General features: G+C 48.0%; 205 protein-coding genes (2 of these 205 only partly in view). 101 read left to right on the plus strand and 104 right to left on the minus strand.

What is annotated here, in order from left to right:
• The 3 genes from LLH06_RS13230 to LLH06_RS13240 form a co-directional block, all read right to left on the minus strand.
• Positions 1-1350: the 5' portion of a sensor histidine kinase gene (locus LLH06_RS13230; RefSeq protein WP_228169762.1), read on the minus strand. It extends 432 nt beyond the left edge of the window; 1350 of the gene's 1782 nt are visible here — the first part of the coding sequence; the start codon lies at positions 1348-1350; the stop codon falls past the left edge of the window.
• A gap of 146 nt (positions 1351-1496) precedes the next feature.
• Positions 1497-3281 (minus strand): NPCBM/NEW2 domain-containing protein, encoded by a 1785-nt coding sequence (locus tag LLH06_RS13235; RefSeq protein ID WP_228169763.1) that lies wholly within the window; start codon positions 3279-3281, stop codon positions 1497-1499.
• Between the two features lie 74 nt (positions 3282-3355).
• A complete protein-coding gene (locus tag LLH06_RS13240; protein WP_228169764.1) occupies positions 3356-5431 on the minus strand; it encodes an NPCBM/NEW2 domain-containing protein in 2076 nt (691 codons plus the stop codon).
• 418 nt (positions 5432-5849) lie between these two features.
• Between LLH06_RS13240 and LLH06_RS13245 the strand changes: the two genes are divergently transcribed.
• Positions 5850-7136 (plus strand): paraquat-inducible protein A, encoded by a 1287-nt coding sequence (locus tag LLH06_RS13245; RefSeq protein ID WP_228169765.1) that lies wholly within the window; start codon positions 5850-5852, stop codon positions 7134-7136.
• Positions 7136-8485 carry a paraquat-inducible protein A gene (locus LLH06_RS13250; RefSeq protein ID WP_228169766.1) on the plus strand — a complete coding sequence of 450 codons (1350 nt, stop codon included), beginning with the start codon at positions 7136-7138 and terminating at the stop codon, positions 8483-8485. The genes LLH06_RS13245 and LLH06_RS13250 overlap by 1 nt, the downstream gene beginning before the upstream one ends.
• 49 nt (positions 8486-8534) lie before the next feature.
• Here the strand turns inward: LLH06_RS13250 and LLH06_RS13255 are convergent, their stop codons facing one another.
• The 5 genes from LLH06_RS13255 to LLH06_RS13275 all read right to left on the minus strand — a co-directional run bounded on the left by LLH06_RS13255 (position 8535) and on the right by LLH06_RS13275 (position 16853).
• Complete coding sequence (locus LLH06_RS13255; RefSeq protein WP_228169767.1) at positions 8535-9671, minus strand: efflux RND transporter periplasmic adaptor subunit; 1137 nt, start codon at positions 9669-9671, stop codon at positions 8535-8537.
• Between the two features lie 7 nt (positions 9672-9678).
• Positions 9679-14046: a CusA/CzcA family heavy metal efflux RND transporter gene (locus tag LLH06_RS13260; protein WP_228169768.1), complete on the minus strand. Its 4368-nt coding sequence runs from the start codon at positions 14044-14046 to the stop codon at positions 9679-9681.
• 106 nt (positions 14047-14152) lie between these two features.
• Positions 14153-14530 (minus strand): hypothetical protein, encoded by a 378-nt coding sequence (locus LLH06_RS13265; protein WP_228169769.1) that lies wholly within the window; start codon positions 14528-14530, stop codon positions 14153-14155.
• 69 nt (positions 14531-14599) lie between these two features.
• Positions 14600-15892: a DNA (cytosine-5-)-methyltransferase gene (gene dcm, locus LLH06_RS13270; protein WP_228169770.1), complete on the minus strand. Its 1293-nt coding sequence runs from the start codon at positions 15890-15892 to the stop codon at positions 14600-14602.
• An 82-nt stretch (positions 15893-15974) separates the two neighbouring features.
• Positions 15975-16853, minus strand: a complete 879-nt coding sequence (locus LLH06_RS13275) for a polyphosphate kinase 2 family protein (protein WP_228169771.1) — start codon at positions 16851-16853, stop codon at positions 15975-15977.
• Between the two features lie 108 nt (positions 16854-16961).
• Here LLH06_RS13275 and LLH06_RS13280 point away from each other — a divergent pair, with 108 nt between their 5' ends.
• From LLH06_RS13280 to LLH06_RS13290, 3 genes are all read left to right on the plus strand, one after another.
• Complete coding sequence (locus LLH06_RS13280; protein WP_228169772.1) at positions 16962-19271, plus strand: penicillin-binding protein 1A; 2310 nt, start codon at positions 16962-16964, stop codon at positions 19269-19271.
• 52 nt (positions 19272-19323) lie between these two features.
• Positions 19324-22536: a basic secretory protein-like protein gene (locus tag LLH06_RS13285; RefSeq protein WP_228169773.1), complete on the plus strand. Its 3213-nt coding sequence runs from the start codon at positions 19324-19326 to the stop codon at positions 22534-22536.
• A 101-nt stretch (positions 22537-22637) separates the two neighbouring features.
• Complete coding sequence (locus LLH06_RS13290) at positions 22638-23276, plus strand: fasciclin domain-containing protein (RefSeq protein ID WP_228169774.1); 639 nt, start codon at positions 22638-22640, stop codon at positions 23274-23276.
• A 46-nt stretch (positions 23277-23322) separates the two neighbouring features.
• On the opposite strand, the gene LLH06_RS13295 is transcribed toward LLH06_RS13290, so the two are convergent.
• Complete coding sequence (locus LLH06_RS13295; RefSeq protein WP_228169775.1) at positions 23323-23679, minus strand: GIY-YIG nuclease family protein; 357 nt, start codon at positions 23677-23679, stop codon at positions 23323-23325.
• A gap of 84 nt (positions 23680-23763) precedes the next feature.
• On the opposite strand from LLH06_RS13295, the gene LLH06_RS13300 reads away from it, so the two are divergent.
• The 4 genes from LLH06_RS13300 (at position 23764) to bioD (ending at position 26771) form a co-directional block, all read left to right on the plus strand.
• Positions 23764-24537, plus strand: coding sequence for an XRE family transcriptional regulator (locus LLH06_RS13300; RefSeq protein WP_228169776.1), 774 nt, complete (start codon positions 23764-23766; stop codon positions 24535-24537).
• Positions 24538-24603: 66 nt separating this feature from the next.
• Complete coding sequence (locus tag LLH06_RS13305) at positions 24604-24981, plus strand: hypothetical protein (RefSeq protein WP_228169777.1); 378 nt, start codon at positions 24604-24606, stop codon at positions 24979-24981.
• Positions 24982-25039: 58 nt separating this feature from the next.
• Positions 25040-26164 carry an aminotransferase class I/II-fold pyridoxal phosphate-dependent enzyme gene (locus LLH06_RS13310; RefSeq protein ID WP_228169778.1) on the plus strand — a complete coding sequence of 375 codons (1125 nt, stop codon included), beginning with the start codon at positions 25040-25042 and terminating at the stop codon, positions 26162-26164.
• Positions 26154-26771 (plus strand): dethiobiotin synthase, encoded by a 618-nt coding sequence (gene bioD / locus LLH06_RS13315; RefSeq protein WP_228169779.1) that lies wholly within the window; start codon positions 26154-26156, stop codon positions 26769-26771. Before LLH06_RS13310 ends, bioD begins: the two co-directional genes overlap by 11 nt.
• A gap of 1 nt (position 26772) precedes the next feature.
• On the opposite strand, the gene argS is transcribed toward bioD, so the two are convergent.
• On the minus strand, positions 26773-28536 hold the full coding sequence (gene argS / locus LLH06_RS13320; protein ID WP_228169780.1) for an arginine--tRNA ligase: 1764 nt from the start codon (positions 28534-28536) through the stop codon (positions 26773-26775).
• An 88-nt stretch (positions 28537-28624) separates the two neighbouring features.
• Between argS and LLH06_RS13325 the strand changes: the two genes are divergently transcribed.
• Both LLH06_RS13325 and ctlX read left to right on the plus strand, forming a co-directional pair.
• Entirely contained in the window at positions 28625-30070 is a 1446-nt protein-coding gene (locus tag LLH06_RS13325; RefSeq protein WP_228169781.1) for an arginine deiminase family protein, read from the plus strand.
• Between the two features lie 28 nt (positions 30071-30098).
• The gene (gene ctlX / locus LLH06_RS13330) at positions 30099-31028 is read left to right on the plus strand and encodes a citrulline utilization hydrolase CtlX (protein ID WP_228169782.1); all 930 of its coding nucleotides are present in this window, start codon (positions 30099-30101) and stop codon (positions 31026-31028) included.
• 13 nt (positions 31029-31041) lie between these two features.
• On the opposite strand, the gene LLH06_RS13335 is transcribed toward ctlX, so the two are convergent.
• The 6 genes from LLH06_RS13335 to LLH06_RS13360 form a co-directional block, all read right to left on the minus strand.
• Positions 31042-32733 (minus strand): ArnT family glycosyltransferase, encoded by a 1692-nt coding sequence (locus tag LLH06_RS13335; RefSeq protein WP_228169783.1) that lies wholly within the window; start codon positions 32731-32733, stop codon positions 31042-31044.
• A 192-nt stretch (positions 32734-32925) separates the two neighbouring features.
• A complete protein-coding gene (locus tag LLH06_RS13340) occupies positions 32926-33423 on the minus strand; it encodes a hypothetical protein (protein WP_228169784.1) in 498 nt (165 codons plus the stop codon).
• A gap of 236 nt (positions 33424-33659) precedes the next feature.
• Positions 33660-34403, minus strand: coding sequence for a menaquinone biosynthetic enzyme MqnA/MqnD family protein (locus LLH06_RS13345; protein WP_228169785.1), 744 nt, complete (start codon positions 34401-34403; stop codon positions 33660-33662).
• Positions 34404-34409: 6 nt separating this feature from the next.
• Positions 34410-35030, minus strand: a complete 621-nt coding sequence (locus LLH06_RS13350; protein ID WP_228169786.1) for a histidine phosphatase family protein — start codon at positions 35028-35030, stop codon at positions 34410-34412.
• Between the two features lie 2 nt (positions 35031-35032).
• Positions 35033-36226, minus strand: coding sequence for an aminofutalosine synthase MqnE (mqnE, locus tag LLH06_RS13355; RefSeq protein WP_228169787.1), 1194 nt, complete (start codon positions 36224-36226; stop codon positions 35033-35035).
• 141 nt (positions 36227-36367) lie between these two features.
• Entirely contained in the window at positions 36368-38314 is a 1947-nt protein-coding gene (locus LLH06_RS13360; protein ID WP_228169788.1) for a KUP/HAK/KT family potassium transporter, read from the minus strand.
• A 257-nt stretch (positions 38315-38571) separates the two neighbouring features.
• On the opposite strand from LLH06_RS13360, the gene LLH06_RS13365 reads away from it, so the two are divergent.
• The 8 genes from LLH06_RS13365 (at position 38572) to LLH06_RS13400 (ending at position 47472) form a co-directional block, all read left to right on the plus strand.
• Positions 38572-39012, plus strand: coding sequence for a T9SS type A sorting domain-containing protein (locus LLH06_RS13365; protein WP_228169789.1), 441 nt, complete (start codon positions 38572-38574; stop codon positions 39010-39012).
• A 472-nt stretch (positions 39013-39484) separates the two neighbouring features.
• Positions 39485-40096: a fumarylacetoacetate hydrolase family protein gene (locus tag LLH06_RS13370; RefSeq protein WP_228169790.1), complete on the plus strand. Its 612-nt coding sequence runs from the start codon at positions 39485-39487 to the stop codon at positions 40094-40096.
• 5 nt (positions 40097-40101) lie between these two features.
• On the plus strand, positions 40102-41817 hold the full coding sequence (locus tag LLH06_RS13375) for a M23 family metallopeptidase (protein WP_228169791.1): 1716 nt from the start codon (positions 40102-40104) through the stop codon (positions 41815-41817).
• 30 nt (positions 41818-41847) lie between these two features.
• A complete protein-coding gene (gene bcp / locus LLH06_RS13380; protein ID WP_228169792.1) occupies positions 41848-42312 on the plus strand; it encodes a thioredoxin-dependent thiol peroxidase in 465 nt (154 codons plus the stop codon).
• Between the two features lie 91 nt (positions 42313-42403).
• Positions 42404-42958 (plus strand): RNA polymerase sigma factor, encoded by a 555-nt coding sequence (locus LLH06_RS13385; protein ID WP_228169793.1) that lies wholly within the window; start codon positions 42404-42406, stop codon positions 42956-42958.
• Positions 42959-43006: 48 nt separating this feature from the next.
• A complete protein-coding gene (locus tag LLH06_RS13390; RefSeq protein ID WP_228169794.1) occupies positions 43007-43951 on the plus strand; it encodes a hypothetical protein in 945 nt (314 codons plus the stop codon).
• Between the two features lie 7 nt (positions 43952-43958).
• Complete coding sequence (locus tag LLH06_RS13395) at positions 43959-44402, plus strand: hypothetical protein (protein ID WP_228169795.1); 444 nt, start codon at positions 43959-43961, stop codon at positions 44400-44402.
• A 208-nt stretch (positions 44403-44610) separates the two neighbouring features.
• The gene (locus tag LLH06_RS13400) at positions 44611-47472 is read left to right on the plus strand and encodes a S9 family peptidase (protein WP_228169796.1); all 2862 of its coding nucleotides are present in this window, start codon (positions 44611-44613) and stop codon (positions 47470-47472) included.
• Positions 47473-47625: 153 nt separating this feature from the next.
• Here the strand turns inward: LLH06_RS13400 and gpmA are convergent, their stop codons facing one another.
• Entirely contained in the window at positions 47626-48318 is a 693-nt protein-coding gene (gpmA, locus tag LLH06_RS13405; protein WP_228169797.1) for a 2,3-diphosphoglycerate-dependent phosphoglycerate mutase, read from the minus strand.
• 96 nt (positions 48319-48414) lie between these two features.
• Between gpmA and LLH06_RS13410 the strand changes: the two genes are divergently transcribed.
• Both LLH06_RS13410 and LLH06_RS13415 read left to right on the plus strand, forming a co-directional pair.
• Complete coding sequence (locus LLH06_RS13410) at positions 48415-49014, plus strand: acetate uptake transporter (RefSeq protein WP_228169798.1); 600 nt, start codon at positions 48415-48417, stop codon at positions 49012-49014.
• 16 nt (positions 49015-49030) lie between these two features.
• The gene (locus tag LLH06_RS13415; protein WP_228169799.1) at positions 49031-49414 is read left to right on the plus strand and encodes an SRPBCC domain-containing protein; all 384 of its coding nucleotides are present in this window, start codon (positions 49031-49033) and stop codon (positions 49412-49414) included.
• 70 nt (positions 49415-49484) lie between these two features.
• Here the strand turns inward: LLH06_RS13415 and LLH06_RS13420 are convergent, their stop codons facing one another.
• Entirely contained in the window at positions 49485-49775 is a 291-nt protein-coding gene (locus tag LLH06_RS13420) for a hypothetical protein (protein ID WP_228169800.1), read from the minus strand.
• A 100-nt stretch (positions 49776-49875) separates the two neighbouring features.
• Between LLH06_RS13420 and LLH06_RS13425 the strand changes: the two genes are divergently transcribed.
• Positions 49876-51027, plus strand: coding sequence for a tetratricopeptide repeat protein (locus LLH06_RS13425; protein WP_228169801.1), 1152 nt, complete (start codon positions 49876-49878; stop codon positions 51025-51027).
• 1 nt (position 51028) lies between these two features.
• Here LLH06_RS13425 and LLH06_RS13430 read toward each other — a convergent pair whose 3' ends face one another.
• A complete protein-coding gene (locus tag LLH06_RS13430; RefSeq protein ID WP_228169802.1) occupies positions 51029-51613 on the minus strand; it encodes a riboflavin synthase in 585 nt (194 codons plus the stop codon).
• Positions 51614-51802: 189 nt separating this feature from the next.
• On the opposite strand from LLH06_RS13430, the gene LLH06_RS13435 reads away from it, so the two are divergent.
• The 5 genes from LLH06_RS13435 (at position 51803) to LLH06_RS13455 (ending at position 57871) form a co-directional block, all read left to right on the plus strand.
• Positions 51803-52699, plus strand: a complete 897-nt coding sequence (locus LLH06_RS13435) for a methylated-DNA--[protein]-cysteine S-methyltransferase (RefSeq protein WP_228169803.1) — start codon at positions 51803-51805, stop codon at positions 52697-52699.
• Positions 52700-52710: 11 nt separating this feature from the next.
• Positions 52711-53313, plus strand: a complete 603-nt coding sequence (locus LLH06_RS13440; protein ID WP_228169804.1) for an alpha-ketoglutarate-dependent dioxygenase AlkB family protein — start codon at positions 52711-52713, stop codon at positions 53311-53313.
• 159 nt (positions 53314-53472) lie between these two features.
• The gene (locus tag LLH06_RS13445; RefSeq protein WP_228169805.1) at positions 53473-55809 is read left to right on the plus strand and encodes a TonB-dependent receptor; all 2337 of its coding nucleotides are present in this window, start codon (positions 53473-53475) and stop codon (positions 55807-55809) included.
• 11 nt (positions 55810-55820) lie between these two features.
• The gene (locus LLH06_RS13450) at positions 55821-56636 is read left to right on the plus strand and encodes a DUF4249 domain-containing protein (RefSeq protein WP_228169806.1); all 816 of its coding nucleotides are present in this window, start codon (positions 55821-55823) and stop codon (positions 56634-56636) included.
• 83 nt (positions 56637-56719) lie between these two features.
• On the plus strand, positions 56720-57871 hold the full coding sequence (locus LLH06_RS13455; RefSeq protein ID WP_228169807.1) for an MFS transporter: 1152 nt from the start codon (positions 56720-56722) through the stop codon (positions 57869-57871).
• A gap of 7 nt (positions 57872-57878) precedes the next feature.
• On the opposite strand, the gene LLH06_RS13460 is transcribed toward LLH06_RS13455, so the two are convergent.
• On the minus strand, positions 57879-58154 hold the full coding sequence (locus LLH06_RS13460) for a hypothetical protein (protein WP_228169808.1): 276 nt from the start codon (positions 58152-58154) through the stop codon (positions 57879-57881).
• Between the two features lie 106 nt (positions 58155-58260).
• Here LLH06_RS13460 and nhaA point away from each other — a divergent pair, with 106 nt between their 5' ends.
• Positions 58261-59463, plus strand: coding sequence for a Na+/H+ antiporter NhaA (gene nhaA / locus LLH06_RS13465; protein WP_228169809.1), 1203 nt, complete (start codon positions 58261-58263; stop codon positions 59461-59463).
• Positions 59464-59479: 16 nt separating this feature from the next.
• Here the strand turns inward: nhaA and LLH06_RS13470 are convergent, their stop codons facing one another.
• A complete protein-coding gene (locus tag LLH06_RS13470) occupies positions 59480-60640 on the minus strand; it encodes an aldose epimerase family protein (RefSeq protein ID WP_228169810.1) in 1161 nt (386 codons plus the stop codon).
• 137 nt (positions 60641-60777) lie between these two features.
• Entirely contained in the window at positions 60778-61845 is a 1068-nt protein-coding gene (locus LLH06_RS13475) for a glycoside hydrolase family 26 protein (protein ID WP_228169811.1), read from the minus strand.
• A gap of 187 nt (positions 61846-62032) precedes the next feature.
• Between LLH06_RS13475 and LLH06_RS13480 the strand changes: the two genes are divergently transcribed.
• The 4 genes from LLH06_RS13480 to LLH06_RS13495 all read left to right on the plus strand — a co-directional run bounded on the left by LLH06_RS13480 (position 62033) and on the right by LLH06_RS13495 (position 65510).
• Positions 62033-62842, plus strand: a complete 810-nt coding sequence (locus tag LLH06_RS13480; protein ID WP_228169812.1) for an MlaE family ABC transporter permease — start codon at positions 62033-62035, stop codon at positions 62840-62842.
• A 12-nt stretch (positions 62843-62854) separates the two neighbouring features.
• Complete coding sequence (locus tag LLH06_RS13485; protein ID WP_228169813.1) at positions 62855-63628, plus strand: ABC transporter ATP-binding protein; 774 nt, start codon at positions 62855-62857, stop codon at positions 63626-63628.
• 5 nt (positions 63629-63633) lie between these two features.
• A complete protein-coding gene (locus LLH06_RS13490; protein WP_228169814.1) occupies positions 63634-64620 on the plus strand; it encodes an MlaD family protein in 987 nt (328 codons plus the stop codon).
• A gap of 122 nt (positions 64621-64742) precedes the next feature.
• Positions 64743-65510: an SDR family NAD(P)-dependent oxidoreductase gene (locus LLH06_RS13495; protein WP_228169815.1), complete on the plus strand. Its 768-nt coding sequence runs from the start codon at positions 64743-64745 to the stop codon at positions 65508-65510.
• A 61-nt stretch (positions 65511-65571) separates the two neighbouring features.
• On the opposite strand, the gene LLH06_RS13500 is transcribed toward LLH06_RS13495, so the two are convergent.
• Genes LLH06_RS13500 through LLH06_RS13510 form a run of 3 tightly spaced genes read right to left on the minus strand, consistent with a single transcriptional unit; the run spans position 65572 to position 70920 of the window.
• The gene (locus LLH06_RS13500) at positions 65572-66945 is read right to left on the minus strand and encodes a dihydrolipoamide acetyltransferase family protein (RefSeq protein ID WP_228169816.1); all 1374 of its coding nucleotides are present in this window, start codon (positions 66943-66945) and stop codon (positions 65572-65574) included.
• Positions 66946-66998: 53 nt separating this feature from the next.
• A complete protein-coding gene (locus LLH06_RS13505; RefSeq protein WP_228169817.1) occupies positions 66999-68237 on the minus strand; it encodes a competence/damage-inducible protein A in 1239 nt (412 codons plus the stop codon).
• Position 68238: 1 nt separating this feature from the next.
• On the minus strand, positions 68239-70920 hold the full coding sequence (locus LLH06_RS13510) for a putative LPS assembly protein LptD (RefSeq protein ID WP_228169818.1): 2682 nt from the start codon (positions 70918-70920) through the stop codon (positions 68239-68241).
• A 91-nt stretch (positions 70921-71011) separates the two neighbouring features.
• On the opposite strand from LLH06_RS13510, the gene LLH06_RS13515 reads away from it, so the two are divergent.
• Positions 71012-71872 (plus strand): N-acetylmuramoyl-L-alanine amidase family protein, encoded by an 861-nt coding sequence (locus tag LLH06_RS13515; protein ID WP_228169819.1) that lies wholly within the window; start codon positions 71012-71014, stop codon positions 71870-71872.
• A gap of 30 nt (positions 71873-71902) precedes the next feature.
• On the plus strand, positions 71903-72850 hold the full coding sequence (locus LLH06_RS13520) for an MlaD family protein (protein WP_228169820.1): 948 nt from the start codon (positions 71903-71905) through the stop codon (positions 72848-72850).
• A gap of 77 nt (positions 72851-72927) precedes the next feature.
• On the opposite strand, the gene LLH06_RS13525 is transcribed toward LLH06_RS13520, so the two are convergent.
• The 4 genes from LLH06_RS13525 to LLH06_RS13540 all read right to left on the minus strand — a co-directional run bounded on the left by LLH06_RS13525 (position 72928) and on the right by LLH06_RS13540 (position 76294).
• Entirely contained in the window at positions 72928-73854 is a 927-nt protein-coding gene (locus LLH06_RS13525) for a ribonuclease Z (protein ID WP_228169821.1), read from the minus strand.
• Positions 73855-73876: 22 nt separating this feature from the next.
• Positions 73877-74254 carry an STAS domain-containing protein gene (locus LLH06_RS13530; RefSeq protein WP_228169822.1) on the minus strand — a complete coding sequence of 126 codons (378 nt, stop codon included), beginning with the start codon at positions 74252-74254 and terminating at the stop codon, positions 73877-73879.
• Positions 74255-74306: 52 nt separating this feature from the next.
• Positions 74307-75251, minus strand: coding sequence for a phosphoribosylaminoimidazolesuccinocarboxamide synthase (locus tag LLH06_RS13535; RefSeq protein WP_228169823.1), 945 nt, complete (start codon positions 75249-75251; stop codon positions 74307-74309).
• A gap of 80 nt (positions 75252-75331) precedes the next feature.
• The gene (locus LLH06_RS13540; protein WP_228169824.1) at positions 75332-76294 is read right to left on the minus strand and encodes a PhoH family protein; all 963 of its coding nucleotides are present in this window, start codon (positions 76292-76294) and stop codon (positions 75332-75334) included.
• A 103-nt stretch (positions 76295-76397) separates the two neighbouring features.
• Here LLH06_RS13540 and LLH06_RS13545 point away from each other — a divergent pair, with 103 nt between their 5' ends.
• The 5 genes from LLH06_RS13545 to LLH06_RS13565 all read left to right on the plus strand — a co-directional run bounded on the left by LLH06_RS13545 (position 76398) and on the right by LLH06_RS13565 (position 81739).
• Positions 76398-77174 (plus strand): SAM hydrolase/SAM-dependent halogenase family protein, encoded by a 777-nt coding sequence (locus LLH06_RS13545; protein WP_228169825.1) that lies wholly within the window; start codon positions 76398-76400, stop codon positions 77172-77174.
• Positions 77175-77182: 8 nt separating this feature from the next.
• Positions 77183-77704, plus strand: a complete 522-nt coding sequence (locus LLH06_RS13550) for a hypothetical protein (RefSeq protein ID WP_228169826.1) — start codon at positions 77183-77185, stop codon at positions 77702-77704.
• Positions 77705-77741: 37 nt separating this feature from the next.
• Positions 77742-79571 carry an ABC transporter ATP-binding protein gene (locus tag LLH06_RS13555; RefSeq protein WP_228169827.1) on the plus strand — a complete coding sequence of 610 codons (1830 nt, stop codon included), beginning with the start codon at positions 77742-77744 and terminating at the stop codon, positions 79569-79571.
• Positions 79572-79654: 83 nt separating this feature from the next.
• Positions 79655-81052, plus strand: a complete 1398-nt coding sequence (locus LLH06_RS13560; RefSeq protein WP_228169828.1) for an MBL fold metallo-hydrolase — start codon at positions 79655-79657, stop codon at positions 81050-81052.
• Positions 81053-81151: 99 nt separating this feature from the next.
• Complete coding sequence (locus tag LLH06_RS13565; RefSeq protein ID WP_228169829.1) at positions 81152-81739, plus strand: hypothetical protein; 588 nt, start codon at positions 81152-81154, stop codon at positions 81737-81739.
• 76 nt (positions 81740-81815) lie between these two features.
• Here the strand turns inward: LLH06_RS13565 and LLH06_RS13570 are convergent, their stop codons facing one another.
• The 7 genes from LLH06_RS13570 to LLH06_RS13600 form a co-directional block, all read right to left on the minus strand.
• The gene (locus LLH06_RS13570; RefSeq protein WP_228169830.1) at positions 81816-82772 is read right to left on the minus strand and encodes a D-2-hydroxyacid dehydrogenase; all 957 of its coding nucleotides are present in this window, start codon (positions 82770-82772) and stop codon (positions 81816-81818) included.
• Between the two features lie 91 nt (positions 82773-82863).
• Positions 82864-83931, minus strand: coding sequence for a 3-phosphoserine/phosphohydroxythreonine transaminase (gene serC, locus LLH06_RS13575; RefSeq protein ID WP_228169831.1), 1068 nt, complete (start codon positions 83929-83931; stop codon positions 82864-82866).
• A gap of 131 nt (positions 83932-84062) precedes the next feature.
• Positions 84063-84731, minus strand: coding sequence for a ribulose-phosphate 3-epimerase (gene rpe, locus LLH06_RS13580; RefSeq protein WP_228173294.1), 669 nt, complete (start codon positions 84729-84731; stop codon positions 84063-84065).
• Positions 84732-84801: 70 nt separating this feature from the next.
• Complete coding sequence (locus tag LLH06_RS13585) at positions 84802-85077, minus strand: hypothetical protein (protein ID WP_228169832.1); 276 nt, start codon at positions 85075-85077, stop codon at positions 84802-84804.
• A gap of 178 nt (positions 85078-85255) precedes the next feature.
• The gene (gene pnp, locus LLH06_RS13590; protein WP_228169833.1) at positions 85256-87397 is read right to left on the minus strand and encodes a polyribonucleotide nucleotidyltransferase; all 2142 of its coding nucleotides are present in this window, start codon (positions 87395-87397) and stop codon (positions 85256-85258) included.
• Positions 87398-87517: 120 nt separating this feature from the next.
• A complete protein-coding gene (gene rpsO, locus LLH06_RS13595; protein ID WP_228169834.1) occupies positions 87518-87796 on the minus strand; it encodes a 30S ribosomal protein S15 in 279 nt (92 codons plus the stop codon).
• Positions 87797-87885: 89 nt separating this feature from the next.
• The gene (locus LLH06_RS13600) at positions 87886-88845 is read right to left on the minus strand and encodes an adenylyltransferase/cytidyltransferase family protein (RefSeq protein WP_228169835.1); all 960 of its coding nucleotides are present in this window, start codon (positions 88843-88845) and stop codon (positions 87886-87888) included.
• A gap of 96 nt (positions 88846-88941) precedes the next feature.
• Here LLH06_RS13600 and LLH06_RS13605 point away from each other — a divergent pair, with 96 nt between their 5' ends.
• From LLH06_RS13605 to LLH06_RS13625, 5 genes are all read left to right on the plus strand, one after another.
• Positions 88942-89361, plus strand: coding sequence for an acyl-CoA thioesterase (locus tag LLH06_RS13605; RefSeq protein ID WP_228169836.1), 420 nt, complete (start codon positions 88942-88944; stop codon positions 89359-89361).
• Positions 89362-89507: 146 nt separating this feature from the next.
• Positions 89508-90560 carry an NAD-dependent epimerase gene (locus tag LLH06_RS13610; RefSeq protein WP_228169837.1) on the plus strand — a complete coding sequence of 351 codons (1053 nt, stop codon included), beginning with the start codon at positions 89508-89510 and terminating at the stop codon, positions 90558-90560.
• 41 nt (positions 90561-90601) lie between these two features.
• Complete coding sequence (locus tag LLH06_RS13615; protein ID WP_228169838.1) at positions 90602-91600, plus strand: hypothetical protein; 999 nt, start codon at positions 90602-90604, stop codon at positions 91598-91600.
• A 131-nt stretch (positions 91601-91731) separates the two neighbouring features.
• On the plus strand, positions 91732-92541 hold the full coding sequence (locus tag LLH06_RS13620; protein ID WP_228169839.1) for an alpha/beta hydrolase: 810 nt from the start codon (positions 91732-91734) through the stop codon (positions 92539-92541).
• A 164-nt stretch (positions 92542-92705) separates the two neighbouring features.
• A complete protein-coding gene (locus tag LLH06_RS13625; protein ID WP_228169840.1) occupies positions 92706-93698 on the plus strand; it encodes a fatty acid desaturase in 993 nt (330 codons plus the stop codon).
• Between the two features lie 81 nt (positions 93699-93779).
• Here LLH06_RS13625 and LLH06_RS13630 read toward each other — a convergent pair whose 3' ends face one another.
• Both LLH06_RS13630 and LLH06_RS13635 read right to left on the minus strand, forming a co-directional pair.
• The gene (locus tag LLH06_RS13630; RefSeq protein WP_228169841.1) at positions 93780-94484 is read right to left on the minus strand and encodes a DsbA family oxidoreductase; all 705 of its coding nucleotides are present in this window, start codon (positions 94482-94484) and stop codon (positions 93780-93782) included.
• Positions 94485-94566: 82 nt separating this feature from the next.
• On the minus strand, positions 94567-95481 hold the full coding sequence (locus LLH06_RS13635) for a hypothetical protein (RefSeq protein WP_228169842.1): 915 nt from the start codon (positions 95479-95481) through the stop codon (positions 94567-94569).
• A gap of 200 nt (positions 95482-95681) precedes the next feature.
• On the opposite strand from LLH06_RS13635, the gene LLH06_RS13640 reads away from it, so the two are divergent.
• The gene (locus LLH06_RS13640) at positions 95682-95879 is read left to right on the plus strand and encodes a hypothetical protein (RefSeq protein WP_228169843.1); all 198 of its coding nucleotides are present in this window, start codon (positions 95682-95684) and stop codon (positions 95877-95879) included.
• Between the two features lie 82 nt (positions 95880-95961).
• Complete coding sequence (locus LLH06_RS13645; protein WP_228169844.1) at positions 95962-97086, plus strand: DUF3810 domain-containing protein; 1125 nt, start codon at positions 95962-95964, stop codon at positions 97084-97086.
• Positions 97087-97128: 42 nt separating this feature from the next.
• Here the strand turns inward: LLH06_RS13645 and LLH06_RS13650 are convergent, their stop codons facing one another.
• Positions 97129-97773 (minus strand): DUF47 domain-containing protein, encoded by a 645-nt coding sequence (locus LLH06_RS13650; protein ID WP_228169845.1) that lies wholly within the window; start codon positions 97771-97773, stop codon positions 97129-97131.
• A 102-nt stretch (positions 97774-97875) separates the two neighbouring features.
• Positions 97876-98850: an SDR family oxidoreductase gene (locus LLH06_RS13655; RefSeq protein WP_228169846.1), complete on the minus strand. Its 975-nt coding sequence runs from the start codon at positions 98848-98850 to the stop codon at positions 97876-97878.
• A gap of 147 nt (positions 98851-98997) precedes the next feature.
• Between LLH06_RS13655 and LLH06_RS13660 the strand changes: the two genes are divergently transcribed.
• The 5 genes from LLH06_RS13660 to LLH06_RS13680 all read left to right on the plus strand — a co-directional run bounded on the left by LLH06_RS13660 (position 98998) and on the right by LLH06_RS13680 (position 106252).
• Entirely contained in the window at positions 98998-99534 is a 537-nt protein-coding gene (locus LLH06_RS13660; protein WP_228169847.1) for a hypothetical protein, read from the plus strand.
• A 364-nt stretch (positions 99535-99898) separates the two neighbouring features.
• Positions 99899-100309 (plus strand): hypothetical protein, encoded by a 411-nt coding sequence (locus tag LLH06_RS13665; RefSeq protein ID WP_228169848.1) that lies wholly within the window; start codon positions 99899-99901, stop codon positions 100307-100309.
• 166 nt (positions 100310-100475) lie between these two features.
• On the plus strand, positions 100476-101555 hold the full coding sequence (locus LLH06_RS13670; protein WP_228169849.1) for an efflux RND transporter periplasmic adaptor subunit: 1080 nt from the start codon (positions 100476-100478) through the stop codon (positions 101553-101555).
• Between the two features lie 22 nt (positions 101556-101577).
• The gene (locus tag LLH06_RS13675) at positions 101578-104820 is read left to right on the plus strand and encodes an efflux RND transporter permease subunit (RefSeq protein ID WP_228169850.1); all 3243 of its coding nucleotides are present in this window, start codon (positions 101578-101580) and stop codon (positions 104818-104820) included.
• A complete protein-coding gene (locus LLH06_RS13680; RefSeq protein ID WP_228169851.1) occupies positions 104813-106252 on the plus strand; it encodes a TolC family protein in 1440 nt (479 codons plus the stop codon). The genes LLH06_RS13675 and LLH06_RS13680 overlap by 8 nt, the downstream gene beginning before the upstream one ends.
• 114 nt (positions 106253-106366) lie before the next feature.
• On the opposite strand, the gene LLH06_RS13685 is transcribed toward LLH06_RS13680, so the two are convergent.
• On the minus strand, positions 106367-106738 hold the full coding sequence (locus LLH06_RS13685) for a response regulator (protein ID WP_228169852.1): 372 nt from the start codon (positions 106736-106738) through the stop codon (positions 106367-106369).
• Between the two features lie 113 nt (positions 106739-106851).
• On the opposite strand from LLH06_RS13685, the gene LLH06_RS13690 reads away from it, so the two are divergent.
• Positions 106852-107430, plus strand: a complete 579-nt coding sequence (locus LLH06_RS13690; protein WP_228169853.1) for a Crp/Fnr family transcriptional regulator — start codon at positions 106852-106854, stop codon at positions 107428-107430.
• A 42-nt stretch (positions 107431-107472) separates the two neighbouring features.
• On the opposite strand, the gene LLH06_RS13695 is transcribed toward LLH06_RS13690, so the two are convergent.
• A complete protein-coding gene (locus LLH06_RS13695) occupies positions 107473-108012 on the minus strand; it encodes a GNAT family N-acetyltransferase (RefSeq protein ID WP_228169854.1) in 540 nt (179 codons plus the stop codon).
• Positions 108013-108423: 411 nt separating this feature from the next.
• Here LLH06_RS13695 and LLH06_RS13700 point away from each other — a divergent pair, with 411 nt between their 5' ends.
• From LLH06_RS13700 to LLH06_RS13715, 4 genes are all read left to right on the plus strand, one after another.
• Entirely contained in the window at positions 108424-109818 is a 1395-nt protein-coding gene (locus LLH06_RS13700; protein WP_228169855.1) for an arginine decarboxylase, read from the plus strand.
• Between the two features lie 104 nt (positions 109819-109922).
• Positions 109923-110780 carry a helix-turn-helix domain-containing protein gene (locus tag LLH06_RS13705; protein ID WP_228169856.1) on the plus strand — a complete coding sequence of 286 codons (858 nt, stop codon included), beginning with the start codon at positions 109923-109925 and terminating at the stop codon, positions 110778-110780.
• A 100-nt stretch (positions 110781-110880) separates the two neighbouring features.
• A complete protein-coding gene (locus LLH06_RS13710; protein WP_228169857.1) occupies positions 110881-111594 on the plus strand; it encodes an SIP domain-containing protein in 714 nt (237 codons plus the stop codon).
• A 210-nt stretch (positions 111595-111804) separates the two neighbouring features.
• Positions 111805-112539, plus strand: a complete 735-nt coding sequence (locus tag LLH06_RS13715) for a class I SAM-dependent methyltransferase (protein ID WP_228169858.1) — start codon at positions 111805-111807, stop codon at positions 112537-112539.
• 235 nt (positions 112540-112774) lie between these two features.
• Here the strand turns inward: LLH06_RS13715 and LLH06_RS13720 are convergent, their stop codons facing one another.
• Positions 112775-114031, minus strand: coding sequence for a metallophosphoesterase (locus LLH06_RS13720; protein WP_228169859.1), 1257 nt, complete (start codon positions 114029-114031; stop codon positions 112775-112777).
• 127 nt (positions 114032-114158) lie between these two features.
• Here LLH06_RS13720 and LLH06_RS13725 point away from each other — a divergent pair, with 127 nt between their 5' ends.
• Positions 114159-114815: an HAD family hydrolase gene (locus tag LLH06_RS13725; protein WP_228169860.1), complete on the plus strand. Its 657-nt coding sequence runs from the start codon at positions 114159-114161 to the stop codon at positions 114813-114815.
• Between the two features lie 80 nt (positions 114816-114895).
• Here the strand turns inward: LLH06_RS13725 and LLH06_RS13730 are convergent, their stop codons facing one another.
• The 3 genes from LLH06_RS13730 to ispE all read right to left on the minus strand — a co-directional run bounded on the left by LLH06_RS13730 (position 114896) and on the right by ispE (position 119669).
• On the minus strand, positions 114896-117478 hold the full coding sequence (locus LLH06_RS13730; protein WP_228169861.1) for an alpha-L-arabinofuranosidase C-terminal domain-containing protein: 2583 nt from the start codon (positions 117476-117478) through the stop codon (positions 114896-114898).
• A 12-nt stretch (positions 117479-117490) separates the two neighbouring features.
• On the minus strand, positions 117491-118552 hold the full coding sequence (locus LLH06_RS13735) for a glycoside hydrolase family 43 protein (protein WP_228169862.1): 1062 nt from the start codon (positions 118550-118552) through the stop codon (positions 117491-117493).
• Positions 118553-118862: 310 nt separating this feature from the next.
• A complete protein-coding gene (gene ispE / locus LLH06_RS13740) occupies positions 118863-119669 on the minus strand; it encodes a 4-(cytidine 5'-diphospho)-2-C-methyl-D-erythritol kinase (protein ID WP_228169863.1) in 807 nt (268 codons plus the stop codon).
• 119 nt (positions 119670-119788) lie between these two features.
• Between ispE and LLH06_RS13745 the strand changes: the two genes are divergently transcribed.
• A complete protein-coding gene (locus LLH06_RS13745) occupies positions 119789-120610 on the plus strand; it encodes a thymidylate synthase (RefSeq protein WP_317206678.1) in 822 nt (273 codons plus the stop codon).
• Between the two features lie 9 nt (positions 120611-120619).
• Here the strand turns inward: LLH06_RS13745 and LLH06_RS13750 are convergent, their stop codons facing one another.
• Positions 120620-121381: a C40 family peptidase gene (locus LLH06_RS13750; protein ID WP_228169865.1), complete on the minus strand. Its 762-nt coding sequence runs from the start codon at positions 121379-121381 to the stop codon at positions 120620-120622.
• Between the two features lie 82 nt (positions 121382-121463).
• The gene (locus tag LLH06_RS13755) at positions 121464-121817 is read right to left on the minus strand and encodes a 4Fe-4S dicluster domain-containing protein (protein ID WP_228169866.1); all 354 of its coding nucleotides are present in this window, start codon (positions 121815-121817) and stop codon (positions 121464-121466) included.
• A 111-nt stretch (positions 121818-121928) separates the two neighbouring features.
• Between LLH06_RS13755 and LLH06_RS13760 the strand changes: the two genes are divergently transcribed.
• The 8 genes from LLH06_RS13760 (at position 121929) to LLH06_RS13795 (ending at position 129333) form a co-directional block, all read left to right on the plus strand.
• Entirely contained in the window at positions 121929-122951 is a 1023-nt protein-coding gene (locus LLH06_RS13760; protein ID WP_228169867.1) for an acyl-CoA reductase, read from the plus strand.
• A gap of 21 nt (positions 122952-122972) precedes the next feature.
• Positions 122973-123176 (plus strand): fructose-6-phosphate aldolase, encoded by a 204-nt coding sequence (locus LLH06_RS13765; RefSeq protein WP_228169868.1) that lies wholly within the window; start codon positions 122973-122975, stop codon positions 123174-123176.
• 6 nt (positions 123177-123182) lie between these two features.
• A complete protein-coding gene (locus LLH06_RS13770; protein WP_228169869.1) occupies positions 123183-123866 on the plus strand; it encodes a cell division ATP-binding protein FtsE in 684 nt (227 codons plus the stop codon).
• A 186-nt stretch (positions 123867-124052) separates the two neighbouring features.
• Positions 124053-124643: a nucleotide exchange factor GrpE gene (locus LLH06_RS13775; protein ID WP_228169870.1), complete on the plus strand. Its 591-nt coding sequence runs from the start codon at positions 124053-124055 to the stop codon at positions 124641-124643.
• 97 nt (positions 124644-124740) lie between these two features.
• Positions 124741-125910 (plus strand): molecular chaperone DnaJ, encoded by a 1170-nt coding sequence (gene dnaJ, locus LLH06_RS13780; RefSeq protein ID WP_228169871.1) that lies wholly within the window; start codon positions 124741-124743, stop codon positions 125908-125910.
• A 257-nt stretch (positions 125911-126167) separates the two neighbouring features.
• Positions 126168-127073: an ABC transporter ATP-binding protein gene (locus tag LLH06_RS13785; RefSeq protein ID WP_228169872.1), complete on the plus strand. Its 906-nt coding sequence runs from the start codon at positions 126168-126170 to the stop codon at positions 127071-127073.
• A gap of 2 nt (positions 127074-127075) precedes the next feature.
• Positions 127076-128326: an ABC transporter permease gene (locus tag LLH06_RS13790; protein WP_228169873.1), complete on the plus strand. Its 1251-nt coding sequence runs from the start codon at positions 127076-127078 to the stop codon at positions 128324-128326.
• Positions 128327-128397: 71 nt separating this feature from the next.
• Positions 128398-129333: a Ppx/GppA phosphatase family protein gene (locus tag LLH06_RS13795; protein ID WP_228169874.1), complete on the plus strand. Its 936-nt coding sequence runs from the start codon at positions 128398-128400 to the stop codon at positions 129331-129333.
• A gap of 40 nt (positions 129334-129373) precedes the next feature.
• Here LLH06_RS13795 and LLH06_RS13800 read toward each other — a convergent pair whose 3' ends face one another.
• The 26 genes from LLH06_RS13800 to LLH06_RS13925 all read right to left on the minus strand — a co-directional run bounded on the left by LLH06_RS13800 (position 129374) and on the right by LLH06_RS13925 (position 155077).
• Positions 129374-130048 carry a carboxypeptidase-like regulatory domain-containing protein gene (locus tag LLH06_RS13800; RefSeq protein WP_228169875.1) on the minus strand — a complete coding sequence of 225 codons (675 nt, stop codon included), beginning with the start codon at positions 130046-130048 and terminating at the stop codon, positions 129374-129376.
• Positions 130049-130083: 35 nt separating this feature from the next.
• The gene (locus LLH06_RS13805) at positions 130084-130656 is read right to left on the minus strand and encodes a Maf family protein (RefSeq protein ID WP_228169876.1); all 573 of its coding nucleotides are present in this window, start codon (positions 130654-130656) and stop codon (positions 130084-130086) included.
• Positions 130657-130754: 98 nt separating this feature from the next.
• Positions 130755-131267: a KdsC family phosphatase gene (locus LLH06_RS13810; protein WP_228169877.1), complete on the minus strand. Its 513-nt coding sequence runs from the start codon at positions 131265-131267 to the stop codon at positions 130755-130757.
• 67 nt (positions 131268-131334) lie between these two features.
• Entirely contained in the window at positions 131335-131577 is a 243-nt protein-coding gene (gene iscX / locus LLH06_RS13815) for a Fe-S cluster assembly protein IscX (protein WP_228169878.1), read from the minus strand.
• Positions 131578-131611: 34 nt separating this feature from the next.
• Positions 131612-131944 (minus strand): 2Fe-2S iron-sulfur cluster-binding protein, encoded by a 333-nt coding sequence (locus tag LLH06_RS13820; RefSeq protein ID WP_228169879.1) that lies wholly within the window; start codon positions 131942-131944, stop codon positions 131612-131614.
• 34 nt (positions 131945-131978) lie between these two features.
• Positions 131979-132746 (minus strand): Rossmann-like and DUF2520 domain-containing protein, encoded by a 768-nt coding sequence (locus tag LLH06_RS13825; protein ID WP_228169880.1) that lies wholly within the window; start codon positions 132744-132746, stop codon positions 131979-131981.
• A 70-nt stretch (positions 132747-132816) separates the two neighbouring features.
• Complete coding sequence (gene ccsA / locus LLH06_RS13830) at positions 132817-135276, minus strand: cytochrome c biogenesis protein CcsA (protein ID WP_228169881.1); 2460 nt, start codon at positions 135274-135276, stop codon at positions 132817-132819.
• Positions 135277-135281: 5 nt separating this feature from the next.
• Positions 135282-135692, minus strand: coding sequence for a cytochrome c maturation protein CcmE domain-containing protein (locus tag LLH06_RS13835; RefSeq protein WP_228169882.1), 411 nt, complete (start codon positions 135690-135692; stop codon positions 135282-135284).
• 89 nt (positions 135693-135781) lie between these two features.
• Positions 135782-137464, minus strand: a complete 1683-nt coding sequence (locus LLH06_RS13840; RefSeq protein WP_228169883.1) for a T9SS type B sorting domain-containing protein — start codon at positions 137462-137464, stop codon at positions 135782-135784.
• Between the two features lie 119 nt (positions 137465-137583).
• Positions 137584-139017, minus strand: coding sequence for a Glu/Leu/Phe/Val family dehydrogenase (locus tag LLH06_RS13845; protein WP_228169884.1), 1434 nt, complete (start codon positions 139015-139017; stop codon positions 137584-137586).
• Between the two features lie 84 nt (positions 139018-139101).
• Positions 139102-139308: a CcmD family protein gene (locus tag LLH06_RS13850; protein ID WP_317206679.1), complete on the minus strand. Its 207-nt coding sequence runs from the start codon at positions 139306-139308 to the stop codon at positions 139102-139104.
• A 3-nt stretch (positions 139309-139311) separates the two neighbouring features.
• Complete coding sequence (ccsA, locus tag LLH06_RS13855) at positions 139312-139983, minus strand: cytochrome c biogenesis protein CcsA (protein ID WP_394800282.1); 672 nt, start codon at positions 139981-139983, stop codon at positions 139312-139314.
• Between the two features lie 76 nt (positions 139984-140059).
• Entirely contained in the window at positions 140060-141352 is a 1293-nt protein-coding gene (locus tag LLH06_RS13860) for a carboxypeptidase-like regulatory domain-containing protein (protein WP_228169885.1), read from the minus strand.
• Positions 141353-141354: 2 nt separating this feature from the next.
• A complete protein-coding gene (locus tag LLH06_RS13865; protein WP_228169886.1) occupies positions 141355-142038 on the minus strand; it encodes a heme exporter protein CcmB in 684 nt (227 codons plus the stop codon).
• A 90-nt stretch (positions 142039-142128) separates the two neighbouring features.
• Entirely contained in the window at positions 142129-144069 is a 1941-nt protein-coding gene (locus LLH06_RS13870) for a hybrid sensor histidine kinase/response regulator (protein WP_228169887.1), read from the minus strand.
• A 31-nt stretch (positions 144070-144100) separates the two neighbouring features.
• A complete protein-coding gene (locus LLH06_RS13875) occupies positions 144101-144688 on the minus strand; it encodes a chemotaxis protein CheB (protein WP_228169888.1) in 588 nt (195 codons plus the stop codon).
• Positions 144678-145514 carry a CheR family methyltransferase gene (locus tag LLH06_RS13880; protein ID WP_228169889.1) on the minus strand — a complete coding sequence of 279 codons (837 nt, stop codon included), beginning with the start codon at positions 145512-145514 and terminating at the stop codon, positions 144678-144680. Before LLH06_RS13880 ends, LLH06_RS13875 begins: the two co-directional genes overlap by 11 nt.
• A 4-nt stretch (positions 145515-145518) precedes the next feature.
• Positions 145519-148950 (minus strand): response regulator, encoded by a 3432-nt coding sequence (locus LLH06_RS13885; protein ID WP_228169890.1) that lies wholly within the window; start codon positions 148948-148950, stop codon positions 145519-145521.
• Between the two features lie 199 nt (positions 148951-149149).
• Positions 149150-149584: a hypothetical protein gene (locus tag LLH06_RS13890; protein WP_228169891.1), complete on the minus strand. Its 435-nt coding sequence runs from the start codon at positions 149582-149584 to the stop codon at positions 149150-149152.
• Positions 149585-149693: 109 nt separating this feature from the next.
• Positions 149694-150023: a gliding motility protein GldC gene (gene gldC / locus LLH06_RS13895; protein WP_228169892.1), complete on the minus strand. Its 330-nt coding sequence runs from the start codon at positions 150021-150023 to the stop codon at positions 149694-149696.
• 25 nt (positions 150024-150048) lie between these two features.
• Positions 150049-150318, minus strand: coding sequence for a hypothetical protein (locus LLH06_RS13900; protein ID WP_228169893.1), 270 nt, complete (start codon positions 150316-150318; stop codon positions 150049-150051).
• Complete coding sequence (locus LLH06_RS13905; RefSeq protein ID WP_228169894.1) at positions 150318-151664, minus strand: DEAD/DEAH box helicase; 1347 nt, start codon at positions 151662-151664, stop codon at positions 150318-150320. The genes LLH06_RS13900 and LLH06_RS13905 overlap by 1 nt, the downstream gene beginning before the upstream one ends.
• Positions 151665-151777: 113 nt before the next feature.
• On the minus strand, positions 151778-152389 hold the full coding sequence (locus LLH06_RS13910) for a hypothetical protein (RefSeq protein ID WP_228169895.1): 612 nt from the start codon (positions 152387-152389) through the stop codon (positions 151778-151780).
• Positions 152390-152400: 11 nt separating this feature from the next.
• Positions 152401-153666, minus strand: a complete 1266-nt coding sequence (gene bioA / locus LLH06_RS13915; protein WP_228169896.1) for an adenosylmethionine--8-amino-7-oxononanoate transaminase — start codon at positions 153664-153666, stop codon at positions 152401-152403.
• Complete coding sequence (locus tag LLH06_RS13920) at positions 153663-154100, minus strand: NUDIX domain-containing protein (RefSeq protein ID WP_317206680.1); 438 nt, start codon at positions 154098-154100, stop codon at positions 153663-153665. The genes bioA and LLH06_RS13920 overlap by 4 nt, the downstream gene beginning before the upstream one ends.
• Positions 154100-155077, minus strand: coding sequence for a cation diffusion facilitator family transporter (locus LLH06_RS13925; RefSeq protein ID WP_228169897.1), 978 nt, complete (start codon positions 155075-155077; stop codon positions 154100-154102). Before LLH06_RS13925 ends, LLH06_RS13920 begins: the two co-directional genes overlap by 1 nt.
• Before the next feature lie 93 nt (positions 155078-155170).
• Here LLH06_RS13925 and LLH06_RS13930 point away from each other — a divergent pair, with 93 nt between their 5' ends.
• Positions 155171-156364 (plus strand): pyridoxal phosphate-dependent aminotransferase, encoded by a 1194-nt coding sequence (locus LLH06_RS13930; RefSeq protein ID WP_228169898.1) that lies wholly within the window; start codon positions 155171-155173, stop codon positions 156362-156364.
• 212 nt (positions 156365-156576) lie between these two features.
• Here LLH06_RS13930 and LLH06_RS13935 read toward each other — a convergent pair whose 3' ends face one another.
• Together LLH06_RS13935 and LLH06_RS13940 are read right to left on the minus strand one after the other, a co-directional pair.
• A complete protein-coding gene (locus tag LLH06_RS13935; protein WP_228169899.1) occupies positions 156577-157137 on the minus strand; it encodes a hypothetical protein in 561 nt (186 codons plus the stop codon).
• A gap of 264 nt (positions 157138-157401) precedes the next feature.
• The gene (locus tag LLH06_RS13940; RefSeq protein WP_228169900.1) at positions 157402-157992 is read right to left on the minus strand and encodes a hypothetical protein; all 591 of its coding nucleotides are present in this window, start codon (positions 157990-157992) and stop codon (positions 157402-157404) included.
• A gap of 476 nt (positions 157993-158468) precedes the next feature.
• Between LLH06_RS13940 and LLH06_RS13945 the strand changes: the two genes are divergently transcribed.
• The 3 genes from LLH06_RS13945 (at position 158469) to LLH06_RS13955 (ending at position 160561) form a co-directional block, all read left to right on the plus strand.
• Positions 158469-159596 carry a trans-sulfuration enzyme family protein gene (locus tag LLH06_RS13945; protein ID WP_228169901.1) on the plus strand — a complete coding sequence of 376 codons (1128 nt, stop codon included), beginning with the start codon at positions 158469-158471 and terminating at the stop codon, positions 159594-159596.
• A 174-nt stretch (positions 159597-159770) separates the two neighbouring features.
• A complete protein-coding gene (locus tag LLH06_RS13950; protein ID WP_228169902.1) occupies positions 159771-160307 on the plus strand; it encodes a hypothetical protein in 537 nt (178 codons plus the stop codon).
• Positions 160308-160330: 23 nt separating this feature from the next.
• Positions 160331-160561: a hypothetical protein gene (locus LLH06_RS13955; RefSeq protein WP_228169903.1), complete on the plus strand. Its 231-nt coding sequence runs from the start codon at positions 160331-160333 to the stop codon at positions 160559-160561.
• Positions 160562-160637: 76 nt separating this feature from the next.
• Here the strand turns inward: LLH06_RS13955 and LLH06_RS13960 are convergent, their stop codons facing one another.
• On the minus strand, positions 160638-161717 hold the full coding sequence (locus LLH06_RS13960; RefSeq protein ID WP_228169904.1) for an SGNH/GDSL hydrolase family protein: 1080 nt from the start codon (positions 161715-161717) through the stop codon (positions 160638-160640).
• A gap of 90 nt (positions 161718-161807) precedes the next feature.
• Between LLH06_RS13960 and LLH06_RS13965 the strand changes: the two genes are divergently transcribed.
• From LLH06_RS13965 to LLH06_RS13990, 6 genes are all read left to right on the plus strand, one after another.
• On the plus strand, positions 161808-161957 hold the full coding sequence (locus LLH06_RS13965; RefSeq protein WP_228169905.1) for a hypothetical protein: 150 nt from the start codon (positions 161808-161810) through the stop codon (positions 161955-161957).
• A 364-nt stretch (positions 161958-162321) separates the two neighbouring features.
• Positions 162322-163041 carry a DUF4397 domain-containing protein gene (locus tag LLH06_RS13970; RefSeq protein ID WP_228169906.1) on the plus strand — a complete coding sequence of 240 codons (720 nt, stop codon included), beginning with the start codon at positions 162322-162324 and terminating at the stop codon, positions 163039-163041.
• Between the two features lie 163 nt (positions 163042-163204).
• Entirely contained in the window at positions 163205-164929 is a 1725-nt protein-coding gene (gene lysS / locus LLH06_RS13975) for a lysine--tRNA ligase (protein WP_228169907.1), read from the plus strand.
• Positions 164930-165013: 84 nt separating this feature from the next.
• Positions 165014-165496: a dihydrofolate reductase gene (locus LLH06_RS13980; RefSeq protein ID WP_228169908.1), complete on the plus strand. Its 483-nt coding sequence runs from the start codon at positions 165014-165016 to the stop codon at positions 165494-165496.
• A gap of 113 nt (positions 165497-165609) precedes the next feature.
• Entirely contained in the window at positions 165610-168579 is a 2970-nt protein-coding gene (gene secDF, locus LLH06_RS13985; protein WP_228169909.1) for a protein translocase subunit SecDF, read from the plus strand.
• Positions 168580-168662: 83 nt separating this feature from the next.
• Complete coding sequence (locus tag LLH06_RS13990; protein ID WP_228169910.1) at positions 168663-169982, plus strand: NAD(P)/FAD-dependent oxidoreductase; 1320 nt, start codon at positions 168663-168665, stop codon at positions 169980-169982.
• Positions 169983-170299: 317 nt separating this feature from the next.
• Here the strand turns inward: LLH06_RS13990 and LLH06_RS13995 are convergent, their stop codons facing one another.
• The 3 genes from LLH06_RS13995 to fbaA form a co-directional block, all read right to left on the minus strand.
• On the minus strand, positions 170300-170728 hold the full coding sequence (locus tag LLH06_RS13995; protein ID WP_228169911.1) for a GNAT family N-acetyltransferase: 429 nt from the start codon (positions 170726-170728) through the stop codon (positions 170300-170302).
• Positions 170694-171194, minus strand: a complete 501-nt coding sequence (locus tag LLH06_RS14000; RefSeq protein WP_228169912.1) for a low affinity iron permease family protein — start codon at positions 171192-171194, stop codon at positions 170694-170696. The genes LLH06_RS13995 and LLH06_RS14000 overlap by 35 nt, the downstream gene beginning before the upstream one ends.
• A gap of 86 nt (positions 171195-171280) precedes the next feature.
• Positions 171281-172360 carry a class II fructose-bisphosphate aldolase gene (gene fbaA, locus LLH06_RS14005; RefSeq protein ID WP_228169913.1) on the minus strand — a complete coding sequence of 360 codons (1080 nt, stop codon included), beginning with the start codon at positions 172358-172360 and terminating at the stop codon, positions 171281-171283.
• Positions 172361-172557: 197 nt separating this feature from the next.
• Between fbaA and accD the strand changes: the two genes are divergently transcribed.
• The 3 genes from accD to LLH06_RS14020 all read left to right on the plus strand — a co-directional run bounded on the left by accD (position 172558) and on the right by LLH06_RS14020 (position 176364).
• On the plus strand, positions 172558-173403 hold the full coding sequence (accD, locus tag LLH06_RS14010; protein ID WP_228169914.1) for an acetyl-CoA carboxylase, carboxyltransferase subunit beta: 846 nt from the start codon (positions 172558-172560) through the stop codon (positions 173401-173403).
• Between the two features lie 189 nt (positions 173404-173592).
• Positions 173593-175659 (plus strand): M13 family metallopeptidase, encoded by a 2067-nt coding sequence (locus tag LLH06_RS14015; protein ID WP_228169915.1) that lies wholly within the window; start codon positions 173593-173595, stop codon positions 175657-175659.
• Positions 175660-175725: 66 nt separating this feature from the next.
• Complete coding sequence (locus tag LLH06_RS14020) at positions 175726-176364, plus strand: hypothetical protein (protein WP_228169916.1); 639 nt, start codon at positions 175726-175728, stop codon at positions 176362-176364.
• A gap of 291 nt (positions 176365-176655) precedes the next feature.
• Here the strand turns inward: LLH06_RS14020 and LLH06_RS14025 are convergent, their stop codons facing one another.
• Positions 176656-177168, minus strand: coding sequence for a hypothetical protein (locus tag LLH06_RS14025; RefSeq protein WP_228169917.1), 513 nt, complete (start codon positions 177166-177168; stop codon positions 176656-176658).
• A gap of 198 nt (positions 177169-177366) precedes the next feature.
• On the opposite strand from LLH06_RS14025, the gene LLH06_RS14030 reads away from it, so the two are divergent.
• The 6 genes from LLH06_RS14030 (at position 177367) to LLH06_RS14055 (ending at position 182955) form a co-directional block, all read left to right on the plus strand.
• On the plus strand, positions 177367-178698 hold the full coding sequence (locus LLH06_RS14030; RefSeq protein WP_228169918.1) for an MBL fold metallo-hydrolase: 1332 nt from the start codon (positions 177367-177369) through the stop codon (positions 178696-178698).
• 69 nt (positions 178699-178767) lie between these two features.
• The gene (gene mnmD / locus LLH06_RS14035; protein WP_228169919.1) at positions 178768-179448 is read left to right on the plus strand and encodes a tRNA (5-methylaminomethyl-2-thiouridine)(34)-methyltransferase MnmD; all 681 of its coding nucleotides are present in this window, start codon (positions 178768-178770) and stop codon (positions 179446-179448) included.
• A gap of 85 nt (positions 179449-179533) precedes the next feature.
• The gene (gene mazG, locus LLH06_RS14040; protein ID WP_228169920.1) at positions 179534-180337 is read left to right on the plus strand and encodes a nucleoside triphosphate pyrophosphohydrolase; all 804 of its coding nucleotides are present in this window, start codon (positions 179534-179536) and stop codon (positions 180335-180337) included.
• Positions 180338-180405: 68 nt separating this feature from the next.
• Complete coding sequence (locus tag LLH06_RS14045) at positions 180406-180849, plus strand: hypothetical protein (protein WP_228169921.1); 444 nt, start codon at positions 180406-180408, stop codon at positions 180847-180849.
• A 23-nt stretch (positions 180850-180872) separates the two neighbouring features.
• Complete coding sequence (locus LLH06_RS14050; protein WP_228169922.1) at positions 180873-181427, plus strand: RNA polymerase sigma factor; 555 nt, start codon at positions 180873-180875, stop codon at positions 181425-181427.
• Complete coding sequence (locus LLH06_RS14055; RefSeq protein WP_228169923.1) at positions 181420-182955, plus strand: hypothetical protein; 1536 nt, start codon at positions 181420-181422, stop codon at positions 182953-182955. Before LLH06_RS14050 ends, LLH06_RS14055 begins: the two co-directional genes overlap by 8 nt.
• Positions 182956-182962: 7 nt before the next feature.
• Here the strand turns inward: LLH06_RS14055 and LLH06_RS14060 are convergent, their stop codons facing one another.
• Positions 182963-184183: an ABC transporter permease gene (locus tag LLH06_RS14060; protein ID WP_228169924.1), complete on the minus strand. Its 1221-nt coding sequence runs from the start codon at positions 184181-184183 to the stop codon at positions 182963-182965.
• A gap of 89 nt (positions 184184-184272) precedes the next feature.
• Here LLH06_RS14060 and LLH06_RS14065 point away from each other — a divergent pair, with 89 nt between their 5' ends.
• Together LLH06_RS14065 and fmt are read left to right on the plus strand one after the other, a co-directional pair.
• Positions 184273-185508, plus strand: a complete 1236-nt coding sequence (locus LLH06_RS14065; protein ID WP_228169925.1) for an exo-beta-N-acetylmuramidase NamZ family protein — start codon at positions 184273-184275, stop codon at positions 185506-185508.
• A gap of 112 nt (positions 185509-185620) precedes the next feature.
• Positions 185621-186538, plus strand: coding sequence for a methionyl-tRNA formyltransferase (gene fmt / locus LLH06_RS14070; protein WP_228169926.1), 918 nt, complete (start codon positions 185621-185623; stop codon positions 186536-186538).
• 64 nt (positions 186539-186602) lie between these two features.
• On the opposite strand, the gene LLH06_RS14075 is transcribed toward fmt, so the two are convergent.
• From LLH06_RS14075 to LLH06_RS14090, 4 genes are all read right to left on the minus strand, one after another.
• Positions 186603-186806 carry a helix-turn-helix domain-containing protein gene (locus LLH06_RS14075; RefSeq protein WP_228169927.1) on the minus strand — a complete coding sequence of 68 codons (204 nt, stop codon included), beginning with the start codon at positions 186804-186806 and terminating at the stop codon, positions 186603-186605.
• A gap of 3 nt (positions 186807-186809) precedes the next feature.
• A complete protein-coding gene (locus LLH06_RS14080) occupies positions 186810-187394 on the minus strand; it encodes a DUF2975 domain-containing protein (protein WP_228169928.1) in 585 nt (194 codons plus the stop codon).
• A 127-nt stretch (positions 187395-187521) separates the two neighbouring features.
• Positions 187522-188763 carry a beta-ketoacyl-ACP synthase II gene (gene fabF, locus LLH06_RS14085; protein WP_228169929.1) on the minus strand — a complete coding sequence of 414 codons (1242 nt, stop codon included), beginning with the start codon at positions 188761-188763 and terminating at the stop codon, positions 187522-187524.
• Between the two features lie 124 nt (positions 188764-188887).
• On the minus strand, positions 188888-189838 hold the full coding sequence (locus LLH06_RS14090; RefSeq protein WP_228169930.1) for a Smr/MutS family protein: 951 nt from the start codon (positions 189836-189838) through the stop codon (positions 188888-188890).
• A gap of 139 nt (positions 189839-189977) precedes the next feature.
• Between LLH06_RS14090 and LLH06_RS14095 the strand changes: the two genes are divergently transcribed.
• Positions 189978-190637, plus strand: coding sequence for a sphingomyelin synthase family protein (locus LLH06_RS14095; RefSeq protein WP_228169931.1), 660 nt, complete (start codon positions 189978-189980; stop codon positions 190635-190637).
• Between the two features lie 82 nt (positions 190638-190719).
• On the opposite strand, the gene LLH06_RS14100 is transcribed toward LLH06_RS14095, so the two are convergent.
• Positions 190720-191079 (minus strand): hypothetical protein, encoded by a 360-nt coding sequence (locus tag LLH06_RS14100; protein WP_228169932.1) that lies wholly within the window; start codon positions 191077-191079, stop codon positions 190720-190722.
• A gap of 159 nt (positions 191080-191238) precedes the next feature.
• Here LLH06_RS14100 and mnmE point away from each other — a divergent pair, with 159 nt between their 5' ends.
• Positions 191239-192615: a tRNA uridine-5-carboxymethylaminomethyl(34) synthesis GTPase MnmE gene (gene mnmE / locus LLH06_RS14105; protein ID WP_228169933.1), complete on the plus strand. Its 1377-nt coding sequence runs from the start codon at positions 191239-191241 to the stop codon at positions 192613-192615.
• A 237-nt stretch (positions 192616-192852) separates the two neighbouring features.
• Positions 192853-193362, plus strand: coding sequence for a helix-turn-helix domain-containing protein (locus LLH06_RS14110; RefSeq protein WP_228169934.1), 510 nt, complete (start codon positions 192853-192855; stop codon positions 193360-193362).
• 48 nt (positions 193363-193410) lie between these two features.
• Here LLH06_RS14110 and LLH06_RS14115 read toward each other — a convergent pair whose 3' ends face one another.
• Complete coding sequence (locus LLH06_RS14115; RefSeq protein ID WP_228169935.1) at positions 193411-196269, minus strand: TonB-dependent receptor; 2859 nt, start codon at positions 196267-196269, stop codon at positions 193411-193413.
• 378 nt (positions 196270-196647) lie between these two features.
• Positions 196648-197721 (minus strand): sensor histidine kinase, encoded by a 1074-nt coding sequence (locus LLH06_RS14120; protein WP_228169936.1) that lies wholly within the window; start codon positions 197719-197721, stop codon positions 196648-196650.
• 234 nt (positions 197722-197955) lie between these two features.
• Between LLH06_RS14120 and LLH06_RS14125 the strand changes: the two genes are divergently transcribed.
• The 4 genes from LLH06_RS14125 to LLH06_RS14140 all read left to right on the plus strand — a co-directional run bounded on the left by LLH06_RS14125 (position 197956) and on the right by LLH06_RS14140 (position 202845).
• A complete protein-coding gene (locus LLH06_RS14125; RefSeq protein WP_228169937.1) occupies positions 197956-198378 on the plus strand; it encodes a hypothetical protein in 423 nt (140 codons plus the stop codon).
• A gap of 2 nt (positions 198379-198380) precedes the next feature.
• The gene (locus LLH06_RS14130; protein WP_228169938.1) at positions 198381-199103 is read left to right on the plus strand and encodes a LytR/AlgR family response regulator transcription factor; all 723 of its coding nucleotides are present in this window, start codon (positions 198381-198383) and stop codon (positions 199101-199103) included.
• Between the two features lie 110 nt (positions 199104-199213).
• On the plus strand, positions 199214-202021 hold the full coding sequence (locus LLH06_RS14135; RefSeq protein WP_228169939.1) for a TonB-dependent receptor: 2808 nt from the start codon (positions 199214-199216) through the stop codon (positions 202019-202021).
• Positions 202022-202053: 32 nt separating this feature from the next.
• Positions 202054-202845 (plus strand): DUF4249 domain-containing protein, encoded by a 792-nt coding sequence (locus LLH06_RS14140; RefSeq protein ID WP_228169940.1) that lies wholly within the window; start codon positions 202054-202056, stop codon positions 202843-202845.
• Positions 202846-202957: 112 nt separating this feature from the next.
• Here the strand turns inward: LLH06_RS14140 and LLH06_RS14145 are convergent, their stop codons facing one another.
• The 5 genes from LLH06_RS14145 to LLH06_RS14165 all read right to left on the minus strand — a co-directional run bounded on the left by LLH06_RS14145 (position 202958) and on the right by LLH06_RS14165 (position 206721).
• Entirely contained in the window at positions 202958-203656 is a 699-nt protein-coding gene (locus LLH06_RS14145) for a pirin family protein (protein WP_228169941.1), read from the minus strand.
• A gap of 5 nt (positions 203657-203661) precedes the next feature.
• Positions 203662-204171: a hypothetical protein gene (locus LLH06_RS14150; protein WP_228169942.1), complete on the minus strand. Its 510-nt coding sequence runs from the start codon at positions 204169-204171 to the stop codon at positions 203662-203664.
• An 85-nt stretch (positions 204172-204256) separates the two neighbouring features.
• Positions 204257-204985 carry a dioxygenase family protein gene (locus tag LLH06_RS14155; RefSeq protein WP_228169943.1) on the minus strand — a complete coding sequence of 243 codons (729 nt, stop codon included), beginning with the start codon at positions 204983-204985 and terminating at the stop codon, positions 204257-204259.
• A gap of 102 nt (positions 204986-205087) precedes the next feature.
• Positions 205088-205795, minus strand: coding sequence for a LytR/AlgR family response regulator transcription factor (locus tag LLH06_RS14160; RefSeq protein ID WP_228169944.1), 708 nt, complete (start codon positions 205793-205795; stop codon positions 205088-205090).
• Positions 205796-205812: 17 nt separating this feature from the next.
• Positions 205813-206721 (minus strand): sensor histidine kinase, encoded by a 909-nt coding sequence (locus LLH06_RS14165; RefSeq protein ID WP_228169945.1) that lies wholly within the window; start codon positions 206719-206721, stop codon positions 205813-205815.
• A 900-nt stretch (positions 206722-207621) separates the two neighbouring features.
• Between LLH06_RS14165 and LLH06_RS14170 the strand changes: the two genes are divergently transcribed.
• The 3 genes from LLH06_RS14170 to LLH06_RS14180 all read left to right on the plus strand — a co-directional run bounded on the left by LLH06_RS14170 (position 207622) and on the right by LLH06_RS14180 (position 210448).
• Positions 207622-207984, plus strand: a complete 363-nt coding sequence (locus LLH06_RS14170; protein ID WP_228169946.1) for a tetratricopeptide repeat protein — start codon at positions 207622-207624, stop codon at positions 207982-207984.
• Positions 207985-208268: 284 nt separating this feature from the next.
• Positions 208269-209339, plus strand: coding sequence for a GAF domain-containing protein (locus LLH06_RS14175; protein ID WP_228169947.1), 1071 nt, complete (start codon positions 208269-208271; stop codon positions 209337-209339).
• Positions 209340-209353: 14 nt separating this feature from the next.
• The gene (locus LLH06_RS14180; RefSeq protein ID WP_228169948.1) at positions 209354-210448 is read left to right on the plus strand and encodes a GAF domain-containing protein; all 1095 of its coding nucleotides are present in this window, start codon (positions 209354-209356) and stop codon (positions 210446-210448) included.
• A gap of 71 nt (positions 210449-210519) precedes the next feature.
• On the opposite strand, the gene LLH06_RS14185 is transcribed toward LLH06_RS14180, so the two are convergent.
• From LLH06_RS14185 to LLH06_RS14225, 9 genes are all read right to left on the minus strand, one after another.
• Positions 210520-211605 carry an SGNH/GDSL hydrolase family protein gene (locus LLH06_RS14185; protein WP_228169949.1) on the minus strand — a complete coding sequence of 362 codons (1086 nt, stop codon included), beginning with the start codon at positions 211603-211605 and terminating at the stop codon, positions 210520-210522.
• Positions 211606-211633: 28 nt separating this feature from the next.
• On the minus strand, positions 211634-214363 hold the full coding sequence (locus LLH06_RS14190; RefSeq protein WP_228169950.1) for a glycoside hydrolase family 2 protein: 2730 nt from the start codon (positions 214361-214363) through the stop codon (positions 211634-211636).
• 83 nt (positions 214364-214446) lie between these two features.
• The gene (locus tag LLH06_RS14195; RefSeq protein ID WP_228169951.1) at positions 214447-215214 is read right to left on the minus strand and encodes an SGNH/GDSL hydrolase family protein; all 768 of its coding nucleotides are present in this window, start codon (positions 215212-215214) and stop codon (positions 214447-214449) included.
• Positions 215204-217219 (minus strand): FAD-dependent oxidoreductase, encoded by a 2016-nt coding sequence (locus tag LLH06_RS14200; protein ID WP_228169952.1) that lies wholly within the window; start codon positions 217217-217219, stop codon positions 215204-215206. The genes LLH06_RS14195 and LLH06_RS14200 overlap by 11 nt, the downstream gene beginning before the upstream one ends.
• 1 nt (position 217220) lies before the next feature.
• The gene (locus tag LLH06_RS14205) at positions 217221-217712 is read right to left on the minus strand and encodes a hypothetical protein (protein WP_228169953.1); all 492 of its coding nucleotides are present in this window, start codon (positions 217710-217712) and stop codon (positions 217221-217223) included.
• Between the two features lie 10 nt (positions 217713-217722).
• Positions 217723-219141 (minus strand): RagB/SusD family nutrient uptake outer membrane protein, encoded by a 1419-nt coding sequence (locus LLH06_RS14210; protein WP_228169954.1) that lies wholly within the window; start codon positions 219139-219141, stop codon positions 217723-217725.
• Positions 219142-219151: 10 nt separating this feature from the next.
• The gene (locus tag LLH06_RS14215) at positions 219152-222487 is read right to left on the minus strand and encodes a TonB-dependent receptor (RefSeq protein WP_228169955.1); all 3336 of its coding nucleotides are present in this window, start codon (positions 222485-222487) and stop codon (positions 219152-219154) included.
• A gap of 210 nt (positions 222488-222697) precedes the next feature.
• Complete coding sequence (locus tag LLH06_RS14220) at positions 222698-223837, minus strand: FecR family protein (RefSeq protein ID WP_228169956.1); 1140 nt, start codon at positions 223835-223837, stop codon at positions 222698-222700.
• Between the two features lie 286 nt (positions 223838-224123).
• Complete coding sequence (locus LLH06_RS14225; RefSeq protein WP_228169957.1) at positions 224124-224708, minus strand: sigma-70 family RNA polymerase sigma factor; 585 nt, start codon at positions 224706-224708, stop codon at positions 224124-224126.
• A 338-nt stretch (positions 224709-225046) separates the two neighbouring features.
• Between LLH06_RS14225 and LLH06_RS14230 the strand changes: the two genes are divergently transcribed.
• The 3 genes from LLH06_RS14230 to LLH06_RS14240 all read left to right on the plus strand — a co-directional run bounded on the left by LLH06_RS14230 (position 225047) and on the right by LLH06_RS14240 (position 229098).
• A complete protein-coding gene (locus LLH06_RS14230; protein WP_228169958.1) occupies positions 225047-226666 on the plus strand; it encodes a PAS domain-containing protein in 1620 nt (539 codons plus the stop codon).
• A 190-nt stretch (positions 226667-226856) separates the two neighbouring features.
• The gene (locus LLH06_RS14235) at positions 226857-228716 is read left to right on the plus strand and encodes a PAS domain S-box protein (protein ID WP_228169959.1); all 1860 of its coding nucleotides are present in this window, start codon (positions 226857-226859) and stop codon (positions 228714-228716) included.
• Complete coding sequence (locus LLH06_RS14240; protein WP_228169960.1) at positions 228703-229098, plus strand: BLUF domain-containing protein; 396 nt, start codon at positions 228703-228705, stop codon at positions 229096-229098. The genes LLH06_RS14235 and LLH06_RS14240 overlap by 14 nt, the downstream gene beginning before the upstream one ends.
• Before the next feature lie 152 nt (positions 229099-229250).
• Here the strand turns inward: LLH06_RS14240 and LLH06_RS14245 are convergent, their stop codons facing one another.
• On the minus strand, positions 229251-230225 hold the full coding sequence (locus tag LLH06_RS14245; protein WP_228169961.1) for an NmrA/HSCARG family protein: 975 nt from the start codon (positions 230223-230225) through the stop codon (positions 229251-229253).
• Positions 230226-230332: 107 nt separating this feature from the next.
• Between LLH06_RS14245 and LLH06_RS14250 the strand changes: the two genes are divergently transcribed.
• Positions 230333-230686 carry the 5' portion of a winged helix-turn-helix transcriptional regulator gene (locus LLH06_RS14250; protein WP_228169962.1) on the plus strand. 24 nt of this gene lie beyond the right edge of the window, so 354 of the gene's 378 nt are visible here — the first part of the coding sequence; it begins with the start codon at positions 230333-230335; its stop codon lies off the right edge, out of view.

Genomic DNA, 230686 nt, shown 5'->3' on the forward strand with positions numbered 1-230686 from the left:
CACCTTGTCGGTCTTGGCCAACAGATCGATCCTGACCGGATGATAATTGACCCCACCCATTTGATTAGCTGCCCACAACAAGGTGCTATCGAGCATGTTGGAAGCAGTGTTCACCTGATCAGCAAGGGCGTTCACCACAGGGAAAAGTTCATCCTCGCTGATGTCGCCACTTTTGAACAGGTCAAGCGTATTGGTGATAGCGGCAAAGGGTGCACGAAGGTCATGCCCAATGATGGACAGCAAACGATTGTTGTCGCGGTTGATGGAGCTTAGTTCCTCGTTCTGAACTTCAACGATGCTTTTTTGCTGCAACACGGCCTCATTCTGCTCCTGTAGCAATTGATTGTTCCTGGCGGTACGCTGATGACGGCGGTAGAACATGAAGGCGACCAAGCCCAGTAATGCCAACGCGATCAATATCACCGCAATGATCAGCCGGTCGATCTGTCGCTGCTGAGCCACCAGAGTGATCTGCTTTTGCAGGTTATCATTCTCCATCGACCGTTCCTTATATTGCAGGTTGCTGATCGCTTTTTCTTTGCTGGCGTCGAACAAACTATCGCTGTACAGCTTGTATGCCAACAAGCGCTGGTAGGCTTTATCCCGATCACCCATGGCACGGTACGCCTGGTGTGCTATGTCAAGCGCCTGGGCAGCGTCCCACTTGGTGCCGGTCCTTACGGCGAGCTGAAAGGCCATATCGGCATAAGCTGCAGCATCGCGATAGCGTTTTTGGGCCGCCCTGATCTTGGCCATACCTGTGCCCGCAAAACTGTCCTCCCAATCGCTCCGGTATCTTTTATCATTCAGTACCGCCATGAACTGCGCTTCGGCCTTTAAAAGATCCTTCTTTTTAAAGTAGTATTCACCCAGATGGTTGCGGCCCATGGCGATCAGGCGCTTAACGCCCTTATCCACACTGATCTTGAGCGATCGTTTTACGTAATATATCGCACTATCCAGCCGTTTGAGGTCGGCCTGGGCCATGCTAATGTTCAGCAGGTTGGCAGCCACGCGCTCAGGTCTGTTGTTGGCAATGTTAAGCTGTTCTGCTTTTTTGAAGTAGCCGATGGCGATGTCGGCCTGCTCCTGCGCCAGATCCACCAACCCAATGAGGTTCACCGCATCCGCCACGATGCTCATATCCCTACTGGCCTGACCAGCCTGATACACCCGAAGTGCACCGTCCATAGCTTCGGGGTAGTTGCCTTTATGGTAATTATCCTTGGCACTTTCTAAGATACTTTGCGTATCGGTGCCTGACCGCTGCGGACGCTTGCCCGCAATGCCATCGAACGATACATCGATGACCAGGACAATGATCAAGAATAGTAAGCGAAACCGGAACATTATCACAGATTTAAGACCGATCCTTTAGAAACGGAAGTTATACATCGATCAACAGTGATCACCAAAAAGCTTAATCTATCAGATACGCTCCAATACAGGCTTAGTCACCTGCCCATTCATTGTACGGGCAGGTGCTCAAGTATGTTCTATTTTACTGGCGTTAAGCGATACAGACCCGCGCCATGCTGGGGTAACTTACGGCCGAAGGTGCCTTTGAATACACCCAGATTCTGGCCTGTCCATAGGTCACGTACTTTGAATTTGTTGCCTAATGGCTTTAGGTCGATGTTCACCGTGGCAGTGTCTGACACTTCTTTGTTGCCCTTGTCAACCAACACACCAAAAACGACCGAGCCTTTATCTTTGGTCACGATCCCGGTAGTGCTGAACGAGTCGTAGCCCTCGGGCAGATCATAGACGATGACCGACTCCGCATGGGCGCCTATGCCTTCCACCTTCTTGTTATCGATCATGATGGGTTTATCGTCGCAGGTACGGTTTACCCTTGCTTCGCCCCAGCCCGAGGTGGCCGACACCCACTTAAGCGAGGTGAGTTTCAGATCACCTTTGCGGCCATGCAACACAGGGTCAGCCCAAACGATGTGATCCAGCTCATTGCCATTACCACCGTCCTTAACGAAAAGAACAAGCCTTTTACCGCCCTTGACCGACACATCGATCTTTTGCGAGCCGCCCATGCCAGCGATCACCGGACTGGCGTAGTCGGCGTTCTGCAGGTCCAACCCGTCGCCGTTGCTTTGTGCGTTGAAAAGGGCCACATACTTGTCTTTACTGTTCGGCACGTCGGCCGCCCATATCACCAGATTCTTGTCACGCGACACCTGCCGGTTGTTCGTGCTATGCTGATTCACGTTCAATACGTTTCGGTTGGTCAACAGCTTGGTGGTCAGCGGGTCAAGCTTGGTCATATCGCCACCAAAGATCAGTGGCGAGCGGCCTATGGCCCACAAGCTCATCAGTGTATACTGCTCGTTGGTGGTGAACTTTGTCGGTCTTTTGAATTCGATGATACCCAGCGGCAACATATCGGCATCAGGAAAATGGCCCGGCCCGCGGAACGGGGTCCATACGTCCAAACGTTCGAACATGGCCAGCAATGCGCCCCAGCGGTCCCAAAAATCGTCAGTGATGCGCCACATATTGGCGTGTTCGCTCACGTGCTTGCCCTCTTTGATCGGCGTTGCACCAGGCGAAAGGCTCAGCACGATATGACGTCCCGACCTGTCGATCGCTTTTCTTAACGCTTCTATCTCCGCTTTCTGAACGTCATCATAAGGGCGCGAGATATCATCACATTTGATCAGGTCGACACCCCAGCCGGCATATAGGCCAATGATCGAGTCATAATAAGCTTGCCCTTCGGGCTTGGTGGCGTCAACGCCATACATATCGGGGTTCCAAGCACAGCGCGAATCGGTACGCGCAATGTCCTGTGCTTTTACCTTGGTGCCTAACACCGGCAGGTTCTTCTCCACGGCCTGACGGGGAATGCCACGCATGATATGTATGCCGAACTTCAATCCTTTGGAATGCACATAGTCGGCCAATGGTTTAAAGCCTTTGCCGTTGGCGGCAGAGGGAAACTTTTTTAGTCCAGGAGTAAGACGGCCGTACTCGTCCATGGTCAGCGTTGCCGTGGGGTCGTAAAAGTGACCTTTAGCCTCGGGTTCATACCATTGAATATCAACGGTGAGATACTTGTATCCGCTTGGCAACAGAAATTTTGCCATCGCATCGGCCTGCTCTTTCACCTGTGGTTCGGTGATGGAAGTGCCGAAGCAGTCCCAACTGTTCCAACCCAATATGGGTGTAGCGGCCCATTCTTTAAAATTCGCCTTTACAGCGCGCGGCTGCGCAAAACAATCGAGTGAACAGGCTACGGCAATGCCAAGGAGTATGTATCTTCTCATATAGTTTATTAGGGTTTTCGCGATCAATGGGCTGAGCAAATGGTCAGCTGGCAGGCTCATTGAACCCCTGCCGTTCAAACCTTTGGCAAGAACTTATACAGCAACACACCGTGCGCCGGTACCTTGAGCTTCAAGTTACCTGACCGGACGTCAACATTGCCAATATCCTTTTGGCGCCAAAGGTCTCTCACTTTCAACCTTCCTTTCATACCCAGTTTAGCCAGGTCGTGGTAGGTCATATCCACCTGCTCCAGGCCGAAGTTACAAAATCCTACCGCTTTACTGCCATCCTCCAGTTGCTTTACATAAATACGCAGGTCACCAATGGTTTGCACGCAGGTGGCCTGCTTACCCAAAGGGTCCTGATCAATATCGATCACCTCATCATTGGTCAACAAATTCAGGGTAAAAGCATCCAGCTTCTCCATATCGCAACCGATCAGCAGCGGTGCCGCGAAAAGGCTCCATAAGCTGATATGCAGATATTGCTCATCAGGCTTGAGCTTGCTCGGGTGTGTGTTCCCCCAGCCCACCTGACCTACCACCAGCATATCAGGGTCGTTCCAATTGCCAGGCTTAGCGTACGGGGCCGAGCGGTCCTGGGCAAGGGCGATGTTCTTGACGCTGGTCCAGGTGTCGGTGATATCATTAGTGGTTCGCCAGCAATTGCCGTTCACTGAGTCGCCCCACTTCCACACATCCGACATACCGTACTGGCATACGCTAAATACGATATCCCGCGGTTGCTTACGCAACAGGTCGCCCATCAGTTTAAAGGGCTTAATGGCTGTGTTCAACCTGTCTCCACCACGATACGATAATGAGCTCACTTTATAAGGGTCATTCTCCGGCATGCCATCGATCACGTTACCATAGCTGCACCAATCGTATTTTAAATAGTCAAATCCCCATCGGGCATATGCTTCAGCATCCTGCTGCTCATGCTCATAGCTGCCTACGCAGCCACCGCAGGTCCACGGGCCGGGGCTCGAGTACAAGCCTATCTTAAGCCCCATACCATGAATGGCATCAGCCAAACCCTTCATATCCTTAAAACGCGAGTTTGGAACGATGTTGCCTGCTTCATCGCGCAGTTTTCCGCGCAAAGAGGAGTCTTTGGAATCGCGGTTGTTCTCCCAAAAATCGTCCACATTGATATAGGTCCAACCGTGATCGATCAGGCCACTTTTCACCATGGCGTGGGCTGCACGTTTCACCTTATCGGCCGATACCTGGTGCGCAAAGCAGTTCCAGCTATTCCATCCCATAGGCGGCGTAAGGGCTATGCGGTCGCCGCACTTGATGCGCAGGATACGTTGAGCTACCCCTTTGGCATTTTTTGCTTTGATGGTCACGGTATAGTTGCCAGCTTTTAACGCACCGCCGGTGATCAGTCCGGTCCTGCTATCAAGTTTGAGTTCCTTAGGCAGGTTGATGGCAGTGAAGGTCATAGGTTTACTTCCGGTTGCAGTGACCAGGTGCTGGAACGGCGACCCCGGTCGCACCCCGAAAACTTTCGCACCTGTTAGTTTAGGGGAAGCCGACGGTTTCGGAGTAAGTACATAAGGTGTACTGGGCACCGGATCATAGGTCTTTAAAGTAGAAACCCCTATCGTTTCAAATTTGGCATCTACCCATTCCACGTGATCATAATAATCGCCGTTGCCGCCATCGTTCACGACCAGCTCCACCTTTTTAATACCTTCCAATGATACCTGGCAGGGTTTAGCGGCATCGCCAAGGTGCATGACACCGCTCGACCATAATTGCTTGCCATCGCCATTGATCACGAATTCGGCAGCAGGTTTTTGTCCTTTCACCTCATCATCAATGCCAACCAATGCAGAGAACGACCTTGCCTTACCTTCTGTAAGAACGGTAAGCATACTTACGGCATGGCTGCCAAAGCCGCGCTCAAAGGTGCGGCCGGCAATGCTGAAAGCTCGGCCGTCTACTGTCTTGTTCTTTTTGGGTACGCCGTAGCCCTGAGTGGCCGCGCTCAGGTCAAGCTGATCCAGCCAAACGGTATTGGTTTGTGCTTGCGACGGCGAACCGCTCAACATTGCACCGCTTATTAATAGCAAGGTGGTCAGCGATCGCTTAATTAAACGTTTGAAGTGTTCGAGGTTGTCAGGTAGCATATCTTTCATATAGGTTATTGATTCGTTGGTCGTGTTCTTGTCCTGGTGATACGTGATCCGAATACAGATCCTGTTTTTCATTCGACTCGTCACGTACCGCCGGCTGCAAAAGTATCTGTACGCTAAGCTAAGCACCGCTACAAATGTCTTCTCTAAGGATAATAATGTACGTTTTTAAAGCTTCTGAACTCAACTTGTGTTGACCGGTCCACTAATGTGCTACGTCCTTCAGATGTTAGCAGCGTCAAATTAACTAAGTCAACTCAACTTACCGACCATGTTATCTATTAAGCATTAATGCCTAAAGGTTGTGATCTTGTGCTTCCCGTGCAAAAACAAATCACCAGATCAGCGGTTGTTCGACGAAACCTTTACCACCGACCAATATAACCTCTTTTTTATACGAACCGACCTATACATTTGACTTATGCCTCAAAAGTGGCTTTTGATATTATTTTTATCGCTGTTGCTAAGTGCCGAAGCGTACTTTGGTTACCGCCTGCATGTACTTTCGGCTCAACAAGAACAGATCAAGGCCGATCATTCCGACATCAATAACATCACGCTCGGTCTCTTCTCGGTAGACCAATGGGAAGACAAGATAGCCGGGATCGTTAACCATCAGGTACGTCAGTTCAAATTGACGCCTCAGCAAAAACAACAATTGCTGAAGGAGATCGAGAAGATCATTTATGCGCTGATCGATAAGGCTGAGGCCATCGTTAACAAACCGCAAAAAAGCTTAGGTGCCAAGTTGAAGAAGCTGGCCGTTAAGACCTTTGTAAAAACGGACAAGATACGGGCTCAAGTACCATCATTTGCACGCACCATATTAAAAAAAGTGGACGACCCGAGACAAAAGTCGCGTTTGAGCAGTATGGCTATGGACAAATTCGATGATGTGCAGCACAGTAAGACCATGGACAGCACACTCAAAGCCAACCATAAACAAATGGAGGCCATGTTCAACAAGTACCATGTTTCGTCGCACAAGGAGCTGAACAAAAAATTATCTGACTCGTTAGCATCCATCCGCACCAAAACCTATAGCTACTGTTTTGGCATGCTGGGTTGCGTAGCAGCGGTGCTGATGGTGTGGTGGATATGCCGCAAACGCACCGACCTGCATGTGATCCTATTCATCATGTCGTTATTGTTCGCCTTTATATTATTGGCTGTTGGTCTTACCGCTTCCATGATCGAGGTAGATGCCCGCATAGCCACGCTCGATTTTACCCTATTGGGCGAACATGTGCTGTTCAGCGACCAGGTATTATTCTACCAAAGTAAAAGTATATTGGATGTGGTGAAAGTGCTGATCAGCCAATCGGCCATCGATTCTGTAGCGGTGGGTGTCCTGATCCTTTGCTTCAGCATTCTGTTCCCGATCATGAAGCTGACGTCGACCGGTATACACCTGTTAGGCAGAAAGAAACTGGCCGAGAACAAGGTGATCAAGTACTTTGCCTTTCAGTCGGGCAAGTGGAGTATGGCCGATGTGATCGTGATCGCGGTGCTGATGACCTTTATAGGACTGAACGGCCTGTTAGACAAGCAACTGGCCTTGCTCAATATCAACAGCGCCGACCTCACCGTACTCACTACCAACAATACGGCCTTGCAACCCGGCTTTATCGTGTTCATCAGCTTTGTATTATATGGACTGATCTTGTCTACCATCCTTAAATTCATCACCCCACACGACGCCCACTAATGAGACCAACTATTTTAAATATCATTCTCATCATAGGCCTGAGCATTTTGTTGTGTGCCGAAGCTTATTTTGGATATCATGTGTATCACTCCTCCATTGAGCAGGAGCATATCAACGAGGACTATAGCCTTTCCAACAACGTAACGTTCGGCCTCTTCTCGATCGATCAATGGCGCGATCGTATAGCCGCGGTGGTCGACCGTAAGATCAGTGACTTTCATCTGACCCGTCAGCAAAAACGCGATATACAAAAGGCGGTAGAGAAACAACTGCATGCCGTGGTGGCCAGTACCGTTGCGGAGGTAAACAAACCGCAAAAGTCGTTAGGTGGCAAGCTCAAAAAGCTGGCTTTCAACATCATTGTCGATTCGGCCGATGTACAGGCACAGGTAAAGCCCTTTGCCCAAACCATTGTGGCCCGCATCAGCAGCCCTACCACTCAAAAACGATTGAAAGGCATAGCTGCCAGCAAGATCGATCAACTTGAGCAGCAAACTTACGATAGCACCAGCGTGGCCAATTACAAAGTGACCAAGTACGTGTATCAAAAATATCATGTGTCAGACCCGATAACCTTTAATCAGCGCATCAAAGAGCGCTTAAAGAGCGTACACCAGGAAACCGTGATGAGCGCTTACAAAATGGTGGGCTGCGTGGTATTGGCGTTGATACTGTGGTGGATCATGCGTAAAAGAGTACAGCTACAAACGGTGCTATTCATTATGTCGTTACTGTTCGCGGCGGTGATGCTGGCCGTAGGGCTAACCGCATCGGTGATCGAGGTGGACGCCCGCATCAGCTCATTCCACTTTACGTTGCTGGGAGATAAGGTGGAATTTATAAACCAGGTACTGTTCTATCAGAGCAAGAGCATATGGCAGATCATTACCACACTGATCGGTCAGCAAAAGCCCGATGCGATCACTATTGGCATACTGATCCTATTGTTCGTGATCATTTTACCGCTGATCAGGCTGCTGGCCATTGGCATCCACGTGCTGGGAAGAGACAGTATAGCCGAAAGGTCCGCCGTAAGATACCTGGCCTTTGAGTCAGGTAAATGGGACATGGCCGATGTGATGATCGTAGGCCTGCTGATGACCTTTATAGGCTTGAACGGGATCCTGAAAAGCCAGCTTTCCGGCTTGAATATGAACACCGGCACCTTGCATGTGGAAACGGTCAACAACTCGTCCTTACAGCCGGGCTATTACATATTTGTGGGATACGTCGTATTCTCCGTACTGCTTTCTTACATCCTGCGTAAGCTTGATGCCAAACAAGATAAAGACAAAGCGGCCGCAACCGAACGATCAGCACCAGATGCTGATCCGGCGGTGCAAGGTTGATCTGAAAAATAATAGCGAGCAGGCTCAAGATCCTGCTCGCTATTGCTTACTATTCTTCCTCAGCGTTATTCTTCATTTTCATTAACAGCGCATAAGCGTTCTTGGTCACTATCCGGGTACCAACGCCGATACCCGCCCCATCGATCTGCTGACGGCCATTGCGCTCATCGCCGGTCTTGACAGGCATCATGCGATAGGTATCACCGCTTTGAGCCTTGAAAACGTAGAACTTGTTTTGCCATCTTACAATGGCCGCTTCTGGCGCCGTAAGGGCCGAACGGTCAGACACCTCCACCTCGGCGTTCATGAACATGCCTGGCAGCAATGACCGGTCGAACTGCTCGAAATGGCAATGTACGTTGGCCATGCGGTCCTCGTCCAAATTCTTACTGATCAAAATGATTTCGGCCTCATACTTCTTCTCCGGGTGGTCGGTATTGTAGGTCATCACCTTCTGACCTATAGCCAACTGGTTCACATCCTTCTCGAACACGTTAAGAGACAAGTGAATATCTTTAGGGTTCACCAATTCAAAAAGCACATCAGTAGGCGATGTATATTTACCGATGTTGACGTTCACTTTGGACACAAAGCCATCGATAGGCGACCTGATACTGATACTTTTGCTGATGTTGGACGGGTTCAACCTTTTGGGGTCGATGCCAATCAGCTCCAGCTTTTGCGCTAACGACCGCATGAGAATACGCTGCGTTTCCATATCGGCCTTGGCCAGTTGGAACACCTTGTCGCTGGTGGCCTTGCTGGCGTTCAGTTCCTGCTGGCGCCTGTACTCGGTCTCGGCAAAAGCTGAGCGTTCCTTTGCCGATAGATAGTCCTGCTGTATCTGGATGAACTGCATATCTTCCAGCACACCTAACACCTCGCCTTTGCGTACATGCACGCCGGGCAGCAGTTCAGTTCGCTTCAGGTACCCACCTAATGGAAAGCTTACACTCACGGTACTTTGTGGCGGTACATCGATGGTGCCTTGCAACTTTAACACACCGCTCAATTTGGCACTGTCAGGATGGCCAACCTCGATCCCGGCGTTCCTGATCTGGGCGGCGGTGAGCTTTACCAAAGTGGTGTCTTGTGGTGGTTGTTCGGTCTCTTCTTCCTTCTGCTTGTGCTCGCCACAGGCAGCGAACAAAACCAACAAAAAACAAAGTTTTATATATATTTTCATGGGTTTATCAAAGATCATTAAGTTTTTGTGCTTGTATAACCGCTTCATTATAGCTGCGGAGAATGTCGAGGTATTCGCTTCTTAAGCCCACCGCGCGGTCGACCAGGATGACCCATTGCAGGTAATCGATCTCGCCCCCGGTGAATTGTTTACTGGCCGTACTGATGATCAGATCAGCCTGGCTTAAGCCCTGCTGCTCGTAATAATGCAAACTGGCCGCATATTTGGCCACCTGCTGGCGGGCGTTCTGCAGTTCGGTACGCAGTTGCTGGGCAACGTATTCGGTACGTTTTTGCGCCTGCTGCCATTCGATCTTAACAGCCGCCGCCCTGGCCGATTGGGCACCCCAAAACAGCGGTATGCCTACCCCTACGTTAACATAATGGAACCGTTTACCGGCACCAAAATAGGTCTCCTGCCCCTGCACGATCTGCGAACCGGAGATGCTCTGGTCGTTCACGCCCAGCAACAGATCAGGTAATAGGCGCGACCTTTCGGTACGCCAGCGCCATTTGACGGCCTCGGCCTGGTGGGCGGATGAACGTACCTGCGGCAGCTCATCAACCGAAACATCCGCAGCGGTCAGGAACGGGTCACCATTCAAGCGGACCGAGTCTTTGGCGGGTACGTATGTCACCGTATCGTTTAGGATCACATTGAATTGCTTGAGCATGATCTCTTCATCGGCACCGGCCATGGCCAGTTGATTGGTGATCTGCTGGTGATGCGTCTGCGCGGTGGTCTTCTCTAAAATATTGGCCTCTCCCACCTTAAAACGCAGGTTGGTCTTCTTCTCGAATAGCGTGTAAATGCTATCAGCATAACGCAACAGCTTTTGCTTCTCGTTCAACCACACCAGTTCGTAAAATAAGCGCCTTACTTCGGCCCTGATTTCCTGGCGGGTCAGCTGCGTTTGCGCCTGGGCAGCAAGATAGCTTTCCTTTAGCACACGCTTTTGATTGATGTACACTGATGGGAAATTGATACTCTGCGTGATACCGATCCGTGTATCGTTCAATATGCTGTTGATCTGACCGTAATCGGCACTTAGTTGGGTCTTGGGCAGGTCGTAACCTGTCCGTGTGCGTACCTGTTCGGCTTGTTCGCTCAGCTTGGCGCCTTGCAGTTGAAGGTTGTTGCTGCTGGCAACTTCCAACGCTTTGCTTAAAGGTACACGCACCGGGGCCTGCTGTGCAGAGGCGTTGCCACCGATCATTAAGCTTAACACTATCAGTATCACAGCCGCGTTAGGTCTGATCTTGTGTTTACCTTCAAACAGCAAGTACAAGGCCGGCAATACGAACAAGGTCAGGAAGGTAGCTGTGATCAGTCCGCCGATCACTACGGTGGCCAGCGGCCGTTGCACTTCGGCTCCGGCACCATTGCTTATCGCCATAGGTAAAAAACCCAACGAAGCCACAGCGGCGGTCATTAACACCGGGCGCAGGCGATTGCGTGTGCCTTCTTTCACCAATTGCAACGAATCTACCACCCGGCCTTCCATCTTGATGCGGTTAAATTCCGATATAAGCACGATACCATTAAGCACCGCCACCCCGAACAAGGCAATGAAGCCTACACCCGCAGATATACTGAACGGCATCCCTCGCAATGCCAGCGCGTAAACGCCTCCAATGGCCGATAACGGTATAGCGGTGAAGATCAATGCAGCCTCCTTAACAGATGAGAACGCAAAATAAAGCATCACAAATATGAGCAATAGCGCCACCGGCACGGCTATGCTTAACCGTTTTTTGGCCTGGGTCAGGTTCTCGAAAGCCCCGCCATAAGTGATCGTGTAGCCCGGGGCCAGCTTCACTTTGGCGGCGATCTTTTGCTGCAGTTCTTCCACGATGGATTGTACATCGCGGCCACGCACGTTGAAACCAACGGTTATACGGCGGCGGGCGTTCTCGCGCTGGATCTGGTTAGGGCCTTCCACCTCCTCTACCGATGCCACCTGATATAAAGGGATCTGGTTACCATTAGGGGTCGATATCAGCAGGTCCTTTACATCGTTCGGGCTACGGCGGCCTTCGGCACCTACTCTGACCACCAGGTCGAATCGTTTTTCGCCTTCATATACCTTGCCGGCCGCAGCGCCCGCAAAAGCCGCATTGATGGTACGGTTCACGTCGGCTATATTGAGGCCGTACTTGGCTATCTCGGCGCGGTCATATTTGATCACCACCTGGGGCATACCGGTCACCTTTTCTACGTAAAGGTCGGCAGCGCCATCCACCGTCTTGCTTATGTTGCCTATCTGTTCGGCATATCGCGCCAAGGCGTCCAGGTCCTCGCCAAATATCTTACAAACAACATCTTGCTTGGCGCCGGTCATCAACTCGTTAAAGCGCATCTGTACCGGATACTGGTAACTTTGAGTAACGCCGGGAAAGGCGTCCTGCACGGCTGCGGACATCTTTGAGGCTATCTCGGGAAAGGTGTTGGCGCTTGTCCATTCGCTTTTAGGTTTCATGACCACGATCATGTCGCCGCCTTCGATAGGCATGGGATCGGTCGGGATCTCGGAGCTACCGATTCGTGACACCACCTTTTCCACCTCCGGGAACTTGCTTTGCAGCAATGCCGATATCTTTTGTATGGTTTCAACCGTAGTACTCAGGTTTGTGCCTACCAGCAACCGGGTCTCTACCGCAAAGTCACCTTCCTCTAACTGAGGGATGAACTCGCCGCCCATGCGGGTAAATATAATGAGTGCTATCGCAAACAGGCCAAACGCTATGCCGACCAACGTTTTTCGCATATTCATGGCTTTGGCCAAAGCTCGCTGATAGGCGTTCTCGATCTTGTCCATTACCCGGTCAGACAAGTTGGGCTGATGGCTGATCTTTTTGCTGATGAACACCGAACTGATCATTGGGACGTAGGTAAGAGAAAGGATGAAAGCGCCCAGGATGGCGAATGCCACGGTTTGCGCCATGGGCTTGAACATCTTACCCTCAATACCTGATAACGACAGGATCGGCAGGTAAACGATCAGGATAATGATCTGCCCGAAAACGGCTGCGTTCATCATGCGCGACGCCGAACCAGCTACTTCCTCGTTCAGTTCCTCGCCGGTAAGCTCGTTCTTGTGTTGATATTTTTTGGAGAAGTGTAAATGGTGCAATATGGCTTCCACAATGATCACGGCGCCATCAACGATCAAACCAAAATCCAGTGCGCCTAAGCTCATCAGGTTGCCGCTCACACTAAAGATGTTCATCATGATGATAGCGAACAGCATGGCCAGCGGGATCACCGAGGCAACGATAAGCCCCGCTCGCAGGTTACCCAAAAAGATCACCAGTACAAAGATCACGATCAGCGCGCCCTCCATCAGGTTATGCTCCACCGTGCCTATGGCATTGTTCACCATTTTGGTACGATCCAAAAATGGTTCAATAAGCAGCCCTTCGGGGAGGGTCTTTTGTATCTCGGCTATGCGTTGTTTCACATTCTTGATCACTTCAGATGAATTCTCACCTTTCAGCATCATCACGATCGCACCAGCTACCTCGCCCGTTTTTCCGTAATTAAGAGCACCGTAACGAATAGCCGAACCAGGCTTGACCTCGGCGATGTGCTTGATCAACAGCGGTGTGCCATCAGCGGTATTTTTTACCACAATGTTCTCGATATCGGCCATGCTACCAGTTAAACCTTCACTGCGGATGTACAATACTGTTGGTCCTTTCTCTATGTAGGCCCCACCGGTATTCTCATTGTTGTTATGCAAGGCATTAAAAACGTCAGTAATAGTAAGATTCACCGACTTCAAACGGGCCGGGTCAACCGCTACCTCATATTGTTTCAGTTCGCCACCAAAGGTTGATACCTCGGCCACGCCCTTGGTGCCAAGCAACTGACGGCGCACGATCCAGTCTTGAATGGTGCGCAGGTCAGCCAAGGTGTAGCGGCTTTCATAGCCTGCTTTGGGGCGAAGCACGTATTGGTATATCTCACCAAGGCCGGTGGTAACCGGGGCCAGTTCGGGTTTGTTGGCATTACCGTCTATCTCCACCTGCGACAGCCTTTCGGTGACCTGCTGGCGAGCCCAATATATATCGGCATCATCATCGACCACAACAGTAATGAGCGAAAGGCCAAAGCGCGACATGCTGCGGCTCTCTTTGATGCCTGGTATATTGCTGATCGCCTGTTCGATAGGGAATGTGATCAAACGTTCCACATCCTGGGCACCAAGTGACGGAGCTGTGGTAATGATCTGTACCTGATTGTTAGTGATGTCAGGTACGGCATCAATGGGTAACCGGCTCACTTCGTATATACCGTAGACGACCCACAGTAACATAAAGAGACCGATCACCAACTTATTTTCTACAGAAAATCGGATGATTTTATTTAGCATTGATCTGCGTTAAAGAATTGACAAATGACCTGCACAGCAACTTTGAAACTCACCCTTAAGCGAGCAAAGTGTGCAAGTGACCTCAATAAAAAGGGATAGATTTACTTTAAACGCAGGGTGGCCTGAAAAGAGACGCTAAGGCCGGATCAGGATGGAACACCTGTTGATGATCCGGATATATGGAAACGACCGGTTGGCTATGCCTTTTGATGACATAAGTACGAATCATAGGTATGAAGCAAACAGGCGCCGAATGCGCGTCTATCTTTTTAAAAGGCAGCTGCATGTCGCGATCATCGTCATCATCGTTCATGTCGTTACCCCAGTAATGCATAGAGAGAAAGGCCCAAAAGCTTACTTGTCCATTGATACGCTGATGTTCGGCAAAGTGTTCGAAAAGTACGGGCAGCTTGAAGAGCTGATGAAGTTCAGTGGAGCTGAACGACATCAAAGTAAGCAGTATGTAAACGCATACTTTCTTCATTGATACAAAAATAGCCAAATCCGGCTAACGGCCAAGTAACAATTGTCAAGGTTTAGGCAACATTTGCGCTTACTGGTGATCATTCAGGCGCTCCGCGATCTCGCGGCCCACCTTTTCGATCACTCCCACCACCAAGGCATTACCCATAAAGAAGGCACGCTTGATGTCAGATACTCCACGGGTATGATCGTCAGGGAACATGTTGCAGCGTTCAAGCTCTATTGGGGTCAAACGCCGTAATTTACCGTTTTGCGATACCACGTGCTTGAAACGTGACGGCGATGCCCCACCCTCTCCGGTGATGATAGTGCGCGATGGCCGATCAAGCGGATCGGGGAATATCATGCCGCCTTCGTTATATTGGTAGGCAAAGCCCGACGCCTTGTTCACACGTTCCTCGTTCTTGGCTCCTTTAAGGTACGCCCATTTATCAAGGCTCGTTGCATCGATGTAGTAACTGGCTGGCACCGATGCCTCATCCATAAGCAGATCGCCTAAGGTGGTGCGGAAGCCTTCATACTGCGCCATCACTTTCTTGGTGGTCACCTGGCGGCCGATCATGATACCCGCGTTCTCGAACGGCGACAGGCCACCCGACGTGGCGCTGAACCGTTCGGATATGTCAGCCAGGTCCCCATCGATGTGGAAGGTCTTACTTTTAAAGGTAAGATCGGTAGCCGGGAAGGCTTTCGCGAATACACCATCTTTCATGATCACTTCTTCGGAGCCTACGCCGGCAGTGACCTGCTTATATATGGGTGAATTCCTGTGATAGGCCAAAATGAACGTGCGGCGCCTGCGTTGCGGCATGCCATGGTCGGCAGCGTTGATCACCCGCCACTCCACAGCATAGCCCAGATCGGAAAGCGAGGCCAGTATGATGGCAAAATCGCGTCCGCGCTGCTGAACGGGCGTTTTTAAAAGGCGGTCAACGTTCTCTAAAAAAACGTAGCTCACCGGACTCCCTTTATCGAGCTTGGCCTTTAAGATGCGATGTATCTCCCACCAAAGTACTCCCTTTTTGCCCTGCAAACCGCCCGACCGACTCAGCGTACGGGCCACGGAGTAATCCTGGCATGGAAAGCCGCCTACCAGCATATCATGATCAGGGATGGCATCGGCCGGTACCTGGGCGATATCAACATTGTGGTGCCCCTCCGAGCCAAAACGCGCCTCATATACTTTCGAAGCGTCCTGGCTTTTGGTGGAAGGCTCCCACTGATCGCTCCAGATCACCTGGTAGTCGCTTGCGATGGGGGCCTGGTAGCCGCTCAGCGCCGACATGCCCTGCCAGCCCTCCAACCCCAGCCTAAAGCCACCAACGCCCGCAAATAACTCAACTACCTCGATCTTTTTAGCCATGAATGAATGATATGATCGGCTAAAATAGCGAACAGAAACTGAAGATCAAATTTTAGATGCATCTGTTCGCTACAGCCGTCGGCTATTCAGCCTCCAGTTGCGCTTTGGCCTCCTGCAATTTGCTAGCTTCCTCGTCGGGCAATACCGGGTATTTGAGGTCGAGGCTTTTTAATGTATCTATAATGATGCTGGATATGGCGACACGCGTGAACCACTTTTTATCGGCCGGGATGATGTACCAAGGAGCCTCGTCTGTCGCGGTCTCGCTGATGGCCTCTTCGTACGCCTCCATATAATCGTCCCAATGCTCACGCTCCTTGATGTCGGCAGCCGAGAACTTCCAGTTCTTTGACGGGTCGTTTATCCTTTTCAGGAAACGTTCTTTCTGTTCTTTTTTGGAAATGTGCAAAAAGAACTTGATGATCACCGTACCGTTCTGCACCAGGTGTTTCTCAAAATGGCGAATGCTCTCAAAACGGTCTTTCCAAAACTTTTTATCGATGTCCTTTACAGAGCTGATGCCGGGCAAATTCTCCTTTAAAATGTACTCCGGATGTACCCGGGTCACCAGCACGTTCTCATAGTGCGAACGGTTATGCACGCCTATGCGGCCGCCCTCAGGCAGCGCCTTGCTGTGGCGCCATAAATAGTCGTGTTTTTGCTCCTCGGCGCTTGGTTGTTTAAAGCTGAACACCTGGCACCCCTGCGGATTAACGCCTGATAAAGTATGCTTTATCGCGCCATCCTTACCGGCAGCATCCATGGCCTGGAAGATGATGAGCAAGCTACGGCTACCATCGGCATACAATACGTTCTGTAGTTCCTCGGTCTTCTCGATAATATCGGCCAACAGATCTTCGGCTTCTTCTTTTTTATAGTCGCCGGTATATGAGGTGTCAATATCTTTTAACGATACCTTTTTATTGCTTTTAATTTTAAAATTGTTAGTTATATTTTGCATATATAAAATAGATTTGCACGAGGTTTACCTAAAATTTACCCTGACTTTTTACGTTAGGAGCTATGTCTATGATGATCAGGTAAACTGTATAACTCACAAATATCGCCAATGTTCAAACGTGTCCGCAATCCAATACTGCGTTACTCCCTTATATTCATATACTTTGTCATCATTTTTTTCTGTGCTATCGAGATCAACTTCCTCGGACTGTTCGGCTACTCGCCTGACATGAAGGACATCAAAGACCCAAGCCTCTCGGTCTCATCAGAAGTATATACCGCCGACAGTGTGTTGTTAGCCAAATTTTACAAAGAGGACCGTTCACCTATAGAGTATAAAGATCTATCGCCCAACCTGGTGAACGCTTTGGTAGCTACCGAGGACGTTCGCTTTTACAAACACGGCGGCGTTGATTATTATGGCTTTTTCACGGGTGTGATATCAACGGCAACAGGCGATCGCCGTGGTGCCAGTACCATTACGCAGCAATTGGCCAAGAACTTATTCCAAACGCGTAAAAAAAAGGCACAAGGTTTCGTACGTCATATCCCCGTACTACGCACTGTGGTATATAAGGTAAAAGAATGGCTTACGGCTTTTAAGATCGAGCATGTTTACAATAAGCAGCAGATCCTGACCATGTATTTTAACACGGTGCCTTTTGGCAATAACTCGTTCGGTATCAAGACCGCTGCCCTCAAGTACTTCAACAAAAGCACCAAGGAAGTAACACCTGCCGAAGCGGCCGTGCTGATCGGCATGCTGAAAGCTACCACCACTTACAACCCTATACGTAACCCACAAAAAGCTGTTGACCGCCGCAACATTGTACTGGCACAAATGCAGAAGTACGGTTACCTCAAAACCCCTGCTTATGACGCGGCGGTAAAAAGTCCGCTAGGCCTTGACCTGAGCCACGTGGAAGAGGTCGGTCAAAGCGATTCTTATCTACGTCGTGCGGTAGAGAAATGGCTGGACAAGTGGCTCAAAGCGAACGATTATGACCTTTATGAAGACGGTTTGAAGATCTATACCACTATCGACTCCAAGCTTCAAGGTTACGCTGAGGAGGCCGTTGCCGAAAAGATGAAGATGTTGCAGCGCCGGTTCAACAACATTTGGCGAGGCAAGAACCCTTGGCGCGACTCGAAGGGCAATGAGATCGTGGATTTTATACCGAAGGCTGAACAACGCCTGCCCATATATGCCATGCTAAAAAAGCGTTACAACGGCGACACCACCAAGATCAACGAATACTTTAATACGCCTAAAAAAATGAAAGTGTTCACCTGGAACGGTGAACGCGATACAACTTTCAGCAGCCTCGACTCCATTAAGTATTACACTAAATTACTCAACACCGGTATGATGACCATTGAACCATCCACCGGAAAGATCAAGGTTTGGATAGGCGGTATCGATAATAAATATTTTAAATACGACCACGTTAACCAGGCCAAAAGACAGGCAGGTTCAACTTTCAAGCCTTTTGCTTACGTGACCGCCATTGATAATGGACACACCCCTTGCGATAAGTATACCGACAAACCGGTGAGCATCCCTTATGATGAGGACGGCGAGAAAAAGACCTGGGAGCCTAAGAACGCTGACTTCAATTTCTCCTATCGTGAGATGTCGTTACGTTGGGCAATGGGCAAATCGGTGAACTCGATCACCGCGCAGATCACCCAGGAAGTGGGTTGGGATAAAGTAGTAGAATATGCTCACAAATGCGGCATCGAGAGCCCGTTGAAGGCCGTGCCTTCGGTATCGCTGGGTTCTAACGATGTGTCGGTGTACGAAATGGTAAGAGCCTACAGCACCTTTTTGAATAAGGGCGAACGCATTGACCCGATACTGGTGAGCAAGATCACCGATGGTGACGGAAAGACCTTAGCTGAGTTCGACCTGAAAAGCACGAGGGTACTGAGCGAAGAGACCGCGTGGTTGATGCTGTACATGTTCCGCGGTGGTATGGAAGAACCGGGCGGCACGTCGCAAGCCCTGTGGGAGTACCCTATCTTGTGGAAAAAGAACAGCAACCAGATCGGTGGCAAGACCGGTACCTCCTCAGATTATGTGGACGGCTGGTATATGGGTATCACTAAAGACCTGGTGACCGGTATTTGGGTAGGCTGCGATGACCGTAGCGTACACTTTAATTCGTCCGAATCGGGGGAAGGCTCGCACACGGCCCTACCGATCTTTGGAGCTTTCATGGAGAAGGTATACGCTGACCCTAAATCGGGCTACACTTATGGACCGTTCCCTAAGCCTTGGTCAAAGATCACCAAAGAATATATGTGTCCGTCGCCACGGATCAGGATCGATACAGCAAGCGCGACAGATAGCCTTACCGCCCCTGCCGACAGCGGCATCGTACCGGTACCAGATACCACGGCCAATGATCAGCAGTAACAGGCTGAAATACTGGCTAATTAACATAACTTTAATACTATAAACCGATCATATGCGTAAATTTTACTTGGTCATAAGTAAAGTACAAAGAGTTTGCCTGTTACTTGCCCTCGTGATAAGCTTTTGCCTATTCCATAATACCGCAAATGCACAATACTTTGGTCAGAATAAGGTGCGGTATAAGAACTTGAAGTTCAAGGTATACAAAACACCTCACTTCGAGATCTATTACTACATGAAGAATGACAGCCTGCTCAAACGATTTGCGCAAGAGAGCGAGCTTTGGTACACGTTGCACCAGCAGGTGTTCCGTGATACGTTCCGCAAGGCTAACCCGATCATTCTCTATGCTCATCACCCCGATTTTCAGCAAACTACCGCGCTTGATGGCGAGATCAGCGTAGGTACCGGCGGTGTTACCGAGGGTTTGAAGAACCGCGTGATCATGCCGATCATGGAGACCAATCAAACCACCCGCCACGTATTAGGCCATGAGCTGGTGCACGCGTTCCAGTACCATACCTTGCTTGGTAACGATACCACTAACATGGGCAATATCAACAACCTGCCTTTGTGGATGATCGAAGGTATGGCCGAGTATCTGTCGTTAGGTAAAAAGGATGCCTATACGGCCATGTGGATGCGGGATGCTTACCTCAACAATGACATTCCCACCATACGCGACCTTACCGAAAGCAGCAAATATTTCCCTTATCGTTACGGTGAGGCGTTTTGGTCATACCTGGGCTCTACCTATGGCGATACCATCATCGTTCCGTTCTTCAAGAACGTGTCGCGATTCGGTTTAGAGTATGGCATTAGGCGCACCTTTGGTTACGATGATAAAACGTTATCGAACCTTTGGAAGAACTCGATCATTAACACCTACAAACCGTACCTGAAAGACACCGTCCAGTTCCTGCCGGGCAGGCGCGTGATCGACAACAAGAACTCAGGCGAGATGAACGTGGCTCCTGCCATTAGCCCTGACGGCAAGTACATCGCTTTCCTGTCTGAAAAGGACCTTTTCTCCATTGACCTCTTCCTGGCCGATGCCCGAACGGGCAAGGTGATCAAGCGGCTCACGAGCAAGACATCCAACACCCACATCGATGAGTTCAACTTTATCGAGTCGGCGGGTGCCTGGTCGCCGGATGGAAAGAAATTTGCGTTCAGTATATTCAGCGGGGGCCGCAACCGCATGCTGGTGGTATCTGTACCTAACGGGCGCGTGCTATACAATGTGTCAATGGGACAGGCCGAGCAATTTGGTAACCTGACCTGGTCGCCCGATGGCAACCACATCGCTTTCCAGGGCCTGCATGAGGGTAACAGCGATATTTACATGTACAGCTTCGACACCAAAAAGGTAACGCAGCTCACTAACGATAAGTACTCTGACTACCAGCCGGCCTTCTCGCGCGACGGTAAAAAGATCGCCTTTACATCAGACCGTACCACTTACGATGCCAGCACCTCACAAACCATCACCTTTAACCTGGCTGAGCTTGACCTGGCCACCGGCAAGGTGACCGACATCAAGGTGTTCGACGGGGCTAACAACATGAACCCGCAATACTCGGCAGATGGTTCGCAGATCTACTTTTTAAGTAACCGCGATGGCTTCCGCAACCTGTACCGTTACAACCGCACCAGTGGTAGTGTTGACCAGATGACCGACCTGTTCACCGGGATATCGGGTATCACGGAGTTCTCACCGGCGTTAAGCGTATCGGCAAATGACGACATTGTTTACTCTTACTATCGCTCTCAAAAATATGCGTTGTACAACGGCAAGGCATCTGACTTTAAGCCGCGTACGGTCAGTGCGGCGGAAACCAATTTTGATGCTGCTCTGCTGCCGCCACCGCGCGCGGTGGGTGTCGACCTCATCAACTCCAACCTAAATAACTTCCTGGCCTATCAACGCATACCGGCCGATTCGATACAGAACATTCCTTACCGCCCGCAGTTCAAACTGGATTACCTGGCCAGCAGCGGCGTGGGTGTTGGTGTGGGCATTGGCGCAGGCAGCTACGGCGCAGGCCTCTCTAGCGGTATACAAGGGGTGTTCAGCGATATATTGGGCCGCAACCAGATCTATGCAGGAGCCTCGGTGAACGGCGAGATCTACGATTTTGGCGCCCAGGTATTCTACATCAAGCAGCAGGGCCGCTGGAACTTTGGTGGAGGCGTGTCGCACATCCCTTACCAGTTGGCCACTTATAACGTGGTGCCAAGTACGTACAACAACGGCGGGCAGACCATCAAGGCCATTGAGGAACGCTTTGATATCATCCGTATCTTCCAGGATCAGGCGTCCATCTTTACGGCCTATCCATTCTCAAAGACCACCCGCGTAGAGTTCGGTGGCGGTGTATCGCACAACTCATACATGGTGACCCGTTACAGTACCTACTATGATACTCTGGGCCGTTACATCGACTATCAGCGCAACCGTATCTCCAACTCCAAATTTAACGATGACCCGTATAACAACGTAGGTACACTGAGGCCGATCACTTTGGCGCAGGCCAGCGTAGCGCTCGTGGGCGATAACTCTTACTTCGGTATCGCGTCGCCGTTACAGGGTTTCCGTTACCGTATACAGGCCGAGTATGATTACGGTACTTACCGCTTCTTCTCGCCTACCATCGATCTGCGCAAGTACGTGCGCATCAAACCGGTAACGCTTGCCGGGCGCTTTAATGCGTTTGGCCGCTTTGGGGAGGACACCGGGCTGTACCCGTATTACATCGGCTATCCGTTCCTGATCAGGGGATATGAAAGCCAGACCTTTTACGGCCGCAACAGCCGCAATGTCTCTACTAATGGTTTTACTATCGATCAGCTTTCGGGCTCAAGGGTGGCAGTGGCCAACTTTGAGGTGCGTATACCATTCACCGGACCAGAGAAGTTATCGGCCATCAAATCGAAATTCTTGTTCAGCGAGCTCAACTTCTTCTTTGATGCGGGTTTGGCCTGGAACCGCGGCAGCAAGATAAAGTTCCAGAAAGCTCCAGACCTGATCAGCACCACGCCGGTGTTGGATAGCAAGGGGGCTCCTGTTTTAGGCACCGACGGTCAACCACTCACCACCGACGTGTATGACAGCACCCAACGTGTGCCTGCCCTAAGTGCCGGTATCTCATTAAGAGTTAACCTGTTCGGAGCGCTCATATTGGAGCCATATTATGCCATACCGTTCAATCGTACCGATGTCAAGAAACCGGTATTCGGCCTGAACTTTACCCCGGGCTGGTAAGCTCGGTTCAACCATCATAAAAAAAGCGGCCTTTGCCGCTTTTTTTATGATGCCCAAACAGGGATCATGTATTACAGTTATATTTGAGCTATACCGTGTATATGAAAAGATCATTATTATTCTTCGCCCTTTGTGCCGGCATATTTACGGCTAAGGCGCAAACCACACCACCTGCCAACACTCCCACTCCTACAAAAGGTTCATCGTTCCAGGATTCGGTACGGGCCGAGCAGGCCGTGGCTAAAACGGTGATGATCAATGGTGCGCCCATGAATACGGCCATGGACTTTATCGAGAACCTGACACAATCAAAAAGCTTCACTACCTTTTTGGCGGCAGCACGAGCGGCCAATATGGTTGGTACTTTTAAAAGCAGAGGACCGTTGACACTTTTCGTGCCTCCAGATAGCATATTTAAAAAGCAACTCGGCTATCGATATGATACCCTGATGGCGCCAAACCATAAATATGATCTGATCAACTTGCTAAGCTACCATGCTGTGGCCGGTAAGTTCTATGCCAAGGATCTGGCCAAATTGATCAAGCAGGGTAATGGTGAAGCAAGCTTGCTCACCTTATCGGGCAGTAAGCTTACCGCACGCATGGATGCCAACCGCAACATCGTATTGTATGACGAGACCGGCGGCCAAAGCACCGTTGCCCAGATCAACATCGAACAAAGCAATGGCCTTATACATACCGTTACGCGTGTACTGATACCCAAGAACAAGGCGCTGTGACCTCACGGCCGGCTCGCAGCCCAGCCGATCGGTCAGCGTCTTATACTTAAATAGCTATCGGGCGTTTAGCAGTGGCTAATGACGGCCTCAGGTACGGGCGCGTACGCATATTACTTTCCAGCTTCAGGCCAATGGTCAGATCGATCCAATCAGCATTCACTGACCTGATCAGCCTTTCCTTTTGTATACGGGTGAAAGTGCTCAGGTATTTAAAGCGCTCCATAGCCTGTTCCTCGGTATTGATCTCCTCAAAATATACTAATCTATTTAGTTGTTGCGCCTTGTCAAAGAATAAGGTGGGCATATCACGGTAGAACTGCATGGTCTTCATCATGTCTGAGCATAGGCCAACATGCAGATTGGTACGGTTACGATCGGTTATGATATAGATGAACTGTTTCATTTGATAATAAATTTTGCCGGATGAAAATTTGTTACTAATTTTATGAGCATAAATTTACTAACAAATTTAGTAAATCCAAATTTTATGTCAATTATTTCATCGAATATTAAATTCCTCAGAAAGAAGAAAGGCCTTACCCAACAGCAGTTTGCTGACGAAATAGGCATAAAAAGGTCATTAGTGGGCGCATATGAAGAAGATCGTGCCGATCCAAAATATGATCTGCTAAAAAAAATAGCAGCATATTTTGAGGTCAGTATCGATGATTTTATCAATGAGACCATCAATGAAAAATGGGCGCCTAAACCAAAAGGTAACCCTGCCAACCTGAGGATATTAAGTATAACGGTAGATAAAGAGGATAACGAGAACATCGAGATGGTACCGGTAAAGGCCAGCGCCGGATACATGAACGGTTACGCCGATCCGGAGTATGTGGCTAAGTTGCCTAAGTTCCATTTGCCTATGTTCACACAAGGCACCTTCCGTGCTTTTGAGATCAAAGGCGATTCGATGCTGCCGCTGCCATCGGGTACGATCATTATAGGTGAGTATGTGGAGAACTGGGCCGACATTAAGGCCGGTGAGACCTATGTAGTAGTATCCAAAAATGAAGGGGTGGTATATAAACGTATAGGCAGCCGATACCGCGATAATAAGAAGTTGAAACTGATATCAGACAACCCGGTATATGAGCCTTACGAAGTGAGTGGCGAGGACATACTGGAGATATGGAAAGCCAAGGCGTTCCTGTCTACCCAACTGCCGGCCCCTACTCCTGAACCAAGCATCGAGAACCTGACTAGTATGATGGCCGAGATGCAGCGTTCGATATCGAAATTGCAAAGCAACAATTAAGTTACAAGTTTGTATTTAAACTTACTCCCGATATATTTATCGAACACTATAACAAACTTAAATACAATGAAAAAGATCTTATTGATGTGCACTTTCGTTCTGGGTATCAGCGCCGTTAGCTTTGCCCAGGGCCGCATGCAAAGAAGCCCTGAGGAACAGGCAAAACAACTGAAGGAAGAATTGAAATTGAGCGATGAGCAGACCACGAAAGTGACCGCTGTGTTCACTGCCCAGGCCAAGACACGCGACAGTATTCGCACTGCATCTAACGGCGACAGACAAGCCATGATGCAGGCTATGCGCCCGCTGATGGAAAGCACTACCGCCAAACTTAAAGCCATCCTTACTCCTGAGCAATATACCACTTACGAGAAAGCCATGGCCGAAAGACGCCAACGCATGGGCGGACAAGGTGGCGGCGGCGGTACGCCTCCACAAAAATAAAAGAGACTGAAAGCGGCTTACGGCCGCTTTTTTTATTTTAGCGCAAATTTTGATCGTATTGAGCGCACACGACCTGATAAGGCAAAAACTGGAGCAGCGGGAACAAGCTGGCTCATACCGGAAGCTGCGAACCGCCGGCACCCTGATCGATCTTTGCTCTAACGATTACCTGGGCTTCGCCCGCTCGGCCGAACTGAAAGCTATGGTTGAGGAAGAGATAGTGCGGAACCCTGACCAAGGCAATGGTTCAGGAGGCTCAAGGCTCTTATCGGGTAACACAGCTTATACCGAAGAACTGGAACAGTGGATAGCCACTTATCATCAATCTGATGCAGGCCTCCTGTTTAATTCAGGTTACGATGCTAACCTGGGTTTGCTATCATCCGTACCGCAACGCGGCGATACCGTACTGCACGACGCGCTTGCCCACGCTTCCATCATCGACGGTATACGCCTGAGCCATTCTACCCGCCAAAGCTTTGCGCATAATGACCTGGCAGATCTAGAGCATAAACTCCGGTCGGCCAAAGGCAACATTTTTATAGTGTTAGAAAGCGTGTACTCCATGGATGGCGACCTTGCCCCTCTCACACACCTCGCACGACTTTCTCGGGCCTACAACGCCGCACTTATTGTTGATGAGGCACATGCCGTCGGGGTTTTAGGCAAAGGCTTGGTCAACGAACTCGAATTACACGACCAGGTATTTGCCCGGGTAGTGACCTTTGGTAAAGCTTTAGGTTGCCACGGGGCCATTGTGTTAGGAAGCAATGACCTGCGCAATTACCTTATCAATTTTGCCCGGTCGTTCATTTACACCACCGCCGCTCCTTTCCATCAACTGGCCACCATTAAAATGGCTTACCAACTGCTTAATAGCGCGGAAGGATTCGCACGGACAGCCGCTTTGCAGCAAATAGCGACACTTTACGACCAGTTAATGATCGGTACAAGCTCGGATGCTTACACCAGCGCCATACGCACGCTGATCATTGGTGGCAATGAAGAGACCAAACATGCTGCCGACCAATTACAACAGGCCGGCTTTGATGTACGCGCCATACTAAGCCCAACCGTAGCCGCCGGCAGCGAACGTCTACGCATCTGCCTGCATCAGTACAATACCGAAGAGCAGATCCTGGCCTTGGTGGCCCAATTAAAACTATTACAAGATGCAAGATAACGCGCCCTTATTTGTGACCGGCATCGGTACCGATGTTGGCAAAACGATCGTGACCGCCATATTGGTGGAATATTTTAAAGCTGATTATTGGAAACCGGTACAATCAGGTGATCTGGACAATAGCGATACCATGAAGGTGCAACGCCTGATATCGAATAGCACCTCCAAGTTCTACCCGGAAGTATACCGGCTTACTCAGCCCTTTTCGCCGCACAAGTCAGCAGATCTGGATGGTGTTGAGATAGACCTGGATAAGATCAATGTTCCTGATACGGCCAACCGCTTACTGATCGAAGGTGCAGGTGGCCTGATGGTGCCACTGAATTACCAGGAGACCATTGTTGACCTGATTCAAAAGCTGAACGCCGAGGTGATCCTGGTGGTAAGGCATTACCTCGGTAGCATCAATCACACGCTGCTATCGCTGGAGTTGCTTCAACAAAAAAAGATCAAGGTACATACCCTGATCTTTAATGGTCACATAGACGAATATTCTGAACAGATCATTAAACAGCACCCGGCTGTTGGTCGCGTGGCTTACATCCCGGAGCTTACCGCGGTGAACCCGGAAACGGTGAAACAAGCCGCCGCAAAACTGGTTATCTGAGTTACATCCTTTCTGGCACTTCGATACCCAGCAGTGCCATTCCTTTGGTGATAACGGCTGCGGTAGAGACCGACAGGCTTAAACGGAAGGCTTTGATGTCATCGCTTTCAGCCTGCATGATCGACTTTTCGTGGTAGAACTTGTTGTATGCCTTCGCCAACTCGTAAATGTAGTTGGCAATAGTGGCCGGATTGTGGTCTATAGCGGCAGAAACCACCATGTCTGGGTATTGCGTAAGCTGGATCATCAGGTCTCGTTCTACAGCGTCTAAAACGGTCACGTCAGCAGCATTAGCGGGAGCCTCTACCCTGCTCAATACTGAACGGATACGGGCGTGGGTGTATTGAATGAACGGCCCGGTATGACCTTGAAAATCCACCGACTCATTTGGATCGAACAACAAACGCTTTTTAGGGTCTACCTTTAACAAAAAGTATTTCAACGCGCCCATACCAATCATGTGGTAGAGTTTCGCCTTGTCCTCGTCGCTATAGTCGACCGTCTTACCCAGCGCCTCGGTAGTCTCTTTGGCGGTCTCTTCCATTTGCTGGATCAGGTCGTCGGCATCCACAACCGTACCCTCACGCGATTTCATTTTGCCAGATGGCAGATCCACCATTCCGTAAGATAAATGGTAAAGGCCCTGCGCCCATTCCTTACCCAGCTTTTGCAGGATCAGGAACAGTACCTTGAAGTGGTAATCCTGCTCGTTACCTACCACGTAGATCGACTCGCTCATGCCATAGTCGTCATACTTAAGCTGAGCGGTACCCAGATCCTGCGTAATATATACCGACGTACCATCGGCACGGCGAACCAGTTTTTGATCCAGACCGTCCTCCGTAAGGTCGATCCATACCGAGCCATCTTCCTTTTTAAAAAAAACGCCTTTGGTCAACCCCTCTTCAATGATGTCCTTACCCAATAGGTAGGTATCACTCTCGTAATAATATTTATCAAAATCGACGCCGAGCTTTTTGTAGGTCTTGGCAAAACCATCGTATACCCAGGTGTTCATGGTCTTCCACAAGCTGATCACCTCTTCATCGCCAGCCTCCCATTTTTGAAGCATTTGTTGAGCCTGCAGGATGAGCGGAGCGTTCTTCTTAGCTTCTTCCTCCGTCTTGCCTTCGGCTTTCAGCTCGTCGATCTGGCGTTTGTATTCCTTATCAAAGATCACATAGTACTTGCCCACCAGGTGGTCGCCCTTCATGCCGGCCGACTGTGGTGTTTCGCCATTGCCGAACATTTGCCAGGCCAGCATCGATTTACAGATGTGGATGCCCCTATCATTCACCAGATTGGCCTTGATCACCTCATAGCCAGCAGCCTGCAAAATAGCAGCCACCGAATACCCCAGCAGGTTATTACGCACGTGGCCCAGGTGCAAAGGCTTATTGGTGTTAGGCGATGAGTACTCGACCATCACTTTTTTGCCATTTGGCCGCGCAACGCCAAAATCCTCACGAGTAACCTGATCACGATATAGCGAAAGCCAGTAGCTATCAGCTATGGAAATATTGAGGAATCCTTTAATGATATTGAAATCGGCCACTTCGGTAACGTTGGCTTTCAGGTATTCGCCGATCTCCTGTCCGGTTTGCTCAGGGCCTTTACGTGATATCTTGGTAAATGGGAACGTCACGATGGTCACCTGTCCTTCAAACTCCTTGCGGGTCTGTTGCAGGTTCACATCTTGAGCGGTTATAGCGGTTTGATATAGGGTGTTTACAGCTTGTACGGTAGCGTCGATAATAAAGTCCATCGTACAAAATTAATTAAATTGCCCGAACCTGATGGGCATTATTGAATTGCACATTTAATTATAACTTTGATAGCATCTGCACTGATCTATGATACTGAATGAAGAACGGCTGAAGGTGAACGTGACCTCTGAGATAGGCACCCTCCGCGCACTGCTTATCCATAGCCCCGACAGCGGTTTGGGCAAAGTGGTCCCCTCTAAGGCGCAAGACTGGCTTTTTGAGGACATCGTGCACTTGGACACCATGCGCCGTAATGAGTATGACCATTACGTGAAGCTGCTGCTTTACTTTCTCGATCCCGACAAGATCAAGGGCCGCCTGCAACAGATCGACTCGCATGAGGCCGACCGCAACTTTTACAAACCCGACCATCAGGACTTCTACGCATCAGACAAGGTGATCGAGATACAGACATTGTTGGCCGATATACTGGAGGATGCAGGGATCCGTGAAAAACTGACCGCCGCCGTTTGTGCGATCGAGAATTGCAACTATCGCCTGCAACAACAACTCATAGAGACCGACCCGGTAGAATTGGCCAAGATCCTGATCTCCGGCTCATGGCAAAAAGACCAGATGATCTTTGCGCCGATACCGAACCTTATTTTTTCGCGCGACATCGGCATCGCCATCAATGATTTTATACTGCTGAACAAGCCCGCCAAAAAGGCCCGCTCGCGTGAGACCTTGCTGGCCCGATACATCTTGTTCAACCACCCACTTTTTGAAGCTTTTAGAGACAAAATTCTGGAAATACCCGAAAATCTCCACATTTTTCTACGTCCCGGAGATGAGCAAGGTGAGAAGACCACCCTCGAGGGCGGCGATGTGATGGTGGTGAGTAAAGAGCATGTGATCATCGGGTGCAGCGAACGTACCTCCGTAAGCGGGGCTCATGAAGCGGTGAAATTGTTGTTCGAGAACAATGTGGTGAGCAAGGTCACCATCCTGAAGATACCGCATAAACGCGATTACATGCACATAGACACAGTATTTACCCAGGTAAAGCGCAACGTTTGGGTATTATTGGGCTCGTTGGCCAAAACCGAAAAGAACCGCCGTGGTGCCGACCCGATCAGCTGGTTCGCTGACAAGAAGCAAAAGGACAAGACCGAGATCGTGCAATTCACCGCCGGCAAGCAAAAACCGCGCACCTTTGACACCATTGAAGATCTGCTTAATGATGTCAGTATCAATGACCTGTCATCGCCGGAACCTACGCAGTTCATCTATTCAGGCAATAATGAATTCCCTTTTGATGCCCGCGAACAGTGGACCGATTCGTGCAACCTGCTGGCCCTCAAAGAAGGCGTGGTACTCGGCTATGACCGTAACGACAAGACCGTGGAAGCATTCGTAGAAAGCGGATTTAACATCGTCAAGGTGACCGACCTGCTGCAGCAATTGGAAAGCGGCGATGTGACCACGGATACGATACAGGACACGCTGATCCTTATGCCGTCCTCCGAATTATCACGTGCACGTGGCGGATTTCACTGCATGAGTCTTCCCTTACTACGCGACAGCATCTAACCTAGAGATGATCGTTAAATAAGCTAATATGAGCAACACAGCATCACAGACCACCTCGAACATATTGATGGTACGCCCGGCCAGCTTTGGCTTTAATGACCAAACAGCTGACAGTAATGGTTTTCAACAGCGCACGGAGCTGCCCGAGGTGGCCCAACAAGCGTTGAAAGAATTCGATGGCTTTGTTAGGTTATTGCGAAGCCATGGAGTGAACGTTACTGTAGTAAACGATACTGCAGAGCCTCACAAGCCTGATGCTATCTTTCCTAATAACTGGGTATCATTCCATAGCAATGGCGATGTGATCATATATCCTATGCAGGCGCAGAACAGGCGTTGGGAACGTAACGAAGCAGCAATTCGCGGTCTGGAAGGACAGTTTAAGGTCGACCATATTATTGACCTAAGCCGGTTCGAATTGGAAGAAAAGTTCCTGGAGGGAACTGGCAGCATGGTCTTAGACCGGGAGAACCGTATCGCTTACGCATGCCTGTCGCCTCGTACGCATGCAGATGTGCTGAATGGTTTCTGTAATTATATGGATTATGAACCGATGACTTTCCACTCCCTAGACAGCAAAGGTAAAGCCATATACCATACCAATGTGATGATGTGCCTGGGTAGCCGCTACGCGGTGATCTGCCTGGAAAGCATAGCGGACGAAAAGGAACGCCAACAAGTGATCGAAAGCCTACAGAAGACGGGCAAGGAGATCATCGACATCACTTATGAGCAGATGGACCACTTTGCAGGCAACATGCTTGAAATTCAGAATAATGCAGGTAAGAGCTTGCTGGTCATGTCGGCCAGTGCAAAGGCATCGCTAACTGATGAGCAACTGAACACATTACAGACATACAGCGAGATCGTCAGCCCTGACATCCGCACCATTGAGACCATTGGCGGCGGTAGTGCCCGTTGCATGATCGCTGAGATACACTTGCCACTGATCAAGTGATCGAACTCACTGACTATTTGCGGTAACCCGTGATATGGATCAACCGGTCCGTGGTCACTACGTCGTGCCTTGTACGGGGGTTCAGGAAGTCCTTGGTCAAACGTGTGATACCATACTCAACGTCGATGTACTCACGGCCAAAGATCAGTCCACCTTGTACCAATTCAGGACGCTTTTCTTCAGAGGTAAAGATCCAGACATCCTCGCCTTTATCCAACCTGCGCTTGATGCCATTCACGGACGCGAAAGGCGTAATGTGCTGCGTGTAAAAATTGAAGGCCGAACTGTGCAGCACATAATTGGAGATTTTTTCTTTAGGGATATGCTGCCGGTTCACCACCTGGGCCAGGCCAATGCCACCCTGGTAGTTCAATAAATGCTGATAAACACTGCCGTTCAACAACACGTTGGTCAAAGCCGCCATCAAAACTGATACCATCACCAATTTGTTGAGTTGCTGCCTTTGGGTGAAAAGCACCCGCACCAGTACCAGCAACAACACCACCGCCGGCACGATCACCCACCAGAACGTTAAAGGGAAACACCAAAAATTGAGCAGGACCAGTATAACTGCGATGGCCCCAATAACAAAATATTGAATACGTAGATAGATCTTTATCTCGCCTTGCTCAGCCTGCTGATACGCCTTGGTCAACAGGGATGCGGTGATGATCGCGAAGAATGGAAAGAGAATATTCAGATAATGCGGCAGCTGATAACCAGCCATGGAAATGATGATGAAGATGACCAATATGGTACCGGCCGACAAAGCCTCGTATCCTTCCACGAAGCTGAACTTGGTCTTCCAAAAAAAGACGATGCGCTTGAAGAAAGCCACGTAGGTAAGCAAGCAGAACGGGAGGAATGCCCACAGCAAAGTATGGAAAAAGAAGAAATAATCTTTATGACCAGTTCCCCAACTCTTTCCGTCGAAACGTTCGGTGTTCTGTTTCCAAAGGATGAATTTTACTCCTGATACGTTCTTCATGCCACGCACCACCTTTTCGGGATGCATATCATACTGCTGATAGTAAGCATACACACAAGGCGCTATGAAAAGGCAGAACAGCACTGCTACCGCCAACCACCGCACATTGAACATCATTTTCCAGTTGCGCTGGTAGATCAGCATGAAGAACAAGGCCACCAACGGCATCACCAAACCGATCATACCCTTGGTAGTAAAGGCCATGGCTAAACCCAACGGCGCCAAAACGTAATTGAACCACCTGCCACTTTGCGAAAGCTCGATCAGCTGCCAGGTGGCAAAAATGATACTTGCCGTAAGCAATGCATCCATGCGTACGTCATTATTGGCCAGGAACTGAGCCTGCGCACTAGCATATATAATAGTAGCCAGCAAACCTGTTTCATGGTCGTATAAGCGCTTGGTCAGTTTGTAAGTAGAGAAAAGTCCTAATAGGGTAGCCAATAAAGCGGGTATCTTGTAGGCAATGGTATTGACGCCAAAGATGTTGAACGATAGCGCCGAAAGCCAAAAGTGCAAATGCGGCTTATCGAGGTAGTCGAGGCCGTTATCATCCACCAGGTTCAAGTAGTTATGCGTTTGCACCATGTGCAAAGCGATATTGGCGTGATGCGAGGCATCCTCATTCATGAGCGGCACGAATAAGCCCAAGAAGTATGCTACAAATAGCGCAAGGAACAAGCCCAACCAGGCTCTTGAAGATAAGATGCTTTGCATAAATGATCTGGATCACTGCCTATGGTCAGGCGGCGCAAATATATTCAACAATTTTTAACCCCCGGTAAACAAAGTGGCTATAGGTATCTATCAGAACTATTATGACGATCAGTATACCAACTACCACCCTAAACAAAAAAGACCCGGTAACCTAACGGTCCGGGCCTCTTCTTAATATTTGTGATAGTCTTTTTAGTTCTTGCTCAACTGCTCAACAGCTGATGAAGGAGTGATACGCAAGGTTGCTTGTTTGTCTCCTTTATACAGGCTCAGCAGGTAAACCTCATCATCAAATGAACTGATAGCTGTCAAACGGCTTAGTGCACTTGATGGAGCGTCAGCGTATTGGAAGCGGATCAGCTCTTTTACGTGGTAGCCTTCATATTCGCGGGCGATCTGTTTTTTTGCGTGTGATGGCAATACGTTATAAGCTACAGTTTCTGTGTGACCGATGTATTTGCCGTTGTTATCATAAAAAGCGGCCATCTTCACACCATCAACAGTGAATTCAGCCTTTTCAAAATTCTCGTTAACGGTCCAGGTGATGTTCTTGGCGTTGTAAAACTCATTGTCGAATTGACGCATTACAAAGTAAGGAACTTTGTTAGAATCATCTTTACCACCCTCGGCAGCAAACGCACCTAAACTAAATATTGCAACAAAAGCACTTAATAATGTCAACTTTTTCATAATGTTTCAGATACCAAAGTGTTTATTCTTATATCTTGAAACAAAGATAAGGCAGATATGCCAAAATCATAAACAAAATTGAACTTTTATGAAAATTTCACAATACAAGTCGTTTTTTGTTGCAACTTTCAAATTAAACCGATTTCATTGAGCATAAATTGAAAAGTTGATGATCACTGGTGGTAATAGTAACAACTATGTCAACGAAACGTCGGTTAGATCACAGATATTATGATCTATAAGGCCTTGATGTGGTCGAGAAATAAAAATAAGGCTTTCTTCTTGTCCTCTGTCAGATCGTAATCGATCTTGTGCATCAAATAATCCTTGATGTCAAAATCGTCACGCATTGGCATGGTCTCAAAAAGTTCGGTCCTATGGTCTAATCCATACTTAAGTGCTTTATTGAACTCTGCAATGAACGCATCAGGGATAGGCTTGTTAGCGATCCAAGCGGCAAAGGTGAACGGCAACCCGGTAAAGTTCATCCATTCCTGCGCAAGGTCATATACGTACGGGTAGTTGTTGGCCTTTCCAAAGGTGCGATCGCCGATCTGTACAAATGCAGTAAATGTATCTGTAGAAATGCTATAGTCCGGCGCTTTTACCACCATTGTAGGGCTAAGTTTCCAATAGTTCTTTAAAAGTACCTTTGCCAGGTTGTTCGAAGAGCGCGACTCAGGGTCCAACTGAAGTGTGGTCACCTCTTGTATGGGGCAATTACTAAAAATGAAAACCGAATTGACCGCGCCTACGGCACCTATGCAATAGTCAGATACTAAGTTCCATTCAGGGATATTCAGTGTGGCTGCTACAGGTATCAGACCAATGTCGGCCTCGTCGTCAATCAGTTTTTGTGCACAGTCTGATGGCATGTCCAGGCTCAGGTCTACCTGATCCAATATGCCGCTATGTTGAAGGCCGTATATGAACGGCTTGGTGTTAGTGTAGCTAACAGCCGATATCTTTATCTTTTTCAATAGAGGTTAATGAACTTGCAGATGGATAGCATTGTTGAATTCAGCTATCTGAAACTCGCTACCATCATACGTGACTTTATACAGAACGAGATTTTGATGTGGGAAGGTCTCCATTTCGGTAAGTGGCTTGCCGGTAAGCAGGCACAAGAATAAACGCATGGCCCGGCCATGCATGCAGATCAATACATTCTCTTCTTCAGGACGGCTCATAATGATATCCAGCGCCTCCTTTTGACGCGCCTGTACTTCATTAGGGCTTTCTCCCCTTTCGAACTTTGAATCGAGTTTACCAGAGGTCCAATCACGCATGAGTTTCAGAAATGCCGCCTTGGTATCAGGCGTGCTGGCCTGACCCTCGTGGATGCCCCAGGCCAACTCATCCAAACCAGAAAGTTTTTGGTAAGGGATGCCGGCATCGATGAATTGCTGTATGCTTTGCTGGGTACGTATTAGTTCTGATATGTAGATCTTATCAAATGGAACATGCTTGTACGACTCGTAGAACATACCGGCCTGGATGCGCCCTTCGGCGTTAAGATCGGTATTCATACCCCTACCCTGTACGATACCTTGCTTGTTAAGATCGGTTTGCCCATGGCGGACAATGTATAATGTTTTTATGACCATGCTTAATTAATGACCGGCAATTTATAGAACTGAGGTTTCGGCTCATCGGCGAACTCGTGATTCTCATAATCAGTAATCACATGGTAAAGCGTGTCGCGTTCTACCGGGTGCCTGCCCACCTGTTTGATCAGCTCTACCAATTGCCTGGTACTCATACCCGGGTTTTGCTCTTCAGCTCCGGCCATGGAGTATATCTTGGTGGTATCGTCAAGTGTACCGTCAATATCGTCAACACCAAAGTTGAGCGACAATTGGGCTGTGTTGCGGCTGATCATGGCCCAATAGGCCTTGATGTGATCAAAGTTATCTAAATAGATGCGAGCGATGGCATAGTTGCGCAGATCCTCGATCACCGATGATTCGGCTACGTTGGACATTTGGTTATCCTTATTCCTGAATTTAAGCGGTATAAAGGTTTGGAAACCACCGGTACGATCTTGCAACTGACGCAGACGTTCCATGTGATCCACCCGATGCCAGTATGATTCAATATGACCGTACAACATGGTCGCATTGGAGCGCATACCCAGCTTATGCCATTCTTCATGAATGTCCAGCCACTGATCGGCGGTACATTTATCTTTGGCGATCTGGTCGCGTATCTCCGGGTGGAATATCTCGGCACCGCCACCTGGCATTGATTCCAAACCAGCCTCCTTCATCAGGCGCATGCCGGTGGCATAGTCCACCTTAGCCTTTTTGAAGATGTAGTGATATTCCACAGGCGTCAAAGCTTTTACATGCAATTCAGGACGATGTTCCTTGATGGCCGAGAACAGTTGCTGATAGAACGGCATATCATACTGTGGCAACACCCCACCTACGATATGTACCTCGGTAACCGGCTCTTGATCGTACTTTTTAACGATGTCGAGCATCTCGTCCATGGTGTATTCCCAGCCCTCTGACCGTTGTTTGATAAGGCGAGAGTACGAACAAAATTTACAATCGTAAACACACAGATTAGTGGGCTCGATATGAAAGTTACGGTTAAAGTAGGTGCGGTCGCCATGCCGGTGCTCGCGTATGTAATTGGCCAATACGCCTACATAGCTGAGTTCTCCTTTTTCATATAAGGTAACGCCCTCATCAAAGGTGATCCTTTGATGATCAAGTACCTTTTGGGCAATGCTCTTCAGATCGTCAGCTAAACGGGGATCATCAAGTAATACCCTTAATTGTTGTTCAGCATCCATATGTAAATATTTGCCGCCAAAGTTACCAAAGTAGCAGGTATGGCGTATCACCTGTTTGTAATTAGTGGAATGGTGAGCAGTAAATGGTGAATAGTGAGTAGTTGTTAAAAGTGAGAACAACAACTCACTGCTCACCACTCACTATATGATCCTATTGATCACTACGCTCTCTGGGTCAGTAAGTGTGAGTGGCACTTTTTCTACCGTCACGAAGCTAAGATCCAGGCCAAATCCGCGCTCTTCAGAGATACTCATTTTTTTGAGCTGACCGTATATGGTCATGATCGCACGCTCATAAAATGAAAGGGTGTGCGACCTCGACATCACCTTCTCGATCACCACAAAACGGAAATCGCCGACGATCTTGCGGGCATTAAGCGAACGGTATTGACTGGTGATATCTACCTCACCTTTTTTTACCAGGTCCTCTACCACTTTGCGGAACAACAAGTTGATCTGCTGCTCTACTCTAAAGCCGAGCTTGAAGTCGATACGAATGAGTTTGTTAGGAACCAGGAAGTCCACCTCATAATCGCGGGTGTAAGGTTCGTCCATTACGTCCACGTGTACCAGCCAGTAAACGTCAGCTCGCTTAGGTTGCTTTTGCAAGATCGAGTAAATGATCTTCGATTCTACCTCAGAATTAAAGTTAGCACTGGTGAGGTACACCAATTGCGAAGCGTACTTAGGAACCGTATCATCCTCGCTTAACTCTTTAAGAATATCGTAATAATCCTCGATCTCGATGAACTTAACATAGCGGTTACGGATACGGCGCGCGGTATGCCAGCTCCACATCACAATGAACAATACCAAGCCAATACCCAATGTGAACCAGCCGCCGTCTACAAATTTACCGAGGTTACCGAACAGGAACGTACCTTCTACCAGGAAGTAGATGACCAGGAACAGCGTGATCAGGTATGATGGCACCTTGCGACGTTTCAAGAATTTGGATACCAGGATGGTGGTCATCAACATGGCTACGGTGATACTCAAGCCGTAAGCGGCCTCCATCTTTTCAGAACGCTCGAACAGCAATACAACACCAATACAACCCAGGCACAGGATCCAGTTGATACTTGGCACATAAAGTTGGCCTTTTTGCTCAGACGGGTAGTTGATCTTCACCTTCGGCCATAGGTTCAATCTCACGGCCTCCGCGATCAGCGTGTACGAACCCGAGATGAGCGCTTGGCTGGCAATGATCGCAGCAACAGTAGCTATACCGATGCCGAAGATCAGGAACTGCGGGGGCATGATCTGGTAAAATGGATTGAGCAGGTTAAGGTCGAGTTTTTGACCGTTATGTTGAAGTAGCCAAACGCCTTGGCCAAGGTAGTTCAGGATCAGACAGGCCTTCACATAGATCCAGCTCACTCGAATGTTAGAACGACCACAGTGGCCAAGATCTGAGTACAACGCCTCAGCACCTGTGGTACACAGGAACACAGCACCCAGTATGGTGAACGCCGCTGGGTCAGTGGTAAGCAGTTGGAACGCGTAATGCGGGCTCAGTGCCTTTAAGATCCACGGCATATCAATGATATAGTTGATACCCAACACGCCCATCATGGTGAACCAAAGGAACATGATAGGCCCAAAAGCCTTACCCACCAGCGAGGTACCGAATTGCTGTATAAAGAACAGACCGGCAATGATGGCGATCACCACGCTCATTGTAGGTAACTCCGGATACTTGGTGTGCAAACCTTCGATAGCAGATGATATGGTGATCGGCGGGGTGATGATACCATCGGCCAATAGCGCACAACCACCCAATATAGCCGGTACGATAAGCCATTTAGCCCTGCGCCTTACCAGTGAGAATAGCGAAAATATACCACCCTCACCCTTGTTATCGGCCTGCAAGGTGATGATCACATACTTGATCGTGGTTTGAAGGGTAAGCGTCCAAAATATACACGAGACACCGCCCAGAACCAGCAGTTCTGAGATCTTTTCTTGCCCTATTATTGCTTTGAATACGTATAAAGGTGAGGTACCGATATCGCCGTAGATGATTCCCAAACTGATCAGAAAGCCAGCGGCCGTCAGTTTTTGCAGATCTTTGTGATGTGATGACACTTTTTTAAATAAAAAATTATCAATATGGCCGCAGAATTAAACTTATGAGCGGCTGGTGTATCTATTTAATAACAAGGATACTATTGGCTAAACCGTGGAAACCGATTATTGTTAAATTTTGTTAAAAATAATATTGACGGTGGTCGCAGCCCAATTATTGACTTGATTTATTAGTACCTTTGTAATTAATAGCGAACATGGGGCAAAGATATACTTTTAATCATTTATGGATAATAATAATTGCGATGGCAATATCCATGAATCTTGCCTTTACCATTGGTCCTATCAAACAGGCCAAAGCCGATACCATATACGCACGCAAGGCAAAAAAGCCCTCTTATTTAAAGAATGGCCTTCCCGCAGGACCGCTCCCACAGGTCAAGACCACGCCTTATATCGTGCACTCTTCGACCGGCACACCACCGAGTGATAAACTGCTGACCAATGTGCAGGTTTACCCTAATACCATTACCGATCAGATCAACATCAAGTATACCATTGCCCGTAATAGCATCGTGACCATCAAGATCATGGATGTACTAGGTAACAATGTAGCTACTTTATTAAGCGACAGGGTAGATTCAGGCGAAAGACTTGTTAGTACCAATCTGTTGACCACCAAGCTGACCAGCGGCTTCTACTTTTTACGGGTAATGGTTGGTACCGAATCCGTGATCAAGCGCATCACCGTTCTATAAGGACGAATTTACGCTTCCTTTATTATTTAATTGAATATTATTAGGAACATTACGCTGCGGTAGCCGGATTGGCTGCAGCTTCTTTGTGCCACTCATAGCGCTTGGTGAAACAGGTATTGCAAAAATACCTACGCAGGGGCAGGAACGGAAATAACGCTTTCAACCATGCAGCACGGGGCACACGGTAATTATACGTCCTGTTGCATTTTGGACATTTAGGTAATACAGTTTGCATTTTTTTAGGGAATTCTACGCCTTATACGGATAGTATCAGAAATAGATGTACAAACATCGTATATTTTCTTAAAATAAAAAATAGCTTCCTTAATAGGTAAAAAAATAAATATCACCGAATGTGAATTGGACTTATCTCATCTGTAAGATATTAGCTACACAGGTCACACTACTTGCATATAGAAGCATCGCAATTAGACATTTTTTTTAGATTTGGGGTCTAAGAGAACATCATATCATGAAGATCATTGCTATAGGCCGTAACTACGCCGAACACGCTAAAGAATTGAACAACCCCGTGCCTACTACGCCGGTGATATTTATGAAGCCCGATACGGCTTTGCTGAAAGACAACAAGCCCTTCTATCACCCTGATTTTTCGCAGGACGTACATCACGAGATCGAGTTGGTGCTTAAGATCAGCAAGGAAGGCAAACACATTAGCGAAAAGTTCGCCTCAGGTTACTTTGACGAGATTGGCCTGGGCATAGACTTTACCGCCCGTGATATACAAGCCCGCCACAAAGAAAGAGGCCTGCCCTGGGAGTTGGCTAAAGGCTTTGATGGCTCAGCACCGATCAGCGAATTCTTGCCTAAAGAGCAATTCGGCGATCTTTACGATCTGAACCTAAAATTGGACGTGAACGGCCAGACCCGCCAGAACGGCAACACCAAGGACCTGCTGTTCTCTTTCGAAAAGCTGATCGCGTTTGTGTCTCAATATATTACCTTAAAAAAGGGCGACCTGATCTTTACAGGTACACCTGAAGGTGTGGCCGCCGTAAAACAGGGCGACCATTTACAGGGTTATTTGAACGAACACAAACTGCTCGACTTTTACGTTAAGTAAGCTAAATGATCAAAAAGCTACTTATACTGCTTGGCTGTTCGTCGTCATTTGTATTCAACAGCCAGGCTCAAGACATTATCCAAAGTAAAAAATATCCTGTAGGCGCATTCCAGTACCCGTTAGACCTGCCACCCAGCACGGCCGGCTCTTTTGGCGAACTGCGCTCCATGCATTTCCATTCAGGGCTCGATTTCAGGACCAACAGGCAGACAGGATATCCTGTACACGCCGCTATGTATGGTTATGTGTCTCGTTTGCGGGTGCAAACCGGCGGCTTTGGCAATGCGGTCTATCTGACCCATCCTAACGGATACACCACCGTTTATGGACATTTAGACCATTTAGTACCCGAACTGGCCGAAGCAGTGCGCAAATACCAATATGACCATCAAAGCTGGGAGGTAGATTTCAGGCTGCAGCCGTTTCAGTTCCCGGTAACCAAAGGGCAGCTGATCGCCATATCGGGTAATACGGGAGCATCGGGTGGGCCGCATTTGCACTTCGAGATACGGGATTCACTTACTGAGGAGACCATCAATCCGCAATTGTTCGGACTGACCATTGCTGATAAGATCTCACCGGCGATCAGCAGCATAGCAGTGTACCAGCTCAACGGCCATCCGTTCAGTGAGAACACGCCGCGTAGCTATTACTCGGTAAGTGGCGCCGCGGGCAACTATCACCTCACCAAACCTGAAACGTTATTCTTAAGTGGCGATATAGGGTTCGGTATCAGCACCAGTGATCAGAATAGCTCATCGGTCAATCGTAATGGTATCTACTCACTTGAACTGAAATTGGATGGTCGCACGGTGTACACCTTTGCGGTGGAACGATTCGCTTTCGATCAAACGCACGCGATCAATGCATACATCGATTATCCTTTATACCTCAAGACCAGGCGTACTATCCAGAAGTGCTTCATCCTTCCGGGCAGCAAGATCACCGTTTACCCGCAAAGTGAGAACCGGGGCATCATCAGCTTCCGCGATACTATGTTGCACGATGTGGAATACGTGGTTAAAGACATCGCCGGCAATACCTCCAACCTTAAACTAAAGGTGCAGGCCAGCATTCCAAAGGATCGCCCCATCGTCAACTACACAGGTACTAAATTTAGCTACGATAAGCGTAACGAGTTCAGCAATGGCCCTGTCAAGGTCATTGTAGAACCGGGCAACCTGTACGATGATGTTGATTTCAATTACTCGGTGTTGCCGCAAAAGCCGGGCGCGTATTCGGCCGTGCATCACATCCATAACCGCTTAACCCCTATCCATGCTAACTTTGAGTTATGGATCAAGCCTGATGCCAGCATAGGCAACCTTACTAACAAAGCAGTGATAGTGAATACTGTTGCAGGAAGTGTAGGCGGTATCTATCAGGACGGTTATGTGAAAGCAAAACCTGCGGCATTCGGCGATTTTCATATCAAGGTGGATACAACAGCTCCAGTGATCACCCCTATCAATATCAAGCAGGGTGCAAACCTTAAAGCTGTGCGCTCGATCAATTTGCGAGCCAGTGATGACCTTTCGGGTATCAGGTCAATAACAGCAAAAATCGATGGCAAATGGGTGTTGCTTCAGCAAGACTACCGGACCCGTATATTCAGACACAATTTCGAAGATGGCCTTGCCGCAGGGAAACACATTTTTGAAGTAACGGTTGTTGACAATAAAGACAACTCCCGCCAGTACACAGCCGAGTTTTATCGATAGATCAACAAAAAACCTATACTATATACTACCATGGCAACATTAAAAGAAGGCGATAAAGCGCCAGACTTTACCGCAAAAGACCAGAACGGCAAAACCGTATCATTAAGCGACCACTTAGGCAAGACCGTTATCTTATACTTCTACCCCAAGGATGACACCCCGGGCTGTACGGCCGAAGCATGCAACTTTCGCGATAATTATCAGTCGCTGGTAGCGCAAGGATTTGATGTGATCGGCGTAAGTGTGGATAGCGAACGCTCACACAAAAAGTTCGAGACCAAGTACAGTTTGCCATTTACCCTGATCGCCGATGAGGACCAAAAGATCGTTAACGATTACGGCATTTGGGTGGAAAAGAATATGTACGGTAAAAAGTATATGGGCACCCAACGTACCACCTTTATCATTGACCCTGAGGGCAAGATCAGCCACATCATTACTAAGGTGGACAACCCGAACGCATCGCAGCAGGTGCTTGACCTTTTAAAGGCTTAGCTAAAATTCTCATTTTTGATTACATTTAGCTCGAAATAACGAGGGCCGATCAAACCTTTCGTACCTATACTCATCAAACTAAGTATTATAGATGTCAGCATCCGTTAGCGATACCGAGATACTTGCCAAATTCCAGGACGAACGAACCCGGAACGAGGCATTTAACCTTTTGCTGAAAAAGTATCAGCAAAAAATATACTGGCACGTGCGCCGCATGGTGATAGACCATGACGATGCGGACGATCTGGTGCAGGATATCTTTATAAAAGTATGGAAGAACCTGCCGGGTTTCAGGAACGATGCCCAGCTATATACCTGGATGTACAGGATTGCTACTAATGAGTGCATCACGTTCTTGAATAAAAAGAAGCAGAAGAACAACATCCCGCTGGATGATGTGTCGTACGAGTTGGCCGAATCGTTGGCCGATTCGACCTACTTAAGTGGCGACAAGGTACAGTTGAAGCTGCAACAAGCCTTGCTTACACTGCCTGATAAACAGCGGCTGGTGTTCAACATGAAGTACTATGATGACCTTAAATATGAAGAGATGTCAGAGATATTAGGAACGAGCGTTGGGGCATTGAAAGCATCATTTCATCTGGCTGTCAAGAAGATAGAGGCCTACCTTACGTCTAACGATTAATTTTAATTTGCATTAAACCTTCAAGTACAATCTTAATCTAAAGAGGACATGAAGATCGATATAGAACATAAAGACCTGCCTGAGGATGACTCATGGAGCCAAAGGTTACCGCTGCCCGGTAACGCTTTTGGTGTCCCCGAGGGCTACTTTGATGATCTGTGCGAACGAACCGTATCGGTCACACACCTGCACCAAATTACCGAAACTGACCTTAAAAGTGGTTTCACCGTTCCGGAAAATTATTTTGAAGAACTGGGCAGTAACTTACAAAGCCGCATCAACATTGAGCAGGCAATAAGCAATGTCACGGACGAATTTGCAGTGCCTGATGGTTACTTTGATCAGCTTAGCGATAATATTCAAGCGCGCATCAATGTTGAAACGTTGTTGACCGGTAGCGATGAGGAACTTTCGGTACCACAAGGGTACTTTGATGAACTTCAAAATAACATACAAAGCCGTATCGCTATTGAAGAAGCATTGAACGGCCGTGAGGAATCATTAAGTGTACCGCAAGGGTATTTTGGGGAATTAAGCGAGCAGATCCAGGCCCGTATCAAAGTAGAGGAACTGATCAGCGCTGATCAAAATGCGATGACCGTTCCGGCGGGTTATTTTGAAAGCCTTGACCAAAAGATCATGGCCAGGGTAGCCGATGAGCAAGGTGCTAAGGTGGTACAAATGCCGGCACGCACTCAAACCGATAATGTGCGCAAGCTGATATCGACCGCAGCTTTCAAGTATGCTTCGGCCGCTTGCTTTGCGGTGATCGTTGGTTTGGCAGTATATTTTAGCGATAGCGCTTTGTTCAAGAATGGCCAGCGTGCTACCTTACACAAAGAGATATCAGAGATACCGACCGACCAGATACGCACCTTTTTGGAGAACCATACCGATGCGATGGAGACCGAGCGTACCGTGATCGCGAATGATACCCATTTTGACGAGGATACTTTAAAGAGCGCGTTACAAGATTATGTAAGTGTGCAGTGATATGAAAATGAAGATCTTGATTAGATATATAGTAGTTGTTGCCCTGGTGTTCGCGGGTTATGAGGTGTTTAGCCAGCCACCAGCGTCCTTTATGCGTAAAAACATGGTGCGCAACAAAGTAGAAAGTGCCCGGGATAATTACATTGACAAACAGCTTGACCTCAACAGTGACCAAAAGGCTAAGTTTTGGCCTTTGTACTACCAGTACCATAAGGAGATCACCGAAGTACGTAAGGCCAAAAGACAGAACCTGACCTTCAATAAGTCGAAAGATCAATTAGACAAGGACCTGCAATATGATCAGCAACTGGTTGATGTTAAAAAAAGATACACTCAGGAATTTGCGCGGATCATGCCACCTGAAAAGGTCAACAAGATATTTCAAAGTGAGCGTGAGTTCGTTGATGAACTGCTACGCCAGTACGGCGAACGAGGTACACCTGAACAATAATTAATGGTCAAACGCAAAAAGCCCTGAACGGATCGTTCAGGGCTTTTTGCGTTTATGTTAAGGCGATCTGATCGGCCACGCGATATGCATGATCACAGGAATGTTTGCTGTTATATGACCGGCCGGGTACTCTGTAACTTTTTCATAACTCGCTTCTTTTGAACTATATTTTTATCACTTTTAACGGTATTAATTAAACTCAACTGATATGCGTAAATTTTTACTCGTAGGTCTGTTCTCAGCTGCCGGGTTAAGCGCTTTTGCTCAAAATGCATCCAAAAAGCCGCTCGACCACTCCGTTTATGATGGTTGGCAAGCAGTATCGAACCAGATCATCTCTAACGATGGTAAATGGGTATCATACGTGGTGAAACCTCAACAAGGTGATGCTACGCTGACCATTACCTCGGCCAACAATGCGGCTAAACTGAATATCCCACGTGCAGATACCGCCCGCTTTACGCCTGATTCAAAATATGCGGTGTTCCTGATCAGGCCGTTCTATGCGGCCACTCGCATGGCCCGTATCAAAAAGAAGAAGCCTGATGAGATGCCTAAAGATACCCTGGGCATACTTACATTGAGCAACAGATCGATCAAAAAAGTGACCGGTGTACGCTCGTTCAAGATCGCTGACAAAACTTCAGTGATCGCTTACCTGGCTCCTTCCGATACTGTTAAACGCCCGGCTGCTGGTGATACCTCCCGCCGTGCGGTAGCGAATACCATTGCCCCCCCTACCCGCGAAGGCGCTGATCTGACCATCAAGCAACTGACCAACGGTAAAGAACGCACCTTTAAGTACGTTACCGAATACCAGATCAGCAAGGATGGCAAGTGGATAGCTTTTGCTGTGACCGCTCCACGCCGCTCAAAGGACCTGCGTTCGGGCGTGAATATCTATAACATCGAGACCGACGCTGTTAAGCCGATCAGTACCGGCCGTGGTACTTACCGTAACCTGGCCTTTGATGAGACCGGCAAGCAATTAGCTTTCGTTGCAGAGAAAAACCCGGAACGTGCCCAAGTAAAACCATTTAAACTGTATTACTACAATTCGGGTAAAGATAGCGCCATGGCCATTGCCGGCCCTAACATGGCAGGCATCACGCCTAAATGGTCTGTAAGTGGTGATGGACGTGTTTACTTCAGCAAAAGTGGTAACCGCTTGTTCTTCGGGACCGCACCGATACCAAAACCGTTAGATACTACGCTGGTAGATTTTGAGACCGCTAAACTGGATATCTGGAACTACAAGGATGATTACCTGCAGCCGCAGCAATTAAAGACCTTGCAACGCGATCTGCGTCGCAGCTATTTAGCGGTTATCCGTGCCGATGAGGCCGGTTCAAAGCTGGTACAATTAGGCGATAAGAACATCGAGAATATCTCATTGCCATTGGGCAATGATGCGCAATACGCTTTGGGCGTTACCGACACAGGTACCCGTGTACAATCGCAGTGGGAAGGCAGCGGACGCGCTGAAGCTTACCTGATCGACACCCGCACCGGCGCACGCAAAAAGATCATCGACCGTACCAAGGCTCGTTACCAATTCTCAACAGGTGGCAACTATGTACTTTGGTTCGATTCTCAGGATCAGAATTATTACACCTATAATCTGACTACCGGTAAAAAGGTGAACCTGACCAAGTCATTAGGTGTAAAGGTGGGCGATGAAGATAACGATGTACCTGATGATCCGTCGCCATACGGCATAGCCGGATGGACAAAAGGTGATAAGAACGTATTGGTATATGACCGTTTCGATATCTGGAGTATCGATCCGGCTACTGGTGCAGCTACCAGTATCACTAAAGGTGCTGGCCGCAAGAACCACCTGATCTTCCGTTATCAGATGCCGAATGCCGGTACAGGTCGTTTTGCAGGCATGTTCGGTGGTGGTGGCGACGAGGAAGACCGCTATATCCCTACCGACAAACCATTGATGTTGTTGACTCAAAACGATGATAACAAACAGTGGGGCTATTATAAGCAGTCTTTTAATTCGTCAAAAGCCCCTCAGCTGGTCACCATGGGTCCGTACAGCTACGGTAACCTGACCAAGGCCAAGAACGCTGATGTTTATATCTACACCAAGGGCAGCTTTAACAAGTCGCCTGATCTGTACGTGTCTACCGACTTAAAAAAAGAGACCAAACTAAGCGCGATCAATCCGCAGCAGGCTAATTACAACTGGTTCACTGCCGAGCTAGTGGAATGGACCACCCCTAAAGGCTACAAGTCGAAAGGCATACTTTATAAGCCGGAAAACTTTGACCCGAACAAGAAATACCCAATGCTGGTGTATTTTTACGAGAAAGTGAGCGAGACGATATACAACTATCAGTCGCCTGCCCCTACTCCTTCACGTTTGCCTATATCTTACTTTGCCAGCAACGGTTATTTGGTGTTCACACCTGATATCAGTTATGAGGTTGGCCACCCTGGCCAGTCGGCTGTAGAGTTCATTAACTCAGGCGTAGAGAGTTTGAAGAAGAACCCATGGGTAGATGGTAAGCACGTTGGTATACAAGGCCAGAGCTGGGGAGGTTACCAGGTAGCCTACCTGATCACCCAAACCGATATGTATGCGGCAGCGTGGGCCGGTGCACCAGTAGCCAACATGACCTCGGCTTACGGTGGTATCCGTTGGGAAAGTGGCGTTAACCGTCAGTTCCAGTACGAAAAGACCCAAAGCCGCATAGGTGCTACTTTGTGGGATAAGCCAGAGCTCTACATAGAGAACTCACCGTTGTTCCAATTCCCTAAAGTGCACACTCCGGTGGCCATCATGAGTAACGACGCCGACGGCGCTGTGCCATGGTACCAAGGTATAGAGATGTTCACGGCATTACGCCGCCTGAATAAACCGGTTTGGCTGCTCCAGTACAACGATGAGGCGCACAATTTGGTGCAACGCAAGAACCGTAAGGACATTACCATCCGCGAAGCTCAGTTCTTTGACCACTTCCTGAAAGGCGCCCCAATGCCTGTTTGGATGGCCAAAGGCGTACCAGCCGTTGACAAAGGCAAAGACTGGGGTCTGGCGATTAGCGATAGCAAATAATATGCAGATGACTGGATGTGCAGATGTGCAAATCCTCATATCAATAAAAGGCCCGTTGAACTTCGTTCAACGGGCCTTTTGTGTTTTCGATAAGAACATCTTCATTTCCACGTCTTCATATCTGCACATTCACGCATCTGCATATCCTCAACTTCATTCCAAATAATAATGTCTCACTTGATTTAACCGGTCGTCAAGCTCGTATACCCAGGGCACACCGGTGGGGATATCCAGTTCGGTCACCTGCTCGTCGGTCAGATTATCGATGTATTGCACTAATGCACGTAAACTGTTCCCGTGAGCGCAAATGATCACCTTTTGCTCCTGCCTCAAGGCCGGTACGATACTTTCATGCCAAAAGGGTAAGGCGCGGTCCATGGTCTCGCTCAGGTTCTCGGTCAACGGAAGCTCACGGTAGGTAAGATCATTGTAGCGAAGGTAATGCCCTGGGAAGCGCTCATCATCCTCGGTAATGGCCGGTGGATGTTCGTGCGGATCGCGGCGCCACTTGTGTACCTGCTCCTCGCCATATTTATCAATGGTCTCCTGCTTGTTGAGGCCCTGAAGCGCACCATAAAAGCGTTCGTTCAGGCGCCATGATTTCTGTACGGGGATCCACAACATGTCCAGTTCTTCCAGCACATTGTGCAGCGTCTTGATGGACCGCTTCAATACAGAGGTAAATCCCACATCAAAGGTACAGTTGTGCTTTTTTAGAAGCTGACCTGCATGCCTTGCTTGCTCAACTCCTTTATCAGACAGGTCCACATCGGTCCACCCGGTAAAACGGTTCTCTTGATTCCAAACGCTTTCGCCGTGGCGTAAAAGGACTAATTTTAAAGCCATAGTGCAAGTATAACTAATTAAGCAAGCGGCGGTTTGTAATTTATTTGTAGATCGCTATCTTGCGATTCGTAAACCAATTATAACCCCCTTATTGACATGATCCCTACCGTTCCCACTTCAGTGGTGGTAAAGGACACCGTTGCCAATCCGGCACCGCTTGGCCTTTGTGCATTTGGCATGACCACCGTGTTACTCAATATCCATAACGCCGGCATCACCGAACTCAGTTCCATGATACTGGCCATGGGCATATTTTACGGCGGTACCGCTCAGGTAATCGCAGGTATCATCGAAGCTAAAAAGAACAACACCTTCGGGCTCACGGCCTTCACCTCCTATGGCTTTTTTTGGCTCACGTTGGTGGCGTTCATCGTACTGCCCAAATTGGGTTGGATGGAACCGGCCAGTAACGCCTCCAAGATCGCGTTCCTGAGCATGTGGGGCTTTTTTACATTTTGCCTGTTCTTTGGCACCTTGAGATTGAACCGTGCACTACAATTCGTATTCGGTTCATTGACGATACTTTTTGCGCTACTGGTTTGGGGCGATGCTTCGGGCAACGCGATCATCACTCATATTGCCGGTTACGAAGGGATCATTTGCGGCGCCTCGGCCATATACACAGGCATAGCAGGCGTACTTAACGAGGTATATGGCAAAACAGTATTACCTGTAGGACCGGTTACTGCCAACTAATGAGTAAGTTTGCGCTGTGAAAGATTATAAGAAATATTACCACATCAGTGCAAGCCCTCAGGATATATACGCGGCCATCACCAACCCAGCTACCATACAACTATGGACAGGCGAAGCGGCCGAGATGAGCACCGAAGTGGGCAGCGAATTCAGCTTGTGGGAAGGCAGCATAGTAGGCCGCAACCTTGAATTTGACGAAGGCAAAAAGATAGTACAGCAATGGTATTTCGACGGCCAGGAGGAGCAGTCTATCGTGACCATCAAGTTACACCCCGATAAGCATGGCACCTCCGTAGAGTTGCGCCACATCAACATACCGGATGAAGCTTACAATGACATCGTTGAAGGCTGGAACAACGTTTACTTTGGCAGCATAGCCGAGTTTTACGAAGGATTCTGATAATTATCCTATAAAAAGAAAGTCCTCTTTGCAGATGCAAAGAGGACTTTCTTTTTATGCGCCTAACGGCTTACAGATTGTTCAGGGTCTCCTGCTCTTTCAATGCCTGAATGTTGTTCTTGGAATTAAAATCTTCGGTCTCGCTGGCAAAGTCTTCCAGGATCGCGGCAATATTATCCAGGTTATCGGCTACACGCTGGTGCATATCAGGCAGGTCTTTTTCAAGGCGTTTGTTGCCCAGGTCAATGTTGTCTACCTCTATCTTTCCCAGCTTCTGTATAATGGCCTGCTGGCTGTTCTTCAGATCTTCCAACTCGTGTACGATCTTTTCCATCAGTTCTGATCTTTTGATCTTATCCATAACGTGTCTTTCTATTTGGTACACTCTATTAAGTATTTATATCACAAAAAGTTTGGATAACCGATTATAACTAATAAATTAGTTATTAAAACATTTATCTATGAAGCTTACTTTGCTTTCTATGTTAGCTGGGCTGATGACGATCATCGGTCCTCGATCAGTGCATGGCCAAACAGTGGACCAAGCCAAACTTTTAGAATATTATCAGGCCCAAAAGTACGTGGACGCTGCCGCCTATCTCAAAAGCGTATACACCGAACCGGTGACCGATCCGGTAGCCCTACGCAACTTAGCCTACACTGCTCAAATGGCCGGCAAACTGACCGATGCCGAGACCTATTATACGAGGCTTTATAATATCGATAGTACGAGATCGAGCGTGCTGAATAGCTTGGCTGGCATCAACCTGCGCCGCGGTAACCTGGTCAAGGCGGGTGACTATTTTGGGCGGATCCTCGCGGCGGATACGGCTAACTTTTATGTGCTAACGCAGTTGGCCAACATCAGCTTGCGGCAGCGCGATACCGTTCACCTGATCAGTTACCTGGAGCAAGCCAACCGGGTGAACGCTGAGGATGCCGACGTGGCATCGGATCTGAGCGACAGGTATGTGGAAAAGCGCAGATTCAAGGATGCTGAAGGGGTATTGAGCAAAGCCATCGCGGTCGACTCGCAAAACGTGATCTTATTGCAGAGCCTGATCAAGCTCACCCACAAACAGCGCAAGTGGCCCGAGACCGTAAAAGTAGGTAACCAGCTTTTAAAACTTGGCGATGGTGGCTACCAAACCGCCATCAAACTGGGGCAAGCCTACTTCAACCTCAAAAATTATGAGTGCTGCCTGGAGGTGTTGGCCAACCTGGATATGATGCAACAGACCGAGGCCTCCTACTATTACATGGGTATGAGTTTCAAAAGACTGAAACGTTATCCGCAAGCGATAGAGAATTTAGAGAAGGCCATTAGCGAAGGGATCTCACCTGCCATTGCCAGCTATTATGGCGAGATCGGTAACAGCTACAACGAGACCAAGCGCAACCTAAGGGCGCTTACCGCCTACCAAAAGGGTTTGCAGTTCGGCGATAGCCCGATGATCTTTTATTCGCTGGCAACGCTTTATGATACTGACCTAAAAAAGAAGGCACTTGCGGTCAGATACTTCAAAAAGTACCTGGCCACCCGTCCCGCATCAGACCAGCAAGCATTGGTGGATTATACCAAAAGCCGCATCACTGCACTCACCGAAAGGTAGCTTAACGTTGCATCAATCGGGCAACATATTTGCCTATAATGTCAAATTCAAGGTTAACAGTAAAGCCCTGACGAACGTTCTGCAGGTTGGTATGTTCGTAGGTATAAGGAATGATGGCTACAGAAAAGCTATTGGCTTGCGAATTGACCACAGTAAGGCTGATACCATTTACGCAAACAGATCCTTTCTCTACGGTCACGTTGCCAGGCAAGGTGTCGTAAGTAAAAGTGTACTCCCAGCTACCGGGTAACTCGCGGTAACCGGTGCAAACCGCGGTTTGGTCCACGTGGCCCTGCACGATGTGGCCGTCCAGCCGGGCGTTCATTTGCATGCAGCGCTCCAGGTTGACCAGGTCACCCACGCGCAGCAAACCGATGTTCGATTTATTCAACGTCTCTTCGATAGCCGTCACCGTATGCTGGCCATCAGCAACAGCCACCACGGTAAGGCAAACACCATTATGGGATACCGACTGATCAATCTTGAGCTGTGAGGAGATGTCAGATGTGATGGTCAGGTGAACGTTGCCTTGCTCCTGCTGAAGATCGGCCACCCGGCCTAAGGTCTCGATGATACCAGTGAACATATCGCTTTATTTTGATATAGATGTTTGTTGAACAGATGCAACGAATGTAGGCATTATAGCGGCTGGCTTCATCAGGTAATTATCAATTTTAAGCATTGACCGATTTTTGTGAGCTACCGCATCTATAGCAAGAAACGGGTTGCCTGCTGTATGCGCCTCCCCTATCTTTGTACCAAGAATAAAGGACCAATGTTGACCCAAATAGAGATAGATCATGACCGTATAGCCAAAGCTATCGGGTATCTGAAGCAGCATTATGCTCAGCAGCCTTCTTTAGATGAGGTGGCGGCGTATGTAGGCATGAGTGCTTTTCATTTCCAACGTATGTTCACGCAATGGGCCGGCATAAGTCCTAAACGATTTGTTCAGTATCTGAGCGTTGAGCACGCTAAAAATATACTTTCCCAGAAGCAGGCCACGCTTTTTGACGCGGCGATCGGTACCGGATTATCAGGTACAGGCCGTTTGCATGATCTGTTCGTCAAGATCGAGGGCATGACACCCGGCGATTATAAGAACGGCGGCCAGGATCTGCATATCAACTACAGCTTCCAACATACACCGTTCGGTACCGTCTTGGTGGCCGCTACCGCTAAGGGCGTTTGCTACGTGGCCTTCGCCGACGAGGATGAAGAGATAGGCTTGGGTCTCTTGAAGCAGCGCTTTCCCAACGCCAGCTATCACCACCAAGCTGACGAGCTTCAGCAGCGTGCCCTATCAATTTTCACCCGCAATAAGACCGAGGTTAAAGACATCAAGCTCCATTTGAAGGGTACGCCGTTTCAACTGAAGGTGTGGGACGCCCTACTAAAGATCGCAACAGGTGATCTGACCACTTACGCTGCACTGGCCAGATCCATTGACCATCCTAAAGCTTGCAGAGCCGTAGGCAGTGCCGTAGGCGATAATCCAGTGGCGTACCTGATCCCCTGCCACCGCGTGATCCGGTCGACCGGCGAAAGCGGACAATATCATTGGGGCGCGCACCGAAAAAGCGCCATGATCGGTTGGGAGGCGGCCAGGGTGTTGAACAATGATGCGGATGTAAGCGTTGAACTATTGACCGGTGATGAACAAGATCACTGATCAACTTAGCTATGAACCTTTTTGATCTGGATGAGCGCCGAAACCTGCTACCATACGATGGGGAGGTGATCTATTATGGGCGTATACTGACCCCAGCCGTTGCCAACGCTTACCTTGATAAGCTAATGCGATCGGTCAATTGGAAAAATGATGAGATGGTGATCTACGGCAAGCATTTTATTACCCAACGTAAGGCTGCATGGTACGGCGATCAAAATTACAGCTACACCTATTCGGGCACTACCAAACAGGCCATCCTTTGGACCGATGAACTACGCGAGATCAAAACATTGGTAGAAAAACATTGCGGCAGCACCTTCAATTCCTGCCTGCTTAACCTGTATCATAACGGTGGTGAAGGCATGTCATGGCATAGTGATGATGAGCGGTTGTTGGGAAATGATATCGTTATCGCCTCCTTAAGCTTGGGTGCCGAGCGTAAATTCTCATTCAAACATAAGACCACCAAACAGACCACCTCCATCGACCTTGAGAACGGCAGCTTACTGGTCATGAAAGGTACCACACAGCGCAATTGGCTGCATGCCGTACCGAAGACCACCAAGGTTAAACAACCAAGGATCAACTTAACGTTCCGTACCATTGTTGGTTGATCTTGAATGGTTCAACCTCCAGTATTGAATCGGCGATCGTAACATATAGTTCCTGGCAGCGTCTATTAACAACAGGCATTTGCTTAAAGGCATAAGCCTCATAGGTCTTTGGGTCACACGTGGGTTATAATGGTTACATTTGCCCCATCACTCTACTGCATGCTATCAAAAAGAACTACCTGCTACTTCATTCTTTTTTTGCTATCCGTTTGTTGCGTACCTGCAATTGCACAAAAACGCTGGGCCTTGAGTGGCACCGTACGGGATGCCAGCACCGGCGAAACGCTGATCGGTGCCAGCGTACGTATAGAAGGACCTACCCAGAACGGAGCTGCTACCAATGCCTACGGTTATTACGCGTTGAGTGGCACCACCGGCACTTATACCCTTACCGTTAGCTATATAAGTTACAAAACGCTCACCAAAAGCATCACGCTCGACAAGAACACCACGCTGAACATCGAGCTACAACCCGGCGCCGAACTGGAAGCGGTGGTGGTGAGCGCCAAAGACCGTAAGAACAAGAACGTGCGCAGCCCGCAAATGGGTGTTGAACAGCTCGACATTAAACTGCTGGACAACCTGCCGGTGCTCTTTGGCGAAAAGGATATATTGAAGACCATTCAGTTGTTGCCGGGAGTTAAATCGGGCGGTGAGGGCAATACCGGCTTTTTTGTTCGGGGAGGTGCATCTGATCAAAACCTGATCCTGCTTGATGAGGCGACCGTATATAACTCATCACACCTTCTGGGTTTCTTTTCTACTTTTAATGCTGATGCCATCAAGACCGCCGACCTGTATAAAGGAGGCATGCCTGCGCAATACGGTGGTCGTTTATCGTCGGTATTAGATGTGAAGATGGATGATGGCAACAACAAGACTTTTGCGGCTGAAGGGGGCATCGGCCTGATCGCCTCGCGTTTGAAGGTGGAGGGACCATTGGTTAAAGGGAAAAGCTCGTTCATGATCAGTGCGCGCCGCACGTACATTGACCTGCTGTTGAAGGCTGCGCCCGACAGCGATATACGAGGGAACACGTTGAACTTTTACGACATTAACGCCAAAGTGAATTACAAATTCGACGATAAGAACACGGTTTACGCATCTGGGTATTTTGGGAAGGACAACATTGGCATCAAAGATCTTTTTGATAACAACTGGGGTAATACTACAGGTACCGTACGTTGGAACCATGTGTTCAACAGCAGCTTATTCTCCAACACCTCGTTCATCTATAATAAGTACAATTATGCCATCAAACTGATCGATGATGTGAACGACCTGAAAGCTACCTCACTGATACGTGACCTTAACTTCAAAGAGGACCTGCAATATTTCAGCAATAAGCACACCTTTCGGTTCGGTTTACAAGCCACTCATCATCGCATCGCTCCGTCTGATATAACCGCCAGCACTACCTCAAGCTACAACCCACTATCCATCGAGAACCGGTATGGATTGGAGACATCGGCCTACTTGTCTGACGAGTACGTCCTCACGCCAAAGCTTACGATACTTTATGGTGTAAGAGCGAGTTTGTTCAGTCTATTAGGTCCCGGCACGTTCAATACTTATGATGCCGATGGCAATATCAGCTCCACGGCAACTTACAGCAGCGGTAAGTTCGTGAAGAACTACTTTAACCTGGAGCCACGCTTCTCGGCCAGTTATGCACTGAATGAAGAGAACTCGATCAAGGCATCTTACAACCGTAACACACAGAACATTCACATCTTATCGAATACCGGGTCAAGCTCCCCTACCGATCAGTATGTGATGAGCAGCAACAACATCAGGCCTGAGATAGCCGACCAGGCAGCCGTAGGTTATTTCCGAAACTTGAAGGATAATGCCTACGAACTATCGGCTGAGACCTATTATAAGACCATGCAGAACCAGATCGAATACAAGAATGGCGCACAACTGTTGGCCAACGCCTCGGTAGAATCTGAACTGTTATATGGTAGTGGCCGTGCGTACGGCTTGGAGTTATATGCCAAAAAGCGAACCGGTAAACTGACCGGCTGGGTAAGCTACACCCTATCACGCACCGAACGCAAATTCGCGGCGCTGAACAATGGCAATTACTTCCCGTCACGTTATGACCGCACGCACGACCTGTCGTTGGTGGGTATTTATAAATTGGGCAAAAGATGGACGTTATCTGGCAATTACATTTACAGCACCGGTAACGCTGTGACGTTCCCGGCGGGCAAATATCAATTAAATGGCAACACCGCTTACTTTTATACTGAACGTAACGCCAACCGTATGCCTTACACCAGCCGGTTGGACCTAAGCGCTACGTTGGAAGCCAAGGATCAGAGCAAGCGCTTCCGCTCGAGCTGGTCGTTCGGGTTATATAATGCCCTGAATCGCAAGAACCCCTACTCGATCGACTTTAGGGATGTACCCAACGACCCAAGCCGCACGCAAGCCGTTCAAACATCCTTGTTCGGTATCATTCCATCCATCACCTGGAACTTCAAATTTTGATCCTGAAGAAAATGAAGACATTCATCAACTTGATATATTTAATTACTGCTGTAGTGCTATTCACCTCCTGCGAAAAGGTGATCGATGTACAAGTGAATACCTCTGCCTCCCAACTGGTGATCGAAGGCAATATCACCAACGTGCGCGAAACGCAACGCATCAAGGTCAGCCGGTCGGTCAACTATACCGAGACCAACAACTTCCCGGCCGTGACCGGAGCTAAAGTGGTAGTTAAAGATAACGTAGGCAATACCTGGAACTTTACCCATGCTGGCTTGGGCGTGTACACCTTCGGTCCGGTGCGTGGTATCGCCGGCCGCACCTACAACATGACCGTCACCACTAATGATAACAACACCTATACCGCCAGCTCTACCATGCCGGCACAGGTAATGGTAGATTCATTAAGTTTTACCACACTTACCTTTGGCGGCCGTACCCGCAAGCACGTGGCAGTACACTACACCGACCCACGCGGTGTGGCCAACTACTACCGCTATATTTTATACCGAAACGGCATAGCCAGCAAAAGCATTTTTGTAGAAAGCGACCGCCTTACCGATGGCAATAAGATCAAGGATGAATTGTTCCCCGCTGGTGCCGACGACGAGGATGACCAGGAGCTGGAGACCGGCGATGAAGCCACCGTTGAGGCGCAGTGTATAGATAAGTACGTTTTCAATTTTTTCTTCACCCTGCGGCAGCAAAAACGTGGTGGTCCTGGTGGCGGGGTCACACCAGGCAACCCACCGTCTAACATCAGCAACGGCGCGTTGGGCTACTTTAGTGCGCATACCTACCAAGCGATCAAAATAACCGTACCGTGACCATCTGGGTCTGTAAAATAGGCCTAAAACCACCCAATTTCCTGTAAAATGCTGTATTTTTGTACAAAAACACAGCACTTGGCATGAGCGAACAAGACGTTACCCGAACATATCCCAGACATTTTTTGCGCGCGGCTGTCGGTGGCGTTTTCTTTTTACCCGGGTTGATATTTGCCAGTTGGGCCTCACGTATCGCTACCATCCAACAAACTTTGCACTTATCGGACGCCGGTCTTGGAGCTATACTATTCTGTATCCCGGTAGGGCTTATACTTTCTTTACCGGTAGCGGGCTGGCTGATCTCCCATATCGGTAGCCGGAGGCTGGTAGTACTCGGGTTAATTGCCTATGCTATAGCACTGATCGGATTAGGTGCCGCACCTAATGTCCCAATACTGATCGCGTGCATGATCTTTTATGGATTTGCCAGTAACTCGGTCAATATAGCGGTGAATACCCAGGCAGTAGCTGCCGAAAAGCTATACGAAAAGCCGATCATGGCCTCCTTTCATGGTTTATGGAGCCTGGCCGGATTTGTAGGTGCCGGCTTAGGTACGCTCATGATCGGCAAGCGGATCGTGCCTTTGCATCACTTCATATACGTAGCGATAGCAGTAGTATTTGGCTTGCTGATCGCACGTAAATATCTATTCGATGATAAAGGGCCATCAGAGCAGGGCCCAGCATTTGTACTGCCTGACCGCTCGCTTATCAAGCTGGGTATCATTGCTTTTTGCTCGCTTATTTGCGAGGGAGCTATGTTCGATTGGAGCGTTATCTACTTCAAAAAGGTGGTAAGTGCGCAAGGCGCCTGGATGGGTGCAGGCTATACAGCCTTTATGTGTACTATGGCCATGGGCCGCTTCGTGGCCGATAGCTTTTCACACCGCTTTGGCCTGAAAAGGACCTTGCAGGTAAGTGGCCTGCTCACCGCTACGGGTTTGATCGTATCGGTAATATTCCCCTATATCGCGACCGCCATGCTTGGTTTTTTGCTGGTAGGCTTCGGCGTATCATCAGTAGTGCCCATGGTTTACAGCGCTGCTGGCCGCTCCAAGACCATGTCGCCCGGAATGGCGCTGGCAGCGGTTTCTACCATCGGTTTCGTTGGTTTTTTGGTAGGGCCACCAGTCATTGGCTTTATAGCAGGAGCCTTCAACCTGCGCGTAAGCTTTGTGCTGATCGCTGTGATGGGCCTCTGCGTTACCGGTATATCAAGCAAGGTCAAATTATAACGCTACCCTACTTTTTGGAAGTGTTCAGATCCGCCTCGGTCGGGTTGATGATATACTCGTGATGCTGACCGCTGTTACGCAAGATCAGTTTTACACGCTCATGCGGAAGATCAATATCCAGGGATAGCTTCGCCACAACCTCTGGCAGGTTCTCTAATATTGTGTTCACGTTGCTGCCTGATGGGAGGTCGATAACGATATCGTCGTTCAGGGCTTCTATTTTCCAATCTTTGATGTGGGCATTATTTAACACCTCTATCCATTTTTGCTGATAAGCATTCATGTTTTTAAAAGAACATTTCTCTACAAAAGGTTTTATAAGTTATATGAAAGCACGAGCTGCCCTGTCATGAGCTTTTTATAACTTGCCACTTTCTGTCATTTACCGCATGATCAAAAGCACTAACTCACGTTTATCAAAATTCATCCGTTCAGAGCAGTCAAGTGGTATACTGCTCATCACCTGCGTGATCATATCTTTACTGATCGCCAATTCAAGCGCAGGCAAAGACTTTGAGCAGTTACTCGCTTATAATATCGGGCGGAAGGGCAACCTGATAGACCTCGAGCTCTCCGTACTAAATTGGATCAACGATGGTTTGATGGCCATCTTCTTTTTCTACATAGGGCTTGAGATCAAGCAAGAAGTAACGGAAGGCCATCTGTCGGGTCTCAAAAAAGCTGCCGTGCCTGTGTTCGCCGCTATCGGCGGAGCCGTGATGCCGGCGTTGATCTACGCCTTATTCAATAATGGAAGTCCCACCGCTGAAGGCTGGGGCATACCAATGGCTACGGATATTGCCTTTGCGCTTGGGGCGTTGTCCATGTTGGGCAAGCTGGTGCCTTCTACTATCAAAGCGTTTCTTTCGGCCTTGGCAGTGGTCGATGACCTGCTGGCCATTTTGGTGATCGCTATATTTTATTCTGACGAATTACATTGGACATACCTATTCAGCGGGCTGGCCATATTTGTTATTCTGATGGTCATGAATAAGTTGGGCGTCAAGAAGTTGGTATATTATATCATTCCCGGCGTAGTGATGTGGTATCTGATACACCACTCGGGTATACATGCAACTATCGCAGGTGTGCTTACGGCGTTCACCATTCCGTTAAGATCCGCCAATGGTTCACCTTTGAAGCGACTGGCTCATCAATTGGCCTTGCCGGTCACTTTGGGCATTATGCCGGTGTTCGCTGTGGCCAACACTAATATCGTGTTCGAAGGCGAAATGTTGAAAGGCGTCACCAGCATACTGGGCCTGGGTATTATCCTTGGTCTTTTGGTCGGTAAGCCTTTAGGTATACTGACGTTCTCCTGGTTATCTGTAAAAACGCGGATAGGCTCCCTTCCGCATGGTGTCACCTGGAAACAACTATTAGGCGTTGGTGCGTTGGCTGGTATAGGCTTTACCATGTCCATCTTCGTGGCATTTTTGTCCTTCGGTAATTCACCTCATAACAATGAAGCCAAACTGGCCATCCTTGTCGCTTCGTGTTTAGCAGGTACCATCGGCTTCATTTACCTACGGTCGCAATTACGTCGCGTCAGCTTAAATAAAAAAGGGCTGACGAATGCCAGCCCTTTCTGATCAATATCTCGTCAGCTTATTTAGCCGAAAATTTATAGATGGTAGTGGTCTTGTAAGTTTGACCAGGTTTCAACTCGGTCGATGGGAAAGATGGCTTGTTAGGCGAATCAGGATAATGCTGAGTTTCCAGTGCGAAAGCTGTACGTTGATCGTCATTACCTCCTGTTTTCACTTTGTTTTCGCCCTTCATGAAGTTGCCGCTGTAGAACTGGATGCCCGGCTCGTCGGTAAATACTTCCATCACGATGCCTGTCTCGTCACCTTGTGCGGTAGCGATCGGCGTCTCGATGGTATGCTTGTTCAGCACATAGTTGTGGTCATAGCCTTTGCCTGCAAGCAGTTGCTCATGTCCCTCGCCAATGCGCGAACCGATCTCAGTAGCTTTACGGAAATCGAACGGCGTGTTTTGTACCGGCAGCAATTGACCGGTTGGGATCAAGGTCGTATCTACAGGTGTGATGTTATCAGCATCAAGCACCAAGGTGTGTTTCAGGATAGAACCTTTACCGCCGTTCAGGTTAAAGAACGTGTGGTTGGTCATGTTCACCACTGTAGGCTTATCGGTAGTAGCGGTATAATCGATCTTAAGCGCATTATCGTCGTTCAGGGTGTAGGTAACCGTGGTCTTCAATGTACCAGGGTACCCTTGCTCGCCATCGGCCGATGTGTAGCTTAACTGCAAAGTGTGGTCGTCCACTTGTTTGGCATCCCATACTTTTTTATCAAAGCCTTCGGTACCGCCGTGCAGGCTGTTTTGGCCGTTGTTGATCGGCAAGTTGTATTCTTTGCCTTCTAAAGTGAATTTACCCTTACCTATGCGGTTGCCGTAACGGCCAATTGTGGCGCCATAATAATTGGTACGGGCCGAAAAGTCATCGATGTTAGCCGGGCCGACCACTACATCTACCAATTTACCGGCCTTGTCAGGCACCAACAAGCTCACCAAACGTCCACCATAATTGGTGATTGCCGCCTCGGCGCCTTTGCTGTTCTTTAATACAAATAACTTGGTCTGTTTGCCGTCGATCGTTTTTTCGAAGGCTGATGCGGCCGGTAGCGATGTGGCCGAGGTACTGTCTGTCATGTTAGAGGTTTGTTTGTTAGATGACTGGTTGCAAGCGCTTACCGACAGCATACCGGCTGCCAGCATTGCTGCGTAAAAGGTTCTGTTCTTCATTTTGATCATAACAAGGTAATTGGAGATCGGTTAGTCCGGTATTAAAGGCGTTGCTTTTTTGGACGCCTACCGGGTGGTTAAAAGTGGATAAAAAAATCACCAATTGCAACAATTGTTGGATCAACACTTATTGCTGATCAAAAGTGCCCGTAATGAAGCGAATGACGCGGACCATAGATCTGTAAAGGCGTTAGCCTGTTCTGTAAGATGACGGTCGAATCGTCAGTAAGTTTTTGCAGATCATTTGCGGCGGCATGCCCGGGGAAAGGTATGTAATAATGTTCGGGGCCGTTATTACGCCATATCATCAGGTACGATACCTTTTCCTGATACTGCTTTAGTATCGGTAACAAGGTGGTGGTCCACCAATCGGCCTGAGGTATACCCTGATAACCGGTCTCGGCTATGCAGGCCAGCTTGTGATGGGTGGCGGCCGCCTCGGTAAGTAACTCAAGTTGTTGCTTCATGTTGACCTTGTAAACGCTGGTGGTGTCAAAGCTATAGCGGTCGAACCCCATCACGTCCACATACTCATCGCCTGGGTAACGCTCCAACAGTTCATCCTCCGAATAAAAATCAGCCGCGGAATAGACCATTATCAGGTTATGAAGGTTCCTTTCTTTTCGTAGATGGTCGACGGTAAAACGCCATAAGGCTATAAGGTCTGCAGGTTCGCTATTATCTACTCCCCACCAGAACCAATTCCCTGTAAATTCATGGAATGGCCTGAACAAGATGGGTATGGATTCGCCGGCGCTGCCTTTCAAGCTGCCGAGGTATTTGGCTGCCCGGTCGAGCCATGTCACGTACACCTCATGATGATCGCCACCGGGCAGCAACTGCTTTAAAAGGATGCGCGAGGTATCCCACGAGGTCTTTAAGGTGACCGGATTGTTCATGTGCCAGCAAAAAGTGTTGACACCTCCGCGCTCGTAAGCCTCACGTACCAGTTTGGTTTGCAAGGTGAATGGGATCTGATTGATGTCCCAAAGGCTGTCCAGCTCGATGCCCGATAGGTCCCAACCATAAAGAGCGGGATAGTTGCCGGTCACCTTTTGCACGTCCGAACTATCCTTGAACTTCCACCCTACACCATAAGCGGTATCGTCATGATGACCGAATAATACGCCCGCACCAAGTAAGCGGTTCAGGCTGCTGTAAAGCCAGCGTGTTTCGGTAGTGGCCTGCGGATCTGAAGGGGTCATCTCTTGTGACCACGCTATGCTAAATGTGCTGAGCCACAAAACAATTACCCCGATGATCTTTTTACACATAGTGTCTCAAATATGCTTAAACCACCCAGTTTTTACAATGCTTTTACAGTGTGAAGGCATCAATTTTGTTGAAATTCGCACTTAGTTCAAAATATGCTGTAATTTTACAGGCTCTTAAATGAATACAACGACCAGCACATCTGCTTCGGATACCAAGTCCGGGCCATCGATCCTGAAGAACATTCGCCGATTTTTTGAGGATGTGTATGATGTCTTCAGTTTCATCGTCCGTTTCTTTAAAGAAGCCTTCGTACCACCGTACGAGTTCAAGGAGCTGATGAAGCAATGCTGGGAAGTCGGTGTCCGATCATTCCTGCTGATCACCGTTACCGGTTTCATCGTTGGATTGATCTTCACTAAACAATCACGTCCATCTCTATTACAATTCGGCGCCACCTCTTGGATCCCATCGTTAGTATCCATTGCCCTGATGCGAGCCCTGGCCCCGTTGGTGACCGCACTGATCAGCGCCGGCCGTGTGGGTTCAAGTATAGGTGCCGAATTAGGCTCCATGCGGGTTACCGAACAAATTGATGCGATGGAAGTCTCAGGCACCCGGCCATTCAACTTTTTGGTTTGCGTACGTACATTGGCTACTACCATTAGTATACCCATCTTGGCTATTTATAATGGCTTTGTAGCTATGCTTGGCGGTTATGTGAACGTGCTCACCAATGAGGGCACCAGCTTTAGCACGTATATACAGCAGTTCTTTCAACCGCTGGGTTTTATCGATTTTACATCATCTATCATTAAATCGCTCATATTTGGTTTTACCATTGGTATAGTGGGCTCATATAAAGGCTGGAACTCATCAAGCGGTACCGCTGGTGTGGGTAAAGCGGCCAATTCGGCTGTGGTAACGGCCATGTTCCTGGTGTTTATTGAAGAGGTGATCATTGTGCAGATAACCGGTTGGTTCCGTTAATTGAAGTTTAACATGGAAAAACATCACCCTGATATTGACATCAACAACGAAGTGATCGACATTAAAGGACTTACCAAGTCCTTTGGTGATTACCATGTACTGCGCGGTATCGACCTTAAATTATATAAGAACGAAAACCTGGTGGTGTTGGGCCGGTCGGGTACCGGTAAATCGGTACTGATCAAGATCATCTCAGGTTTGTTAAAGGCCGACCAAGGCAGCGTTAACGTTCTGGGTCAGGAAGTGACCACCATTGATAAACGCGGTTTGGAAGAGTTACGCCGTCGTATCGGTTTCTCCTTTCAGAACAGCGCTTTGTACGACAGTATGACCGTGCGTAAGAACCTTGAGTTTCCGCTGGTGCGTAACCAGAAGAACTTGAAACGCCGCGAGATCGATGAAATGGTGGAACGCGTGTTGGATGCTGTTGGCCTGTTGCAAACGATCAACCAAATGCCGGCCGAACTGTCGGGTGGTCAGCGTAAGCGGATCGGTATCGCCCGTACCCTCATCCTGCGGCCCGAGATCATGTTGTATGATGAACCGACCGCGGGCCTGGACCCTATCACTTCGATGGAGATCAACAACCTCATCAACAGGGTGCAGGAACGGTTCAGCACCTCGTCCATCATCATTACGCATGATCTTACCTGCGCCAAAACCACCGGCGATCGTGTGGCCATGCTGCTTGATGGTCAATTTCAACGCCAGGGAACTTTTGAAGAGGTTTTTGCAACCGACGACACTCGGGTAAAACAATTTTACGACTATAACTTTATCGATTAAAGCAAATGGATCTTAAAGAAAATAAATATACGTTCTGGGTAGGCTTGTTCATTTTTGTGGGCCTGATCATTTTTATCGTTGCCATTTTTACGCTGGGCAGTCAGCAAAAAAGCTTCGTTAAAGGTTTACACCTCAAAGCACGTTTCGAGAACGTATCGGGCCTGATCAAGGGTAACAACGTTTGGTTCTCAGGCGTAAAGGTGGGTACCATCAAGAACATCGTCTTTAGTGGCACCAACCAGGTAGATGTAGAATTTAACGTTGATCAGGCTGTGCAACAGTACATCCATAAAGATGGTGTGGCGTCTATCGGCTCCGAAGGCTTCATCGGCAACAAGATCATCACTATCGATGGTGGCAGCGCTACTGCACCGGTAATTCAAGACGGTGACATGATGAACTCTAAGGGTATGCTATCTACCGACGAGATCATGGCCACGTTACAAAAGAACAATCAGAACTTACTGGAGATCACTACCAACTTCAAGAGCCTGAGCAAGGACTTGGTAGATGGCAAAGGTTTAGCAGGAAGCCTGATGTCTGACGAAAGACTGGCGTCGCGCTTTAAAGGAATCGTAGAGAATTTGGAGACCACCACCCAACGCACTTCGGTAATGGCTGAGGAACTGGGCCGTTTTGGCCGCAAGATGAATACCAAGGGTGGCCTGGCCGATAAGATGCTGACGGATACCGCAGTATTCGCCAACCTACAGCGTTCGGCCGATAACTTTAAGGCCATGACCCAAAAAGCTAATGTGCTGGTGGATAATCTGAACAATGCAAGCAACAAGTTAAATACCACTAACAGCCCGATCGGTGTGCTGTTGAATGACCAGAAAAAAGCTGAAGAGTTGAAAAGCACCTTGGGTTATTTGCACGAAAGCTCGATCAAATTAAATGATGATCTGGAAGCTGTTCAGCATAACTTTTTATTGCGTGGTTTTTTCAAGAACCGCGAAAAAGAGAAAAAGAAAGCTCAAGGCGGTAATTGAGCGATCATATTGTGTAACAAACTTATTTACAATTCCTAACTCTGTAATTTGAATGTAACCTTGGCGGGCAGATCTTCGTAATAGTAAACGATTACTTAAATTTTACGAAAACAGCCAGCCTTATGTTGATCGATCTTACAGGAAAAACAGTTCTCATCACTGATGGATCGAGAGGCATCGGTAAGGCCTGTGCATTATTATTCGCATCGTTGAACGCTAATGTGATCATCACTTACGACAACGATCATCATACGGCCGACGCTACCTTACATGAGCTGCATCACAGCGGCGAACACACCTTATACTATCTTGATCAATGCAAGCCCCGTTATGTGGAGCGTTTCTTTGATAAATTGCTAAGCCACTATCCGCGACTTGATATATTGGTGAACAATGCCGGCCTTTGCCATGACGAAAGCTCTACGTCAATAGAACCGGACAGTGATTGGCAAGGCTCATGGAACGCTAACATCACCACTAAGCTGGGTGGTGTAGCCAACATCTGCTACTATGCAGCAAGGCACATGGCGCAAAAAGGAGGTGGCAAGATCATTAATATCTCGGCGGCCGGTTCCTCACCTAATGATACCGACCAATTGGCTATAGCTGCCAGCAAAGCTGGCCTGGAAGCCATGAGCCGTTCCCTATCTGCAAGCTTATCGTCTAAAAACATCACCGTGCACTTCATCTCGCCGGGCTCGTTGGTTAACGACCTTACCAATGAAGTATTAAATGAGGAGTTCCTCGATGTCAATGACCATTCGCACAGTCATCGGGTGATGACCGCAGACGAGGTAGCCCGCTCAGTGGCCATGTATTCATCGCCTGGCTTTGAGTTTTTATCCGGAGGTAATGATCACCTTGGTGGCGATCGTTATTTGAACAGCTAAAATATACCGCAATACAAAAGCCCCTGACCTTAACGGACAGGGGCTTTTTTTATGATAACATTTATATCTCTCGGTCCATATCCCAATTCTCGAGATAGTCGCCCACCCTTTTCAGAAACATACCCCCCAAGGCGCCATCTACAACACGGTGATCATACGACATGGAAAGGTAAAGCATATGCCTGATCGCGATCACATCGCCGGTCGGGGTCTCCAATACCGCAGGCTTCTTTTTGATGGTGCCGATGGCCAATATAGCCACTTGAGGTTGGTTTATGATCGGTGTGCCCATGATATTACCGAACATACCGATATTGGTCACCGTGAACGTACCATCAGCGGTGTCATCTGGCTTGAGCTGGTTATTGCGGGCACGACCTGCCAGGTCATTAACGGTCTTGACTAAGCCGGTCATGTTAAGCGTGTCGGCGCGGCGGATCACCGGTACGATCAGATTGCCTGAAGGCAAAGCCGTGGCCATGCCTATATTGATGTCGCGTTTGCGGATGATCTGGGCACCATTGACCGATACGTTGATCATCGGCATATCCACAATGGCGCGGGCCACCGCTTCTATAAATATCGGGGTGAAGGTTATCTTTTCGCCTTCACGGTCCTCGAACTTCTTTTTGATCTTTTCGCGCCAGTACACTAGGTTGGTCACGTCAGCCTCTACAAATGAGGTAACGTGGGCCGAGGTATGTACGCTGTTGACCATATGATCAGCAATGAGTCGGCGCATGCGGTCCATCTCTATGATCTCGTCACCTGCAGATGTTCGTACTGGCTGAGCCTCTGGCGGCGTAGGCAGTGTGTAGGGAGCGGTAGCAGCTTTTTGCGGTTCGGCCGGAGTTGTTGTTGTAACTCCACCTTGATCTCCACGGTTGGCCAAATAGCCTAACAGGTCGTCCTTGGTCAATCTGCCATCGGCACCTGTTCCGGGTATGCTATCCAGTTCAGCCTGGGTCAGGTCCTCTTGTGTTGCTATATTGCGTACCAGCGGTGAGTAAAAGCGTATGTTGCTCGACTGTACCGACGCTGGTTTGGCCGGTTCGTTTCTTGGCAGCTGATCGATGCCAGGTATGGTGGTTTCCGCAACTTCCGGCTCGCTTGACGGTCCTTGTTGCTCAGCTGGCTGTTGTGGTGTTTCAGGCTCCTTGACTTGCTCAGGTTCTGGCGTTGCGGTCTCGGCCTCACCTGTCTCGATGATAGCGATCACCTCTCCTACCTGCACAATATCGTCCTTTTTGAAAAGCTGTTCAACCAATACACCACTCACCGGCGATGGCACCTCCGAGTCTACCTTATCGGTCGCGATGTCCACCACGGTATCATCGGCCTCTATTTGGTCACCAGGGTTCTTGAGCCAGTTAATGATGGTCGCTTCGGCAACACTCTCGCCCATTTTAGGCAGTATTAGTTGGTATTTAGCCATACTTATAAACAGATACGAATGGGGCCTAAATTACTTATTTATCTTTAGTTTCTTTAACCACCCATTAAAGTATTCAGCATACCAAGGGCCGTTATGGCTGTGCGTTCGATATTTTGGCGGCGTTTATTACCGAATACGAACTTGCGTACCACGGTCTTTCCTTTGCCGGCAACACCTATCCAAACGGTGCCAACAGGCTTATCGGCAGTGCCTCCGCCCGGGCCCGCTATACCCGTCACGGCAATGGCGTAGGTAGAGCCAAAGTTGCGTAAGGCCCCTTCCACCATTTCGGTAGCTGTAGGTTCGCTCACGGCGCCGTTTTGCCATAGCGTTTCGTTCTTGACACCCAGTATGCTCTCTTTCAATTCATACGAATAAGAGATGGCACCGCCAAAATAGGTCTTGGATGAACCGGCATGCTGTGTGAACAAATGCCCAATGTAGCCACCGGTGCAACTCTCAGCGGTGGATAAGGTCTCGCCGCGCTCCTCGAGTTTGTTCATAATCGCCTTTTCGAGCGGTATATCTTCAGTAGCCACGATCACATTCCCTATGCGTTCTTTCAATTGATCAGTAATAGCATTGATCTCTTGCTGTAATAGTTGCTCATCGTTTCCATACCCACTTAAGCGTAACCTCACCTGACCTAATTTTGGCAGGTAAGCCAGTTTGATGTGTGCTGGTAGAGCCGATTCGATATCAGCTATGCGCTCTGCTAAAAACGATTCGCCCTCACCAACGGTAAGCAGGGTTTGGTGAATGATGTGCGGTAGAGCATATGCCTCTTTGAGTTTAGGGATCACCTGGTCTTCCATCATGTACATCATCTCATGTGGTACACCCGGCATCGATACGATCACCTTGCCTTCTTGAGCGAACCACATGCCGGGGGCGGTGCCATTATGATTCAGGATCACCTCGCAATTGGCGGGCACCCATGCCTGCTGAATGTTTACTTCGAGTAGCGGGCGATCATATTTAGCAAAGATCCGCTTCACGTTATCCAAGGCATCGGCGTTCTCCACCAAACCTACGCCAAAGTGATCGGCAAGGGTCTTTTTGGTAATATCGTCCTTTGTAGGCCCTAAGCCACCGGTGATCAGAATGATGTCTGCGCGTTGCTGCGCTTCGGTCAAAGCTTTCAGGATGTGTTCGCGATCATCACTTACTGATGATATCTGTTTAACCCTGATGCCAATGGCATTCAACTCTTGGGCCATCCAGGCCGAATTGGTATCTATGATCTGGCCAATGAGTATCTCATCGCCAATGGTTATGATCTCTGCAAGCATGTTAGTTGTTGTAATAATCTCTGCGCTTAGAAAGTTTGAGGTCTTGCAAAATAGACGCTTTCACACGCAGGTCGATGCTGAATGAACGGTACAGGCCGAATGGTGTCCAACGGGCCGAAAGGTCCCAGCAATGCAGATCGCGATAGATCGAAAATTGCGTGATACCGATCTGCTTGGCCTTAAAGTCGTAGTTGGTGGTATACTGTACCTTCCACTTAGGGGTCACATTTACATCACCGTTCAAGCTCACGGTACTGGAGGTGGTCTTGGTGATGTAGCTATTGCTATAGTTAAAGTTATAGTTCACACTAACGTTGTATGGAACATTGAAATCTACATACCTGCTTGGGTCGCTATCCAGGGCAGCCAATCGCTGGGCCTGGCTGGCGGTCATATTCTGCAAGGTGTTAGGCGAAGGTGGCTGACGTTTGTTAGCATTGGTAGAATTCAAGCTGAAACTCATCGAGAATGATAGATTGGTCAGCGTAGGGAAACGGCCATCCTGGAAGGTATAACGATCCACCCTACGATTGTAACGTACCACGGCACCGCTGGATACTGAGTCACGTAATTGATTCACGTAAGGGTCCAACGTACCCGATGCACTGATATTCACCTTTTGATTAAAGATCGCGGTGTGGGCGTTCAGTGAGATAGGCGAAAGCTTGAATGAGTCGGCTACGAAGTTGTACGAGGTGGCCAAGCTTAAACCTTGTAAGATCGATACCTTACGGTCGGCATTGGAGGTATCGGTACTGCGGGCTTTCATTTTAGCCTCGATGGTGTTGTCTAACGAGAAGCTGATACCGGCAAATTTACCTGCCGACGGTCCACCGAATACTGAGCCTTCATAGATAGAATATAAAGATGAGGCGACCGGATAAGGCACCACAGCATTACTTACGATGCGACGATAGTAGCCGTAAGTCGGGTCGCCAAAATCGGGGCGGTAATTGAAGCTGATGTTCGGCGTCATTACGTGACGGATAGCCTTAAGGCTGCCCTTACGGAATTGCAAGGTATTATACACCTTGGTAGAGAAACCACCGTTCAGTGTGTACTCTCCCGCACGGCTGAAACCTTGTACCGTATCTATGATAGGTGCTTCGGTGGCACTGATCGCTCCGCGACGATAGCGTTTGCGGATGGTTTGCAGATACCAACGTTCGGTGTAGCTGGCACTGGTATTGAATTGAAAGTATTTGAATACGTTCAGGTTCAAACCGATCGGTACCTGATGCTGGATACCGGCTTGCAATCTCTTTTTAAAGGTCTCGCTTTTGAAGAACTGCGATTCAGGAATATCATTCAGTTTGTTGGTACCCTGCGCGCTATAACCTACCGTGATACGCTGCCACCATTTTTGCTCGCCCACCCTGTTCTTGGAATCGAACGGGCTGATGGTGGTCATGTTAAAGTTGAACGACGGCAACTCTAAGGATACAGTTCCGCGCGAAAGATCCTGGCTATGTGAGATGGTGGTGGTCAAGCTGAACGGCGTACCAGCCCATACCCGCCCATAGGCTATACTCGAACGCAAGTTGTTTTGAGTGAGCTGCTGTACGTTATAGTTGTTTAGGCCCGGGTTGTTGGCATAGTAGGCACGTGTGGCCGCGTTGACCGATGCACTAAATGTACTACCCGGACTGGCGTTAGCATCCTGCGAGTGCGTCCATTGGATGTTAAAGTCCTTAACGAAAGGATCGCCGGTAACCCCGTAGTTGTGTGAGCCAAAGTTGAAGGCAAAGCTGCCCTGGTAGTTATAACGCTTTAAATAACGTGCCGTGGTACCGATCTCGAACGACCCTTTAGAATACAAGGTAGCCATGGTGGTCAGGTCCATATAATCGCTGATCACCTTGTAGTAACCAAAATTACGAAGGAAGAAGCCTAACCGGTTATCCTCACCAAATGATGGCAGGATGAAACCCGAAGCACGACTGTTAGGCTTTGGGAAAAACCCAAACGGAACAGCGATCGGTAATGGTACACCCGCTATCTCGAGGTAGGCCGGACCTGATATGATGCGGTTCTTTTCCCCTATCCCCTTGGTGATCACGATACCGAAGTGCGTGTGCGGGTAAGGCAATGAACAGGTACTGAATAGAATATTATGGTACGCGATCTCGGTCTCATTCAGCTTTTTTGTCTCACCACCGGTAATGAAGTTACCATCCTGCTCCGTAGAGGTGTTGTAGGCGAAAGCTTTCTTGGTCTGGTAATTATATAAGATAGAGTCGGCCGTGATCGGATTGTCGTCCTTATTTTTGGCAATGGGTTTGTTCACATAACCGCCGGTGCGTGGGTCGCGGTGGCCGCGGGCGTAGATCAGCTTATTCTTTTCATCGATCCTGATGTATTCAGCATCTAATGAAAAGTCCTCATACGTTACTCTGGCTTTACCAAAATAGTACTTGATCTTATTGCGTGCATCGTAGTATGATGAATCGTCCGACACAGCTTTTATCTCCGACTCTAAACCTCCTTGCTTCTTTTTTGTCGTATCAGTAGAGGCGGTTCTTTTTGTGGTATCGATTCGACCTTTTTTAGTGGTGTCGGTATTACCTTTTCTGCGCAGGAGTTTTTTGTCTTTTACAGGGTCAAGTTTGATGATGGTATCTAAATTCGACGACCTTACCGTATAGCTTCGCTTATGAGCAAATGCTATCGCGCTAACTATCAAAACACTCGCAAAAAGAAAAAAGGACCTGACGAATTTCAAAATCGGATATGAATAGTATTTTTGCAGATAAAGTTAACGGCGTTCAAAAATAATGAAAAATAAGGCTTTAAAAACATACATTTATGGTTTATTGGCATTACTCATTTGCTATTCTGAATTAACATTAGCCTCCCCATTTTCTGATAGTGTTGACACTACGGTATCTACCGGATTCAAGCTGCGGACCATCGTTATCGATGCTGGTCATGGCGGCAGAGCCGGGGGTGCACAGGGAGCCTATTCGATGGAAAAGAATGTAACGCTGGCCATCGCGTTAAAATTGCGGCAGGCCATTCAAAAAGAATTCAAGGATGTGAACGTGCTCATGACCCGCACATCTGACGTTACTTTAGCTAACGGATTACGTGCCGTGATGGCCAATGAGAACAAGGCGAACCTGTACATTTCGCTCCACTGCAACTCACTCCCCAATGTTAGAAAAGTAGTTAACGGCAAAACAGTTTCGGTACCTAACCGTTCAGGTAAGGGAGTGCTTTTCCTGATCAATCGTTTCGGAAGATCGAATGAACAGGTAGCAGCCATCAGGGAGAACCAAATGGCCGAAGAGGAAGAGAGCCTGACGAAAAGAACGGAAGTTAAGGTAGACCCTGCAGAGGCCATGATGCTCAACGCCTTTCGTGACAAGTTCCGTAAGCAAAGCGTGCATTTGGCTAACCTTATCAATAATGAGTTCATAGACACTGACGGCCGTGCCAGTTTAGGTGTTATCGAGCAGGGGGTACAGGTGTTGGCCAACACGTCGATGCCATCGATACTGATCGAAACAGGCTTTATCAACAACCCGGAAGAAGAGGATTACCTCAACTCGGAAGAAGGCCAGACAGAGATCGTGAACTCAATAGTGAGAGGTTTAAAAACATATAAAAATGAAGTGGAGCGCGTTGCTCCTTAATATATGCGATAAACTTAACTACTTATACCTTTGAAGATCAACAACGAGACCAAGATCGGCGTACTGACCGCCATTGGCATTACTATCCTGATACTAGGCTACAGCTACCTGAAAGGCAATGACGTTTTTTCGGGCTCGAACAAGTTTTACGCCATATACCGTAACGTTGAAGGCCTCACGCTTTCAAAACCGGTACTGGTGAACGGTTTCCAGATCGGGCACGTATCCAACATGACCCTGCAAACCGAGAGCGGCTTTACTGTGGTCGAGTTCAAAATAGACCCCAAATACCCTATCCCTGACAATACCGTAGCACGCTTAGAAAGCACCGACCTTTTAGGCAGCAAGGCCATCGTATTTGAGATGGGTAATAGCCGTGAACTGGCCGAAGACCAAGATACTTTACGTGCAGATATACAAGGCAGCCTGGCTCAAAGCCTGCAGCCGGTACAACGCAAGGCCGAGCAGTTAATGGACAAAGTCGATTCCAGTTTATCATCGATCAACAAAATTCTGAACCCTGAGTTTCAGCGTAACATCGATCGTAGTTTCTTAAGCATCGCTAATTCGTTGCAAACTTTAGAAGGTACCACTAAAAAGATCGACCGCTTGGTCGCTGGGCAAACCGGCCACATCAACGGTATACTTTCCAACGCTGAGGTAATGACCTCGAACCTGCGCACAAGCAGCAAGAGCCTTAACGCAACCACTACCAACTTTGAGCGGGTAAGTAACGACCTGGCCAATGCCAACATCAAGCAAACTCTTGAAAATGCCAACAAGGCTATGGCCGACCTGCAATCGACCATCAATAATATCAACAGCGGTAAAGGTTCATTGGGCTTGTTGCTGAATGATGACAAGATGTACAACAACCTAAATGACGCATCATTGAACCTGAACAAACTGATCATCGATCTTAAGGCTCACCCATCAAGATATGTAAGTTTCTCAGTGTTCGGCCGCAAAGGCGACTGATAACATAACAACATCAAAAAGAAAAGCCCTGCATCTTATCCGATGCAGGGCTTTTCTTTTAACAGGTTTTTGTAACGTTATACAAAGTCCTCTCCCACCTCAAAAGTGGAACCTTCAATGGCCAGTTCGGTATTAGGGAACACATTGCGGGCCTCATCCAATAGCTCGTTCAGATTCTTGTAACGCGCCGAAAAGTGACCGATCAGCAACGCCTTAGCTCTTACCTGTAATGCTACCTGACCAGCCTGCCATGCTGTGGTATGAAAGGTCTTGTTGGCACGATCGAGCATGTTATGCAAAAAAGTGGCCTCATGGTAAAGAAGGTCCACATCCTCGATCTGCTTAAAGTATTGTTCGTTGTAGATGGTATCTGAACAAAAGGCATAGCACTTTGGACGCTCCGAGTCAATGGTCAGCTCATGATTGTGATGTAGCTTCCCGTCAGGAGTTTTAAAGTGTTCACCTCTTTTAAGCGCCGGATAATGCTCGACAGGGATGTGCAAGGCTTCCACCTTTTCCTTGATCACTTTACGCAAGCGTTTTTTTTGCTTGAATAAAAATCCTGTGGTGGCAATGCGGTGATCAAGTGGGATGGTCTCTACCGTGATGTCGTGATTATCGAGGATGACCTCGGCTTTGCTCGGGTCAGTGGCCCTGAACTCGATCGGGTAATTTAGCTTGGTATCAGAGTATTTGAATTGCAGCTCCATGATCTCCATGAGCGGAGCTGGCCCGTATAGCTTTAAAGGCTTTACCCTCCCGTTCAGATGAAGGGATGAAACAAGACCGATAAGACCGAGATAGTGATCGCCATGCAAATGGCTGATAAAGATATGGTCGATGCGGCTTGATTTGATCTCAGACCTCAGCATCTGTTGCTGAGTGCCTTCGCCGCAATCTACAAGGTACAGGCGCTCGTTAATGTTGAGCACCTGTGCTGTGGGGTTTCTGTTGAAAATAGGTGTGGCTGAACTACTACCAAGAATGGTTACCTCGAACTTCATGATAGCTTAACAAGTACAGCGCTTATTTTGCTTCTTTCTTAAGCTCTTTTTCTATCTCTTCCATGAACACGTGATCAATGGCCTCTTCAGTGGTAGGCACAATAGTAAGCACGTTATCCAATTGCGAAATAGTGATCAGGCGGGCTACCGCATCGTTCAGGCTGGTCAATATAAAGCTACCTTCGGCGTTCTTGCACAAGCGGTGACCTACCAATAAGCTGCTCAAACCTGATGAATCAGCAAATTTGACCTGGCAAAGATCCAGGATGATGTTGCGCTGGCCCTCAGTATTGATGAGGATCAGTTCAGATTTAAGTTGAGGTGTTATCAATGAATTCAGCTTTGATTCGTTCAACTTGATCAAAACATACTTCTCATGCTTATCAACAGTAAATTTCATGTTAAGTCTATTAGTAGGTATAAAGATAGGACTTATTTATGTATAAATAAAACTACAAAGTTTCGAGCGCTTTTTTTACAGCTTTCTCCACCCTTTGTAAAACATGCTCATCGTCTGGCTTAACAAAACTTTCGCCGGTGATCTGCTCGTACAGCTCAATGTAACGCTCAGATATAGAGTTAACTATCTCCGGCGTCATGACAGGCACCACTTGCCCGTCCTTACCCTGAAAGCCATTCTCGATCAGCCATTTGCGAACAAATTCTTTTGACAATTGCTTTTGAGCCTCTCCTTTTTGCTGACGCTCCTCGTAACCTTCGCTATAAAAGTAACGTGATGAATCAGGGGTGTGGATCTCGTCGATCAGGTATATCTGACCGTCGGCCTTACCAAATTCGTACTTGGTGTCCACGAGGATCAGTCCGCGCTTGGCAGCGATCTCAGTACCACGTGCAAATAATGCACGGGTGTATCTTTCTAACTGTATGTAATCTTCCTCGCTTACGATACCTTTAGCCAGTATATCCTCGCGTGATATATCTTCATCATGGCCTACCGATGCTTTGGTCGTAGGTGTAATGATCGGGTCAGGTAGTTTATCGTTCTCTTTCAATCCTTCAGGCAAGGTAACGCCACAAAGTGTGCGTTTACCGGCGGCATACTCACGGGCAGCATGGCCAGCAAGGTAACCACGGATCACCATTTCTACTTTAAATGGCTCGCACATTTTACCAATGGTCACACTTGGGTCTGGCACACTTACCACCCAGTTAGGAACGATATCTGACGTGGCTTTCAAAAATGTGGCCGCGATCTGGTTAAGTACCTGCCCTTTGTAAGGGATGGGCTCGGGAAGTACCACATCAAATGCAGAGATGCGGTCGCTCACCACCATCACCAAATATTTATCAGCAATGGTATAAACGTCGCGTACTTTACCTTTATAATAGGCCGTTTGACCTTCAAAATTGAAATGAGTTTGCTTTATAGCTTGCATTATAATAGAGTCAGGAATTAAGAGACAAGAACCAGGGGTCTATGTCTTGGCTCTTACCTCTGTTATCTTTTTTCTTCGGTTCACTGAATATCGCCGTAGGCTTCCAAAATGCGTTTCACCAGTTTGTGACGCACCACGTCCTCGCCGGTCAGATATATGATATCGATACCTTTGATATCCGGCAGTATGCGCAGAGCGGTATGCAGGCCTGACTGCTGCTTTTTAGGCAGGTCGATCTGGGTAACGTCGCCTGTTACGATAAATTTAGCTGTAGGGCCCATACGCGTCAGGAACATCTTAAGTTGCATGTCGGTAGCGTTTTGCGCCTCGTCCAGGATCACAAAGCAATTGTCAAGCGTACGGCCACGCATAAAGGCCAATGGAGCGATCTCGATGGTGCGATTCTCCAGATAGGTCTTCAGCTTTTCGGGCGGTATCATATCATCCAACGCATCATATAACGGACGCAGATACGGATCGATCTTCTCCTTGAGGTCACCCGGCAAAAAGCCCAAGTTCTCTCCTGCCTCAACGGCCGGGCGGGTCAGGATGATACGCTTTACTTCTTTATTCTTTAACGCACGTACAGCAAGGGCCACGGCGGTATAGGTCTTACCGGTACCGGCAGGGCCGATCGCAAATAAGATGTCGTTCTTAACGATACTATCTACCATGCGGCGCTGGTTGGCCGTGCGGGCCTTTACCATGATGCCGTTGTGACCAAATACGATCACCTCGCCGGTGCTTCCCGGTTTCTCAGGTGCAGCATCGGGTGATCTAACCTCTAACTTTTTGCCACCGAACACACGTTCCAGGTCGGCCACGGTCAGGTTATCGGTACGTTCTACTTGTTGCAACAGGTAAGTGAACTTTTCATTAAATGCGGTCAATTCCTGTTCGTCGCCCAACACCTTCACCTCACTCCCACGGGCAACTATCTTTAGCTTAGGATATTGCTTTTTAATGATCTCAAAATGATCGTTGTTAGGCCCCCAAAGCACGGCTGGGTTAACGTGCTCAATTGATATTTTTAGTTCGTTCAACAGAAAATGATTTTATAGTTGCTGACCACTAATGGTTAAAATTTTTGAATATTTGCACCTTGTTGATGCTTTTACAAGATTAGTAATAAATATTTAATTACGAATGGCAATAATCACTTTAACAACTGACCTGGGCGATAAAGATATTTATCAGGCCGCCCTTAAAGGCAGTATCTTAAAGATATTGCCAGGCGTCACCATCGTTGATATCACCCACTCGGTAGCGGCCTTCAACATCCAGCAGGCCGGCTTTATTTTAAAGAACAGCTTCTACTATTTCCCCGAAGAAACCGTACACCTCATCGGTATCGATACTGTATATAATGAGGACACTAAGTTCCTTGCCGTCAAATATCGCAACCACTATTTCGTCGGGGCCGATAACGGCATCTTCTCCCTCATTTTTGACGATGAGCCGGAGGAAATGGTAGAGATAGGCATCATGCAAGATCTCAAATTCCTGCACTTCCCGCTGGCTGATATTTTTGTAAAGGCGGCTTGTCATTTAGCTCAAAAGAAGCCGTTAGCGAACATCGGTATACCGGTAGGTGGCATCGAGAAAAAGATGACCCTGCAACCCGCTGTTGAACGCAACCAGATCCGCGGCATGGTGATCTATATCGATTCGTTCCAGAACGTGATCACCAACATCACCAAAGACTTTTTTAACCGCGTACAGCAGGGCCGTCGCTTTATCCTTTATTTTAAACGCAACGAGACCATCACCCACCTCAGCTGGCACTATAACGAGGTGCCCGAAGGCGAAAAGCTTTGCCTTTTTGGGATAAGCGACCACCTGGAGATCGCCATTAATAAGGGTAACGCCAGTGGTTTGCTGGGCCTTAACCTGGGCGATAGCGTTATCATCGATTTTCAGTAACTTGCCCCATGAGAAAGTCGGTACTCACGATCTTGTGGCTGCTTATTGCTGCAAGTGCCTTTGCACAACCCAACCCCGATTCGCTTGCTTATGACCTGCAGCGCAAAAAGATCAATTCGATGCTTGATCAGCGTAAACGCCGGTTCGGCGACTATGATGAAAGTCTTAGCCAGCATACCGGTATCTTCGGCTTGCAAACCAAAAAAGACATTAGGCGCTCCAACGAGATATTGATGGATATAACAGCCACTGATGAGCGCATCTTCAAGGAGATCAAGATCCTGCTTGATTACCGCACCTTTGAGCAAAAGCAGGTAGAGACCAAGAGTAAGGACATTGAGGAAAGTAACCTGGCTTTTATGCGTACCATTAACCGCTTACGCCAAGAGAACCAGCGCCTCAGGAATGAAGCCGATCAACTGACCGAACACAACGAGGCGAAAGACCGTAAGTATCTGTTGGTCATCATCGTTCTCATCATAACGTCAATTTTACTTTTGATAACGCGTAAACGCGCCGTTAAACCTTAATTTTACCTTTTAATTTACTGGAGGAACATACAACCTTATGGCACGAGCAAGGCTGAATAGTGGGAACGCCGCGGAGAAAGAATTACCTAAAGCTAAGATCAATAAACAAAGCCTGCGCAATGTGGGCAAACTGCTAAGTTATCTGCGCCCGTACCGGGGCAAGTTCATTGCTGGTCTGCTGTTCTTATTCATTTCGAGTTTAGTAGCGTTAACCTTCCCTACTATCTTAGGTGCGTTGATAGATGCCGCTCAAGGCAATTTCAAATACAAATTTTTACCACGATCCATTAACGCTATCGCCATTGGCGGCTTTATCCTTTTATTCGGGCAGGCATTCGTTTCCTTTTTTAGAGTAGTATGGTTCGTGCAGGTGGCCGAGCGTTCACTGGCCGATATACGCCGTGACACTTATTTTAAGTTAGTGACCCTGCCAATGGATTTCTTCGCCAACCGCCGTGTTGGTGAACTGAATAGCCGCATTTCAGCCGATCTTTCGCAGATCCAGGACACCCTGACCACTACCTTTGCCGAGGTGATCCGTCAACTGGTGTTGATGGTAGGTGGTGTTGTGCTGTTAGTGGTAGTGTCGATCAAATTAACGCTGGCGGTGCTTGCCATTTTGCCGGTGCTCATCACTTTTGCGGTCGTTTTCGGGCGCTTCATTCGTAACCTGTCGCGCCAGGCTCAAGATAAGCTGGCCGAATCGAACACCATCGTTGAAGAGACCCTGCAAGGGATAGCTAACGTGAAGGCCTTTGTTAACGAAGCCTTTGAGGCGGCGCGTTATGATAAGAATCTGCGCGATGTGGTGAACATCGCAGTTCGTGGTGCCAAGTTCAGAGGTATATTCGCGTCGTTCATCGTGTTTTGTATGTTCGGCACCTTTGTAGGCGTGATCTGGTACGGATCGGTGCTGGTTAGCCGTGGCGAAATGCATACGGGTGATCTGACCACCTTTATTATGTACTCCATATTTGTGGGTGCGGCCATGGGCAGCTTTCCTGACCTGTACGCCAACGTGCAAAAAGCCGTAGGTGCAAGTGAACGCGTATTGGAGATATTAGGCGAACAAGGCGAGCAGGTATCGATACGTGAAGAGGAGAACGCCATCAAGCAACCTATACGCGGCGACCTATCCTTCCAAAATATCAATTTCCACTATCCATCAAGGCCCGAGATCGAAGTACTCAAGAATGTTTCTATCGAGGCTAACGCGGGACAAAAGCTGGCCATTGTGGGGCCGAGCGGTTCGGGTAAATCTACCATGGCCTCGCTGGTATTACAGTTCTATCATCCGCAGGGTGGCACCATGCTGTTCGATGGTAAGCCGGCCGATCATTATGCCCTTACCGATATTCGTAATCAGGTAGCCATCGTGCCGCAGGATGTATTATTATTCGGTGGTACCATACGTGAGAACATCGCCTACGGTAAACGTAACGCTACCGAGCAGGAGATCATCCAGGCCGCTAAACGTGCCAATGCCGACCTATTCATCACCGGTTTCCCCGAAGGCTACGATACTGTAGTGGGCGAACGCGGCGTTAAGTTATCAGGAGGTCAGCGTCAGCGTATCGCTATAGCACGTGCGTTGTTAAAGAACCCATCGATACTGATCCTGGATGAAGCCACTTCATCCCTCGATTCTGAATCAGAACGTTTGGTGCAGGAAGCTTTAGAGGAATTAATGAAAGGCCGCACCTCCATCATTATCGCTCACCGCCTATCTACCATTCGTGAGGCCGATAAGATCGTGGTGTTGGAGAAAGGCTCGATCATTGAAAGCGGCACGCACGATGAACTGATCGCCCGTGAAGAAGGCTTATACCGCTACTTAAGCCAACTACAGTTTGACACAAGCGCATAAGCGCTAAGGATCATAGTCGACGGTTAGTGCCATTTTGGCAATGCCCCCGTTGTAAACTATGGACCAACAATCATTACTAAAGAATGAATTTGACCATACATGGCGCAGCCAGGCAAGTAACCGGCAGCATGCATTTACTTGAAACTGGCCAATATAAGATACTGATCGATTGCGGACTTGACTATGAGCGCGACCGCAATATGGAAAGCAATGAGGACTTTCCTTTTGACCCTGCCAGCATTGATGTGGTAGTATTGACCCATGCCCACATAGATCACTCAGGTAATTTGCCCACACTGATCCGCATGGGCTTCAACGGTCAGATACTGTGCACCCCTCCCACTGCCGAGCTATCAGAGCTGTTGTTAATGGATTCGGTAAATATCTTTTTGCACAAGCAACAAAAGCGTCAGCGTCATCGCCGTGGAAGGCACCACCAGCGTCCGCAGCAACAACCATTATATCTGCAAAAGCATGTGATGGATACCGTTGAACGCTTTGTGACCATAGGCTTTAACAAGCCTTTCCGCATCAACGGCGATGTGGAGCTGACCTTTATACCGGTGGGCCATTTGCTTGGTGCAGCTGCGGCCGTGTTCAGGATCAACGACAATGGTACCGAAAAAAGTATTGCCTTTACCGGCGACATTGGCCGCAAGAACTACCCTGTGCTTGACGACCCACAGCCTTTGCCTCCTGTTGACTACCTGGTGAGTGAATCGACCTACGGAGGCCGTTACCACTCTAAAGACACCACCATTGAACAGGTTCTGGTAGACACCATTGAGAAGGCATGCATCAAAGAACAAGGCAGGCTGATCATTCCGGCGTTCAGCATTGGTCGTACGCAGGCTTTGGTGTATTCGCTTAACAAGATATTTAGCAGTGGCCTACTGCCCCCAGTAAAGGTGTTTGTGGATAGTCCGCTGGCCAATGCATCCACTAATGTGTTCCGTAAGCATCACGCCCTTTTGAACAGCGAGGCGCAGGACTTTTATCGCACAAAGGGCGACGAGTTCGAGTTCGATAACCTGCACTATGTAGAGAATTTGAAGGAGAGCAACCAGATATCAAATTACTTTGAACCCTGCATCATCATTTCCTCGGCAGGTATGCTGGAAGGTGGCCGTATCCAGGATCACCTTTATAATAACATTCAGAACTACTACTGTACCATACTCTTCATCGGCTATTGTGCCAAGGGTACGTTGGGCTATCGGCTATTAAGGGGCGACCCGGTTGTACACATCAAGGACCGCGAGATGTATGTTTACGCGACGATCAAAAAGACCGACCTGTTCAGCGCTCATGGTGATCATGATGATCTGGTAGGCACGGTGAAACAACAGCAGCCCGATAAGCTCAAGAAAGTGTTTTTAGTACACGGCGAAGAAGAAAGCATGCAACTCATGGCCGATGCGCTATTTGCCGATGGTTACCGGGTGGAGATACCACGGAAGGGACTGGTTTACAGCTTGTAAATATTAGGTTTATTATACATATTTGAAAAGCTGATCATAAGATCGGTGTTAACGAATACCTTAATCACAATGTCCTACCTTGTATTAGCAAAAAGACCAATGATCGCATTTGTATCTATCATAGGTTTATGTTTGCCACTTTTGATCTCGTGCGGCAAAGATGCTGACCCAACGGTGATCAAAGTCTCATCAACACCCCTTAGCGGAGCCGGCACAGGCACTGCCAGTGGAACAGGTTCGGGTACCGGCAGCGGAACAGGTTCGGGTACTGGCAGCGGAACGATCTCCGGTTCAGGTTCGGGCACTATCACTTTTTCAATAGAAAGCAAAACATATACATTATCTTCGGCGTCGTCGGGGTCAATCAGCTGTGGCGTCACACCCTCAGTAGCAGGGCTGCCAGCCACTACTTCTGTGCAAGGTGCAGATGCTAATCAGACCGTGCAATTCAGCTTGTACTCAAATAGCAATACCATTGGCACTTTTCCGCTATCGCAATTCAGCATCACTACACCAGATGGTATTTTGTATACATCAACTGCCAAAGCCAGCGTAACTTATACTTCATTTACCACTAAACTTGGGTATTTGGGTGTTACCAAAGGCACATTTTCTATACCTGCAGAATATGGAAGCCTGCCCGACAGAAAAACCACTACCATAACAGGCTCATTCGATATTAAATAATAAATACTTTATAAAAAAGAGGCTCGCATGTGTTAACACGAGCCTCTCTTTTATCTTTAAAACGCTAATTGAGTTGTTATGCTAAGCTCTTAAAATGATCAATGATCAATGTAGCCAGCTCAACGCCTATACGCTCTTGTGCCTCGTTGGTAGATGCACCGATGTGAGGCGTTAACGAGATCTTAGGATGGGTCAATAGGTCTGCGCGAGGTGTTGGTTCATTATCGAACACATCCAGGCCAGCGAAGGCCAGCTGTCCGCTTGCCAGGGCTGCGATCAGTGCATCCTCATCAACCGTACCACCACGTGAACAATTTACCAGGCCTGCGCCTTTTTTCATCATGGCAAATTCGCGAGCGCCGATCACCGGCTCCTCACTGAACGGTACGTGCAAAGAGATAAAATCGCTCTGAGCAATCACTTCATCTTTATCCGCATATTTAACAGGAACCTTAACGGTGATACCGCCTCCCAACACCAGTTCCAATTCGGTCACTGATGGGTACAGGTCGAACGCCAATACTTCCATACCCAAACCGTAAGCGATCTTAGCGGTCTCGCGGCCGATACGGCCAAAGCCCAGGATACCAATGGTCTTGCCACGCAGTTCGATGCCTTTGGCGTAAGCCTTTTTAAGGTCGTTAAATTTGGAAGCACCTTCAACAGGCATTTTGCGGTTAGCATCCTGCAAAAAGCGTGCGCCTGTGAAAAGGTGAGCGAACACCAATTCAGCAACTGACGCCGACGAAGCAGCAGGAGTATTGTGAACGGCCACACCTTTTTCGCGGGCGTATTCAACGTCGATGTTATCAACACCTACGCCGCCACGGCCGATCAATTTTAGGTTAGGGCAAGCATCGATCAGAGCCTTGCGCACCTTAGTGGCGCTACGTACGGTGATCGCATCGTAGTTCTGTAGTTTTTCAGGAAGTTCATCCTGAGGTATAAAGTTGGTATCAACAACAAAACCGGCTTCTTCAAGCAATTGCTTGCCCACCGGGTCGATACCATCGTTAGCGAGTAATTTTATCATTTTGGTTTATGGTTATTAGTTGAATAAGTGAGTGGTTAAGTAGTTGAGCTTTTTGATCTGTTCAAATACTTAACCATTCAACTACTCACCCTTATTTATTTTTCTCAGCAAATTCCTGCATGGCATCGATCAGCACGTGGATGCTGGTCACCGGCAGGGCGTTGTAGATCGAGGCACGGAAACCGCCCACTGAGCGGTGACCTTTGATACCTACGATACCTTTATCATCGCAAAGTTTCAGGAATGGTTTTTCCAGCTCTGGGTTCTCCATCACGAAGCATACGTTCATTTTTGAACGGTCCTCATCGGCAGCCACAGCTTTGAACAATGGGTTGCGGTCGATCTCTTTGTATAGTTGAGCCGCCTTGGCATCGTTCTCTTTTTGCATTGCTGCTACACCGCCTTTGGCTTTTAACCAACGCAGGGTTAGCATAGATACATAGATGGCAAATACCGGAGGGGTGTTATACATCGAACCACCCTCGATCTGCGTCTGGTAGTTGAACATTGCTGGGATCTTACGGTCCACCTTGCCCAATATCTCGTCCTTTACGATCACCAGTGTAGCGCCTGCAGGACCCATATTCTTTTGCGCTCCGGCATAGATAAGGCTGAAATCACTTACGTCAAAAGTGCGGCTAAAGATGTCTGAAGACATATCGGCCACCATTGGAACCGGCGACTTTTTGAATTGCTGAAGCTGGGTACCGTAAATGGTATTGTTGGAGGTGATGTGGAAGTAGGCCGCATCAGCCGGGATAGTATAGTCTTTAGGTATGTAAGTAAAGTTGCTTTCCTTTGAAGAAGCCACCACTTCTACATCGCCAAAGTATTTAGCTTCCTTTAATGCTTTGTTAGCCCAAACACCGGTCTCCAGGTAAGCAGCTTTACCGCCCGATGGCAACAGGTTGTATGGGATCATGGCGAATTGCTGGCTTGCACCACCTTGCAGGAACAACACAGAATAACCGGCCGGAACGTCCAATAACTCTTTCACTAATTTAACAGCTTCGTCAAGCACGGCTTCGAACTCCGACGAACGGTGCGAGATCTCAAGAATAGACAGACCAATACCATTAAAGTCGACAACTGCTTGTGCAGCCTGTTTCAGAACCTCGTGAGGAAGGATGCCTGGTCCGGCACCGAAATTATGTTTCATAGCTTTATTGAATTTACCGGGAACTAACAGCGTTCCTTAGTTGCGGCCGAAGTTAAAGATTTACCCTATTAAGTTGGTAGTTAATTGTCAATTTGTGAAAAAGATAGTGCCGTTGTTAACACATCAATGTTTTAGGCGGATAACACTGGTGATGCCGCTTTCATTTGAGCGATCGTATCTATCGGGTGCTCCGATGTAAATACGAAGTTACCTGCAACCAGTGCATTGGCTCCAGCAGCTACCAGTTGTGGCGTGTTCTGCAGGTTCACTCCCCCATCCACTTCAATGTATAGCGATGGGTTACTGGCATCGGCCAAGGCTTTTACCTGTGCGATCTTTTTGTAAGTGTTATGAATGAACTTTTGCCCGCCAAAACCAGGATTGACCGACATGATCAGCACGAGGTCGAGGTCAGCGATGATATCTTCTAACAGGGATACTGGTGTATGTGGGTTGAGTGCCACACCTGCTTTGCAGCCCAGCTCCTTAATGGCTTGGACGGTGCGGTGTAAGTGGGTGCAAGCTTCAATATGTACAGTGATGATCGAGGCGCCTGCGTTGGCGAAGGCCTTTAAATAACGATCAGGGTCAACGATCATTAAATGCACGTCGAGTGGTTTAGTGGCGTAGCGGTTCACCGCCTCCACCACCGGGAAACCGAACGATATGTTAGGAACGAACATACCATCCATGATGTCGACATGGATCCAGTCGGCCTCGCTTTGATTGATCATTTCGATATCGTGCTGCAAGTGGGCAAAGTTGGCAGCTAAAATAGACGGGGCTATCAAATGCTTCATGCGGCCAAATATAGGCATATCGGCAAAAGTAGCTCAGGAAAAAGTGGGAAAATGGGATATAGGAAACGACTTAGTCGCAGTTTTGCAACAGGTCGTAATATTTACGCATCAGCTCGGTATCATAATTCACCAGGGATTGGTAAGCTTCAGATACCAGCTCATTAAGTATAGATGCACCGAGTTGGCCGGCGCCATTAGGTATAGCTTCGTAATATTTTATCAGATCCTTTACTCTTATGATCTCGTAAAGCAAAAGTTGAATAAGATCCGCCTGCGTTCGTGTGGCAGTGCTTTGCAAACTATTGCTCAGAAAATCTAAAGGATCATCATTGGTAGCTGATGTCATTTTCAATAGGAACGTGCTTTAGATGATCGGATGAAATGTCTCTAAAATAATGATTCCAATAGTTTAACTAACTAACACCTTAGGGGTTTTACAAATAAACAAAAAAGAAATAAAAAAACCGCAGAAAGGGCTAAAAAGTTCGCCCTGTCTGCGGTTTATGCGTATCACCGGCTGGTGACTATTCGCTCTTTGGAGCGGCTGGTCTTTCCGGTTTTGGGATCAAAGCTTTTCTTGAAAGCTTCAATTTACCTTGCTTGTCAATATCTAACAGCTTCACACGAACGATCTCACCGATCTCGAAAACGCCATCCATAGCCTCTAAGCGGCGGTGGTCGATCTCAGAGATGTGCAGCAAGCCATCCTTACCTGGCATGATCTCGATAAAGGCGCCAAAAGGCATGATCGAGCGTACTTTGCCTTCGTAGATCTCGCCTACTTCAGGTTTTGAAGCGATGGCGCGGATACGGCTAACAGCGGCGTCGATAGATTCTTTGTTGTCGCCAAATACCTGTACCACACCTACGTTGTCGATCTCTTCGATGTTGATGTTGGCACCGGTCTCACGTTGCATTTCCTGAATGATCTTACCACCTGGGCCGATCACCGCACCGATGAACTCTTTATCGATCTTCAGGGTCACGATACGTGGAGCGAATGGTTTGTAATCTTCACGAGGAGCAGCAATGGTCTTAGCCATTTCGCCAAGGATGTGCAAACGGCCTTCTTTTGCCTGATCAAGTGCTTTGCTCAATACTTCGTATGATAAGCCATTGATCTTAAGGTCCATCTGGCAAGCTACGATACCATTTTTGGTACCGGTAACTTTAAAGTCCATATCGCCCAGGTGATCCTCATCGCCCAAAATGTCAGAAAGGATAGCGTATTTAGTACCCTCTTCATTAGTGATCAGACCCATAGCGATACCTGATACTGGCTCTTTGATCTTCACACCGGCATCCATCAAAGCCAATGTACCGGCGCAAACCGTAGCCATTGATGATGAACCGTTAGACTCCAGAATGTCAGATACTACACGGATAGTGTAAGGGTTCTCATCATCTGGTGGCAATACTTGTTTCAATGAACGCATGGCCAGGTTACCGTGACCGATCTCGCGACGGCCGGCACCACGGTTAGGGCGAACCTCACCGGTAGAGAAACCTGGGAAATTGTAGTGCAACAGGAACTTGTTGTAACCGTTGATGAAAGCGCCATCGATCATTTGCTCATCATCTTTACCACCTAAGGTAACGCTGGTGAGTGATTGGGTCTCGCCACGGGTAAATACTGCTGAACCGTGAGCGGCCGGCAAGTAGTTTATCTCGCTCCAGATCGGGCGGATCTGGGTAGTGGTACGGCCATCTAAACGTTTACCTTCGTCTAACACGAGGTTACGGATCGCATCGTACTCTACATCATGGTAGTATTTTTTAGCAAGCGACTTGGTGATGTCGTCGATCTCGCCCAAGGTAACGATGTAATTATCACGTACCTCTTTGAATTTAGCAGCACGCTCGTCCTTCGCTGATGCAGAAGAAGCGATAGCATATACCTGATCATAAGTAGCAGCATATATAGCTTTTTTAAGCTCCTCGTTGCTGTGCTCATGGTTGTAAGTACGTTTTTCGGTCTTACCTACTTCAACCGTCAGCTCACGCTGAGCAGCACACTGAAGTTTGATGGCGTCGTGAGCAAATTTGATCGCCTCTACCAACTCAGCTTCCTGGATCTCTTTCGATTCACCTTCCACCATGTTGATATCGTTCTCTGAACCGGCCACGATGAACTCTAAGGTAGCGTTAGCTAACTGGCTCAGTTTAGGGTTGATCACTAACTGACCATCGATCTTGGCCACGCGAACTTCTGAGATCGGGCCGTTAAAAGGGATATCAGATACTGATAAAGCTGCCGAAGCGGCCAAACCGGCCAGTGCATCAGGCATGATATCTTTATCGGCCGATATCAATGAGATCATCACTTGTGTATCGGCATGATAATCTTCAGGGAACAACGGACGCAAAGCACGATCGACCAAACGCGAGATCAATACCTCGTAGTCTGACAAACGGGCCTCACGGCGTAAAAAGCCACCAGGGATACGACCTGTAGCTGCGTATTTTTCTTGATAATCTACTGATAAGGGCAAAAAGTCAACACCCTCTTTAGCCTCTTTCGATGATACCACAGTAGCCAGTAACATGGTGTCGCCCATTTTTACCACTACCGAACCATCGGCCTGTTTGGCCAGTTTGCCGGTCTCGATCTCGATGGTGCGGCCATCTCCAAGATCGATCACTTTTTTTATTGCATTGTAACTCATGTTGTTTATCTGGTGTGCTTTTCGTCTTTTGGAGCACACCGCTTTTTTATTGTTAATTTTATTTCAAAAGTAAAAAAGCCGCCCGATAATGGGGCAGCTTTTTCGTAAAGACCGGCAAATTTATTTGATGATATCTCTCAGCTCTAAAGCCTTGATGATAGCACGGTATCTTTGAATGTCTTTTTTGTACAGGTAAGCCAATAAAGCACGACGTTTACCTACCAATTTCTGAAGAGATAATTGAGTAGCGAAGTCTTTTTTGTTCTTTTTAAGGTGACCGGTAAGGTGAGCGATACGTTTAGTGAATAATGCTACCTGGCCTTCGGCCGAACCTGTGTTGGTAGCTGCGCCACCGTGTGCTGTGAAGATCTCTTGCTTCCACTCAGAACTTAAATACATTACTTGAATAATATTAAAGCGTAAATAACTTTGTTAATTGAGCCGCAAAGGTAGCAATAATAAAACGTTGATACAACTTCTTTTATAAGTTACATCAGATAGTCATCAGCTTTCCCGTAAGCCTCTAACTGCCGTATACCGGTACTTGATATGTGCTCGAACTCACGATCGCAAAAGATCGATACTATACGAAGCGAGTTACCACTAAGATCTTGCAAATAACGATATTGGTTGAGTTCGTACTGCAGATCTGTGCTGTTGCGCAACCCTCTGATCACGGTCACGGGGTATTCAAGTGTGTTCACGTGATCAGTAAGTAAACCATCATAAGTTACTACCTGCCTTAACTCAAGTGCCTTGGGAAGTTCATAGGTAGAAGCAGCCTTTTCCCTATTGATGCCGCGGGCAATGATCACTTTATCAAATATCTGTTCCGCCTTTTGCAATATGTTGTAATGCCCTTTATGGAACGGGTTGAAGCTACCGGGATATAAAGCTATTTGCGGTTGTCGCGTTTGAACATAGGTGATCAATGAATCTAAATGTGGATTATCGACCTCCCGGCTCAACTGCCGTAGTACTTCGATGCGTTTTGCCTGGTAAACGCTGTGATCAACAAATTGGAACTCTTTAAATATCTGGTGCTCATAGGTGATCAGTTGGTCAAGTGGCTGCTCAAGTATATTTAGGTCAAATCGGCAAAAGACCGCCGAAAGTTCATTCTGAGGTTGATGCGTCTTGGTATCTAAAATAAGTTGAGTTACCTCTTGCTTCAGGGTCGTATCAGCTTCATAGTGATCGTCGAAGTATCTGGCCGAATCCTCTTCATTAGTGGCTGAACGCGGATCATAAATAACATCATGATAGACCGCTGCTAACATCAGCACCTTATTACCCGCGTGATCGCTATTGCGGATCTGCAACAACAGGTCGGCCAGATGGTCAAGTGTGTGATAGAACCGGTGCGGCTCTTGATAGCGCTGCAATACTTCGTCGGGCACCTCCACCGTAGGCTTTAACAGTGCGTGAATATCGGCTATGGTGTTCATGACGATCATTTTTTGAAGCGGCCCATAATTAAATAGAGGCCGGGTAAACTTATAAAACTTTGGATACTTTATATTAAGTAATCGCACCTTTGGCTTATGGATACCCCCCGATACAGCACCTTCGAGACCGAACACCGAGTACGTCCCGATGATATAGACATGTTCAGGCATGTACATAACAGCAAGTATTTTGATTATGTGCTGGCTGCCCGCTACGAACAAATGGATACCTGCTATGGCATGGCCATGGAGAAATTCATGGAAAGAGGCTTTGGCTGGGTGGTACGTACCGCCCATGTTGATTATAAGCGAGCCCTCACCATGGGCGACTACTTTACCGTGCGCACCGGTATCGAAACTATCAATGACAAAGGATGCCGCGTGGCATTCACCATTACCAACAAAGCCACCAAAAAGATCTGTTGCGATGGCTGGTTCGATTACACCATGATCGATATGGCCACCGGCCGGGGCGTCAAGATCCCGCTAGATATCATCGAGCATTACACCATATGACCCATCAGGCATGACGTGCCTTTTGACAGGATGTGGTGAGTATATTGTTCGGCTTGCGTCAAAAAAAAAAGCCCCCCTGCCTTAACTTAGAATTTAAATTAACTTTGCTGCCCCGTTGGTCGCGAGCGCGCCGGCGGACCATGCATATGAAGATCTTAGTTACCGGAACGGCCGGGTTCATTGGCTTTTTTGTGGCGCAGCAACTGGCTCAAAAGGGTTTTGATATAGTTGGGGTTGACAACATCAACACCTATTATGATACTGCGCTCAAACACGGCCGCCTTAAAGCCTCGGGCATCGATGTGGTCTCCCTGCAAGACAATGTTCCGGTCAGCAGTAGCCTCTACCCTAACTATCGCTTTATTAAGCTCGACATAGCCGATCGCACACAGACCGAACAGCTATTTGCCGAGTACCGCTTTGATGTGGTTTGTCACCTGGCCGCACAGGCCGGCGTACGCTACTCGATCACCAACCCGCATGATTACGCCTTGAGTAACCTATCAGGTTTTCTGAATATACTGGAAGGCTGCCGCAGTATACAAGTTAAGCATTTGGTGTACGCCAGCAGTTCCAGCGTTTATGGCCTCAACAGCAACACCCCATTCTCGGTACATCAAGGTGCAGCACACCCGGTGAGTTTGTATGCCGCCAGCAAGAAGAGTAACGAGATGATGGCGCACAGCTACAGTCATTTATACAATATCCCTACCACCGGGCTACGCTTTTTTACGGTGTATGGCCCATGGGGTCGTCCCGATATGGCTTACTTTAAATTTGCTGATGCCATCATTAAAGGCGAGCCTATAGATGTATATAATAACGGTGAGATGCAGCGCGATTTCACCTATGTGGATGACATAGTTGAAGGTGTACTGCGCGTACTTGATCGCCCGGCAAAGCCCGACCCTGACTGGGACAGCCAACACCCTGACCCGGCCACCTCAAGCGCTCCATACCGGCTGTACAATATCGGTAACTCCTCTCCTGTTAAACTGATGAACTTCATTACCGCTTTAGAGAACGCTATTGGCAAAAAGGCGGTGATCAATATGCTGCCTATGCAGGCCGGCGATGTATTGAGCACCGATGCTGATGTAAGTGACCTGGAGCGTGACCTCAATTACCACCCAAGCACAGATGTTCAAACCGGTATCGACCGTTTTGTGGCGTGGTTCAAAGAGTTCTACCAGGTTTAACACCATCAACTTCGGAACATTCGTACCCATGATGCGGTAAATTGAGCAAAAAGATCTACCTTAATGGTCCTGATCTTATGCGCACCATCAACCTCCTTTTCATTGGCGCCCTGCTACTATGTGGCGGCGTGTTCGGCGGCATAGCCGCGCTATCCCCCAAAGAACGCTTTGTGACCAGCGATATCGACCATTTTTGGCAAGCGGTTGACAGTCTGCACAGCGCGAGAACCAAAGAAGATAGCATTCAGCTCATCAAGTCATTGTACATTGACCGTATGAGCTCAGAAGGCAAGACATTTCTAATGATCAGAGGATACACCGCTCCCGAATACATAAGGGCGTTGCAAAAATATCCGCGGTATTACCGTGCGTTACGCACCAAGACAGACCGCATTACCGAGTACCGGACAATGCTCGACAGCACCTTTGCCCTGTTCAGCCGGAAGATATCAGGTTACAAGCCACCCCGCATCTGTTTTGCCATAGGCTGTTTTAGAGGAGGCGGCACCACCCGCAAGGACCTTATCCTGATGGGTGCCGAGATAGCGCTTTGTGATTCCCTGACCGACGTATCCGAATTTAAAGGCAACCTGCACGATGCATTGGACAAAGGCATTGACCTGCAAGAGCTGGTGGCACACGAAAGCATCCATTGCCAGCAACACCACGCCCGTAACCGCAGCTTGTTATCGGTAACGCTGCAAGAGGGAGCGGCCAACTTTTTATCGGCCAAGGTGCTTGAACGCGACTTAACAAAAGAGATAAGCCCATATGAACGCGAGAACGAATGCCAATTATGGAACGAGTTCAAACCTGCGGCCAACGGCGATGACCTTTCCCAATGGTTATTCAATACTGGTTCTGTAAAGAACCGCCCACCCGACCTGGGTTACTTTATTGGCATGCGCATTTGCGAGGCCTACTATAACCGTACCGTCGACAAGCAGGAAGCGATCAAAAACCTGCTGGACCGAAGTGAATACCTTAAAGTGATGGAACAAAGCGGCTATAATGGTAATTGCACCGATGCTGCTAATTGACACCTGTCCTTTATCATGTTAAGAGATCGCGACGCGACCTCTACAACCTCTGAGTGTGACATAGACTAAACGGTGAAGCAAACCGCAATGTAAATTATAGGTTATATTTTTATATCTAAAATTAAATACCTATGAAAAGCACCATCATTTTTATCCACGGCATGTTCCAAAATGCCAAAAGCTGGGACCAGTGGGTAGCCCATTTCAGCGCGAAGGGATATAATTGTATAGCCGAGTCGTGGCCGTTACATGAGGGCGAGCCGGCCGATCTGCGGGCCAACGTACCAGCCGGACTAGGCGAACTGCGCCTGGCCACCGTGATCGACAAGTATCGGCAATTAGCGGCCGCTCAAACCGAGAAGCCTATACTGATCGGCCACTCAGTAGGCGGACTCATCGTGCAAGTATTGGTGAACGAGGGCTTGGCCAAGTTAGGTGTACCCATCAGTTCGGTAGCGCCAAACGCCATGATCGCATTCGACTGGGGTTTTGTGAAGAACAGCGCCCTGATCACCAACCCATTTAAAGGCGACGACCCATTCATTATGGATGTGGAAAGCTTCCAGGCATCATTCACCAACACCATGACGCCTGACCAAACTCAGGAAGCCTGGGAACGCACTGCCACTAACGACAGCCGTAACGTACTGCGCGACTGCCTGGGCGAGGATGGCAAGGTGGATGTTGACCTGCCACATGTACCGATGCTGTTCATAGCCGGCGAGGAAGACCGAATCATTCCGTACGAATTGAATGAAAAGAACGCCAAGGCGTATAACGATGAATTAAGCAGCACTACTACCCGCACCTTTGGCGGCAAGGGCCATTTCATATGCGGCCAGCCCGGCTATGAGGAAGTGATCAGCGTGGTTGATGAGTGGATACAGCAAAAAGAAGAAGCACCTGCTCAGCCTGTGGCATCGGCAGCCATCAGCCATTAATAAGTTCGCATTATAATTTAACCCCGTACGCTTCGTTGAATGATAGAAGGTACGGGGTTATTTTTTGAAGTAATATTTTATTTGTAGAGATAAAATTTCAGATACTATCCTAATTGTTTTACCTTTATATGATATTCACTAAAAAATTATAAGCTAACGCAGGTATGAAGAAAACGAGTTTCAGATGGTCGGACGAGAGCGAACCGCATAAGCACCGCACGAAGTTAATTATCAAAGATCATCCCGAACTAAGGCAGCTCATTGGTCGTAATCCTTACACCTTTTTAGTGATCACCTTGTGTGTAGGCGTACAGATCGCTGCCGCTTACTTGTTAAGAGATGCGGCCTGGTATTGGATCGCTTTGGCAGCATATGGTATCGGTGCCTTTGCCTGCCACACACTTTTTGTTTGTATACACGAGTGTGCGCATAACCTCATCTTCAAGAACAAGACCGCCAATACCTGGGCCGGCATATTTGCCAACCTGCCTACCCTGATGCCAAGTTCGGTATCGTTCCAAAAATATCACCTGAAACACCACTCATACCAGGGTGTTGAAGCACTTGATGCTGATATGCCTTTCCGTTGGGAAGCTAAACTGATCAACAACTCTACCTTTGGTAAGGCCATGTGGTTATTGTTCTATCCTATATTTCAGGCGGCACGCCCTTTCCGTTTAAAAGAGATCAACCTTTTTGACGGCTGGACCGCTGTTAACTGGTTAGTTCAGTTAACCTTTACCGCTGCCGTGATCTACTTCTTCGGTTGGAAAGCGGTATTGTATTTAGTGCTAAGCTTCTTCTTCTCGGTAGGTTTGCACCCGCTGGGCGCCCGTTGGGTACAGGAGCACTTCTTGACCCATGGCGAGCAAGAGACCAAAAGCTATTATGGCCGTTTGAACTTCCCTAACCTGAACGTAGGTTACCATAACGAACACCATGACTTTCCTTCGGTGCCATGGAACAACCTGCCTAAAGTGAAAGCACTGGCCGGCCACCATTATGATGAGCTGGGTCACCACACCTCGTACACCCGCCTATTATTCGAGTTCTTGTTCGACCGCGAGCTGTCGGTATTTTCCCGCACCGCACGCTCTAACCGTGGCGGCAAGATACAGGCTCCGAAAGCAAAAGAGGTCACCAACGTGGTAGCCTAACTAAAACGACTTTTATACGCAAAAAGCGGTCATTTAATACAAATGACCGCTTTTTTTATATCTATCAGGTTAGCTTATCGATCAGCAATTCCCGCCGTCTATGTCGCAGCTATTCTCACCTTCAATGATCTCGAGCCCTTGCGGATTCTTGGCCCACTCTGCATGAGCGGTCTTGAGCGTATTCAAAAATACCTCAGTAGCCTGTGCGCCTGACACGGCATAACGATCGTTCATGACAAAGAAAGGCACGCCACGTATGTTCAGCACCTGCGCTTCGTAAATATCTCGGTGCACATCGCCTGCATAGGCATCGCTGTCAAGTGCATGGCGTAACTCATCGCTGTTCAGACCGATCTCTGTTCCCAGCTCAACAAGCGTTTCTTTATCATCAATGTTCTTACCATCGGTAAAGTAGGCTCTGAATAGGGCTTCTTCGGCAGCGTCGCCAGCGTGGTGCTGCTTGGCAAAATGCGTGAAACGATGGGCATCGAAACTATTGGCTACCACGGCTTTGTCCAGGTGATAGGTCAACCCTACCTGTGCGGCCATATCTGTCACCTTGCCGTTGAGTTGTTGGGCATAGTCAACGGTCCAGCCCTTGGCATCGGCCAGGTACTGATCAATGCTGATGCTGGTATTGGTCTCCAGGTCGGGGTTCAATTGAAAGCTTTTCCACTCCACCTCAATATCTTTGGCGTTATCGAACACCGACAACGCTTCCTCGAACCTACGTTTACCTATATAACAGAACGGACACATCACGTCCGACCATATTTGTACTTTCATGAGCTATTAGTTTTGAACAAATATAGATCGCACCGCTTCAACCTGTTATGCATCAGGCAAGCTATTGCACAGTTATGACAGCTTACTTTTTGGGTACTGCGTAATGATAGATCGGCTGTTTATTCCCTTCACTCACGGTGAAATAGCTGCGGCCATTTTCGGCAAAGCCCACGGCCTCACCCAGGCGCTCCTGCTCGTATGACGGTTGCTGAGGTTTGCGCTGAAGGGTTTGCCAAACCGGCTCGTTGCCCTTACGTCTCCAGTAATAAATTCGGCTGTAACTTTTAAGCACTACCTGGCTACCATCTTTAGAGATATCGCCGCTAACGATCCACTTGAAGGGCTGCAACCCGCGGAAGTGCAACTCACCTCGTTTGGTAAGGGTCACGGTGTCCTTGTTGTTAAATGCCAAGGATGCCGTGTAAACGCCTACCGACTTATGTCGCTTGGTCACGATGTAGATCAGCTTCTCTATCGGGTCTATCATCAGCGTCTCCGCATCTTTAGGGCCATCTGGGTATTTGACAAATAGCGTACTGCTATGCAGTTGTATCCGTGTAGATGCAGACGCAGGGATATCCGGCTCTGCCATTCGGTAAATGTTGACAAAGGGGTAAGTGCCGCCGTTGTCACCAATGTCGCCTATATAAACATAGCTCTTCTGCGGGTCAGGGCCCGGGCCAACGGCTATATCCTCGCAGTCGCGCACCCCGAAAGGGCCAGGAGTTTCGGTCGTATAATTAAAAACACCCAGCAGTTTGCCAGACGGCGTGATGGCGAAAAAGCGGCTGCTGTCACTACTATCATTGTGCACATAAAAAACGTCTGGGTGTACAAATGAGGCAGCGATGCCAGACGTCTCATCGTTCAGTTCACTCTCCAAATGTCCGGCCACATAGTTCCTGTCGTCACGCTTGTTTTGGGCGTAGGCGGCAAGCTCCAGTATAAAGATGAAGAATGGCCACAGAAAGCCTTTTGTTAGCAGTTTTTTGTGCATTTATGATAATTAACGGCAAAGTACAATAATTGATATGAATTATTCATTAACTATCTCACCTGATCAACAATTTCGTGCCGATCGTGCAGATAACGCATGGTGATATCAAACTCGAACATAAATATTTATGCGCTATAACGGCTCCCGACAGAACCTGTTGCGCGGTCGTGTGTTATATAGATATTGATAATGCCGCTACCATGGAAACCCCTGTAAAACACTATAAGTTCATCAATAGTAGGACAGATAATGTGATCTACTATCATTCGCTTGAAAGTAATTTGAGCCCCGAGCAGGTCAGGGAAAAGCTGGAGACGCTCAAAGCGCAGGTAGCCCGCAACAACGGCGTTTTTCTGGACACCATTTACTGGGAAGAGATCAAGGAGAACGAGGACTAACTGCTCACCTCCCTTACCTCCTTAACGAATAACATTCCACATCATGCTTTGCATAACCATGATCATGGGTTAATTTTATCCCATGCCATTACCTATGGGTCGTACCAAACCTTTGATCATTGAACGCCTGTACCTGACCGGTACACTGGCCATGATCATGCTGCTTTTATTCATTGCCGGTGAGTATCCGCTGTTCATCGAGCGGTATTACAGCAATGGTCTTTACCGTGCCATAAGCGTGGCACTACATTTCACTTTGGGATGGATACCTTTCAGCGTGGGCGATGTATTATATACCGCCATCATCGTCATAGCCCTTTACGCAACCATTTCACTGATCGCCTCTCTATTCAAAAAACGTTTTGCCCGGTCACTCCGCCTGTTCATAAACTTGGTGATCGGGCTTCAACTGTTCATCATTGCCTTCTATATTTTATGGGGACTTAATTACTCCCGACCACCGGCCTCGCAGCTCTTGAACATTCCCGATAGTACATACACCACCAGTGCACTGATCGGCATGACCTGTACGCTGATCGATAGCGCCAATGCCTGCAGGGCAAGGCTGAATGCCGACGACTTAAGTACGACCAATAAGCAGATCTATGATACGGCCGAAGCGGCCATTGAACGATCGGCCGATATCTACCCGCAATTCAGAAGCTATTATCCTGCGGTCAAGTCGTCATTATTCACGCCAGTGATCAATTACCTCAGCACGGCCGGTTACTTTACTCCGTTCACCGGTGAGGCACAGGTCAACTACCAAATGCCACTGCATGACCGGCCTGTGAGTGCCTGCCACGAGATGGCTCATCAAATGGGTTTTGCACGTGAGGATGAAGCAAATTTTGTGGGCTATTTGGCTGGCATACACTCCAATGATCGATCGCTTCGATATTCGGCCTATTACCTGGCCATGCAAGAATTCATACACCAGGTGAGGCGACGGGATAGTACAGCCAGCAAACAATTCAAAACACACCTTTCCCCTGCGGTATTGGCGGACCTCAAAGCCGACCGCGCCTATTGGCAACGCTACGACCGGCAGATCAGCAGGTTAAGCGGCATCTTTTACGATAATTTTTTGAAGGTCAATAAGCAACCCGAAGGCTTACGCACCTACAACCGCATGATCATACTCACCATGGGCTACTATGCGCAAAAGAGAAATGAGAGCGGAAGTATGAGGACAGAGGACCGATGACAGACGGGGATTATCGTCAAGACCATTTTTGGATATTCCTAATCAACTGTTCTTGATCAGGATACTTTCCGCTATGTACGCAACGTCCTCGCATTTATCAGTGGTACGTTCCAGCGCGCCGTATATTTCGCTGTACTTGATCAGCTGAAAGGTGTCTGTCTCCTCGGCGTTCAACAAGGCAAAGGCTTTATCATACACCATATCGGCCTCGTGCTCCAGCCGTTTGATCTCGTTACAACTGTTCACAATGGGCTCAGGTATAGTGATGTGCTCCAGAGCGTGCACACAGCGTTCTAACTCAATGGTAGATCTCACGATAAGGTCACACAGCTGCTTGATCGGCATGGTGATCTCGTTAAGTGAGTATAAGTTGATACGGCGTGCTGCCGAGTCGATCATATCTGACACGTTGTTAAGCGCAGATGCCAGGGCATACATATCATTACGCTCAAAAGGTGAGATGAGCGCCTTGCCTGACACCGCATATACTTCACGCTTTAACTCGGTCGACTGTGCCTTAAGGCGGCTGATCTGCATGAACTCGGTACGCTGATCAGGTAACCACTCGCCACTTATAGCATCTATCAACAGCTGGGCCATTTGGGTACAATTGGCCGCAGCCTTGCCAAAAAGATTATAGAATATCTTATCGTTATCAGGCAAAAAACGGGTCAGGATAGATGACATGGCGTTATTCAGTTCAATGGTTATGCGGTGTAAGTTACGATGTAAACTCCATATATGATCAACTAATGCGCCGGCAGTGCACAACTATTTTTTAACTGATCATTAACGCAGCTTTTTGATCACGTAAAGTGCACCGGCGATCACCCCTACCACACCTGCCAGGCGCGCAGCTTTTTTGGAGCTAACCTTTTTAGAGGTATAACCGCCTGATATCTGGTTGTGCTGCCGAGTAGGTTCAAAAATACTGCCATTGGTCACCGGAACAGGCTCGGCCCTTTTCAAATAAAATTTCATGAACTTGGCCGAACCCCAGCGCGTAAGCTTGGGCGATACCCACTGCGCAAAGCGCGCCATGTAAGCGGCACTGCCCAGTGTGACCGAATCTTTAGGTTCCTGCGCCAGGCAAACCACCGTATCGGCCACCTTGTAAGTAGGCACCACAGGCGGCGCCGGCTTCAACAGCTTACCGGTATAATTAGCCGCATGGCTCGGGCCTGGCGTATCTACGAATCCGGGGAACACATCGCAAATATGGATGTGCGGAAAGTCTTGCAGCTCCGCGCGCAAAGCTTCGGAGTATCCTCTTAAACCAAACTTACTGGCTGTGTACGATGCCGAGTATGGGAATGCCACGAACCCACCTACCGAGTTAAGGTTGATCAGTATGCCGCGTTTTTGCTTGATGAAGTATGGAAGCGCAGCATGTGCACCATTCATGTAACCGATCAGGTTGGTGTTCACCACCTGGGTATGCACCTCAATGGGTATCGTAGTGAACTCACCCAAGGCGCCTATGCCGGCAATGTTGACCCATACATCCAGGCTGCCGCCAAATATGCAGGCATCCTTAGCCAGCGTGGCCATGGCGGCGCCATCGGTCACGTCAGTTTGTACGGCTATCGCTTTACCGCCAAGCCTGTCGCAAAGGTCTACCATCTCATCTAAAACATCTTTTTGGCGTGCGGCCAATACCAGCTTAGCTCCCTGGCGGGCAAATTCTAATGCGGTGGCACGGCCTATACCGCTGGTGGCACCTGTTATAACTACGGTCTTTCTACTTAGTGGTGTTGCAGGCATTACTATTGATCGTAAAATGTTCTGTTATAGGTATCAAAACAACGTGGCTGGGATACAAAAGTTTGGTGATCGGTGCTAATAATGGCGGCAAAGCTAACAACTCGTGGTGTAAAACGTTGTATGAGGAGCACCTATAACACACTCATCATGATACGCTTTAAAACATCACTGCTTTTCAGCATTTTTCTATTCATTACTTTTCATATAAGCTTTGCACAGGGTCGCTTTGAGAATCTGAAGATCAACTGGCCGGCCGAATATAAATGGAAGGTAGGCTCGAACCAAAATACCGCACAAGCACAAATGCTTGAATTGATACCGGGTAACGAAAACATCAATAACTGGAGCATCATTGGCACCATGGTTTGCATGAAGGGCGTGCGCACGGTACCCGTGGCCAGCTTTATGCGCACCACCTACACCAAACTCAAAACCTCGGCACCTAATGCCACCCTGCGCGTGATCGAGGATGGCAGCAAAGCTCGAACACCATACATCATTTTCAAGATCGAGTCGCCCGCATTTTTGAACAGTAAGACACCCGAATCACAGTTGTATTATGTGATACAAGGGTCGCAAAGCCTCTTCAACAACTTTGTGGCCGTTAAGCAGGCATACCTCGGTCCGTTATTTGTCGAGAAATGGGTTAAAGTATTTAAAGGCAGCCAGTTCGTCTACAAATGATCTCGTAATAAGTCAGCACAGCGATCACGATCTCTTACCTCAGTCCCAGCCATTGAACTCCGATAATGCGCTGCGACCATTAAAAACAAAGAAAATTTATACAGATCTGTTCAGTATTATCGTTACCATTGCTGAACATCATCGCAAGATGAGGCCACACCGATGGGTTTTGAGCTTATCATGATATGATGAATAGCTTTTATCGTCGGCTTATTGTCAATATTATACTGGGAAAATATATACATCAAAAAAGTTACACTTTACATAACGTTTACCCGTTTTGATCATTAATTTTGCAGCCAGTTGTTAAATATTTTTCAACAATACTAAAGAGATCATTTTATTTAGTATTTTGACCTTTGAAATGGCCTTACTGCTAAGAATATTTCTGTCGTTCAACATTCTGCTACTGTGCGGAGGCTTCAACAGCTTCTATCCGTTCAGCAGTGCAGATGCGAGCACGCAGACCACTACGCAGGGTTCCATCAGGCCTGACGGCTACACTTCATCGGCCCATAACGATGTTCGGTTAAAACCGCTTAGCAAAGGCAAATACCTTCGCAAACTGCTGGCCACTGAATTTGAGGACGATACCGACGAAGTTAGCGCCCAAAAGAAGCATAGCCAAAAGGCTGACCTTTTAGCCGGTCATTTTTTCTCACAACAAGTATGCTACAGCCCCTATGCGGTAGCCCGTACCTTACGTCCCGGTAAGTTACCTCATATCAATATGCCTGACAAACTGTATCTGCGTATACAGGTGTTCAGGATCTGACCTTCTTTTCTTTTTTAGATAAGTGGCCACCGCCGGTGTGCCCTGTCTGCCATTCATTTTTATTTCCCTTTTCCGGATCACAAAGGTGATCAAGGGCCTTGCGCTTTACACGTTAATTCGCTGTACGCCAAACGCCTATTGACCAAATGTTGAAATTACTATATTCATGAAAATACAATTCGTGTTCATGGGCTTGTGCGCTGTGTTGTGCCTTGCCAGTTGCGAACAAAAAAAAGAAGAAAAAGAAGAAGAGAGCAAGCTGCTTGTTACCAGTCCGCTTAAAATGGACACCACCATCGTGAACTCTTACGTGGGCCAGGTGCGGTCGATCCGCCACATTGAGCTGAGAGCACAGGAACGTGGTTACTTAGAAAAAAGCTACGTTGACGAAGGCTCCTTCGTTAAAAAAGGCCAGCTGCTTTTCCAGATCATGCCGAAACTGTACAATGCCGAACTGCAAAAGGCACAAGCCGAGGTGGACATGGAGCAGATCGAATATCAGAACACCAAGAAACTTCGCGATAGCAACATCGTAGCGCCAAATGAACTGGCCATGGCCAAAGCCAAACTGAAAAAGGCACAGGCCGAGGTAGCGCTGATGAAGACGCACTTCGGGTTCACGGAGATCAGGGCACCGTTCGATGGTATCATTGACCGCCTGCAGGTTCGTCCGGGTAGTTTGGTAGATGAAGGCGACCTGCTGACCACACTGGCCGATAACAGCAAGATGTGGGTCTATTATAACGTACCTGAGGCCGAATACCTGGACTACGAGACCAAGAACCACGACAAAAAGCAACTGGTGACCCTACAAATGGCCAACCACGAAAAATTCGAGTACCCGGGCGTAGTGGAGACCGTTGAAGCCGACTTTGATAACGAGACCGGTAATATCCCTTTCCGTGCCACCTTCCCTAACCCTAAAGGTCTTCTCCGCTTTGGCGAGACCGGCAACGTCGAGATGGAAGTGCCATTGAAGGGTGCACTCATCATTCCTCAAAAAGCCACCTTCGAGGTGCTTGAGAAAAAATACGTGTACGTAGTAGATAAGAACGACCGTGTACAGGCCCGCGAGATCACGCTTGGTGCCGACATGAATGACCTGTACGAGGTTACCGCAGGCCTGCAAGCTACCGACAAGATCCTTGTAGAAGGCTTACGCAAGGTTAAGAACAACGACAAGATCGCCTATGAGTTCAAGAACATGAAGGCCATCATCCCTACTCTTCGTTTACACGCGGAATAGTTAACACGTCAATTTTTTTAAGATGTTTAACAAATTTATTCAAAGGCCGGTGCTTGCGATCGTATTGTCGCTGGTCATCATATTCATGGGCGTTCTCGCTATCGAGACCTTGCCCGTGTCACAATTCCCTTCCATTGCGCCGCCGATGGTCGTGGTGAACGTGGCCTATCCGGGTGCCAGTGCCGATGTACTGGTGAACTCGGTGCTTATCCCTATGGAGAAGGCCATCAACGGTGCTCCCGGCATGAAGTACATGACCTCAGATGCCACTAGCGCGGGCGAGGCAACCGTACAGATCGTATTTGACCTGGGTACAGACCCTAACCAGGCCATGGTGAGTGTGAAGACCCGTATAGAGCAGGTGACGAACCGCTTACCTGAACTGGTACAGCGTGAGGGTTTGATCGTGAGCTACACCTCCCCTAACATGCTCATGTACGTTAACCTTTACAGTAAGGACCCAAAGGCTAACGAGAACTTTCTGTACAACTTTGCCGGTGTGAACATCATACCCGAGCTGAGCCGCTTGAAGGGTGTGGGCAGTGCCAAGATATTAGGTAGCCGCCAGTACGCCATGCGTGTTTGGTTAAAGCCTGATCGAATGCGCGCCTATAACGTATCTACCGAAGAGGTGATGAAGGCCATGAGCGAGCAGAGCATCATTGGTTCGCCGGGCCGTTTGGGCCAGAGTACCGGTAAGCGCTCGCAATCGCTTGAGTACGTACTCACCTATCAGGGCCGTTATAACACACCTGAACAATACCAGAACATCATCATCCGTGCCAACAAGAACGGTGAGTTGCTGTACCTGAAGAACATCGCTGATGTGGAGCTGGGCAGTGAGTTCTATGACATTTACTCCAACATGGATGGCCACCCATCGGCAGCGATCACCCTGAAACAGACCTACGGCAGTAATGCCAGTGAGGTGATCAAGGAAGTGAAAGCCAAACTGGCCGAGATCAAGGAAACTTCATTCCCTCCGGGTATGGACTACCAGATCAGCTATGACGTGTCGAGCTTCCTGGATGCGTCTATCGAGAAGGTGATCCACACACTGGTAGAGGCCTTTATCCTGGTGGCTATCGTGGTGTTCATCTTCCTGGGTGACTGGCGCTCTACCCTGATCCCTACCATTGCGGTACCGGTATCATTGATCGGTGCGTTCTTCTGTATGCAGTTGTTCGGGCTTACGATCAATCTGATCACGCTCTTTGCACTCGTATTGGCCATCGGTGTGGTGGTGGATGATGCGATCGTGGTGGTCGAGGCGGTGCACGCCAAAATGGCCGAGGAGCACCTATCACCGTTCAAGGCCGTTAAGCAGGTACTGCAAGAGATCAGCGGGGCCATTATCGCCATCACGTTCCTGATGACCGCTGTATTCGTACCGGTAACGTTCATGACCGGTCCGGTGGGTATCTTCTACCGCCAGTTCGCGATCACCATGGCCACATCTATCGTGATATCGGGTTTTGTGGCGTTAACGCTTACCCCGGTATTGTGCGCCATGATCCTGCAACCGCATGACCATCATCGCAAAAAGACCATCGTTGATAAGGCTTTAGACAAGTTCAACTACGTGTTCGACAAAGTGACCGGCAAGTACACTGGCCTGTTGCGCAAGATCGCCAACCGTCGCGTGGTCACTTTTGCTTTGCTGGCCGCATTTTGCGCGGGTATCTTCTTCACTTCAGAGTCCTTGCCTGCGGGCTTTATACCAGGCGAAGATCAGGGCCAGATCTATGCGATCATTCAAACCCCTCCGGGATCAACGCTTGAGCGTACCAACCACATCTCGCGCGACCTGCAAAAGATCGCCGAGCATATCGATGGCGTACAATCAGTATCGGCCCTTGCAGGTTACGAGATCCTGACCGAAGGCCGCGGATCTAACGCCGGTACCTGTTTGATCAACTTAAAAGATTGGTCGGAGCGTAAGCACTCGGCTAAAGAGATCATTGAAGAGCTGGAGGTAAAGGCCAAGGAGATACCCGGTGCCACCATCGAGTTCTTTGAACCACCGGCAGTACCGGGTTACGGTGCAGCGGGCGGTTTCTCGCTCCGTTTGCTCGACAAGACCAACAGCGGCGATTACGCTTCATTCGGTAAGGTGAACGAGGAGTTCATGGCCGCGTTGAAAAAGCGTAAAGAGCTGACCGGCTTGTTCACCTTCTTTGCGGCCAACTATCCGCAGTATGAATTGCAGATCGATAACAAAGCTGCCATGCAAAAAGGCGTCACCATCAGCAACGCCATGAACAACCTGTCGATCCTGATCGGTAGTACATATGAGCAGGGCTTTATCCGCTTTGGTAACTTCTTTAAGGTGTACGTGCAATCAGGGCCTGAATACCGCGCCTTGCCTGAGGACCTGTTGAAGCTGTATGTGAAGAACGACCGCGACGAGATGGTACCATACTCGGCATTTATGCGGGTGAAAAAGAAACAAGGTTTGAACGAGATCACCAGGTTCAACATGTACACCGCTTCGGCCATCAACGGTGCGCCTGCCCACGGCTATAGTAGCGGCGAGGCCATCAAGGTGATCCAGGAAGTGGCTAAAAAGACCCTTCCTCGTGGTTATGATATCGACTGGCTGGGTCTGTCTAAAGATGAGGTGAATCGTGGAAACGAGGCTATCTACATCTTCATCATCGTACTCATTTTCGTGTACATGGTATTGGCCGCGCAGTACGAGAGCTTTATCATCCCGCTGGCGGTGATCTTTTCGCTCCCTGCCGGTGTGTTCGGCGCATTCATGCTTCTTAAACTGATGGGGCTGGCCAACGACATCTATGCCCAGGTGGGTTTGGTGATGCTGGTAGGTCTGTTAGGTAAGAACGCCGTACTGATCGTAGAGTTCGCGGTGCAAAAGCACCAGCAGGGCGCTACTATCCTGGAGGCCGCCATTGAGGGTGCCAAGGTGCGTTTCCGCCCTATCCTCATGACGTCGTTCGCGTTCATTGCCGGTTTGATCCCGCTGCTGTTCGCTACCGGTCCGGGTGCATTGGGTAACCGAACCATCGGTGCCTCATCTGCCGGAGGTATGTTGTTCGGCACCGTGTTCGGTGTGATCATCGTTCCGGGCCTGTACTACATATTCGGTACCCTGGCCGATGGCCGTAAGTTGATCCGCGATGAGGATGAGACCCCATTGTCAGAAGAGTTCGCTCCTAAAAAGAAGAAAAAGAAAAAGCTTTGGTTCCTTCGCTCAAAAGATGACCAGGCTCAGTTAATTGAAACACGCAACGACCATGAATAAGAGCACGATATATAAATGTATGGCGATAGCTGGCCTATCGTTCACTTACCAGGCGTGTAAACTACCGGCCGTTACCCAACGTACCGAGAACAAGACCGTACCGTTAGCCTATGCACAGGCTAACGGACAAGATACCACCAACAGCGCCAAGACCATTTGGAAGGACTTTTTTAAAGATCAGTACCTGAACGCCCTGATCGACACGGCCCTGAAGAACAATCAGGAGCTGAACGTGACCATGCAGGAGATCGAGGTGAGCCGTGCCGAGATCAGGGCCCGTAAAGGTGAGTACCTGCCATTTGCAGGCATCAGGGCCGCAGGCGGTGTAGAAAAGGTGGGCCGTTATACCAGTCAGGGTGCCAACGATGCCAATACCGACATCAAACCCGGCCGCGAAACACCCGACCCCCTACCCGATTACCTGATCACGGCCTATGCCTCATGGGAAGTGGATATCTGGCACAAGCTGCGTAACTCCAAAAAGGCAGCTGTAGCACGCTATCTGTCATCGGTTGAGGGCCGTAATTTTATGGTGACCAACCTGGTGGCCGAGATAGCCGACTCGTACTATGAATTGCTGGCGTTGGATAACCAGCTCGAGATCCTAAAGCAGAACATCGGCATCCAGAATAACGCGCTAAAGATCGTACGGATACAAAAAGAGGCCGCCCACGTTACTGAATTGGCCGTGCAGCGTTTTGAAGCACAGGTGCTCAAGACACGCAGTATGCAGTACGACATTCAGCAACAGATCACCGAGACCGAGAACCATATCAATTACCTGTTAGGTCGCTTTCCGCAGCCTATACCACGTGATGATAACGGTTTCGAAAAGCTGGACCTGATGCCGATACAGGCTGGCTTACCTTCGCAACTGCTCTCTAACCGTCCGGATATCAGGCAGGCCGAAATGGATCTGGCCGCCTCTAAACTGGATGTGAAAGTGGCTAAGGCAAGGTTCTACCCTTCGCTTAACATATCGGCATCTATAGGTTACAATGCGTTCAGCCCGGCGTTCTTGTTCAACATGCCGCAATCACTCATCTATTCGCTTATAGGCGAGGTTATCCAACCGGTAGTGAACCGTAACGCCATTAAAGCCAACTACAGCAGCGCCAATGCCAAGCAGTTGCAGGCAGTTTACAAGTATGAACAAAAAGTGTTGAATGCTTATGTGGAGGTGACCAACCAAATGGCCAAGATCAGCAACCTGGAGCAAGGCTATGATCTGCGCTCTAAGCAGGTGCAGGCGCTATCACGCTCGGTGAGGATATCTAATGACCTGTTCCGGTCGACCCGTGCCGATTATATGGAGGTGTTGCTGACACAGCGTGATGCATTGGAAGCGAGATTTGACCTGATCGATACCAAAAAACAACAGATCAACGCACGCATTAACGTGTATCAAGCCCTTGGCGGAGGCTGGCAATAGTTTATAATAGTTAATTGAGTTAAGTCCGTATTTGCCGATACCGCAAGCCCTGCATTTTTGCAGGGCTTTTTTTGTGCCAGGCTAAAACCTGATCACCCATATTTTAACTTAACGTTAAGCCGCCACCGGCAGCATCTCACTAATTTTATGCAAGAACAAGTTAATGTCGAACGGCTTTTGAAGTACCAGGTCCGGCGGTCCTTGCTGCTCATAGCAGACCTCCAGATCGCTCAAACCTGAACAGATAATGATACCGATGTGTTGGGTCAGGTCAGAGGTCTTGAGCTGGTCACAGATCACACGTCCGTCGCCGTCAGGCAGCTGAGCGTCTAAAATGATCAATCCGGGCTGAAAATTCGCGATCGCGTCAAACACGCCGGTGCAATTATCGATGGTTTGAATTTCGTAACCCTTTGAGCGTAACAATACGCTGGTTACCCTCAGGCTCAGCAGATCATCATCAACGATCAGTATCTTATTATTCATAGGTTATAAGCAGTTAGATGTCGCCTTCACAAGGCAATTCGCATGCCGTTACCGCTACCAATCTTAACTATTGCGAAATTTTAAATGATAACCCTTATTATTAGTTTTGCCGGATGGAAGCGCAGGCCGATATCATCATACACAACGTAAGCAAACACATTGACCTTACCCAAGCCGAAAAGGACATATTTACGGGCATGTTGCGTCCAAAAACCCTTAAGAGGAAAGAATACTGGCTAAGTACAGGTGATATTTGTAAGCATACGGCCTTTGTTACATCCGGTTGTTTGCGAGGTTACACCGTTGACCATAACGGAATAGAGCACGTATTAAGTTTTGCCCCGCGCGATTGGTGGATGGCCGATATGTACAGTTTGCTGACCCAAAAAACAGGCATATTGAACATACAGGCACTCGAAGATACCGAGATGCTGCTGCTGCCAAAAGCCCAGCAAGAGGAGCTGTACCGGTTGGTACCCAAGTTCGAAAAGTTCTTCCGCATACTGGCCGAGCGATCGTTGGTGGCCTACCAGCAGCGCCTGATCGACAACCTGAGCCTGCCCGCTTCCGAACGTTACGCCCGCTTTTGTGAGCGCTACCCAACCCTGATCTACCACCTGCCTCAAAAGCAGATCGCCTCATACATTGGCGTAACGCCAGAGTTCTTTAGTAAGATGCGTAAAGAGCTTTGACCGATCGCTACCTGATCAAACCTCGCATAGATTGAGGATATATCAGTTTTTTGGTGTGCATTGGTCATTCTTTAATTCGAACCAATGATGTGCCTCGTTATCCAGGCAAAAGGTATTAGTTCTTATCAATCCTACCCGCTCCAAGATCTTGATCGATGCCACGTTGTTTACGTTGGCCATGCCATATAAGGCAGGCAGCTTCATTTTGTTGAACGCATGATCCACCCACGCATAGGCGGCCTCACTTGCATAGCCCTTGCCCCAGTGATCCCTGAGTAGCCTGTAACCAAGGTCGTGGTAATTAACATGACCGTTCACCGGCTCGGTGATGTATTTAAGGCCGGCCCAAACCACAAATCGCCCTGAGTCTTTTTCCTCAACGCCCCACCTGCCAATGCCGTTGTCAACATACTGTTGCCTGATATAGGTGATCGTATCAAGAGCTTGTTGCCTGGTGGAGATAGGACGCTGCCCCAGGTAGGTATGCACCAGCGGATCAGCATCAAGCTGGAACATGCCCTCTCCATCATCAGGTACCAGTTCTCTTAAGATCAATCGTTCGGTCGTGATCATATCTTCCATCCAGGTTAGGGTTTATCGATAAGGCAAGTTAAACACAATGAGGAATATTCAGGCCTCCAAAGATCAGGCATCCTACTTCCTGATCATCTTAAAAACGATCAATGATCAGCACCAATACACCATTGGATATACATCTCAGTAGGTCAACCGGACCAACCGACCTTTTGCTGCATCCCGGTGGTTCGATCCAATGTGAAGAATACAGCTCATTAGCTTAACTCTTTCGAACGTTGGCCATCAGCACAAAGCACTGTATCTTAAACAATTATCACGTATCATTCTTTACCTATGTAAGTGACCCAACGGCTGTGCAAAAACAATTACATTTCGGCGATGATTTTTGTATAGCAAGTGCGGATCATTGTCAAAAAAATAATTCATTTTTGCGAAAAATAGATCGATAGATAAAGGATGCAAAGCTACCAGGAGTTTTTAGACCTGAGTGTGGGTTTCCCGCAAGAAGGTTTCGAGATCATTGACGACGAATTGTATTTTCATGACCTCAACCTGATGGAGATGATCGAGACATATGGTACGCCTTTGAGGTTCACCTATGTGCCCATCATCTCTAAAAAGATACAGCAGGCCAAGCTGATGTTCCAGCAAGCCATCATCAAGAACAATTATCGCGGAAGCTATAAATATTGTTATTGTACCAAGAGCTCGCACTTTAAGCACGTGGTGGAGGAAGCCCTGAAAAATGGCATCCACCTCGAGACCTCGTCGGCCTTTGACATGCCGATGATCGATGCTTTGGAGAAAAAGGGCGTGGTGACCAAGGACATTACCGTGATCTGTAACGGTTTCAAGACCTACCAGTACAAGCAATACATCGTTGATATGCTGCACGATGGTTTCAGCAACATCATCCCGGTATTGGACAACAAAGAGGAGTTCAACATTTACGATGACGAGATCGAGCTGGATACGCCTTGTAACCTGGGTATCCGTATCGCCTCTGAGGAGCAGCCCGACTCACAGTTCTACACCTCACGTTTGGGCATCCGTATGGAAGATGTGATCGATCTGTATTATAACAAGATCGAGAAGAACCCGAACTTTAAGGTGAAGTTGCTGCACTTCTTCATCAACTCGGGCATATCTGACACGCCATACTACTGGAACGAGTTAGAGAAATACGTGACCCTGTACTGCAAGTTCAAAAAGATCAACCCTGATCTGGACACGCTGGATATCGGTGGCGGTATGCCTTTCAAAGATTCGCTGGTATTTGACTTTGATTACGAGTACATGATCAACGAGATCGTGAGCCGTATCAAAGAGATATGCGCCGAGCACGAGGTAGAGGAACCAGATATCATCACTGAATTTGGTAAATATACTTGTGCCGAAGCGTCAGGCATCCTGTACAAAGTATTAGGCCGCAAGCAACAGAACGACCGTGAGAAATGGTTGATGCTGGACGGATCGTTCATCACTAACCTGCCCGACGTTTGGGCGCTGAACCAAAAATACATCCTGCTGCCGATCAACAACTGGGATGCAGAGTATGAGCGCGTGAACCTTGGCGGTATCACCTGCGATGGTCAGGACTACTATAACCAGGAAGCGCACATGAACAGCGTTTACATGCCAAAAACACGTAAGGTACAATACCTGGGATTCTTTAATACCGGCGCCTACCAGGAGGTACTGAGCGGTTATGGTGGTATACACCACTGCTTGCTTCCTTCACCTAAGCACGTGCTGATCCGCCGCAACCGAGACGAGACCTTCAACTTTGAGGTATTTGGCGAAGAGCAGAACAGTAAACAGGTACTGAAAATATTAGGCTACACGGCGTAGCCCCTCTATATCTCCCCCGAGAGGGGTGACCTAAAGAACTACCCATCAGATCATCAAACCCTCCCCACCCCGGGGAGGGTTTGGATGGGTTATAGTGCTGAGTTATGAAAGATATCCCTATCCATAAATTTGCCGACTGGGCCAGCACTACCGGTATAGAGATACGGCATACCAGTTCGGCCCACCTGGAAAAGGACGTACGTTCGCTGGGCGTGCATCGCGATGACCATTATATCTTTTTTCTAGCCGAAGAGGGCGAAAGCTCCATGATGGTCGATTTTGAGGAAGTCACCATCCGGGCCCGTTCCATCTACTATGTGCTTCCCGGCCAGGTTCATCACCGCTTGGATAATAACAAGATATCGGCCTGGTTCATCGCTATAGATACCGCACTGGTCCCATCAGAATACCGCAGCATATACGAGACGCGCCTGCTATTACAGCAGCCCTACATTCTGGACGATGTGCAATACAAACGCTTCCAGGATCTGATCACCATTATGCACGAACATTTTGTGCAGAACACCGACTCTGTTTTTTACCACGATATCCTGCGGTCGTTACTCAATTCCTTTTTAGGAATGGCCGCCTGCGGTTATGAAAGCCAGAACAGCGATAACCGCAAACATACCCGCCCGGTACAGATCGCCAATGAATTAAAGCAATTACTGGCCCTGCACTACAAGACCGAGAAACGCCCGCTGGCCTACGCCGAAATGCTCAATATCAGCGAAGCGTACCTGAACGAGGCCGTTAAAAAGGTGACCGGTTTCCCGGTATCGTACTGGATCATGCACGAGGTGATGCTGGAGGCCAAACGATTGCTTTACTACAGCCAGTACAACGTTAAAGAGATCGCCCACCAGTTAGGGTACGATGACCATACCTACTTTTCCCGCATTTTCAAAAAGCTCGCCGGCACTACCCCACTGGCCTTCCGCGCTTCGGCCAGTAGCCGGTAAGATCAAGGTTACCGCGGATCGTCCAATTTATACCTGAATGCGGCCATTTCGGGGCAGCACTATTTACCGTTCATTTGTACCATCAGAACCTGATCAACATATGAACACTGATACACTACACCGGATCAAGAAAAAAGCCGCTCACCTGATCGAGAACCGCTTGTTAAAGACCGGCCGCGTGCTTGAGGTACGCAAATGGCAACCATCTACCATGATTGAGATCGACCTGCATCTACCGCAAACCGCTATGGAAGATTGGAAAGAGGTACCTTACATCAAATGCAAGGTGGCCGACCTTACCTATCGCGACTATACTCCCACCGGCTGGGACGCCGAAACGCACACCTGCACCCTGTTCATTGATGCGGCCCACCAGGGCCCTGGCAGTAAATGGGCGCAGCAGTTGAACACCGGCGATAGCATTAGTTACCTGGGCACCAACTCTACCCGCCAAATGCCCTCGCCTACGTCATCAGTGATCTGCCTGGGCGATGAGAGCAGCCTGGGTCACCTGTTGGCCATGCAGCAACTCACCATGCCACAGACGCGCTTTACCGGCGCGGTACTAATGGGCAACGAGCACGACCGCGGCCTGTTCAAGGAATACCTGCGCTCGCCGCTGCAACCCATCGCCCGTAATGACATCTATGGCCATCACAGCCTTACCGAGTGGTTGCTCGAACGCTCTTACAGCTTGCACGACACAATATTTTACATCGTGGGTAACAACACCATGGTGGTGGAGCTGCGCAAGCTTTTACGTAAACAAGGTTTTAGCCGTAACCAGATCCAATGTCAGGGCTTTTGGTCCTGAGTGTGGGTCATTATCACTTTTTACCATGACCATCATTTTAGCTAACATCATCAAATTAGGGCTCGCCTTTGGGCTGAGCTACTGCCTGGTGAACTTTCGTAATTGCACTTTCAAAAAGTGAACACCACAAGTGGTTTTGTGGAGCATGCTTGAGTATTTCAAAACAAATACGGTAATTTAGCATTGCATAACACACATACCATACCTACTATGTTCAACTTACGGACCTGCCTGTTACCGGGTATCATCTTGTTTTGCTGCTGCACGTCGCCTGCTAAAAAGAGCGACGATAGCGCGTCACAACAAAAGAAGGACAGCATTTACACCTACAAAAAGCCGGCTGTAAATGGCATTGGCAAGGTGTATAAAGGCCGCGAGATAGCACAGGTAATGGGCTTTACGGGTGCTGGCTGGCTCGAGCGTGATACCCGCAACCAAGAAGAGAACGTTGAACTGGCGGTAAAGAACCTGCCCGTGACCAAGACCAGCATCGTGGCCGACATTGGGGCAGGCACCGGCTTCTATACCTTCCGCATATCACCCAAGGTGAAAAAGGTATACGCCATTGAACTGGAAGACGATGTGCTAACCAATCTGAAGCAACGCGCCCAAACCCTGAAGCAATTTAATGTGGATGTAGTGAAAGGCATGGAAAAGGCTCCCAACCTGCCCGATAGCAGCGTAGATCTGGCCCTGATGGTTGACGTATACCACGAATTAGAATACCCTCACGAGTACCTGCAAGCCTTATACAAGGCACTGCGCCCCCACGGCAAGATCGTGATGCTTGAATACCGCGCCGAAGACCCGGAAGTGCCCATCAAGGCTCTGCACAAAACGACCGCTGCACAGATCACCAAAGAACTTACTGCCAATGGCTTCTTCTTTGTCGAGGACCGCAAGGACCTCCCTATGCAACATTTCCTGATCTACGAGAAGAAGTGAGGTAGTTTATTGGTTGAATGGTCTTAGTAAGTTGAATGGTTGAGTGCTTGAGTAGTTGAATGGTTAAAAAGTTAACTAACTTGAATAGTTAAGTAGTCCGCATTTATCGATTTAGGCAGCGATCGGTCTCCTATTCAACGCCAACCATTCAACCCATTCCAACTGATCAAATTATTCAACTATTCATCCGCTCAACCACTCAACTTAATCAACCACTTACCTTTACCCAACTCACTCACGCTATCCTCTTCCTTAGCTCGATCACGGTGATCTCAGGCCAGATGCCTAATCGGCCGGAAAAAGCCAGGAAGCCAAAGCCACGGTTCACGTATAAGTTGCGGCGGTTCTCTTCCATGGGGCCGGCCCAGTCCAGGTAACGGTTCTTCACCGGGCTCCAGCGGAACTTGGCGGTCTCCACACCAAATTGTGCACCATGGGTATGGCCCGATAGGGTCAGGTGAACCAGCTTATCGTGGTAACGTACCTTTTCTTCCCAATGGGTGGGGTCGTGTGATAGTAGTATCGTGAAGTCATCCTTAGCTACACCGTCCAGCGCCTTATCCAGGTCGCCGATCTGGATGAAGTCGCGGCCCCAGTTCTGTACACCTGCCAGTATGATCTTTTGACCGTTCTTTTCAAGGGTCACATGCTCATCCAGCAACAATCGGTAGTCCAGCTCTGCATGGTGCTGCTTCAATTTTTTCAGGTTGGCGGCCTTTTGTTGTTCGCCTCCCGGCCAGCGAATGTAATCCCCATAATCATGATTACCCAAAATAGAGAACTGCCCGTAAGGGGCCTTCAACTGCTTAAAACGATCGATGTAAGGCTCTATCTCTGATGCCACGTTATTGACAAGGTCGCCCGTGAACACGAAAAGGTCCGATCGTTGGGCGTTGGCCAGGTCGATACCGCGCTGAATGGCATCCACGTTATCAAAGCTTCCCGAATGAATATCTGATAATTGCGTGATGGTAAAACCATCAAAGGCGGCCGGCAGATCATCAAAGTAAAAGGTTTGGCGGTGTACCTTGTAGTCGTACTTACCCTTGAACATGGCATACATGAAGGACGTAAAAGGCACCGAAGCAGCCAAAACAGCGGCCTCACCCACGAACCTGCGCCTTGCAGGCACATAGCTGCCAGTGCCGGGCTTTTTGCCTATAGCATTGACCAGCCCCACCACCAGGCGGTAGATATCGGCCGGAAAGAGCACCAGTACAAAGAACACTTTGCTGACCAGCAACGTGATAAAAATGCTGAGCACCCATTGGTTAAAAGGCGTCATGCCGGGTGGTTTGGAGGAACGCATCATCCCTACCGTCATTAGTATCACGATCAGTACTTGTATAGCCCAGTATACCGTGATCACTACCTTACGAGTGCCTTTACTGGCCGACGACAGCAGAGTACGGATGCCTTGCTGCACATACAGGTCTAACAATAAACTTACTACTACCAGAACGATCGCTAAACCTACTATACCGTGACGCATGGATAAATGTTGAATTGCTCAATATACGAGTGAATGGTAACAGCGCAAGTGGGGCTTTGTTGCCTTACCGTCAGTTTTATTACGTTATGCTGATGCCTCGACGCTAAAACCACTACTTTTGCCCCCAATGGAGACGACCAACCAACCCGACCTTAAGAACAGGTTCGACAGCATCATATTTGACCTCGACGGCACGCTTTGGGATTCGACCGCGAACGTGGCGCAGGCCTGGCAGCAAGCCAAGCAGGAGGTAGATTTTGTTAAGGAAGATATTACCCAGCAAACCGTACGATCGATCACCGGCATGGCTTACGATGCTATTTTTGATAAGCTTTTCCCTTACCTTAACGAGGAAAAGCGCAACACGATCAAGTCTATCTGCGCCCGCCACGAGCTGGAAGTATTGAATACAAAAGGCGGTGAGCTTTATCCCGACCTGAAAGAAACCCTGAGCTACCTGAAAGACCGTTACAAGCTTTTTGTGGTGAGCAACTGCCAGAACGGCTACATTGAGACGTTCCTTCGGTTGAACGACCTGGAAGACGTTTTTATGGGTCACCAATGCTATGGTACCAAAGGGCAGCCCAAATACCAGAACATATTAGATGTGGTGAACGATCACGAGCTGAAAGCACCTGTTTATGTGGGCGATACCCAGGGCGATCATGACAGCGCCACCAAAGCAGGCGTACCTATCATATTTGCCACTTATGGCTTTGGCACCACAACCGGTGAGCCACTGGCCTACATCGATAAGTTCAGCGAGCTGCAAAACATTCTTTAAACGTACGGTCCAGCGAGCCGTCATCCGGCTTGCCACATCAGTGTAAGCAAAAAGGGTCGCCATGTGGCGACCCTTTTTGCTTATTTGATCTTCATCTTTAGTACCGTGAACGAGTAAGCAGGCAGTTCTACTTCAGATGCATTGTTCAAGGCAATGGTAGAACTGACGGGCCTCGCGCCTTTGTCGGTAGGCTCACCCTGCAGCACGGTCATGGCGGCGGTAGTATTGGCGAGCGTTACATCAGGCATCTCTAACGTCGAATGTACCGACACCGGCAACAGGTTCACCATTTTAATGATCAGGTATTTGTTGCGGCTATCCACCACTACCGATGTGGCTACGCGTTTGCTCACCGCGTCGCGTTGGTCAGATAATACGATGGACGATGGTAAATATATATCGCCTGCGTTTTGCCCGTACAATTGCTGCACATAGTAGTTCACCGTAGGCTTCACTTCGGTATTATTAAAGTAGATGAGGTCGGGCGTCCATTGCGTATGTTTCTCTTTAGCCAACAAGGGTGCGTACGAGGCCATGCTCACCACATCACCGTTACGCTCCAAACTTGTCAGGTACAACGCCTCGGTCAGCGCTACCTCTATGTTGCTGGGGCGGCCAGGTAAATGTGCCGCATATTCGCCCAGGTACACTTTCGAGCGGCTGCGGTCATAGCTATCATAAAAGTCCTGATTTTGAATGAACCAACCTGGCGGCTGGTAATAATGCTCGTCCACCATCGGCACCTTCAGGCGGTCGGCTATCTCCCACCCTTTCTCATAGTCCGATCCTTCCGAAAATGGCCCTACCGTACCGATCACGGTGATCTCGGGGTGCGCCTTTTGCATGGCCTTGTAGATCATAGCGAACCGCTGTTCGAAAACCTCGCTGATCAGATCCTCGTTACCGATACCTACATATTTAAGGTTGAACGGCTTGGGGTGACCGGCCTGCGCACGCAGCTTGCCCCATTTCGAGGTGACCGGTCCGTTGGCGTATTCCACCAGGTCGATCACGTCCTGTATGTACTCGTCCATTTGGTCCATAGGTATGCCACCTTGCTGACCTGCACCACCAGTAGCGGAATTTTGGCAGGATACACCCGCGGCCAATACGGGCACGGGCTGTGCACCAATGTCCTCACAGAACTGGAAGTATTCAAAGTACCCTAAACCAACGCTTTGATGATACCCCCAAAGGTTACGCTGCGGCTTACGGCTCTCCAATGCGCCGATGCTGTTCTTCCAGCGGTAAATGTTGGCCAGTCCATCGCCATGCGCCACGCAACCACCCGGGAAACGAACAAAACGGGGATGAATGTCGGCCACGGTCTGTGCCAGATCTGCCCGTAAGCCGTTCTTATGTCCTTTGAATGTGTTACGCGGAAACAGCGATACCATATCCAACGCCAGTTCTCCCGCAACCATTGGCTTAAGCTCCAGGGATGCCTGCGCACAGTCGGCATCAGGCTTTAAGGCCACGGCGTATGAGGTCCATTTACCCACACCCATGTAGATCACCGAGGTGGCCAGCACCTTACCGGCCGGGTCAACCAATCGCGCTTGTACCTTTTGCGGCTTGCCGTTCAGCACATGACCCATTACCGACAGATCATAGTACTGCCCCTGCTTTACCGCTATGCCATCATAGCCGCTGTTAATCAGTGCGGCACCCGAGTCGGTCACTTTAAGCACGCCGTAATGCGGGTTATTAGCATGTACAGGAGCAACGCTATCTATAGTGAGGGTGGCGCCATTACCTTTCATGTTCCACGAGTGGGTGCTGGTCCAGGTACGGTCACGTCCTTCCTTATCGCTTGGCGTATATTCAAAGTCGCGATTCTGGATCAGTTCGGCATAAAGGCCACCGTCAGCAGCATAGTTCAGATCCTCGAAAAAAACGCCCATGAGCATATCACTGATCGTTTTGGCGCGCTGCGGGTGCAGGGTGATCTTGGCGGTTAGCGGCTTCAGGTCCTTAAAGCGCTGAGCGTCCTGCCCGGCGTTCTCACTATATAAGTTTTGGCGATACTCATTGGCCTGATAAGCATGATCCAGCTTTTCTACCACGCTCCAGGCTACCCGGTGTAACTGGCCGCTTTGGGCTTCATTGTTGATTTGGATGGTGATATTAGTACTGATAACAGCCGGCACCGCTTTGGGGGCAGAATAGTTACGGTTATCAGTACTATTGATCTGATAGTATTGCTTATCGGCATTTAAATACGTGATATGGTACTGCTTCTTTGAGGCATTGTACGTCACGACCGGCTTAGCAAAGGTGTGTCCTTTAGGAAGAAAAGGATACGCCTGAGGCTGCCAGTGAACCAGATCGGCCGACGAAGCATACGCAAAGGCGTTATCGGTATCATTCACGCTGAACACAAGGTGCCAAAGGCCATCGGCACCTTGTAGCAGGTAGGGATCGAACATCCGCTTTTGCGAACCCCAGCGCCCGTAGTCGCTTTTGACGAACCCATAGCCATTGGCCACGTTCACCCAGTGCTGCTTGTCGAGGCTCCAGGCAAATTGCAGACCGTTGTGTGCTCCATTTTTGAGCGTAGCATATGAGAATAAGTAGACCGAATCGGGCGCGCCTACCACGGCTGTATGGGTACCCATGAATGCCAACATGCAGGCAAGGGATAATTTGATCGCTTTCATCATGATCAGTATCATTTAAAATTTCATGTTCAAGCCATACTTATTAGCCAGGCGCTGCGCTTCTTTAGCGGTCACCTGGATCACGGCCGGATGCTTGGGCACCGAGAAATTGGTAGACCGCATCACTCCTTCGTTAAAACGGCCCAGGTTGGTAAAATTTACAAAGTCTGAGGTCTCGCTAAAACCAAAGTTGTGCGGGTTGATGCGATAGATATCATAAATGAGCACCCACTTATTTTGGCCGATGAGCTTGTAAACGGTAGGCGCCTCGCAACCCACGGGCTCAGGATCGTACCATTTGGCATCGTACACGTAGCCGGTATTCACCGAGTCGGACACGGCCTGTTTAACGCCCGAAGTACCATCGTGCGAGGCGTAGAACATGTGATATTTGTTACCCACCTTGGTGATATCGGCATCGATGTAAGGCACGCCATTGGGGTACTCGAACAGCACCTTCGGCAGCGTTTCCATCTTGGTGAAGGCATCGTTCATATAGGTATAATATACCTTTTCCTTACCGGCGCCAAAACGCATGGTGAAGTATAGCATGGTCTTTTTGACGTGATCATCCCAGATCATCTCAGGGGCCCAGGCACAACCAATGTCGGCCAATTGCGGGAACGCCTGGTCCACCCTCAGCACGGTATGGCTCCAGTTGAGCAGGTCGCGTGAGCGCATAAGCACCAGTCCACGGTTGTTGCCCCAGCCATAAGCCTTGCCATCGCGTTCCCATTGCGTGTTGCGGTAACCTTCCTTTTGTGCAAAAATGTGCAGGTCGGTAAGCGCCATGTAGAACCAATTGTCAGGACCGCGAAAGATATATGGATCACGTATACCTTTTTGCTCGGCAATGGTATCGCCAGCGATGATGGGTTTGGCGTTATTGACATCGGTGAAGCTGCGGCCATCCTTACTCAAGGCCATGTAAAGGCCGTGCGTATCATCCTTGAAATACACCATTAGGTAGGCGCCCATATCCCTTTCGCGGGGCGGCACCATCTTACTTTTTACCACACACGAGGATGCCAAAAGGATCAGCGATAGCGCCGCTGTCCAACATTTTCCGGTATTCATGAAGATCTTATTCGGTTTATATAGGGGCAAGATAATAATAAGTGTCGTTCATACAATTATTATTATCAAAAAATCTGGTTGGTGGTCGGCGAGGTGTTCCGGTTTTCGTCCGGAAGGATCGTTACAGGTGTTACAACGATGTAACAGAATTCCCCAAATTTCCCCATTTTTCAGCATTACGAAATTCGCAAAAACCCAACTTTTTCAAGAAAAACTAACAAGAAGCTAAAATGTAACAGAATCTGTAACACTAAAACATGAAATGTAACAGCAAATGTAACACCTGCAGTTACCCGGTCAGCGCCATTAGCTACACGTTGTAGTACAATTTGCAGCTCTTTTGCAAATTTGGCAGATCAGGTATCTCCCCCTCGAACAGCCCAAAAACCGACGCCCCGCTCCCGCTCATGCAAGCGTAAACCGCACCGGCATCATACAATTCTTGCTTAGCTTGTGCGATCACCGGGTAAGCTTTAAAGATGTGGTCCTCAAAGTCATTCTTTAAAGTGTCTTTCCAGGTAGCTACCGGTTTGGTGATCAGCTCTTTTAAAGCCACCGGCGCCGGCTGCGGCCTGATACCGCCATATGCCTCAGCGGTAGAAACATGCACGGGCGGCATCACCAATACGATCTTATAAGCCGATAGGTCAACTTCCACCTGTTCGAACTGATCACCGATACCATACGCCAAGGTAGGCTGGTTACGAATAAAGAACGCGCAATCGGCACCTAAACGGCGGGCGTAATCCTCCATGTCGTCTGCGCTAAGTCCTAAGGTGAACTGACCGTTCATCAACTTGATAAAGAACGCCGCGTCAGACGATCCGCCGCCTAACCCGGCTCCTATCGGAATGTGTTTATGCAGATGGATGGCCACTTTTGGTAGCCGATGGTCTTGCGCAAGCAAGTGATAAGCTTTCAAACACAGGTTGTTATCTGCACTACCGGGTATATCGATGCCAGATGAGGTAAAGCTCATGGTTTCGGCCGGGATCACTTCCAAAGCATCCTGTAGTTTGAGGGGGTAGAAAACGGTCTCAAGGTTATGGTAACCATCGGCACGGCGCTCGGTGATGTGCAGGCCCAGGTTGATCTTGGCATTCGGAAATACGATCATATCATTGTATACAACATGCCATTTTTTGCACATTGGTAGGAAAACCAAAAATGATTCATTTTATTTGTACCCGCAAGCTTTTTTGACCACATGGTCAGCCATACGGCTTGTATCATTCTATGAAGCAATACCACGACCTCATGCGCCATGTGTTGGAGACCGGCGCCCAAAAGCACGATCGTACCGGTACCGGCACTATCAGCGTTTTTGGCTACCAGATGCGCTTTGATCTGCAGCAAGGTTTCCCGCTGGTGACCACCAAAAAACTGCACTTGAGGTCGATCATTCATGAACTGATCTGGTTCCTGAGTGGCGATACCAACATCAAATACCTGAAGGATAACGGTGTACGTATTTGGGATGAGTGGGCCGACGAGAATGGTGACCTGGGCCCTGTGTACGGCTACCAATGGCGCTCTTGGCCAACACCTGATGGCCGCCATATCGACCAGATCAGCCAGGTTGTCAAACAATTAAAGAATAACCCCGACTCTCGCCGCATCATGGTATCGGCCTGGAACGTAGCCGATGTTGACCAGATGGCACTGCCACCCTGCCACAGCTTGTTCCAGTTCTATGTGGCGCCTGCCGATGCCTCAAAGGGAGAAACAAGAGGTAAACTCTCGTGCCAGCTATACCAGCGTAGCGCCGATATATTTTTAGGTGTACCGTTCAATATCGCATCCTATGCCCTGCTCACCATGATGCTGGCCCAGGTATGCGATTTGGAGTATGGAGACTTCATTCACACCTTTGGTGATGCACATATCTACAATAACCATATTGAGCAGGTGAATTTGCAGCTGAGCCGCGAGCCGCGCCCGTTGCCTACCATGCGTATCAACCCAGAGGTAAAGGACATCTTCGCCTTTAAATACGAGGACTTCACCCTGGAGAACTACGACCCGTGGCCACACATCAAAGGTGCGGTAGCGGTATAAGCGGCCGGCTTAAAAGTACCGTTTGATGATGCGCAGTTTGTGCGTATGCTTCTTCAATTCTTCAGAGTAAATACCCTGTCCATCCACCCGGTCGATCTTCACACGACCTGATGCATGGATGATATGCTCATTATCCATCATGATACCCACATGAGTGATGCGGCCCTGCTCGTTATCAAAAAAAGCAAGGTCGCCAGCTTTGGCTTCGGGCAAAAAGTCGACCGTGGTGCCTTGCTCGGCTTGCTGATAGGCATCACGCCTGATCTTGATGCCATGCTGCTTGAACACGTTCTGCGCGAAGCCTGAGCAGTCGATGCCAAAATGCGTACGGCCCCCCCACAAGTAAAAGGTATTCAGGAAGGTCTTCGCGGTAGCGATCAGATCTTCACTCCGCTCTACAAGTTCAGGAATCTCGAAAACCTCGTTATCGATACGGCTGGTGCCGTTCTCAAAGAACGGTAAAGTACATCCGGCCGGCAACAGCATATCGCTACCATCTGAACACCTGCGAGCCACTGTGATCGGGGCGTGGGTCAACACAGGTGCGGCCTGTAGTAACGCTGTGTGATCATCAGCGCTAAGGGTAGTGACCTGTCCTCTGCTAACGTAGCCTTCGTAATCGTCCTGGTCGGTCGCGATCTTTACCCACTCGTCCAACCACTCGATGATCCGGTAGGTCTCCCCAAATAATAATTGGGAGACCTGTTCATAACGGTGAGCCGCCTCACCGCGTATAGGTATGATAGCCAACTGTGCTATGCCGTGTTCCATGCTGCTAATGTATAACTCCTTAGGATAACAAAAAAGGGACACCGATAAGTGTCCCTTTAAATATTTTGATGAAGATCATTGATCAACCTTCGGCGTGTAACCAACCTTTTTTAGCCAATAACTCTTCTTCGGTCTCACGAACGTTCTCATCGTCCACACAGCAATCAACCGGGCAAACGGCAGCACACTGAGGTTCATCGTGGAAACCAACACATTCTGTACACTTGTCAGGAACGATATAATAGATATCGTCTGAAATGGCGGCCTGAGCCTCATCAGCGTTCAGGGTATTGCCATCGCCAAAATCGATAACTCCTTTTAATTCGGTACCATCTGAAAAACGCCACGAAGCACCTGCATCATAGATCGCATTGTTTGGGCATTCAGGCTCACAAGCTCCGCAGTTGATGCATTCATCTGTGATTATTATAGCCATATTATATCTGTATCGTTAAGATCTTATTATTCTGATTAACTTTGCCTTCTTAAAAAGCTTACAAATATAACAAAAAAATCAATTTAGGGTTTCCATACCGGTATCTTATCTATGTCAAAATTGACCACATCATATTTAATTCAAGTATTTACCGAGTTGGGCGCCCGGCTAAGCCAGCCTGATGGGCCCCTGCAACAGCTGGTGATCACGGAGAAGAACCACAACGCCTGGTTCACACCGGAAAGCGTGCAAAAGGCACTTGACGCCCTGTCCGCCCAGCTTAGTAAGGGCAACCTTGAACAATGGCTCTCCGCCTATCAATTTACCGACCATGCTCCAAAGAAGGTCGGACTAATACTGGCCGGCAATATCCCCTTAGTTGGCTTTCATGATGTGTTGTGCGTGCTCATGAGTGGCAACATCGCCCTGATCAAAGCCTCTTCACAAGACGCCAGGCTGATCACTTACCTTTTGAAATTGGCGACCGACATAGAGCCCGAGATCGCACAACGTTACCAAATAGTAGAACGCCTGGAAGGTTTTGATGCCATCATTGCGACCGGAAGTAATAATACCTCACGCTATTTTGAGTACTATTTTGGTAAGGTGCCTAACATCATCCGTAAGAACCGCAATAGCATGGCTGTGCTTACTGGCACTGATACCCGGGAAGATCTTTTCCAGTTAGGCTACGATGTATTTGACTATTATGGCTTAGGCTGCCGCAACGTATCCAAGCTTTTCGTGCCAAAGGGATATGACCTGACGTTCTTTTTTGAGTCGATACAGGATCATTACTCGGTATCTCAACATCATAAATACCATAATAACTACGATTACAACAAGTCGATATACCTCGTCAATCGCGACAAACACTTCGACAACGGCTTTTTGCTGGTGAAGGAAGACGAGCGCATGACCTCTCCGCTCGCGGTATTGTTTTATGAGGAATACGAGAGCATCGCTGAGCTGGAACAAAAGCTTGCCGAGCAAAGCGATCAGATCCAGTGTATCGTTACCAACGCTGACCTGCAGGCGAATAACCAAGTGGTAAGCTTTGGCCAAAGCCAGTGCCCGGCGCTATGGGAATACGCCGACGGAATTGATACGATGCGTTTCTTGGCAGATCTTTAATTTTACGTACTTTTGAAAGGGATGTATATCATCAAAGTAAAAGGCGTTGCCAAGATACCCGATTACGTGCAATTGCGCGACGAGCAGTTCACCTTATTGGCCTACTTCAGGGTGGATCGTCCTGAAAAATCTTTAGATAAGATTGGTCTTGGCGAGCATGCCGAACACATCATGAAACTGGTACAGGAGCTTCCGTTCGGCCAGATCCTGAAACTTGAATTATAAGCACAAATGATAGGAAATAGCATCATAAAACTGCGGAATGTTGACATTTTTCAACAAAAACACCTCGTTCTGTCAGATGTGAACTTACATATCGATAAGGGGGATTTTGTTTGGCTGATCGGCCAAACAGGATCCGGTAAAAGTAGCTTGCTTAAAGTGATCTACGGTGACCTCAACATCGCCAATGGTGAAGGCCATGCGGGCGGTTATGACCTCAAGAAACTGGCCAGCAAGGATATCCCCTACCTGCGCCGCAAGCTGGGCATCGTTTTCCAGGATTTTCAGTTACTGACCGATCGTACCATTGAGCAGAACCTTCTTTTTGTGATGAAGGCTACCGGCTGGAAAGATAAACAATTGATAGCAGAGCGTATCCGTGATGTGTTGGAAAAAGTAGGCCTGCGCTCAAAGATCAAAAAGATGCCTCATGAACTTTCGGGTGGTGAGCAACAACGGGTGGTGATCGCCCGTGCGTTGCTGAACGACCCAGAGATCATTTTGGCCGATGAGCCTACCGGTAACTTGGACCCCGACACATCTGAAGAGATAGTGATGCTATTGAAACAGATCAGCCAGGGCGGTACGGCAGTCCTGATCGCCACACATGATTACCATATCATCCGCGCCTTCCCTTCACGCATTATCAAATGCGAATCGGGCAAGGTGTTGGAGGACGTGCAGATAGCTTAGTTAGCAGCAGTCTTGAGTTGCAGCGGCAGTCGTGACCATACAATCGCTGCTACTGCCACTCAAAACTGCCATCTGCGACATCTACACGACAAAACAGCCTATTTTTTGAGAATGTACTGACAGCCTGACCGCATTGCGGCAATGGCAAGGTACTTGTTTTGCAGTATCATCATGAACTTTAACGACATGTTTAATAAAAATAAGAAGCAGGAAACACCTCAGACCGAGGAGGTGAACGACATGAACAACGAAGCCGTTAACCCTGATACTGACGCCGAGAACCCTTTGGCCGATGAATTGAATGCCGGTGCAGAGGAAGTAAAGGTATCGCCTGAAAGCAAATTGAAGGAAGACCTGGCCCAGGCCAACGATAAATACCTGCGCCTGTATGCCGAATTCGACAATTTTAAACGCCGCACATCTAAGGAGCGTGTAGAACTGTTGCAAACCGCCGGTAAAGAGGTCATCGTATCGTTACTGCCTGTGTTGGATGATTTTGAACGTGCCATTAAAGCGATGGAGACCGCGCAGGATGTTGCTGCCGTTAAAGAAGGTGTGACATTAGTACAGTCAAAACTAAAGAACATCCTGACCCAAAAAGGCTTGAAAGAGATGGAAGCCAAAGGTACTGCCTTTGATGCCGATATACATGAAGCGATCACCAACATCCCTGCTCCTACTGATGACCTTAAAGGCAAAGTAGTTGATGAGCTGGAGAAAGGCTACTACCTGAATGACAAGGTAGTTCGTTTTGCTAAAGTTGTAGTAGGCGCATAATACAGATCAAAATAGTTATTAGTTATGCGGGTTGCGGATAGCTGCGAAGCTAACCACCAACTCAATGACCCAATAACATAATAACCCCCTAATAAAAATGGCAAAGAGAGATTATTACGACGTATTGGGCGTACAGCGCGGGGCCAGCGAGGACGATATCAAGAAAGCCTACCGTAAGATGGCCATCAAATATCACCCGGATAAGAACCCGGGCGATAAAGCCGCTGAGGAAAGCTTTAAAGAGGCTGCCGAGGCTTACGAGGTTTTGAGCAAGCCTGACAAGCGCCAACGTTACGATCAGTTCGGCCATGCGGCAAATGCCGGATCGGCAAGTGGTGGTTACGGCGGTGCAGGCGGCATGAATATGGACGACATATTCAGCCAGTTCGGCGATATATTTGGCGGTGGCGGTAGTCCGTTCGAAAGCTTTTTTGGCGGTGGCGGCGGTGGTCGTCAGCAAGGTGGCCGCAGGGTGGCCCGCGGTAGCAACCTGCGCATCAAAGTTCGCTTGACACTCGAAGAGATCGCTAATGGCGTTGAGAAGAAGATCAAAGTGAACAAGCAAGTTCCTTGTACCACTTGTGACGGCTCTGGCGCTAAAGACAAGAACTCAGTAAGCACTTGTAAGACCTGTGGTGGCTCAGGAGCGGTACGCCGTGTGACCAACACCATATTAGGCCAGATGCAAACCACCAGCACCTGCCCTACCTGTAATGGTGAAGGACAGACCATCACCTCGAAATGTAACCATTGCCATGGCGATGGTGTGATCCGTGGTGAAGAGACCATCACCATCAATATACCTGCCGGTGTGGCCGAAGGTATGCAATTGAGCATGGGCGGTAAAGGTAACGCTGCGCCAAGGGGCGGCGTACCGGGTGATCTGATCATCCTGATCGAGGAGATACCGCACGAGACCCTTAAACGCGATGGCAACAATGTGATCTATGATATGCACATCAACTTTGTGGATGCCGCTTTAGGCACAAGCGTTGAGGTACCTACCATTGATGGTAAGGCCAAGATCAAGATCGATGCCGGAACGCAAAGCGGCAAGATCCTGCGCTTAAAAGGCAAAGGTGTGCCCGAAGTGAACTCATACCACCGTGGCGACCAGCTGATCCACATTAACATATGGACGCCTAAGGCCCTGAGCCGTGAGGAGCGCGACCTGTTGGAGAAATTGCAGAACTCGCCTAACTTCAAACCTAACCCGGGTAAGAACGAGAAAAGCTTTTTCGAACGGATGAAAGAGTACTTTGAATAGTACAATCAAGATCGCATAAGTAAAAAAGTGAAAATAGATCAAAGCCTGAGTACCTCGTGTTCTCAGGCTTTTTTTGTTATATTTAAACGCCGACGCTCCTAATGACACCCAGGAAATTCGGTCGCCGCAGGCATTGTCACCACACACTTCGACCCAAGCTAATGATCTTTGTAAGAACTTTAGAGATACTTGTAACATACTGAACAAGCATTCATCTAACATTCAAATCATAATTTACTGACCCTACCCTATTACCCATGCTTAGCATTCGCAACATTGTTAAACAATACGCCGGTCACCGCGCGTTAGACGATGTGAGCCTTGAGGTTACCGGCGGACAAATATTTGGCCTGCTTGGGCCCAATGGCGCCGGGAAGACCTCGCTCATCCGTATCATTAACCAGATCACCGCGCCCGACTCGGGCGAAGTATATTTTGCCGGTGAAAAACTCAACCAAGGTCATATCGAGCGCATCGGCTACATGCCTGAAGAACGCGGTCTCTACAAAAAGATGGCCATTGGCGAGCAGATCGTTTACTTGGCGCGCTTAAAAGGCCTGAGCAAGGCCGAGGCCACCCGCCGCATCAAATACTGGTTCGAGAAACTGGAGATACAGGATTGGTGGAATAAAAAGGTAGAGGAGCTGTCGAAAGGCATGCAGCAAAAAGCTCAGTTCGTGGCCACCGTACTGCACGAGCCTGACCTGATCATTTTAGATGAGCCATTTAGTGGCTTTGACCCGGTGAACGCTGAGGTGATCAAGAACGAGATCTTGGAGCTGAACCGTAAAGGCGCAACTATCCTTTTTTCGACCCACCGTATGGAATCGGTCGAGGAGCTATGTAACTCTATCGCACTCATCCACCGCTCACATAAGATACTGGACGGCCGCGTGAAAGACATCCGCAATTCATATCGCGACAATACCTACCTGATCGAGTACAGCGGTCAGCAACTGAACTTTGACGGTTCGCAACCTTTTACGGTACTGGCCTCAGGTACTGATGAGGAAAAGAACAGCCTGCGCCTTAGATTGAATGATGGTACCACGGCTAATGATGTGCTGCAGTACCTGATCCCCCGCGCATCGATAAGCCACCTGCAGGAAGTGATACCGAGTGTTAACGAGATATTTATTCAGAACGTGAATCAGAAAGGATAGCCATGAACAAAGTTTTACTCATCATACAACGCGAGTACCTCTCGAGGGTACGCAAAAAAGCTTTCGTGATCACCACCTTGCTGGTGCCCACCCTTATACTGGCCATGTACGGCATCATGTACCTGGTAGGCAAAAACAATTCCGAACTTACTGAGACCCGCACCGTACGCATAGTCGACGAGAGCGGCGCCTATGCCAAGAAGTTCGTTGACAAAAAGAACATTCATTTTGTGGACGCCAATGCACCACTTGCCAAGGAAAAAAGCGGGTTGAAAAGTCACGCGAACGATATGTTGCTGATCATCCCGGCAGATGTGATAACTAAGAGCAATGTTCAATTGCTATCGGCCAAAAAGCCAAACATCATGATCAACGCCGAGATCGAGAAGCAGATGAACCTCATCGCTACCAACAACAGCATGATCGAGGCAGGTATAGATACGGCCAAACTAAATCACATTCGCACTAACATATCGGTATCAGCCAAAGAACTGACCGATAAAGGCGAATCGGAATCAAGCATTGGCGCTGCTTATGGTGCAGGCGTGGCCGGCGCTATACTGATCTATATGTCGCTCTTTATTTACGGTGCCCAGGTGATGCGCGGTGTGATCGAGGAAAAGACCAACCGCATCATCGAGGTGATCGTATCGTCGGTAAAGCCATTCCAACTTATGCTGGGCAAGATCATTGGCGTGGCGTTGGTAAGCCTTACGCAGTTCCTGCTGTGGATCGGGCTAACGGTGGCGGTGAGCTATTTGGCAAAGGAGTACTTTAACTCGCCGCAAAGCCCTATGCTGGGCATCTTAGCCAGCTTAAAGACTATCCCGTTCGGCTATATGATAGTTTGCTTTCTGTTCTACTTCCTGAGCGGCTTTTTGCTTTACAGTGCTTTATTTGCAGCCGTAGGCTCGGCGGTAGACAGTGAGACCGAGACCCAACAGTTCATGTTCCCGATCACAATGCCGTTACTGTTCACTTACATTTTATCCGTAAGCTTTTTGGCTCAGGCACCTGATAGCAGCTTGGCGTTCTGGCTATCGGTAGTGCCATTCACGGCACCGGTGGCTATGATGGTGCGCTTGCCTTTTGATGTACCTGGTTGGCAATTGGCACTGTCCATGAGCCTCATGGTGATAGGCTTCCTCTTCACTACCTGGGTGGCCTCGCGCATTTACCGTGTAGGTATATTGATGTACGGCAAAAAAGCCAGCTATGGCGAACTGGTGAAGTGGTTCTTCTATAAAGAGTAATAAGCTCGTCAGCTTTGATCGGTCCCCGTAATTTGCCAAAACATTTTACGGGGATCTTTTATTTTAGAGGCATGCTCAATAACCGCGTAGCCGTGATGGATCTTGGCACTAACACCTTCCACCTCCTCATTGCCGAACCCGATACTGATACCTTTTTTAAACAGATACAACATGACCATGTAGGCGTTAAACTGGGCGAAGGAGGCATTAATGAAGGCACTATCAAACCTGAAGCCTATCGACGCGGTATAGATACACTCATCGCGTTTCAAAGGTCTATCGAGAAGCATGGGGTCAGCAAAGTGAAGGCCATCGGTACATCGGCCATGCGGAGCGCCAGCAACGGCGGCCAGTTCATGGATGAGGTAAGAGAGCGCACAGGTATCCAGATCGAGACCATTAGCGGCGAAACCGAAGCCGGATATATTTACCAGGGCGTAAAAGCGTCAGGGTGTTTGACCGACAGCAAGAGCCTGATCGTGGATATTGGTGGCGGTAGTGTGGAGTTCATCCTCTGTACTCGTGAGGAGGTGCTTTATAAGCAGAGCTTCGAGATCGGTGCAGCACGCTTAATGTCAAAATTTCATCGGAACGACCCGATCACTCGTGACCAGGTCACTGAGATGCATACTTACCTTGATCAAATGCTTGCACCACTTTTTGACGCGGTGAACGGTCACGACCTGCATGGTATCATTGGCTCCTCAGGTGCATTTGAGACGTTCGCCGAACTGGCCGAAGCAAAAAACGGCCGCACGTTCGATCTCAAGCTAACGCCAACTTACACTTTTGATCTGGCCGACCTGACCACTATCACTGAGCATCTTATACACTCTGACCATGAACAACGCGCGGCTACCAAAGGCATTATTGAAGTGCGTGTGGACATGATCGTAGTGGCCTCGCTACTGACGCGCTACCTGATCAGCAAATTGGGTGTCAATGAAGCTTCGATGACCGCTTATTCACTGAAAGAAGGGGTACTGGCGGAGCTATTCGGGAAATGACCTGCTGACCTGTTAAAGCTCATTGGCCGTCCAGAGGTCATCATCTATTAGTTACTTGAGTAACAACGACCTCTCCCAATACAGAGGCTTTCATCTCAAGCGTTAGTGATCTGCTTTTTCTAAGCTTTCGCACCGGCAGCTCTTTGTTCTCAAACCCTATATACCTGAATTGCAGGATATCGTCTTCAGAATTGACAAAAAGCGAGAACTTGCCTTGTGCATCGGTCGTTGCAAAGGCTTTGGATCCTTTTACATTGATGCTGACCCCTACAAGTGCTTGTTTATCATGATCGACCACCGTGCCACTGATCACCTTCGAACTTGTGGTATCAGCGTTCGGTAAAATGTCTAATCGTTTGGGTGCCACAGGGTGCTGTTCGGTCGAATAAGCCGGCTTAGCCACGGCAGCAGAGTAGCTGAACAAAGCCGCAAGACCAGCAGCTATTCTCAACACCGAAGTAAAGAGACCGGAGCGAGGAGCCGCAGGTTGAACGTAAGTGTTTAGCCTTGCCAGCTGCTCTTTATTGATGTTACCGCAGATCTTGCCACCAGAGCTTAATAGGGACAAGATCTGGCCATCGGTCATGGCACGCATATCGATCACCGTTTTTTGGCAGTTGTGGCAATATCTACCCTGCTGGTGATCGTCCATATCATCCCACTCCTGCTGGCAGGGTTCGGGGATAGAGATGTTATGCATTGGTGCTCTTTTCATCAAGAACACTAAGATAGTAGTTTACAAATAAGTTGCTATTGTTTAGCAAGTTTTAATAACTGCTGATATACCTTCTCGGTGGGTAGCCCTACCACGTTGGTGTACGAGCCCTCGATGCGTTGGATACCAGTGATCCCTACCCATTCTTGTATACCGTATGAACCGGCCTTGTCAAATGGCTTGTAACGTTCCACATAAGTGGTGATCTCGTTATCGGTCAATGTACGGAAGAACACCTCTGATACATCATGGAACAGGTTATAACGGCCTTTGTAGAAGATGCAAACGCCAGTGACAACTCTATGTACCCTGCCCGAAAGCAGCTTGAGCATCTCAACAGCATGTTGCGCGTCATCAGGCTTACCGAGAATTAGCCCATCAATGGTCACGATCGTATCGGCGGTCAGCACGGCCTCATCGGTCACAGTACCATCGTAAGCTTTGGCTTTTTTTTCGGCTATGTGTATGGCAACTTCTTCCGGGGTCAAACCATCAGGGTAAGATTCGTCCACCTCTTTGAGAACCACCTCAAAGTCAACGTCCATTTGCCTCAGCAGTTCCTGCCTGCGCGGAGATTTGGAAGCCAAAATGATCTTAGGAATAGCCATAGGTTTTTGGTGTTAAGATCCACAGGACATGGACCATATAATTGATATTGAATCGATATTATGAAAATGGGCCATGTGGTATGGCCCATTTATATATTTTACCAGCTGTAAGCCTCAGCACCCATCCATTTGCCCTGGATCTTCAGGGTCTTCTCGATCACGTCGCGGGCGCAGCCACGTCCTCCAGGTAATGGCGATACGTATTCGCAAAGCTCCTTGATCTCTTCGGCGGCGTCGGCCGGACAAACCGGCATGCCTACCTGCTGCATTACGGCAAGATCGGGTATATCATCGCCCATATACATCACTGTCATGGGGCTGATGCCGCGCTCGTTGATGTAGGCTTTAAAGGTATCGGTCTTGATACCGCTACCTAAAAATATGTCTTTAATGCCCAGGGTGGTCAAACGGTGCATGGCGATCTTTGATCGGCTGCCCGATATGGCGCACACATTGTAACCACACTTAACGGCCAACTGCAATGCATAACCGTCCTTGATGTTGAAGGCACGGGTCTGCTCGCCTTGATCGTTCACATAAACTGAGCCATCGGTTAGCACACCATCCACATCAAATATGAAGGTGGTGATGTCTTTGAACTTAGTAAGCAATGTTTTGTAAGATTTTTAACAGATGTAAGATCTTTTAAGAAAACTATCGAACGACCGCTACCGATCGTTATTGATTATCGCGCCACTCGTATACCCATGCCGATTGGATCTGCTCCAGGTGCCCCTCGTTCGATTCTTCACGGGTGCCGGCAAAATTAGGCAGGCTTAACACCCACTCCAACAGGTCAGTAAAGCGGATACGGTATATCCTCGACTCGCCGAACTCATCGCCAAATTTTTCGTAAAGGCCCATGGCGATGTCCTCGTAGTCGTTCCAGTGAATAGGTAATGCAAACTTATCGTTGTTCATGTTCAATTAGATCGTGTTAAACGGTATAGTAAAATTAGTGACCCATAAAGGCCGACTGATCAGGGATCAACACCTCAATGTCGCCATCGATCACCACACACTGGCAGCCCAGTCTTGACGTGATGCGTGGGTTAACGGCGCGGTCAATAAAATCTTCTTCTTTATCTGATATCTCCTGGATGTTATCCATCCCTTTGGTAACATATACATGACAGGTACTGCAGCCGCAAACGCCACCGCAATTATGCTGAAGTTCGATACCATTTTCGAGGCAAACATCCAGTACCGATTCCCCTGCGGCGATCGGCAACTCTACCGGTGCGTGGTCCGGCTCCTCAAAGCTTATCTTAACTTTAAAAATATCCATTTTGGCAAAAGTAACAAAATTACTTAACCTACGTTTAGCCCTGCCCCATTTTGATGATAGCCTGACTTAAGGTCTCGTATATATTTTGCAGGTCGGGCCGATGGACAAGTAACTGCGAATGGGCCTGCATGGTATGCTCGTCATTACGAATCGCAGGGCCGGTTTGCACATTACCAGGCAACTGTTGCTGTACCTTCAAAGCGGTCTCTAAAATAAGCGGCCGTATAAGGTCAAAGCTGATCTGATCGGCAGCTAAAAGCTCTTGTGCCACGTGGTACAAATAATTAGGAAAGTTACAGGCGAACACAGCCGCAAGGTGTAAGGTCTTACGCTGATCAGTGCTGATATCGTAAACATTGTTGCTTATGCTCATGGCCAATTCCCTGATCATTGCATTAAGGTCCTCATAAGCCCCTTCGATGCACATAGGCACCGAACGGAAGTCAACCTCTCGTATCTTGCTGAAGGTTTGCAGAGGGTAAAATACGCCTGCATGCTCGGTATATCTTAAAAGTGTTTTGAGTGGTGTAGCCCCGGATGTATGTACCACCGGAATGCGATATGGAGCAACTGCTTGTGCGGCCTCATCGATCACATCATCCTTGATACTGATGATGAACAGATCTGTGTCGGCATGCAGTTCTGCAAAAGAAGTGACCGGTTGGGCCTTCAAATGATAGGCCAGCAATGCCGCGTTATGTTGGTCGCGACTGTACACCTGCACGATGTGATGCCCGGCATTCTTCAACGCCGCCCCTAAGTGAGTGGCCACGTTACCTGAGCCAATGAGTGTGATACGCATGCTAATGAAATCTTATTTAACATAAAAGCCTGCAACTTTGAGGTTGCAGGCTCTAATTTTAATAGCCTGATCAGCTAACTTTCAATTCCCTATTCCTTCTGAATATCGACATCAGGAAGCCGATCACCATGATGATGGTACCTGACCAGAAGAAGTTGATGTACGGAAAGCTAATAGCCCGCATCACGATGTATGATTTTAAGCGTTCCGGCTGCTGGTATACCATGATCTGGAACTTGTTCTGTTCGGGTATGATCTTCGAGAAACGCACCTTCAACCCAGCATCGGCTATCTTGCGGGCAAAATCGAAGCTGTTTCCATCCTTGATCATGAACACCGGCTCGGCAGTGTATTTGGTATCGTGCGATACGATCTCCAATTGAGCACCTACTGCAACATCATTAGCGGTAAGTTTAATGTCTTGCAAACTCGGCTGCTTGTTCAGGTTACGCAGGATCATATAACCTTCGCGGTAACGAATAGTATCCCCTAAACCCACCTCATAGCTTACCGGCGGGTTGTAATTCTTGTCATCATTACCATGATCATGTTCCTCGGTGGCACCTGCTTCCAGATCTTCCTCGCCTTTGATCGGCGCGGCGGTGATGTGGGTGTAAAGATCATGTAGCAAATAATGCTTGGTATCAGGCGATGAGACCAAACCCATTTTGGCATTGGCCTGCGAATTTGGCTTCAACACAAAATGCTCGGTCAACTTGCCATCTTTATCATACTTCTTATAGTCGACCTTGAAATAATGATTAGGTGCCACCAGCGAATCGCCTACGTAAGTCACTTTGTAACCACCCATATCAACAGGCTGATTCTTGTACAGCATGATGTTCTCACGAGCGTCACCGGCCTTTTCAAAATCTTTCACCTGTATCACGCCGGTCTCGTTTTGCGATACCACTTTACTGGTACCGGCAGCGATCAACGCGCCTACCAACAGCAAGGCAAAACCGATGTGCGCAACGGCCGAACCGGCCAGTTTGAACTTTCCTTTCAGGGCCTCAGCCAATATCTTAGCGTTAGCCAGCACGCCAAATATGGCACCGAACATGGCCAGCCAGAAAACGAACTTCAATTTATATAATCCGCTCACCCAGATCACCACACCGGTTAGCAGTGCAGCGACCACGATGTAAACCAACGTGCTGATGAAAAAGCGGGTGGTGTCGGTCTTTTTGTATTTGAGGAATTGGGTAAAGCCCAGGAACAACGAAATAACGAAAGCGAACGCCGACTCCAGGATATTGTACAACGTAACCGGTTCGGCTGGTGGTGCGATCTTGGTACCAAACATGGCGTTCCAAACCGGTATCGATGTCACGACCACTAATTGCAAGCAAGATAATGCCAGGAACACAGAACCCACAAATACCCAGAACTCGCGTGAGTAGGTCTCTTCTTCTTTTTTAGAGAACGGCAGCTCTTTCCAGCGCCAAACCAGGAAGAAGACCATAATGCCCAAGAAGATCAATACATCGATCACCAAATGCCAGAACATACCCAGGTCGGTAAACGCATGTACCGAGGTCTCACCAAGGATACCACTACGGGTCAGGAACGATGCGTAAAGCACCAGTACGAAGCTCAGCAAGGTGAGCAAGGTTGCGGTAAAGTAGGAATGACCACTATTCTTGTAAACGATCATCACGTGTACAGCGGCGATCAGTACTAACCATGGGATCAGCGATGCGTTCTCTACCGGGTCCCAATTCCAGAAACCGCCAAAGTTAAGCGACTCATAGGCCCAAAAAGAACCCATAATAATACCGGTGCCCAGGATCATAACCGCGAACAGTGCATAAGGGATAGCTGCTGATACCCATTCCTTGTAACGGCGCCGCCATAGGCCAGCCACCGCATAAGCGAACGGCACCACCATGGAGGCAAAGCCAAGGAACAAGGTAGGTGGGTGGATCACCATCCAGTAATTTTGCAGCAACGGGTTCAAGCCGTTACCATCCTTTACATATTTCATGTAGTCAGGACGGCTAAATATCGGTCCTTCGATAGCATCGCGGAGCAAAATGAACGGAGAGCTACCGATGCGCTCGCCCAGGATATTCACACCGATCAGCATCGAGCTCAGCAACACTTGCGATAAGCTGACGATGAACATGACCGGGCGCTCCCATGAGCGGGCTTTTAAGATCAGGATGTTACCCAGCACGGCCTGCCAGAAGGTCCACAGCCAAAAGCTGCCCTCCTGCCCTTCCCAATAGCTGGAAATGATATAGTATACCGGCAATGAGCGCGATGAATGCGCCCATGCGTAATGATACTCAAAAAGATGGTTGTAAATGATATAGAATAGGCAGCAACCTATGGCCACTACCGACAGCGAGTTGATGTAGAAACTCAGGCGGCCCAGCCTGAGCCATGAAAGGTCGAGCTTATCGGTTTGAGTGGTTGCGAAGTAGTAGCTGATAGTGGAGAGCAGCGCGGTACCGAAAGAAAGTATGACAAATAATTGCCCCAGCTGTCCCGGTAAAAGGTGCTCGTCTTGAAAAACTGTATCCATTAAATTTATGTAGTGGCCTGCTTAGCAGTGATCTCGGTGGTTTCTAACTTGTCTTGCGTGTATTTTGACGGACACTTCATCAATATCTTGGAAGCATGGAACTCCCTACCACGCATTTGGCCGGTCAGTACGATCTGCTCCGAGCGTTCAAAATCCTGCGGTTTGGTGCCGGTGAACACTACCTTACATTCCTCGCCTTTGTTATCAAGCATGTAAAAAGAGAAGTAGTTGGCATCCTTGACCGGATCATAATACAACTGTTTGCCTTTGTTCAGATGACCAACGATATGCAGTTCGGTCTCGGTGCCTTTTGCATCACTGAATGAACCGTAAGTGCTTGTGTTAGAGTAGGTACTAACAATGACCGCTATAGCAACGGCGATCACGATAATGCCTAAAATGGAGCTTTTTTTCATGAAGATCTTACCTGCTGTAAAACAATTTACAAAAATACAAAACGATCAGCGAATAAGATCTATTGCAAAGGATATATACTATTTAGAATTTATCTTAATAAAGAAACATAAGAACCCTTGTTCACTTTGTTCTTGTAATAACGGTCAACACCTTCAAATAACCAATAGTAAGTGCCCACCGGTAAGGTGCGCCCGTTGTAGGTACCATCCCAAAAAGCGGTCTTGTCATTGGTGCGATACACCAGGCTACCGTTACGGTCATAAACGCTGACACTACCGAAAGCGATCTCGCCTTCCAGTTTGAGCGTGAACCTGTCGTTCACACCATCACCATTAGGCGTGAATGCGGTGGGCGCACTTACCACGAACGGTGGAGGTGGCTTCACGATCACTGTTACAGGTTTGACCAATTCGCACCCGCCGGAATTGGCTGCTTTCACCCAGTATGTACCGCTTCGCGATATCGTCTCGTAATTATTGATCATGCTGGTGGCTTCCTTGTCGTAATAGTAGGTATAAGTGTAGCCACTTAGCTTTTTGACGGTTTGACCAAGGTCTACTGTGGTAGGGAATACCACCGTAGTGCCGTCCTTCACCGTCAGCTCAGGCTGAGTGATGATCACCTGTACGGGTACAACCGCCTGGCATCCATAAGCGTTCTCTCCTTTGATGTAATAGGTCCCATCCATGGTGACCGCCTCTGGCTTGTAAAGGTACTCGCGGGTATTGGGGTTGGTAAAGTAGGAAAACTTAAGCCCGCTACTACTGCCCGAGGTGACCGATGCGTCCGTAAGGTCCACGCCGATATCAGGGCACCCATAAATAACGGGCAGCGCTTTTACTTTAAAAGCATCGTCGTAAAGCTGTGTGGAGGTGTACAAGGTATCAGTACAACCGATGCCTAGGTAAGGTTCCAATATCACTGCGTAAGTAGTGCCCGGGTCAGGTAACGGGTCAAGTGTCAACGCCTGTCCTGTGCCTTTTTGGGTCTTCAGATCTGCACTGTACCATGTGTAATTGGCAAAGCCAACCGGGGCCAGCAGCGTAATACTGGTTTGATCGCGGCAATACACATTACCGGTAATGCCCGACCCGCAGTCGGAGTCAATGTCGAGGTAAGCGTAGCCAAAATGACCGCCAGGAACGCAGTCGTAAGCGGTGAATTCCAGTCGTACCGTTTTGCCCTGGTACGAGGTCAGGTTGATCGTAGTGGCCGCCCACTTTTTAAAATATACTGAGGTTGGCCGGGTACCACCTATCTGCACGTTGCTCAACTCGAAGCCCGGCAGGCTTGACGATGCCTCGAAGTTGAACGAAGGGCAATCGACATACTTACCATCTGTTACATTGAAAACCTGTGCTGTGAATTTAGGCTGCTGGTTCAACTCATGGGTAGGATTCTGCAACACCACCGCATAATTGAGAATAAGTTTGAACTCACGCCCTTTCGGTATATTGTAAGTGTAGGTAACGCGTGAAGCTTGTCCACCTACCTGCTCATTACCCAGCTTGATCGAGTAGCCACTGCCATTAGGACAAACTTCAGGGAATCCACCGTATTTATCCAACTGCGTGCTGCTTTTGCTGATGATCGTGTGTATAGTAGAGATGGGGTTACTGGGCTCGAGCGGAACGTTAGGCTTTGCGGTACTACTGCCCTTGCGATAAAAGGTCTCCCAGTTAGTGAAGTTACCATCCTCGAACCCGATGTTGGGCGGACACTGGCCATATGCATCGGTAACGATAGCCATGGACAATACGAGAATGATCATTCTGATGAGGTTCACTATACGTAAATGTACAAGTATCGGCCAATATAAAATAAGGGCTCCAAAAAAAAGAGCATCAGGCTATGCCTGATGCTCTTTTCGTAATGATATTCGTCAGTTATTTATGGCCAAACACCAAGGTTTTGGTAGCTCACTGCTATTTTGTTAATGGCGCCCACAAAGGCTGCCACACGCAGGGTGTCAATGCCGCTGGTATTATTGTAAGTTTCGCGTATCTCGTGGTACGAACGGATCATCGTATCCTCCAGACCTGAATTCACTAATTCAAGTTCTGATGCACCTTTGATGATCGTTGAGCGTTGCTCAGAGGTCAATGACACACCGGTGATACCTTCTACCATGTTTACAAGGTTCAGGTTCGAGTTCTCTTCAAAACGACGGTTCATACGACCGAACGATACGTGCGAAAGGTTCTTTAACCATTCAAAGTATGACACGGTAACACCACCGGCGTTGGCATACATGTCTGGAACGATCAAACCACCTTTTTCGTAGAAAATAGCTTCCGCTTCAGGAGTGGTCGGGCCGTTGGCACCTTCCACGATGATCTTGGCTTGAATATTACGCACGTTATCTACAGTGATCTGGTTTTCCAGCGCTGCCGGTACCAAAATGTCACATGGTTGCTCTAAACCCTCGCCTGAGTTGGTGAACTCCTTTGCAGCGCCGGCAAAGCCCAGGATAGAACCTGTTGCTTTACGGTGTTGGAACACTGCTTCGTAATCCAGACCGTTCTCGTTGTAAATAGCGCCTTCGTACTCGCACAAGCCAACAATGATCGCACCGAACTCAGATAAGAATTTAGCTGAGTAGTAGCCTACGTTACCCAAGCCTTGCACGATCACGCGCTTGCCGTTCAAACCGGCGGTAAGGCCTATACGTTGCATATCTTCTACTACACTCACACACTCGCGGGCGGCGATCGCCACACCACGACCAGTAGCCTCTCGACGACCAGCGATACCGTGCAATGCGATCGGTTTACCGGTAACGCAACCTAATGCATCACCCTGACCAGGGTTCATTGTGGCGTAGGTATCAGCGATCCAGCTCATCTCACGTTCGCCCGAACCATAATCAGGTGCAGGTACGTCGATAGTTGGGCCGATGAAGTTCTTTTTGGTCAACTCTACTGTGTAACGGCGGGTAATGTTCTCCAGCTCTTGCACAGTATAGTTCTTAGGGTTGATCTTGATGCCACCTTTGGCACCGCCGAATGGAACGTTCACGATAGCGCACTTGTAGGTCATGAGGGCGGCAAGAGCCATCACCTCATCCTCGTTCACCATATCACTATAACGGATACCACCCTTGGTAGGGCTTTGGTGATGTGAGTGCTCTACACGCCATGCATCGATCACCTCAAAACCATTACCTTTACGTATAGGGAAACGGAAGCGGTAAACGCTGTTACATGACCTGATCTGATCTAACAGACCGGCGTCATGTTTTGTGAACTGAGCTGCATGATCAAAGTTGGCGCAAACGTCACTAAAAAAGTGCGTTTCATGATCGGCTATGATTAAATTACTCATTGTATATAGATTAGTTATAATTGGCAATCTGCTAATTGCTCTTCAAAGGATATGTTAATGAATACGTTAAATCTTTTAAAAGGTTCAATTTTTTTCCTTTTCCAGGCGGCTAAGGCGTTTATCGATCGTAAAAAGGTATATGGCAAGGCCAACAAAAACGATCACTACCGTGCCTACCACCACATAGATCTTACCCGAGCTACGCAAGGTATCGGCCATCTCAACATCTTGTGCAAAGGCGCCAAAGCTACCTATCAATAACAACAGCAGGCAAGCAAGTCTCTTCATCATTTTTTATAGCGAATTATTTTTGTTCTCGATCAAACGGATACGGTAACGAAGGGTGGCCACCCATACCGCCAAGAAGATCCAACCCACACAAGCCGGATAGAACACGGCCCTCATGGCGCTGTCCATATCATACTTACCGAAGGCTGGGTTACCGCCATTGCCTGGATGCAAGGAATCGGTCAAACGAGGTAAGATCAGTAGCAATACTACCATTACCGGGAAGGCAAAAATGTTGTATATAGCTGATATACGAGCACGTTTTTGCTCTTCGTCAATAGCGTTACGCAATACCAGGTAGGCGCAGTAGAGTAAGAAGGCTATTGCGGCACTGTTCTGCTTAGGATCATTGCTCCAGTAATCGCCCCAGGTATAGCGAGCCCAAAGCATGCCACTGAGCAACCCTAAAATGTAGAAGATGATACCGGTGTTCACACTCTCGATAGCCACCAGATCGTACTGCTCCTTACCGGTAGCCAGGTACTTCACGCTGTAAAACACCGATATGCCGAACACCACGAACATGGCCATCCACATAGGGACGTGAAAATAAACGTTACGTATGGTCTCGTGCAGGATAGGCAGTTTAGGCACCGGTAATAAAAAGCCGGCTACCATAGTATAGGCCACTAAAAGCACTGCCATATATTTCCACCACGACCGATAAATGAAATCCATATCAATAAACAGTGCGCAAAGGTATAACAAAAAAACAATTCAAAATACTATGCATACATAGTATTTTGTAACAGCCTTACTTCAAAGTTGCTGTAACAGGTTCGGCTGATGGCGTATAGTCTACAGGCAGTAACTCGGCTACCTTGTTCTTGCTCCAAGTGCCCTCGAACATGTCACTATGTAACGATACTACTGCACCATTCTTGTCAAAAAGAATATAAAATGGCTTAAATAACGTGATCACGCTGACCTCATAGTTAGGCATATCCAGCGGACGGTAAATATCCTTGAATTCCTGCGTCTCACGCTTTTTAGTGTAGATCACATAAAGACTTTCAGGAAATGACAAGGCGAACAATCCCTCTTCGGGCGTGCGTTGCACGACCTGTTCGGGCTTGATGTGATCAGGGTATAATTTGCTGTCATACTTTGACAGGTTATACATATCATACCAATACCTGGATGAATCACGTGGGCCTGCAGCGAATTTATCGAGCTTCTTGTTAATGATCGCTTCGTCGGGGCGTTGCGGATTAGGGCGACGCGCCAGTATGCGCATCTCAAAACCGTCCTTATCAAAGTTGCCATTCACCAATGAGCGGTAAAAGTGCAGGCTTGATCCAAAATAGATTTCCTGCCTCCTTTGCTCCCACTTCTTTTTTTGAGCAGGAGAACCGGGTAACTCTTCATACAGGATCTTGCCCTCCCACGACATAATATTGTTCAGCCTATCGCTCTTAAAATCCTTAAGCAGGAACTTGATCTTGTACCCTAAAGCCTTGTTCTCGATATTCACAAAATCATAAGAGTAAGCCTGTAGCGTTCGCGTCGACTTTCGGTAAATGAGCGTCAGATCGTGTGGATTAAGTATCTGGCATTGCTTGGCGTAAGCCGATGTGCCGAAGAACTCGGTCAGGAACATCTCATAGTTGCGTTTCCAGTCGGCTGGCGTTGTCACCACCACATCGCTCAGTTGCAGCACGGCCGGCTTAAGTTCGGCATTAACGGTCATCGATTGCCCGTTAATGAGCACCGTTCGTATAAAGTCCTCATAGCCAACCGATGTCATGACCAGTTGATACTGCCCTGACTTTATGTTACGAAGCGTGAAGTTACCGTCCTCATCAGTAGCGGTGCCATAGGTAGCGTTACTCAGGAATACGCTTACTTTGCCTACAGGAGCCTTGCTATTTGCATTGATGACCTTGCCGCTAATGGTACCTTGAGCGAATAACCACACCGGGAAGCCCAGCATACATAGCATAACCAGCACCCAACGCTTTATTGAAAAGATGTGCAGTGATGACAATGATGGTGCTAATGAAGCCAAGTTGATACGATATAGCGATCTGGTACTAAATATACGCATGATCAATCGCGCCACAAAAACGGAAACAAAATAAGCGAGACAGCGATCACGATCACATTGATGGCGGCCAGTACTCCAAAATTGCCGAAGGTGAGGCTACGTTCTACCCCATCCATTGCGCTTTTACTGATCTTGATCAGCAGCATGATCACCGGTATGATCACCGGAAAACTCAGGATAGCCATAAGCGTTCCGTTGTTACCTGCCTTGGCCGCAATGGCCGATACCATGGTGAACACTGTGGAGAACGTGACGCTGCCCATTAAAATGGTAAGAAAATACCAAACACCATCGCCCACAGCGTTATAAAAGAAGATACTATAAACGATCAGTGCCAGCACACTCAACAGCCCCATGAGCAAAGCATTATAGATCATTTTGGAAATGATGACCGCATGTGGTGCCGCTATGGTGTAATAGTACAGCATACGGCTTCGACTCTCCTGCAAAAAGCTTTTGGCTATAGCGTTCACCGAGGCGAACAGAATGATGATCCAGAATAATACATTCCAAACCAATGGGTAACCTTGACTTTTTTCAAAACCTGGTGTTAAGTGAAAGGCTATATAACAAACAAAGATGGTAGATACGATGTACAGCAATACACCATTGAAAGCGTACTTTGAGCGCCATTCAAGCAATATTTCCTTCCGGAGCAGGTGCCCCGCCTGGCGTAAAACTTCCATCGCCACAAATATATGATTTATTGTATGGTTACAGGACGATGAAGCTTAAGGATGCTGTTGTGACACATCGCGCTGCTGCGACGAGCATGATCAATACTGCTTAACCGCTTCGTCAAGCAGTCGTTTCATTTTTTCGTGTAGCTGGTAAGGTTGGAAAGGTTTCGACAATATATCGTTCATACCCGCACTAAGCGCTTGCTGCTGCTCATGCTCAAAGGTAGCGGCCGATAGTGAGATGATCGGGATGCTGCGTTTGGGTTCTGCGAAGTTCACGCGTATGTTCTTGGCCGCCTGGTAGCCATTCATCTCTGGCATGTGAGTGTCCATCAGGATCATATCGTAATCGTTATGCAGCAGCTTATCGATCACTTTTTGGCCATTATCCACGATCTCGACCTTTACATTCCAGTCCTTCAACATTTTAGTAAGCATGAACTGATTCACCAGATTATCTTCAGCTACCAGTATACTCACGTCGTTGAATGGCTCAAGCTCGCGTTTAACATCCTCCCGGCTTTTCTCCGGTGCAGGTCGCTCGGCAATGCTGTACCAATTCACAAAGTTGAACACACTACCGCTGCCTACCTGGCTGCTTACGGTCAACTCGCCGCCTTTTAATTCGGCCAGCTTTTTAACGATGGTAAGCCCAAGGCCCGTGCCGCCATATTTGGAAAGGGTATCTTCTTCGGCTTGCTCAAAAGAGTCAAATATCTTGCTCAACCGGTCTGAAGGGATACCGATACCGGTATCGCTAACACTGAATTTCACTTTAACGTTATCATTCAAACGCTGAGTGACGCCTAATTGCAGCTTCACGTAGCCACGATCTGTGAACTTGATCGCATTGCTGAGTAAGTTCATCAGGATCTGGTTGAGGCGCAATGAGTCGAACAATAAGATCTCAGGCAATTCCTGATCGATCTCTAACTGAAGTTCGATATTCTTCTCGTCGGCTTTATATTTTAACAGATCAAATACGGCCTTCACGATCTTGCGGATATCGTTCGGTTTACGGATGATGCTGAACTTACCTGCCTCTATCTTAGAGATATCCAACACATCATTGATCACACCCAGTAATGATTGCGACGAAACATCGAGCAGGTCGACCACGCCTTTTTGCTGCTCGTCCAGCCCGCTTTTACGCAGCATTTCGGTCAAACCGATAATGCCGTTGACCGGAGTACGCAACTCGTGGCTCATGTTGGCCAGGAAGGTCTCTTTTACTTTTTTAGAATGCTCCGCTGCCTCTTTAGAACGGATCAGTTCCTGTTGAAAGCTTTTTTGAGGAGATATATCGCTGATGTTGATGAACAAAACCTTATTGCTGTAGGTGATCCTACATTCGGCCCAGATGAAACGTTTATCAAAGGTCTCGAATTGGTACTCGGCCACAGCATAGCTCAGGTTATTGTTCACGATCTCTGACAGTCGTTTTCTGAACTTTGGTTGGCTCGCAACCGCAGCGAGGTCCACTATGCTTTTCTGAGTAGCCTCGGCAGGTTGATAACCTAATATCTTATATACCGCAGGATTGATGGAACGTATACGGAACGTATGTGCATCCACCGTGGTAATGATGTCTGCCGAGTTTTTGACCATGATCGCGTAGTTGTTAAGCTCCTCGTTCTTGGTCTTGATATCGCGTTGATGCTGGGCCAGTTGAATAAATGAATCGACCTTAGCCGATGTGATGAACGGGTCCAAGGGTTTGTACAGGTAATCGACAGCGCCGGTACCGAAACCTTTCACCGCGTATTTTGATTCTTTGGAAATAGCCGTTACAAAAATGACCAGGATGTCTTTGGTACGTGGGTTGGCTTTTAACATCTCTACCAACTCGAAACCGTCTATCTCTGGCATCTGTACATCCACCAGCGCAATGCTGATGGGATTTTCCCAAGCTATGCGTAATGCCTCATTAGGCGATGTGGTAGAGAGGATATTGATGTCATCACGCTTTAAAAGGGCTTCAAGCGCGATGATGTTCTCCTCCCGATCATCAACCACTAAAATGTTAACATTACTCATAAATTGTAGATAAAATTATAAAAAAGTTCGGCTAAGCTTGCAAAAGCTCAAATATATCATTTACCGTGAGTATCTCGTCGGCCGCATTGATCTCAACCGCAGCGCCCGGCATTTCCCGCATTTCGGCGTCAGCCGGATCTTGCGCTATAGTGAGCGAACCCTGTTCCCTTAACTTCAATAGTCCACGTGCGCCGTCTTGATTTGCACCCGATAAAAGAATTGCTGTGCACCGCCCCTTGAACACCTCTGCCGCGCTTTCGAAGGTAACGTCTATAGATGGTTTTGAATACCAAACGGCTTCGGAGACATCCAGACTAAATTGTTCTTCACTTTCGACCAAAGTATGATAGTTGGCCGGTGCGATGTAGATAGTGCCACGTGTGATCGCATCTTTATCGCTCACTTCGCGGAGGTACATACGGCTATTCTCGGCGAACAGTTTTTCTATTTCTGAAAAAAAATTTTTCTTTCGGTGAATGATGATCACCACTATTTTGTTCAGGTCGGCAGGCAATACCTTAATAAGCCGGAACAGTATCTTGAAAGATCCAGCCGAACCACCCAGCAGCAATACTTCAGAGTTGCGCCAGCGCGATATGGTATCGGGTTTAAGAGCCAATTTTTTGATAGATGTTTTCTTTGGAACTGATGGTCTTGAAACGTTTTTTAAACGCATCAGATCTTATAGCTTCCTTACTGCCCAAACACAAAAAACCTAACGGACACAAACTGCGATAGAACAGGTCGAGTATCTTCTCCTGTAACGGTGACTCGAAATAAATGAACACGTTACGACAACTGATCATTTGGAACTCGTTGAACACATTATCTGAGATCAGGTTATGCACCGAGAACAATGTATTTTGCTTCAGTTCGGTATGAATGGTAGCGGCATCATACAATATGGTGAAGTGATCGGTAATAGTGCCCGGCAAACCTGAATACTGATAATTCTCGGCGTAGGCCTTGATCTTTCGTAAACTATATATACCCTTCTTGGCCTCCTTCAATACTTCGGTATTGATATCAGTGCCGTAGATGAACGACTTGTTGCGCAGGCCAGCCTCATGCAACAATATAGCCAGCGAGTATACTTCCTCGCCTGATGAGCAACCCGCACTCCAGATCTTGATGTGCTGGAAGGTGGACAGATAGGGTAACACTTGATCATTGATCGCCTTGTAGAACAACGGATCACGGAACATTTCGGTCACGTTGACGGTCACCTCTTCCAAAAAGTTCTGGAAGAAGGCCGTATCATTAATCAGCATGTGCTTCAGGTCATAATAGCCCAGGCGTTTCAGCTGCATGATGCGTGTGATACGCCTTCGCAACGACGCTTTTGAGTATCCCGAAAAATCGAACCCGTGTATCTTCTTCACCAGGTCGATCAGATCATTCATCTCTATGGATGATGGCCCTTTACTGTCTATATCATTGATCATACCCTTACCCCTCTAACCATAACTGCATCAATGATATGAGTCTGTCCATATCTATCGGTTTCGTTATATAATCGTTAGCTCCGGCCGCCAAACACTTTTCTCTGTCCTCTTTCATGGCCTTAGCTGTTAAGGCTATTACGGGTAACTTGGCCCATTTGTTTTGCTTTCTTATCTGACGGGTAGCCTCATAGCCATCCATCTTTGGCATCATGATGTCCATCAGTACCATGTCGATACCTGGAGTGGCCTCCAGTTTCTCCAGTGCCTCGTCCCCATCGTTAGCGATCTCAACATTGATGTCATGCTGTTGCAGCGCACTGCTCAAGGCAAATATGTTACGCATGTCGTCGTCTACTACCAGCACCTTTTTACCCTTGAGGATGTCTTTGCCTTTGGTTGGCGCAGCCGCTTTCGCGGCAGGTGCAGTAGGCGCCGAGCTTACTTTATGTAAGAACAGGTTCACCTCATCGATCAATCTATCGGCAGATTTGTTGGTCTTCATCACCATTGCGTTGGCATATTGCATTAAACGACTAACTGATGAACGATCAAGCTCCATGGCGGTATTAATGATCACCGGCAACTCGGTAAAGCGGTCGATCGCCTTTATACGGTCAAGCAAATCCAAACCAGACACATCAGGCAAGTTCAGATCCAGGATCACGCATTGGTATTCGTTCTGGTTAAGCATATCAAAGGCCTGCTCGCCGGTAAATGCCTGGTCTACCGTGATACCTTGCTTTTGCATCAGATCTTTCAAGGCCTGGCTTTGTGCCTCATGGTCTTCTACCAAGAGGATCTGCCTGAAAGGCACACCACTTTGGCTTGCCATATCATGGAATAATTTATCGAGGGTCTCTGTATTGATCGGTTTTTTCATGAAGCTGATCGCACCTTCCTTACGTACTTTGTTAGCCGCAGCCTCTCCTGCCGACATCAAATGCACAGGGATATTTTGCGTATCAGGATCTGCCTTTAATTCACGCAGTATCTCCCAACCGTCTTTACCAGGCAGCATGATGTCCAGTATCACGGCATCAGGCAATTGCTCTTTTACCAACGATGCAGCGTTGGTTCCCTCATGGGTGAGCACCGCATCATAGCCATGCTCGCGGGCGTAATCATTTAGTATGTCGGCAAAATTCTTGTCATCCTCCACGATAACCACCAAAGGCCGTTCGCGACCCGGGCGATTTACGGTGACCTGTGGCAACATCTCTTTAGCCGGCTGGAAACTTTCCACGGTCGGCAATGAAGGCTCTTCATCCTCACGCACCGGTGCTTGTGTGGCCTTTAAAGGTATGGTCAGCGTGAACTCGCTTCCCGAACCTAATTGACTGGTCAGGCTGATCTCGCCACCTAACAGTATGGCCAATTCGCGACTGATCGACAGACCCAGACCAGTACCGCCGTATTTTCGGCTTGTTGAGCCATCGGCCTGCTGGAAGGCTTCAAATATCACACGTTGCTTTTCAGGGGCTATACCTATACCCGAATCCTTAATGGTAAAGCTGATAGTATCGGGCTTTTTACCTGGCTTGGCAATTATAGAAATATGTCCGTTCTCTGGTGTGAACTTGAACGCGTTAGATAACAGGTTCTTCAGTACCTGCTCAACACGTTGCTTATCTGTATAAATGTGTTTAGGCACACCCGATGCAGTGTGATCGAATTTGATGTGCTTGTTGCGTGCCACCTCAGTGAACAGCAGCTCCAGGTCGGTCAAGATGCTATTCACGTCAACATCATCGTTCTGCATATCCATCTTGCCCGACTCGATCTTCGAGAGGTCAAGAATGTCATTGATGAGGGTCAACAGGTCATTACCGGCGTTAAAGATCACACTTGCGTACTTGATCTGGTCCTCGCTCAGGTTGTCGGTCTTGTTATCCTTTAATATACGGGCCAGTACCAATATACTGTTCAACGGAGTACGCAATTCGTGACTCATGTTGGCCAGGAACTCTGATTTGTAACGACCGGTGGTCTCCAGCTCATTCACCTTCACGTTGATCGCTGTGCGGGCCTCCTCAATAGCTTGATTCTTCTCTTCAAGCAGGCTGGCTTTTTCTTCCAGCTCGGCGTTGATGGTACGCAGTTCTTCTTGCTGTACGCGAAGCTCTTCTTCTGAGGCCTGAAGCATCTCTGTCTTGTTGAGCAACTCCTCGTTGGTCACACGCATTTCTTCCTGTTGTGCCTCCAGTTCCTCGGCCTGTTGCTGGGTCTCCTCGAACAGATCGTGCATAATGGTGCGTGCCTGGGCAGTATTGATAGCGATACCTATGTCATCGGCAGCCGACAATATATAATCACGACCAGCATCGGTAAGTGCTCCCTGGAAGGCTACTTCCATCACGCCTTTCAATTTTTTATCAAAGAAGAAAGGCACGATCATGATCTCGGCCAGGTCCTGGCTAATGATCGAGGTCTGCAGTTGTAGTTTGTCGTTAAAGGAGCCTTTTACAGTGGTCGCCTTTTGGTCCTGCGCTACTTGTCCCATCCATCCTTCAGACAGTTTGATCTTCTTTTTAACCAAACCCAGATCATGGAAGGCGTAATAGGCAAAAAGGTCCAGCACGTCCTCGTTCTCATTATAAAGGTACAGGGTACCACTCACTGCATCGGCATACTTACATACCTCCGATAGTACTTTTTCAGAAAGCTCTTTTTCATCAAGCTGGCCCTGCATCTTCTCGCTCAGCAAGGTGATACCGGTGAGCAGCCAGTTGCGGCTTTCGTTCTCGGCCAGTACTACTTCCAACTCCGCATTGGTCTCCTTGATCTCGGCTTCGGCTTTCCGTTGCTGGTCAAAGGTCTTTTGTATGTAGAAGAATAGTACAATGATAATGATCAGGAATATTGCCGAACCAATGCCAATGGTCCATACGGTACGGTCGGCCGCGTAACGGGTCCTTTCCTTACCTAACTGCACGGAGGTGTTCTCGATATCGTTGATCTTGGTCACGATAGCCCGTATCTCGTCCATCATAGCCTTTCCGTTCAACAACATGTCGTGAGATACCATGTATTCAAGCCCCAACTCATCGCGCTTATCCACGTTGTTCCGCATTAAGGCCAGTACATTGGCATTTAAAGCGCCAAGACGGATAACGTTTTGCTGCTGATCCGCATCATCTTTGGTGAGCATTTGTAGCGAATTAAGGTTCTGCGTGATGCGAGGCAGAGCTGCATAATACGGATCAAGGAATTTGTCTTTATTGGTGGCCACGTAACCGCGCATGCCGGTCTCGGCATCTACCAGTGCCTGCAAAATGTTGTGCGAGGTACTGATGATCTCCTGGCTGTGTTCCACCTCCATTTGATTGTTTTGCAGTTGATCGATACTGCGATAGGAAAAGATCCCCACTACAAATACGAGAAGCACGGATATGGCAAAGCCGATCAGTACCTGCGTACGGAAATTGAAGTTTAGCATTCTGTTAGGTAAAGTGTATGTGTCGGCCGATCAGATCAAGCCAACGAACCAAAGCTAATAATAAAATGTGACCAATAAAAAACCGTGTGAATACAACTTTGCTTGTCGTTGCAGCATACTCATCATAGCTCACATGAGTGGTTAACGTAAGTTGAGTAGTGGAGCGACAAGGTTATAGCCACGCGCTATGAACGGATGATCAGAGCGTTTGTTCAGGAAGGGGGTCTTCAGGTTTGTAAAAGTTTCTTGACCGTGGGTTGGCGATCACACTCAGCAGCGGACCTACAAATAAAAGATACCAACCCCATTTGAATTTGATGCTACGGGTGAGTGCTGCGGCCAAGCCCTTGAACGGTATAAAACTAAAGGCATTATGAACCTTCAGTTGGGCAGCTACATATACTAAGACCACCAATATTAAAGCCGACCAGGCAGTCACTCGTGCAGGCTTGTATTGCTTAAGCACCGTACAGGCTATGCCTACCACCGATACCAACAACACGACCATACCATAAGGCTTGTTCAGATCATACAGATCCCAATTGAACAATCCTAACGGACGTAACAAGGGGCACCAGGTAGCGGCCATAAGCAGCACGAAACCAACAAAGGAGATAAAGGCTTTAGGGGGCATTGGGTGTGGTTATAAAATATTTGGTCATTGTGTTACTGGTGTGGCCATCGTTTTATCATATCGGCCTCACTTAACATTAACCCAATAACGGTCACTTAATGACTAAGAACTACTTAGTGATCTCCATTTTTTCGGCAAAGTGAGCACAGTAATCGCGCAGATCCTCAACAATGTTGGTCTCGCCGGTGGCGCGTAAAAAGCTGTCGCCCATGGTTTGCAGGGTCTCAAAAAAGAACTTTTTCATCTCCTCTACCGGCATATCCTTGGTCCAAAGATCGATCTTCAAGGTATTCTTGTAGTTGTGATCCCACAACGAAAGCATAAAGGCTTTTACTGGCAGGGCCTCCTGGGTCTTTGAATCGGTAGATTCCCAGGTTATATTTTGAGGGACATTGTTATCGTCGAGGTCCACAATGAGTTTGATCTCAGCTTTTTTCATGATGATATAGAAGCAACAGGGTTGATTAACGTACAAGTAAATATATAACAGTGGTGAGCGCTATAAAGCTCAGTTCCACCTTCCAAAGCGTTGGCGTATGCTGAAAAAAATTACGGAAGATCATGTCCAGGAACCATGACATGATCCCGAACAACAAGAAGATCAGCGCTATGGTACCAGTAAGTGCCTGGTACTGCTGACCGGTGACCGCCACTGGCTTAAAGATCCAGGTGATAGCGGCCAGTACTATAAAGAATGCCGTGGCAAAATTAAGCGGTGTTAAACGAAGCTTCATTATCCTCTTTTTTTGAAAGATTTACCTCGGGTGGTCTTGGGTTTTCCATGTTTCAACGCAAGCGTTTGTTTACGTCCCAATGGTTTCTTTTTCTCTACCCGCTCCTTTTTTTCATGGAACGCTCCTTTAAAGTCAGGATCATCCCGGCGCTTTTGCATATCGATCTCACGAGCCTGCTCCTGGCGCTCTTCGTAAGGTGTTTCTTCTATAAATACGTCCTCAGGAATAGGCAGTATAGATACCTGCTGGCGAATGAGTTTCTCGATCTGTTGCAGGTAATATTCTTCGGCCGGGTTGCAAAAGGTGATCGCTTCCCCATGCTGGTAAGCTCTGCCGGTACGACCTATGCGGTGTACATAATCTTCGATCACGATCGGCACGTCAAAATTGATCACGTGGCTTACATCGGTCACATCAATGCCTCGTGAGGCAACATCCGTGGCTACTAATATCTTCACCTCATCATTCTTGAACGAGTTGATCGAGTTGATACGGGTATTTTGTCCTTTATTGGCATGCAACACCTTTACCTGGTCCTCATCGTACTTACGCACCAGGAACTTGTAAACATCCTCGGCAGCGGTACGCGTTTTACAGAACACGATCAATTTTTTAACCTCCTCATCACGGTCCAGGATCTTTTTCAGCAAATTGATCTTGGTCTTGATGTTAGGTACAAAGTATAATGACTGGTTGATGGTTTGTGCGGGTGTGGCCTGAGGGGTAACCTCGATCACTGTCGGGAACTCGAGGAAGTTGCCGGAAAGCACGTGCACCTTGTCTGACATGGTGGCCGAGAAAAGCAGGTTCTGTCTTTTGCGCGGCACAACCTCCAGTATACGGTTGATCTGCGGCATAAAGCCCATATCCATCATCTTATCGGCCTCGTCCAATACCAATATCTGCAACGGTTTGGTATGGATGTGCCCACCCAAGTATATATCGAGGTATCGGCCCGGTGTAGCCACAATGATATCGACACCTTTCTTTATCGATTCGATCTGAGTTTTAGGGCCCAAGCCGCCATAAAGCAGAACGGTGCGCAGGTCGGTATTCACCGCGAATTTGCGAATGTTCTCCTCGATCTGCATGGCCAGCTCGCGTGTGGGTGCCAGCACTAACGCCCTTGCATCATTACCCTGAGCATACTTGAGCTTCATGAGTATGGGCAATACATACGCGGCCGTTTTGCCGGTACCTGTCTGTGCGATGCCCATCACATCCTGGCCGTTCAATATGGGCGGGATGGCTTTTTGCTGTATAGGCGTAGCCTCTGTATAGCCGGCATCGGCAATGGCATTAAGGATCTGCCGGTTGAATTTAAAATCGTCGAAAGGTACGCCCATAGCGTGCAAAGATAACAAATTAGTGAGGAAGTCGGTGACGGCAGGGATCCGCAAGCAGAAGCACGGGTGGCGTAGCTTATATTATGCCTTCACCAGATGGCATATCCTCAGGCTTACTTGCTGATCTCGTGATCAACAGCCTCTACCCAACGTTCGAACAGATGTGTCTCGATAGCAACGGCTTTATCAGCATGGACCTGCCAATCAGAAGAGAAACCTTGCAACTGGTTGATCATCTCTTCCAAGTGGCCTTCCTCTTCCAGTATGATCGATTTTACGTTCACCTTGCTGCCGGCCTCGGTCAGTACTTCCTGATAGACCGGGTACAACTCATCGGCACGTACTTCAATAGCATAGGTGACCAAAAGGTAGGCAGCAAAACGTAGTTCATTACCGGTAAGCGCCAATTTATCTTTCAGATAACGGCAAACATCGATATCGAGTTGATTCAAATAACGTTTGCTATGGCTTGCAGCTAAAAGGTATTCGGGAGCATAAGTGGGCAACGACACGCCTTCTATCTTTTCGATCTGTTTTTTCAGGTAGAACGCGTGACGATGTTCTTCGGCCGCATGTTTTAATATGATATAGGTAACGGTGGTGGTATCCTCACTGGCCGAGATCTTGCGGGCGCCTGTGTTCTCCATTAGCGAGAGTGTGTTCAGCCAACGGGCGTGCAAAAGGTCATTATTAACTATGGTCGAAAAAACGTTCTTGAGCTCCATTTAAGTACAAATTATAAGGTATCGAGCGCTTGCCCGATCGTGCGGTAAATATAGCGTAGCTGATCGGTGGTTATGCAATACGGAGGTAAAATGTATAGCACGTTACCCAAAGGGCGCAGCACGATACCGGCCTCTAAAAAGTAGCGGTACAAGGTATCACGCAGGCTGCTGAAGTAAGAAGTATCATTACCGGTCTCCCACTCCATGGCCAAAATAGTACCTGTTTGCCTGATGGCGCGTATACGGCGATGACCGCGTATCTGCTCCGCAAAGGCAGCATGTTCCGCAGCTATGCGATCGATATTTTGTTGCGTTGAAGGGTCAACAAAAAGGTCCATACTGGCCAGCGCGGCAGCACAAGCCACCGGGTTAGCGGTGAAGGAGTGCCCGTGAAAAAGTGTTTTTAAACGGTCGTCAGACAAAAAGGCATCATAGATTTGCAAAGTGCAGGTCGTAACCCCAAGTGCCATAGTGCCGCCTGTGAGGCCTTTGGAGAAACACATGATGTCGGGCTGATGCTTCAGGTGATCACAAGCGAACCGTTTACCGGTGCGGCCAAATCCGGTAAATACCTCATCGTCGATGGTGAATATCCCTTCCTGCTTACAATGAGCGATCAACTGATCCAGGTACTCGGCCTCATACATGATCATTCCGCCCGAACCCTGTACCAATGGTTCGAAGATAAAGCAAGCCAGTTCGGTCTTGAGCCCAGAGATATGGGCTTTAAGCTGATCGATGTTATCAGCATTGGGTAGGTCAATGAACTCGACACCGAATAGTAGCTTATCAAAGGCACTGGTGAAAGCGCTGCGTCCACTTACTGCCATGGCCCCGAAGGTGTCGCCATGGTAAGCATCATTAAAGGCGAGCATCTTGGTACGCTGCTCTCCCTTGTTATGCCAGTACTGTAAACACATTTTAATAGCGACCTCTATGGCCGTTGAACCATTATCGCTATAGAACACCTTTTTTTGATCTAAAGGCAGTATCGATAACAAACGCTCCGCCAGTTCAACAGCCGGCTGATGGGTGAACCCTGCAAAGATCACATGCTCGAGCACCTTTAACTGCTTGGCGACCTTTTCAGCTATATAAGGATGGGCGTGGCCATGTATATTGACCCACCATGAGGATACGGCGTCGATATAGCACTTACCATCCTCATCATATATGCAGGCACCCTCGCCACGAACGATGCCTATAGGTGGCATTGCTGTTTGCATTTGCGTGTAGGGATGCCAGATCACCGCACTGTCGCGTTCGCTTAAGTTCATTTTTTGTTTTTCAATAGTTCAACCACATGTTGATCGATCGGGAAGGTCACATCCTTTGGATGCAACTCTGCAAGCGATCGCCAGCGGAAAGCCTGCAACGAGCCGGAAGTTCCGTCAAAATCGAAAGCCTTGGTCTTGCAGGTAAAGTTCACCGTCCCTGCCGCCCTTACCTTATAATATACACTGATGATCTGCGAATCGTTGAAAGCCGACTTGACAAAAAAATCTGTGGTGTAAAAGTGTTCAATGATCTCTACTTCTGTAGCGCATTCCTCTATAAATTCGCGCTTAAGCGCATCGGTCAGCCCCTCACCATACTCCAAACCGCCACCCGGAAATTTGGTGAAGCGATAGCCCTGCTCCTGCTCATCGGTGAGCAGGATCTCATCGTTATCGTTAACGAGCAGCCCATATACACGTACATTGAAATACATCAGTTCTCGTAGTGCTTTTTATTGCGGATAATATTATCCATGTTCCATTCAATATCGATTCGCTTAGCTTCTGACCGGATCGGGCAGTTGGGCATGCTACAATAATGACAACACTCCGGTACGCAGGGATCGGTATGAATGAAGAGTTCAGTCGGTACACCTGCCTTCTCATTGATCATCTTGTCTACCAACGATACCTCCAAATGCACGCGGTTCAGATCAAAATAATTGGGTAGCGTAAGATGGCAATCGATATGCAGTTCGTGACCATACTTTTGGGCCCTCAAATTATGTATGTCGATCCATTCAGGCTTGCGTTCAGCATTCAACACCTTGATCACATTTTCTACGATCACAAAGTCGGTCTCGTCCATTAAGCCGGCCACGGATCGACGGATGAGTGCGTAACCCGTATAACAAATGTAGGCGCCCACCGCAATGGACAACGCACCATCTAACCAATGCAGACCGGTAACATGTATCAGTAGCAAGCCTACTACTAAACCGCCGCTGGTCACCATATCGGTGATCAAATGACGACCATCGGCCTCCAACGTGATCGAGTTGAGTTGCTTGCCTTTTACTATCATGTAATAACCCAGCCCACCATTGATCGCACCGGTAACGCCTATAATGATCGCGCCGATAAGCAGATCATGCAATACCTGCGGATGAAATAGCCCATATACCGATTTGAACAAGATACCTACACCAGCGACCGAGATCAGCGCACCCTCTAAAAACACCGAAAAGAACTCGATCTTACCATGACCGTAAGGGTGGTTCTCGTCCCTCGGCCGGGAGGCGATGTAAATACTAAAGAAGGCGAAGGAACTGGCCACCACATTCACGATGCTTTCGGCGGCATCGGCAAGTACAAAGTTAGATGCGGTGATAAAGTAGGCGCTGAACTTGGCCAGCATCAACACGATGCTTACAGCGAGCGCTACAATGATAATGTTCCTTTTTTGAAGCAAAACAGAAGAATTGGCTGCAAATTTAATAATAACCACTTCAATTACCCGAAAGGTAATTTTATATATTTGCCCTTCAACATATACGATTCTATTATGAGCGCACTAAGTGACAGGATCAATAACCTGTCTGAATCACAGACCATTAAAATGGCTAAACTGGGTCGCGAATTGGCGGCAAAAGGAGTTGATGTTATCAGCCTTAGTTTTGGCGAACCTGATTTTCACACCCCTGAATACATCAAGGACGCTGCTAAACAGGCGATGGACGATAACTTTACCTACTATACCCCGGTAGCCGGTTATCCGGAACTGCGAAAAGCGATCGTAAAAAAATTAAAGGATGAGAATGACCTGGACTATGATGTTACCGACATCGTGGTTTCTACCGGTGCTAAGCAAGCCATCGCTAATGCAGTGCTATGTTTGGTGAACCCTGGTGAAGAAGTGATCATCCCCACCCCTTACTGGGTATCTTACTCAGAGGTGGTTAAGCTGGCAGAAGGTAAAAGTGTCTTCATCAAAACCACTGTTGAACAGAATTTTAAGATCACGCCTGAACAATTAGAGGCAGCGATCACTCCTAAGAGCAAGTTGTTCATGTTCTCATCGCCGTCTAACCCTACTGGAAGTTTATATAGCAAGAGCGAGTTAGAAGCTTTGGCCAAGGTATTTGAGCGTCATCCACATGTGTATATCCTTTCTGATGAGATATATGAACATCTGAACTACGTTGATAAACATGAGACTATTGCTCAATTTGATAGTATAAAAGACCGTGTGGTGATCATCAACGGTTTTTCAAAAGCTTACGCCATGACCGGCTGGCGCATTGGCTACACCGCATCGACCAAAGAACTGGCTTCGGCATTTGATAAAATGCAGGGACAGATCACTTCAGGTACTTGCTCGATCACTCAACGTGCGGGTACTGCTGCTTACAACGGTGGCTTAGCTGCTGTGTTGGAGATGCGTGAGGCATTCAAAAAGCGTCGTGACCTGGTGCACAGTTTATTGACAGAGATCGATGGATTGAAGGTGAATTTGCCTGAAGGCGCGTTCTACTTCTTCCCTGATGTGACCTCTTATTTCGGCAAGGCATTTAATGGCAAAACCATCAACGATGCCGACGAGCTAAGTATCTATTTATTGGAAGAAGCCCACGTAGCCGTTGTTGGCGGCGATTCATTTGGTGCTCCTGAATATATCCGCTTATCATACGCAGCGGCCGAGGACAAGTTGGTAGAAGCTGTAAAGCGTATCAAAAGAGCTTTAGAACAGCTGAAATAGTATCAATACTTATATCAAGGTAAAAGGCTGGATGCTTAATGCATCCAGCCTTTTTTGCATAATGGAATAATATAAAGGTTTGTGGATCAACACACTTGCTTGGTAAGTTGTCTTTCCAATGAAGCTATACCGATGCAGATCGGTGACCAACCCACAACAAAAAAGGCCGAGCGGTCATCCCACTCGGCCTTTATATCTTTTGACTTACTGAATTAGAAGTTGAATAAGTAAGCTGCACGTAAGACCACAAAGCTTACGTAAGCATTTTGGTGATTAATGTTCTCGTAACGGAACGATAGATCCAATTTGTTAGTCTCATAACCTACAGATGGCGCAATGATCTTGCTGAAGTGTGACTGGCTTTTAGGGTCGATAAAAGGTTTTACATAACCAACACCTACCTCGCCGCCAAAGTAGAACTCAGGTAAAAAGTATGCCTTAGCACCCAATTTAGCTGGAATGATCTTCAGATCGCCCGGGTAGTTTGGGTCTGTTCCATAAACTACTGACTTATTAGAGTTGATCACACTATACCCGGTGGCGAAGGTGATACCTAAGTTTTGCGTAACGTCATATTGGTATTTGGCACTTACACCAAAACCAGGTTTATAGGTCTTGCCTCCCGGGTTGATATTGAAGAAGCCTTCCACCCCAACGTTGACGTGGCTTACGTACTGACTGTAACGCTCGTTATTACCTAACAATTGCGCTTTTACTGTGCTTACGCTAAAAACCGTCGTAAGTAATATAAGGACGCGTAAAATGTTTTTCATAGCCGTAATGTGTGTGACAGATTATTTGTTCACGAATATAATGTTTTGTCTTTAACATTTACATAAATAATTTGTTTTTGTTGATGAAATTACCAAATAAAAATACCTTGATTGAATTTTTGGTAATTTATGGGCAGCAATTGGCGATATTAATGTAATAATGACAGCGCGTTACTTAATTATAAAGAAAAAACATATCAAAAAAAGAGGGATACGCTTTCGGGTATCCCTCTTCTGATATACATATCATATATGTATCATATATTATAATGCGAAGCCGTAAGCCAAGCGGGCAGCGACCATGCCGTAGTTATTGTTGTTACCTGAGAAGTTCTCGTAACGTACGCCCAGGTCAACATTGCTCCATGAATAACCTAAGCCTGGAGCTAAGATCAGCTTGGTAGCTTTTTTATTGTAATCACCAGTTAGGCCACGGTAAGCATCTTTGGTCTCAAATCCGGCACCAACTTCACCAGCGATGTAGAAACCATCGGCGATGAACGCTTTTATACCTGCTTTAACCGGTACCACACCAAAATCCACCGCTTTGTTAGTGATACGTGTCACTGAGGTACCGTTGGTGATGGTAGTGGTATTTTCTTTACCAAAAAAGTTGTAGTAACCTGATGTAAGGGTCAAGGCAACATTATTGTTGATACCGTACTGGATACGTGCGGTACCGCCCAAACCGAAATTAGAGATGTTGTGCAAATTACCGGTCGGAGCCATACCTTCTACACCGATGCCTAAGCGCCATGCTTTAGCTGGGGTAGTTTGAGCGTTAGCAACATTTGCAGTGAAGAACGTTGCAGCGGCAAATGAAGCAGCTGCTATAACTTTGGTTAATTTTTTCATGATCTTTTCTTGTTTAGAATACTTGTGATCTTAAGTTGCGTACAAAAATGTACACGACCCTATTCCCAAATAGTTTGCCATTGGCACAGCTGAGCACAGTTCACAAGCCCTGTTAAGCCTATGTTAACGACCTATGCAAGCAAGTTGCGATAGCCTATCATATAATTGATTTACAATGGCTTTTTTAACCTGCATAGCGTAAGGAAATAACGGTATCCAACAGCTCCGAAAACGGCTTTAGATGATACCCTTGCCAAAGCTTGAAGTATTGACAGATCGTAGCGGTTTTACTACAAAAGCGTTCAAGACGTGCTACGATCTGTATCCGATCAGCATCACCTATCTGCAGGCCTGTACACTATGCCAATGCGAAGTTCATTACGCAATGTGACTTTTTTTAACGATCAGCAAACAATCGACCTTGAACATTGCGGTAATCATCTACATTTGCGATGCAAACAATAATTAACAACTCAATGAAGATCGAGACCCTTGCCATACACGCCGCTACCAAAACCGATGGATCTACCTCCGCAGTGATAGCTCCCATCGTCATGGCTACCACTTTTGAGCGTGACACTGACGGTGGGTATAGCAAGGGTTATATATATGGTAGAGCCTCTAATCCTAATCGTTCGGCATTGGAGAAGGTGCTGGCCGTACTTGAAGGTGGAGCGGACGCAGCGGCATTTTCATCAGGCAATGCGGCAGGCATGGCTGTCTTTCAAAGCCTTGCGCCAGGTTCGCATATCATTGCGCCTGATGACATGTATCATGGTTTACGTAATCAGTTGAAACTGATGTTCGCTGGCATACATAAGTTCGACTTTATTGACGTAAATAACGAAGTGGAACTTACGGCGCATATCAATGCGCATACGGCATTGATATGGCTCGAGACCCCTTCTAATCCTTTGTTAAAACTAACTGATATCAAAAAGATAGCGGCCATCGCTAAAGCCAACCATATAAAGGTAGTCTGCGACAATACCTTTGCCAGTCCGTTAGGGCAGCGACCGTTGGAATTAGGTGCCGACCTGGTGATGCATAGTACCACCAAATATTTAGGCGGACACAGTGATCTTACCGGTGGCGCCTTGATCACCGCTCAAAAGGACGAATTTTGGGAGAAGATACAGCAGGTACAACAAATGGGCGGCGCTATACCTTCCCCTGCCGATTGTTACTGGCTCACCCGCAGTATCAAAACATTGCCTTACCGTATGCGTGGTCACGTACATAACGCACAGTTATTGGCCGAGTTCCTGGAGCAGCATCCAAAGGTAGAGCGTGTATTATATCCCGGCCTCCCATCACATCCGCAACATGAATTGGCTCAACAACAGATGCTAAGCTTTGGCGGGATGATGTCGGTGCTGATCAAAGGTGGTGTTGAAGGTGCAGAGACCGTTGTTAATGAGACCAACTTGTTTACCAGCGCCACTAGTTTAGGCGGAGTAGAAAGCCTGATCGAACGTCGTGCAGCGGTGGAAGGGCCGGATACCAAAACCCCGCAAAATCTGGTGAGAATATCCGTAGGACTGGAACACATCGATGACCTGATCGCCGATATGAATCTTGCCCTGAGCAAAGTTGAGTTATGACCATCGACCCGGCTTCTGTAAGCAGAAGGGCACCTGGCACTCAACTTACGTAAGACCAGCTAAGCAGCTGATGGGTCACACATCTTTCTTGAACCTTTCAGGTCGACCACAGAGTCTTTTCTTTTAAAACAAATCTTTTGCTCAAACCTTGTTCAGTTATAAAACTAAACAAGTATGACACCATATAATGATGCTCCTGATAACGAAGATAGCGGCCGTCCGGGTGGCTACGAAGTGAAGGATGAGAAGAACCTTGAGGAAAAGGACCTGAAAAGAACCTTCCTGGGTGGAAACGATGCCAATCCAGACCAGCCAGGCTATGAGAGCCATGGAATGGGTGGCGAGAGCTTTGGCGATAACAACCTGACCCGCTCAGGTGATGATGAGGCCAATCCGTCACGAAGCGCTGGCTACACCAACGACTATTTCAAACGTACCGAACCGGCTGAAGAACATCCCGAGTTCCATAACTTTAAACCTAAGGACCAGGAAGGCGAAGCTGACGCTAACATGGGTAAAGGCGAAGAGCAGGAACACATAGTGGCGGATGACAATGGCACCCGTAAATATCAGGAAGGTACTGCCGATGCGGATGGCGCCCAACAAAAAGGCGATCAAAAAGATGACGTGAACGATTCGAACACCTCATACTACACCGGCACCCCGCACTACCGTGACCAAGGCGACACCTCAAATAAACAGGGAGAATAAGTTTAACTATAGAGCGAAAAGTGATGAACGAGAATAAAGAAGAAGTTGCAGGCTACCGCGAAGCACCGGAGCAGCAAAAAGTAGGCGGCGTTGAAGGTGAGCCATCACAGCAAGACACCACTGGCCAGGAACAACGACCGTCAAATGAGTCGAAGAACGGCGAGGAACAAGGTACCGCACCTTATAGCCCCGAAGACGACAAAGGGACACCCGATTACGGGAGCAACAGTCCCGAAGATCAAAAAGAACAATAAAGAGAAAGCGCCCTTGTTGAGGGCGCTTTCTCTTTATATACAGCTACTGTTCACTCTATACGAACACTTCCTATCCCTACCACTTCATCTTTTTAGCAACGTGAGCGATAAGCTGCTCGGCCATTGCTATTTGTTCTGATGCACTTGGGTGACCCGGTGTGTTCTTGTAAGGGAACATCAAAGTGCTGATGTTAGGGTCTTTTGAACGGGCAACGGCTTTCTCAACATAACCCGGCCAAACCGAGCCTGGTCGTGTGGCATCCATGCTGCCCAGAGCACAAATGATGTGTGCCTTTGGATATTGCTTTCTGATGTTCTTTACAAATACCTCATAGGCCTCAATGATCTTTTCGGCAGTGGGCGCCTGGGTGCCAAAACGGGCTTTGAACTGTGGATTCTCCGGCTGCTTTACCAGCCATGAATCATTTTGGAACAGGTTGATCACCACAAGGTCGGGCGTATACTTTTTAAAATCCCAATGGCTATTGGGGTCGGTAGCATCAAGTCGGTCATACATCTCTGGCATGATCAGCGGGAACCAGCTGATCAACACGCCTATCCCACTTCGGGCTATACATGAATAGTCTGCATTGAAATGCCTTGCGGTGATCGCAGCATAGCTTTGCCAGTTATCTTCAAATTGTGCAGTACCACGGTCCTTACCAGCGGTATCCAAAATGGCATATCCGCAGGTGATGGAATTACCGTAGAACTCTACCTTATGTTTACGAGGAGCGGGCGCTGCAAGTACCCTCGTCTGAGCACCCGTGGAAAGGCCGTAAAACCAGCTTCTACCCATCCCCCATTCCGTAAGTTTAAATAGTTGCAGGGTATGCTTTCCTACTGGAAGTCCTTCGGCCAGCGTATACCAGCTTTTGTATTGCCCGATCAGCAGTTTGTTGCTGATCGCACCATCGATCACTACATTATAGGTATTGCTACCGGTCTCATCCTTTAACATAGCCTTAAGCTCGGAGCCTTCAAAGCTGATGTCAAAACCGTTACCACTCCATGATAGCATCGTACTGTCGGCTTTAACGTCTACACGGCCGTTGTAGTGGAGCCGTGTGTCATTCGGCTTTATATCTATCGTTTGGGCGCAGCAGGTAGCCGCCCAGGTAAGCAGGCCGCTAATGAGGTAAAAAGATCTGTTCATAGGCAAAATGATGATGCGTTAAAACTAAAAAATTTCAACAGTAATTTTATTTAGAATAATTATAAACTATATTTGTGAACGATAAGTGCAATGGATAAAGAACTATTAAAACTTGCCGGCTTTACCGACGAACAACTGTCACCACTTAAAGAATTCAGCTTTGAGTTCGAGTGTGTTAAAAAGAAGTGCTGTAAAAAATACAAAAAAGGCAAACGCTGCGGAAGCTGTCCCAAGCGCTAACCCTGCTGCTTATTCATCTAACCCTTCCCCTCCTCTATATCTACTCTGAATAGAACTCAGTTTTGTGCCTGCCAAAATTCATTGTTTCGTTCCGATCCCCCTCATCATTTATCAGAACACAGTCAACTTCTCTTGACCATCTACATATCAGATCGCTCATTTAGACGTTAAAATACTAAACACTAATGCGTTATAGTTAGGCCTTAACTCTGCTTGCGGTCAGTATTGAACCTTTTCCAGCGTAGCGATCGGCGAACAACCACGAGTTGTTGGTAAATGTGACTCAAAAAATTAACCTACAGTAGCGTTCGGTTTAATTTATACGTAACGGTGAATATTGACTTACTATTTAGATCTTAAAAAAATGAAAAACAGTACACAACTAATGAGTGGGAAAGCCAAGGTCATGGGCGTGATGTTAGTTGCCGCAATGGCTTTCACTTCGTGCCTTAAAGACCGAAGCGATGATAATGTTCCTCAAACCCCGGCCGCTTTAGTATCAGTGATCAATGCTTCGCCAGGTTCTAGCTCTGTTGACTTTTATCTTGACCAGAACAGGGCCAGCGTTTACAGTATCCCTTATGGTAACGGCCAGGATTACGTGCGAGCCTACACTGGCAAACGCACCTTTAAGTTCACTACCGAGGGCGGCATCCAGACCTTAAAGTCAGATACCCTTACCCTTCAGGCCAATAAGTTCTACACAGCATATCTGGCCAACACGTCCACTGCGCCTGATCTGGTGATCGTGCGCGATACCATTGTGCAGCCTGCCGCCAATAGCGCTACTATACGCCTGGTGAACGTAAGTGCCAATGCTCCAGCGGTCGATCTTGCCGTTACCGGCGGTGCCGTAATAGCCACTAACCGCGCGTACAAGCAAGCATCACCTTTTAAGACGGTAGCTGGAGGTACATCTTACAATCTGGAGATACGCCAGGCCGGTACCACCACCGTTTTAACCACCCTGACCGGAGCCAACCTGAACAGCGGCTCAGTTTACACCGTGTGGTTACAAGGAGTTAACGGTGCAACGGATGGCACCAAACTGACCGCCAAGATCCAAAAGAACGCCTATTATTGATAAACTGTAATACGCGATAACTATGCGAAAGGCCATGCATGATCTGCATGGCCTTTTCTTTTTAAAACGAACACTTTTTGGTCTTTATCAGGCGCAAAGCTCCATCTGTCATCTATAAATTTAAAAACCTATCTTTGCGCCTCAAAATACATCGTTTTTAGTTATGAGTATCGCCGCTTTATCAGAGCAAGAGATCATTCGACGTGAGTCGTTACAACAACTGCGGGCGTTGGGCATCGACCCTTATCCCGCTGAGGCCTACCCCGTGAACGCATGGGCGAAGGATATTTTGGACAATTTCAATAGCTCACCCGATAAGTATAAAGAGGTAACTGTTGCCGGCCGTATCATGACCCGCCGCATTATGGGTAATGCCAGCTTTGCCGAGTTACAGGATACCACAGGCCGTATACAGGTGTACATCAAACGTGATGAGATCTGCCCCGGCGATGACAAAACGCTGTACAACACCATATTTAAAAAACTGCTGGACATTGGCGACTATATAGGTGTTAAAGGCTATGTGTTCACCACACAGACCGGCGAGATATCGGTGCACGTTACCGAGATGACCATCCTGGCTAAATCATTGAAGCCGCTACCAGTGGTAAAGCGCGATGATGATGGCAACATCTATGATGGTTTTACCGACCTTGAACTGCGTTACCGTCAGCGTTATGTGGATCTTACTGTAAACCCCGAATACAAACAGATATTCATCAACCGCTCAAAAGTGATCAGCACTATGCGTGACTACTTTAATGAGCAAGGCTGGATGGAGGTTGAGACCCCGATCCTTCAGGCTATACATGGCGGTGCTGCGGCACGTCCGTTCAATACGCATCACAATACGTTAGACATGCCGTTGTTTCTGCGTATAGCTAACGAACTGTACCTGAAACGCTTGATCGTGGCTGGTTTTGACGGCGTGTACGAGTTCGGTAAGATGTTCCGTAACGAGGGCATGGACCGTACCCACAACCCTGAATATACCGCTATGGAGATCTATGTGGCCTACAAGGACTACATTTGGATGATGGCCATGGTAGAGGAATGCCTGGAGCGCGTTGCCCGCGCGGTGAAAGGTAGCCCGATAGTGAAGGTTGGCGACAATGAGATCAACTTTGCCGGTCCGTACGAAAAGCTGTCGATGTACGAGTCGATATTTAAGTATACGAACATCGACGTATCGCAGATGGATGAAGCGCAATTGCGTCAAACCTGCCGCGACCTGGCCATTGAAGTGGATAGCACTATGGGCAAGGGCAAATTGATCGACGAGATATTTGGCGCCAAAGTGGAGGCCAACCTGATACAGCCTACTTACATTACCGACTACCCTATCGAGATGACGCCGCTTGCAAAAAAGCATCGCAGCAAAGATGGCCTGGTAGAACGTTTTGAGTTATTTGTGAACGGTAAGGAGATCGCCAACGCTTACAGCGAACTGAACGACCCGCTTGATCAGCGCGAACGCTTTGAGGAGCAGCTCTTATTGGCTGGTCGTGGTGATGAAGAAGCTATGGCCATGGACGAGGACTTTTTACGCGCCTTGGAATACGGTATGCCACCAACCTCAGGTTTGGGGGTAGGTATCGACCGTTTAGTGATGCTAATGACCAACCAGAACACCATTCAGGAAGTATTGTTCTTCCCGCAAATGCGCCCTGAGAAGAAAGCTAAAGTGGTGACCATTGATGATTTTGTGAACATTGGCATACCTGCCGAGTGGGTGCCGGTGATCAATAAAATGGGATTCAATACCGTAGAAGAACTGAAAGCGGCCAACCCCAACAAGGTATTCAATGACCTGGGCGGCATGCGCAAAAAATTGAAACTTGACCTGCCCATCCCTACAAAAGAGAGCGTGATGGCTTGGTTCGAATAATGGCAAATTTCAACGGTCCACTGTTTACTTTCTTGTGATGAGGAAGCAGAACAGTGGACCGTTATATAATGAGATACTAACCAAATGACGATCAGCATCGTAGTAGCCATAGCCTCCAATAATGCCATAGGCAAGGAGAATAAATTGTTATGGCATCTGCCTAATGATCTTAAACACTTTAAAGAAGTGACCAGCGGCCGCAGCATCGTCATGGGCCGAAAGACCTTTGATTCCATAGGCAGGCCGTTACCTAAACGCCGCAATATCGTCATCACCCGCCAGCGGATCGAGATACCGGGCTGCGAAGTGGTTAGCTCACTTACCGATGCGATCGAACTTTGTAAAGGCGAGGATGAGGTATTCATTGGAGGTGGTGCACAGATCTATGAGCAGGCCCTGCCCCTCACCCATAAGATATACCTGACCATTGTACACCGAGCGTTCGAAGCCGATACGTTCTTCCCGCAGATAGACCGGTCAGAGTGGTCGGAAACCGCCCGTGAGGACCACGAAGCTGACGACCGGAACCCCATCCCATACTCGTTCATCACACTCGAGCGACGCTAACATCTAACGAGTTTATTTTGTTTTATTTAAACTGTTAGGCTTACGAAATTTTATTAGATTTGCCTCCTTATTTTAAAAAGCTTATAAATTAATTTTTACACATAGATCACACCATGCAAGGTAAAGGGGTTATTAAATTTTTTGCCGTATTGTTGGCGCTTGTCTGCTTATACCAGCTATCATTCACCTGGGTGACCAGGGGAGTCGAGGCTGATGCCAAGGCTTACGCAAAAGGCGATCCTAACAAAGAGAAAGCGTATTTAGATTCTGTTTCAACACAGCCGGTGTACCCGCTGTTCAAGCACAATTATCAGTATTGTAAAGAAAGAGAACTTGCCTTAGGTCTGGATCTTAAAGGTGGTATGAACGTTACCATGCAGATATCGTTAAGCGAGCTGATCCGCTCGTTAGCTAACGATAACAAAGATGTGACCTTCAACCAGGCTTTGCACAACGCTGATGTTGCCGCCAAGACCAGCCCTGAAGATTACATCGACATCTTCATGCGTGAGTACAAAAAGCTTAGCCCTAACGGTAAGCTTGCCCCTATCTTCTCTACTCAGTCAAATCAGAGCGTCCTTAAATTTGACGCCAGCAACAGCCAGGTAGAAAAATACCTTCGTGATCAGTCAAGCACTGCCGTTACCCAGTCATACAACATCCTGCGTAACCGTATCGATAAATTTGGTGTGACCTCTCCTAACATCCAATTACAAGCAGGGAACCGTATCCTGATCGAGTTGCCAGGTGTATCTGAGGCTAACAAAGATCGTGTACGTAAACTGTTACAAGGTTCGGCCAAACTGGAGTTCTACGCTACTTACGAGAACCGTGAAGTATTGCCTTTATTGAGTAATATCAATGGCATATTGGCCGCCAAGAACAAAGGCACTAAGAAAGATACCATCAAAGCTGATACCGCTAACGCCGTTGCCAAAGCAGATACTGCAAAAAAAGGCGGCAGCTTGTTAAGCAAACTAAAACAGAACTCAGCTAAGGATACTTCGGCCAACGCGTTAAAGAACAAGAACAACATTGCAGAGACCATGCCTTTGTTCTCGTTATTGCAACCGGCTTACAACCAAGGTCAGGCTTTCCCTGGCCCGGTAGTAGGTATGGCAGCGATCAAAGACACGGCTAAAGTGAACAGCTACCTGAACTCAGCTGATGTTCAGGCGGTGATCCCTAAGAACATGCGTTTACTGTGGGGTTCAAAACCACTTGATGGAAACAAAGTATTGCAACTGTTCGCCATCAAACTTTCAGGTGCCGATAACGGCCCGGTGTTGAGCGGCGAGGTAGTGACCAACGCGGTAAGCGAACTGGACCAGAACACTGGTGGTTACGCTGTATCGATGGAAATGAATTCTGACGGTGCTAAAAGCTGGAGACGCGCTACTGCTGAAGCTGCAGGCAACCCTGCTGACGAGGCTGACAACCGTGCGATCGCCATCGTGTTAGATGATAACGTAGTATCGGCTCCACGTGTAAGCGGCGAGATCGCCGGTGGCCGTTCATCGATCAGTGGTAACTTTACCCAAGATGAGACCAAAGACTTAGCCAACGTATTGAAGGCTGGTCGTTTGCCTGCTCCTGCACGCATCGTGTCTGAAGACATCGTAGGTCCGTCATTAGGTCAGGAAGCCATCAACAACGGTTTGATGTCTTGCGGTGTGGGCCTAGTAGTGGTACTGGTGTTCATGATCTTCTATTACAACAGCGCAGGTACCGTAGCTGATATCGCTGTATTCGTTAACGTATTTTTCCTGATGGGTGTACTGACCAGCTTAGGTGCGGTGCTCACCCTACCAGGTGTTGCAGGTATCGTGTTGATCTTAGGTATATCGGTGGATGCAAACGTACTGATCTATGAGCGTGTGCGTGAAGAGTTGGCCTTAGGCAAATCAAAACGTATCGCTATCGCTGATGGTTACAAGCACGCCTTGTCATCGATCCTCGATTCGCAGATCAGTAGCTTTTTGACCGGTTTGATCCTGTTCATCTTCGGTTCAGGTCCTATCCAGGGCTTTGCTACCACTTTGATGATCGGTATCGTTACTTCATTGTTCTGTTCATTGCTGATCACCCGCGTGATCTTCGAGTGGATGCTGGACAAGAACATGGATATCAAGTTCTCGAATGCATGGAGCGCTAACCTGTTCAAGAACGCTAACTACGGCTTTGTAAAGAACCGTTTCAAATTTTACGCTTTCTCAGGTATCTTCATCCTGGCTGGTATCATCTCTATGTTCACCAAAGGCTTTAGCTACGGTGTTGACTTTGAAGGTGGCCGTACTTACGTGGTACGTTTTGATAAGAACGTTACCTCACAGACCGTACGTGATGCTGTTGATGCTACTCTTGGCGTTGGTAACTCCGAAGTTAAATCTTTCGGTGGCGACAACCAGGTACGTATCACCACCAACTACCTGATCGAGGATAACACCACCGCTGCCGATAACAAGGTGGAGGCCACTGTACGTGCCGGTGTATCTAAAGTGTCACCATCATACAAGATATTGAGCTCGCAAAAGGTGGGACCTACCATTGCAAGTGATATCAAATCATCAGCGATCTGGACAGTGATCATCGCGATCCTGGTGATCTCGGGTTACATTCTGATCCGTTTCCGCAAATGGCAGTTCAGCTTGGGAGCTATGGTGGCCACCGCACACGATGCGTTGCTGGTATTGTCGTTCTTCTCGCTGTTCGATGGCATCCTGCCGTTCTCACTGGATATCGACCAAGCCTTTATCGCTGCGATCCTGACCGTTATCGGTTACTCGATCAACGATACCGTGGTAGTGTTCGACCGTATCCGCGAGTTCCTGAACCTGCACCATGCCAAGACCGACGACCCTGCCGTAGTAGTTAACCAGGCGATAAATAGTACACTAAGCCGTACCATTATTACCGCATTAACTGTTATCTTTGTGCTGATCGTATTGTTCATTTTTGGTGGCGATGTGATCCGTGGATTCTCGTTCGCCCTGTTGGTGGGTGTATGCTTCGGTACATACTCGTCCATCTGCGTGGCAACTCCTGTAATGCTCGATTTCGGCGGCAAGAAGCTTAATGCATAAGTTTATTTCTCAATAAATAATCAAGGCTTCAAACAACATTTGAAGCCTTTTTTGTTAACTAATAACACACTTCATCTCATAGCATGGATGCAAAACAGAATAGCAAATTTCCACTGGTAGTTATCGTTGGCGGCGGCTTCGGCGGTGTTGAGCTGGCCGGCCGGCTGGCGAAAGAACCGGTAGAAGTTCTTTTACTTGACAAACACAACTATCACTCTTTTCCTCCCCTTTTATACCAGGTAGCAACCGGCAGCTTAGAGTGCGAATCGATCGCCTTCTCACTGCGTAAAAACTTTGAAGGCCAAAAGAACCTGCGTTTCCGCGTGGCCGAAGTTACCGGCGTTAATGCCGAGCAGAACTACATCGAGACCACCATTGGCGAGATAGCTTACGATTACCTGGTGCTGGCCACAGGATCGACCACCAACTTTTTTGGCAACAAGGACATAGAGCACTATGCCATGCCAATGAAGACCATACCTGAGGCGCTCAATTTGCGTTACATGTTCTTACAGAACCTTGAGCAAGCCGTAATCGCCACCACTCCTGAAGAGCGCGACCCTTACCTCACCTTCGTGATGGTTGGCGCCGGACCAACAGGTGTGGAACTTGCCGGCTCATTCGCTGAACTGCGTAACCACGTACTTTCTAAAGATTATCCTGAACTTAAGAAAGAGGATATGAAGGTTTACCTGGTAGACTTCCTGCCAAAGGTACTGGGACCAATGAGCGATGAGGCATCAGCAAAAGCTAAAGAGGCTTTGTTGAAGATGGGCGTTGATGTGTTGCTTAACGTGAAAGTACAAAGCTACGACGGTACCGAACTAAAGTTCGAGGACGGACGTGTGATCCGTACCCGTAACGTGGTATGGTCGGCCGGGGTAATGGGTGTGGTTCCTAACGGTATACCTAAAGACAACATCGTTCGTGGTAACCGCATCAAGACCGACGAGATCTGCCGCGTGGTAGGAACCAAGAACATCTTTGCCATTGGCGACGTTGGTGCGTCAATTACCGAGGCTACCCCTAACGGTCATCCTGGCGTTGCACAGGTGGCCATACAGCAAGGTAAAAAGCTGGCCGAGAATATCGCTCACTTAGTGAAGCATGAGCCAACAGAGGCCTTTAAATATAAAGACCTGGGTTCGATGGCTACTATTGGCCGTAACAAGGCGGTGGCCGATCTGGGTAAGATCAAATTACACGGCTTTATCGCCTGGCTCATCTGGATGTTCATCCACTTGATATCGTTGTTAGGTTTCCGTAACAAGGTGATCACCTTTATTAACTGGCTGGGTAGCTATATCACCTACAATGGTGGTACCCGTTTGATCATACGTCGCTATGTACGCGAGGCATTGCCCGAGGTTGACGAAGCGGTCAAACTGCCTAAAACTGACTGATCAGACCTTTAGCACATATGACCAGGTCGAAGTACCTTTCAAAAACAATAAAGCCGCTTGTAAGCGGCTTTATTGTTTTATTACAATTGTTATTTGCTGTGGCTCGTGTATATGATGTGTCACCTCTCGCAAGGTACTGCTCGAGTTTACTTTTCCTGAGAGATACCGATATGCATCGGCATGACAGATGGTGAGTGTAATAAGTGCAACTTAAAGCCAACGGTCATGCTGAACTTGTTTCAGCATCCCACATGCAAGGTAGCACTTGGTCACTCCGCCTCGAGAATGATAACCTACTGCACTATCGGGAACGACCTTCACCTCTTCAACACCATTTTATAATGCTTGATACCGGCCTCCTCAAACTCAGGTCCGTTGGTCTCAAAACCGACTTTCGCGTACAGGCCGGTCACCTGGGTCTGAGCGTTCAGGTATATACAGCTGGCGTCTGCTGGCAGATCGGCCAATACGGCTTTGACCAGGGCCTGCCCTACTCCCACCCCCCTGAACTCCTTTAATACGGCAAATCGCTCCAGCTTGTAGCCCAGCTCCGTTCTGCGCCATCTGGACGCACCGGCAGGCACATCACCAACGGAGGCTAAAAAATGTGTGGTCACTTCATCGAACTCCTGCTCCAATGCCGGCGGACAACCCTGTTCTTCCACAAATACTTTATACCGTATAGCGAAAGCTTTCTGCAGGTCGGCTGGGTCAGTTATTTTGCTTATGCTTATGTCTTGCTTCATTGATCCTGTCTGTTGTATGTCTTGAACGTTCGGACTTGGTCTCGTGGTTCAGTTCGGCCGCATCTATGGTATGGGTGCATCCCAGGTTATCCTCTTTTTTGGCCAGGTGTGATAACCGCACATAGAACTCGTGGATCTGCTCAAGTTCCTTTTCGCTAAGGTCCTCGATATTAACCATACGATTGCTGGCGCCTTCCATAGCAGCGATCAGCTCGTTCAACTTCAAATGCACTGCCCGTGAGTCCTTATTCTGCGCCTTTTGGATCAGGAATACCATCAAAAAGGTGATGATTGTGGTGCCGGTATTGATCACCAGTTGCCACGTTTCCGAATATTTAAAAACCGGCCCGGTGACGGCCCAAACCACCACTACTATGGCAGCTAATATGAACGCTGCCGAGCTTCCGGTAGCGGCAGTGGCCCAATTGGCGAACCGCTCAAATATGCCCTCGTCTTTCTTACTCATCCTAGTAATATTAATCTAATCTCAATATCAACAAAAAAGCGCCGATACTTATTGTAAAGGCGCTTATTTTATGGAGGTGTGACAAATTACAGCTTGCTGTTCACATCCAAACAGTTAAGATCGGCAAATGCCTGGGTCAAACGTTTAACGAAGGTCTCTTCGCCTTTACGTAACCATACACGCGGATCATAGTATTTCTTGTTCGGAGAGTCGTCACCATCAGGGCTACCGATCTGTGATTGCAGGTAACCTTCTTTCGATTTGTAGTAATCTTTGATGCCTTCCCAGAACGCCCACTGCATATCGGTATCGATATTCATTTTGATAGCACCGTAAGAGATAGCCTCACGGATCTCTTCCTGGCTCGAACCTGATCCACCATGGAATACAAAGTTGATCGGTTTTTCGGCAGCGATGTCATGTTTCTTTTTCAGGAACTCTTGTGAGTTGTGCAGGATCACCGGCATCAGTTTCACATTACCTGGTTTGTATACGCCGTGCACGTTACCAAAAGCAGCAGCCACCGTAAAGCGGTGACTAACGGCAGACAGGTGCTCATAAGCGTAAGCCACTTCTTCTGGCTGAGTATATAAACGTGAGCTGTCCACATCGCTGTTATCCACGCCATCTTCCTCACCACCGGTAACACCCAGCTCGATCTCGATGGTCATGCCCATTTTTGACATGCGCTCCAAATATTTAGCAGATACCTCGATGTTCTCTTCGATAGGCTCTTCAGAAAGGTCAAGCATGTGTGATGAGAACAATGGCTTACCGGTCTCGGCAAAGAACTTTTCGCCATGCTCCAGCATACCATCGATCCATGGCAGCAATTTTTTAGCAGCGTGGTCAGTATGTAAGATCACCGCAACACCGTAGTGCTCGGCCAGTAAGTGAACGTGTTTAGCAGCCGATACCGCACCCAGGATGCAGGCTTGCAGTTGTGCATTGTCTAACGATTTTCCAGCATAGAACTGAGCGCCACCGTTAGATAATTGAATGATCACCGGTGAGTTCACCGCTTTGGCGGTCTCCATTACAGCATTGATAGAGTTGGTACCGATCACGTTAACGGCTGGCAAAGCAAATTGGTGCTTTTTAGCCGCTTCGAACATTTCCTGCACCTGATCGCCGTGCAATACGCCTTTATAATTTTTAAGATCCATGTGTGTAGAGATAGTTTTACTTGGTACGAATGTATACATTTTATGCATTTTTACCTTAATTATTGTATCATTTTAGCAATAAACATGCACTAAAGAACCATCGATCTGACAGTTATTGACAAGATTTGGGTTAATTAAGTTAGATAATTTTTGTTTCTTTGCACCCTCATATATATTGTTCAAACACTATACATACTATGGCGTGGTTTAAACGAGAATCGATAGGTATAACGACCTCTACCGAAGATAAAAAAGAAGCTCCTGATGGCGTTTGGAACAAATGCCCCAACTGCAAAAAGCCATTACATTATACCGAGCAGGTAGAGAACCAGTACGTTTGCCACTACTGCGGATATCACCTGCGCATCGGCTCCAAAGAATACTTTTCTGTTCTATTTGATAATAACGAGTTCACTGAGTTGTTTGGTAACCTGCGTTCGGGCGACCCACTTGAATTTGTTGACACCAAAAAATACAGTGACCGCTTAAAGGATACTATTGCGAAGACCGGCCTTAATGATGCCATTCGCGCCGCGCATGGCACCGTAGGTGGTATGCCTTTGATGGTTGCTTGTATGGACTTTAACTTTATAGGTGGCTCGATGGGATCGGTAGTAGGCGAAAAGATCGCCCGCTCGATCGACTATAGCATCGAGAATAAGATACCTTTCCTGATGATATCTAAATCAGGCGGCGCCCGTATGATGGAAGCGGCATTTTCGTTGATGCAAATGGCCAAGACATCGGCTAAATTGGCTTTGCTAGCTCAGGCACGCATCCCATATATCTCGTTGTTGACCGATCCTACTACTGGTGGTGTTACCGCGTCATACGCCATGCTGGGCGATATCAACATCGCTGAGCCGGGTGCACTGATCGGTTTTGCCGGGCCGCGTGTGATCAAGGAAACGATCAAAAAAGATCTTCCTAAAGGCTTCCAAACCGCCGAGTTCCTGCAAGAGCATGGCTTCCTTGACTTCATCGTCGACCGCCGCGAAATGAAGGAGAAACTATCCTCGTTCCTGAAAATGATGGCTCACTAAGCCTTAGGTATAATTAATAAAAGCCTCGCTTTACAGCGAGGCTTTTTTGTTTCCCATAATCAGTGCATTTGGACGATGAGCCAACGATCTACAACTTGCACTTTGCCAAATTTAATTTTGTAACAAAACGAACTTACTCCTTGTCAAACACTGTAATTTAGTTACATTTAGCTTTTTAATTTTCTGTAAATGAGTTTAAAATTTGGAAATTGGGTACTTGCAGCTGCGGTTTGCTTCACGGCAAATGCGTGGGCTGCTGATGGTGGTAAGAAGGCTGAGAAGAAAGCCGATCCGCCAAAAAAATTCATTGATCCGGCCAATATGGACCGGTCAGTTAAACCTGGCGATAACTTTTTTGAGTACGCTAACGGCGGCTGGTTAAAAAGTAACACCATCCCTGCAAAGGAAAGCCGTTGGGGTAGCTTCAACATCCTGAACGACGAGACCAAGAAAAAACTCCAGGAACTGGTGGTAGATGCCAGCAAAAAAGCTTCGGCCTCGCCAAAAGGCAGCATCACCCAGCGCGTAGGCGACCTGTACGCCAGCGCTATGGATACCGTAGCCATCGACCGTTTGAGCTACAACCCTATCAAGCCTGACCTGCAACGCATAGACGGTATCAACAACGTTGACGGCGTAGTGAACGAGATCACATATCAACGCACCAATGCGATCGGTAGCCCGCTGTTCAGCTTTGGTGTTAGGCAAGACCCTAAAAATGTAAGCAAATATGTAGTTGGCTTTGGCCAGGGCGGTACCAGCCTGCCTGACCGCGATTACTACTTGAAAAGTGATGCCCGTACCAAACGCATCCAGGATGCTTACAAGCAATACATCGTTGACCTGTTCACCCTTACCGGCAGCACTCCTGAGCAAGCCGCTAAGAACGCGACAACCATTTGGAACATCGAGACCAAACTGGCCACGGCACAAATGAGCCGCGTTGAGATGCGCGACCCGAACAAGACCTACAACAAATTCGCGCTGACCGACCTTTACAAGACCACCCCTCACCTGAACTGGGCTGATATACTGCCTAAGTTGAAAGTGGGTAAGCAAGATACTGTACTGGTATCATCACCGTCTTTCCTGGCCAGTGCCGACCAATTGTTGGCCAGCACCCCGGTTGAAGATTGGAAGACCTACTTGAAATGGAGCATCCTGAAAGGCTCAGCAAGTACATTGAGCTCACCTTTCGTGAAGGCGCAGTTCAAATTTAGCAGTGTACTGAGCGGCCAGTTGGTGCAAGCGCCTCGTTACGAGCGCATGACCTCATTGGTTGATGGTGGCTTAGGCGAATTGCTGGGCCAATTATATGTGAACAAGTACTTTGCTCCTGCTGCCAAACAATACATGATCGGCCTGGTGAACAACCTTAAAGTTGCCCTGGGCGACCGCATCAAACGTTTGGAGTGGATGACACCTGAGACCAAAGAGCGTGCACTGCGCAAGTTGAACGCCTTTACCGTGAAGATCGGTTATACTGATAAGTTCGAGACCTATACCGGCCTGACCATTGACCGTAACGATTACTTTGGTAACCTGCGCCGCATTGGTGTTTGGGGTTATAATGACATGGTAGGCCGTTTGGGCAAACCTGTTGACAAGACCGAATGGGGTATGACACCTCCTACCATCAACGCTTACTACAACCCGGTAAATAACGAGATCGTGTTCCCTGCTGGTATCCTGCAGTTCCCGTTCTTTGATTTTAAAGCTGATGATGCCGTGAACTACGGTGGTATCGGCGCCGTTATCGGCCACGAGATGACCCACGGATTTGATGACCAGGGCCGTCAGTATGATGCCGATGGCACCCTGCGCGACTGGTGGAAAAAAGAAGATGCCGACAAGTTCAAGACCCGTGCCGACCGTGTGGTTGAGCAATACAACGGATACACCGTGTTAGACACCATCCACGTGAATGGCCGCCTGACCTTAGGTGAGAACCTGGCCGACCTTGGTGGTTTGAACATCGCTTACGAGGCGTTCAAAAAGACCGCTCAAGGCAAGTCGAACCAAAAGATCGATGGTTTTACACCTGACCAGCGCTTCTTCCTGTCATGGGCACAAGTGTGGAGAGGCTTACAACGTCCTGAGTCGGCTGCACAACGCATCCTGACCGACCCTCACTCACCTGAGCAGTACCGTACTAATGCCCCGTTGACCAACATCGACGCATGGTACAATGCCTTCGATATTCAACCAGGCAACAAAATGTACAAAAAGCCTGAAGATCGTATCAAGATCTGGTAACCATACCTTTTTTAAATAAAAAGCCCGGCCTATATTAAGCCGGGCTTTTTATTTTAATGCTCGTATATGAGAACATTACTAATATTCACTTTATTATTGCTTACAACGGTTTGTAAAGCACAAAACCGAGGGAAGATCGGAGTTGGTATACTTACCATCGACATTGAACGCTATCCCGTGTTGAAACTTTACTCGGACACTAATAGCAATGTTCCTAACACGACCATATTTGTTAAAAAGGTCAAACAAGACGGTGTTGTTGTGAATACAGTTCCTCAATTGAAAGGGTTCACACCGGAGGCATTGTGGTTGGACTACTATATATTCTTGCTACGGGTAGAGAAGGTCTCCCCAAATTGGTTCAAGGTATTCGTATCAGATCACACTACTTTTTGGCTTGGTAAAAGCACTAAAGGCGTTCGTTTCGATACATGGCCGGTCTTTTTAAAAAGCCATATCTCAGCATTATTTAAGCTTGATGGTTACGACCTGGACATCAAGCTCGCTCCGTCAGACAAAGCCAAGACCATCAAGAAAATGGAGGAAAAGGACTGCTTCGAAGTGTTGGAAGTACGGGGGGACTGGATGCGCATCAGGACTAACACAGGATTGGAATGCAGCGAAACTGAACGACCGGTCAGGTCGGGCTGGATCCGCTGGCGAAAAGCTGACCGCCTGCAGGTCGGTTATACTCAAACCTGTTGATCAATTATTAATTTCGCAATTATCGCTCTTCTCAGATCTTGTGGTTTTGGAACTGAGCCGCCAACTGTTTCATTCGGTGTTACATTTTGCTGTTTCGCTGTTACATTTGGTGTTACATTCTGGCTTTTTGTTGAAAATTTTGGAAAAAGTTGGGTTTTTACGAATTTCGCAAAGCCATAAAGTGGGGAAATTTGGGGAATTCTGTTACATCGATGTAACGCTTTTTTCGAGATGTAACAGCCGATCATTACACGGCTCATCATCGCTCTGATCGCCGCTTCAGAGGCCGTATCAATTCACTGCCGTCAACCCGAACAACTTGTACTGGCCCTTGTCTTTCACGAACTGGAACGCATAACGCTGACTTTCGTAACCCTTCACCATGGTGGTGGGCACTTTGGTCACATACCAAACATCGTACACGTCCAGTGCTTCGCTTTTTACATCGAGGTTGAGGGGTTTGTAATTCTTGATGCGCTCGGTCACCATCAGGTAGCGGCTGGTGCGTACTGCTTCCCATAGCTTGGTCTTGGGCAGGTTGGTGAGCATGTCCTTCACAAAAACATCAGCGTTCACCAGGTCGCCGCCGCCGATCCTGATGGCGCAGGGCTGGCAATACACTTGCGGTAACGACAGCTTTTTTAACAGCTTAGGGTTGCGGGCCTTCACGCCGCCTACATACTGCTTCCAAACATTGTCTACCGCCAACGAATCGTTCTTTTCAGTGGCCACCATTTTCATTTTTTGTCCGCATGACGATAAGAAGAATACCGCTGCGGCTACGATGAAGCTATACTTGAACATGTGATAACAAATTATGCGGTAGGCCATGCCAACCAGCACCGGCCAAACCATATGAGTGATAACATTCCATAAACGCCACAGGTGGGTTTGTGTTTGGGGCGGGCATGTGCTTCGGTAGTACATGATGGCACTGCACTGACCGAAAAGCATCCACATGCTTTTTCAGGAATAGCGGTAAAGACTATCTTTGCGGCACGTATGCTCATCCATCAATTTTACGATACCGACCTTGCCCATGCCTCGTACGCTATACTGCGTGCTAACAAAGTGATCGTGGTAGATCCTGCCCGCGATCCGCAGCCTTACTATGACTTTGCCGCCTTGCACGAAGCCGATATCGTGGGCATTATCGAGACCCACCCACATGCCGATTTTGTGAGCGCTCACCTCGAGATGCACCAAACCACAGGCGCTACTATATATGCCAGCCGCTTGCTGGATGGCAACTACCCGCACCAGACCTTCGATGATGGCGACGTGATCCACCTGGCAGACATTGACCTGAAGGCGATCAATACGCCTGGTCACTCGCCCGATTCCATTTGCATACTGGTAGAGGACGAGAATGGCAACAGTACGGCCCTCTTCAGCGGCGACACCCTTTTTGTGGGTGATGTGGGCCGGCCCGACCTGCGCGAAGAGGTAGGCGGCATTAAAGCTAAAAAAGAGGATCTGGCAAAGCAGATGTACAGCAGTACCCGAGAAAAGCTCATGACCCTGCCGCCCGATGTGGTGGTTTACCCGGCGCACGGTCCCGGATCGTTATGCGGAAAGAACATGAGCCCCGACCTGCAAAGCACCATAGGACGCGAACTACGTGAGAACTATGCGCTGCAATTGATGGACGAACCCGAATTTGTACGGGTATTGACGTCTGACCAGCCGTTCAGCCCCGTGTATTTTGGGTACGATGTAGAACTGAACAAGAACGGTGCTCCAGCCTATGCAGCCAGCATGGCAGCCATTGAGCGCATGCCTGCCGATGTTGAGTTGGTGGCTGATGCCTTGGTGGTGGACACCCGCCCGAAGGACAAATTCAATGCAGGACACGTTAAAAATGCCATCAATCTACAATTGCAGGGCAAATTTGAGACCTGGCTGGGTGCCGTGATCAAACCCAAAGAAGCATTTTATCTCATTGCCGATAACCACGACCTGCTAGAACTTTCGCTTGCCCGCGCGGCCAAGATCGGTTACGAGGCGCAGATCAAAGGCGCACTACTTGCTCCTATCAACGCGACAGAAGCATCGGCGCAACTGGATACTGAGCATTTCAGGAACCACCCCGATGAATATACCATCATTGACACCCGCAACTGGAACGAGATCAACGGCGGGCTGATCTTTGCCAACAGCCTGACCATACCCCTACCCGAGTTGCGTGACCGCCTGAACGAGATACCGGCCAATAGACCCATCGTGGTTCATTGCGCTGCGGGATACCGTTCGGCAGCTGCGCGCAGCATCATCACCAGCGTGATCAGCGAGGTGCCGGTGTATGACCTGGGCGAGGAGATCAGGAATTTTTAAGGGCCCCACCCCTCCCTCCCCGGGAGGGAGGGCTTTATTATAGTTCGGAGAATATAGAAGAAGTACCTGATGTCAAACCTTTCGATAGTGACCACGGCCGATGGGTCGAGAACGATATTTAATGCTGAGGTGGGCGAAAATTACCACTCCAAGCATGGTGCATTGCAAGAGAGCCGCCATGTTTTCCTGCAGCAAGGGCTCGACTATTTTTTGACCAACAACGGCCAGCCTGGGCAGTTATCGGTATTGGAGGTCGGTTTTGGCACAGGCCTCAACTTTTTACTCACGGCCGATCACTGCACACAAAATAACATCAAGCTCAATTACACAGGTATAGAGGCTTACCCGCTCACCACCGATCTGCTATCGGCCACGGGCTACCAGGAGCATGTTCCAGAGGCGATATGGAATAGCTTTTTATATAGCTACCCTGATGCTCTTCTTGGCGAGGTCGAACTGAATGATACGATCGACCTGCAGATCGCCCATACCCAACTCCTCACCTACACCGCCGACAGCACTTTCAATGTCATCTACTTTGATGCTTTTGCGGCCATACATCAACCCGAAATGTGGGACGAAGAAGCCATAGCCCACACCATTAAGTTCCTGGCTCCGGGTGGCGTCTTCGTCACTTACGCTATTACCGGCAACCTGAAACGCCAGTTAAAGGCACTGGGCCTTACCGTGCAAAAGGCACCCGGCGCGCCGGGCAAACGCGAGATGCTGCGTGCCATCAGTCCGGTGTAAGCCATCGTTCCAAATACCCCATAAAGCTTCGTAAAACAACGGCGGTTAGCGGCGTAATGCTTATTTTTGTGAAAAGAGATAACATATGCCTTTGATCCCTCCTGTTACCGGCCAAACACCTGCCACCTCATTTGAGCGTTTACTGCACATCATGAACGACCTGCGCGAAAATTGTCCGTGGGATAAGAAACAAACGCTTGAAAGCCTTCGCCACCTCACCATCGAGGAGACCTACGAACTATCGGACGCTATATTGAGCGACGATATGGACGAGATACGTAAAGAGATCGGCGACATTATGCTGCACCTGGTGTTCTATGCCCGTATCGCTTCTGAAACGGGTGCGTTCGGCATCACCGAGGTGCTCAACGGCATTTGCGATAAGCTGATCAACCGTCATCCCCACATCTATAGCGATACCGATGCCAATAATGAGGAAGAGGTAAAACGCAACTGGGAAAAGATCAAGCTGCAGGAAGGCAACCGCTCGGTGCTGGGCGGTGTACCAGCCTCGTTGCCAGCGCTGGTGAAGGCCTCTCGCATACAGGAAAAAGCCCGCGGCATAGGGTTCGACTGGGAGAACAAGGCCCAGGTATGGCAAAAGGTGGAGGAAGAGATGCAGGAATTCAGGGATGAGTTCAACGCGGAGGACGATACTATCATTGATCACGACCGTGCCGAAAGCGAATTTGGCGACCTCATGTTCTCGCTCATCAACTACGCCCGCTTCATCAACATCAATCCCGAGGATGCACTGGAAAAGACCAACCGCAAATTCATCAAGCGCTTTCAGTACATGGAGCAGCGCGCGCACGAGAACGGGCAAAAGCTGCAGGACATGACCCTGGCCGAAATGGACGTGCACTGGAACGAAGCCAAAAAGTTGTGATATTTTTTAAGGCTGGTGTTACGATCACCGCCGGGATCACGTAGGGGTTTACATAACTATACAGAGATATGATGAAAAAGCAGTTATTGTACCTTTTGATCGGTGTTGCGTCGTTAAGTGCCGGTTGTATGAAAGACAACGATAGTGATGTTACGCCTGTTGCCGCTCCTCAGGGCAGCTTTTCAGGACAGTTCATCCGCATACACCTGAACCGCACCACCAACAAACGCGATACCATTAAACTGCCTATTGGCCTGGAGATGGTGAACAATACTTTTAAGATCACCGGCGATACTACCAAACATGCCGGCAGCTTTGGCACCTTTAGCTACAATAGCTCATACATACAGTGGGTAGATGCCACGGTGCCTACAGGCGCCAACGCGCTTAACCTGCCTAAATACCATTTACACGGTATTTACCTTTACGCACAAGACGCTACCAAACTACAATTTCAAGCCAGTAACGATACTTTACTATACTTTTACGACCTGACCAAAGCAACCAAATAGCATAGCTGCGAAACCGATACTGCATGCACGAACCCAACAGCAGCGCTGAGTACGAACTGATACAGCGTTGCAAAACAGGCTCCATCAAGCACCAGGAACAGCTATATAAGCAGTTCTATGGCTATGCTATGGGCGTTGGGCTGCGTTATTGCGATAGCCGTGATGATGCACTGGAGGTGGTGAACGACGCCTTTATTAAGGTATTCAACACCATTATGAGCTACAATGCCGACCGCTCATTTAAAGCATGGCTGCGGCGCATCATCATCAATACGGCCATTGACCGGCGGCGCAAGGACCTCAAGTTCCAGTTGCATACCGACATGGATCATGCGGGCCACATTGGCCATAATCACACGGCCATACACCTGCTCAATGCTAAGGATATATTGAAATTACTGGACGGGCTGCCCACCGTACAACGGGCCATATTTAACTTATATGAGATCGACGGTTACGACCATGAAGAGATATCCGTTATGTTAAGCATCCCGGCGAGTTCATCGAGGGTATATTTAAGCCGGGCCAAAGAGAAATTAAGAAAGGCGTTGACCACAGAAGCACATAGCCATGAGTGAAGAGCTGGATAAGGAGCTAAGAGAACGTATTAGCGAGGTATTCGAGCATTACGAGGATACCGCCCCTGCCGATGCAGGCTGGCAGCTGCTGCGTGAGCGTTTCCCGGAGCCTAAAAAAGAGCGCCGCATACTGCCGCTATGGTTCAGCGTGGCCGCGGTACTGCTGGTGCTGTGCGTGATCGGCGTGTACCTGTATCAGCAAAAGCCTGCTATGGATGAACAAGTGGCCAACACCAAACCCGCTCAACGGCCCAACGTTGGACCGGCAGATACAAAGGCATCTGCGCAGCAAAGCACAGGTACTAATGATACACAGAACGATGCGACCGTAGACCCTGCGACCATCAGGCCCGACCAAAACTCGGCCCTATATACTGAACAAAAAAGCGGCCCCGTCAATGACGGCCTGATCGTACCTGAGCGTCGTGATGCCAGTGCAACCACCATACCAGCCACAAGTGCCGATGGTTTAGTGCTGTTACCACAGCAAAAAGTGGCACCAGCTACTACCGTCACTCCAGAGGTGAAGGACCGTACAAGCACTAACGGCATCGCCACCACCTCACCTGCCATAGCGCAGACCAGTACCGGCAAAGACCGTTCGACAGTTTCTGAGCCTTATCGCGCCGACAGCGTGGGTAAGACCGATGCGAGCGTATTGGCTGCCCGTTCGGCCACCAAGCAGCCCACCGAACCATCGATCATGGCTGCCGACCCTGCCAAGGCTAATGAAAAGGCCTCGCGCATGGAGAAACTACTGGCCAGTGAACAAAATAAAGAGGCCGCTAAAAAACTAAATAAAGAGGTGAATGCCGACAAGCGCATCTTGTACAGCGTTTACGCCGGAACATTCTTCAACTATGCTGAAGGCAGCAAAAGCCAGATCAACGCGGGTGCCGGTTTCAGTACCGATATCAAACTGGCGCGTAACATCAAGTTATCTACCGGTGTGGCCATTGCCCGCAACAGTTTAAGCTACAACGGTCAGCCTACTCGCTCAGGCATACTGAACGATGCCATTGTGGCCAGCACCCGCTCAAAGGATGCCCAGCAATTCGCATCACCCGTGATCGGGCAGTACAATACTGCGTTAGGCATCGTTCCGCTGCGTGTGGTGGCCAATCCTGTGGTGGCCGGGTATGATATCAGCCTCACCGGGTTAGATGTGCCGCTCAACCTGAAATATGAGTTCAATGCCAAAAAGAGTACCGATGCCTATATTTCGGCCGGTATCAGCTCGGGTACGTTCATTAACGAAACTTTCAGGTATAATTACGACAATACCGCTAATGCCTTAGGCAGCTCCGAATCGATACCGGATGCTTCCACCCGCCGCAGCTTTGCCAGCTTTGACCTGGCCCGTACACTCAACCTTTCGGTAGGTATGGGTTACCAGATCACCAAGGGCAACCGTTTAGTGATCGAGCCATTCCTGAAATACCCGCTCAACGGCATGGGATCGCAGCAACTGCGTTTCGGCGCCGGTGGTGTCAACCTGCGATTGAAGTTCCAGACGTCTAAAAAGTAGTTGCAGCTTATTTAAAGCGGATCGCTTTTACCGGCTGTATGCGGCTCACCAGCATTGATGGGATGAGCAACACCAGCAAACAGATCACCAGGGTACCTATGTTGAGCAACAGCACATCGGTGTAATGGAGTTCGATGGGCACAAAGCTCATGTAGTAAGATTCTTTATCGAGCTTAAAAAAGTGTGTACGCTCCTGGAACCAGCTGATGCCTAAGCCAAAAGCATTACCCAATAGCAGACCCAGCCCGATCAGGTAAGTGGCGTTATATAAGAAGATGCCTTGTATGCCCCAGTTTGATGCACCCAGCGCCTTGAACATCCCGATCATGGCGGTACGCTCCAATATCATGATCAGCAATGCCGATATCATATTGATCACCGCCACAATGATCATGAGCACCAGCATCACCTGGGTGTTCACATCCAGCAGTTTGAGCCATTCAAAAATGGTGGGATAGGTCTCATCCACGGTGTAAGCACGTAAATAGGTAGGCAAAAAGGTATTGAGCGAATCATGCACGGCATGCAGGTCGTCAAAGTCGTTCACTTGTACCTCGTAACCGCCAGCCTCGCGATGTGTCCAGCTGTTGAGGGTTTGGATCACCGACAGGTCGCCTATCACAAAGGTCTTGTCCACTTCCTCTACCCCTACATCGAATATGCCTACGATCTTGAGTTTGCGCGTACGCATCGGCTCCTGGATGAAGTACATCAGGAAGCTATCGCCCACCTTAAGCTTCAAGCGCGAGGCCGTGTACGACGAGATCATGACCTGTTTACGTGCCTCGGCCGGGTCGGCAAAGTTGAGCACGCCACCGCTTTCCATAGCACCCTTGAACAGGCCCCACTGGTAGGTACTGTCCACCCCTTTCAATACCACGCCCTCGATCTCGCCATTAGCTTTAATGATGGCCGGTTTGGTACCATACGGAACGATGTGCTTGATGAGCGGGTCGCGTTTGGCCCGGTTCACAAAAGTGGTATCCACCATAAAAGGTGAGTTCTCGTATGAGAAGTTGTTATCGAACTTGGTGATCTGGATATCACCGGCAAAACCGCGCACCTTCTCCCGTATCTCGCGTTTGAACCCCTTTACGATGGCGATCGATAGGATCATGACCCCCAGCCCCAGCATAATACCCACTATGGCGATGCGCACAATGAGCTTGGAGAAGGTCCGCTTACTTTGAAAGGTAAGCCGCCGGGCAATAAAGGATGAAAAATTCAAGGCAGAGAGTTTTTTTGTACTTTCGCAAATATGCAGATCTTATACCGATAATTGGTCAAGAACGCATTACCTTTTAATACCTTGCACTTATGAAGAACGTAGTACTCAGTATGGCCTGTTCGCTGCTTACGCTTACCGCTACCTGCCAGCAAGCAGCCACCAACCCCAAGAGCCGCGCCCTGATCGATCATAAGCCTTTGCGCAATGAGGCGGCAGGCCCGCGCCCCGCCGCCGACGAAACGCAGCTTTACCTTAGCTACCTGAAAGGCCGCAGCATTGGCATGATGGTGAACCAAACCTCGGTGATCGGTGCCAGTAAAACGCCTTTAGTTGATAGCCTGTTAAAACGTGGCGTTAAGATCGCGCGCATTTTCGGTCCTGAGCATGGTTTTAGAGGCAACGCTGCCGACGGCGCTCATATCAGCAATGATGTGGATAGCAAGACCGGTATACCGGTGGTATCTTTATACGGCAAAAAGTACAAGCCCACTCCTGCCGACCTGAAAGGCATCGACCTGATGCTATTTGACGTGCAGGATGTAGGTGCCCGCTTTTATACTTACATATCCTCGTTACATTACCTGATGGAGGCCTGCGCCGAGAACAACATCGAGCTCATGATCCTGGACCGCCCCAACCCTAACGGTTACCTGGTAGATGGCCCGATACTGGATACGGCCTATCATTCTTTTGTAGGTATGCACCCCATCCCCGCCTCACACGGTATGACCATTGCCGAATACGCGCAAATGATCAACGGCCAGGGCTGGTTAAAGAACGGCGTGAAGTGCAAATTGAAGCTGGTCAAAATGACCAACTACCGCCGCGATATGGATTATGTGCTGCCGGTAAGCCCCTCGCCTAACCTGAACACGCAGCAGTCGGTGATCCTGTACCCGCATATTTGTTGGTTCGAGGGTACTACGGTGAGTTTAGGGCGTGGCACCACCTTCCCGTTCACGGTGATAGGTTCGCCGGAGTTGAAGGGTAAGTACAGCTTTATGTTCAAACCTGTGCCGATGCCGGGCATGAGCGATAACCCACCACAAAAGAATATGGAATGCTACGGTCTTGACCTGCGCACCTACGATGTGGCCCAGTTAAAGAAGAGCGGCAAGCTGAACCTGGAGTGGCTGCTTACCTTTTACAAGAACTATCCCGATAAGTCAAAGTTCTTTAATGCCTACTTCACCAAACTGGCCGGTAACCAAACCTTCCGAAAGCAGATCGAGGATGGACTTACCGAGGCACAGATCCGCCAAAGCTGGGAGCCCGGATTGACCAAATTCAAGCAGATCAGAAAGAAATATTTGTTGTATAATTAAACCCCTGATCATTACGTCATCGCGAGGAACGAAGCGATCTCTGCGGAGACCCATCTTGTGTTCTGAGATCGCTTCTTTCGTCGCGATGACGCATCTTACATATATCTAACCTATGAGAATAATATTTATGGGCACGCCCGAATTCGCAGTGGCCTCATTAGAAGCACTGCTCGATTCGGGGGCCGAGATCGTGGGTGTGGTCACCGCACCTGACAAGCCCGCCGGCCGTGGTCAAAAGATCACACAGTCGGCCGTTAAACGTTTTGCCGAAGCTAACGGATTAAAAATATTACAACCGGAAAAACTGCGCGATCCGCAGTTCCTGGCCGAACTCAAAGCACTCAACGCCGACCTCCAAGTGGTAGTGGCGTTCCGTATGCTGCCCGAAGTGGTGTGGAACATGCCGCCTAAGGGCACCATCAACCTGCATGCTTCCCTGCTGCCGCAATACCGTGGTGCAGCACCGATCAACTGGGCCATCATCAACGGCGAAAAAGAAAGCGGCGTGACAACCTTTTTTATTAAGCAAGAGATCGATACCGGTGCCATCCTTTTTGTGGAGAAGATCACCATTGCCGATGATGTGACCGCCGGCGAATACCACGACCGCCTGATGAACAAAGGTGCCGGCCTGCTGGTCAAGACCGTGAAAGCGATCGAGAGTGGCCGTTATACCGAGCAGCCTCAAGAGCAACTGGCTGAAGGACAAGAGCTGAAACACGCACCCAAGATATTTAAGGACGATTGCCGCATAGACTGGCAACAGCCCGTTCAAAAGGTTTACAATCTCATCCGCGGACTAAGCCCCTATCCGGCCGCCTTCACCGCTTTGAACGATAAGACGTTCAAGATATATGGCGCAAACAAGGAAGAGTCCAATCCCAACATTCAGCCGGGTGAGTTCGATACTGATAATCGCACCTATTTAAAGTTCGCCTGCACTGATGGCTACATCCATGTTACCGATGTGCAATTAGAAGGTAAGAAACGGATGGGTATAGAGGAGTTTCTGCGCGGCGTTAAGCTTTAGACCTATCGCTACCGCAAGAAATGCAAAAAGCTCGTGAGGTCAGTTCTTCACGAGCTTTTTTGCCTCATGGCTGAAATTCAAGTATATCACCTGGTTGGCAGTCCAACGCTTTACAGATCAGCTCCAAGGTCTCGAAGCGGATGGCTTTGGCCTTACCGTTCTTGAGTATGGAAAGGTTGGCCAGCGTGATACCTACCCGGTTATGCAACTCGTTCATTGACATTTTGCGCCGGGCCAACATCACATCTAAATTAACAATGATCGGCATAAGTCAGATGGTTAGGCGGTTGTCTTCTTGGAGGGTGATGCCTGTGCGGTAGATAAGCGAAAAAATGAGGATGAAAGCACCGATCTTGATATTAGAAAGATCCTCCCTAAAACCGGGATAAGCACTGGTCAAACTATGGTTAATGGCCTGCACCCTGAAAGCCATGTAAGCAGCGGCAGCTATGGTGATCACGCCATAGGCAATGTACAGAATACCCATCCAGGTAATGTGTCGGGCAGTTATAGTGGTAAAAGGGTCAGCCGTATCGATGTGACTGATCATGACCAATAACAAGCCACACACTGTAAAAGTAAATAGCGACTGTAGTAGATCATGATAGCCATATACATGCTTGAATAACACCCGATCAAGCAGCTGTTCTGACCTGAAGGTGAGTGTTCCGGCGTTGGGTTTTAGTTGAGCATGGGGTAGTGAGCGAACCTCTTTAGTATCGATACGCACGTTGGCCAGCATTTCATTAGTGGTGAACAAAAGGCTGGTGGTATTAACCAGTGTTACTCCGAACCCGATCAGTGATACCCACAAAATGACCTTGACGATCTTGATCCAATTTTGAATATTTTTCATGTTCATTAGTTTTAGACAAACATAAAAGATCATATCGATATTCAAAATATATTTATTGAATAACGATAAATATATTAATAAAAAAAGGCGTGCTTTAGCGGCACGCCTTCATATATTCTGGTGTATCTTATACCTTTTTGAAGATGGCCACCGCATTGTGTCCGCCGAAACCGAAGGTGTTGCTCATGACCACGTCTACTGTTTTTTGGATGGCGCTATTGGTCACGATGTGCAGATCTTGCGGCAATTGCGGGTCGAGCGTATGCGTATTGATGGTAGGCGGCACCACATTGTGCAGTACCGAATTGATCGAGATGATAGCTTCTACCGCTCCGGCAGCACCCAACAGGTGACCCGTCATCGACTTGGTAGCACTTACCGAGAGCTGTGGACTGTTAATGAACGCCGAGTGGATGGCCTTAGCCTCGCTGATGTCGCCCACCGGAGTGGATGTAGCGTGTGCGTTCAGGTAGTCCACATCGTTATGGGTCAAACCGGCATCTTCCAGAGCCAGCTCCATCGCTTTGATGGCGCCTTTACCTTCAGGATGAGTGGCGGTAATGTGGTAGGCGTCGCCCGTCATGGCCGCACCGGCCAACTCTGCATATATGGTAGCACCGCGTTTAACAGCATGTTCATATTCTTCCAAGACCAGCACACCTGCGCCCTCGCCCATCACAAAACCATCACGCCCCGGATCGAACGGACGCGAGGCCTCCTGTGGGTTACCGTTCTGCGTAGAGAGTGCCTTTAAAGCATTGTATCCACCGATAGAACCTTCGGTGATAGGCGCATCGGCACCACCGGTGATAATGATCTTGGCTTTGCCCCAACGGATGTAGTTAAGCGCATCCATAATGGCGCTGTTAGCGCTTGCACAGGCCGATACGGTGGTATAGTTCAATCCCATCAAACCATATTTGATCGAGATGAGGCCCGAAGCCATATTGACCAGCGTTTTAGGGATGAAGAACGGGTTGAAATGTGGTTCGTGGTCGGTAGCGCAATATTCGCGGATCTGGGTCTCAAAGGTATCAAAACCGCCCTGCGCCGAGCCAAAGATTACCCCCACATCATAAGGCGACATGGCGTTGATATCGAAACCCGAATCTTCAACGGCTTGTTTGGCCGCTACCAGAGCATATTGGGTATAAAGATCGTTGCGTTTAACCTCACTTTTGTCGAGGTGATCGGCCAAATTAAAGTCATCAGGCAATTGAGCCGCAAATTGTGTTTTAAAGCGTGAAGCATCAAAGCGGCTGATGGTCCTGGCGCCGCTTTTTCCGTTTTGGATATTGTTCCAGAAGGTGTTCACATCGGCACCTAAGGCCGATACCACACCCATTCCGGTCACTACTACTCTTTTCATTTAAGTATCTTGACAGCCCCTTCCATTCCCTCCCCGGTAGAGAAGGCTTTACAAAGAGCGTATTTTGTTTAATGTCGTTTTGTTGATCAAATAGTTCAAACCATCCTTTCGGAGAAGGTTTAGGCTACTTTAATACCACCTTGGTGGCTCCGTAGCCAAATTTCTCTTTGCGGGCATCCATAAAGGTGCGTACCTTTTGGTTCTTGCCCAGCAGTTTGTGCAATTCATTGCGCAGTGTGCCATTGCCTGCACCGTGTATAAAAGTGATCTCGGGCAGCTGATGTACAATGGCGGCATCTAATGCTTTCTTGAAAGCATCGAGTTGGATGTTCAATATCTCGGCGCTGCCCATAAAATGATGGTCATCGCGCAGCTTTTCAATGTGCAGGTCCACCTCGTTCAACGGCCTGTCTACCTGTTGCTTTTCGGCAGCCGGTTTAAAAAAGCTCTCTTTAAGCTTTTGAGCATCGATCACCATTTCCGGTTCGTCGATCCTGATCAGCCAGCCCTGGCCACCAACCACAGGCAGATTCTTTTTAGCACCTGCAAAGTCCTTAGCCTTGAATTTTTCGTTGAAGACCAACGGAGGCAATGGCTTTACATCCTGAGCGGTGAAGTACAAAGCTTGGATGCTGAACTTTGGCCACAATTGAATATCGGCAAGTTGAGCAGAATACATATCGGCAGATGAACGCGGACCAATAATGCCCAGGTACTCACCTTTGTTGCGCTGTCCTTCGATAGTAAGCGTTATCATCAGTTGGAACGAAGTTTCATTGATGAGATGGAAATGCACTACCAAAGCCGCTTTGGCATCGCTAACTACACCTAAATATATTCCCCGGCTAACGAATTCGGCCGTTGGGATGGCTACCTCTGTACCCACCTTGCCTTGGGCTGCCTGCTGCTTGTTAGCAGCATGGCCGTGCACGGTGGTAACTTTGCTAGCCAGTACCGGTATCTCGAAATCATCGTCGCCCGTGACGCCGATCATCTGCTCGTCAAATATGCGTGTCACATATCCTTCCCGCCTTTCGTCAACAAAACGCACAAAGTCGCCCAGCTTATATTTCATCCTTTTGTAATTAGCGGCGCAAAGTTAAACATTATGGCACATATCGGTCTAACTTTACAACCTATTAATATTCATATAAAACATATTTAACATTGTACAGAAAGCATTAATTTTGCAAACCCATTTTTAGTTTAGATCTGTGAACCGGATATCATTTAATTTAAAACAGAACTGGAAGGCCACCTGGTCATGCACGTCGCAGCGATCGCTCATGGTGATCGGCTCTGCTATAGTTGCGCTGGTACTATCGGCCATGCCGGCTTTCTTCCAACATATCGAGCGTCGTGCAGGCGTTCAGCTTCATGACCCTATCCTATCGCACATCGCCCCTCAGGATGTATCGATCTATATTTTTATGGTGATCTGGGGTATGGGGTTACTCACGCTTTTACGGGCGATAGCCAACCCGGCCATTTACGTACGTTACGTTTGGCTATACATCGTGATCTGCCTTACCCGCCTGCTTACCATCACCCTGGTGCCTTTGGCGCCACCTGCAGGCTTAAAAGAGTTGGTAGACCCTTTGACCGGGATATTTTACGGCCACGCGGTAGTGACCAAGGACCTTTTTTACTCCGGTCACACGGCCACACTGATCACCATGTATTTTTGCCTCGAGAAACGATCGGACAAGATCCTCTCGCTGATCGCTACCTTCATTGTAGGTTGCTTGCTGCTGGTGCAACACGTACATTATACTATAGACGTGCTGGCCGCACCGGTGTTCGTGTTCCTGATCAACCGCGTATTATCGGCAACGCTGTTCGCGGATAGTGATGAACTGGCTACCGCCAAATAAGATAAATGTTTACATAAAAACAAAAAGGGGCTGCTCGTGATCACGAGCAGCCCCTTTTTGTTTTTAACGATATTAGGTAACGTTATTGCGAATTGCTGCGTTTTAATGTCGTATAAAGCTGATCACCATGATAACTGATCTTCATGTTGATCGAGTCGGCAAATACGGTAGCGGTGTGCATAGCCGTCTCGCCATTGATGTTCACTTTAAAGGTCATGATGTCTTTTTCGATCTTTCCATCCACAATGTCGGCAATGCCCAGTGGCGTTTGCGAAGTACCCGTCACCTTGCCGTTCTCTACCTTAAAAAAGTACGACAAAGGGACCATACTACCGTTGTAATCAACGTTTCCTGACCACTTTCCGTTGGTATCGGCCACAATGAAACAAAAAAGAATGCCGCATACCACTAATACAAGCGAATTAAAGATCTTGGTGTTCATAGGTCATCATTTAGGTGGGATCGTAAGTTAATTGGTTAATATCACAAAAGCAACTATTATCGTCGCTCTCAGTAAGTTAGTACCAAGATCTGCGCCAAGTATATTTTACAACACCAAAACATAAGTACGCCCGATGATCAGTAACTTTGGGGTCACGATATGGATAACTCGACCCAAGATACGATCGTTGCATTGGCAACGCCCAACGGTACCGGAGCAATAGGTGTGATCCGCCTTTCGGGGACTGACGCCATACAGATCGCCAACAGTGTTTTTAAAGGTAAGGACCTTACCCGCCAGGCCACGCATACGATCCATTACGGCACCGTGGTCGACAACGGGCTGGTGCTGGATGAAGTATTGATGTCGATCTTCGTTGGTCCTCGCTCCTACACCCGCGAGAATGTGGTGGAGATATCGTGCCATGGGTCGAACTACATCATTCAATCCATCATCAAGCTCCTGATTAAAAAAGGAGCGCGGTCGGCCAAGCCGGGCGAATTCACCCTGAGAGCGTTTTTAAACGGGCAATTCGACCTGTCTCAGGCCGAGGCTGTGGCCGACCTTATCGCGTCAGATTCGCAGGCTTCACAGCAAGTGGCCTTGCAGCAGCTCCGCGGCGGCTACAGCAACGAATTGCAGACGCTGCGCGAACAACTGGTGCACTTTGCCTCTATGATCGAACTGGAGTTGGATTTTTCGGAAGAGGATGTGGAGTTTGCCAACCGTAGTCAGCTCAAGCAGCTGATCCATGATCTTACGCGCATCATTGGCAAGCTGATCCGCTCGTTCGAACTGGGCAATGCCGTGAAACAAGGTATCAATACCGTGATCGCTGGCCGGCCCAACGCCGGTAAATCGACCCTGTTGAACGCTCTGCTGAACGAGGAACGCGCTATAGTAAGCCACATTGCCGGTACCACGCGTGACACTATCGAGGAAACGCTCAATATCAACGGTATCAACTTCCGACTGATCGACACCGCCGGCATCCGCGAAGCTACTGACGCCATTGAGCAAATCGGTGTGCAAAAGACCATGGAGAAGATCAGCCAAAGCGCGCTGCTATTATACGTGTTCGATGCGGCCACCATCACTGCTGATGAATTGCAGCAGGACATTAACTCCCTACATAAACCTGGCATCCCTACTCTGGTGATCGCCAATAAGATCGATCTTAACACGGGCTATAGTACCTACCAGGCCCTGATGCCCGAAGGCGTGCAGTTCGCAGCGGTATCGGCCCGTGAAAAGACCCATATCGACGACCTGCAGCAACTCATCTACGAGACCGCTATCCAAGGTCGCCTGAACGGTAACGAGACCCTGGTCACCAACATACGCCACCTGGAAGCGCTGCAGCGTACCGAGCAGGCTCTGATCCGCACCCTCGAAGGCATCGACACCCAAACCACCTCCGACTTCCTGGCCATGGACATCAAACAAGCCCTCCACTACCTAGGCGAGATCACCGGAACGGTGACGACCGATGACCTGCTGGACAATATATTTTCTAAGTTCTGTATCGGGAAGTAACAGACGCAAACATCGACACATAACCGTAAACAACAACAAATAAAAACCTGTAAATCAATACTTACAGGCTTTATTATTTTCTATTATCGTTTGCATCTCAAGGTATTTTTGGTTTATTTTTGTTCCTCATTTGATCCTCGTCTCAGATTCTTGTTCCTCAAACAGCATTAAAGGGAGAAACAACTGGACACTTTTAAACAACTATAAACAAATGAGCACAAAATTAACCAATTTAGCATGAGTTCTAATATCCGTATCACCAGGATTTGTCATAATTGCGGTGCACATTTTGAAGCAAGGACCACCGTTACCAAATACTGCGGGGACCGGCGTGCCAAACTTGCCCACAAAGCGAGGATCATGGGCACCAAGGTCGCTCAAAGTGATATGGAGACGAAAGCCGTTATTGATAAGCCATTGACAGACCTCAAGGACAAAGAATTCTTATCTGTCATTGAGGTCGCCAAATTGCTCAACAGTTCCAAGCAAACCGTCTATACTTTGATCAGATCCGGTGTCATACATGCTGTCAACCTAAAGAAGAAAAAAACCGTTGTTCCCAGGGCAGGGATCGACGCGCTATTCAGATTACCGGATATTTCCAGCGCTGCAGCACCTAAGACCTTGGAGGAACACGACCCACCGGAGAGCATGGAAACTTACAGCCTGGCAGATGTTAGGGAGAAGTTCGGTTTGGGCGATTCGACCAAGGAAATAGTAAAGATTACAGGACGGGGCAGATGGTAAATTATAATACCTAATTCTACATGATCAAACTGGTTCGCATTGAACGTGCTATCCTCCGCTACTATCTATATCTGGCGGCAGCCCCGGAGGGCCGCCGCCCATTGGTCCTCTGAAATTACCCGGACCGTCTCCTGGCGTTGGTCGCTTACCGGCGAACTTCTGTAACCGAAGGGTAAACGTCAGCAAATAGTACCTCCCTAAGCGATTGCTTTGCGTTTGAGTGATGTAGCTACTGCTCTGTGTGGTGCTAAAGCCGGTGTTCTGGTTGAAAAGGTCAAAGGCTGATAATCGTATCGCACCAATGTTCTGCTTCAAAAATTTCTTTTCAACATAGGTATTTAAAATGTTTGGGTTGGTAGCACCTGCGTATCCATAGTAGATACTCTTAGTGTAATCATAGCTCAATGTCCAGGTGCTGCCAAAGTAGTTCTTGCCGGTCAATCCCAGGTTCAGGGTCTGGAAATCGTTGTTGGTGTTGTTCTGTGTGAGCGAGTTATTCGTACGGGTAATGCTGTAACTGGCATTGAGCTCAGCGTCGATGATATTGGTGATATCAGTACGAAATTTAGTGCCTTGGGTAAACGTCAAGCTCTTGCCGACATTCTTTTCTGTGGTCATGACATAGGTTGTTGGCGCCACATTACTGATGTAGGATATATTGTTGTTGTAACTTAAGCTACCGTTAAACATCAGTGTATAGCGGCGCTTCTGCCATGGCTTAGCGTAAGTGTAGCCTCCCTGCGCCGAATAAAAGCCGTCGGCATTCAAATATTGAGTGAGTATAGTACCTGCCAACTTGGTGTTGGGCGTGTAAGTTGCAGGGTAATTAATGGTATTGGCGACGATCTTATCATCTGTTTTGGCGAACGATAGGTTAGCAAATAATACGTTACCTGACTCGAAGTTAAATTGGTTATACCTGAGTGATATATTGTTATTGAACTCCGGTCGCAGATCGGGGTTACCTTGAGTGGGGTACAGTGCATTGGAAAGATCGATAACGGGTTGTAACGTACTATAAGTGGGCTGGTTGCTCACACCATTATAATTCAAGCTGAATGACTGGCTTCTTGATGCATTATATATGAAGCGTGCCGTAGGTGCCCAATTTAAGGTGGATTTTCGAGTATCAACCCCATTGGTCGCCGAATATCCAGTAAGTAAGGTAGGCTGGGCCGCCAAACCTAAGGTATAATTGTATTTTTTTTCAATGAAGCGGTAATTTAACCCAACGCGGTTGGTGATAAAATCGAACTCATAATCGTTACTCAACAGGTCATACCTGTTCCGTAAGCCGCTCGTGGTCAACGTATCGGTAGCCTTGTTAGAAGTTGTATGCGCAAAATGATAAGCATAGTTCAGCTCCAGGAACGAGCGCTTGCTCAAAGGTTCGAGGTATGACAAAGTGGTGCCTATGCTATCGAGCTTGACCTTAGTGCTGATCAGCTGATCAAGTGGTGCAGTGGCTACACCGGCGGTATAGTTATAAATGGGGTTTTGCGTTTGGGTCAGTTCGGTAGAGCCTGCGCTGGCATTGATGCTGAAATTCCGTCCACGGCTATTGAACTTGTGGTTGTACAGTAAATTACCACCGAAGTTGGGCGCCGAAGAATTCAGCGTTGACAACAACGAATAATTACTCACCGTAGCACTATTGCGCACCAATGAGCTGGTCTGCGACAGATCTGTATTGATGCCAGCATACGATATGGATGGCGTGAATTTGAGATAGTTCATCGTATCGATCTTATATTCGATATTGAAGTTAAAACGATGGCTGATATTGTTAGTGGTTTGATTATTGGACAACGTATTTACGCTGGGCGAAGTTAGCGAGGTGTTGTTCTGTATAGTTGAGCTGATGGTGTTCACCGTGTTGTCGGTGTAACTATAACTACCATAAGCCGATATCTTTTTGCCCCACTGATCGCGATAGTTAAGCCCAACCGAGCGGGTCGTAGTGATACCATCCGTACTTGCCGCACCGCCCGCTCCTGTCCCACGGCCGCCGGCACCACCCGGACCACCACCACGCGGCCCGCCCGAACCAAAGCTAAACAAGCTGGTATTGGTGTTGTTGAAATTGGCCAGGCCAGCGATCTGCCTGTTGCCGTTAAAGCTGAACAAGCTGGCCGACGCCACATACCGGTTCGAGCCATCTTTATCCACGATCGCTTTTTGCGCATCTGAACCGTCTCCAACAGTGCCCTGCCCAAAGTATCCGTAATTCTTATCAGGGCGGATGGTGATGTTCAATATCTTTTCGGGCTCACCTGTCTTTACACCGGTCAGATTAGCTTGGTCGCCGTAATCATCGATCAGTTGTACGTTTTGGACGATATCGGCTGGTAAGTTCTGCGTGGCCGTCTTGAGGTCGCCGCTAAAAAAGTCCTTCCCGTTCACTCGCACCTTGGTCACGCTCTTACCTTGGGCGGTAACGTTCCCATTCTTGTCCACGTCAAAACCCGGCAGTTTTTTAAGCATGTCCTCAACCGGTGCGCCTTCCCGCACTTTATATGCATTGGCATTGAACTCGGTCGTGTCTCCCTTTAATTTGATCGGTGTGACCGATCCTACCACTACTGTATTTAATTGGGTCGCTTCTGCTTTGAGAGTATAGTCACCAAGCGCACTTTCTGCATTAGCATACTGCTTCTGGATAGCGCGATAGCCAATAGAACTGACCTTTATCTTAAATGCAGCAGCTTTGACATTGGGAAAACTGAATGCGCCGTTTAGATTGGTCATGGTGGTCATGCTATCGGTACCAGCTACTAGTTTCACAGTGCTGCCAGGTATGGCCACGCCAGCAGAATCCTTAACTGAACCAATTATCGTACGGGCCGACTGACCGAACGAACATAAGGCTATAAGACTAAAAAAAATGAAAAAAGATATGTGTCTCACGATCATCTTGTTTAAGCTCATGCTGTGTCGCGCTCCAACATTCCATTATATGTCCCGATGGCGGGAGCACGTTAACAGCCTGAGTAAGTGTTTGATGTTACAAGATTAGCGCGAATAGCAGCCTACTGAAAAAAAAGTATACCACCCGACCGAATGTAGCGACGAGAGAATGAATTGCAGCGACAGAGATTCACAGTGCAATTGCCTTATTCACCAAACAAGAACATCAGAGCCGTCTCGTTCAACCAATGATCACGTGATCAGAAAGGTTAAGATGTAAAAGCATAGCATTGCCTCCCTTAGCATACGAACATGCCTCGGCACAACGGAACGCTATGCATTGCAGGGGCTTTATTGTATGAAGTGAAAAGCGTTCGATCAGCCCAAATGCAGGGTCAACTCTACGCCAAATGAGTTTTCGGTTCGGTTAATGTTGAGGTCATGCCTTTGCGGATATAGAATTGCCAGGCGGCGTTGTACGTTACTTAAACCGATACCAGAGCTGTCGTCTTTCGATTGATCAAGATGGCCAATCGGGTTTTGCACACAAAAGTTCATTTGATCACTTTCATCGCTTATATGGAGTGATATATTGATCACAGGCCTGTCAACCATCCCTGTGCCGTGTTTGAAAGCATTTTCAATAAAGGGGATCAACAGCATTGGCTCGATCATAAATACATCAGTATCGCCTTTTATATCAATATTCACGCTCACCTCTGATCCAAAACGTAGCATCTGTAAATCGATATAGCTTTTTACATATTCGATCTCTTTATTTAAAGGCACCCGATTGTCATCGCTCTCATAAAGCATGTAGCGCATAATATGCGACAGGTTCATGATGGCAGGTTCAAGCGCATCGCTTTTTTTCCGCGAAAGCGACACCAAGCTATTGAGGATGTTGAATATAAAGTGCGGACTGATCTGCGAGCGCAAAAAGTTCAGTTCCGTCTTGAGGTGGATGGTTTCCCGCTCCCGCATCCGTTCGGCGCGGGCGGCATTATCCAATATAATACGGTAACAAAAACTACAAAGCAAGGCGATCAGCGGACCTGACACTGCCATAAAAGAATCAGGGCCGCGATGTCTTCCAAAACGTTTACCTACTGCTATGTCACCTGGCATGGGGCGTGGCCAATCATTATGATGAGGCGGTGGTGTGTTGGCAAATACAGACCAGTAGGTCCAGTAAAGTCCTAACATTATCAGCAATGCTATCACATACCAGGCGATGCCTTTCTTGGTGATAAGCGGATAGATGAGATAGGTATGAACGTAGAACAGGCACAATAACATAAAATTATTGCGCACCACAGTTTTGATAAAATGATGGCGCACATCGGCAGGGACGTTCGCCGGGCCTTGCAAGAACGGAAGTACCAACAACAGGAACCATACGATCAAGGGAACAGCACTATACACCCAAGACTTACCGATCAGTTTTTTCATTGCTACAAATAAAGTTACAAATTAATAAGCCGCATAACTTATGAGATAACGACAATGATTGTGTAGACCAAATGGACATAACTATCTGCTCATTGGCAAGCTTAGTTCAAGTTCGTTCTTAGAATCTGGCATTATGCTCTTTTTCGTCTATACATTCCGCCTGTACATCTACACATCGGCATGTTGATACACTAAGGAACGTAACTATACGGTTATAGGTACAAATTTCACCTAATGCATAATTCAGTATATCAAACTTTGCTCAGTGCGGATCAAGAGGTCAGCTATCTGAGCGCCTACATTGATCACTATCGGCAGCATTATCGCTATTCAGCACACATTGCACTGTACGCTAACATAGCGCCGTGTGATCACCGTATAGAGCATGACATATTACTTCCGCTTATCAACGATGTATTTCGTTTTGGTATATTGCAGGTAGACGATCCGGTCATCGTTTTTGACCTGCAACTGGACCGATACTGTTTTACTTTTGGGCTTTATTATAAGCTCAACCGAGCAGTATACGATGAGCGGCTACAAGTTACCCTGATCAAGTTAAGGGTAAAGCTCGAAAAGCAATATCCGGATATGCACATCATACACCGTGACCAGCGGAACGGCACTCACCTCGTATTCATAAAAATACTGTTCTAAACATGCGCTGCCTGATCATTGACGACGAGCCTCTGGCTATCGACTTATTGGAAGACAATCTCAAACGTGTTGACAAGTTGCAATTAGTAGGCTCGTGCCGTAATGCGGCGCAGGCCATGCAACTATTGCAGGAACAGCCGGTGGATCTCATATTTTGTGACATACAAATGCCTGGTGTCAGTGGCCTGCAATTGGTTAAAAGCCTGCCCCAAAAACCGCTGGTGATATTTGTGACCGCCTACCAGGAGTTTGCGATAGATGGTTTTGAACTTGATGTGGTGGACTACCTGCTGAAACCTGTAGCGTTCGACCGTTTCCTGAAAGCCTGTAACAAAGCGATAACCATTTTTGAGAATAATAAACGCCTGGCTGAAGTGTCTGCTCCTGCTCCGGCAGAAAAGCCGCGCAAGTTCCTGTTCGTTTATGCTGACTACAACTTGATCAAGTTAAGCCACGGCGATATCACCTACATTGAAGGGTTAAAAGATTATGTAAAATTGAATGCGCGCGGCTTATCCAAACCGATCCTATCACGCATTACTATCAAAGCACTTGAAGAACAGTTACCAGCCGACCAATTTTTCAGAGTGCACAAATCATTCATCGTTAACATTGATCACGTGCGATCGATCCGTAAAGGCAGGATCAAGGTAGCCGATGCCGAGGTGCCATACACCGACAATTATAAAGACGCTATAAGCCGCATGACCGGCAAAGAGCAATGATTCCCGGCGCACAAAGCACCGTTTGGTCTACATTTTAACGTCGCTTATCTCAATTATTTGAGCCAAGCGGCCACAGCACGCACTTTAGTACCCATTACTCACTACATTAAATGAAGCGAACCTTTATTTTTTTGACCCTTTTATTGACCTTTTTTGCCGGGACGGGTTATGCCCAGCAAACCAAGCAGATCCTTAAAAGGACCATGATCGATCATTTTTTTACCTGTACTATGGACAAAATGCTCGACACCCTTTCGGCCACATACCGCCTACCCGTATTCTTTGAAAAGGAGGCGATGGAACGATATGATGTGAACGTCCGCTTTTTCAATGAGTCATTGTTGGATGTGCTCAAAAGCGTTTGCGATGAGCATGGCTTGCGCTACTGGATCGAGAATGATGGCACCTTATACATTATGGAAAATCCAGACGACCTCCCGCGTTTACGCCGGTTGAAGAGCCTGCGCCGCAACATGGCCATCATCAAACCCAAGGCACTGGAGGCGCCCAAAGGACCTCCTCAAAAATTCAAATTTGCAGTAAGCGGTCGTGTCACCGATCAAAACACCGGTGAAGCATTACCCGGCGCCTTGGTAAAGGTGCGCAACTCTGACCTAAGCGTGCTGACCAACGCCAACGGCAACTTCACCATCATGAACGTACCTAACGATACCTCGGTGGTAGAGGCCTCATTTATGGGCTACCAGAATGATGCGTTCCGACTAAATTCTAAGAACATCACCGACCAGCTTGAGCTATCACTATTCCCAAATATGAACAATACCCTTAACGAGGTGGAAGTTGTGGGGAAAAAAGCCGGTGTGTTGAATACTGATAGTAAGAAGGTAAGCGTACTTCAGCTTACTCCTGCGGCGCTCGACAAGTTGCCCAATATAGGTGAGCGTGACATCATGCGTTCGTTCCAACTGATGCCGGGTGTCAGTGCTACTAATGAATCCTCATCAGGAGCATACGTGCGTGGCGGCACACCTGACCAGAACCTGGTAACGCTCGACGGCTTTACCGTTTACCAGGTAGATCACTTGTATGGATTCTTCAGCGCGTTCAACAGTAACGCCATACGTGACGTGGAGATGTACAAAGGTGGATACTCAGCTAAATACGGCGGCAGATTGAGCAGCGTTACGGAAATACGCGGTAAGGACGGTAATAAGAACGAGACCAATATTGGTGGAGATCTGGGGCTGTTAAGCACAAACGTTTATGCTGAGACCCCTGTAGGAAAAAGGTCGACAGCGTTGGTAGCCTTCAGACGTTCTTATCAAGGTCCGCTTTATGACAAGATATTTGGTCAGTTCAATACCACCACCACTAATAACGCGACCGGTGGTGGAGGTGGTTTTGGCGGAGGTGGCCGCATGGGCGGCCCCGGAGGAGGTTTCGCCAATCAGGTAACGCCAACCTCTTACTTTTATGATGTTAACGCAAAATACACGTTCACGCCATCTACCAAAAACTCTTTTTCGTTGAGCTTTTACAACGGTACAGACCATTTAGACAACGGCCGCAAGCTCAACTTCCCATCCTTCCTCACCACCATCACTAATAGCGACCTGACCGTCAATGACAACTCGCGCTCAGGAAATACCGGAAGCAGTTTAAAATGGACCAGCAGCTTGGGTAAAAAGTTGTATGCTAATACTGTAGTGAGCTACTCCGGCTTTTACAGCGACCGAGCACGTGGCACCATAGGCACCATCACCGATAGTGCCGTTACCCGTACGATCAACAACGGATACGTAGAGACCAACCGACTTAACGATCTGAGCTTTAAAAGTGATTGGGAATGGCGTGCAGGGACAAAGGCCAAGTTATTATTTGGCGGTTATGGCTCATACCTCAACATTAAATACAATTACACTCAAAATGACACCTCTCGCCTGATCGCTCAAAACAATAGCGGCACCGTTGCAGGCACTTTTACCGAATTGGAGTATGACCCAACCCCCGACATACACATACAGCCAGGTATACGTGCCACGTATTTTACTCCTACCGGTAAATGGTATACAGAGCCGCGCCTCAACGCCACCTGGGATATGACGAGCAATTTTAAGCTTAAGGGCGCTATGGGCAGGTTCTATCAGTTCACCAAGCAAGTAACGCGTGAAGACGTGATCGCCGGCGACCGTAACTTTTGGGTACTGGCCAATAACAGCAACATTCCGGTGAGTTATGCCGATCACTTTATAGCGGGTATGAGCTACGAGACCGATGGTTTCCTGTTCGACGTAGAAAGCTATTACAAGCGTTTACATGGGCTTACCGAGTATTCGATCCGTACCACCGGGGGCAATGGCGGAGGGCCAGGTATGATGCCGGCCAACACCACGACCACGGTCACCGAGAACTTTTACAATGGCGAAGGGTACGCACGAGGTGTCGAATTCCTGGCGCAGAAAAAAGCGGGCATGTATACTGGCTGGATTAGCTATACCCTGGGTGAGGCCAAAAGCAAATTCCCAAATTATGGCGACAATTACTTTTCCTCAAATCAGGATATCAGACACGAGTTCAAATCGATCAACATGTACCATTGGCAACGGTGGAGCTTTGCGGCCGTCTTCATCTTCAGTACCGGCCATCCATATACTGCACCTATGGGTAGTTACACTGTCAACACTATTGACGGTGGCCGCAACACGTACCTCACCATAAGCGCCAAGAACGGCGAACGGTTACCGGCCTATCACCGCCTGGATCTGTCGGCCACTTATGATCTGCTCAAGATAGATGGCCGTAAAGTAGGCAGCATCGGATTCTCTTTATTCAACGTTTACAACCACGCCAACACCTGGTACAACGAATACTATTTGCAAAGCAACCAGGTGATCACCACCAATGTCAAGTACCTGGGCCTTACCCCCAACATCACCCTCAGTTTAAAATTAAAATAATGGTCAAAAAAGCTTTACCTGTCATCGTTATTATGAGCATCATTTATAGCGTGATGCTTATATCTGCCTGTAGTAAAGACACCGGCATAAGCGTGGATACGCAGCCTGTGATCGAAGGCTATCTGATACCCGGACACCCGATAAGCGTGAAAGTATATGAACAAAAAGGCACTGCAGATACGGCTACTTACGGACCCCTGATCAGCGGCCTCAGATTGCAAGTGAGTGATGGTGCCAATATCCGCACACTTACTGAGACCGCTAAGGGCACTTATACCCATGCTGACGATAATTTCTTAATTGCTGGCAAAACCTACAAACTCAGCTTTACCTACAATGAACTGGCTGTTAGCGCTTCTACTTTAATGCCGCAGAAGCCAAATGGATACACGGCTACCCGAACTACTATTAATTTGCCTTACACCACGGGCATGGGCGGCGGAAATCCTGTGACCGGCACCGATGATTCTGTAGCTGTCACCTTCAAATGGAACAATACTGACTCCTTGTACCATGTGCTGACCTTTATTAACGATGAGAGCGATCCGGCCAAGGCTAACCTTATCAGTAACCGGCCGGTCAACTTCACGCAAAACGTCAGGCAAGCCGACCATTACGACATGTATTATCGCTCGTTCAACTACCTGGGCACCTATCGGGCCATCTTGTACCGGGTCAATAAAGAATACACCGACATACTGACCACCAACACCAGCACCACTTCACAAAAGCTGACCAATCCGCCAACTAACGTGGTGAACGGTTTTGGCATATTTACAGCCATGCGACCCGACACCATCACCTTACATCTAACTCAATATTGATCACATGATATGTAGCCGTGATCAAGTCACCAAACATCACCATATAACTTTTAAACTAATAAGCCCCGACATTAATTGTCAGGGCTTGTTAGTTTGAATAAGCAAATGAAGGTCAGCTGCTCTCAAAAGTCAGTAACACCGCATTCTCACTTAATGCTTCTATATCTGTCTCCGTTGTGTCCCATAGGGCTAATCCATCACCTTTGTGAAGTAAACGGCCCTGTATCTCGAAGGCGCCATTCATCACAAAGGCGAACAGCACAGATGAACTACCGCTCAGTTGACATACGGTCTCTTTTCTACCCGCGAAATAACCCACATGAAGCTTGATAGGTATTTCAGAACTGTAAGGGGTCAACAGTAGCAACTTATCCGGCGAACTTGCAAGATCAAAGGGCACCTTTCGGACAAAATCGAGGTCAATTTTTGCGGAAGAACTAACCTCCACATGTAAAAAATTCACACTTTCTTTGCTATCAGGATCGATCAGGCAGAATCGGGTACCGGCAGACACATACTGCATTAAAACCTCATCAACGTTTACAGATGTAGGACCTACACCGTTGATCTGGCAGATCAATTCTCCGGTGAGCGGGAGCAAGATCAGATAACCTTCCTGCTCAACTGACAACTCGACCCTTGCTTGAGGGGCAAGGTACCATTCATTGAATACGCGAAGATCGCTGCGAGGGCTACGATGTTCATAGTAATAATTGGAATAGTTAAACGTACTGAACCGCCGTTTCTGTGCATCTTCAAAGACGCCGCGTTGGTCGGCCAGATAGATCTGCCCGGGTGTAAGTTGTGTCATGATGGTTAACCTCTGATGGAATGGATATTTACATAAGGAGGTATTTTGAACAGAAAGGTCTGAACTTCAATATTAATCTCCTCTGCCGGCCCATTGGTCGGTTTCGCTAATAGCAACATATCTCCTATCGTATCCAGCCAAAGTAATTCGCCTGAATAAAAGCTGATAGCTATCCGATGGTCTTCACGTCTGACAAGACTCGAGTTGATGATCTCGAACTCGAAATTACTGAAGGTCAGAAAACGCTTTCCTATGTTATTGACCAGATCAGGGATAACTTGATCGAGTTGCTGGATATAGCCGGTCACCGATGGCGTCACCCTGGCAACCAGTTGGCTTGCCTGTGGGATGTGCCGGATGATGTCGGCGTAGTAGGTATACGATGTACCTAAGGTATAGTTTTGAGCCTGGATCTTGAACTCCATGTAACTATCCTCGAACACCATTCGATCCCATGGCGCCGTCGAGCTAACATCGATCAATTTGCGGTAGCAAAGGGTTATAATGCGCGACATGATCTTTTTAAATAAATAAGACGCCGGGTATTACACCCGACGCCCTGACTCAACCTATTTACAACACATTTTTTGATTCATTTTATCACGCCGGAACGCTGAATGCGATGAATAGCTGAAATCCGTCGGTCACACTGCCTGTCACCGAGGCGATCTCGACGCCGGCGGTGTCATCGCTGAACACGTTATCGGTCTTGTTATAGGTGTAACCTGACATCCCTTTTTTATAACCGTTCACGGCGGCAACTGCCGAGCCCGAACCCTCAGGAAATGCGATCTGTGTTACTTTTAATGAGACCCCGGCCGAGTTGTAGATGTGCGCATGTATATGCGTAGCACGTCCGCTGTACCAGCCTGGGAATACGGTAGTAAAGTTCACAAGACCATTGGCATCGGTGGTTTGTCGGCCGCGTAAAAAGTGTACTGATTGGTAATTGGTTGATTGCATACCTGTTCCGCCATATTCAGAGTAGTTCCCTTCAGCATCGCAATGCCAAATGTCTACCAACGCATTGGCTAGTACATCACAATTCTTGTTGTTGTTGGTGACGAGTATCTTAACAGTTAGCTTGTAGCCCACACGGCCATCAGTAATATCGCTGCGCACGTAAGAAGCCGGCACCTTGGTCGGGAAAGGACCTTCGGTTTCGGTAGGCGCGACAACACATCCGCCCGATGCTGTACCGGCCGTTGAACCGGTTCCGGTAGTCGTGGCCGCGGCTTCAGTAGCCGAGTCTTTTTTACAAGCTTCGATCACTACCGAGCTTGACACTGCGCCTATCATTAGGCTTTTTAAAAAGTTTTTCCTCTCCATGGTATTGGGTCCTTTCAATTGATCACTGACCCAAAAGTAGCGGAGGTAGTAAAAGCTTGTAAATTTGTATCGGTGAATGGCCGGTTTGTACCGATTAAACATTCAATTGAGCTTGTTCTTCCAGTGACTTAACACATCAATGTAGGTGTCGCTCACAGGTAATTCAACGGTACCCACCCTTATCTTACGATTTTGGATGGAATGGATATGACGCAGGCCAACGATAAAACTGCGGTGTATACGCTTGAACTGTTCTTGGGGTAACTTGGCCAGTATCTTTTTTAAGGGCATTAAGGTTAGCACCGGCTTGGTCTGTGTGGTCAGATGTATCTTGATATAATCCTCCATGCTTTCAATGTAAATGATCTCCTGGACGTCTATCTTGATCATTCGATACTCTGAGTACACATAAATACTTTGCTCTGCCTCCATGTTAGCTATTGACGTTCGATATTGATGATACGCCAAAGCCCTATCGACAGCTTTGCTGAAGCGGCTCTGATCGATCGGTTTCAACAAGTAGTCCAATGCTTCCAGCTCAAAGCCTTCAAAGGCGAAGTTCTTGTATGCTGTGGTAAAAATAATGATAGGTCTATTCTTCAATGATCTTACGAGGTCTAATCCGCTGATATCGGGCATATTGATATCAATAAACAGCAGATCAACGTGATGTTGCCTTAAGAACTCGGCGCCTGAAAGCGCATCCTCAAAAACTTGCAATAACTGCAATGAAGGGAATCGCGCCGCGTACACCTTGATCAGTTCAAGAGCCAGCGGTTCATCATCAATAGCGATACATCGTAAGGTCATGGTGGGTCAATGATCGGTCATACCAGCAACGTTAAATATACTGTAAAAAGACCATTTTCAGAATTTATGGCAAGATGATGCTTTTCACCATACAAATACTGCAAGCGCTGCCGGCTGTTCGCTATGCCAATGCCTACTCGTTCAATTGTTGTGTTACCGGTAAATATCCTGTTCTGACAAAAAAAGCTGAGTTGATGTGGCTCTGTCTTGATATCGATACGTACAGTGCTTGGATCGCGCTTACTGATCCCGTATTTAAAGATGTTCTCGATAAAGCTCATCAGGATCAGTGGTGGCACCTCGTGCCCACTCAGATCACCTGTCACGCTTAGATCAATGTTGGTTTTAGTGCCGATGCGCAAGCGCTGCAGGTCAAGATAATCATATATACTGTCCACCTCCTTTTGTAAAGGCACCCGGTCAGCACTTACTTCATCAGTAAGATAGCGCATTAAATTAGACAGCTTCATAATGCTGGTTGCGGTATGGATATTACCAGTGACAGCCAGCGTATAGATGTTGTTAAGGGTATTGAACAAGAAATGCGGGTTGATCTGTGCTTTTAGAAATGAGAGTTCGGCACTGGTCTTATCTGCCTCGATCTGTATCACGCGTCTTTCGGTAATTAGCCATTGCTGCACAGAACTGACCGACATTCCCAAAGCGATGAGCATCACATAAATAAATAGACTTGTTATATCCAAATGCTGTCCACCGCGCATCGGTGGTGGCATGCCCACATCGTGGTGTGAGAAAGCCCGTCCACCAAAACTATCGTCATCCGACGGCGGAGGTGGCGGCATGTGCATTTCATATCCTGAAGGCATGCCAGGAGGAGGACCATGCGGTCCCCCCGGAGCATGCACTTGCTCGCCAATGTTGATCAGCTTATCAAATGGACGTACAAAATATACAGCCACTAGCATCAAGATCAAAGCTGAAGTGTAGGAAAAGTATCTTTTCTTTATAAAATAGCGGGGAATGAGAAGCAGTGTATTCATGTAGAAAACACTGAGATATGTTATACAGAACAACCAGTATTGGGCGCTGGCTAGTATAGGCCATGGGCTGTATTCAACGCTATTATCTCGGTTTAAGAATAATAGTGGGAAAGCCATGAACAACAGCCAGCAGGTGATATGCAATATGTAAGTGGTAGTTAATCGAAACATATACAAAGCAACTTTCAATTATACGAACATTGATCAACAGTATCGGCGTTCAGGACATTTGAATAGATTAAATACTTGGTACTTAACATCTATCGTCCTATACGCTCAAAAAGAGTAACATGGCTTGCATTGATGTCCTGAAAAGCGGGAGTGTTAAGGTCGCTCAATCTTCTAAGTTAGGGCGTTATTATAAAGCGACCAATTAAATATCATTAGGTTGCATCACCCCGGCCAACAAATATTTTACATTAGTCATTTTCCACTGCTGACCGAATCTGCTTTCTGAACCAGCTTAACCAAGGTACATTAGAAGATAAGCCCCGCAGCATCAACCATGGGCCTAAAAGCAATAGCAATTACACAATAAAACTCATCTAGCAAAACTTGGCAAGTCATATTGATAGAATGTCGATTCAGTTTAGAATATTGGTGTGATACGTACATATGATTAGCCCTGAATTAACAAGTGCTTTTGCAGGATCTGGTTTGTGGCAACTAACTCTATCTGGCAGTATTTATCCGGCTCGATATTCTCTTATCAAAAAATCTAAACACAGAAGGACTCCGCCGATATACATCCTTGTGATCTGATGATGCATTAGAAATTTTGTGATGTCATTTAGTAAGCTCCCTCCTATACTTTCGGCGACCGCAATGAATCCAGCTAATCCTAAAGACCCACAACCAAGTATGATCAAAGTGGAAACGAGTATTGATCATATTTTTTGCATTAACAAACGCGCTAACTTACGCCCAACAAATATCAATTTACCGACCTTCATTTATTACCAGTTCGCTCACAATTATCTGAACAACCAACAATTCGATCAGGCCAGGCAGATCACCGACCAATTGATCAAAATTCGTCCCAACAGTGACGAACCATATGCGCTCATGGCTGATATCCTAATCAAACAAGGCAAAAAGAAGGGCGCTATCGAACAGCTCAAATTAGCAAGCTCAAGGTCAACAGACGATAAATATCTTAAAAGGATCGAATCGCTGAGTCAACAGTAAAGGTTTAACGGAATCCATAAGTGTTCGCGTTCTGATCTGGCCTTGTTAGTTTTTACGTCGTAGAACACACCGTGCCTAACAAAGCGATACTATGCTACGAATAAGGCGTTTGATCAGAAGCCTTTACGCTTTTCTGTAAATAATTTCCCTTTACAGAACCGGTGTGCAAAAAAATTAGTAAGTTCATTCTCCGGGAGTATTGATCAAAGAAAATAGGAACTTAGCGTTACCATCCTACGTAGACGCTAACGAGTCTCGATCAAATGCGTTCTGGGACCAATATTATGCCACAAAGGGAATTAGAGCGGTTGCGTTCTGTCAATCGATTTTTAAAGCTGGAGATCAGCAAAGATGCCGAACTCGAACGTATCGTAAAACAAGCGGCCGAGATCAGCGGCAGCCCTATCGCAATGATCACTTTCATGACGGACGAACTCCAACATGTAAGATACCGTTTTGGGACGGATCTGACCTCGCTAACTTACGACAGATCATTTTGCAAAGAAGCTATACTCCAAGATGACCTATATGTTGTTGAAAATGCCAGCACACACGCTTACTTTTGTTCAAATCCATTCGTAGCTAATGAGCCAAATATCAGATTCTACGCAGGTGCACCTCTTACCACTGGCGAAGGAGATAAGATCGGTACGGTATGCGTTTACGACCATCAGGTAAAAACACTTACTGAGACCCAGAAACGGATGTTAAAGAGTCTATCAAAACAGATCGTTCATTTATTGGAGTTCGATGCCAGTCTCCAGTTACTTAAAGAAGAATTCATCAGATCAAAAAGTACAGCGATCACGCTTCGTTCGTTCTTTGATGCGTCCAGCTCTTGTCACTTATTGCTTGATCGGGAAATGCGTATCGTTGCTTTTAATAAGGCTTTAAATGAGGTCACTTTTGCTGCGCAAGGCAAACATTTGAAAGAAGGCGGAGCGATCATTGACCTGGTCCACCCACAATTTAAAGCCGAATATGAACGAGCTTTTGACCGAGCCATTACCGGTGAGACCGTCCATGTAGAACGGGATCTCATGTATAGTCTCGGACGCATATGTTGGTATATGACCTTTGAGCCTGCCTACGATATTGAGGGTAAGATCAGTGGCGTGTCGTTCAATGCGGTGAACATTACCGGTCGCGTTGAACAGGAGGAACTCGTACGCGAGCAAAGGACCGCGCTTCAAAAGATCCGGGAGATAGAGGTAAGTGAATTGCGAACGCCCGGATCAGAAGTGATCAGATTATTGACCGTAGCACAGGCCGAGCCATACTTTTTCAAAATAGAGGAAGGACCGTTACTTGCGGCTGCTGTTGATGAGCTTAAAGACAAAATGCTGGCTTTTTGAACGAAGATATTATTATGCCACAAAATGAACTGGCGCGCTTACAGGCCGTTAACCGTTTCCTCAAACTAAAGATCAGTAAGGAGGATGAGCTTCAGGAGATCGTTTCAATGGCCGCCGAGATCTGCGGTACACCTAGTGCGTTGATCTCATTGATCGATCAGGACACTCAGCATATCCCGATCAAGCGGTCGTTCAATTTTAAAAGCACGCCACGTAGTCAGGCATTTTGCAACCATGTGATCGAACAGAATGGCGTGATGGTGGTACCTGATGCCGTGATCGATAGGCGTTTTACTAACAATCCATTAGTGACCGGCGATCCTCACATACGCTTTTATGCCGGCACACCATTGACCACGAGTGACGGCCTTAACCTTGGCAGCTTGTGTGTGATCGGTCAAGTACCGGGGCAATTAGATGAGATACAACAGCGAATGTTGCAGATACTGGCCGAACAGGTGATTCAATTGCTGGAATTTGATGCCAGCCTTGAACTGCTTAAAGAGCAATTCCTGATAGCTAAACAGGAAGAGATGATCATGAGATCATTTTTTGATAGCTGCTCCTGCGCCCATTTATTGCTCGACCGTGAGCTTAAAGTTATTGCCTACAGTAAGGCGATGCAAGATTTCATCTCTTTACATCACCATGTAGATATAGACGTGGGTTACGACATCATGACCCTGATCGATCCAGCCGACCGCGATAAAGTGACAACGGCCTGTGTAGAAGCTCTGAGCGGACATACCACTCACCTGGAGCGCCACCTTGAGTTCGGTGAGCGGTCTTACTGGTGGGAAGTATACATTCAACCGGCTTTTGACCTTGATGGACATATCATCGGCGTTTCGTACAATGGTAATGACATCTCAGCACGCATGCAGCAAAAGCAGGATGCCGAACGTCAGCAGCGGACCTTACAGGAGATAGCGTTCGTTCAGTCACATGAATTGCGAAGACCGGTGGCCAGCATTCAAGGGCTGTTGGATATTATCTCTATGGACCATCACGATGAATTCTCAGAAACGCTGACCGATATGCGGCAGAGTATCGATCTGATGGACCAAAGGATCAGGCAGATCGTCGGATATACGGATATGAAAAGCTGACACCAAGTACATCGCTATTATGCGGATCATCACGAGGTACTGCTGAAAAACCACATGATCCAAATAGCTGATCATATCTGGTAACGCTTCAGGATATTTAGGATCTCGGGTCGGATCTTTTGCAGCATCCTGTCAAAGCCAAGATCATTGGGATGGATGCCATCGGTCGTTCCTTCCTGGTCTTTGCCTAAAAGGCCATCTCCACCAATTAGGTACAGATCTTTATCTTGCTTCTGCAACTTCCTGATCTCCTGTTCAAAATATTTGTCCTTAAGCGCCACTTTAGCCGCTACCACTGTGTCGAAATTCCCCTTTTCTCTGGCCACGCTTCCTATACAAATGATCGGGACCCTGGGGTGCGACCGGCGAATAGTGCTGACCAGGTAGTTAGTGCGCGCAAGAACCTCTTCAGGCGAAGGATTGGGTACGCAATCCAATATGATCGCGTCCATCGGCATAGCGGCCAGCATGTTGGCAACTGATGCCTCCATCTTTGCGTTGCCACTGAAACCTAAGTTGATAAAGTTATAACCGGTCTCTCTTGAAAGCCGAGCCGGATAAGCCAGTCCCGGACGACTTGCGGACGCGCCCTGAACGATGCTTGACCCATAGATCAACACTTTCTTTTTGAATGGCTGATCACCCCGCTCTATAACTGCTCCCTGATCAATGCCGATACTGAGAGACAAGGTCTCGTCATACGTGGGCAAAAAAAGGAGACATTCCTTTTTTCCGGCTTCCATATTTTCAGCGATCACGCTTTCCGAACATTCGTGAGATACATGCCTTGCCACCCCTGCAAATTGCCAGCGCCCGTTGCGCTTGATGTAGAGGTCCATCCCTTCAAAAGCTATACCGGTCATATTATCGGCAGTGGCCAGCTTGCTTGTGCACCATTTGGCCGATACGGTGGCGCTGTTCGTTGTAAAACTTAAAGCGAGGCCTGCTGACCGCGTGGCCAGAGTTCTCACAATGGCAGGTATATCCTGATGTGCCGAGGTGTCCAGCCGATGATAGTACATCTTGCTGTCTTCTGCCTTACCGATCAAATTAAGGTCATGCGCATCGGTATATACCATTTTCGACTGCGCATTGCCTGTGAAGGTCAAGAATAATAGCCCTATAACGATAAAAATATGGTTCAGTGATCTTTTCATTTGATACGTGGCATTAAAGAATTCAATTTCATTGCGTGATCGGCACCTTGATCTGCTCTGCGTTGAACGCATCAAGCATCAATACCGCCGACTTATTGGCACTTGCAGGCGGTTCAATGGTCACTACCTTCGTCTCTCCTGGCAGTAGGTTGAAAAAGTTATCGGAGTAAAAAGTTGGCGCCAGATTATTGCCTTTACCATCCTGCAACTTAAGCTGGGTAAAAAACGATAGTCCTTTGGATGGATTGCGCACCTCCACCGTCATTATGTCTTTACCATTAATCCTTTGTTTCGTGACGGCGGCCTCTACCCTAACACGCGGTAGCTTATTGATATCCTCGAAACCGGATACTGCCGGCCCGGTCATGGTCCATGCGCCTTTATATTCGTCTCTCGAACGCCAGTAGAATGCATCCGAGATCAACTTCCCGCCACGGCCCTTTAATTTCAGTTTGATAAAGTGGACCTGGCCCACATTTTCAGGGAATTGGATCTTGATAGCATCGTTCACCACACCATCGGCAGGGATATCGATCACCGAGCTTTTAGACCAGATGAGTTTGCTTTCTAAGCTATATACCTCAGCCTCTAGTTTATAACCCTTATAACTTTGACGTAGATCATTGTACACCGAAACGGTATTCTTCAGATAGTCGAACTGCGGATGCAATGGTGCCAGGCCGTTTTGCGAGTAGTAGAGCGCTGCGGTAGGTTCCAGATACCAGTCGTACATGCGCGATGCCGTTTGCGGTGCCGGGCTATTGTGATACCAGAATAAAAATCCTGATGCCCAGCGATCACCAAAGTTGAACTTGTTGTAGTTCCAAACTTCCCATATGGCCCTAAAATTCAATGCGCCTACGAACTGCCCTTTTTTGGCGAACTCCTCGATGCTTTTAGACGGACCAAATGCGTTCACGGCTTCGCGGTATCTAGTGGTCACCTGGTGAAAACCGTTCCCGTCCAGATAGTTCCAAACCGCATCATTGATCGGCCATGCCTGGTCTGCGGGCATCATTTTGAGTATCGATTCGGCTATAGGTATACAAGGTGCGCCGTACTCTGGGTTGAACCCATCTACCCGGCTGCCACGGCGTGACGCGGTATTCTCGAAATACTGCATAGGGTTCTCATACTTGTAAGGGCTGCCATCATGTATGCCGCAACACTCTGATTGTATTTGATAGCCAATGGTAGGATCAAGCTTATAGATGAGTTCGGCTGTACCGGGAACCTCTTTAGCCTCGTTGGCCGCCACATAATAAGCCACCGATGGGTGTTTACGGATGCGTTTGACGGTATTCTCAACGTTACGCAGATACAGAGCGGTATCTACCGGAAAGCGAGTATCGCCTGTAAGCCAAAACTCGTTCCATACCATCAACCCAAATTCATCGCAAAGCTGGTAAAAATAGTCCGACTCGGCTATTCCCCCTCCCCATAGCCTTAATAGGTTAACACCTGCCTGGCGCGTGTACCTCAACTCAGCATAGGTACGTTCAGTACTGTTGCGTAACATGGCCTCGGGCACCCAATTAGTGCCCCTAATAAACACAGGAACGCCATTTACCAGGAAGCGTCTGGAGCTGTCAGGGGTGTTTTGATCTGAGGTTACCTGGCGTATGCCAAAACGCGTAGTGGAGCTATGGCTTAAAGTACCATCGTTACTACGGAATTGCAAGGACATGGTGTATAAATGGGGTTTACCTTTATTAACAGGCCACCACAACTTAGGCCGTTGAATGTTCAGTTGCTTAAATTCTTTGGGGCTGAAAGTGATGGTCCTTTTCTCGTGTGCAAGCAAGCTGATCTTTTTGCTGAAGGATATACCAGCTTCGTTGATGCGTCCGGTAAGCGATCCGCTTTGTGGTGTTCCAGAAGCGTTTTGTAGCTCTACCGTTACTGTTTCTTGAGCATGAGAGGTGTCAGGCAGGTCCATTTTGGTCATCACGAAAGGGGCGTCCATGGTCACGTTGCCGGTAGTGTACAACTCTACATCCCTCCAAATACCAGTGTTACGGTCGCGTACACCATCGGGTATGGTAAAATCCCAACCCACGCTCATCAGCATGGTCACATCTTTACCGATCTCGCCATCGCCGCCATTGCGGTTCTCTCCTACGGCACCAACGCGGTCGTTGTTCTTACGCTCTGACGTGCCCGGATGATCAACAGGAAGCATGTCCACAGCCAGCACGTTAGCCCCTTTCCTGTTCACAATATTGGTAATATCAAAACTCTGTGCATTGAACATACCTTCCATATTTCCCAGTTTATGACCATTGAGCCAAATCTGGCAACTATAGTTGATACCATGGAACTTAAGCCAGGTCCGCTTGCCACTTAAGGTTGATGGAACAGTGAATGACCTACGGAACCAGTAATGATAGAACTCGCGCCCGGCATCGGCGATATCAGGGATAAGCTTCTTGGATTTGCGGTTATTGTCGCTGTAATACGGATCCGGGTATACCTTGTTGGCCACCAAGCTGTTCAAAACCGTTCCCGGAACTATGGCCCGCTGCCATTTCCCAGTATGATATCCCGGTTTCGAGATCTGCTTACCCTCGGCACCTGCCTCACTGGCGTTGATCATTTGCCATTCGTATGCTTTGGAGGTGCCGGCTTTTGACCCCAAGAAAATGGAATTAGTGGCAGAAGGCGCGGTAACCTGAGCCGGTCGTTGAGCATGTACGTTGATCACTGTTAAACAGGTAGTGATGATCGTTGTGAAAAGCGAAAGTGATGTTTTTAACATTGAGTTTCTGATTGGTTAGGCAAGTAGTATAGGTGTATGATGCCGGTCGATTTATTCTTTAATTTGGATCTTTGATATGAATTTTATTCCACCGTAATAGAGTTCATGGTCAAAAGTTTATTCAGGAAGCCTGGATAGCTATTGTTATCATTGGAGCCGTCGCCTTTGGTAATGCTATCCCCAAAACATACGATCTGTTCGGTAGGGAGTTTGTTAGCTGTTATATATTCATATACCGAAAGGCCAATGAACCGATAGCCGTTGGCCGTAGGGTGGATACCGTCGGTCTTGTTTGCATTGGCCTCGTTCTGTATCAGTGAATCTTTATCTAACCCTACCTTACCTATGGCTTCGAACCGCATACCTATATCAAGCAGGTGCGCCCGGTGTGCTTTAGCCACCTTTTTGATCACCTCGTTCACCTGCCGGCGGCGTGTAGCTACACCCTCCGGTTGGTAGAAAGATGCCGGGTGCCTGGTCAGCAGATATGGCTCATACAAAGGCAAAATGGTCATGATCAACAGCTTGCTTCCGCTTTTTGTTATGAGCCGGGCAAGCTGATGCATATTTGCTTCATACTGCTCCAGCGGAACATGCTTAACGCTGTTCATATCATTGGTACCCGCCATTAATATGGTCAATTTGGGATGATGCGCAAGGCAATCTTTCTCGATCCGGGCAAGCATTTCATTGGTGTTATTACCACCGATACCTGAATTGATGATACTTACAACGCCTATATTGATGCTATCAAAAGTACCCTTATCGCTTGCGAATATTTTAGGCGGCAGTGACAATAACGCGGCACCTGCGCCTATTCCTTTGATCACTTGTCTTCTGTTAATGGTCATTGTGTGTCGCTACTTTTTGTGGAACAAATAATACAGCGTCGGCCACTACCGTGCCGTTAGCACCTTCAGTCGATATTTCAACAAACCCACGCTTTTTGAGTTGAAGATCGGCAGTGCCTAAAGCCACCCACTCGCCCGAGGCTTGCCCTACGATCTGTATCTCATTCTTTTGGATCTTTTTGATCACAAGCTGTTCTCCATTAAAGATCTTTACCGAGGTAACGTCAGATGGGTTGGGCACTTTGGAGAAGTAAGCATATACCTGATATTTGCCGGGCGTAGTGATCGCGGCCGTGAATCGTACAGCAGAGGTCTCTGCCGGCGCTGTCGCTTTCAAAAACGAAGGGCCATAGCCGCCGTTCTTTTCCTTGCTCCAGGTACCGGTCACTGTTACATTTTGGGTATCGTCATTGTCGATCAATGCCTCCGCTAAGCTATGATCGGCCAGCGGGTTACTTTTTAATTTCTTTTGTAATTTGGTAACATTGATATGTTGTATAGCACAACGGTCATCAATGGCCTGGCAAGCTGCCACTGCCGATGATTGCCCCAGCACCATGAACACCGGCTCCATGCGTATAGATCCATAGGCCATGTGGCTGGCCGAGAGGCAAACGGGAACGGTGAGGTTGCTACACTCATTTTGCTTTGGCGTGATCGAGCGATAGGCGATCGGGTATGGGCTGATCCCGCGTAATTGCACATCGCCCTCATTTTTGACCATACCATTGACCACCAAACGTTGTGCATTGTGCGAATCCATGTTATAAGCTCCCATACCTACCCCATCAGGCACCACCAATTTGCGTTCGCAGTTGGCTTGGGTCATGACATAAGCGCCGATCATACGGCGTGCTTCGCGCACATACAGTTGTTTGGTGAAGTGCCCACTCTCTAAGTATTCATCTTTTGGGTAGCCCCACTCCAGCATTTGGGTGCGCAAATGTTCGGGCATACGCGGATCATGGCCGGCAAAATATAACAGACCTTTGGTATAGTCTTCGTGCGCAGCCAAAATGGCTTCACGGGTTTGATAGCTGGCCTCGGGATACTCGTAATTCATGCCGATCATATCGGTAGAAAATGGGCCGTTATTATTGATGTCGGTCTTGTGATTGGGCATCAAACTCATTTTCAAAAATGCCCATAGGTCCTTACTTGGTTTGGCAGCAAGATACCTGAGTAGTAATTCATACCGGCTTGGATCGTACCTTTCTGGCTTGGTGATCTGTATGCGGTTGTCAGGGTCATCACTCAGGCAAATGCGAAAGTTGTAAGCCTGGATCTTTTTATCGCCTGTACCATTGGGTTCCAGTTCAGCGTCGCTGATGCCCCACAGCAAGCCGCTTTTGGGATCGCCCGGTATCTTATATGGGTCAATGTTATCAGGGAACTGGTGTTCATGCTTTAGCTGCACGCCGCTTACCGTCTCATTATAAACTGAATTGTCTTCGCGTCCGATCGTGTAGCTTACACCTGCCTTTGCCATAAGATCGCCCTCGTATGAGCAATCAATGAACTGTTTGGCAAGTACCGACCTTTTTGCAGCTTGCGGATGCTGGCTTTGTTCTAACCGGATGCTTTTGATAACGGTCCCTGTCTTGCTGACCGCATTGAGACGCCAATTGTAATAGATGGTTATTCCTTTCGCCTTTGCATATCTTCGAAACACCGCCTCAGCGACTTTAGGCTCAAATGTCCATTGCTCCAATTTACCATAGTGCTGGCCTATCTGTCTGTAAAAATCGCGTGCCAGCCCAGTGACCACGTACTTGTTACCAATGTCGGTAAAGCCCAGCCCGCCGCTGGATAGGCCACCCAGCCGGTCGCCTGGTTCGATCAGTATCACGCTCTTGCCCGACTTCGCAGCTGTATAGGCAGCGATCACACCGGCCGATGTTCCGCCATAGATACACACGTCGACCCCTGGCTGTACCAGGGGCCGGGCGTGTGCCCATTTAAGGGTGAGACCAAACAGTAATAGCAATATGAATTTTCTGTTCATTTTAATTGGTCAGGGTGTAAGTGAAGGTCTTGTAGTTACGGTCAGACCCCATGCCCACCTGAACATTGTTAGATGCGGTGGTCATGGTGATGATGATCGTGCGGTTGCCGGTAAGTGGGCTGTTGATCACTGGTATCTGTATATCCGAGTACCATTTACCGGCCGGGATAGTGACCGTTAATGCCGCCGGTGGCGTGTAATTAGTACCTGCCACAGCAGTTCCTGATAAGGTATAGTTAACGTTAACATCAAAGTTTTTCAAGGTATTAACATACACCCTGGCCACGGCGGGTGATACCGACACTTTACCTGATGCCGAGTTGGTGATCGTGGTAGAGGCTGAGGCGCCCGAACCTGTATTGGCATTAGAAGCGATATAGACCGCATCTACCACCGACCCTGTTACTTCATCTTTTTTACAGCTTACGGTCACTGTAAGGCACAATGCCGTAAAAAGCACATATATTTTGGTTGTGATCTTGGTATTGAACATGATGCAAAAATTAATAACCTGGATTTTGAACTAAATTTCTGTTTCGGATGATCTCGGTTGCAGGTATCGGCCAGCGCAAATAATTAGCGTCGGTAAAACCGGTGACCGTAGCATATCTGCCTGTGCGTACAAGGTCATAGTACCTTTTTCCTTCAAAGGCCAGCTCCGTAAAACGTTCGTTCTCGATCGCTAAACGAACGTCACTTTGTGAGGTGGCGGTGGTGGCACTTAGTCCGGCCCTCGTCCTGATCTGGTTCAAAAGCGCTATAGCCTGAGTGGTCTGTCCAAGCTCATTCAGCGCTTCGGCACGGAACAGGATCACCTCTGCCAACCTGTAAATAATAAAGTTAGAATCCTGGAACAACACAGAACCTACCAATGTGCCGGGATATTTGGCAATGTAGATCCTATTAGCATCACGGAAGGGGGCGGGCGTGGCACCAGTGTTTTTATAAGTAATGGCAGCTCTCAGGTCGGTAGCAGTTAATGCGGTTAGTAATTTGTTAGATGGCAAGTAGCGCCAGTTGCCTGCGATATAGGTGCCTCCTATTGGCAGGAACTGCTCGGTCAATCCATTTACATCATTCGTTCCAGGGGTACCTTCCTGGTTCGCATTATTGTATTGAATCTCCAGGATAGATTCAGACTGATTTTTCAGCGTGAAAAGGTTACCAAAATTAGCGCCTGATACAAGCGAATAACCCGCGGGGCTGCTTATGACCAGCGCCGCAGCATCTGCCGCTTCCTGATACTTTTTATTCCACAAATAAAGGTCGGCCATTGCCGTGCGTACCGCAGCTTTGGTGGTCTTTCCTTTGTTCTCGATAGTGGTAGAGAAAGGCAGATCTGGCACCAGAGGTTCGGCAGCTTTCAGGTCTTTTTCTATTTGTGCGAATATTGTCGCACGGTCGTTATTCTTTGGGAAGAAGTCGTTGCTTAGATCTTCATAAGGCTTGATGATCAGCGGCACGTTCTCGAAGGTCCTCGCCAGGTAAAAGTAGAACAGGGCACGTAAAAAATAGGCCTCGCCAATGATCCTATCTTTACGACCGGCCAACGATGGGTCGGTAATGTTGGGTACGTTGGTAAGAACACTGTTGCAGCGATTTATGCCACTATACAAAGCGTTCCATCCGTTCACGTAACTGTTACTTGCTGAAACATTTCCATTGACCACCTGCAGGTCAGCGCTTAACGGCCTGTCGGTAGCTGCAAGAATATCGGCACGGCCATCTCCCCAAAGCTCGAAGTTGGTCGGTAATTTCTGAAGCACATCGTAACAAGCATTGATCGCATTATCAGCGTCTGAAGCCGTTTTGTAAAAGTTCGACGGTGTGATCTGGCTGTCGGGAACCTGATCAGTTACCTTGGTGCAGGAAACTGCCCAAAGGCTAACCAAGATGATAACGGTTAATATATTGAGTTTCATTTTTTTCGAGTTAAAATCCAACATTGATCCCAAAAATGTAAGCGCGGTATTGAGGATAGGTGCCTTGATCCACACCTAACTGAATAGAACTAGCCTCAGGGTCGTAACCAGTATATTTAGTTAGCGTGAACAGGTTTTGCGCAGTAGCGTAAAGCCTGCATGATCTAACCTTCACTTTTTCAAGTAAACTGGTGGGCAGTTTGTAGCCGATCGTCAGGTTCTTTGCTCTTAAGTATGAGCCGTCCTCTATCCAACGGTTCGAGAACCGCCTGTTACCAGCAGGGTCTACATAATTGGCTCGTGGAATATCGGTGATGTCGCCTTCATTTCTCCAACGGTTCAACAACGTTACTGATCCGTTGAAACCGGTGGCCGATTCGGCGGCATACCGTGTTCCGTTAACGATGTCGTTGCCGTAGCTAAAGGTCATCAACAAGTTGAGGTCGAAGCTACGCCAGGTGACCGTGTTGGTAAAGCCACCTGTGAACTTGGGCTGCGCATTGCCAATGATCATACGGTCATCAATGTCGATCGTGCCATTACCATTCAGGTCCTGAAAGATCATATCACCACCTTTAAAAACATATCCGTTGGTACCGAAGCTTGTACTGGTGATCTTGGCTGTATTATCGGTTGAACTACGATACACACCAGACTCTCTCCAGCCATACAAACTACCGATCGGACTGCCGACCTGCAAAATATTGTACGATGTAAGCGATCCCGAAAGACCAGCTCCTACGGTTTGAATGATGTTAGCGGCGCCACTATAAAGTTGCACTACCTTGTTACGATTGAATGAGATGTTGAAATTGCTCCTCCATGTCAGGTCCTTGTTGTCGATATTGATCGTGTTCAGACCAAACTCGAGACCTTTATTCTGGGTAGCACCAATATTTTGCAACACAGAGCTAAATCCTGATGTATTAGGTAAAGGCACTTGTAGCAATAAGTTAGAGGTATTCTTCACATAGGCGTCTATCGTAAAACTAACTCTTGATGCGAACAAAGAGATATCGACGCCAGCATTATACTGGAGGGTGGTCTCCCAGGTAAGGTCGGGGTTAGGGAGCGTAGTAAGTGCTATACCGCTTTGACCTAAGTAATTGGCCCCTGTAGAATATTGTCCCTGTGCCACATAATCGCCTATGGTCTGGTTACCTGTTTTACCGATACTTGCCCTGAATTTCAGATCATTGATAGCCGAGGACTTGTTCCAAAATGACTCGTTCGATACGCGCCAGGCAGCAGAGACCGCCGGGAATATCGAGTAGCGTTTGTTGGCGCCAAACCTCGACGACCCATCGCGACGGGCTGATGCCTCTAACAGATACTTATCATTGTAGGCATAACCTACGCGTGCGAACGCCGAGGACAATCCATAGGCCGAAGTACTTGACGATACACTGGTAGGTGTGGTTGCTGCATTTAAAGTATAAATGTTGTTGGTAGAGTATGGCGTACCTCTGCCATTCAAAGCGAACGAACTGCGTTCCTGCTGGCTATAACCCAGCAATCCGGTCAGGTGATGCTTGCCTACATCGTGCGAGTAACTTAACGTGTTCTCAATGATCCAGCCGGTCACGTTGGAATTAAAGGCCTCTCCTACCGCAACACCGTTACGCACTGCATCAGATGGTTGAAAGAACTGGTCCGTGACAGCGTCATAGTCAAGCCCTGCCGTACTGCGTAATATCAGCCTCGGAATGATCGTATATTCACCGTAGATATTTCCTTTTACGGTGCTTACCTGGTTCATGTACTTGAGCTTGTTGGCAAATGCAACAGGGTTGATAAAGCCTGATACATCTCCCTGATAAAAGGTACCATCGGGATTATAAATGGGTAAGGAGGGTGATTTTTTTAATGCCACCTGGATCAGGGACGAGGCGCCGTCATCAGTAGAAACACGGTTATTGGTATATCTGGATAAAGACAGATTGGTACCGAATTTGAACTTGCTGGACGCGTCGTAGTCAAGATTGATACGGCCCGTACCACGTGTGAAACCCGATCTGATGATGATACCCTGCTGATCCAAATAGCTGCCGCTTACCGAGAACCTGAGTTTGTTCTCTCCGCCACGTACCGATACCTCATAATTAGAGATCGGTGCGGTGCGGAACAAGGCGTTTTGCCAATCGGTATTCGAAACCGTACCGTCGGGTGCCGGCAGTAAAAATCCATATAAAGAGGTGATACCGTCATTTAATGCGTTGGCACGTCCTTCCTGTATCAGGTCTATGGCTTGCTGGCTGTTCATTAACTTTACCCTACGGTTAGGATTATCTTGTTGAAAACCGGTATAGTAATTCAAGTTAAATACGGTGCTGCCTTTTTTACCATGCTTGGTGGTGATGAGCACCACGCCGTTGGCTGCCCTTGATCCATAAATGGCCAATGCACCAGCATCTTTTAAAACCTCCATCGATTCAATATCATCGGCATTGATGGCTGCCAAAGCCGAAGGCTGACTCCCCGATAAGCTGATGCTGCTTAAGGTGCCCGACTCTACCGGCACACCATCGATTATGTAAAGCGGATCGTTACCGGCATTGATCGAAGTGGTTCCCCTGATACGAACGGTAACACCACTGCCCGGCGAACCTGAATTTTGTATCACCTGTACACCGGTGGCACGGCCTTGTATAAGTGATTGAGGGGTTGCCACGGGTAGGTTCTCGATGTCCTTACCCTTGATAGACGATACTGCCGATATAACGTCTTTCTTTTGCTGCGTGCCGTAACCCACCACGACCACTTCATTCAGTGCCGATGGCGTCTCTTCCATCACTATATTCATGATGTTCTTGCCTTTCAAAGGCACTTCTTGTGAAGTATAACCCATTAGGGTAAATACGATGGTCCCGTTATCATCGGGTACCCTCAGGGTAAACTTCCCCTCTGCATTGGTAGCTGTTCCTGTGGTAGTTCCCTTGATCGAAACGCTGACACCTGCTAATGGCTGTCCTTTATTGTCGTTGACCGTTCCTGTTACAACGATCGGTACAGCGGATCGGGTGATGATGGGCGCAATGGGTGTTGCGGATGTGACCTTCTTTTTAATAACGACCGTATTGCCGTTGATCACAAAGTTGAGCGGCTGATCTTTGAAACAGGCCTCTAGGGCATCGGTCAACGATCCGTTAGCAACGTTCAAATTGACAGGTTTGGCTGTTTTGATCATTGCCGAATTGTAAATGAAGTTAAATCCCGTTTGTACGCTCAAATTGGTCAATACATCGTCCATCGAGGCATTCACGACACGGATATTCACCTTCTGTGCGTAGCTTGCTGCGTTAACCTGAATTAGGGCAAGTGCCCATATTACGATGGTTAATTTCATTACTCTCAGAAATTTAGGTGGAATGCAGGAGCAAGCCCTGCATATCATTGCAGTAAAATTTTTATACATTTGAATGTTAGGTTATTGTATAATTGGTATCAGAACTACTAAAATGCGGGACCTGATCCAGCTTCTCAAGGCTGGGATCACCGGGGACGCGGCAATGTAACCGGTGATCTTTTAAGGACGCATTTATTCAAGTGAGGAGAGTTATCGCATAACGGTGATCCTCCTTCCATCTATCTTAAAGTGAACGGTCCCTGTTAATTCCAGGTTATTTAAGAGCTCAGAGATATTTTTGTATTTGGTCACCCGACCACCGTAATCGTCTGGTGAAAAATCCTTTTCATAGTTTATGTCAACGTCGTACCAGCGTGATGCCTGACGCATGATGCTAACAAGACTTGCATTGCGGAACTGAAAAAAACCATTCTTCCAGGCAACTGCCTCCTCTACATTCACCTTGTTTACGATGAATCCATCTTGGTTGCGAGCGCCGACAGCCTGTTGCCCTGGTGTGAGGATCTGCTTTTTGCCGTTACGGGTCAATTTTACTGACCCTTCCAGCAGCGTGGTCCTGGTGTCAGGCTCGTCATCGTATGCCGTAACATTAAAGTGTGTGCCTAACACTTCGATCTCCTGATCATTAAAGACCACTTTAAAGGGCCGGTGCTTATTCTTGGCCACCTCAAAGTAAGCTTCACCGCTGATGTATACACGGCGCTCTTCGTTGTTGAAGGCTATAGGAAACTTTAAATTGGAAGCTGCATTAAGCCAAACCTTCGTACCATCTTCGAGTGTGATATGATACTCGGCCCCGCGCGGAGTGGTAAGGGTGTTGTATCCGGCCTTAGCGTTCGCCTTGCCTGCTGACGATACGATGTAGTTCAAGGCCCCACTCTTTTCTTTGCGTACTGTCATGCCCTCCTGATCGACCAACGTACCGCTTCCCTCGTCTGACAGTACGATCTCTTTTCCACTTGCAAGCTTCAATACAGCTTTATCCACACCGGGCTTTATATCATTTTTTCGGAGCACATGTGTAGTGATCACGCTACTTGAACTTTGGATCTTGCTCCTGATCAAGATGCTTGTTGTCAAAAAGATCAAGATCGCAGCGGCAGCATACCACCTAACACCAAGGCGAACAACGGGACTAGCTATTTCACCTGTAGATCTGCCGAGCTTTGATAAGATACGCTCCCCCCTTTGATGGTCAGCTATGTCCATTTCATCGGGATCAGCAAATTCGAAGTCATCCTTATAAGCCATGATCTTTGCGATCTCTTGTTCAGATGCGTCTCCAGCCAAATATTTTTCGAAAAGAGTGATATACTCGTTACGTGTCATGGTATTGTGCGATCAAGGGCATGCCTTTAATATAGTAGAGTGTTTTTCAAAGCCGCACACACCATCTTGATAAATATTTTAGGGTTAGTTATGACATGAAAGACGGTCACCGACCAAGCGCGACACAAGTCCGGGTACTATTTTCAGCCAATTAACAGCTATAGACGAACGAGGAATTAAATGTTAAAAGTTCGCCCCCTTTTTTGCGAGTTGCGGCCGCTATCATCTTGTCCAGCGACCATATGCAAAGACGAGTTATCCTTTCGTTGTATGCGTACAGATAAACTTAAAAAATTTGGGTGGCTGAGATCAACAGCACCATGATCTCTTTAAGGTTAAACCTCAGATGTCGTAATGCTATGGTGAGCTGATTCTCGACAGAGCGTTTAGAAATGTTCAGCATGTTCGCGATCTCATCGTTGGTGAGGTAGTCTCTCCTGCTAAGTAAAAATATCTGCCTGCATCGCACTGGCAACACGTTGAGATAAGAATCAAGCAGTTGCTCCAGTTCATCAGAGTGTATCTTTTCGCTGCCTAAATTGTAGCTAACGATATCGTTCTTTGCTTCCAAGTCTTCGCTGAAGATCATCACCTCATTCTTCGACCTTTTTTGATGACTGTATACCTGGTAACGTATAGAAGCCTTTAAGTAATGCTCAACATTGCGGATGCCTAGGAATTTACGCCTACTCCATAGATTTAAGAAAAGATCATGCACGACCTCCTCGCAAGCGGTCTCGCTTCGAATATATCTTTGCGCCGTACGGTATAACCTCAGCCAGTACCGTTCAAAAAGCACGGTGAACGCACGATAGTTATCGCCGACGATGAGAGACCATAAGTCGGCGTCACTTAAGGAATGGAGTTGCATGTTTATACTTGGTTAAGTAAACATACTGTTAAATAATGAGAGAGAACAATCAGCGGCAAATTTGAAACGAATCGACAAAAGAATGATACAGATCATACTTGTTGATATTGCGATCATGGCAAATAGGGAATTATGAGTAGCGAAAATGCCCTTTTGATGATCAGAGTTTTAATTTTCAGGATATTTCTAAAATTATCTTGAAAACAAATACCTTATATTTAACCGATGTCAAGGCTTTTGGGAATTAAAACTGGATGCGGACGGTCACAAAAATAGTTTATCGGATACTGGTTCTTGCTTAGCTTGAACACTGATGAGCGCTTTCTCACACGCCATACATGAACACACTGTTTATCAATTATCAAAATAAGGTCAGGTCGAACTTGTCCTCATCCTCACCAAGCGATGACGGTGACGTGAGTTACTGGCAAGGCCAGCTGTTCTATAATTTCCTGATCTATTGCCTACCGATCAGCCTTATTGCATTGATACCCAGTGTATACATGTCATTCAAAGATGATCTTCCAGCTATCGCGGTCGTTGATCTGCTATGCTTCTTTTTGATCGCCACAGCCACGTTCTCCTCACAACTGAAGGTCCGTCAACGCAAGATTTTGGTGATCAGTGTATTCTACTTTTTGGCGGTCTATCTGATCAACGCGCTGGGTTATATAGGCCCGGGTATCTTTTACCTGTTCTTTATTACTGTGCTTATCGGACTGATATTCCCGGTTCGCTACGCGTATCGGTCGGTAGGAATAAACGCCATGATCCTGGCCACATTCGCCGCACTTATCAATTTTAAACTGGCAAATTCGGCGTTGATCAACGAATACACCACCGGCAAGTGGATCGCCTTCAGTGTAAATCTCATTTTCGCAAGCTTGGTCATCATTTTGGTGATCGATAAGATATTTGATGGTCTGCAGCTGACCATCGTGAACAAAAGCCTTCTGGAAGAACGCTACCGGCTGATCTTCGACAAAAGCCCCTTACCGATGTGGTTATTCGATACGGAGACCCATAGATTTTTGGACGTGAATGAAGCGGCTATCAGACACTATGGTTATGACAAGAACGAATTCCTCTCAATGAGTATCATGGATATTCGTAGTCCCGACCAGATATCCGATACGGCAGACCTGGTGAGAGCTAACAAATTGTCTGGACAATACTATGGAGGTACTGCGCAGCATATAAAAAAGAATGGAGAGACCATACAGGTAAAGATCGAAAGCAATCTGATCACGCTGAACGGCAACGCTGTACGGCTGGTCCAGGCTACGGACATCACTCTTCAGGTGGCTCATCAAGCTGAGTTGAATCGTTACAATCAAAAGATCAAAGAATCAGAATCCAATCTTCATGCTTTATTTGACAGCGTTATGGATGGTATCGTGTTGTTGGACGCGGAGGCTCGTATCAAGCTCTTCAATTCAGAAGCTTCGCGTTCAATGGATCTCAATAAAGGTAAGGCCGCTTTAGAAGTGGGTCGAAGCATCTTTGACTTTGTGGAGGACGCAAGAAGGGATCATTTTGAAGCAGTGTTGTCAAAAGTTTATAAAGGCGAGACGATCGACTACGATCGCAGGTACCGAATCAGGGGCGATATTCATTGGATAAGGTTCACGGTCAATCCTGTCCGTGAAGATGATGACAAGATAACGGGAGCTTGTATAACCGGGCGAGACATTACAGCCAGAATGCTGTATCTGCGGTCTGTAGAGGACCAGAACAAGGTTTTCCGCGAGATCGCATGGATGCAGTCTCACCTTGTGCGTGCGCCATTGGCACGTATCCTTGGCCTTTTGCCCATGGTCGATAGCGAAACGGATTCTGACGAAAGAAGTGTCATCCTGAAGTACATCGGCGATTCTGCGAACGAGTTGGATTCCATTATCAAGAAGATCAACGAAGAGTCGACCCGTATCACTCAAAAATATCCTCCACTTCCCTGAATGGTTGAGTAAGACCATCGCTTGGAATTGCTGGGACAGATCAGCTGACTTGTGCTCCGCACAACCTGTGTCGTGAACTACGATGTACAAAGATCACGTGCAGCGAAGTGCTGCTCGTTAAAGATCGGTTTCACATAAGTTAGGCATGATAGCTTACAACCTTTTTGTTTAAAAAACGTTGTAAGCTATCATGCTTGATCTATTGAATACTTTGAGCGACGACGCTAATGCTTTTAACGCCGATCACCAAGCCGTATTGAACGCTGTCATGACGGCCACTGATGATGCGATCATTACCCAAGACCTGAATGATAACATCATGTCTTGGAATCCAGCCGCCGAACGGCTGTTCGGTTACACAAGCTTGGAGGCTTTAGGTCAGCCGATCAGCATTATCGTACCTTCTGAAAGATCTGCCGAACAACGGTATATCAATGGCCAAATATCAAAGGGGAAGAAGGTCGATAGATTTGAGACCATTTGTTTGACCAAGCCAGGGACCCAAAAACTTATTTCCATCAATGTAGCTCCTATATACATTACTGAGAGGGTCATTGTTGGAGCGGCCATAGTTGCTCGGGACATTAGTGAAAGGCGGTCAGAAGATGAAAAACAAGCTACGCTGACAGCTATAGTATCCACGTCTGATGATGCCATCGTGAGTAAGACCCTGCAAGGCATCATCACCAGCTGGAACCCGGCAGCAGAAAAACTATTTGGCTACACCGAACAGGAAGTTATTGGAAAACATATCTCCCTGATCATTCCGCAGGATAGGCTGCAAGAAGAGAACTTTATCATCGATCAGGTGGCACAGGGCCGCAAGGTAGACCAGTTTGAAACGGTTCGACGTACCAAGGATGGCCGAGATATCCATTTGTCCATAACCGTCTCTCCCGTCACCGACCCATCAGGCAGGGTCATCGGTGCATCTATAATAGGAAAGGACCTTTCGGCCACCAAACAATTTAGAGAGAAGCAAGGCATGTTGGCTGCACTGATCAGCAGCTCTGATGACACGATAGTGAGTAAAACACTGGATGGCAAGATCACCAGTTGGAACCGTGCGGCTGAGCGGATGTTCGGCTATACGGCTGCCGAAGCTCTGGGCCAGCACATCTCACTGATCATCCCGACCGAGCGATTGAATGAGGAGACCTTCATCATTGGTCAGGTGAGCAAGGGTAATAAAGTGGACCACTTTGAGACCGTACGCGTTTCAAAGGATGGCCGTTCGATACCCATCTCCTTATCAGTATCTCCGATCATTGATGAGAATGGTCAGATCATCGGGGCATCTAAGATCGCACGAGACATCAGCGAGCAGGTAGCTATGCAGGAAGAGAAGGCCCGGCTTTATGACGAGATCAAGGCACTCAATGACAAAAAAGATGAGTTTATTGGTCTCGCCAGCCATGAATTAAAAACGCCGCTAACCAGCATTCAGGCTTATTTACAGATACTGAATGGCGAGTTAAGTGATGAGCGCCGTAAAGAATTCCTCCGAAGGGCGACTCATCAGGTCAAAAAATTAAATAGCTTGGTATCTGACCTGCTCGACATCTCTAAGATACATGCAGGAGAATTGCGCTTTGACCCTGCACCTTTCGACCTGCATCAATTAGCACTCGACGCTATCGAATTGATCTCGGCCGCCAACCGGCAATACAGCATCGATTTTAACACTGACGTTAAGACCATCATCGTACAAGGCGATCCGCAGCGGATAGAGCAGGTGATCTTAAATTTGCTTACCAATGCTATCCGTTACTCCAATAATAATCACCAGATCGATGTTTATTTATCTATAGATAGTGATGTAGCAAAGGTGGCTGTTCAAGACAGGGGCATAGGCATACCCGCCGACAAATTAGAACAGATATTTTCACGCTTTTACCGGGTGGGAGAAAACAAGAACGTATCAGGCCTGGGCTTGGGGTTATACCTATCGCAGTATATCATCGACCGGCATGGTGGGCGCATATGGGCCGAAAGCCAGCCTGGAGAGGGTTCAGTATTTTATTTCACCTTGCCTATTGAAAAAAAATAATATGGACCTGTACTACTTGATCTATACCAGCTCACCTGCTAAACCAATGGATGATGATTCGCTGCTTGAACTGCTGACCACCTCCCGAGAGGCCAACAGCCGTTTTGGTATCACCGGGATGTTGATCTATCTGCCTGATAATTTTATCCAGTTGATAGAGGGGCCAAAGGACCATATCATACAGCTTTACCATAACATTCAGCGAGATAAAAAGCATTACAGGGTGACCTCCTTACAGGAAGGACCGATCACAGAACGTTTCTTTCCTGATTGGGCAATGGCGTTCGAGAATAAGCAAGCGTCAGATCTGGGTAATGCTCAATTAAGTTTGCAGGATGAAAGGGTACTTGAACTGTTCGGCATAATGGAAGGCCGTCCCTGAGTGACCAGCATTTCGGATCTTTGAACAAAAGGTCGACCTTGTCCATTTGATCAGTGATCATTTACTCATCTAAGTATTTGATATTGTATGAACGGCCCCGCGTATTTCTGCTTGAATGCTATGGCTCCCGCTAAGGACTATTCATTACAGAACTAAAATGATCGCTTTTCACCTTTCCAACCGGTCTTGCGAAGAAATTGTTCCCAATCGAGACTTTTTGGGTCTATCTGCCGACTCCATTCAAGGTCACGATCACTTTTAAAATAGCCATATTCTACGGCGTACCTCACCATCCCTGTCAGCTCCCTCACCAGGTCTTCATTCGAGGCAAGTTCAGGGAACTGACCAAGTAGTTCTTGCTTTGTATAGGCGGACCGATACTCAGCATTTTTACCCGTCACCCTGTTGAACGTTTCGACCATTTCTCGTGGCGAGATAAGATCACCTATTACCGGTAGTGACCGGTCGGCATAGCGTTCGGGATCAGATAATATCTCTAACACCGCCGGACCCGTTGCCGTAAGCGGGTCTACGAATGGCGCACGAAAGTCTTCGGGCAAATAAATCGGAAAGATCATCTTATCATGTTCCATCTTAGGCGTGTAAAACTCCATAAAGTTGGTGTAAAAGAATGCCATATAGATGAATGAACTGGTGACCGGTAACGTACGGATATAGCTCTCGATCCTGGCCTTATCGGTAAAATGTGGTGCGAACAATTGACCATTAGTAAGCTCATCTACATTTTCAAGGCTGCTGAAGACGATGTGCCGCACTCCCGCGTCAACAGCGCCATCTGCCAGTTGCTTACCTAATTCAAATTCATGAGTATCAGGTGGTACGATACTTGGCGTCATCAAGAAAACGCTATCCGAGCCGCTGAAAGCCTTTGTATAAGCTGCCTGATATCCTACATCAAGTGGCAGAGCGATCAGCTCAATTCCTTTTGCCAGTAGGCTGCGGGCTTCCGCGGTATCGGTACGGCGGGTGATACCCCTAACACGGTAACGCCCGCTTTCTAATAAGGTATGGGCAGCACTACATCCCTGCTTTCCTAAGACACCGGTAATTGTGATCAGTGGCTTGTGTACATCTGCTGATGTTTTGTATATCATTGAATCGTTCATCGCTGTAACAATAAGTTGGTACTATGAAATTTATAGTTGCAAACCTATTGATAGCTTGTTAGCTTTGCAATAACTATCCATTTGGATAGGTGGCTCAAATGAACGACATGACGATAGAATGCAGATCCGACCTTGTAAAATTCAATGATAACTTATATCCATGTACGGTCAGTTTAGCGATGGAGTTGATCGGCGGAAAGTGGAAGACCGTCATTTTATATCATCTCAAAGACGCCCCTAAACGTTATAGCGAGTTGAGAAAGGAAATGCCCTTCATTACCGAAAGGACATTGAGCCTTCAACTGAAACAATTGGAGGAAGATGGGTTGATTACCAGGCAGGTTTATGGTGAAAAGCCACCTATCAAAGTGATCTATAGCCTGACCGAGTTCGGTGAAACTGTCATCCCTGTACTTCAGGCTATACTTACATGGGGTAATGAGATCGCTTTAAGGAACGGA

It is taken from the genome of Mucilaginibacter daejeonensis, assembly GCF_020783335.1.
Lineage (GTDB): Bacteria > Bacteroidota > Bacteroidia > Sphingobacteriales > Sphingobacteriaceae > Mucilaginibacter > Mucilaginibacter daejeonensis.

What these genes read in the sequence shown, in the direction of transcription:
- LLH06_RS13845 (WP_228169884.1), bottom strand. Translation starts at nt 139,017, where the DNA reads ATGAGTAATTTAATCATAGCCGATCATGAAACGCACTTTTTTAGTGAC.
- LLH06_RS13480 (WP_228169812.1), top strand. Translation starts at nt 62,033, where the DNA reads ATGAATACAACGACCAGCACATCTGCTTCGGATACCAAGTCCGGGCCA.
- LLH06_RS13995 (WP_228169911.1), bottom strand. Translation starts at nt 170,728, where the DNA reads ATGAAGCAAGACATAAGCATAAGCAAAATAACTGACCCAGCCGACCTG.
- LLH06_RS13980 (WP_228169908.1), top strand. Translation starts at nt 165,014, where the DNA reads ATGACGATCAGCATCGTAGTAGCCATAGCCTCCAATAATGCCATAGGC.
- LLH06_RS14075 (WP_228169927.1), bottom strand. Translation starts at nt 186,806, where the DNA reads ATGCCGATCATTGTTAATTTAGATGTGATGTTGGCCCGGCGCAAAATG.
- LLH06_RS13455 (WP_228169807.1), top strand. Translation starts at nt 56,720, where the DNA reads ATGAGCGAACAAGACGTTACCCGAACATATCCCAGACATTTTTTGCGC.
- LLH06_RS13820 (WP_228169879.1), bottom strand. Translation starts at nt 131,944, where the DNA reads ATGGATATTTTTAAAGTTAAGATAAGCTTTGAGGAGCCGGACCACGCA.
- LLH06_RS13655 (WP_228169846.1), bottom strand. Translation starts at nt 98,850, where the DNA reads ATGCCTGCAACACCACTAAGTAGAAAGACCGTAGTTATAACAGGTGCC.
- LLH06_RS13725 (WP_228169860.1), top strand. Translation starts at nt 114,159, where the DNA reads ATGGAGACGACCAACCAACCCGACCTTAAGAACAGGTTCGACAGCATC.
- lysS (WP_228169907.1), top strand. Translation starts at nt 163,205, where the DNA reads ATGAGTATCGCCGCTTTATCAGAGCAAGAGATCATTCGACGTGAGTCG.
- LLH06_RS13775 (WP_228169870.1), top strand. Translation starts at nt 124,053, where the DNA reads ATGTTTAATAAAAATAAGAAGCAGGAAACACCTCAGACCGAGGAGGTG.
- LLH06_RS14175 (WP_228169947.1), top strand. Translation starts at nt 208,269, where the DNA reads ATGCCACAAAGGGAATTAGAGCGGTTGCGTTCTGTCAATCGATTTTTA.
- LLH06_RS13770 (WP_228169869.1), top strand. Translation starts at nt 123,183, where the DNA reads ATGATAGGAAATAGCATCATAAAACTGCGGAATGTTGACATTTTTCAA.
- LLH06_RS13685 (WP_228169852.1), bottom strand. Translation starts at nt 106,738, where the DNA reads ATGAATAATAAGATACTGATCGTTGATGATGATCTGCTGAGCCTGAGG.
- LLH06_RS13400 (WP_228169796.1), top strand. Translation starts at nt 44,611, where the DNA reads ATGCGTAAATTTTTACTCGTAGGTCTGTTCTCAGCTGCCGGGTTAAGC.
- LLH06_RS13645 (WP_228169844.1), top strand. Translation starts at nt 95,962, where the DNA reads ATGCCATTACCTATGGGTCGTACCAAACCTTTGATCATTGAACGCCTG.
- LLH06_RS13880 (WP_228169889.1), bottom strand. Translation starts at nt 145,514, where the DNA reads ATGATCAATGATATAGACAGTAAAGGGCCATCATCCATAGAGATGAAT.
- LLH06_RS14190 (WP_228169950.1), bottom strand. Translation starts at nt 214,363, where the DNA reads ATGTTAAAAACATCACTTTCGCTTTTCACAACGATCATCACTACCTGT.
- LLH06_RS13865 (WP_228169886.1), bottom strand. Translation starts at nt 142,038, where the DNA reads ATGGAAGTTTTACGCCAGGCGGGGCACCTGCTCCGGAAGGAAATATTG.
- LLH06_RS14165 (WP_228169945.1), bottom strand. Translation starts at nt 206,721, where the DNA reads ATGCTAGTGGCTGTATATTTTGTACGTCCATTTGATAAGCTGATCAAC.
- LLH06_RS13730 (WP_228169861.1), bottom strand. Translation starts at nt 117,478, where the DNA reads ATGATGAAAGCGATCAAATTATCCCTTGCCTGCATGTTGGCATTCATG.
- LLH06_RS14050 (WP_228169922.1), top strand. Translation starts at nt 180,873, where the DNA reads ATGCACGAACCCAACAGCAGCGCTGAGTACGAACTGATACAGCGTTGC.
- LLH06_RS13965 (WP_228169905.1), top strand. Translation starts at nt 161,808, where the DNA reads ATGGATAAAGAACTATTAAAACTTGCCGGCTTTACCGACGAACAACTG.
- LLH06_RS14180 (WP_228169948.1), top strand. Translation starts at nt 209,354, where the DNA reads ATGCCACAAAATGAACTGGCGCGCTTACAGGCCGTTAACCGTTTCCTC.
- serC (WP_228169831.1), bottom strand. Translation starts at nt 83,931, where the DNA reads ATGAAACATAATTTCGGTGCCGGACCAGGCATCCTTCCTCACGAGGTT.
- LLH06_RS13920 (WP_317206680.1), bottom strand. Translation starts at nt 154,100, where the DNA reads ATGTATTTCAATGTACGTGTATATGGGCTGCTCGTTAACGATAACGAT.
- LLH06_RS14145 (WP_228169941.1), bottom strand. Translation starts at nt 203,656, where the DNA reads ATGACACAACTTACACCCGGGCAGATCTATCTGGCCGACCAACGCGGC.
- LLH06_RS13840 (WP_228169883.1), bottom strand. Translation starts at nt 137,464, where the DNA reads ATGATCATTCTCGTATTGTCCATGGCTATCGTTACCGATGCATATGGC.
- LLH06_RS13305 (WP_228169777.1), top strand. Translation starts at nt 24,604, where the DNA reads ATGAAAAAGATCTTATTGATGTGCACTTTCGTTCTGGGTATCAGCGCC.
- LLH06_RS13900 (WP_228169893.1), bottom strand. Translation starts at nt 150,318, where the DNA reads ATGAAGCTTCGTTTAACACCGCTTAATTTTGCCACGGCATTCTTTATA.
- fmt (WP_228169926.1), top strand. Translation starts at nt 185,621, where the DNA reads ATGAGAATAATATTTATGGGCACGCCCGAATTCGCAGTGGCCTCATTA.
- LLH06_RS13705 (WP_228169856.1), top strand. Translation starts at nt 109,923, where the DNA reads ATGAAAGATATCCCTATCCATAAATTTGCCGACTGGGCCAGCACTACC.
- LLH06_RS13240 (WP_228169764.1), bottom strand. Translation starts at nt 5,431, where the DNA reads ATGAAAGATATGCTACCTGACAACCTCGAACACTTCAAACGTTTAATT.
- LLH06_RS13720 (WP_228169859.1), bottom strand. Translation starts at nt 114,031, where the DNA reads ATGCGTCACGGTATAGTAGGTTTAGCGATCGTTCTGGTAGTAGTAAGT.
- LLH06_RS13650 (WP_228169845.1), bottom strand. Translation starts at nt 97,773, where the DNA reads ATGTCATCTATCCTGACCCGTTTTTTGCCTGATAACGATAAGATATTC.
- secDF (WP_228169909.1), top strand. Translation starts at nt 165,610, where the DNA reads ATGCAAGGTAAAGGGGTTATTAAATTTTTTGCCGTATTGTTGGCGCTT.
- bioA (WP_228169896.1), bottom strand. Translation starts at nt 153,666, where the DNA reads ATGAACTTAAGCGAACGCGACAGTGCGGTGATCTGGCATCCCTACACG.
- LLH06_RS13955 (WP_228169903.1), top strand. Translation starts at nt 160,331, where the DNA reads ATGAACGAGAATAAAGAAGAAGTTGCAGGCTACCGCGAAGCACCGGAG.
- LLH06_RS13555 (WP_228169827.1), top strand. Translation starts at nt 77,742, where the DNA reads ATGGCACGAGCAAGGCTGAATAGTGGGAACGCCGCGGAGAAAGAATTA.
- ispE (WP_228169863.1), bottom strand. Translation starts at nt 119,669, where the DNA reads ATGATCGTATTTCCGAATGCCAAGATCAACCTGGGCCTGCACATCACC.
- rpsO (WP_228169834.1), bottom strand. Translation starts at nt 87,796, where the DNA reads ATGTATTTAAGTTCTGAGTGGAAGCAAGAGATCTTCACAGCACACGGT.
- LLH06_RS13585 (WP_228169832.1), bottom strand. Translation starts at nt 85,077, where the DNA reads ATGACATCAGCTACCAATGATGATCCTTTAGATTTTCTGAGCAATAGT.
- LLH06_RS13735 (WP_228169862.1), bottom strand. Translation starts at nt 118,552, where the DNA reads ATGAATACCGGAAAATGTTGGACAGCGGCGCTATCGCTGATCCTTTTG.
- LLH06_RS14080 (WP_228169928.1), bottom strand. Translation starts at nt 187,394, where the DNA reads ATGAAAAATATTCAAAATTGGATCAAGATCGTCAAGGTCATTTTGTGG.
- LLH06_RS13495 (WP_228169815.1), top strand. Translation starts at nt 64,743, where the DNA reads ATGTTGATCGATCTTACAGGAAAAACAGTTCTCATCACTGATGGATCG.
- LLH06_RS14065 (WP_228169925.1), top strand. Translation starts at nt 184,273, where the DNA reads ATGAAGAACGTAGTACTCAGTATGGCCTGTTCGCTGCTTACGCTTACC.
- LLH06_RS14150 (WP_228169942.1), bottom strand. Translation starts at nt 204,171, where the DNA reads ATGTCGCGCATTATAACCCTTTGCTACCGCAAATTGATCGATGTTAGC.
- ccsA (WP_228169881.1), bottom strand. Translation starts at nt 135,276, where the DNA reads ATGGATACAGTTTTTCAAGACGAGCACCTTTTACCGGGACAGCTGGGG.
- LLH06_RS14130 (WP_228169938.1), top strand. Translation starts at nt 198,381, where the DNA reads ATGCGCTGCCTGATCATTGACGACGAGCCTCTGGCTATCGACTTATTG.
- LLH06_RS13850 (WP_317206679.1), bottom strand. Translation starts at nt 139,308, where the DNA reads ATGATGAAGAGACTTGCTTGCCTGCTGTTGTTATTGATAGGTAGCTTT.
- LLH06_RS14235 (WP_228169959.1), top strand. Translation starts at nt 226,857, where the DNA reads ATGCTTGATCTATTGAATACTTTGAGCGACGACGCTAATGCTTTTAAC.
- LLH06_RS13275 (WP_228169771.1), bottom strand. Translation starts at nt 16,853, where the DNA reads ATGCAAAATATAACTAACAATTTTAAAATTAAAAGCAATAAAAAGGTA.
- LLH06_RS13490 (WP_228169814.1), top strand. Translation starts at nt 63,634, where the DNA reads ATGGATCTTAAAGAAAATAAATATACGTTCTGGGTAGGCTTGTTCATT.
- LLH06_RS13425 (WP_228169801.1), top strand. Translation starts at nt 49,876, where the DNA reads ATGAAGCTTACTTTGCTTTCTATGTTAGCTGGGCTGATGACGATCATC.
- LLH06_RS13990 (WP_228169910.1), top strand. Translation starts at nt 168,663, where the DNA reads ATGGATGCAAAACAGAATAGCAAATTTCCACTGGTAGTTATCGTTGGC.
- ccsA (WP_394800282.1), bottom strand. Translation starts at nt 139,983, where the DNA reads ATGGATTTCATTTATCGGTCGTGGTGGAAATATATGGCAGTGCTTTTA.
- argS (WP_228169780.1), bottom strand. Translation starts at nt 28,536, where the DNA reads ATGGACTTTATTATCGACGCTACCGTACAAGCTGTAAACACCCTATAT.
- LLH06_RS13760 (WP_228169867.1), top strand. Translation starts at nt 121,929, where the DNA reads ATGTCAAAATTGACCACATCATATTTAATTCAAGTATTTACCGAGTTG.
- LLH06_RS13635 (WP_228169842.1), bottom strand. Translation starts at nt 95,481, where the DNA reads ATGCACAAAAAACTGCTAACAAAAGGCTTTCTGTGGCCATTCTTCATC.
- LLH06_RS14000 (WP_228169912.1), bottom strand. Translation starts at nt 171,194, where the DNA reads ATGAGTAAGAAAGACGAGGGCATATTTGAGCGGTTCGCCAATTGGGCC.
- LLH06_RS14120 (WP_228169936.1), bottom strand. Translation starts at nt 197,721, where the DNA reads ATGAAAAAACTGATCGGTAAGTCTTGGGTGTATAGTGCTGTTCCCTTG.
- nhaA (WP_228169809.1), top strand. Translation starts at nt 58,261, where the DNA reads ATGATCAAAAGCACTAACTCACGTTTATCAAAATTCATCCGTTCAGAG.
- LLH06_RS13570 (WP_228169830.1), bottom strand. Translation starts at nt 82,772, where the DNA reads ATGATAAAATTACTCGCTAACGATGGTATCGACCCGGTGGGCAAGCAA.
- LLH06_RS14185 (WP_228169949.1), bottom strand. Translation starts at nt 211,605, where the DNA reads ATGAAAAGATCACTGAACCATATTTTTATCGTTATAGGGCTATTATTC.
- LLH06_RS13295 (WP_228169775.1), bottom strand. Translation starts at nt 23,679, where the DNA reads ATGAAACAGTTCATCTATATCATAACCGATCGTAACCGTACCAATCTG.
- LLH06_RS13285 (WP_228169773.1), top strand. Translation starts at nt 19,324, where the DNA reads ATGCGTAAATTTTACTTGGTCATAAGTAAAGTACAAAGAGTTTGCCTG.
- LLH06_RS13795 (WP_228169874.1), top strand. Translation starts at nt 128,398, where the DNA reads ATGCTCAATAACCGCGTAGCCGTGATGGATCTTGGCACTAACACCTTC.
- LLH06_RS13500 (WP_228169816.1), bottom strand. Translation starts at nt 66,945, where the DNA reads ATGGCTAAATACCAACTAATACTGCCTAAAATGGGCGAGAGTGTTGCC.
- LLH06_RS14030 (WP_228169918.1), top strand. Translation starts at nt 177,367, where the DNA reads ATGCTCATCCATCAATTTTACGATACCGACCTTGCCCATGCCTCGTAC.
- LLH06_RS14210 (WP_228169954.1), bottom strand. Translation starts at nt 219,141, where the DNA reads ATGAAACTCAATATATTAACCGTTATCATCTTGGTTAGCCTTTGGGCA.
- mnmE (WP_228169933.1), top strand. Translation starts at nt 191,239, where the DNA reads ATGGATAACTCGACCCAAGATACGATCGTTGCATTGGCAACGCCCAAC.
- LLH06_RS13235 (WP_228169763.1), bottom strand. Translation starts at nt 3,281, where the DNA reads ATGAGAAGATACATACTCCTTGGCATTGCCGTAGCCTGTTCACTCGAT.
- LLH06_RS14100 (WP_228169932.1), bottom strand. Translation starts at nt 191,079, where the DNA reads ATGAACACCAAGATCTTTAATTCGCTTGTATTAGTGGTATGCGGCATT.
- LLH06_RS14025 (WP_228169917.1), bottom strand. Translation starts at nt 177,168, where the DNA reads ATGTTCAAGTATAGCTTCATCGTAGCCGCAGCGGTATTCTTCTTATCG.
- LLH06_RS14225 (WP_228169957.1), bottom strand. Translation starts at nt 224,708, where the DNA reads ATGCAACTCCATTCCTTAAGTGACGCCGACTTATGGTCTCTCATCGTC.
- LLH06_RS13435 (WP_228169803.1), top strand. Translation starts at nt 51,803, where the DNA reads ATGTTGACCCAAATAGAGATAGATCATGACCGTATAGCCAAAGCTATC.
- LLH06_RS13715 (WP_228169858.1), top strand. Translation starts at nt 111,805, where the DNA reads ATGTTCAACTTACGGACCTGCCTGTTACCGGGTATCATCTTGTTTTGC.
- LLH06_RS14220 (WP_228169956.1), bottom strand. Translation starts at nt 223,837, where the DNA reads ATGACACGTAACGAGTATATCACTCTTTTCGAAAAATATTTGGCTGGA.
- LLH06_RS13930 (WP_228169898.1), top strand. Translation starts at nt 155,171, where the DNA reads ATGAGCGCACTAAGTGACAGGATCAATAACCTGTCTGAATCACAGACC.
- LLH06_RS14170 (WP_228169946.1), top strand. Translation starts at nt 207,622, where the DNA reads ATGAATCCAGCTAATCCTAAAGACCCACAACCAAGTATGATCAAAGTG.
- LLH06_RS14045 (WP_228169921.1), top strand. Translation starts at nt 180,406, where the DNA reads ATGATGAAAAAGCAGTTATTGTACCTTTTGATCGGTGTTGCGTCGTTA.
- LLH06_RS14155 (WP_228169943.1), bottom strand. Translation starts at nt 204,985, where the DNA reads ATGGAGAGGAAAAACTTTTTAAAAAGCCTAATGATAGGCGCAGTGTCA.
- LLH06_RS14090 (WP_228169930.1), bottom strand. Translation starts at nt 189,838, where the DNA reads ATGAAATATAAGCTGGGCGACTTTGTGCGTTTTGTTGACGAAAGGCGG.
- LLH06_RS13690 (WP_228169853.1), top strand. Translation starts at nt 106,852, where the DNA reads ATGGAAGCGCAGGCCGATATCATCATACACAACGTAAGCAAACACATT.
- LLH06_RS13525 (WP_228169821.1), bottom strand. Translation starts at nt 73,854, where the DNA reads ATGAAGTTCGAGGTAACCATTCTTGGTAGTAGTTCAGCCACACCTATT.
- LLH06_RS13365 (WP_228169789.1), top strand. Translation starts at nt 38,572, where the DNA reads ATGAATCTTGCCTTTACCATTGGTCCTATCAAACAGGCCAAAGCCGAT.
- LLH06_RS14125 (WP_228169937.1), top strand. Translation starts at nt 197,956, where the DNA reads ATGCATAATTCAGTATATCAAACTTTGCTCAGTGCGGATCAAGAGGTC.
- mazG (WP_228169920.1), top strand. Translation starts at nt 179,534, where the DNA reads ATGCCTTTGATCCCTCCTGTTACCGGCCAAACACCTGCCACCTCATTT.
- LLH06_RS13625 (WP_228169840.1), top strand. Translation starts at nt 92,706, where the DNA reads ATGAAGAAAACGAGTTTCAGATGGTCGGACGAGAGCGAACCGCATAAG.
- gpmA (WP_228169797.1), bottom strand. Translation starts at nt 48,318, where the DNA reads ATGGCTTTAAAATTAGTCCTTTTACGCCACGGCGAAAGCGTTTGGAAT.
- LLH06_RS13785 (WP_228169872.1), top strand. Translation starts at nt 126,168, where the DNA reads ATGCTTAGCATTCGCAACATTGTTAAACAATACGCCGGTCACCGCGCG.
- LLH06_RS13535 (WP_228169823.1), bottom strand. Translation starts at nt 75,251, where the DNA reads ATGCAAGCTATAAAGCAAACTCATTTCAATTTTGAAGGTCAAACGGCC.
- accD (WP_228169914.1), top strand. Translation starts at nt 172,558, where the DNA reads ATGGCGTGGTTTAAACGAGAATCGATAGGTATAACGACCTCTACCGAA.
- LLH06_RS14160 (WP_228169944.1), bottom strand. Translation starts at nt 205,795, where the DNA reads ATGACCTTACGATGTATCGCTATTGATGATGAACCGCTGGCTCTTGAA.
- LLH06_RS13860 (WP_228169885.1), bottom strand. Translation starts at nt 141,352, where the DNA reads ATGCGTATATTTAGTACCAGATCGCTATATCGTATCAACTTGGCTTCA.
- LLH06_RS13375 (WP_228169791.1), top strand. Translation starts at nt 40,102, where the DNA reads ATGATCAAAAAGCTACTTATACTGCTTGGCTGTTCGTCGTCATTTGTA.
- LLH06_RS13385 (WP_228169793.1), top strand. Translation starts at nt 42,404, where the DNA reads ATGTCAGCATCCGTTAGCGATACCGAGATACTTGCCAAATTCCAGGAC.
- LLH06_RS13515 (WP_228169819.1), top strand. Translation starts at nt 71,012, where the DNA reads ATGAAAAATAAGGCTTTAAAAACATACATTTATGGTTTATTGGCATTA.
- LLH06_RS13450 (WP_228169806.1), top strand. Translation starts at nt 55,821, where the DNA reads ATGAAGACATTCATCAACTTGATATATTTAATTACTGCTGTAGTGCTA.
- LLH06_RS13325 (WP_228169781.1), top strand. Translation starts at nt 28,625, where the DNA reads ATGATACTGAATGAAGAACGGCTGAAGGTGAACGTGACCTCTGAGATA.
- LLH06_RS14135 (WP_228169939.1), top strand. Translation starts at nt 199,214, where the DNA reads ATGAAGCGAACCTTTATTTTTTTGACCCTTTTATTGACCTTTTTTGCC.
- LLH06_RS13545 (WP_228169825.1), top strand. Translation starts at nt 76,398, where the DNA reads ATGGCAATAATCACTTTAACAACTGACCTGGGCGATAAAGATATTTAT.
- LLH06_RS13300 (WP_228169776.1), top strand. Translation starts at nt 23,764, where the DNA reads ATGTCAATTATTTCATCGAATATTAAATTCCTCAGAAAGAAGAAAGGC.
- pnp (WP_228169833.1), bottom strand. Translation starts at nt 87,397, where the DNA reads ATGAGTTACAATGCAATAAAAAAAGTGATCGATCTTGGAGATGGCCGC.
- LLH06_RS14245 (WP_228169961.1), bottom strand. Translation starts at nt 230,225, where the DNA reads ATGAACGATTCAATGATATACAAAACATCAGCAGATGTACACAAGCCA.
- LLH06_RS13940 (WP_228169900.1), bottom strand. Translation starts at nt 157,992, where the DNA reads ATGAAAAAATTAACCAAAGTTATAGCAGCTGCTTCATTTGCCGCTGCA.
- LLH06_RS13440 (WP_228169804.1), top strand. Translation starts at nt 52,711, where the DNA reads ATGAACCTTTTTGATCTGGATGAGCGCCGAAACCTGCTACCATACGAT.
- LLH06_RS13395 (WP_228169795.1), top strand. Translation starts at nt 43,959, where the DNA reads ATGAAGATCTTGATTAGATATATAGTAGTTGTTGCCCTGGTGTTCGCG.
- LLH06_RS14140 (WP_228169940.1), top strand. Translation starts at nt 202,054, where the DNA reads ATGAGCATCATTTATAGCGTGATGCTTATATCTGCCTGTAGTAAAGAC.
- LLH06_RS13505 (WP_228169817.1), bottom strand. Translation starts at nt 68,237, where the DNA reads ATGCTTGCAGAGATCATAACCATTGGCGATGAGATACTCATTGGCCAG.
- LLH06_RS13905 (WP_228169894.1), bottom strand. Translation starts at nt 151,664, where the DNA reads ATGGGCGTACCTTTCGACGATTTTAAATTCAACCGGCAGATCCTTAAT.
- LLH06_RS13885 (WP_228169890.1), bottom strand. Translation starts at nt 148,950, where the DNA reads ATGCTAAACTTCAATTTCCGTACGCAGGTACTGATCGGCTTTGCCATA.
- LLH06_RS13945 (WP_228169901.1), top strand. Translation starts at nt 158,469, where the DNA reads ATGAAGATCGAGACCCTTGCCATACACGCCGCTACCAAAACCGATGGA.
- LLH06_RS13640 (WP_228169843.1), top strand. Translation starts at nt 95,682, where the DNA reads ATGGAAACCCCTGTAAAACACTATAAGTTCATCAATAGTAGGACAGAT.
- LLH06_RS13680 (WP_228169851.1), top strand. Translation starts at nt 104,813, where the DNA reads ATGAATAAGAGCACGATATATAAATGTATGGCGATAGCTGGCCTATCG.
- LLH06_RS13745 (WP_317206678.1), top strand. Translation starts at nt 119,789, where the DNA reads ATGAAGCAATACCACGACCTCATGCGCCATGTGTTGGAGACCGGCGCC.
- LLH06_RS13600 (WP_228169835.1), bottom strand. Translation starts at nt 88,845, where the DNA reads ATGAACACCATAGCCGATATTCACGCACTGTTAAAGCCTACGGTGGAG.
- LLH06_RS13870 (WP_228169887.1), bottom strand. Translation starts at nt 144,069, where the DNA reads ATGAGTAATGTTAACATTTTAGTGGTTGATGATCGGGAGGAGAACATC.
- LLH06_RS13470 (WP_228169810.1), bottom strand. Translation starts at nt 60,640, where the DNA reads ATGAAGAACAGAACCTTTTACGCAGCAATGCTGGCAGCCGGTATGCTG.
- LLH06_RS13800 (WP_228169875.1), bottom strand. Translation starts at nt 130,048, where the DNA reads ATGAAAAGAGCACCAATGCATAACATCTCTATCCCCGAACCCTGCCAG.
- LLH06_RS13660 (WP_228169847.1), top strand. Translation starts at nt 98,998, where the DNA reads ATGATACGCTTTAAAACATCACTGCTTTTCAGCATTTTTCTATTCATT.
- LLH06_RS13665 (WP_228169848.1), top strand. Translation starts at nt 99,899, where the DNA reads ATGGCCTTACTGCTAAGAATATTTCTGTCGTTCAACATTCTGCTACTG.
- LLH06_RS14200 (WP_228169952.1), bottom strand. Translation starts at nt 217,219, where the DNA reads ATGAACAGAAAATTCATATTGCTATTACTGTTTGGTCTCACCCTTAAA.
- LLH06_RS13390 (WP_228169794.1), top strand. Translation starts at nt 43,007, where the DNA reads ATGAAGATCGATATAGAACATAAAGACCTGCCTGAGGATGACTCATGG.
- LLH06_RS13835 (WP_228169882.1), bottom strand. Translation starts at nt 135,692, where the DNA reads ATGAAAAAAAGCTCCATTTTAGGCATTATCGTGATCGCCGTTGCTATA.
- LLH06_RS13420 (WP_228169800.1), bottom strand. Translation starts at nt 49,775, where the DNA reads ATGGATAAGATCAAAAGATCAGAACTGATGGAAAAGATCGTACACGAG.
- LLH06_RS14015 (WP_228169915.1), top strand. Translation starts at nt 173,593, where the DNA reads ATGAGTTTAAAATTTGGAAATTGGGTACTTGCAGCTGCGGTTTGCTTC.
- LLH06_RS13430 (WP_228169802.1), bottom strand. Translation starts at nt 51,613, where the DNA reads ATGTTCACTGGTATCATCGAGACCTTAGGCCGGGTGGCCGATCTTCAG.
- LLH06_RS13950 (WP_228169902.1), top strand. Translation starts at nt 159,771, where the DNA reads ATGACACCATATAATGATGCTCCTGATAACGAAGATAGCGGCCGTCCG.
- LLH06_RS13250 (WP_228169766.1), top strand. Translation starts at nt 7,136, where the DNA reads ATGAGACCAACTATTTTAAATATCATTCTCATCATAGGCCTGAGCATT.
- LLH06_RS14020 (WP_228169916.1), top strand. Translation starts at nt 175,726, where the DNA reads ATGAGAACATTACTAATATTCACTTTATTATTGCTTACAACGGTTTGT.
- LLH06_RS13410 (WP_228169798.1), top strand. Translation starts at nt 48,415, where the DNA reads ATGATCCCTACCGTTCCCACTTCAGTGGTGGTAAAGGACACCGTTGCC.
- LLH06_RS13530 (WP_228169822.1), bottom strand. Translation starts at nt 74,254, where the DNA reads ATGAAATTTACTGTTGATAAGCATGAGAAGTATGTTTTGATCAAGTTG.
- LLH06_RS13935 (WP_228169899.1), bottom strand. Translation starts at nt 157,137, where the DNA reads ATGAAAAACATTTTACGCGTCCTTATATTACTTACGACGGTTTTTAGC.
- LLH06_RS14215 (WP_228169955.1), bottom strand. Translation starts at nt 222,487, where the DNA reads ATGAAATTAACCATCGTAATATGGGCACTTGCCCTAATTCAGGTTAAC.
- LLH06_RS13630 (WP_228169841.1), bottom strand. Translation starts at nt 94,484, where the DNA reads ATGAAAGTACAAATATGGTCGGACGTGATGTGTCCGTTCTGTTATATA.
- LLH06_RS13350 (WP_228169786.1), bottom strand. Translation starts at nt 35,030, where the DNA reads ATGGTCATAAAAACATTATACATTGTCCGCCATGGGCAAACCGATCTT.
- LLH06_RS13970 (WP_228169906.1), top strand. Translation starts at nt 162,322, where the DNA reads ATGAAAAACAGTACACAACTAATGAGTGGGAAAGCCAAGGTCATGGGC.
- fbaA (WP_228169913.1), bottom strand. Translation starts at nt 172,360, where the DNA reads ATGGATCTTAAAAATTATAAAGGCGTATTGCACGGCGATCAGGTGCAG.
- LLH06_RS13335 (WP_228169783.1), bottom strand. Translation starts at nt 32,733, where the DNA reads ATGCAAAGCATCTTATCTTCAAGAGCCTGGTTGGGCTTGTTCCTTGCG.
- LLH06_RS13255 (WP_228169767.1), bottom strand. Translation starts at nt 9,671, where the DNA reads ATGAAAATATATATAAAACTTTGTTTTTTGTTGGTTTTGTTCGCTGCC.
- dcm (WP_228169770.1), bottom strand. Translation starts at nt 15,892, where the DNA reads ATGGCTAAAAAGATCGAGGTAGTTGAGTTATTTGCGGGCGTTGGTGGC.
- LLH06_RS13280 (WP_228169772.1), top strand. Translation starts at nt 16,962, where the DNA reads ATGTTCAAACGTGTCCGCAATCCAATACTGCGTTACTCCCTTATATTC.
- mnmD (WP_228169919.1), top strand. Translation starts at nt 178,768, where the DNA reads ATGTCAAACCTTTCGATAGTGACCACGGCCGATGGGTCGAGAACGATA.
- fabF (WP_228169929.1), bottom strand. Translation starts at nt 188,763, where the DNA reads ATGAAAAGAGTAGTAGTGACCGGAATGGGTGTGGTATCGGCCTTAGGT.
- bioD (WP_228169779.1), top strand. Translation starts at nt 26,154, where the DNA reads ATGCAAGATAACGCGCCCTTATTTGTGACCGGCATCGGTACCGATGTT.
- LLH06_RS13825 (WP_228169880.1), bottom strand. Translation starts at nt 132,746, where the DNA reads ATGCGTATCACACTCATTGGCTCAGGTAACGTGGCCACTCACTTAGGG.
- LLH06_RS13670 (WP_228169849.1), top strand. Translation starts at nt 100,476, where the DNA reads ATGAAAATACAATTCGTGTTCATGGGCTTGTGCGCTGTGTTGTGCCTT.
- LLH06_RS13340 (WP_228169784.1), bottom strand. Translation starts at nt 33,423, where the DNA reads ATGAAAAAGTTGACATTATTAAGTGCTTTTGTTGCAATATTTAGTTTA.
- LLH06_RS13245 (WP_228169765.1), top strand. Translation starts at nt 5,850, where the DNA reads ATGCCTCAAAAGTGGCTTTTGATATTATTTTTATCGCTGTTGCTAAGT.
- bcp (WP_228169792.1), top strand. Translation starts at nt 41,848, where the DNA reads ATGGCAACATTAAAAGAAGGCGATAAAGCGCCAGACTTTACCGCAAAA.
- LLH06_RS13620 (WP_228169839.1), top strand. Translation starts at nt 91,732, where the DNA reads ATGAAAAGCACCATCATTTTTATCCACGGCATGTTCCAAAATGCCAAA.
- dnaJ (WP_228169871.1), top strand. Translation starts at nt 124,741, where the DNA reads ATGGCAAAGAGAGATTATTACGACGTATTGGGCGTACAGCGCGGGGCC.
- LLH06_RS13805 (WP_228169876.1), bottom strand. Translation starts at nt 130,656, where the DNA reads ATGGCTATTCCTAAGATCATTTTGGCTTCCAAATCTCCGCGCAGGCAG.
- LLH06_RS14110 (WP_228169934.1), top strand. Translation starts at nt 192,853, where the DNA reads ATGAGTTCTAATATCCGTATCACCAGGATTTGTCATAATTGCGGTGCA.
- LLH06_RS13265 (WP_228169769.1), bottom strand. Translation starts at nt 14,530, where the DNA reads ATGAAGAAAGTATGCGTTTACATACTGCTTACTTTGATGTCGTTCAGC.
- LLH06_RS13710 (WP_228169857.1), top strand. Translation starts at nt 110,881, where the DNA reads ATGAACACTGATACACTACACCGGATCAAGAAAAAAGCCGCTCACCTG.
- iscX (WP_228169878.1), bottom strand. Translation starts at nt 131,577, where the DNA reads ATGAACAACGATAAGTTTGCATTACCTATTCACTGGAACGACTACGAG.
- LLH06_RS13485 (WP_228169813.1), top strand. Translation starts at nt 62,855, where the DNA reads ATGGAAAAACATCACCCTGATATTGACATCAACAACGAAGTGATCGAC.
- LLH06_RS13290 (WP_228169774.1), top strand. Translation starts at nt 22,638, where the DNA reads ATGAAAAGATCATTATTATTCTTCGCCCTTTGTGCCGGCATATTTACG.
- LLH06_RS13890 (WP_228169891.1), bottom strand. Translation starts at nt 149,584, where the DNA reads ATGCCCCCTAAAGCCTTTATCTCCTTTGTTGGTTTCGTGCTGCTTATG.
- LLH06_RS13370 (WP_228169790.1), top strand. Translation starts at nt 39,485, where the DNA reads ATGAAGATCATTGCTATAGGCCGTAACTACGCCGAACACGCTAAAGAA.
- LLH06_RS13475 (WP_228169811.1), bottom strand. Translation starts at nt 61,845, where the DNA reads ATGACCCCTTCAGATCCGCAGGCCACTACCGAAACACGCTGGCTTTAC.
- LLH06_RS13675 (WP_228169850.1), top strand. Translation starts at nt 101,578, where the DNA reads ATGTTTAACAAATTTATTCAAAGGCCGGTGCTTGCGATCGTATTGTCG.
- LLH06_RS13750 (WP_228169865.1), bottom strand. Translation starts at nt 121,381, where the DNA reads ATGGAACACGGCATAGCACAGTTGGCTATCATACCTATACGCGGTGAG.
- LLH06_RS13910 (WP_228169895.1), bottom strand. Translation starts at nt 152,389, where the DNA reads ATGGAGCTCAAGAACGTTTTTTCGACCATAGTTAATAATGACCTTTTG.
- LLH06_RS13765 (WP_228169868.1), top strand. Translation starts at nt 122,973, where the DNA reads ATGTATATCATCAAAGTAAAAGGCGTTGCCAAGATACCCGATTACGTG.
- LLH06_RS13755 (WP_228169866.1), bottom strand. Translation starts at nt 121,817, where the DNA reads ATGGCTATAATAATCACAGATGAATGCATCAACTGCGGAGCTTGTGAG.
- mqnE (WP_228169787.1), bottom strand. Translation starts at nt 36,226, where the DNA reads ATGGATGCTGAACAACAATTAAGGGTATTACTTGATGATCCCCGTTTA.
- LLH06_RS13960 (WP_228169904.1), bottom strand. Translation starts at nt 161,717, where the DNA reads ATGAACAGATCTTTTTACCTCATTAGCGGCCTGCTTACCTGGGCGGCT.
- LLH06_RS13560 (WP_228169828.1), top strand. Translation starts at nt 79,655, where the DNA reads ATGAATTTGACCATACATGGCGCAGCCAGGCAAGTAACCGGCAGCATG.
- LLH06_RS13695 (WP_228169854.1), bottom strand. Translation starts at nt 108,012, where the DNA reads ATGGAAGATATGATCACGACCGAACGATTGATCTTAAGAGAACTGGTA.
- LLH06_RS13605 (WP_228169836.1), top strand. Translation starts at nt 88,942, where the DNA reads ATGGATACCCCCCGATACAGCACCTTCGAGACCGAACACCGAGTACGT.
- LLH06_RS14230 (WP_228169958.1), top strand. Translation starts at nt 225,047, where the DNA reads ATGAACACACTGTTTATCAATTATCAAAATAAGGTCAGGTCGAACTTG.
- LLH06_RS13445 (WP_228169805.1), top strand. Translation starts at nt 53,473, where the DNA reads ATGCTATCAAAAAGAACTACCTGCTACTTCATTCTTTTTTTGCTATCC.
- gldC (WP_228169892.1), bottom strand. Translation starts at nt 150,023, where the DNA reads ATGAAAAAAGCTGAGATCAAACTCATTGTGGACCTCGACGATAACAAT.
- LLH06_RS13460 (WP_228169808.1), bottom strand. Translation starts at nt 58,154, where the DNA reads ATGAATGCTTATCAGCAAAAATGGATAGAGGTGTTAAATAATGCCCAC.
- ctlX (WP_228169782.1), top strand. Translation starts at nt 30,099, where the DNA reads ATGAGCAACACAGCATCACAGACCACCTCGAACATATTGATGGTACGC.
- rpe (WP_228173294.1), bottom strand. Translation starts at nt 84,731, where the DNA reads ATGAAGCATTTGATAGCCCCGTCTATTTTAGCTGCCAACTTTGCCCAC.
- LLH06_RS14205 (WP_228169953.1), bottom strand. Translation starts at nt 217,712, where the DNA reads ATGTTCAATACCAAGATCACAACCAAAATATATGTGCTTTTTACGGCA.
- LLH06_RS13565 (WP_228169829.1), top strand. Translation starts at nt 81,152, where the DNA reads ATGATCGCATTTGTATCTATCATAGGTTTATGTTTGCCACTTTTGATC.
- LLH06_RS14055 (WP_228169923.1), top strand. Translation starts at nt 181,420, where the DNA reads ATGAGTGAAGAGCTGGATAAGGAGCTAAGAGAACGTATTAGCGAGGTA.
- LLH06_RS13610 (WP_228169837.1), top strand. Translation starts at nt 89,508, where the DNA reads ATGAAGATCTTAGTTACCGGAACGGCCGGGTTCATTGGCTTTTTTGTG.
- LLH06_RS13790 (WP_228169873.1), top strand. Translation starts at nt 127,076, where the DNA reads ATGAACAAAGTTTTACTCATCATACAACGCGAGTACCTCTCGAGGGTA.
- LLH06_RS13260 (WP_228169768.1), bottom strand. Translation starts at nt 14,046, where the DNA reads ATGCTAAATAAAATCATCCGATTTTCTGTAGAAAATAAGTTGGTGATC.
- LLH06_RS14195 (WP_228169951.1), bottom strand. Translation starts at nt 215,214, where the DNA reads ATGACCATTAACAGAAGACAAGTGATCAAAGGAATAGGCGCAGGTGCC.
- LLH06_RS13700 (WP_228169855.1), top strand. Translation starts at nt 108,424, where the DNA reads ATGCAAAGCTACCAGGAGTTTTTAGACCTGAGTGTGGGTTTCCCGCAA.
- LLH06_RS13550 (WP_228169826.1), top strand. Translation starts at nt 77,183, where the DNA reads ATGAGAAAGTCGGTACTCACGATCTTGTGGCTGCTTATTGCTGCAAGT.